Below are 230,686 nucleotides of genomic sequence, written 5' to 3'. Positions count from 1 at the left end.
CTTTCCTCTGCAAACGCCTTCAGCGACCCCACATAAACCCCTTCGGGCAGATGTCCCTTCGGTTTCTCTTCGGTGTAGAACATGTCGTTGACTACGAAGTAGAGAGATGTGCTGAGGTTCGGCACGTCGCAGCGGAAGGCATGATAAGGATTCACGGGTATTCGCAGCCGCTTCAGGTTCAGTCCATAGTCCGGCGCAAACATTGCCTGGATGTCTGAATACCGATAGCGTTCCACCTTCTTCGTTGGGAATCCCTGTCGCTGGAAATTCTCAAAAGCCTCTTCGCGCAAGGCATTCATAGGGGCTGCCGAATACTCACAAAGCAAGTCGCGGCATTCCTTGAAAAGTTCTATATATTGTTGTTCACTTTGCATCATTCACTGCCTGCAAAGTTACGAATAAGTGAGAGAAATGCAAAAGAAAAGCCTGTTTTTCTTTTCATTTCCGAACGTGAGTAACTTGGGCAATAGCCAAATACGATTAAGCGAGGACAATACAAAAAGAATCACATTCTTTTTTATTGTCGAGCGTTAGAAACTTGGGCGACAGCCAAATACGATTAAACGAGGACACGAGTTGTCGAGCGTGAGGGATTTGTAAAAAGTTATCTCATTTCACTCGTTCAGCCATTTGCCGCTTCTGTATATTTATACAGAGGGTGAGCGATTGAAACGTGTTTTGTAAACTCTTGAATTTCAAGACGTTAAGATATGCTTTCCAAAAGTTCAACTTTCGGCTTGCAAAAGGGGAACTTTTAGACGCTGAAAGGGGAACTTTTAGACGCTGAAAGGGGAACTTTTGGAACGCAAAAGTGGCACTTTTGGAAAGCGAAAGTTGAACTGTATATTTATAACCCCTTTTCTGCATGTTTATGCAGGTTGTGTTTTGTGGATGTTGCATTTGCGTAAAGAGTGGCACAAATCAGAAAAAAGTAGTATCTTTGCGCCATAAATCTTGGAGTATGGAAACACTGATTATCGGTTTGCTGATACCTTTACTTGGAACGATGTTGGGTTCGGCATTTGTGTTTATGATGAAAGACGGTCTTTCGCCGCGTGTGCAGAAAGCTTTGTTGGGGTTTGCCTCGGGTGTGATGGTGGCGGCTTCGGTGTGGTCGTTGCTGATTCCGTCGATGGACATGGTGGCAGACAGCGGCAAGTGGGCGGTCTTTCCTGCCGCCGTCGGCTTTTTGATGGGAATGGGCTTCTTGCTGATGATTGACTGTCTCACGCCCCACTTGCATCTTGGTACCGACCGCCCCGAGGGACTGCCTGCGCACCTCTCGCGGACAGCCATGCTGGCATTGGCGGTGACGATTCACAACCTGCCTGAAGGAATGGCTGTGGGAGTAGTCTTCGCAGGGGCTGAAAACGGTATTTCCAACATCTCCCTTGCAAGTGCGGTGGCGGTATCGCTCGGCATCGCCATTCAGAACATTCCCGAAGGAGCCATCATCTCCATGCCGATGCGGGCAGCCGGAAACAGCCGTTGGCGCTCGTTTGTGATAGGTTCGCTCAGCGGCGTTGTCGAGCCGATAGGTGCCTTGTGCGTGATGTTGCTCGCTTCTTTCCTGATGCCGGTACTGCCTTACATGCTTGCATTCGCTGCCGGTGCCATGATTTATGTGGTGATAGAGGAGTTGATTCCTGAGGCTTCGGGCGGTCCGCACAGCAATCTCAGCACCATTGGTTTCGCCGTCGGCTTCGTTCTGATGATGGTTCTTGACGTGGTGATGGGATAGCGTTTAAGCCTTCTCTAATCATATTTATCAATTATCATTTATCAATTCTCAATTATTGATGGGCGTCAATGGATAGACGATATTGGTAATGACGATATTGGCTGCCAGGATAATCAGGTTCATCCAGAATCCGATTTTGATGAAGTCCTTGAATTGATAACCTCCCGGACCATAGACCAGCATGTGGGTTGGCGAACCGATGGGAGTGGCGAAGCTGGAACTCACACTAATCATTAGGGCGATGAGGAAGGGGTAGGGTTCGTATCCCAACTTTTCAGCCGTTTCATACATAATCGGGAAGAACATGGCGCCGGCGGCAGTGTTCGATATGAACTCGGTTGCAAATGTTGCCACGAGGCAGACAGCGGTCATCACGACATACGGGTTGTCGCCGCAAACATCAAGAATGCCAAACGCCAAGCGTTCCGCAATGCCTGTTTTCTGTACAGCCAATCCGAGTACCACACTGCCGGCAAAGACCATCAGAATGTCCCAGTTGATAGACTTCATGGCTTGTTCGGGCGAGCAGCAACGGAACAGCAGCATCGCTCCGGCAGCAATGAATGCGCATTGCAGCAACGGCATGATGCCTAAGGCTGACACGACGACCATGGCTATCATGATGGCAGTGGAGACGAGCGTTTTGCTACCTATGTTGGGCACATCGTCGGAGTCGAAGAAGTGAAGGTCCTTGCGGAACTGATTGGTGTCTATCTTCAGGCGTGGCGGACATTCCAGCAACAATGTGTCGCCGGCGCGCAGGACTACCTGATGGGGAGCCTCTTCGATGCGCTCACCCCGACGGGCTACTGCCACCAAGTTCACGTTGTGCTTCTTCTCAAATTGAGTTTCGGCAATGGTATGCGACGCCAGGCTGCTGCCAAACCTGACGTACGCCGTGCGCAGTTGGCGACTGCTGTCAGCATCCTTCATGTGGAACAGGTGTGTGCTGGCGCTCACCAGTCCGTGACTTTTCTTCAGTTTCAGAATCTCATCAATCTGACCGGCGAAGACAAGTCGGTCGCCACCCATGATGAACTCCTCGCCACGGGCTTGAACGACGTACTCGTCGTAGTGGATAATCTCAATCAGACTGCCACCGGGCACAGACATCAGTCCCGCCTCCTCAACGGTCTTCCCGATGAGGGGATTGTCGGATGCCACGAGCAATTCAACCGTATATTCGGAGGTTGTCTCGAAAGCAGCATCGGGAGAGTCGTGGCTGGGAAGCAATCGGCGCAAGGCAATCACGGAGAGGACACCAACCAACAGGCAAAACACGCCGGGCAGGGCAGTGGCGAAGATGTTCATGTGCTCACCCGTACGATCGCCATACAAACCCGAGATAATCAAGTTCGGGGGAGTTCCTATCAGTGTACAGATGCCGCCCATGCCGGAAGCGTAGCTCAATGGTATCAGCAGTTTAGCAGGGGAAATGCCCAGTTTCTTAGACCATATTTTCACGATGTTCACGAACAAGGCAACGACCGTCGTGTTACTCAGAAACGAACTTAAAGCCGCCACAGGCAACATCAACCGCACAACTGCCTTCGCGTAACTCTTGGGCTGACCCAGCAGGTTCCTCACAATCCATTGCAACACACCCGTATGCATCAATCCCGACACGACGACAAACAGCACGCCTATCACTACCACCGACGGCGACGAGAAGCCCGCAAAGGCTTCGTCAGCACCAAGCACGCCCGACAAAAAGAGCACACCGACAGCACCCATAAAAACGAGGTCGGCACGCAGCTTCGTGAAGAGCAGCACGGCAAACATCACACACACCGTTGCTATTACAATCCAGGCATCAATGCCAAAACCACCTAACATGATTGTTTCCATCTGATTTTTGCTACGTTCATTTATTATTTTGACTGCCAACCGGCAGCGACAAGTCGTCAACGATATTTCGCCTTCACAATCTCGTAAGAGTTGCGGGTCAGTTCACACAAGAGGTCGTCGGGAGCTTCATGGGGGTCAATGCCAATCCAATATTTCGGCGACATGTTGAAAGGTTTCACGATGCAGTCATACTGCGCATAGAGCTCCTCAATGCGCTCAGGGGCACATTTCAGCGTGACCACCTTGAAATTGTCGCAGTCGAAGAATGAAAACATGTGTCCATGCACATAGAACACCAGCACGCCACTTGCATATCGAAATGCCTGGAAAGGCAGTTTCTCGATGACGTCATCCCCCAGCGAGAGGCAATATTCCCGATACGATTCAATATCCATTGGTCTTCTTAGTTCTTACAAGCAAACAATGCAAAGGTAGTGCTTTTTTAGAAACCGACAAAACTTATCGCAGCACATTTTTACTCACTCAAACATTATTAAAAAATAAAAACAGGCTTTTATTTTGTGTTTTTCGCCACCGCTCAACGACATTTGGAGAATCGTCGCGGGGAAATAAAAACTATTTTTTCTTGTCTTCTAAGTAACGACGCTTGTTGGCACTCATCGGGCGAGCCTCCTTTGCTGCCTTGATGGCGGCGCGGCGGGCATTCTCAGCCTTCCTGATTTTCGCTGCAGCCTGGCTTTCTCTGCGTTTCGCATCGCGGATGCGTGCCTGCACCTTGCGCTCTTCTTTCTTTTTGAGGCGCTCTTCTTTTTTGGCAGCATCGCGGGCTTCAATTTCAGCCTTGCGGGCGGCACGTTTTTCCTCTTCACGAGCCAACACGCGGGCATGGTACTCTGGATTGGAGAGTATATATTTTCTGGCAGGCATAGCCAACAGGTTCAGTGCCAGCTTCGTGGCTTTCTGTCGGGCGTAGCGCCAGCTCTTGCTCTCAGCCTCACACAACACCGTGCCGTCTGAAAGCATCACCTTCGCCTTGTTCATCCCCTCTTCGGTCACCTCCATTTCCAGCGTGAGTTGTCTGTCGTCAGCCTGTTTCAGCATGTCGTTGGCTTGCGCCAGCAGGTCGAGGTTGCGCCGGCGATGCTTGAAAAGATGTTCCGACTCGGTCAGAAGATATTTCCCGATGAACCACTGCCGCAGGTCTTCGTCCAAGGTCGATACGTAGCCGAAAAGGGCATATATAAAGATGTGTTTGTGTTTGCTGATATCAAATTTCTCGCCTGCGCGGGCAAACTGCCAGAGCCGCCATTCGTCGAACATCCTCTCCAATCGCTCGTTGCGAAACATATTTCCGAGCAGGTGTTGCAAGCGCGTGCCCTCGCCCGTGGCATAGCGGAAGAGCACTTCAGCCACCTGCCCCCGAAACACATACATTCCGGCAAACACAAGGCGGCTGTTGCCTTTCCCCTCCTGCTCGTAGAAGGAGCTGTGCGTCATCACCTCGCGCAGTTTCACACGTGAGAAAATGCGCCGCAGATCGTTGTACAACGGGTCGTCCCAGCGCTTGAAATTGTCTTTCGGATTAGGCTGCTGCATTTCTAACAATAACCAATAAACTTCCTCCTTCAACCATCACTCCTCCCCTTCGGGGGGAGGTTGGGGGGAGCTGTTGCACGGGCTGGCGGAATCGAACCGCCTCAGTCGGGTTGGAAACCGAACGTCAGGCCCCGAAAACCTGTGTGCTGCCGTTACACTAAGCCCGTAATCTGATTTGACTATTTGACAATTTATACTCCCTTCCCCTTCGGGGGTGGGTTCTTGAGCGGGTGACGGGAGTCGAACCCGCGCCTGCGCACTGGAGGTACGCCGATCAAGATCTGAAATCTTGCGTGCTGCCGTTACACTACACCCGCTTCTATCTTTCGGGTGCAAAGGTAATAATAAATGTAAATCTTACCCCCCCCCCCATTTTGTTAAAAATCATTAACACATGAGGTTTTTCTGAATACAATGCTAATTTTATCCCCTCCGAAATCTTGTCTTGTTCGGAGAAAAACACATGAATGGGCAAGCAAAAAAAGCATGAAATAAACTAAACCGACGACGTGGCAAACACGTGCCAGTCGCCATTCTCGCGCCGCTGAATGTAGCCTTTTTGAGTCATCTGCCGAAGCTGTTTTTTTACGGCTGCCGTATTGATGTTTGCTACCGCACTTAACTGTTCAATCGTTATCTCCGGCTCCAAATTCATAGCCTGAAGCAGTTTGGCAGTAGAGTCACTCCTGAATGCAATGCGTTCGCCATCGTGCCACCACACGTCGGGCGATTGTTCGTTCGCAAATTCGATGTTATATTTCAACTCCGATGCAACGATAGATACAAAGAATTTAAAGAAATGCCGAATGTCGGTCAGTGTTGCAGCAGCTCCTTTCGAAGGATTACTTCCCACGATAAGATCGCTGCGGTGCAGCGCTTCCAGATACTCGCTTTTCTTCCGGCTTCTCACCACAATCATCGGCCAGTCGTGGCGAGCCAGAATGTAGTTCACCATCAGGCGGGCAATGCGCCCGTTGCCGTCCTCAAAGGGGTGGATGCGGATGTAGCGGTAGTGGAACAGGGCAGCCAGCTCCACGGGCGTGTATTTCCCCGACTGCTCCGCCTCGTTGTACCAGTCCACGAGCTCGGTCATCATCGTCGGTGTCTCCTCGGGCGAGGCATATTCGAAACGGTCGCCATAGCGCGTGATGACGCTGTTGGGGCGCGTCTTGTACTGACCTGCATGAATCACGAAGCTGGTGTACATGCCGCCGGGCAGGTTCCGATACACGGTGTAGTCTTCGCGTAAGAGCGTCTTGTGCAGCTGGCGGATGAAGTTCTGCGTCAGCGGCATTTTTCCCGTCGTCGCCTCCTCGGTCATCATCTTCAAGCCCACCTGGCTCGCCTTCATCTCGTCGAAGTCGCGCAGTTCGCCCTCGCCGCTCACCCTGCCGAAGAGCAGCAGCAGCTCCGTCTGCCCGTAGGTCAGCGTGTTGCCCTCAATGTGGTTGCTGTTGTAGTTATAGTCAATCGTAAAACGCTGACTCAACAAATATCTTTTGCGCTCTTCGAGTGGTTGGAGAGCCATCCACTGCTCGTACAACGACTTTAGATTTTCCATCATTTTCTATTTTATAAGTGTTAAATATACTTTCAAAGGTATCCATTGGCTACCTTTTTAGCGTTTCTGCTGCAAAAATACAGATAAGATATCATCCGCACAAATTTTTCCGCGAAAAAATTTTGGCAGTTCCGAAAACATTTCTTAACTTTGTGGCGGAGAATTGTGTTTTTGCAGTTTCTCCGAATGAAAATATCCAACCGAGCAGTCCTGCTCGCAAGTGTGCGGAAGAGGCCACGGCGGGGGTAGCGTTTATCTGCGTTCACAGCCCGCGACGGTGGAAGAGGAAGCCCCAAGGGAAACGACGGGTGCAAGGGCGGGGAATGAAAAGCGTGCTATATTAAGCTGTATAGGGATATATAGGCAAGTTAGCATGGCTGTCGCCCATAGATAGGCACAGGGTAAAGAAGACGTCGTTCCATACACTGAAGGGGCAGCTCCTGACCCTCACGAAGCCTGCCAAGCGAAACGGACAAGGCTCACAGAAACAACCGGAAAACAGCCTATGGCTTGAAAAAACACCAACCCTGACAGGGTTATTTCGAACCACGTTGATTGATTTAAGCAAGGAGTAAAGACGTTCCTTGCCGTTTTATTGTGAGTTCCAGTCATGATGATGGCGGGCTCGCCTGTTGCCGTGGCAGCGGTTCCCGACACCATCAGTTCCCAGACCGTTTCAACTATCCACAAAGCCAAAGCGTACTCCCCTATGCAGCTCAATTTTCTAAAACCTGCTGACATTCTTCCTATAGTGGGACAGATAGAAGCTGGAGATAAAAAAGCATACGAACATATAGAGCATCTGGGTATCGCTGAGGCTACCAAGATTAGAGATATGATGCGAGCGTACTGAGCAGGAACCTACTCACCACAGGAGTATCAGCAGCTAATGGCTAGACTGCATACAGGTATGACTAGGGAGGAGCCTATATGATACAATAATTATGAATTTATATGATGATCTGGATCTACTCCAAGTGATCATGCAACTCATGGATGGAATATTCTAAACTCTATAATCGATGATAAAGCGAATTTTATAGTGCAGAATAAGTGAACTCCTTGGTGGGGTAGCATCAAGGAACGCGTAGATGCTAATCCAAATCATATTTATATCTTTTGAAATTCAATATACTGAGAAGGCGATAAAGCATGGTGGCTTAGTAGTAACAGGGAGAATCTAAAATCTCAATTAGCAAGATCCAAAAATTTTCTTATCTTTGCAGCCTGAACAAATGTTTGAGAAACGAAAGAAAATGGAGAGCGAATATTTAAAAATAAAATTAATCATGGAGATATTAATTGAGATGAAAGTGGAGTTTATAGTCTTGCTTCTTCGGCAAATTGAACATTAAATAAAGATCCGAATAACCATGTTGTAGTTACAGTATGAACAAATAAAAATGGAGACGCTTCTCCTGAAGATAACTGATCTAATTTCCCAGTATGATTTCATAATCAGGCATTGTTTGCCGGTCGCGCCTTTCCATATCATAGTGCATTTAATTGAAGTGTTGTAGCTGAATCTTGAAACTATACTACATCATATCCAAACTACCTCAACGTTGCCATGGCGTCGCTATGCTTCCAGATGGGCGCCGACATCGAGGATGTGGATGCTCTGTTAGACAGGATGAGAACTACTGCGCTGACTGACTATATCAGACTCGACCTGAATGGCGATGGCGATACGGACGACATCGTAGATGTCCCCACCGACGACGGCTCCAATATCCAGCAGCCCGAATCGCAACCCCTGCAGCTGATCAATCCCGCCGGCGTATTCAAAAAATACAACATGCCGCAAGACCTGCCCACCGAAATCAAGATCGGCGAGACGCTACCCCTCAATAAACATTTCTACAACGGCGTGGCGTTCCTCATCGCAGGTGCCGAGGTGCTTATCAATGGTCAGTGGATTGCCTTCAGCAACGAAAACAGCACCCTCGTCATGGCAGAAAACCCGATGACGCTCCAGTGGAGACTCAACGGCGAACTCATGCAGCAATACGGCTACAGCGACGGCGACACCATCGAGGGCACCATCGTTGCCGTGGATGATGAGTGGAACGGCTTGAACCACCTCTCCAAAACCTTCTCCGTCATGCTGAAAGGCAATGTGACGGGCGTAGGTGGCATCGAAGCCGACAGCCAAACCGCAACAAGCAATGTGTGGTACACCATTTCAGGCCAGAAGCTCTCAAAGCGTCCTACAACCCCCGGCGTCTATATCCGCAACGGAAAGAAACTGGTGGTGAAATAGAAACGAAAAAGCGACCCTCGGCGGGGTCGCTTTTTTTGTGGTTTATAGGTCTAAGGATTCGGGATTGATATGACTTGCCACACCTGCGGATTCCCGTCACTACCTTGATAAATCCATTCTGACGGCTTTCTATCAGCTGTCTTAGATACCGATCTCTTTTTATCTCCATCGTTTACATTATGTTTTTGCCAGTATTGGCAACTTTTTACGATGCAAAGGTAACGTTTTTATATTATACCACACAAGTTTCACATTAAAAATCTTCCAACATTGGCATTTTTTTTACCCGATGACACTCCAGTGGAGACTCAACGGCGAACTCATGCAGCAATACGGCTACAACGACGGCGACACCATCGAGGGCACCATCGTTGCCGTGGATGATGAGTAGGGCAGACCTATGGAAAGAAACTGGTGGTGAAATAAAAACGAAAAAGCGACGAAAAATTTTGGCAGTTCCGAAAACATTTCTTAACTTTGTGGCGGAGGATTGCGCTTTTGCAGTTTCTCCGAATGAAAATATCCAACCGAGCAGTCCTGCTCGCAAGCGTGCGGAAGAGGCCACGGCGGGGGTAGCGTTTATCTGCGTTCACAGCCCGCGACGGTGGAAGAGGAAGCCCCAAGGGAAACGACGGGTGCAAGGGCGGGGAATGAAAAGCGTGCTATATTAAGCTGTATAGGGATATATAGGCAAGTTAGCATGGCTGTCGCCCATAGATAGGCACAGGGTAAAGAAGACGTCGTTCCACACACTGAAGGGGCAGTTCCTGACCCTCGAAAGCCCGCCAAGCGAAACGGACAAGGCTCACAGAAACAACCGGAAAACAGCCTATGGCTTGAAAAAACACCAGCCCTGACAGGGTTATTTCGAACCACGCTTATTGATTCAAGCAAGGAGTAAAGACGTTCCTTGCCGTTTTATTGTGAGTTCCAGCCATGATGATGGCGGGCTCGCCCGTTGCCGTGGCAGCGGTTCCCGACACCATCAGTTCCCAGACCGTTTCAACTATCCACAAAGCCAAAGCGTACTCTCCCATGCAGATCAATTTTCTAAAACCTGGAGAAATCTTACCTATCTTATGACAAAAAATTGAATGGTGAGATAAAAAGGCATACGAGCATATAGAGCATCTGGGTATCGCTGAGGCTACCAAGATTAGAGATATGATGCGAGCGTACTGAGCATGATCCTACTCACCACAGGAGTATCAGCAACTAATGTCTAGACTACATACAGGTATGACTCTGGAAGAGCCTATATGATATGACAATTATGAGTTTATATGATGAAGCGGATCCACTCCAAGTAATCATGCAACTAATGAATGGAATATTCTAAACTCTATAATAGATGATAAGGCGAATTTTATAGTGCAGAATGGATGAAGTCCTTGGTGGGGTAGCATCAAGGAACGCGTGGATGCTAATCCAAATCATATTTATATCTTTTGAAATTCAGTATACTGACAAAGCGATAAAGCTTGGTGGCTTACGCAAAACAGCGAGAATCTAAAATCTCAATTAGCAAGATCCAAAAATTTTCTTATCTTTACTGCGTGAACAAATATTAGTGAAAAAAATGAAAATTGAGAGCGAATACTAAAAAATAAGATATATCATGAAGATGTTAATTGAGATAATAGTGGCGTTTATGAGCTTTCATCTGCAGCAAATTGAACATTAAATAAAGATCCAAACAACCATGTTATGGTTACAATATGAACAAATAAAGATTGAGACATTACCCAAACTAACGAAATATATGAGTCTTCCAAAATGCCTATATGATTTCATAACAAATCATTATTTGCTGGACGCATCTTCCCATATAGCGCTGCGTCCGATTGACAAGTTTTTGCCAATAAGTGAAAATATGCTACATCTCTTGTAAACTATGTAAATGTAGCCTTGGCTGATTTATGCTTCCAGATGGGCGCCGACATCGAGGATGTGGATGCTCTGTTAGATAGGATGAGAACTACTGCGCTGACCGACTATATCAGATTTGATCTCAACTGAGATGGAGATACTGATGATATAGTGCAGGTAGATACTGATGATGGACATATCGATCAGCCAGAAACTCAGCCTCTCCAGCTGATCAATCCCGCCGGCGTATTCAAAAAATACAACATGCCGCAGGAACTGCCCACCGAAATCAAGATCGGCGAGACGCTACCCCTCAATAAACATTTCTACAACGGCGTGGCGTTCCTCATCGCAGGTGCCGAGGTGCTTATCAATGACCAGTGGATTGCCTTCAGCAACGAAAACAGCACCCTCGTCATGGCAGAAAACCCGATGACACTCCAGTGGAGACTCAACGGCGAACTCATGCAGCAATACGGCTACAACGACGGCGACACCATCGAGGGCACCATCGTTGCCGTGGATGATGAGTGGAACGGACTCAACCACCTCTCCAAAACCTTCTCCGTCATGCTGAAAGGCAAAGTGACGGGCGTAGGTGGCATCGAAGCCGACAGCCAAACCGCAAGCAATGTGTGGTACACCATTTCAGGTCAGAAGCTCTCAAAGCGTCCGACAAAGCCCGGCGTCTATATCCGCAACGGAAAGAAACTGGTGGTGAAATAGAAACGAAAAAGCGACCCTTGGCGGGGTCGCTTTTTTTTGTGCAAAAAAGTCGGAGGATGCGAATTAGTGTCCCTTCTTTTAGGAACTCCCGCAGACCGAGGTGGGTGATTGTCGTCATCATCGCAGGAAGTAAGCGGGGAGGTAAGCGAAATGAAGTGACTTTCGTTCGACAATAAAAATAGAAACAAGCTTTTATTTTGTAGTGTGCTCACTTATTCGTAACTTTTAAGAAGTTTTTCGCACAGCTCAAGGGAACTCCTTCCGTTCGGAATAAAAAATAAATGAATTTATTTTGTTCTTCCCTCACTTATTCGTAACTTTCAAGAAGTTACTTTCGTTCGGAATAAAAAATAAATGAATTTATTTTGTTCTTCCCTCACTTATTCGTAACTTTGCAGCGTTTTTTGCGGGGAGGTATTCCGACTCGCTCAGATATATATTTTTAGATGTAGTTAAAACAATAAAGATTTTTTAGATGAACGTTATTAACAAGACGATTCAGTTGGCTGATGGGAGAACCATCACCATTGAAACAGGAAAACTGGCTAAACAAGCCGACGGAAGCGTAACGCTTCGAATGGGGAACACTGTGCTGCTCGCAACCGTATGCGCAGCAAAAGATGCTGTTCCGGGAACAGATTTCATGCCGTTGCAGGTAGATTACCGCGAACAGTATGCGGCAGCAGGCAGATTCCCAGGAGGATTCACTAAACGAGAGGGAAAACCGAGTGACAACGAAATCCTTACCTCAAGGCTCGTTGACCGGGTGCTCAGACCGCTCTTTCCCTCAAACTATCACGCAGAGGTTTACGTAAACATCATACTGTTCAGTGCCGATGGCGTTGACCAGCCGGACGCTCTCGCAGGATTTGCCGCATCGGCAGCACTCGCTTGCTCGGACATCCCCTTCGAATGCCCCATCAGTGAGGTGCGCGTGGCACGCGTCAACGGCGAGTACGTCATCAACCCGACGTTCCAGCAGATGAAAGAAGCCGACATGGACATCATGGTCGGAGCGTCTGCCGAGAACATCATGATGGTGGAAGGTGAGATGAAGGAAGTGTCTGAACAAGACCTGCTCGGTGCATTGAAAGCCGCCATGGATGCCATCCGCCCGATGTGTGAACTGCAGAAGGAACTCAGTCGCGAACTCGGTACCGACGTGAAGCGCGAGTATGACCATGAGGTGAACGACGAGGCTCTGCGCGAGCAAATCAACAACGAACTCTATCAGCCGGCATACGACGTGACCAAGCAGGCACTTGAGAAGCACGCACGTCAGGAAGCATTCGACAAGATTATCACCGACTTCCTCGAGAAGTACGACGCTGCCCATGCAGAACTCTCCGATGAGGAACTCGAAGAGAAGCATGCTGAGGCTGAAAGATACTACCACGACGTGATGCGCGATGCTATGCGCCGCTGCATCCTCGACGAAGGAATCCGCCTCGACGGGCGCAAGACCGACGAGATACGCCCCATCTGGTGCGAAGTGGATGCTCTGCCAATGCCCCACGGAAGCGCTATCTTCACGCGTGGCGAGACACAGAGTCTCTCAACGTGTACCTTGGGAACCAAGCTCGATGAAAAACTCGTCGACGACGTGCTCGACAAGAGCTACATGAAGTTCCTGCTCCACTACAACTTCCCGCCGTTCTGCACGGGTGAAGCAAAGGCACAGCGCGGAGTCGGACGCCGCGAAATCGGTCACGGACACCTCGCTTGGCGCGGACTGAAAGACCAAATCCCGGCAGATTTCCCCTACACCGTGCGCCTCGTCAGTCAGATTCTCGAGTCAAACGGCTCGTCGTCGATGGCAACCGTATGCGCCGGAACACTCGCACTGATGGATGCCGGAGTGCCCATGAAAAAGCCCGTCAGCGGCATTGCAATGGGATTGATTAAGAATCCGGGCGAAGAGAAATATGCCGTCCTCTCCGATATCCTCGGCGATGAGGACCACCTCGGCGACATGGACTTCAAGACAACAGGTACGAAAGACGGTCTGACAGCCACACAGATGGACATCAAGTGCGACGGACTGTCGTTCGAAATCCTCGAGAAAGCCCTCATGCAGGCAAAAGCCGGACGCGAGCATATCCTCGGAAAACTCACCGAAGCAATCGCTGAACCGCGCGCCGAACTCAAACCGCACGTACCGCGCATCGTGGCATTCGAGATACCGAAAGAATTCATCGGAGCTGTCATCGGTCCTGGCGGAAAGATTATCCAGCAGATTCAGGAAGAAACCGGCTCAACCATCGTCATCGATGAGGAAGACGGCGTAGGAAAAGTGCAGGTAAGTGCACCCGACAAAGACGCCATCGACGGAGCCATCAAGAAAATCAAAGCAATCGTTGCCGTACCCGAAGTGGGCGAAGTCTATGAGGGCACCATCCAGTCAATCATGCCTTACGGCTGCTTCGTAGAGATACTGCCGGGCAAAGACGGACTGCTCCACATCAGCGAAATAGACTGGAAGCGTCTCGAAACCGTGGAAGATGCCGGTCTGCACGAAGGCGACAAGATTACGGTGAAGCTGCTCGACATCGACCCGAAGACGGGCAAATACAAGCTCTCACACCGCGTGCTCATGCCGAAACCGGAAGGATACGTTGAGCGCGAACGCCGTCCACGCCCCGAGCGCGGAGAGCGTCGCCCACGTCCGGAGCGCAACGGCCATCATGAAGAGCGCCGTCCGCACAACAACTTCAACCGTTATGAAACGCGCGAAGACAACCGCAACTATCACGACCCGATGGAAGAGCGTGAGCCGCGCGACTTCAACGACTCGCTCGACCACGAGGCTGATTTCTAAATACAGATATTTGCTGTAAATAAAGGTGGCTTTGAGATTTTCTCAAAGCCACCTTATTATATATATATGTATGATTTCCTTTACTTGATTTCCATAGCTACCGATTGCTGCGGCAGTCCTGCAGGCAGCGTGACGGTTACTTTTCCTTCTTTCACTTTCGTCTTCAATTTCTTTCCATTGCTCACGAGACGCACTTCCTTTTTGGGAAGATTGGTCGTCCAACTGATTTGCGCTGGCAGACTTTTTCCTTCTTGGAGCATATAAACGGCATAGTGTGTCTTTCCATCTTTGGATGCCGTGAACCACACATCGCCTTCATTATAGTGCGGAGTGGTGGTCGTATTGTATAGCGCCTTGCCGTTGCGTTTCATCCAGTCGCCGATTTTCTTCAGGCGCTCCACGGCTTCGGGCTGTATGAGTCCTTCAGGAGTCGGTCCCACTCCGAGCACGAGGTTGCCGCCTTTGGCAACGATTTCGATGAGCGTATTGACCACCTTTTCGGGTGATTTCCAGCGCGGTCGCTTCACGTATCCCCAGTCGTCGGACAGCGGTATGCAGCTTTCCCACGGATAGTCGAGCTGTGTTTCGGGGATGGTGCGCTCGGGAGTCTGATAGTTTTCGTACGGTCCGTGTATGGTTCTGTCCACGATGATGAGTCCCGGCTGGTGGCTGCGTGCCATCTGTGCGATGCGCGGCATGTCGATGTCCTGCTTGCGTTCCTTGCAAACCCATCCGCCGTCGAGCCAGAGGATGTCCACGTTGCCGTAGCGGGTGAGGATTTCCTGCATCTGGTTGTGAGTGAACTTCTTGAACTGTTCCCAGCGCCATGGGAATTTGTCAACGGGATAATTCACATTCCTGCCTTTCGTCGGATAGACATCCCACCAGTAATATTGCGAGTGCCAGTCGGGCTTGGAGAAGTATGTTCCTATCTTGAACTGGTGTTTTCTGAATGCTTCGAGCACGTATTTCAGCACGTCGCGCTTGGGATTGTCCTTGAAGGCGTGCTTGGCAATGGTGAAGTCGGTCTCCCGACTGTCGAACATGCAGAATCCGTCGTGGTGCTTGGTGGTGAAAATCATGTATTTCATGCCGGCGTCATCCATCGCCTGTGCCCACTGTTCGGGGTTGAACTTGGTCGGGTTGAACTGCTCGGCAAAGCCCCAATACCAGTCTTTGTACTGCTGATAGGTCATGGTGGTGTCGCGTGTGATCCAGTCTTCATCAACGATGGACCACGACTCCACGATGCCCGGCACGGCATAGAGCCCCCAATGGATGAGCACTCCGAATTTGAGGTCTTGCCATGCTTTGAGGTTTTCGACTACATCCTTTTCTTTGGGCCACTCATAGGTGGTTGAACGCTTGTGGATGTTTCCTTGTGCCAGGGCACATCCTGCTCCGCTTTCTCTCATCACGGGTGAGAGGGCGAGCAGCAGTAACGGTAGTAAGATTTTCTTTTTCATAGGAATTATTCAGTGACTAATTTTTCTTTAATGCCTTTATTGTGTTTCTCAAACAGCGTGCGTGTGAGGCTGAGGTATCGCTCGCGGAGGCTGCGCTCTGCTGCGTTCATCTCGTCGGTGGTCCATCCCGCCGGGTAGATGCGGAAGTTCTTTCGCCCCGAAGTCAGTGGGCGTGACACCCAGAAGAGCGAGTAGTCGCAGTCGGTCATCGCTGTCTTCCCGTTTTTCTTGGTCAGTGTCATGGTGACCATGGCGCCGCCGTCGGTATGCGGTTTGGTCATGTTGGAGACGTAGTTGCCGAGCGAATAGACGGTGAGGTGCTTGTTGCCCTTGTTGTCTTCGCTCACTTCGAACGGCTGTACGACGTGCGGATGCCCGCCGATGACATGGCCCACGCCCTTGTTGAGCATCCATTGCGTGAGTTTCCGCTGCGCATTGCTGGGCAGTGACGCATATTCGATGCCCCAGTGTGGGAATGCGATGATGACGTCGGCATCCTTTTTCTTTGCTGCAATGATGTCTTTTGCTATTTGCGCCGTGTCTTCCAGATTGACGATGTATGGTGACGGCACGGGAATGCCGTTCGTTCCGTAGGTGAAATTGAGCATGGCGATGCGTATGCCGTTGCGCTCGATGATGAACGGATAGTTCTGCTCGCGCTCTTTCTGATGGCGGTAAGTCCCCAGATGGGGCATTTTCAGTGAGTCCATCATGACGATGGTGCGTTCCAGTCCTTTCGCGCGTGTGTCGCAACTATGGTTGTTTGAGGTGAGCATCACGTCGAATCCGGCATCGATAATCGCCCGGAGATATTCGTCAGGAGCCGAGAAACACGGATAGCCTTTGTATGGTGGTCCTGCCAGTGTCACCTCGAAGTTTGCCACCGCAATGTCGTAGCGGCTGATTTCGGGCTTTACCCGTGCAAAGACGTCGGTGTAATCATATCCGTCGGCAGTGCGGGCAGCCTTTATCTGTCCGTCGTGCTGCATGAGGTCGCCGGCAAAAAGGAGTGTGACTTGCCGGGTCGTGGTGTCCTCAGGTGTTGTGTTTTGCGCCTGCACTCGGCTGCCGTTGTTCTGTGCGCACGAGCAGATGATAAGTGAGATGGCGAGTGTTCTGATTTTTTGCATTACAGTTTTCATGATAGTTCATTTACGATGTACAAAGATAGTGAAAATAATTGATAAGGTGATGTTTTTACGTTGTTTTTTTATGGTTATTGCAGAAGTTTTGCTATATTTGCAGAAGATGAGATTTGAAGTGAGTATAGAGCGCTGTTGCATGTGCCTGCTGTTCGTATTGTTCGGCAGCGTAAGTGCCATGTCGCAATCGGTTTTGCCGTTGCCGTCATCAATGACGGTCGGTAAAGGCACTTTTACAATCAGCGACGAGACGGTCATTCACACCAACATGCAGGACAAGGCGGCACGGAGAACGGTGGCTTCCCTGCGCCGTTGTGTGGGGAAGGATTTGACCGTGATGCGCGAGCGTTCAACCGAGAACTTCATACTGATAGAGTCACGCTCGGAGTTGCGTGAAGAAGGGTGCTACACCTTGCATGTCGATGGCAGTGGCATCCGTATTCAGGCTGGCAGTGCGTCGGGCTTTTTCTATGCTTTCCAGACGCTTAGCCAGTTATCGGACGACGGGAAAGTGCCGTTCGTGGATATAGAAGATGCGCCAAGATTTGCTTATCGTGGCATGATGCTCGACTGTTCGCGCCATTTCTGGGACGTGGATTTCATCAAAAAACAAATCGATGCCATGGCGCGTTTCAAGTTGAATAGGTTGCATCTGCACCTGACCGACGCTGCCGGATGGCGCATGGAGACGGAGAAATATCCGCTGCTCACGGAAAAAACGGCTTGGCGCACGCAGTCGGACTGGACGCGATGGTGGATTGAAAAGGACCGGCGCTATTGCGGGAAAGATGCGACGGGCGCATACGGAGGCTATTACACGCAGGACGAACTGCGCGACTTGGTGCGCTACGCCATGGATCGCCACGTCACGGTTATCCCCGAAATAGAGATGCCCGGTCACTCTGAAGAGGTGCTGTTCGCCTATCCCGAGTTGAAGTGTGTGAATGCAGGGCAGGATTGCGGCGATTTGTGCGTAGGCAACGAGCAGACGTTTGAGTTCTTGGAAAACGTGCTTTTGGAAGTGATGCGCATCTTCCCCTCGAAGTATATCCATATCGGAGGCGACGAGTCGGGGCGGCAGGCATGGATGAAATGTCCCAGGTGCCAGGCAAGAATGAAGGCTGAAGGATTGGAGACGGCTGCCCAGTTGCAGGCTTATCTGACTGCCCGCATCGAGAAATTCCTGAACCGTCACGGCAGGGAACTGCTGGGTTGGGACGAGATTCTCGAGGGCGAATTGGCTCCGAACGCAACGGTGATGTCGTGGCGGGGGACGGAAGGTGGTCTGGCAGCTGCCCGGATGGGGCACCGCGTCGTCATGTCGCCTGGCGGATACTGCTACCTGGACGGTTATCAGGATGCGCCTGAAAGTCAGCCGAAAGCCTTCGGCGGTTTCCTTCCGTTGGAAAAAGTATTCGGCTACGACCCCATTCCTCCGGAAATGAAAGGGACGGAACAGGAAAAATATATCATCGGAATACAAGGGAACCTGTGGACTGAGATGATTGAAACACCTGAGCATGTGGAGTATATGCTCTATCCGCGGATGCTTGCCATAGCCGAAAGAGGATGGAGTCCGCAGTCAGACGACTATGCTGACTTCCGCCGTCGGGCATTGAAGGCTGTCGGTTGGCTGCAACAAAACGGCTATCATCCCTTCGACCTGAAGAACGAGACGGGTGCACGTGTCGAATCGCGGACAGAGATACGCCACAAAGGCAGGGGCAAGAAGGTGCAATATCTGGCTCCCTATTCGGACGCATACAGGGCGGGAGGCGACGGTTCGCTGACCGACGGGAAGCGCGGCGGCTGGTCCTACGGCGACGGTCGGTGGCAAGGATTCATCAGTTCGGAACGGCTCGACGTCGTCATCGACATGGGCAGGAAGCAGACTATCCGCAGCGTGGCAGCCGACTTCATGCAGTTCACCGGACCGGAGATTTTCGAACCGGCTGAAGTTCGCGTTTCTTTCTCGGACGACGGCACGACCTGGAAGGTAGGCGACCTTGAAGTGAGGGAGGTGAGCCGGGACAAGGATTACTTCATCCGCCACTTCCGATGGGAGGGCAAGGCGCGTGCCCGGTATGTGCGTCTGCAGGCTTCGGAAGGAAAGTTCGGAGGATGGATTTTTACCGATGAAATCGTGATAAATTGAATCAAACACAATAAAAAACAAAGGACAATGAAAAGAATGATATCAATGTTAGTGGTGGGCATGAGCTTTGCTGCCTTGTCTGCTTCCCCTTTGGTGCAAGAGGCGGCGGAAGACCGCATGCCTGCTGACGGGGCATCACCATCCAGTCAGGTGTTCGAGGTGGACAACGAGTTGGATTTCTTGATTGCATTGGGCTCGGACCGCGAGATTATCATCAGTGAGAACGTGACGCTGAACCTGTCGCGCGTGTTGGAAAACGAGGATAATTTCCGCACCGCCAACCGCCGTTTCATCAACGCCTACGACGGAGAGCATTTCCTCGTTGAGGGCAGACTGGCAGCAAGTAACGAGCAATGGATCATGAGTGAAAAAATGTTTGACGGACGGCAGTTGACGCTCGTCAACATCAGCAATCTCTCCATACGCGGTAAGCATGGGGCGAAGATTGTCGTCCAACCGCGATATGCCTTCGTGTTCTACCTGATGGGGTGCCGGAATGTGACGATAGACAATCTCGTGCTCGGCCATACGGAAGATGGCTATTGCGAAGGTGGCGTCATCGGCACGTCCAATTGCGAGAACATACTCATCTCCAGTTGCGACCTCTACGGATGCGGCACATACGGCATCGTGGCGTCGAAGACACACCAACTGACAATGACGCAGAGCATCATCCGCGATTGTTCCTACGGCATCATGGAGGTGCTCGACTGCAATAACATCAACTTCATGACGTGCGACTTCTTCAGAAACGAGAGATTTGAACTCATCACAAGCAGATGGAGCGAGAACGTCAACTTCACCAACTGCCGCATCTACGGCAACCATCAGACGGCGCCGCTCTTCCAGTTGAACAACACCATCGTGTTGAGCGGATGCGAAATCCACCACCCTTTCGAGGCGGTAGGCACGACCAACTTCGTGGATGCAGACGGCAGAGACAATATATGGCATGACGAATTCGTCGAAGAACTGCCCGAACGGGGAATAGGACCACACTAAAACACAGAAAACATGGACATAATACAGATTAAAGAAGAAAATGGTTGCATGACCATTTCGTTTGACGGGCGACTGGATTCATCGCTCACAACAGAGATACAGCAAGAGCTGGCGACAAAGCTCAACGACGCACCCGGCGTGAAAGAACTGACGTGGGACGGCTGCGGGATGGAATACATCTCGAGTTCGGGCTTGCGACTGATGCTCATGCTGAAGAAGAAATATCCCTCCTTTAAGTTGGTCAACGTATGCCCCGACGTGTACAACGTGTTCGAGATGACGGGATTCACGAAGATGATGACCGTCGAGCGCGGACTTCGGCAAATGTGTGTCGAAGGGTGCGAGGAAATAGGGCGCGGAGGCGTCGGCGTGGTCTATCGCGTTTCGGACGACACGATTATCAAAGTGTTCCGCGAAGGGACAAGCATGAACGACATCACCAACGAGATTTCGATGGCGAAGGAAGCGTTCGTCCTGGGAATGCCGACCGCCATTTCGTTCGACATGGTGCAGGTTGGCAAGCAGTACGGACTAGTCTATGAACTGCTGAAAGCCCAGACGCTGAGCCAGTGCATCAAGAACCATCCTGAAAACGTGGATGAGTATGCACGACAATACGCCGGCTTGTTCCGCCAGTTGCACGACATCGAGGTGCCGCCCTCCAGCAATATCCCTAACGCTCACGAGAACGACGAGCGGAGCATCAACCATGTCCGCCGCTATTTCGGTGACGAACGGGTGGAGATGCTTTTGCAGATACACCGCGCCATTCCGCAAGGCAACAGACTGCTACACTGCGATTTGCAGGCGAAAAACGCGATGATGCAGGGCGACGAACTGATGCTCATCGACATGGGCGAGGTGGGTTACGGTCATCCGCTCATCGACCTCGGACACGCCTACTCGGCTATGGTCGGGCTGGTGGGCGACTACGAGAAAATCATCGGCATCCCCATGGAGCTCGGAATACAAGTGTGGGACAAGATGATTCGCTACTATTTCGAGGGCGAAAGCGAAGAAACCATCGCGCACCGGTGCGACCAGATACGGGCAGTGTCCTACATCCGCAACTTCAGCTGGCTCTCGCTCTCCGACTCCTTCCCCGAGGAAGTCATCGAAGAATGCAAGGCAACGTTCGAAGAGCGCATCATAAAACAGTGGGATTTCATCGTCGAAACGAGCAAGACGTTTGCCGACTGGACACTGTAAACCGCCTTAGGAAGCCGTTTTCCAGCATCCTTTCACCACCCAAACGTGCCACTCCCGCCACCCGGGAGTGGCACGTTTCGTTATCCGAGCGTTAAACATTCGTTGTCGCTATATTAAACATTGGTTATCGCTACGTTGCACGTTCGTTGACCAATCCCATACGATTTCATCAACCAATCTCGTACGAGTTTCCATACCAACTTCGTACGACTTTCCATACCAATCTCGTACGAGTTTGGTCATCAACTTCGTACGAGTTTGGTTTACGAAACTTTAACGTAGCGACAACCAACGCTCTACAGCCGCTCAACGAAAGGACTGCGGAACAGTGACGAAAAATAAGAAATGAACGAATAAATTTTGTATTGTCCTCGCTTAATCGTAACTTTGCAGGGAAATTCAGCGAGGGCTGAGAAAAGGTAAAAAGAACAAAAAACAAAAAGAAAAAGACGATGGCAAAAAAAGCATTACTCATGATTCTCGACGGTTGGGGAATCGGAAAAAAGGATAAGGGTGACGTGATTTTTAATACCCCGACACCCTATTTGGATTATCTCACGGCAGTGTCGGCACACAGTCAGCTGCAGGCAAGCGGCGAAGATGTGGGGCTGCCCGACGGACAAATGGGAAATTCTGAGGTGGGGCATCTCAATATCGGTGCAGGACGCATCGTCTATCAAGACCTGGTGAAAATCAACCGGGCATGTAAGGATAACTCTATCGTGGAGAATCCGCAGGTGAAAGCTGCCTACACCTACGCCAAAGAGAAGGGCAAAAAACTCCATCTGATGGGGCTTTGCAGCGACGGCGGCGTGCACTCCAGCCTCGAACATCTGTTCAAACTGATAGAAGTGGGCAAGGCGTATGGACTGAAAAACCAGACGTTTGTGCACTGCTTCATGGACGGTCGCGACACCGACCCGAAGAGCGGAAAAGGATTTATCGAGCAAGTGATGCAGCGATGCGAAGCCAACGACGCAGCCATTGCCAGCATCGTCGGAAGATTCTACGCGATGGACCGCGACAAGCGGTGGGAGCGCATCAAGGAAGCATACGACCTGCTCGTCGGCGGCAAGGGCAAACAGGCAACTGACCTTCTGGCTGCCATGCAGGAAAGTTATGATGAAGACGTGACCGACGAGTTCATCAAACCCATCCACAACTGTGCCGTCGATGGATGTATCGGAGAGGGCGACGTGATTATCTTTATCAACTTCCGCAACGACCGGGCAAAGGAACTGACTGTCGTACTGACGCAACAGGACATGCCGGAGCAGGGAATGAAAACGATTCCCGGACTGCAATACTACTGCATGACGCCTTACGACGCCTCGTTCACGGGCGTACACATCCTCTTCCCGAAAGAAAACGTGGAGGACACGTTAGGGGAATATCTCTCCAAGCAGGGCAAAAAACAGCTGCACACGGCTGAAACGGAGAAATATGCACACGTCACATTCTTCTTCAACGGCGGACGCGAGGAACCGTTCGACGGCGAAGACCGCATATTAGTGCCAAGTCCTAAAGTGGCTACATACGACCTGAAACCAGAGATGTCGGCATACGAAGTGAAAGACCGCCTGGTGGAAGCCATCAATCAGGGGAAATATGACTTCATCGTCGTGAACTTCGCCAACGGCGACATGGTCGGACATACCGGCGTGTATCATGCCATAGCCAAAGCCGTATGGGCGATAGACCAATGCGTGAAAGACGTCATAGAGGCAGCGAAGAAAAACGACTATGAAGCTATCATCATCGCCGACCATGGAAATGCCGACCATGCCGTCAACGACGACGGTACGCCCAACACCGCCCATTCGCTCAACCCCGTGCCGTTCATCTACGTGACCGACAATAATTCGGCGAAAGTGAAAGACGGACGACTGGCAGACGTGGCACCGAGCATCCTCCACATCATGGGACTGGAACAGCCTGCCGACATGACGGGCGAGTGTCTCATCAGCGACCATTAGAAAGAATCACCTTAGCAACATCACCCAGCGTATGGATGTAAAGATAGAAGCCTCGTGGAAACAACAACTGCAGGGAGAATTTGACAAAAACTATTTCGCCCTGCTGACCGATGCCGTGCGGAAGGAATATGCGTCGGGTGTGTGCTATCCACCGGGAAAACTCATCTTCAACGCTTTCAACCTGTGTCCGTTCCATCAGGTGAAGGTGGTCATCATCGGACAAGACCCCTATCACCAGCCCGGACAGGCGCACGGACTCAGCTTCTCCGTACAAGACGGAGTGCCGTTTCCGCCGTCGCTTCAAAACATCTTCAAGGAAATCCAAAACGACTTGGGAACACCCATTCCCAACAGCGGAAACCTCACACGGTGGGCACAACAGGGCGTGTTGTTGCTCAATGCCACGCTCACCGTACGGGCAAGTCAGCCTAATTCACACGCACAGTTAGGCTGGCAGACTTTCACCGATGCAGCCATCAAGGCGCTGGCAACCCAGCGCAAACACCTCGTCTATATGCTCTGGGGAGGCTATGCACGGGGGAAAAGCTATATGATTGACAAATCGGAGAACCTCGTGCTCGAAAGCGTGCACCCCTCACCGCTCAGTGCCAACCGCGGCGGATGGTTCGGAAACCATCACTTCTCACAGTGCAACCAATACTTGGAAAACCACCAGATAACCCCGATACAATGGTAACACAGCATCCCACCATCGTGCAAGTAGGCGACGTATTGCTCACTTCAGAAATCCTGACCGAATATTTCTGCTGCGACTACGAGAAATGCAAGGGTATCTGTTGCGTCGAAGGCGATGCCGGGGCACCGGTGACACTCGATGAAATCAGCGGAATAGAAGATTCGCTAGACACCGTTTGGGATGACCTCTCGGCACAGGCACAAGCGGTTATCGACCGACAGGGCGTGAGCTATGTGGACAGCGAGGGCGACCTTGTCACCAGCATCGTCAACGGGAAAGACTGCGTATTTACCTGCTATCAGGGAGAGGCTTGTTTGTGTGCGTTGGAACGGGCTTATCGACAGGGAAAAACCACCTTTTGCAAACCCATCAGTTGTTCACTTTATCCCATACGGGAAAAGCGCTTCTCCAACGGAACCGTCGGACTCAACTACAGCCGTTGGGACATCTGTCGCGATGCCATCACCAAAGGGCGTGAACTCCGCATACCGCTCTACCAATTCCTTCGCGAGCCCCTCATCCAACGTTTCGGTAAAGACTGGTACGACGAACTCTGCCAGCTGGCTGCGGAACTTTCCCAATAAACGCTCCGACTTTTAGAATTCTGAAAGGCAAATCGGGCAGCGTCTCAATATAAAAAGAAAGCAGACATTCTTTCTTCTAAGCTCGGTTTACACTGACTTTCTGCAATGTTTCGTTCGCTTATTTACTTCAATGTGAATAAAAATATTCAAAAAAAATGTACATTTTATTTTGTTTTTTATGAAAATTGTTTATCTTTGTAGCCAGATATCTATGAATTTTATTTCGCTTATTATTAATCTTAAACTATAATATGTATATGAAAAAACATTTCCTCAAACATTTGTTGATGATGTTATTGTTGCCTTGTGCATCTGCTTTTGCAGCCGAGGGCGATACCATCGTGGTGCTTGAACAGAATTTTGATGCTTTCACGGAAGGCACAGAATCTACACCTGCTACGACAGACATCAGTTCGTATTCCAGCAATAAGCTTCGTAATACCCTTGCCAGTTGGTCGGGTTCGCGAGTTTATGAGGCTGGCGGTAGTCTGAAAATTGGTGATAACGGTTATCTTCAGACTGCCAATACCGACATGTCGGGCAATGGTGGTAACCTGAGAATCACGTTCCGTGCGAAGGCATTGGACGCTACGGGCGGAGGAATCCAGATTTTGCTAAACAGCTCTTATACGGCTACGGCGACCATCTATCTCGACAATGGTGATTGGACGACGATTGAAGTGATGTGCGGTGGCGGAAAGGCTTCTGGTTACCTGCGCATCAAACCCTATCTGATTGCCAGTGGCATGCTCATCGACGACCTGAAGATAGAAGCCAGTCAGGCATTTATCGGTGCACCGGAGGCGACACAGCCGACAACAGCCAGCGACAATTCTTTCACTGCAACGTGGAAGGTAGTGGCTGGAGCGACAAGTTATCTGCTTGACGTTTATAGCAAGAACGGCGAGGAGAAAGAATATCTGTTGAAGGATGAAGCAGTAGATAAACCCTCTTCATCATACGCCACTACCCACTCGAAGCAGGTGACGGGACTGACTGCCGGCAAGAAATACTATTTCACGGTGCGTGCGAAGCGCGACGAATATGTTTCTGCCTATTCGAATGAAATCCGCGTGGTGAAGCCCATATCAAGTGTTTCGGCTCCGGAAGCAACGGAAGCAACCGATGTGACGGCAACGGGCTTCACTGCCAACTGGAATGCTGTTGAGGGTGCAGAGGGCTACGAAGTGAGTCTCTATAAGCACGAGATACTGGCAAACGACAGCACGGTGAATATACTTCATGATGACTTCTCTGGATTCACAGAAGGCACTTTGAGTTCTCCCTCATATCCTTCGACTTATGCGTTGGATACCTATACAGCCGATCCGGGGTGGACGGCATCTAATATTTGCGCTGCCAACGGCTATTTCGGCATCGGTCCGTTTGGCGGTACGGGTTATATCTGTACACCAGCCATCGACCTGTCTAAGAACAGTGGCAAGTTCAAGTTGACGATGAAAGCTGCTTCTAATTCTTACGGCACCTACAAGGAAGACTCTGTGAAAGTATATATCTATAATGGTGGTGACGATGCTGTGGACAGCGCGACGGTGAAAGTGTCGGGCGGTTTTGCCAACTATACGATTGAGTCGGAAAAAGGAAATGCCGAGACCTATGTTTACATCGAATATGGTGGTACTAACAAGTTCTACATGGACGAGTTTACTGTGTCACAAGACTTGGCAGCAGGTGACAAAGCGACTTCGTTAGTAGAGACCAAAGACGTGGGCGATGTGACCTCTTGTCTGTTCAACGTGGCGTTTACCGACAATATCAGCTATTCCTATAAGGTAGCTGCCTACGCGCCGACGGTGAAAGGCTCTTCTTATACAGGATATTACGTTGACAACATCTATTCTGACAAATCGAACGAGATAGAAGTGTCTTATTCTGACCCGACCGCCATCAACGACATCGACCGCGAGCAGGAAACGGTGAAAGACGGCAAGTGGTACACCCTGCAAGGCGTTCTTCTCAATGGCAAGCCGACCACGAAGGGCATCTATATCGTGAACGGGAAGAAGGTGCTTGTTAAGTAAAACGATAGGTGTATGAAAAGAAGTAGATTTCTTTTTGTCGCGTTGTTTGCTTGCCTGTTGTCATGGGCAGGTCCCGTTGACCAACAGACGGCAGAGCAGACGGCACGACAATTCTTCAGTAAGCGTGGCGGCAAGAAAGCCGCTCCGCTCAAATCTGTGTCAGCCAAGAGGTTGATGAAAAATGCCACAGCTGCCGACACACCTTATTATATATTTAATATAGGTGACGGCGACGGCTTTGTGATTGTGTCGGGCGATGATACGGCTATTCCCGTGCTTGGCTATTCAGACAAGGGTACTTTCGACTGGGAAAGTATGCCGGAGAATCTGCGCGAGTGGATGAAGCTCAACGAGATGTATATTGAGAGTTGTCGCAACAAGACGGGCGTCGTACACTCGCCCAGTCGTGTGGGAACTCCCGTCCAGGCTCCATTGCTCGGCGAAATCAAGTGGGGACAGGACACTCCTTACAATCTGAAGTGTCCCACCTACACCGCCAGCGGAGAGACCAAGCATTATTACGTTGGCTGTGTGGCTACGGCAGCAACGCAGATTATGCGATATCATGGTTATCCCGCACAGGGAAACGACACGAAAACCTATACCGATACCAAGGGATGTGGACAGACACTGAGTGCAGACTTCGGAAACACCACCTACGACTGGGCGAACATCCTCAACACGTATCGCGGAGTAGAGGCGACGGAGGCTCAGAAAGATGCCATCTCGACACTCGCATTCCATTTCGGAGTGGCTGTTGAGATGGAATATGTGGCAGGTGGCAGCGGTGCCGTATCGCCCATCGTGCCAAATGCGTTCCGCCATTATTTCCGCTATGACAGCGGTACGACGATGCGCAAACGGAATTACTACGACACTTCCGAGTGGCTCAGCATCATCAAGAGCGAAATCGATGCGCAGCGCCCCGTCTATTATGCTGCTTCGAGCGAAGACGGACTGGGTGGTCACGCTTTTGTCTGTGACGGATATGATACGGAGGACTTCGTTCACATCAACTGGGGATGGTATGGCGACTACAACGGCTATTTCAGTGTCAACCATCTCGAGCCCGCCGGATTGGGTGAGGGTGGTGGAAAAGGTGCTTACAATATCGACCAGGAAATCATCACAGGCATTCAGCCGCCGACTAGTGGGACGACCGTCTATGAGCGCCCGCTCTACTTCTCAACGATGATGACAAACAACGATTTCGGCGACCAATTCTCCATAGGAGGAACGGTGGAGAACTATGACGTGACCCCGTTCAACGGTCAGATTGCTGCCGTGTTGGAGCGCGACGGTGAGGTGTTGCAGATCCTGAAGACAGAGGATAAGACAATCAATGCCTATACCAACCGTCGGACGGGATATATCATGGGGTTCGTCGTGCGCGATGTTCCTAAAACGGTGTCGAGCACCATCGCCAACGGTCTGGCATATATCCGCCTGATGTTCCGTGAGAGTGCTACCGATGAATGGAAGTTCTTGAGACACGGCATCGGGCGCAATCCGCAGGGCATCCCATACAGCAACCGCATCAAGGTGAATGTCAACAACGGATATATCGAAACAGAAGGAGTCGATACACCGGTTCCCGATGTCACCATCCTCGAGAAAGTGGAATCGGAATTTCCGGAGGTTTACGCCAAGGGTTCGATTGTCCTGCCGCTCGTTCTGCAGAACAACTCAAAGCATTTGCATCTGAAGAATGTCGTGGTGCGCTTCCAGTCAGTGGAAAATGACACCCATTATGACTACGAGAACGCCGTGAACATCTATGACGAGAGCACCGAGTCGCTCAGATTTCTCATCAACCTCAGCGATGAAATGCCTGCAGGTGATTATAGGATTGTCCTCTTTGAAAAGGGATTCCCTGAGCATCCGTTCACCGAGACGGTCGCATCGGACATACTGACCGTGTTGCCTGAGGCAGACTATCCCGTGATGCACCTGACGCAGAATGTGCTCTGGCAGCGCCGCGACGGTCAGATTATTGCCAATCAGGGCGATATGGTCTATTTCGCACTCAACAGCCGCAACTATGGAGCAGCCGGAAAGGTCGGCGTGATACTCTATCTTGTGGATGCGAACGATCCCACCAAGCGCTATATGTATCAGCAGGCAGACGCTACGTTGGAAAAAGGTGAGTCGAAGACGCTCACGTTCTATCGGCAGATGCCTGTTAATCCGGGCAACTATTTCATCCAGGTGAGCTATCTCACGGGCGACGGTCAGATTGTTGACGATACCCGTTCAGCCTATTATGGCGACACTATCAGCGTCGGCACAGGCACCGACATCCGTCTCAACGGCGTGTCTATCAATATGCCCGACCAAGTGGTGAAGGGTACGAAGCTGACAGGCTCCGTGACTTTCGAAGCCCCTGCTGCCTATAACGGGTATATCTATGTGCGCATGCGCCAATATACGTTGAGCAGTGGCGGCATCCTCAAAATGGAAAGAGTGAACCTGGCAGCAGGAGCACAATACACCGCCAACATTTCATCGACTATCACCTATAACGTGGGACGCTACATCCTGGTCTATGACTTCGGAGCAAGCTCCACGTCGGGCATCGGAACAAGCTCCACGTCGGGCATCGGCAGCTACGATAAAATCTATAAGTTGATTGATGTCGTGGACGAATCTACGGGCATCACATCCGTCAGCTCCGCCGATAGCAAGCCGGTAGTCTTCATGGACGGCGACCGTATCTGTGTGGCTGTCAAGGGCGATGTCGCAGTGAAAAACATCGAGGTGTTCGACCTGAGCGGGCGTTGTGTTGCCCGCCGGAGCAACGGCAGCGACGTTGAGGCAGAACACTTGCGCAGCAGCGTATATCTCGTGCGCGTCACCACCAGTGATGGCGTCTTTACTCAGAAGATAAGCAAATAACCAATCTTGGAGGAGATTTCAACACCTCTGCTTTCAGTCCCGTAAGGCTGGAGGCAGAGGTTTTTTCGTAGCAGGGGAATGAATTTTCTTGATGCAACAGGCTTGTAATTCCGGAAAATATATTTATATTTGTGGCAGTATTTGGCACACATTGTTGTGCTGAGTTGTTGAAACCAGAATTAAAAAAATGAAAGACATGAAAAAGTATGCCGTAATCGTCATTGACATGCTCAATGATTTTGTCACAGGACCCATCGCCTCACCGCGTGTCAACCACATCATCGAACCTATCAAGAAGCTTTGCGAAAAAGCCCGCGCCGAAGGTATTCCTGTCATCTACGCCAATGACTGTCACACACCCGACATCGACAAGGAGTTCAAGGTGTGGGGACCCCATGCTGTAGAGGGCACGAAGGGAGCGGAAATTATTGACGAGCTCAAACCTGCAAAGGGCGACTACATCATTCCCAAGAAGACTTACAGCGGCTTCTACGAGACAACTCTCGAGCTCGTTCTCAGGGAACTCGGAGTTGATACCGTGGTGATTACGGGATGGCAGGCTGACTGCTGCTGCCGTCACACCTCTGCCGACGCTTTCTTCAGGGGATTCAACATCATCGTCCCACGGGAAACTACCGACACCGACACTGAAGAAGGTTACACCGGAGGGCTCGCCTACATCGAGAAAATCTACGGGGCAACCATTTGCAGCGTAAATGATTTGTTCTGAGAATCTCCTCAGCGGGCGTTGACATTTATGCTTGGTCAAAGCCAAAGCGGTCTGTCATATTTGTCGTTTCTCATCTGTTGTTTGTCGTTTTGCGCAGCGTATAAACATACGGAAAAGGGCGTATAAATATGCGGTTGAACTTTCGTTTTCCAAAAGTTGAACTTTTGCGCTCTAAAAGTTCAACTTTCACCTCCTAAAAGTTCAACTTTTGCAAGCTAAAAGTTGAACTTTTGGAAACCACTTCTTAACGTCTTGAAATTCAACAGCTTACAAAATGGACATCAAAATTTCGCCTGTGCATAAATATGCAGCCTTCGTTTTTGAAGGAAACCATGCGATTTGGTCTGTCGTTTGTGCGTGAGAGAAGAACCGTCAAACAAAAAACCGCCGGCACACGTGCCGGCGGTTTGTTAATAATCAAATAAAAGTGGGTTATGAAAAGTAATCTTTAATACTTCAGAATCTGTCCTGGGCGTATGCGCATATTCTTGTTGATGTGGTTGATGCGGCAGAACTCCTCAACGGTGAGTCCGTGCTTGCGGGCTATAGAATAGACGGTTTCGCCGGCTTCAACCTTGTGATAGCGCGTGGCACCTGAGTAGGACGATGATGCGTTGCTGTTGTCCTCGGTGCGTCTGCTGGCTGATGCCTGTTCTTTTCCGACGACATCTTCGCGGCTATATCCGTTTTGGTCGTTTTTGCCACGCAGGCGTGTTGCCTGTGCCGATTCGCGGTTGATGGTGCTCTTGCGGAACACGTAGGTGTCGCAGGTGACATCTTGTGCGCGGAAGTCGAAGAAGAGTGCCGGGTTGAGTGCCACACCGCACAGACGAGTTTCGAAGTGGAGGTGCGAACCGGTGCTTCGTCCGGTGTTTCCACCCAGTCCGATGACATCGCCAGCCCTGACGTTCTGATTCTCTGCCACGAGTTGTTTCGACAGGTGTCCGTAGATGGTTTCCAGTCCGTTGTCATGGCGGATGACGACATATTTTCCATATCCGTTGGCATCATATCTTACGATGCGCACTTTGCCTGTGAAGGCGGCGCGGATGGTGTCGCCCGTATATACTTTAATGTCGAGTCCCTTGTGCATTCTTCCCCAGCGTGCACCGAAGTTGGATGTGATGACGCGGCTGGGCGTAGGCATGCAGAATCCGCGCAGGTTGATGCGGAATTCATCGGGTAGTGGACTGACTTTATGGGTGTATTTGTTGCTCCATTCTTCGTATAAATCTGCTGCCGGTGACTCCCATTGTTCCTTTTCCAGGAGGGCGTTCAGGGCGAGTGTGTCGATTGCCTTCATCTTCTTGTCAATCGGTGCTTGACGTGCCAGCAGGTCTTGCGCTGCCGAAGGCAATGTGGTGAGACTCATGAATGAAAATACTACAAATGTCTTTATGGTTGCTTTTAAATGTATCATCAATTTTGGGTTTTGGTTTCACTTTGTTCGGAAGCGCCCATCTCACAATAATTATATGAAATAGTTTTTCCAAACGTATTGCAAAGATAACGTTTTTCTGCCAAGGTTGTTTTCCGATTAACAGTTTTTGTTCGAGTTTTAACATTTCAGCCATCCGTCGAATCCCTCTCAACAGCCCTCCTGTCGGTGGATAGATTGATAATTGCAAAAAACCAAAAAAAAGACCACTTTTTGTTAATTTATAAACATTTTTTAAGTTTATCCGCCGATTTTTGGGAACATTATGCCGCTGTTCAGGAGATGGCAGACCAGTTGACGTTGGTCTTTCTGAGCGCTTGGAGCCGGTTCCACAGCAGTGCATATTCGTTTTTTTCGCAGTTAGGGTCGTTGTCGATAATCTTTTGCGCTTCGTCGCGTGCCAGTTGCACGAGTTGTCCGTCGCGTGCGATGTCGGCAATTTTCAGGTCGAATGCCATGCCGCTCTGTGCTGTTCCTTCCAAATCGCCCGGTCCGCGCAGCTTCAGGTCGGCTTCAGCAATCTCAAATCCGTCGTTCGTCTCGCACATGATATCAATGCGTTTGCGTGTTTCCGCTGAAAGCTTATAGGGTGTGACGAGGATGCAATAGGACTGGTCGGCACCGCGTCCTACGCGTCCGCGCAGCTGATGCAGTTGTGAAAGTCCGAACCGTTGTGCCTCCATGATGACCATGACCGAAGCGTTGGGCACGTTCACGCCCACTTCGATGACGGTCGTTGCCACGAGAATCTGTGTCTCGCCGCTCACGAATTTAGCCATTTCCGCATCTTTTTCGGCAGGTTTCATCTTCCCGTGCACTTTGCTCATGCGCATTTCGGGAAGGGCTTCGCGCAGGGTTTCAAATCCTTCTTCCAGATTTTTCAAATCGATTTTTTCGCTCTCTTTGATAAGCGGGAATACGATATATGCCTGTCGTCCTTCCTGTATCTGCTTGCGGATGCCCGTGTAGAGGCTGTGCAACTGGTTGTCGAACTTGTGGATTGTCTGTATGGGTTTTCTGCCGGGTGGCAGTTCGTCGATGACGCTGACGTCCAGATCGCCGTAGAGCGTCATTGCCAATGTGCGCGGAATAGGCGTGGCGGTCATGACAAGAACGTGTGGCGGGTTGTTGCTTTTCGACCACAGTTTGGCGCGTTGCGCCACTCCGAAGCGGTGTTGCTCGTCGATGACAGCGAATCCGAGCCGTTTGAACTGCACGTTTTCTTCGATGACGGCATGTGTTCCCACCAGCAGATGGACGCTGCCATCTATGAGTCCTTGCATGACCGCCTCTCTCCTCTTCCCTTTCACGACACCGGTCAGCAGTTCCGTCCTCACAGGCATGTCGCCCAGCAGTTCGCGTATGGTCTGCAGGTGCTGTTCGGCAAGAATCTCTGTCGGCGCCATGATACACGCCTGATAGCCGTTGTCGAGTGCGATGAGCATGGACATGAGCGCCACGAGCGTCTTTCCCGACCCTACGTCGCCCTGTAGCAGGCGGTTCATCTGTTGTCCGCTTCCCATGTCCTTCCGTATTTCCCGAATCACACGCTTCTGTGCTCCGGTGAGCGGGAAGGGCAGGTGTTCATGGTAGAACGTGTTGAAGTGCTCACCGACGTGGCTGAACACATATCCGCGGTACTTCCTTCGGTGGTCGTTGGCGTATCTGAGAATGTTCAGCTGCACGTAAAACAGTTCTTCGAACTTCAGTCGCAGCCGCGCTTGCTGAGTGTCTTCGGCACATTTCGGGTAGTGAATTTTCCGAAAGGCATCATCTCTGGATATCAGGTGGAGCGGTCCTGTGATGAAAGGCGGGAGCGTCTCAGGCAGTGGCTGTGTGAGTTTTTCCAGCAGGTTTTTCATGATTTTCTCCATCGTCCGCGATGTGATACCCGCCTTTTTCATCGCTTCTGTCGTCACGTAATAAGGCTGCATGCCCATGGCAGACAGCTCCACGTCTTCCGCCTTTTCAATTTCCGGGTGCGCAAACTGGTAGCGCCCGCCATAGACGGTGGGTCGTCCGAAGACGATATAGTCTTTCTCAACCGAATAGTTTCTTGTGATATACTGCGCCCGCGAGAACCAAACCAAATCGACTACGCCTCTGCCGTCAGAAAAATAGGCAACCACCCGTTTCTTGCGAGTGCCGACCGAGAATTCCTCGAAGCTGAGAATCTTTCCGCGAATCTGCACGAACGGCATGTCGGGCGACAGCTCGTCGATGCGATAGATACGGCTCCGGTCAACATGTTTGTAGGGGAAATATTCCAGCAAATCGCCATAAGTGCTGATTTGGAGTTCTTTCTTCAGAATCTCCTTTCGCTTCGGACCGACCCCCGAGACATATTGCACATCTTGATTCAGTATATCAAACATAGGCTGTTTTTTATTTACCGATGAGTTGGAGATATTGCATTTTTCGTTGCATCTCGTGTATTTCTTCTTCGCTTCGGAAGAGTGCAAGCAACCGGTAGGCATAGGGGAGTGACGCTGCTGCCCCTTTTGCCGTGATGAACGGTCCGTCTTCCGTCACCAGTTCGGAGGTGTATTGCGCTCCCTTCAGGTGTTGTTCAAACCCCGGAGCACAGGTGGCACGCCGTCCCTGTAGCAGTCCGAGTGTGCCCAACACCATTGGCGCTGCACAAATAGCACCCACACGTTTGCCGCTTCCGACATGTTGCAGGAGCAGTTGGCGGAGTCCCTCATGGTCGTTCAGATGGCTTGCGCCAGGCATTCCGCCAGGCAAGAGCAACAGGTCGGCATCCTCGAACGAGTGGTCTTCAAACAGCAAGTCGGCAACAACCTGCACGCCATGCGATGAGCAGACTGTTTTTTCACCCGTCACACTGACAGTCTGCACCGGGACATCAGCCCGTCGGAGAACGTCCACAGGTGCCAGTGCTTCCAGTTCCTCGAAGCCTTCTGCAAGAAATTCATAGACTTTTGTCATATTATTTTTTGTTTGTTATGCCCGTTTTCGATGAAAAACATTATCTTTGCAGAAGATAAGCTGCATCTCAGCAATTCCAAGTGTGGCTTGATTGCGTTCGATTTGCATGAGCTTTGCAAAACATAAATGCACTTGCAAATATACAAAAAGTTTGCGGAATACAAAATGCAGTATGATGAATAATGAGCAGAAACGTTTTCGTTTTGCACTTTTTGGAAAGGAATTCCAAGAAGAACATGCCGCTTTGGTTCGGAAAATGTTCTCCTTTCTGGTTGCCTGCGACGCTGAAGTAGTCGTGGAAGCTGACTTTTTCCGCTTCCTGACGTCACAAGGGATTGAGGTAGGTCCCTGTAATTCGTTTGAAGGCGACAGTTTCGAAGCTGATTTCGTGGTGTCCTTAGGCGGTGACGGAACGTTCTTGAAAGCCGCCAGCAGGGTGGGGAGCAGGAATATTCCTATCATGGGAGTCAACATGGGACGGCTTGGATTCCTCACGGATGTGAGTTTGCAAGATGTTGAAGAGGCGCTGCGGATGCTTTATCATGGCGACTATGAGGTTGAGAGTCGTTCGTTGATTGCTGTCGAGAGCAACGGTGAACCGCTGACAACCTATCCCTATGCCCTCAACGATGTGGCTATTCTGAAATGTGCCGATGCGTCGATGATTTCAATCCGTACAGGAATCAACGGCGAGCACCTCATTACTTGTCAGGCAGACGGTATGGTGGTCAGCACTCCGACAGGCAGTACGGCATACGCATTGTCTAACGGAGGTCCGGTGGTCGTGCCGCAAACAGATGTCTTCTGTCTTACGTTCGTTGCCCCCCATTCGCTGACGGTGCGCCCGATGATAGTGCCCGACACGGCAGAGATATCGCTTCAGATTGATAGTCGCTCACACAACTATCTAGTGGCTGTGGACGGGCGTTCGGTAACGCTTCAGGAACAGACAGCGCTGACACTGCGAAAAGCGCCTTACAGCATTCAGATTGTCAAGCGAAAAGGTTATAGTTATTTTTCCATGCTGAAAGAAAAGATGATGTGGGGAAGAGATACACGTGAGAAAAGATGATGGGAAATTGGAAAAATATCATAAGGAGATATGACTCCAAGTACAGTTATAGGGTCATTATAAAATGGCTTTGGAAGGCTTGGAAGGGCAATCGGCTGCAGGCAAGCCTGAATGCCTTGATAGGCTTGCTCGGAGTGGCGCTTTCCCTCACTCAGGTGTGGGCTGTAAAACATGCCGTTGATGTGGCGTCAAGGACGATTGAAGGGTCCGTCTATTGGTCGGTCGCACTGATGGGCGTACTTGTGCTTTTCAACTTCGCGCTGGGCGTTGCCAGCGTCTGGGTGAAGAACATTCTCGGCATCAAAGCCCAAAACCGGATGCAGCAGCGAATGCTCGACCGTATCCTGCGTTCCGAATGGCACGGCAGGGAAACCCACCATAGCGGCGATGTCATCAACCGTCTGGAGGGTGATGTGTCGAGTATCGTCACTTTCCTCACCGAAACCATTCCGAACACGCTCGCTACGCTCGCTCTCTTCATAGGAGCATTCGTCTATCTTTTCTCGATGGACAAGATGTTGGCACTCGTCATCGTTGGGATGTTACCCGTTTTTGCCGTGTTCAGTAAAGTGTATATGCGCCAGATGCGGCGCCTGACACGTAAGGTGCGTGACAGCGGTTCTAAAGTGCAGAGCATTCTTCAGGAAACGGTGCAGAACCGCATGTTGATAAAAACATTGGAAAGCGATGACCTGATGATTGGACGACTGGAAGGCTCTCAAAGCGAATTGCGCCATAACGTAGTGCGCCGGACGTTCTTTTCCGTCTTTTCACATATCATGCTGAGCTTCGGTTTCGCTTTGGGCTATCTGATTGCATTCCTTTGGAGCGCACTCCGCATGTATGAAGGTACACTTTCCTTCGGTGGAATGACAGCGTTCCTGCAACTCGTCAACAAAATTCAGGGACCGGCACGCTCATTGACAAAGTTGGTGCCTTCGTTCGTCGCAGTGTGCACTGCCGCAGAGAGATTATTGGAATTGGAAGAAGAACCCGAGGAGGAACAGGGAGAGCCCGTTGAACTCACTGCTCCTTGTGGCGTTCGTTTCAATCACGTTTCGTATGCCTATACACCGGAAGACGGGGAAGTGATTTCCGACCTTTCGTTCGATTTCTATCCAGGTTCTTGCACCGCAGTAATAGGCGAAACTGGTGCTGGTAAAACAACCTTGGTGCGAATGGTGCTTGCCTTGCTTCATCCGCAGAAAGGCTCAATAGAAATGTACAACGACCAGGAAAGTCATGAGCTTTCGCCACGCATGCGCTGCAATTTGGTGTATGTGCCGCAGGGAAACACGTTGATGAGCGGTACTATCCGTGAAAACCTGTTGCTGGGAAAGCCGACCGCGACGGAAGAAGAGATTCATGATGCGCTGATGAAGAGTTGTGCTGACTTTGTGTTCGACCTTCCGGAGGGGATTGACACCGTTTGCGATGAGTCGGGAGGCGGACTGAGCGAAGGACAGGCACAGCGTATCAGTATTGCGCGTGCCCTGTTGCGCAACCGGAGCATTATGATTTTCGATGAGGCGACAAGTGCCCTTGACCCGGAAACGGAGCGGCAGTTGTTGAATAACATTCTTGCATCAAGCGATAAGACAATCATTTTCATCACACACCGTCCGGCGGTGATAGAATATTGTCACCAATCTCTGGAAATACACCGTTGACGGGAAAATAAAAAAAGAGCCTGTAAGCAATTGCCTACAGGCTCTTTTTTGTATTTGACAGATAAGTTTCTTATTTTGCAGCCGTCACTTTGTTCTTGCAGCAGTCTTTCTTCTCTGCGGCAGCAGTAGCTTTTTTGCAATCTTTCTTGCAGTCTTTCTTGCCGTCACATTTCTTCATTTCTGCGGTAGCAGCCTTTTCTTTGCAGCAATCCTTCTTCTCTGCAGTGGCAGCCTTTGCTTTGCAGCAGTCTTTCTTCTCTGCAGCAGCCTTCTTGCATCCGCCTTCTTTCTTACATCCGTCACATTTCTTAGCCTGAGCAGTAGCTTTTTCCTTATGACACTCTTTGGCTTCCGCTTTTGTTGCAGCTGTTGTCACATCTACCTGCTGAGCGGCAGCCTTTGCTTTGCAACATTCCTTCTTCTCGGTAGCAACCTGGCCTTTAGCCTTTACGGCTTGTGCATTGGCTGAAGTGGAAAAACACATGGCAGCAACTACAAGTGCTGCACTGAAAATCATCTTTTTCATATCGTTTCTTTTTTAATTAGTAATGACTTAAATTGTTTTTTTATGTTATGTGTTTGCAAAAATAATGGCTTTTGGCAGAACCGACAAACTTTTTTAGTTATTAAATATTAACGGTGTGTCAGTTGGCGGACTAAAAACCACAGGTGCATGGCAGTGGTCGTAACGATTCCGTAATGTCTGCGCATCACTTGAAAACGCTCACGGAGAGAGTCTTTGTGGTGTGTCATGCTGTCTCCTCCTTGAAGGAAATTGGCGACAACGACAGGCACTCTCACGAGTTTTTTTCGCTGTTTCTCAGCCTCTTTCATCACTCTGATGCACCAGTCCACATCGGCAGAATGGCGAAATCTCAAATCGTAGGGTAGTTGTTGGGCAATGTTGGTGGCGGCGTAGAATGCCTGATGACACACCAGCATCCCGTGGCGAAAAGAGCGCCATGTGAGTCGGTCGGGTGGAGAGAGGCGCCGGTGTCGCACAAAACGCCCGTTTTCATCGACAATATCCGTATCGCCATAGAGCACCGCGGGCATATCTCCATCGCCCGATTCTTCTGCTGTCCGTGCAATCACTTCAAGCGTCTCTTCGCTGGGCAGACTGTCACCGGCATTCAGGAAGCAGATGTAGTCGCCCGTTGCCCGTTGTAGTCCTTTGTTCATCGCATCGTACAAACCCTTGTCGGCTTCCGATATGATGATGATTTGATGTCCGTTATCTTCTTCATCCGACCGCTTTTTATACTCATTGGCGAGTTGTAGCGTGCTGTCAGTCGAGGCACCATCGACGATGATGTGCTCCACGTGCTCATAACGCTGCCCCATAACGCTGTCTGCCGTTGAAGGAAAAAACTTCGCAGCATTATAAGTGACCGTTATGATGGTAAACGTAATCATGTCAGGTTTATAATTGATAGTGTTTGAAGGTCATGGCTTGCTGATACACTTCGGTGTATTTTGCCGCCACGCTTTGTTGTGAATAGTCTTTTGTTACTTTCTTGACAGCATTGTCAGAGAGCATTTCACTATCGCTTTCATAGAGTGTCCAGAAAATGCCTTTTGCCAAATCTTCCGCATTTTTGTATGCCGCTACATATCCATTCTTTTTGTGTTCAATCATTTCGGGAATGCCTCCAACTTCAAAACCTACGCATGGCACTCCGCAAGCCATCGCTTCCATGATGGTGTTTGGCAGGTTGTCGGAAAGTGACGGAAGGATAAATAAGTCGGCAGCATTATAGGCATTGACGAGTGTTTTCACGTCGGTGGTGTATCCTAATGGGAAAACCGGTAATCCAATTTGTGCCTGAATCTCGTCAGACTGTCCTCCGAGCACTGCCAATGCAAGTTGTTCTCTCACTTCCGTGTGAGTTTTTTCCAGCTGCTGAATGGCGTTGATAAGATATCCCATACCTTTTCTTTCATCCGTCACTTTATGCGAAGCGAAGAGAATCAGTTTCTTATCCAGTGGCAGTTGCAATTCTTCGCGTGCTGAGTTTTTATCTCTTTTGCAGAAGATGTGCGTATCAATAGCGTTGGGTATGTTCGTGATTTTCTGCCCGGTCAGCAGCGCACTCTGTTTAGCTTCCTTTGCCAGCCATTGACTGCATGTCACGAAATACACATTATATCTATTATAAAGCAGTTTCTTCTGTTTCCATATTTGACTGGAGAGGTCGTTTTTCCCTCCTCTGTTCGGCAGATACGGACAATGATGGCAGGAGGTCTTGAAGTGTTGACACTCCATTGTGAGATGACAAATGCCAGTCGCTGCCCATGCGTCGTGCATGGTCCATATTACTGGTTTTCCGCTTTCGAGGATGCGTTGGATGCTTTTCAGCGATAAAAATCCTTGGTTGATCCAATGCAGGTGGATGATGTCTGCCTCGCGGAATTCGCGCAATCGGGTAATATCAGCACCCGCATTGGCAATGTCGATGTTGAATAGATTCTTGCGTGAGAACCACATGCGAACAAAGATGCACCACCGTTCCCAAAGGAAGCGCCATCGTTGCAGCCATGGCTTGTTCAGTCCGACGATGGAAATGTCTTCGGTCTCCTTTTTCTGAACCAGCATCTTTGCCTTGACGCCATTGTTGTTCAGTGCGTCCATCAGTCGATGAGCAGCAATGGCTGCGCCTCCCGTCCGCTCACTTGTGTTGACAATCAATACCCTCATCTTTTTGCAGTTATAGGTGCAAAAGTAAGCAAAATAATTGAGAATTGAAAATGGATGATGGATAAATGCGGTTTTAAGGGCTAAGGTCCTTAAGCTCTTTAAGCATTCTTCGTAATCAGCACTGTTGCATAGGCAGCGATACCTTCTTCTTTTCCAACGAAGCCGAGCCGTTCGGTTGTCGTCGCCTTAATGGAAATATTGTCAGGATCGGTTCCGATGACATCCGCCAGGCATTGTTGCATGGCTGGGATATGTGGGTTGAGTTTCGGACGCTCGGCGCAGACAGTGGCATCGATATTTCCTACGACATATCCCTTCGAGGCAATGAGCTCGATGGTCTTTCTCAGGATAATCTTACTGTCCATATCGAGCGTCTCGTCTGATGTGTCGGGGAAGTGGTAGCCGATGTCACGCATATTGGCAGCTCCGAGCAGTGCGTCGCAGATAGCATGAATCAGCACGTCGGCATCGCTGTGTCCCAGTAAGCCCATAGAGTGGTCAATACATATTCCGCCTAACCACAACTTACGGTTTTCCGCTAATCGGTGGACATCATAACCAAAACCTACGCGGATACCCACCCTATGTCCCTCCCGAGGGGAGGGATTCTTTTTAGTATTTATATCTTGAGAATCTGTCGGAAGCATGGGGCTGAATATTAGTATCTATCAATTCTTTATGATTCCCTCCCTTGGGGAGGGATAAAGGGTGGGTTTTGATTTACCTTCTCCTAAACAAATCTTTGATTCCGTCCATGTCGAACGACAGGGTGAATCGCAGTGTCTGGTCGAGTGGGTTGCTCTTTGCCGTGGCAATCACATATCCGGCATCGAGTGAGAACACACTCATGCGGAATCCTGCACCGACCGTGAAATACTTGCGGTTACCTTTGTTCTCGCTCTCGTGGTGATATCCGGCGCGGATAGAGAACTGGTCGTGGTACGTATATTCTGCACCGACACTCCATTGAATCTCCTCCAGCTCCTCCTTGAAACCGTTTGGTGCATCGCCGAAGCTCTTGAAAATACCGCTGATGCTCGACACGTCATAATAGTCTCTTTGTACTCGCTCCTGATAGTCTTCCGTCGTTTCTCCTTCCTCTTGTTTCGGGTAAGTGGGAACCAGCAGTTTGTTAGCATCTGCGGCAATCGTGATGCGGTTGTATTCGTCGATAGGCACCATGAGTGAAGCACCCAGTCGCAGGTTGGTCGGGATAAATTCGCTACGGTTGTCGCCTCCGAAAGTGATTTTCGAACCGATGTTCGAGATGTTCAGACCCAGTCCGAGCTGACATTCGCGCGAGCCGAGATTCAGATAGTTCTGATAGTAGCAGGCGATGTCGGCGGCAAAGGCTGAGCCGGGACTCGTGTCGTCGGTATAGTCGTAGGTGAGGTCAGAGTGAATCCAACGGACTGCAGCGCCGATTGAAAATTTCTCACTCAGCATCAGCGAGTAAGCCACGTCAAGCGACATCTCGTAGGGATTGATTGTCATGCTGTTGTCGTCGGTCTGTCCGGCGTTTGTATATACTTCACCGAGCGAGAAATAGCGCAGTGATGCTGATACGGCACTGTATTCACCAATGCGGTAATATCCCGACAGATATGCCAAATACATGTCGTTGACCAACTGGCGCAGCCACGGTGTGTAGTTCAGTGCCACACCGGCGCGGGAGATGCAGAACGGATATTTGGCGGGATTCCAGTATTGTGAAACCACATCGGGGTCAGTTGCCGCACCCACGTCACCCATACCGGCAGCCCGGGCATCGGGAGCGATACTTTGTGACGTTACGGAAGTGTTCACGGGATTGAACATATCCCTTTTTTCATTTTGGGCTTGCGTGGTTGCTGCGATGAGGAGCAGGCATGCGATAGCCGATATTCGGATTGTCTTGATCATCTTTCTCTGTTTTCGGTGAAACGTTATGCTAAACAATAACGCAGAAGATGTTTATTTATTGTCTAAGATAATCAGTTTCTTGGCTTTAGAGGCTTTCGGGCTGTTGTCACTGCTGATGCGGGCACGGTAAATATAGACACCGGTCTGCAGTCTTCTGCCGCCATCTACGGTGAGGTCCCAGTCCACGGTGTAGGCTGAACCGGTCGATACGCCGCTTTCGCTGTGCTTCCAAAGCAGCCGTCCGCTCATGTCGAACACCTCTATCTCTACATCCATATTGCTGCCCGTGCGGTCGTGGTTGATGATGAAGGTCGTGGTGGTTGAGGCTGGGTTGTTCGTGCAGCTGACACTGAAGAGGTTCGGCTCGAGTCCTTTCACCACCCGGAAGGTCAGTTCAGCTGTCGAAGAGTTGTTCAGGATGTCCCATGCGCGGAACTTCAGCCGGTGTTGTCCTTCGCTCAGTTCGGGGATGTTATACCAGGTTGAGCCGGTCGTATAGCTGCCGAAATCAAAGGTGAAGTTATTGTTCAGTATGTAGGTCTTCGTCATGTCACTGTCGATGATGAGTTCCATGTCGTGACCGATGCCGGCTCCCGAGGCGTTGATACCGTCTTTGTCGGATATCTGTGCCACGAAATAGGGCGTGCTGTTCACTTTGTCGCCGTTCGTGAACGACGGACTGTTCAGATAGCAATAGATGGACGGACCGATAGAGTCGTTGCCCAGCGTTTCTGAACCGCCGATGATGAAATTGCTGTTTGCTCCGTGTGCCTTCTGTTGTCGGTCGTTGCTGACGGCATACATGTTCATCATACCGGTCAGGTCAGCATAGTTGATGTCCATCGGCACGGCAAAGACGAACGAGAATTCTCCGTTGCGGATGCTGTCCGAACCGTTGAAAAGAATCTTTGTCCGGTCTTTATATACAAATGCGGGAGTCGGTGGTTCCGCCTTGTCCATTTCAGGGTCGTTGCGTTTGCACACCACCTCTTCTTCTGAGTCACGGACGGTGGTGTAGAGCGTGCCGTTGAAGTTGCTCACCTTTTCGCCGTCCTGCTCAATATGTCCGGTCACGCTCACCTTCGAACCGGCTTTTAGCAGTGGCTGATTGCCGGGCTGTGGGGTTTCTCCGTTGATAGCATCGACGACCACTTTCATGGTTGGCAGTTGCAGAGACAGTGCCGGGTCGCCCAACAGAGAGTATTGCAGTTTGTTGGTCGTGCGGTCCCTGCCGCTGGTAATCATCTCATTCTTTGCCCGTCGCTGCGCTTCGCCGAGTGTAATTGCCTTTCCGTTGTCGAGGCTGAGCACGTGTTTGAGGAATGCCATGTTGATGACCTTATTATAAGAGGCATACACCGTGCGGGTTGTTCCGAAGAAAGCGATGGCACCGCCTTTCTTGTTCAGCACGGCTTCTTCACCGATGCTCGTTGTGGCACCGTCAAACGGCATGATGTCACACGAGGCGGTAATCCACAGCGGCAGGTTAGTGTTCTGGAAATTCTGGAAATCGATGAGTTCCAACACCCGCTCATGGGAGATGCTGACGGCAGAACCATGTCCGGCATAGTCCATGATCAGTGCTCCGGCAGCTTGCTGCTGGCGGATGATTTTCGATGCTTCGGGATAGGTGTTGCCAGTGGAGTTGGTCTCTCGGGTATAAGCGTCCCACATCACTTTCTTCAGGTGGTAGCCGGGATATCTCGAAGCCACATCGTTGGCAGCGTCGTTCACATCGTTCATGTGTGTGTTGGCATTGCCGTCATCGCCCATGAACATGATGACGTTCTGCCAGTTGCCTGCCTGTTCGTTCTTGGCGTAATTGATGGTCTTGTCCACCATAATCTTTGCTTCTTCCTCGTTGCGCACCGGGAATCTGCCCACCGCCATGTCCAGTTTGTCGGAACTTTGTGGGTTGATGCCCTCGCCGTCGTCCAGCAGGCAGAACCAGCCGTCGTCCAAGTAGCAATACACCTCGTTGAATGAGTTCTCGCTTTCGAATGTCAGGAGGAAATCGTCGGGCGAGAATCCTCTCCACGACGCACTCTTCATTCGGTTGTCCCATGCACAGTCGCCGAAAAGCAGCAGGTGTTTGGGCAAGTCGTCGTCGTTCTCTGCGCGGTCATAGAGCATCTTCAGATAGCGGCGGTAGGCATTGCCGTCGGGTGTACCGCTTGAAAATTCGTTATATAACTCATCGGCTGGCACGATGCGTACGCGCAGCCCGTCCCACTCCTCGTGGAACGTTTTCAGACGTTCTGCCTGTGTGCGCAGTTTTTGTGAGGTGGGGATGATGATGACCATGTCTGCCGCACCGTCGCCATGCAAGTCTTGGTTGGTGATATTGTGCACGTATTCCGGCACGGGGAAGGTTCCTGTAGTCAGGCGCGGGGCAGCTGCTTTGTCGGTCGAGGTGATTTGGATGAAGTCCAGGCGAATTGCTGCAGCACCCGTGTTGGCTATTGTCACCGTGTTAGAGGATTGGAGGTTGTTCACCACCTCAAAATATTGACTCGACAGACAACCTTTATCATAGTCTTCAGGAGGGAGAATCGTCATGTCGCCTATTGCCGTTCCGTTCAGCGATATCTGTGCACTGCCGGCAGCATCGGATGAGAGCACCACGATAACCCTGCCCGTGCCGCTTCCTTTGGCTGCGACGCTGTACTGGCGGCTGCTGCCTGCGGCGATTGTTTCTGCGTCGAACAGTTTCCGTCCACCGTGATACCAGGCGAAGCTGTCGTTCTCGTAAAGCGTGTTATAGTCTTCGTCTGAGGGATAGAAACTGCCTACGAACGAGGCGCTGTCCACCGTCAGCGGTGTCCCTTCGTCCTGGGTAAGGAAATAGTATCCGTAGTCAGAGAAATAGTTTCTCACGCGTACATTCTTGATGTTCACCGTCGTCCTTCTGCCCGACTGGTTGGTCACGTCGGTCAGCTGGGTGCCGTTCCACGTCACAGGTCCCTGCGCATGGAACAGTCGTCGTCCGCCGACAGTGTAGGTAGCCACCTCTTTCAAGTCGTCGGTGGCAATCAGTTCTTCAGCCACCAGTTGTTCGTTCTGCAATGCGCCGCCGTAGCCATAGACCTTCACGCGGCTCAGGTCGGTGAAACCTGCCTGTTTGATGAGCGCGTCTGTCAGTTGATAGACACCCGTCGAAGGAACACGTATCTTTGCCCATTTGCCTGTGGCGAGCACCGAGTGTTCCGCATATCGGCTGCCCGTTTCCGGAGCCTTGCGCTGGTTGAGTTTCCGCATGGAGCGCTTGACGGGTGCCGATTGGAGTTCAAGCATGAAGCTGGCAAGAATCTGTGGCTTGCCATTGCGCATCGCCAAAGGTACAAACATCACCTCCAGCTTTCCTTTCTTCCGTTCGGTCACGATGCGCTGTTCCACGATGGGTAGTTGCGGCAATGAATCAGTAGTGATGGACTGGTATTTCCGCACATCCGAAGCCGTCATCGGAACAAATTCCGGATACACGATGCGCACCGTATAGACCGAGTCGGCATAGTCGCCGCTCAGCGGTATCGAGTAGGTGAACTGCGGCAGCACGGAGTCTATTCTCACCTCGTCAGCCGTCAGGTTGAAGAAGCGTTGTGCCGACAGTTTCTGTGGGAGCACGACAAAGAGGGCGAGCAGCAACACGCTCCTCACCACCTTTAATATATATGTGTGCTTCCTCATCTTCATTTCCTCATTTAAGTTTCACCCTAAAGACTCTAAGGACCTTAAAGACCCTAAAGTCCTAAAAATCCCTCCCCCATTTGGGGGGAGCCGGAGGGGGCTCCTACTTGCAGTCAAACTCCAGCACCTTCTTGTCGCCGAGATACCCTTCGAGATGGTCTTCGGGGTGTACCGGTCCCACGCCGGCAGGCGTTCCCGTGTAGAGCAGGTCGCCCGTCTTCAGCGTGAAGAAGCGGCTGATGTATGCAATGATTTCATCCACGCGGTAGAGCATGTCGCCCGTATATCCGCTTTGGACCGTCTTGCCGTTGATATCGAGGTGGAAGTGCAAGTCCTGTATGTCCTTGATTTCCTCGATGCTCGTCCATGTACCGATGACTGCCGAGCCGTCGAATCCCTTGGCAATCTCCCATGGTCGTCCCGCCTTTTTCAGTTTCGCCTGCACATCGCGTGCCGTGAAGTCGATGCCCACAGTCAGCGCATCATAGTAGCGGTGGGCGAACCGTTCGGGGATGCCCTTTCCCAGACGGGAGATGCGCACCACGATTTCCGTCTCGTGGTCGATGCGTCCCATCTCTTCGGGAACGAAAAACGGCTTGCCGTTGTTCAGCAACGCAGAGTCGGCTTTCGTGAAGATTACCGGTTCCTCCGTTTTTAATAACGTGCCATGCAGCTCTTTATTGTGCAGTGCATAGTTCATACCGATAGCAAAGATTTTCATATTGTGCGGTTTTAAACGATTATTTTGCGACAAAAATAAACAAAATAATTGAGAAAGACGAGTTTTTTGATAAAAAGAGAGGCAGACTGGTTCTATGTCTGCCTCTCTCATCAATAATATAGTTAGATAGTTAGAAATTACTTCACAATCTTCTTCTTTCCACCATTGATATAGACACCTGGCATGGTTGGTTGCCCGTCAAGACGAATTCCTTCCAGCGTGTACCACGCATCGTCATCGTTAGCTTTTTCATCTTCAATGGTCTTAATTCCAGTGGTTTCTGTGATTTCGATGAAAAAGTACTCTCCATTCAACCAAGAGTCAGAGAAAATAATCTCCTTTGCTCCTTGTTGCGGATCTCCGTCAGTGCCGTTGACTTGTTCGAGAAGTTGGAGATAGGCACCAAAACCTCTTTTAGCCGAAGCTGTTCTCTTACCTGTAAAATACATGTTACCATCTACAGCGTGGTAGTATGAGTAGTTCGGAATGATACCATTCAGCCATTGAATTTGTGCAATATTGGCATTACCATTTGTTGAATTATCTGGTCTATAATATGCCTTTGCTGTAAGCTTATAAGTTTTTCCAGAATTGTCTCCAACAACTTGGACGGGGTTTTGCGGTTGGAATTTATCAATCGTCTTATAGATATTATCAACATTAGCGCCATAATCGACTGCATATTTCCATGCGTTTTCATCACGCTTTTCAATATTAGGGAAGACTTCTGATTTTTTGATAAGAACGCTATCTATGATGTAAATGGGACCTCTGACTTTACCGTCTCGATGTTCATCTATCCATTTGTTTCGTGTCTCACCCCATACATATCTTCCTGCATAGGGAGATTTTCCTCCTCCTGCAGCCTCATAATTGTCTGGGAATTTCAGACGTTGATAGGTGGAATCCGCACTGATGATAGGGAATGCAGAGGGTTTGATGATGTATGGTTTTCCTGCTTCCATGGCGATGTCGGTCTGTGCGCCGCTGAGTGGAACTGCTTCGTAGAAGATGGTGGTTCCTGTCAGTCCTTTGAGTTTAGATACTTTCGTATCGTCTCCAAATCCTTCTTTCACTTGTTTCTTGGTGAGAGAAATCGGTAGGACGATGGGCATGAACTTGTCGCGGTAGAGTGTGCGGCGTATGACGAGTTTCTTATAAGCTCCGCCCTTGGCATCAGTTTCTTCGGCAATTGTCGGAGTTAGGAACTCCTCGTAGTCGGTGATGTAAGTGTTGTTGATACCGTCTGTCTCGTCGAGGACGAACTCGTTCGGCTTTCTTTGTCCGAGATAGATGAGTTCGAAATCGTCGAAGCATACCCATTCTCCGTGTTCGCTCTTGTCGGCTCCCTCCAGTGACGTGTCATAGGTGTGGTCCACTCCGATGGTCAATTCTCCATTGAGACCAACTACGACAGGAATACCAATTCGGTAGTTGTTGGCTTCGGGGTGTTTCTCGTGGTCGATGGCGTTGAAGAAGCGTCCGGCTCCAGAGACGGTTCTCGGCACAATATAGGAGTCTGCTGTTCCGCCTGTAACCCAGCTTCCGGGAATCTTTGCAAAGACTGTGCTGTCTTTCAGTGCGTTGTAGCGTATGCGGTGTTCTACATTATACATCTTGCTGGTGGGATTTGTTTTATATTGGAATCCCAATTGGTTGTATTTGAATTCCTCGCTCGCCATGAACGTTTCTTTGCTGAGTGTTTTCTTCTTCTCGTCGGTGTAGGGCGTCAGTCCTTCATAGATGGAGGGCAACCGGCGCTTGTACTCCACGGTATCCGTTCCGTTAGGTATCGACCATGCGAAGAGATATGAGTCGTGGCTCATCTTTTTGGCGTTGATGGCAGCTTTTGCTTCTGCCTCATTGAATGCGTAAATATCGTCGCCTGTGCGAAGATAAGGTGTTCCTTCACTGTTGACGGAATAGTTCATCATGGAGTGGGGTGCGAAGAATGCGCGTGCATAGACGATATAGTTGCCCGGGCGCAGTCCTGTAATCTTTTGCTCCAGCACTGCTGAACCGTTGTAGATGGTACCGCAGAAATTTCCATCATGTCCTTCGGTCATCATTTGTTCATGCTGTCGGTTTCTGTCAAGATAGTCATGGGTTGCATCTCCATGTTCATCTGCGATGCCGTGTGAGAAGCAGTAATAATAGCCCGTTCCTACTTTGTGGAACTCATCTTTCTCATTATACTGTCCTGCTGCTGTGCCCACGTCTGTTTTGTAGGGGTGTGCGTGGTATCCTTTAGGATTGTTTTCGTCCTTGTCAAACCATTGCCAGTCGAAAGACGGGCGTGTGAATCCGCCTACGGTGTCTTCGACGGCATAGTCATATGACGTGAAGAACTTGTTGTTTGAAATGTTGAAAGTGACATCTACGGGATGTTCTTCCGACGCCGTGACGCGGTATGCTTTTCGCTCCTTGAAGGTGACAATTTTCCAAAGGTTCGCTTCGTCATTGGCAAGATCGACCAAGCCTGATTCAAGATCTACAAATTTGTTCTTGCCAACTTCGTCTTCCATAGGCTTCCAGTTGTCGGTTTTCTTTACAATGAAAACTTGGTCGGCAGCCCAGTCCGAAACTGCAGGATCAACATCTTGGTATTCTCCTCCATTTGGCATATTTGCATAGCGGATAGTATCACCTTCCTCATAAAACATTTGACCTGCAAATTTCTTAAAGCGTACATTGTTATAATCACGGGCTTGTCCGGGAACACTATTACCATCTACTGATGAGAGGCACAAATAAGACTCGCGGTTTGCATATTCCCGTATGCGGAGAACGTCGTTGTCATTATAATAATTGGGAATCTGTTCTGCTGCTGGGTAAATACGTGTTTGCCTATGTGTATAAATGATGTAGTGATAACCATCGTTTGGGTCTTCTTTCACAGGATGGAAATACCAGACAAAGCCACCAGGGTCTGTATGGGAATTGACATGGACCTGATATTCTTTCTTGTCTCTGAGACCTAAGTACCTGTTGTACTCGAAATTACCAATCTGACCGTCGGAAAAGTTCTGTCGTCCGAGGAAGCGAACATTGCGACCGGTGTTGTGTCCCGATTGTGTGACGATATGGAAAGGTGTCTGTGTGTCGTTGGGGAAGCGTGCGTTTTTCACGGCAGTCCCGTCGGTCACGCTTTCTATGCGCCAGAGCAGTCCCACGTGGTCAGTCATTCCTACCTGACCCTTATAGTCGCCAAGTGTGAAGTATTCACCGGTCTTGACATTTACAAGGTAGATGCTGTCCATGCCGGATGCCTTCAATTGCTCACCTTTCCAGTGGTGTCCTAACAGTTTCTCTACGTAGAGGTTGTCCACCTTCGGATACTTCTTGTTCGTATTTAATTTGAGGAATCCCTTGTCGTCGTATTCATCAAAATTTAAGATGTCGACTTGTGCCATTGCAGAATTGACAGCGACTTTTTTGTTTCTTTACTTGTTGTTATTATCAGATCTTGTTTATAATCGCTTCTTTGTCAGCACTATTGCGCTATGTGGCGGACGGTGGTCGCTTCTTTCCCTTTACACATTATTATATATATAAGGGACGCATCGCGCCGTTTTACCGTCTTGCTCGTCACCAAGCATGTATGCTTAATACGCAGATGGTCAGTAATGTTTTCTTTATGTCGCGGATGTTGGGATTATATAGACTTGTATGGGAGGTTTCGTGCTACTTACTTTATTTCTTCAGTTTTGCTTTCTTCTTTCATTTTTTTTGCGCATATCGCACCTTTTCCCATGTGTCATCCACCATACTAACTTTATCCACTATCCGAGGCTTACTTTCAGGCTTGCACTTGCCACTTAATTTGTAATAATTTGTTACTGTTTAAATCGTTTTATGTGCAATTTGTTACTTTTCCGCCGTTGTATCAACAAAAATCGGGTGCAAAAGTACGCATTTATTTTTATTTATCACTGCCTTTGTATGTTAAGAATCCTTAAATCTTTGTTTTTTCTTTCGGTGTGTATAAATATACAAAAAGGTATTGTATATTCATACGTCAACTTTCGTTTTCCAAAAGTGGCACTTTCAGGTTGCAAAAGTTCCCCTTTTAGCTTCTAAAAGTACCCCTTTTGGAGTGCGAAAGTGGCACTTTTGGGAAGCACTTCCTAACGTATTGAAGTACAAGAGTTTACAAATGTGCTTCCCAAACCGTCGCGGTGCATAAATATGCGAAACCCCTTCCTGCTGGATTGGTGGTCTGGCAGAAGGAGGGGCTTGAAGCTTTTAAGAGTCTTTAAGGACTTTAAGGTCATTAGGGTCTTTAAGGTCATTAGGGACTTTAGGGTCTTTAGGGTCGTTGAGGTCCTTGGGCTTTTCCTGCCGCCAGGCGTTCCCTCCCCGGTGGGGGAGGGTTAGGGTGGGGCTCATTCCTCCCCCATTTGGGGGGAGGTCAGGAGGGGGCTCCCTTACGCGTCGATGTTTGCGTAGGTAGCGTTTTTCTCGATGAATTCGCGCCGCGGCTCTACGTCGTCGCCCATGAGCATGGAGAATATCTCGTCTGCCTGGGCAGCGTTCTCGATGGTCACTTGCTTGAGCAGGCGGTTTTTCGGGTCCATCGTCGTCTCCCAGAGCTGGTCGGGGTTCATCTCGCCGAGACCTTTGTAGCGCTGGGTGTGCAGGGCGTTGCTGTTTTCGTCGCCTTCCACGTACTTGTCGATGAATGCCTGTCGCTGCTGTTCGGTGTAGCAGTATTCGCTCACTTTCTTGTAGGTGCACTTGTAGAGTGGCGGTGTGGCGATGTATAGGTGTCCGTCTTCGATGACTTTGGGCATGAAGCGGTAGAAGAGTGTCATGATGAGGGTGTCGATGTGCGAACCATCGACGTCAGCGTCGGTCATGATGATGATTTTGTCGTAGCGGAGTTTTTCGATGTTGGCTTCGCGGTCTGCCTCGCCTTCCACTCCGAAGCGCACGCCGATGGCTTGGATGATGTTCATGACTGATTCTGCCTCGAACACGCGGTGCCACTGCACTTTTTCGACGTTGAGAATTTTTCCGCGCAGGGGGAGGATGGCTTGGCGCTCACGGTCGCGTCCTTGCTTGGCTGAGCCGCCGGCTGAGTCTCCCTCGACGAGGAATATTTCGGTTTCTTTCGGGTCTTTGATGGAGCAGTCTGCCAGTTTGCCGGGCAGTCCGCCGCCGCTCATGACGCTCTTGCGCTGTACGCTCTCGCGTGCTTTTCGTGCGGCGATGCGTGCGGTGGCTGCGAGCACTACTTTCTCGCAGATTTGCTTGGCTTCCTTCGGGTGTTCCTCAAGGTAGTTGGAGAGGGCTTCGCCCACTGCCTGCTGCACGGCTCCCGACACCTCGCTGTTGCCGAGCTTGGTCTTGGTCTGTCCTTCGAACTGCGGCTCTGCCACCTTGATGGAGATGACGGCGGTGAGTCCTTCACGGAAGTCTTCGGGCGCTATCTCGATTTTCGCCTTTTCTATCTGCTTGGCGATGGCTGGGTCGTTGTCGGCATATTTCTTGAGTGTTCGCGTGAGTGCGATGCGGAAGCCGGTGAGGTGGGTTCCTCCTTCGATGGTGTTGATATTGTTCACGTAGGAGTGGATGTTCTCCGAATAGTCGGTGTTGTACATCACGGCTACCTCGATGGGGATATTCTGCTTTTCGGTCTTCAGGTAGATGACGTCGTCGAAGAGGTGTGTGCGGTGACGATCGACGTAGCGCACAAACTCTTTCAGTCCGTCCTTGGCGTGGAACACTTCTTCCTTCGTCTTTCCTTCTTCATCGGGGCGCAGGTCCTTCAGGGTGATGGTGATGCCGGCATTGAGGAATGCCAACTCGCGCATGCGCCGTGCGATGATGTCCCACTGGTAGGTGGTGGTGGTGAAGACGGTGGCGTCGGGCCAGAACTGCTGGCGTGTACCGCGCAGTTCGGTGTCGCCGACAATCTTGACGGGATAGAGTGGCACGCCGCGCTCGTATTCCTGCTGATAGATTTTTCCGTCGCGGAATACTTGTGAGAGCATGCGTGAGGAGAGTGCGTTCACACAGCTCACGCCCACACCGTGCAGACCGCCGCTGACTTTGTAGGAGCCTTTGTCGAATTTTCCGCCGGCATGGAGCACGGTCATGACGACTTCGAGTGCCGACTTGTGCAGTTTCTTGTGCTCATCGACGGGGATTCCGCGTCCGTTGTCCTGAACGGTGATGGAGTTATCTTCGTTGATGACGACTTCGATGTGCGTACAGTAGCCTGCCATCGCTTCGTCAATAGAGTTGTCAACGGTTTCGTTTACGAGGTGGTGCAATCCTTTTTCGCTAATGTCGCCGATATACATGGCGGGACGTTTGCGCACAGCCTCCAGTCCTTCGAGGACCTGAATGTTACTGGCTGAGTAATTGCTTTGATTGTTCTTGTTTTCTGCCATATTTCTATGTGTACGTTATTAGTGTGCAAATTTACGAAAAATCTCGCAAACAGCGAAAAAATAAATGAAAAAATCTGGGGAAAATTGGGAAAATTGGGAGGGCTGAGAACACTGGGAGGACTGGGAGTTCTGGGAACACTGGGAACTTTTGGGGAGAACTGGGAAGGCTGGGAGAGCTGGGAACTCTGGGAGAATTGAGAAAGCAGGGAATACCCCTAACCATATTTATCAATTTTCAATTATCAATTCTCAATTAAAAAAAAGGTTCCGTCCTTTTACGGACAGAACCTTTTGTTATCTTTGTGGCGTTATGCTTAGCCGAGGCTTGCAATATGCTTGCAGAGGCTCGACTTGAGGTTAGCCGCCTTGTTCTTATGGATGATGTTGGTCTTTGCCAACTTGTCAAGCATTTTCTGGATGCTCGGATAAAGCTTAACTGCTTCGTCCTTGTCTGTCATAGCGCGCAGTTTGCGAACAGCATTGCGCATGGTCTTTGCATAATATCTGTTGTGCAAAGTTCTCGTCTTTGTCTGACGGATTCTTTTCAGAGCTGATTTATGATTTGCCATCTTAATCTCTAATCTTTTTAATGTTTACTTTTATCTTGTTTTTAGTAGTCCCTAGGAGAGTCGAACTCCTCTTTAGAGAATGAAAATCTCTCGTCCTAGCCGATAGACGAAGGGACCATGCAACTTTTATTGCGGGTGCAAAGGTAAGTGTTTTTCTTGACCCCACCAAATTTTTCTCCAATAAATTTTCTCTAAAGGCTGTTTTTTTGTATTTTTGCACATATTTTAAAGATGTTATGCTGACTTGTACGGAGGCCGTCGTGCTGCATTCGGTGAAGTATGGCGACGGCTCGCTCATCGTTGAGATGCTGACGGAGGAATACGGGCGCTTGTCGTTTATGGTTCGTGTTCCGAAGACGTCGAAGGGAAGGCTGAAGCGCCAGTTGTTTCAGCCCCTGTCGGTGTTGCGCCTGGTGTTCGACTACCGGCAGCGGGCAAATCTCCAGCATCTGCGCGATGTGCAGGTGGCACTGCCTTTCTCGTCGATACCTTTCGAGCCGTTGAAGTCATCGGTGTCTCTGTTTCTTGCGGAGTTTCTCTATCATGCTACGCGCGGCGAGCAGCGCAACACATCTTTATATAATTATATAGCGAAGAGTCTGGAGTGGTTCGACGGTGTGGAGCATTCGTTTGCGAATTTCCATCTGGTGTTCATGATGCGTCTGACGCGTTTCATCGGTTTCTTTCCGAATGTAGAGGGCGGGGCGGAAGGCGACTGCTTCGACCTGCGCAACGGTCGTTTCTGCACGTCAGCGCCGATACATCCCGACTTCCTTCAGCCTGTGGAGGCTGGGCGCATTCACACGCTGATGCGTCTGAATTACGCGACGATGCACCTTTATCGCATGAGCCGTCAAGACCGTCAGCGCATTGCCGACGTGATTTTGCACTATTACGCCATCCACGTGCCCTTGTTCCCTGAACTCCGCTCGTTCGATGTGCTGAAAGAGGTGATGGGGGCGGTTGTCGAAAAGCCGTCGGAAGTCCCTTCTACTGATTCGTGATGTGGCGTCCGCTTTGTATGATGAGGTCTGACACCTGCTCTTTATATTCTTGATTTTCCAACAGTTCTTCGATATTCAAGTGCATCCGGTAGCGCCAGTAGTGCTTCGGGTTTGCCGGCTCGTTGATGCGTTCGTGCGAGTCGTCCTTCAGTCGCAGCTGCTCGTCGATGGCAAGCCAGTCCTGTATGGCGATGATGCAGAGCATGGATGGCGACATGAGGTTGCGGAGGATGATGTCGCTGGCGAGCCATCCCGGTAACGGGTGGGGTGCCGGTCCTTGTCGGAAGAGCATGGTGTTGAAATAGGTCTGCGCCCGTTCCCAGTCTTCCTCCCACCACTGGCGCAGCGTCGGCATGTCGTGGCTGGAGATGGTGCACACGGAGCGGTAGGGATTTCGGGCGAGGTCGCCGAAGCGGTCGCGTGCGTCCTTTGGCATTGCTTGTATCTCGAGACTGAGGATGCGCAGCTGGTCCATGACCCATGCGACGCACTCAGGCACCATGCCGAGGTCTTCGGCGCAGACGAGCATGCGTGTTGACTGAACGAGTTTCGGGAGTTTTTTCATGGATTCCTGATACCAGAACTGGTCGTTGCGCTGATAGAAATAGTCGTGATAGAGGCGGTTGAAGGCTGCCTTGTCGTCGTCCCACAGCGATTCGTAAATGAAATCGCCATGCACGGAGATGCGTGGGTGGAACTTCTTCGGGTCGCGGTGGTCGCGAACGAACAGCACGTCGCTGATGAGGGCATAGAGTCCGTCGCGCAACCGCCGCTCGGTGTCCGATGTCTTGCCGGCGAATGCCCGTTCCACTTTCCGTTGGGTGTCGAACGCCTCTTTCATCCGGTAGCGGCCGTCGGACGTGGGGGTGAGGTAATTGTCGCGCACGGTCGGTGCCAATTCGCCGAACAGTCTGTCGAGCACCCAGTCGGTGATGAAGGGTTCGGTCAACAATTCTTCCTGCCAGTAGAGTCCATAGCGCTCGATTTCCTCCCGTGTCATGCCCAGTGCCGGTGCGAAATGCCCGATGACGCCGTGCACGGCATGGGCTGGAATCTCCCAGATGCGGAAGAATCCCAGTACATGGTCGATGCGATAGGCATCGAAAAACTTCTGCATGTGGCGGAAGCGGCGTGTCCACCAGGCGCAGTCGTCTTTCAGCATCTCCTCCCAGTTGTAGGTGGGGAATCCCCAGTTCTGTCCGTTTGAAGAGAAGAAATCGGGCGGTGCGCCTGCCTGTTGGTCGGTGTTGAAGTAGTGCGGTTCCTGCCACACGTCGCAGCTGAAGCGGTTGACGCCGATGGGGATGTCGCCCTTGAGGATGATTCCCCGCTCCCGTGCATAGTCGTGGACAGCCCGCATCTGTGTGTTCAGCACGAACTGCACGTAGTAATAGAACGCCACGTCTTTCCATTTCTTTCCGTTGGGGAAAGCGTATTGCTTGCGTTCACGCTCGTTCCACGACTGGTGGTCGGGCCAGCAGGTGAAGTCGGCAGTGTGATATCTGTCGCGCAGAGAGCAATAGACTGCGTACGGGATGAGCCATTGCTTCTCCTCGTCGAAGAATTGGCGGAAAGCGTCTGTCTGCATCGTTCGCTCACCTTCGTGCACGTAGCTGACGTAAAGGTATTCCGTCTTGGCTTTGTTCACCCGTTCGTAATCTATTTGCGGCAGTGCGTTGAGCTCCTCCTGCAAGGCGGCAAACCGTTCGCGTGCGCCGTTGTCGGTGAGTGGGGGCAACTGCCGGAGGTCGGCATACTGCGGATGGAAAGCAAACACGCTGATGCATGAATAGGGATAGGAGTCGGTCCAGGTGTGCGTGAGGGTCGTGTCGTTCACGGGCAGCACCTGCAAGATGCGTTGTCCGGTAGCAGCCATCCAGTCAATCATCGTCTTCAGGTCGCCGAAGTCGCCAATGCCGAAGCTGCCTTTCGTGCGCAGTGAGAAGACGGGAACCAATGTTCCTGCCACTCTCTCGTCGCCAAGCAGGAAATGCACTTCGGGCAATTCATAGACAACCACGTCGCCATCTTTCATCGGTGGCAGCGTGATGGTTCTGTTATCGCCGCTCTCCCACATGGGGATGACCTTGTCCATGACGACGAATTTGAATTCCAGACGAGGCTCTTGTAATGTCTTCGTGTCGAGTTCGACAATCCATTCGTGGTAGTTGTGCTCGGTCATCTCCACTGCCCGCTGCGGCTGCCATTCGCCCAACAGGTTACCGGCACCCATCACGCACAGTCGCTGATAGGAGCGGAGTTGCGGAGCGCGCACCTTCAGGCGCACCGTCTGGGCAAAAGATGTCTGTTTTCGTGAAAGTGTCTCGTGGTGATGGAGACATTCGGTGAAAGCCGAACTGTAGAGATAGGAGTTTTCGGGAATGTCGATCCAGTGGTCGTAGATGGTATATCTCTGAGCTTTCAGGCACGACAGTTCCAACCGGTGGCGTATGGTCATCCATTCCCTGCGGACGATTTTTGCCTTGCGGTCGATGACGCTGTAGAAATAATCGATATAGGATTCGCCTTCAGTCTCTATGCTGCAGGTCCAATGTGCATTGTCCGCAGGTTGCATCCTGACCGTTGCCCTCACTTCGCCCTCGTCGCTATTGAGAATGTTCAGGGCAAGTCTTTCGCCAGGGGATGCCAGATAGTCGATGTAAAAGTATAGTTTCATAAAAAGAAATGGCTTGATAGTTATTGCAAAGGTAATTATTTTTTTGATGAAACCATGAAAAAAAGGCAACAAAAAACCCAGCGTCTTTCGACAACTGGGCGTTAGAAAGGAGGAGTGGTACCTCCAGGAATCGAACCGGGGACACACGGATTTTCAGTCCGATGCTCTACCAACTGAGCTAAGGCACCAATCTTTCATGCAAACCATATTGAAACGATTGCGGGTGCAAAGATAAGACTTTTTTTTGAATCACAAGCATTTTTTTAAAGAAAAGTGATGAAAAATTTGTCTGAGACGTGAAAAAGACCTATCTTTGCACCCGCAAAATGACAATCGTCAGGATGCTTTCGGGATGTAGCGCAGTTGGTAGCGCACTACGTTCGGGACGTAGGGGTCGGGCGTTCGAGTCGCCTCATCCCGACAAAAAAAGAGTCGAGTAGTCGGCTCTTTTGTTTTTTTAGGGAGAGTATGGCACGAAGTGTTTTGGGTCAAATGTCGCCTCATCCCGACCAAAAGCGACAATCGGAGAAGTTCGGTTGTCGCTTTTTCTATTCCATCCTTGCAACTGCTTGAAAACAAACGGAATGTCTTAAATACCTCGTTCTCGGTTTCAGTTCGATAATCATCTGTGTTCTTATCGAAGTAAATCCCACTCGGAAACACCAAATTTTGAAGTTTTTGCCTGCTTGCGAAATCCCCATCTTGCCACAAAGTGCCTAAATTACAAGATATTGCGATTGCTTGGTCTATGAATTTCTGAAGGTTCGATAAATTTTTGTCAGCATCTGCAAGACCTCTCTCTATTTCTGCCAAATCCTTGTTTAACGTGCGGATGGTCGTTTGATAGACTGCATCTGAAATTTCCCCAAGTCCAAGGCGCACTTGCACCTTTTCAATCTTATTCATGATTTCTGACTTACGTTTCTTCAAGTCGCTTCGCATAGTGCTTTTATTTCCGTTGTAATCGTTAAATACCTTATGAAGTACCTTCGATAATACCGGAACAAACTCTGTAGGTATCTGATAGGTATTCAACAACTCAATATATAAGTTGTGCATGAATGTAGACTCACTAATTGACTTTGCCACCGACATAAAAAACGCTCTGCAAAGTGAAAAAATAACAGAAAACGACATCAATGGAAAATATCATTCAAAATAAGAGACCGAATAGCAATAGTCGGTCTCTTATATTTTGATTTTATGTATGCATATCATATGCGCTGATAAAACAAAAAATAATCCTCAAGAAGATGTAAGTAATAATAATTGTGCCAACAATCTTAACCCATTTTTGTTTTAAAAACGATTTTGTGTAGCCCTTCGCTTTATCGTGTACAATTGGATGTCCACAATTAGGACAAACAATTGCCTTGTCTGAAATCTGTTTCCCACAACTTGGACATTCTATTAGTTCCATAATTTTATTAACGCTTTATCATACTTAATTTTTGTTTAGCCATTTGATTTCCTTGTTGTGCGGATTTTGTAAGCCAATTAATTGCATCTTCATAATATCCATTTCTATAACATAAATCACCCATAAAACATTGAGCGACATCATAACCATTTTCAGCTGATTTAGTAATCCACTTGATAGCTTCGTCTTGGTTCTCCTCCACACCATAACCTTTTAAAAAACACATACCATAATTATACATGCCTTGTGGGAGACCTGTTTCAGCTGAAAGACGAATTAACCTAATACCTTCTTGCACGTCCTTTACAACTCCATCTCCATTCAGATAACAAGCACCTAAGTTAGATTGAGCTGGTGGGAAATCTTTTTCAACTGCTTTTTTGTATAGACTTACAGCTTTTTGAATATCTCTTTTTACGAAAACCCCGTTATCATATATTTCTCCAAGATTATACTGAGCATCTTCTATACCTTGTGCGGCAGCTTTTTCATACCATTTAATACCTTCTTGAATGTTTTGAGAAACACCCATTATTCCATTAATATACATGTACCCCAAATAGAATTGCGCTTTAGGCATACCATTTTCTGAAGCCTGTTTAAACCATCTAAAACATTCTTTTTCATTTTGTTCAACACCTTGTCCTTTCATATAGAGATAGCCCAAATTATATTGGGCATCTGCATTACCTTCTTCTGCAAGTTTTACAAGTTCCTCACAATACTCGATTGGTACATTCACGCCATTTTTCGACTTGCTTCCACATGAATTCTTCACCAACTAAATTGGGTCAAAGCAGACCGAAATAAACCTTAAATCAAATCGTGTAAAACGCTGTCTTACAATTAACTCCGTTTAACCAACCTTATTCTTCGCCTATTGCGCGTTTGCCCCGATTAGAGTAATTTTGTACCGCCATTGTACCTCGGGTGGATGAGCAGAGGGTTCGTAGGGTGTTCCCTTAAATCACCTTATTTCCCCTTAAATCCGCTTAATTGGTTTCCGTCAGGGACCATCCCCCTAAAAACGGCAGAAATTGACAAAATTACTTGATATGGGCAAGAATCAAACTTCACAAATTCCCAACATCCTTCTGTCCGTGAAGGATGCCTCCATCGCCATCTCTGTCAGCACTAAGATGGTGCGATTGCTTATTGCCTCCGGCAGACTGAAAGCCGTCAACCTCGGCAAGCGGATGACACGAATAAGCCTACAGGAACTCACAGACTTTGCCCAAGGGCAAGGTTGTAATGTCGTGCTACCTTCTTCTTCCCTTCCTTTTAATAATGACAAAAGGGAAAGGAATAAGAAGAATGCCGATGCCAAACCGGAGACGGGCTGCATAAATAAGACTGCTAAGTGCCGCATGACACCAGCCAGTGAGAAAGCCCCTGAAGGTGTTACTCACAAAACCCATTATACAATGGCAGAGGTGATGAGCAAGTTCAACATCAAGTATGGTCGCCTTTATGAGATACGCAACCGCTATCAGTTGGCATCCGTCCATGCCTGGGGTACGACTGCTTTCAGGAAAAAGGATGTCGAGAAGGCTATTGCCAAGTACGATGAGGAACAAGGCAAGGCACAGCAGGAAGCATACTACACCTGCTTTGACATCATGCAGAAGTATGGTTTGGGTAAGACGCAAGTACGCCGTTTTGCCGAGACACACGGTGTCCGTATCAAGAAAGCCAAGGGCGGCAGGGCTAACCTCTACCTCAAAGCGGACTGGGAAGCAGCCCGAAAGAATGCCGAGAAAACGAGTGCCAGCACCAAGGCGAAACGGACATGAAGCTGGATATGAGAGTACAAATGTTGGTACTACTTGCTGCAATGATTAGAACCAATCCTGCAATCCGAGGCTCAAAACGGCTGGTTTCTGACCGTTGTACCCTGATTGTAGCTTTGTTCTCTCTAACTTTGCAGTGCCATCCGAAAAAGATGTACCCCGACATTGGCAATCCTTTTGGAATCAAGGAGTACAATGAATGCAGTGCAACTATCAGCCCCGTTTATAGTATGATTTTCGCTGCAATTTCATACTCAAACGCTAACTCAGGTTAAATCTGATACATTGAGGGTCAACATTTTAGGCGCAACCTAAACAAAGGGCGTACCTTTGCAATCGCTTGAAGTCCCAACCGCCCATGAAGGGCAGCGAAGGACAACCAAAAATAGATAAATGTAATAACAATATAAAATAGCAGACATGACGAATTTGTGTACCAAGGTCACAGTGCGGAAGCGACCCATCAAGAATGGGCAGACATCGCTCTATCTCGATTTCTATCCACCAATCCGCAACCCGAAGACTGGCCGTCTGTCAAGACGCGAGTATCTGGGCTTATACATTTATTCCAACCCTACTGAGAAGTTTCAGCAGGAGTACAACCGCAGCATCATGCAGAAGGCAGAGCTTATCAAGTGCCGCCGCACGGAGTCCATCATCAACGAGGAGTTCGGTTTCCTCGACCGCTCCAAAGGGCAGGAGAGCTTTCTTGACTACTTCAAGCTGTGTATGAATAAGACAACCAATAAGGCAAACTGGGAGGCTGCCTACAAGCACTTCGTCAAATATTCGGGTGGCGAGTGCCGCTTCTGCGACCTTGATGCAGCGTATTGCCAGAAGTTTGTTGATTATCTTTTGTCGGCAGAGTGCTATCATAACGGCAAGCCGATGATGCCCACCACCGCCAACAACCACCTCGTAAAGCTGAAAGCCGCCCTTCGCATGGCATATGATGACGGACATATCAAGGAGAACATAGCCAAGAAACTTGTCAAGGCTAAGGGACACGGCAACAAGCGTCAGTACCTGACCAAGGAGGAACTTGTTGCGCTGTCAAAGGCCGAATGTAAGAGCGACGTACTACGCCGTGCTGGTCTGTTCTCCTGCCTTACGGGTCTGCGTCTGTCTGACTGCATCCTGCTCCAGTGGGAGAACATCAAGAAGTCGGGCGATGGCGGATGGGTGCTTGATATCACCACCAAGAAGACAAAGACCGATGCCATCCTGCCCATCAGCGAAGAGGCACTTGCCCTGTGCGGCGAGCGTGGAGAGGGTCAGGTGTTCAAGAAACTGACACCGAACCTGGTTGCCGCCCACCTCAAAGACTGGATAAAGGCTGCTGGCATCACCAAGCATATCACCTTCCACTGTTTCCGTCATACCTTCGCCACCTTACAACTGGCAGGAGGCACGGACATCTACACCGTGAGCAAGCTGCTTACCCACAGCAACCTTGCCACTACACAGGTCTATGCAGAGGTGGTCAACGAACTGAAACGTGACGCATCCGAGCGCATTTCATTGAAGGATGATGCCAGTGAAAGTGCCACTACAGACAAAGAAACACTTGCTCAATAATATTCTTGACGTTAAAACAAAATTAAAAACTCACATGGAACAAAATGAAAGTAATCTCTCTTTCGACCAGCTGCCCAAGGCAGTCGGCGAACTGCTGACCAAGGTGGACTATGTGATTAGCCGCCTTGACGAGAAGAAGGAAGCGGACGATTCATCCCCAACCCAGGATGATGACCAGATGATGACGATGGATGAAGCCTGTCAGTTCATTGGCAAGAAACGCTCCACGATGTACTCCCTCACCTCTGAGCGACGCATCCCATACCGCAAGCGTGGCAACAAGCTCTACTTCTTCAAGAAGGAACTTGTGGAATGGATCCAGAGCGGAGGGGCATACGACAAGCCTTATACACTCTCCGAGCAGGAACAGGCAGAGTTCGACACCCACCTGGAGCAAATGCGTGAGAAGAAACGGCACAAGCCAGCTGCCGTCCAGCAACAATGATTCTTACTTTCGGAGGTGGGACATGACAGTCCCACTTCCTCATTAAAACCACTTGTCATTATGCGATACGCCAATATCAGATACAGTACGCTTCTGAATGAAGCACAGTATGATTACCTGTCGGATGAATGCCAGGACATCAACCGTATGAAGTGTTTCAAGACCTTCATCCGTCTGGCGGTCATGGAACAGACAACCGTGACCAAGACCCATTTCTCAGCTGTCCTACAGCCTGGGCAGTTCATGGCTTCAAAGGTCGAGCTTTCCCTGATGTGGGGTTGCAACCGAAAGACCGCCACCAGAATCATCAGGGAGTTCAATCAGATGGGTATTCTCCGTTCTGAACCGTCAAACCGCACGACCATCCACACACTGTTGTGCCTGTCAGTCTGGTTCACGGATCAGCGGACAATCAAGAATCCTTTCTTTGTCAGCAACCCTATGGTTAAACCCATTGAGAAACCGACAAGACAGACTAACCATGTCCCACCTAAAAGCAGTGCAGAAACAGTTGAAGTCTGCAAGCCGACACCAACAACAGATTCAGGTGGGAGATCTTCTGCCGATACAGGCAACGTGACTAAGGTCATATCGTCCGAATTTCTGGCTGAAGTGAAGAAGGAGCATTGCCTTACTCCTTCTCTTTCCCTACCATCTAATGATAATCTACGCGAGCGCGTGAGTCCAGTCTGTCAGTCTTCAAGCGAAACTGTTGCTGACAACCGCCATTATCCAACAAGCAGCAATCTCCAGTCTGATGGTATGCGAGAAGAGAACAAACAACCTACTGTCGTGGAAGAGGCACAGCAGCTTTCTTGCCATCAAGACGAGAGCTTGCTCCAAGAGGTATCGACAGTAGGGAAAGAAATAGAGGCATGAGCACAGCGTGGCAGTCCGGGACGTGGTGCGGGGAGAAAAAGGCTTGCCTTGTTATAGCCCACTATAACTACACGCTCCGCTTTCGTAGTTGTGGGCTCTTCCGAGGGACTCATGGCTTTGCCCTAAGAACCCACAAGGCGCTGCCCTTGACCCGTTCAGGGCGCTGCCCCGAAACCTCGCTCATGAGTTTCACCCCTGAGAACCCGGACCAAAGAGTGACCTTCTCTCTGGACGCTCCGCTCAGTGGCATCTGCCCCCAAGACCCCTGAGCAGGAAGTGACTCTCTCCCTGCACCCTCCAATCAAGGCTCCGCCCCGATACCCCGATGACCAATTATACAGAAAACCGCTAAAGCAGAATTATGGCAACGACAGCCAAAGCATCCGAGCACATCAAGCCGTGCAACATCGCTCAGAGTGAGCGGCACAACAGGAGGGACGCAGACTACATCGCATCCCTCAATCCTGCCATGCTCTACATCCGCAAAGACCTGGCTCACCTGAATGAAGTGTATGTCGCACCTGACATGGTGGGTGTCAGTCTTCAGCAGCACTATGACGACATCCGTATCATGGTGAAGCAGAAGACTGGCAGAGCGATGCAGGAGAAGGACGTGAAGTTTACCGACAAGAAAGGCAAGCAGCGTGTCCGCCAGGGTTGCAGCCCCATCCGTGAAGGGGTGGTGAACATCAAGCCCGACACGACGATGGAAGACCTTTTGCGCTATGCCGAAAGAGTGCATGAGAGGTGGGGCATCAGAGCCATACAGATACACATCCATAAGGACGAAGGGCATTATGAGGACACTAACGACCCTGCATCATGGGAGCCGAACTACCATGCTCATATCATCTGGGACTGGATGGACCACGACACAGGCAAGTCCTTCAAGCTGAATACTGAGGACATGTCTGCCATACAAGATTTGGTAGCTGAGACATTGGACATGCAGCGAGGGCAGAAGAAGTCTGAGACGAGGATTGACCATCTGGAACGGAACGACTTCATCATCCGGAAGCAGGAAAGCAAGAAGAAACAGCTCCAGGAAGAGGTAAATAAAGCCGCCGCAGAGAAGGAGGAAGTGGAAGCAGAGGTTGAGGCAGCAAAAACGGAAGTGGCAGACTTGTGGAAGGAACACGACTATCTGACAAGTGCCAACCGCACGAAAGCAGAGCGCAGCAACCGGCTCAACCTTGACATCAGAACCAAGACAAACCGTTCCCAGGCACTTGATAATGCCATTGATGCCAAAAAACAGGAAGTTGCGGGACTGTCAGCGAAAGCCGATAAGAAGCTGCGGGACTTCTACACCATCAAGGAGCGTGGCAACTGGCAAGACCCGATGTTCTTTGCCATGTCTGCCTATATCTACCGCATTGACGAGGGCTTGCAGTTCTGCATCAAAGCCATCCAAGACTTTGCCTATTCTGGCTTCGGCGGTCGTGGTGGCAAGCATGGTGACATCTTCTGGGACAACGAGTCATACGCTATCAAACACTACCTAAAGATGTTTGCCGAACTTGCCAGTGCCACCTTGAAGCAGGTAGCGGACTGGTTTGTATGGCTGGCAAGCACCTTGGGCAGGTTCAATGCCAACGAACTCAGACGTGCCGACCATGAAGTCCACGACATTGCAGATGGCAGATACGATGGACGAATACAGAAGTTCCAACAAGGGATATCGAGATAGGGCGACACATACAGCGAGAACTTTGCGGTATTAGTCCGCCCACCGGCAAACTCCGAGTTGACATAGACCTGCTCGCCCTCACCGCTGGTCTTCACCGTGCGCTCGCCGTCGGCATCATGCCAGTAGTTGGTTACGAATCCATTGTCGTCAGACGACAGCAGGCGGTTCTCCTCGTCCCAGCGCAATTTGCGCTCACCGGCCTTCTCGTCGTTCTCACCGTCCTTTTTCTCACGTGAAGTATTGACGTATATGAGGTTGCCGTTGGCATCATACTCATAGGCATGGCTGTTCTTGACATTCGCATCCTCACCGGGTGTCTCCTCGGTGCGGTAGTTCACGTCACCGACGGTTTGGAGCAGGAACTTCTTTCCCGCATCCGTTCCGTAGGTGTATGACAGGTCGTATCTGACATTGAGCGTGACGTTGAACTGCACATTGTCCTGGGTCAGATGCTGGCTCTTGGAAGTGATGCGGTGCATGTTGTCGTAGCCCATGGCGAGGGTGTAGAAAACGAACTAATCTAAGAATTCATATTTAGGCAACTTTGATATTTTAGGATTCAACAAATTGTTTTGGATATTAATTTGAAGATTAATTCTATTAGAATCATATTCTTGCAGTCTTTCCAAATAGTTTTTTTTATCTCCGAACCAGTATCGGAATATAGCATCATCCCATTTGTTTATGTTTTGAGATATTTGTTCATAGACATTTTCCGCAGATTTATAATCATTACAAATCAAGGCAATATTATAAATCAACGTATATACTTTCATCTCCAATACAAAGTTTCCAGAAATACCGGGATCTTCAATGATTTTGTTATATAGAAACTTAATGATATCAAGGGACGTGATGTCCTTTGCTGGAATGAACGGAATTTGTAAAACACATTGATGAAGGATAAAACTAATATCTTCTTCTGTCATATTTTCAGGAAGATAGATATCCAAATTTTTTGTATCTACTATGGCTTGTTGAAACAACGGTATTTCTAAGCATTCTTTGAGAGTTGCTTTCCAAAGAGGGAAAATGGTGAAATATATTTTATACGCATTTCTGCCCGGAACTTTTACCGTTACAATTCCCATAAGGGTACAATTTATCACATAAACGAAACTATTTGAAGTAATGCCCTTCAAATTAAAAGTTTTACAAATGATTTCAGCAAATTGTTTTTTTGTCATATTATTCATTTTAATGAAATGATATTCTTATATACAAGATTTCCGTTTTTATCATACAAATATACGTGATTGTTCTCGATTTTATTGTCTCCCGGAGTCTGTTCAGTACGATAATTCACATCTTTAACATTTGTGAGCTGGAACTTCTTACCGGCTTCAGTGCCATAGGTATATGTCAGGTCATAACCGACATTGAGCGTTCCGTTGAACTGCACGTTGTTCTGGGTCAGATGCTGGCTCTTGGAAGTGATGCGGTGCATGTTGTCGCAACCCATGGCGAGGATGTAGCCCGTGCCCTTGCTGTCGACTCCCGTGTAGGTGCCTGTAGCCGTGGCCAGACGCTAGAGGTTGTCATAGGTGTAGGTATGCGCCATCTGTCCGCCTACCTTGTCGCTTTGTGGCACTGATGCACCGTTGACCACGCTGGCACGTTGCTCACGCCTTCGTATGTAAAGCAGATGACTCCGCTCGCAGGATGGCTCACCTCAGTACTACGGTCGCCCATGACATAAATGGATGTCGTCATGTTGCTCTTGACTTTTTTTACATTGTGCGAATATCATTATTAAGTTCTTTTCTCCATATTAGAGTACCAATAATTGTAAAGATAATGGTGAACAACAAAGCAGCTTTGGCATAACCCACAGGTAGGTAATCTCCTTCAAAAAAAAGATAATCAGTTTCTGAAGAATAGTATAATTTAGGGAAATCTCCAGATTTTATTTTGTCCAAGATTCGGTCTCCCGTATGTAATGTATATTGTTTTGATTTATAGGTTATAAAAATTTTATTTGAACTCTTATAGTTACTTTTTTCCTTAAATCCATTATATATATAATCAACAATAGGTTCCTGTGTTCTTTCTATATGGTTACCATATAAATGGCATAGATACAAAACAACAGTTAAAATTAATCCTGCGCAAAAATTTATCTTAAATAATGTTTTAATCTTCATGTTCTTCTATGTCTATAGTTCGTGGAAAATCCTCCCATTTTTGTGAATCAGAATAGTATATCTTTGACTCACCAACTCCGTTACTGAAAGACAGAGTATAGTGGACGGAATCTATCCGTTGATAATAAAAAGGAGGGTTGCCCTCGTCTATTATGGTAATTCCAATATCTGTAAGAGACATAGGAACAGTCCCGACGGAATCTATATAAGAGTCTATCTGTTTTACTATAGCATTTCCGCTATCAATCATTTGGGATTCATATCTACAACTGCATAGTAGAAATAGAACGCTGAACATGACCAAAGTAATTTTCATATCAAGGATTTTGATTTGTGTAAACTGGTGTCGTAGTATGATTCGTGCGAGAAGGTGGCTGACGGTCACTTACTTCAGGCATTACGAATCAAACAAAAAGTTTTCGGTATTTCTAATAACTTTTCTTGGAATGTCAGATGATTCAATAACGCCGAGATTCTCGTTAATAATGTTTTTTAATGACATTTTTAATTCCAAATGGTTCTCCCAGAAAATATTACTAACACTTAATACTGCATTCAGCAAATCTCCTTCATAAAAATCTCCTTCTGCAAGAATATTCATTCTGAGATATCCCAAAGCAATAGGCATCATATCATCGAGCAAGATTTCTTGATTGATAAGAAATCTTACATCTTCAATGTCAAGATCAGCAACTTTAGTATGGTATAATCGATACAAATTTTGCTGGATGAAGGAATCATCATGAGTGGGAGTAGGACCCACCCACTCATGATGAAGTAATTGAGAAATTGTCTTATTCAAGTTTTTCTGCATTTTTACGCGCTTGATTTAGAATATCACCCATTGGCTTTTGGGGTCTTTTGTCGATGAATGTAACGTAGATTGTTCGTCATGCGCACATTACATGGGCGCAAAGTTACAAAATATTCTTCAAAGAGGTTCTGATATGACAGACTTTAACACGATATAGTGCACATTTCCCTCTAAAATGAATCAAAATGCCATGCATGAGTTCGGCTTGAATTATTAACCGACGCTGTCTAACAGCCAATTATCGCAGTCGTGGTACAACGTCGGTACAAACGTCCCCTTTTGACATACATTTCTATCTCTTTTGACTGGCCAAAAGCCTTGTCTTTGCTCACTGCAGTTGCCAAAAGCTCAAAATGACTTAAATTTACATGTTAAATAATCTTAACGAAATGTTAAATCTTATTTGGCTTTTCAACCCGAATTTTGCGTTCCAATCATGCCGAACACCCCCAGATTGCAATTACACTTTTTTGTACCTTTCAATTATGGGTACTCCCTGCTATATGCTGATTTACAACTATTTGCGATTATCCGAAACACTTCCACATGAAATAAGACTGAGGGATATTACAAAAACAAGCCCTCCAATTGTAATCCCGCGTTTCATTGTACTAATCATAACGCAATAAGTTTTTAGGCATCTGTGACCCTGCGATGCTGGTTGTTATTACGTTTGGGAGGCATATAAGAAAAGCGGAGTCACCATTTGCCTAAACTGCCGTGTGGGGCTTGGACTCCCTGAAATCACAGAATAGGAATGCTACTCCGCTTGGCAGTATATCGCAAATGATACGAATACACACCAAGAGAGCGTTTCCCACTTTCTGATGATTTCATTGGCAGATGCCAACAGGTGAAGTGTCCAAGTTCACACGTTCAGAAAAGCGAAAATGCGCTGTCTCATATGTCTGTCAATTGCCTGTTAAGGCAATATGACGTTGCAAAGATATTAAAAAATTTTGAAAAAACGCTCAAGTATCTGGAACAAACTTGACTTTCGATGCCAATTTTCTTGATTTGCGACTACTTGAATTATCAAAACCGACTCAAGATAACTTTTTATATTAAACAGCTACGCTTTTCGCTCGTATCAAAACTCATTCCAAAGATTGGGTTGAGGCTCAATTTTACTTGAAAAATGCTACTGAAAGTCTTACGCTTATTAAGGTTTATAATGTTGCGTCTTTATGAAATTAACGACCTTCTCAAAATCTCGTACAAAGTTCGATAATTCGTCAGCACTCCCGACCAAAAAAAGAGTCGAGTAGTCGGCTCTTTTGTTTTTTAGGGAGAGTATGGTACGAAGTGTTCTGGGCCAAATGTCGCCTCATCCCGACCAAAAAAGAGTCGAGTAGTCGGCTCTTTTGTTTTTTAGGGAGAGTATGGCACGAAGTGTTCTGGGCCAAATGTCGCCTCATCCCGACAAGAAAAGGCGGCAAGTGAAAATGCTCACTTGCCGCCTTTTCTTATTGCCGCCGATGCGTGCGTTGTCTTGCGGTTACATATTCAGGTTCTTGATGTCTTCGAGCGTGATGTCGCCGATGATGCTGATAATCTGAAGTTCTTTTTTCTCTTGTTGGAAGATGACGAACTCGTTCTTCTGTTTCTTTATTTTTCGGATGTAGATGACAGTGCGTTCACCTTCTTCGTTGTTCTCCATCGCAACCTCGTATTTCTCTTTTTTATAGAAATTCTCCGCATCTTTCTTGATTTCCGGGATGAGGTCTTTGTTTTCGCAGTCGAGAATACGTATTTGTTCGAGTTTGCCCGCTATCTGCGAGATGTCTTTGTCGCCCAGTGCCGACTTAGGCATGAGGCTGAGCAGGGTCTTGGAGATGTAAATGGTCTCCACTCCTTTCGTGTTGCTGTATTTCTTGAACAGCGCTTCTTGTGCATGGATGATGCTGCATGTGCAGGCAAGCATCATAATCATCATGAGTCGTTTCATTTGCGTAATGGTTTTAATATTTGATTTGTTCGATAGATTTGAGTCCTTTGTTGACGTTGGTTGCCAGCAGGGTGATTGCCTTTTCGGTGGTGGCGTATGCCTCCTCGGGCGTGTCGTAGGTGTCTTGATAGAACGGGTCGGGGCGGTTGGTGCCGAAGTATAGTCCGGCAGAGACAAGGAGCAGCATGCTCGCTGCGATGCCCGCTATCCAACGGACGTGAGCACGCCGGGTGTTTTTTCCTTGCGCAGCCAGTTGGTCGATGTGACGGCTGATGCGCTGTTCCAGTCCTTCAACCGTGGGTAGCTGACTGAAAAAGGCTTTTTCTTCAGCCAGTTCGGGAGCCACTTCGTCGCTCTCGAAGTAGCGATGCAGCGTGCGCTCTTCCTCTTCTGTCGTCTGTCCCTCGTAAAAACGGTTGAGCAGTTCTTTTATCTCATGCGTGTTCATGGTGTGTCTGTTGTTTGAATTGTTCTCTGATGGTTTTCCTCGCCCGGCTGAGCAGCACGCGGATGTTGACCTCAGTCAGTCCCGTCTGTTGTGCTATCTCTTCGTAAGTCAGTCCTTCCACGTCGCGGAGCGTGATGATTTGCCGTTGCTTTTCGGGCAGTTGGCTGATGAGTTGTCCTACCATCTGCTGGCTCTCCTGCCGTTCCATGTCGGTTTCGGCAGCGGAGAGGTCGGCAAGTTGCAAATCGTCTGCGGTATGTGTTGCCGGTTTGAGGTGCTGTCGCCGCTGCCGGTCGATGAACAGGTTGCGTACCAGCGTCTGGCAATATGCTTCCACGTTTCTTTCGACAAGCATTTCCTTGCGCCGTTCCCAGAGCTTTGTGAAGGCGTCTTGCACGATGTCTTCGGCATCCTGGCGGTTGCGGGTGAGCCGCAGCGCCGTCAGGAACATGCGCCGGTGGCAGGGCAGGAAGCGTGACTTAAATTCAGAAACATCCATCTATTTGTTCATCTCCATCACCTTCTGGACATCGTCGAGGCTGATGGTTCCGGTGATATGTATCAATCCGGGCTCTTTCGGTTCGGACATGACGATGATGAGTTCCGTGATTTTGTCTTTGTCTTTTTTACCGTAGATAGTAATCTGTTCGTCGGCTTCCTTCACATCGGCAATGGGCTCGAAGTCTTTCCATTCCATTTTCCCTACCATTTCGAGAAACTCCGTCTTCACGTCGGCAGCAGCCTCTTCGAGTGACAGGATGTTGATTCCCTCAAGGTTTTTCATGAATTCCATCGCCTTAGCCTCTTCGCTGTTTTGTTGTGCAGCCATGCCTGCAACCATTTGGAGCATCTCCTTGTTCACCGGCACGAACTCCACGCCGGGTTTCTCTTTGAAACTGTTGAAGATGTTTTCAACCGTCTGTGCTTTTCCCGCTTGGCAGGCGAGCACCAGTGCGAATGCAATCAGTAGCTTTTTCATTGTTGTCGTTTTTTTAATGATAATAGTTAGGTTTCTGAATATGTGACGCAAATTTCGACTTTTTGTTACATCGGAGCAACATTTTTTTCACTCGTATGCCGAAAACACATCTGAAACACGCCGACGACAGGGCATTTTCTTGTGCGTAAATTACGAAAATTGAACAAATCAAGCAGCAGAGTAATAATTTTGAGTTGGTTTTTCTTGTTGCAAATTTACTCAAATCTTTCTGCAAATTTACTCAATTCTCCTGAATAAGCCAAATAAAAGAATCATGAAATCAACAAATTCTGTGTTTTCTTTCTCTTTTTACCCTTTTCGCTTGTTAATGTTAATAATAGGTTTCTGAATATGTGAAACAAATTTCTTTTCTCGCACGTAAGTTCGACGAAAGATGAGCATCAAACGCGACCTGTATAAATATACGGGAAAGGGCGTATAAATATACGGTTGAACTTTCGTTTTCCAAAAGTGGCACTTTTAGCTTGCAAAAGTTCCCCTTTCAGCTCCTGAAAGTGGCACTTTCGGAGTGCGAAAGTGGCACTTTTGGAAGGCACTTTTTAACGTACTGAAATTCAAGGGTTTACAAAATGCAATCCGACCACCTTGCATTTGCATAAATATACAAAAGCAGCGGGACGCTCAACGAGGGGAGTGATGGAACGGAGTGGGGAACGTCATCAGACTTATCGTCCGTTCTTTCGGTCGTGTTTCTCCCAATATTTTGCCCCTTTTTTCTTCAGTTCTTCGGTGAACGCCTTGGCGATGGCAGCCGTCTTTTCTTCCTCTTCGGGCGAAGCGTAGGCATGGCGATAGCCCTTCACGTCGTTCCAGTGACCGCGTGTGAAGTCGGGCACCTCGACGGGCAGGTTGCCGTTGTCCATGGAGATAGAGCCGAGTTCAGCCAGAGAGCACCATTCCGCCATGTCATAGACGTCCATGTCGAGTGGCAATCCGTTCTGCAGGCAGTACACCAGGCGGGCATCCATGATGAAATCCATGCCGCCGTGTCCGCCCACTTCCTTAGCCATCTTCCCGTAGCGGGTGATGAGCGGATGCTCGTATTTCTGTTCGAGCGCCTTCTTGTCTTCAGCCGAGAGGTAGCTGTGTCCGGAGAGATTGTCGGACGACGGGCGCACACCGGCGTCTTTCATCGTCTGCGAGGAGACGGCATAGCCCTCCGACGGGTATTTGTTGGCGAAGCCGCTGGTGCCCGTCAGTTGATACATGCGGTTGTAGGGCTGCGGCGTCATCACGTTGTGGTGAATCTCAATCACTTTCCCTTGTTCGGTACGGATGAGCGTTGTCGTATGGTCGCCGTTGCGGAAGTCCCCGCATGGCTCTCCCGTGCGCTGTTCCACCAGCTTCTTTCCGTTGAATGACTTGGTGTCCATCGCCACCAATGTGTGCATGCGGTCTCCTCGATGAATGTCGAGCACCTGTGCCACCGGTCCCAAGCCATGCGTCGGATAGACATCACCGCGGAACTTCCGGTTGTAGTCGAGCCGCCAGCCCAGTTTGTCGTCTTCGCCCTTTTTCCAGTAATGGTCCCAATAGGGCGACAGTTCGTGGCGGTAAGCCCCCTGTACGTAGATAATTTCTCCGAACAGTCCCTGCTGTGCCATGCTGAGCGCGTTGAGTTCAAAAAAGTCGTAGCAGCAGTTCTCGAGCATGAAACAGTGTAGCCGCTTCCTTTCCGACAGGTCGATGAGTTCCCAGATGTCGTGCATATTCATGGCAGACGGCACCTCAATCGCCACGTGCTTCCCGTTCTCCAATGCGCATTTCGCTACGGGGAAATGGTGCAGCCAGTCGGTAGCGATATAGACGAGGTCGATGTCTTTGCGCTTGCAGAGTTGCTCGTAGCCGTTTTCGCCGCTGTAGATGTCGGCGGCAGGCATGCTCGCCTTCCGGAGATACTTCTGGCATTGTTCGGCACGTTCGCGCTCGTAGTCACAGAGTGCCATGACCTGCGTTCCCGGGATATGCGTGAAACGCTCCACGGCATCGGGACCACGCATGCCCAGTCCCACGAAAGCCACGCGCACAACGGGCAGCTTGGCGGTTGTCAGTCCGAGCGCATGCTGCTGTCCTGCCTCGCGCTGCGGCACTTCGGTCTTCACGACACCGTTCTCAATGCTGTAGCGCCACGTGAATTGTGCGTGCCCATTCAGCACGACCATCGCTGTCATCAGAAGACAGATAACGAATCTCAGAATATTGTTCTTCTTCATGGTTTATAATTTTAAAAAAGCTTTTATGGATAAGATGTTAAATGCAGACCGTTTCAGAACTCCACGTAAGGTTTCAGTCGCTGGATGGCTTTTTCGGTGAAATCCTTGTGCAGGGATAGTTCGTTCAGACTTTTGAGGTTTCCTTTGAGCCGTCGGTAGTCAACGATGGCTTTTGCCCGATAGAACCCGATATAGGGATGCTGGCGCAGTTGGTTGAGCGTGAGTTTATTGACGTTCAGTTTGCGCAGTTGCGGATTTTGTATCTGGAGATAGGGTAGCGCATCTTCGGGAAATCCTTCGATGTCGAGCAGTTGGTCTGTAGAATAGAATCCTCCCAGCCGCTCGCGATAGGCAACAATCTGTCGTGCCCATCCGCTTCCTATGCCCGGCACTTTCTTCAGTTGGCTGGTGTCTGCGAGGTTGAGGATGATGTGTTCCGACTCTTTCAGTTTGACGGGATATTTCAACGTGTCGCGGACATATTCCTCGCGCGTATTATTATATAATGTGGCAGCTGGTTGGTAATCCTCCGATATGCGGATGTAGGGTTGCAATGACTTATACTGCTTGACGGTCAGTCCATAGAGTTTGGCAAAGTCTTCAGGCTTGCGGTAGATGCCGCCCTTCGCACGATATTTGTAGATGTTGCGCACCTGCCACGGTGAGAGTCCCAGTCGGAGCAGCTGTGTGCTGTCGGCAGTGTTGGGGTCGAACGGGAAACGTTCCACCACCCGTTCCTCCGTTTTGTAGTATGAATGCCTTTGATGAGGTTTGCGGGAGGAGAATGTCTGTGGTGCTTCTCTCAGTGTGTCGGGTTCGCTTTCCGTGCGGTCGTATTGTCCTCCGACGGTCCAAAACACGATGAGGGCAACAGCCATGAGGAACAGTAGTGTGAGCAACACTTTCCTGTCGGATTTCTGCAGGTAGAAAAACTCTTTCAGAAACATGGCGTGTTTTCTTTATCCTCATCATGCAGTAGCACGGTGGCAGTTCCTTACTGCCACCGTGTCTGCCTGAAAATGATTACTCCTTGTCGTATTCGAGATGGAAGTTGACCACCGTTTCAACACCTTTGCGGAACATGTCGATGGGGAAGTTCTCGTTTGGTGAATGAATTGCGTCAGACTCTAATCCGAAGCCCATGAGGACGGTCTTGATGCCGAGTGTCTTCTCGAAGGTGGAGATGATACCGATACTTCCGCCGCGGCGCACAGGGAGCGGACGTTTTCCGAACACCTTTTCGAATGCCCGCTCTGCTGCTTTGTATGCAGGGAGCGTGATAGGACACACGTATGCCTCGCCGCCGTGCAGTGGCTGGATGTCAATCTTGACGGTCTTTGGCGCTACCTTCTTGAAGTAATCAACGACCAGCTGTGAGATTTTCTCATGCTCCTGGTGCGGAACCAGTCGGCAGGAGATTTTTGCGTAAGCCTTAGACGGGATGACGGTCTTGGAACCTTCGCCCGTATATCCGCCCCAGATGCCACAAATGTCGAATGACGGGCGGAAGCCGTTGCGCTCGATGGTGCTGTAGCCCTTTTCTCCGAACAGTTCCTCCACGTCGATAGACTTCTTGTATTTCTCGAGGTCGAAAGGAATTTCTGCCACCATCTTGCGTTCTTCTTCGGGAATGTCATCAACGTCGTCGTAGAATCCCGGCACCTGTATTCTGCCGTCTTCATTGGTAACGTCGGCAAGAAGTTTACAGAGCACGTTAATCGGGTTGGCAACCGCGCCGCCGAAATGTCCTGAATGCAGGTCATGGTTCGGACCCGTCAGTTCAATCTGCCAGTAAGCCAAGCCACGCAAGCCTGTCGTGAGTGAAGGCAGTTCGGCAGAGAGCATGCTGGTGTCGGAAACGAGGATGATGTCGCTCTTGAGCAGTTCTTTGTGTTGCTCGCAGAAAGCGCCGAGGCTGGGTGAGCCCACTTCCTCTTCCCCTTCAAGGATGAATTTGATGTTGTGTTTCAGCAGGTTGTTGCTGACCAGGTATTCGAAGGCTTTTGCCTGTATGAATGACTGTCCCTTGTCATCGTCGGCTCCACGTGCCCAAAGGATTCCGTCTTTCACCACTGGCTCAAACGGCTCCGTGTTCCACAGCTCGAACGGCTCTGCCGGCATCACGTCGTAGTGTCCGTAGATGAGTACCGTCTTAGCCTGCGGGTCCACCATCTTCTCGCCATAGACAATCGGGTTGCCGTTTGAAGGCATGACCTCAGCCTTGTCAACTCCTGCCGCCAGGAGCAGTTTCTTCCATTGTTCGGCACAACGAACCATGTCGTCTTTGTGTTCAGGCTGTGCACTTACGCTCGGTATGCGGATAAGACTGAATAGTTCTTCGAGCATCCGCGGCTCATTTTTCTCGATAAATTCTTTAATCATAATACGTATTGTTTTTAAAAGTTTTATATGAATCTCTGTTTATACCAGGTTATATCCATCCCAACTGGTGCATGAAGATGATAGCGATGCAGATGGGGCACACGATGCGGATGCAGAAAAGGTAGATGCCGAACAGTGTTCCGCGCAGCGTTCCCCAGTTGGTGTACTCATCTTTGAGAATCTTTTTCGGTACATACCAACCCAGGAAAAGGCAGGTGAAGAAGCCACCCAAAGGAAGAAGAATCTGTCCGGTCACGAAGTCGAAGATGTCGAACAGCGGTTTGCCAAACAGTTGCAAGCCGTCCCATGCACCCAATGAGAGTGAGCAAAAAGCGCCGATGACGGAACCGGTCAGCGTAACTATCAATGCCGCCCGACGGCGGGAGAGCCGGAACTCCTCATGTATGAATGCCGTGCAAACCTCATGTAGCGAGATGAGGGATGTAAGGGCTGCCAATGACAGCAGGGAATAGAAGAGCAGGGAGATGATATAGCCTACAACGGGAACGCTTGAAAAGGCTTGAAGAAAGACGTTAGGGAGGGTGATAAAGATGAGTGAGGGACCGGAGTCGGGCTGCACGTTGACGGAAAAGGCTGCGGGGAAAATCATGAGTCCGGCAAGTATGGCAATGAAAGAGTCTATCAGACTGATATGGACAGCCGATTTTGCCAGGTTTGTGTCACGGGAGAAATAAGAAGCATAGGTGCATATACAGCCCATGCCGATGCTTAAAGAGAAGAATGCTTGACCCAAAGCTCCGAGAAAGGTATCACTCGTCACTTTGGAGAAATCGGGCATGAAAAGAAAGCGGATTCCTTCGATGGCATTGGGGAGAAGGCAGGAAGCTACGACAATTATCAGCAGTAGTATGAAGAGTACGGGCATGAGCAGCTTGGATGCCCACTCAATGCCTTTCTGCACGCCCCGTATGATGATGAAATGAGTGAGAAAAAGGAATGCGATAGTCCAGAGAATCGGTTTCCATGTGCTCTGTGAGAAATTGATGAAATACTCATTGATGTATGCGGAATCTCCTTTGAGATGTCCTGCGGCTGAACCGAAGATGTATTGCAAACACCATCCTGAAACCACAGCATAATAGCCGATGATGAGAAAGCCGGTGAGCACACCCATGAAACCGATAATCCGCCATAGAGTGCCATTGGAAAGCTTGTTGTATGCCTGTGCGACGTTCGATGCTCCATGACGCCCGATAATGAACTCGCTGATCATACAGGGGATGCCTAAGATAAATACACAGACAAGATAAAGGATGATGAATGCCGCGCCGCCGTTTTCGCCTGTCATATAAGGGAAACGCCAGATGTTGCCCAGTCCAACGGCTGAGCCTGCTGTCGCCAGGATGATTCCCAACTTACTTCCGAATTTTACTCTTTCTGTGTGTGCCATAAAAAACTTTTGAAGATTGGTTGATTATGTTTATCTTTGCAGATGAATATGCGAACGATGAAAGATTTATATCGGTTGATGCTCCGCTATCCACTCAGTTCGCTGCTTGTCGCGGTGATTTGGGTAATCTGTCTGATTCCTGTTCCGGAAACCCCTTTGAGCGATGTCGCGCTGATAGACAAATGGACGCACATTGCGATGTATTTTGTCTTAGGCTTGGTGCTGTGGGCTGAATATCTTTTCAGACACAAGCGGGTGTGCCGTCAACGTGTCATCCTCATGGCATGGTTGGCTCCAGTGGTAATGGGCGGACTGATTGAATTTGTCCAGGCAACTTGTACCGGCGGTACTCGTAGCGGCGACTGGTTGGACTTTCTTGCCAATGCGATGGGGTGTACGCTCGCTTTGCCTATCGGTATTCTTCTGGCAAAGTGTTTCGCCAAATGGTGAATGGCATCATTCGCAGGTTGGAATTATAGAAACGTCGGTCGCCCGTGACCTCGGGACCTATAAATCCTGGTTTTTCAAAAACTTCGCCTTCGTCATTCAGTTCCACCTCAGCCATGACGAGCCCTTCGTTGTCGCCATAGAATTCGTCTATCTCAAACGTGTGTCCGGCATATTCCACCAAATATCGTCTTTTGTCGATGATTGGCGGTTCGCAGAGTTTCATCAACTGCTGAGCTTCTTCCAAGGAAATTTCTTTTTCAAACTCATAGCGTGACAGTCCGCCGTTTCTCGATGGCGACTTGATTGTGAGAAACCCTTTGTTGCCTCTGATGCGGATGCGCACCGTTGCACCCTTCGCAGCAATATATCCCTGCTGGATATGGGTGTCGGATGTAGCCAGCGCCTTGAAGTCTTTGTCTTTCCTGACAAGGAATTTCCGTTCGATTTCAAATCCAGACATGTCTATCCGACGAGTTGTGCTGAAAAGATGACAAAGATGATAGCCAACAGTATTAAGATGGCGAAAATCCATCGTATGACATTCTGTGCCTGTTTCTCTTGTTGTGCCTCGCGTTTGGCACGATTGATTTTACTTCTTTCACTCATAGTTTATATATTTTAATATGGTTTATTGATCATCGGTGACGGGGAATTCCATGAGGTATGCTTTGATGAAGTCGTCGATTTTTCCATCCATCACGCCATCCACGTCGGTCGTCTGGTAGTTGGTGCGGTGGTCTTTTACCCGACGGTCATCAAACACATAGCTTCGGATTTGGCTTCCCCATTCGATTTTTTTCTTTCCCGCCTCAATCTTTGCCTTTGCTTCGAGGCGTTTTTTCATGGCGCGGTCATAGAGTTGTGATTTGAGCAGTCGCATGGCGTTGTTTCTGTTCTCCAACTGTTTGCGGCTCTCCGTGTTCTCGATGAGGATTTCCTCTTCCTCGCCAGTGTCAGGGTCTGTATATTGATATCGCAGGCGGACACCCGTTTCCACCTTGTTGACGTTCTGTCCTCCGGCTCCGCTTGAACGGAAAGTGTCCCAACTCACTTTCGAAGGGTCCACATACACTTCTATGGTATCATCCACCAGCGGAGAAACAAAGACTGAGGCAAAGCTGGTCATGCGTTTGCCTTGTGCGTTGAATGGCGAAACGCGCACCAGACGATGGACTCCATTTTCGCTTTTCAGGTAGCCATAAGCGTATTCTCCACCTTCGATTTCCATCGTCACGCTCTTGATGCCTGCCTCGTCGCCGTCCTGCAAGTTGCTGACAGTCACTTTATGACCGTGACTTTCAGCCCATCGCATATACATCCGCATGAGCATTTGTGCCCAGTCCTGACTCTCAGTTCCGCCGGCACCGCTGTTGATTTTCATTACGCAGTCCATCGGGTCTTCCTTCTGGCGCAGCATGTTTTTCAGCTCGAGCTCTTCGATGGCTTCGATGGCTTTTTTGTAATCGGCATCCACTTCTTCTTCCGTCACCATCTCATCGTGATAGAAGTCGAAAGCGAGCTGCAGTTCGTCGGCAGCATCGCGCGCCGACTTATATCCGTCGAGCCATTTCTTGATGCCTTTCACCTTTTTCATCTGCTCTTGTGCCCGGGCGGGATCTTCCCAGAAGTCAGGTGCTTGCGTACGAAGTTCTTCTTCTTCGTATTCCACTTTCTTTTTCTCGATGTCGAGATAGCGGTGGAGTGCGTCGGTGCGTTCCAGGATATCTTTGAGTTGTTCTGCGGTAATCATTCCTTGTACATTTCTTCTATTTCCTTCGCATAGTTTTTGTTGAGCACAGCGCGCTTGATTTTCAGCGTGTTGGTCAGCTCTCCGGCTTCCATGGTGAAGTGGTGTGGCAGCAGGGTGAAGCGTTTTATCTTTTCGTAGCTTGCCAGCGACTGTTGCAGGGTGTCTATGCGTTCGGTAAACATTTTATGGATTTGTTCGTTCTTGCAGAGGTCTTCACGGCTGTCAAACGGGATGTCGTGTTCCTTTGCATATTCCTCAAGCAAGGGATAGTCGGGGATAATCAGGGCAGAAACGAATTTCTTTTCATCGGCAATAACTGCAATCTGGTCAATGAATTTATCGACCAGTATTTTCGCTTCAATCATTTGCGGAGCGATGTATTTGCCGTTGCTCGTCTTGAACAGGTCTTTGATGCGTTCTTTCAGGAAGAGTTCGCCGTTCTGGAGATATCCTGAATCGCCCGTGCGGAAATATCCCTCACTGTCAAAACTCTGTTCGTTGAGGGCTTCGCGCTTATAGTATCCCCGTGTGATGGTCGGTCCTTTCAGTAGGATTTCATCGTTCTCTCCGATTTTGACATCAATGCTGTGAATGGGGCGTCCGACGGAGCCGATGGTGAACGGTTTGTCCATGTGGATGCACGAGACGGTGGCAAGACTTTCTGTCAGTCCATATCCCACCATCATGAAGATGCCGATGCTGTGCACGAATTCCTCTACTTCTGGCGAAACTGTTGAGCCGGCAGTCGGGAAGAAATGGGCATTCTCCAAGCCCAACTGTTTGCGTATCAGTTTGAACAGCGTCTTGTTGTAGAAGTTGTATTTGATGCTAAGCAGTGGTGACGGGCGTTTCCCTCTCGCCAGACATTCCACGTTGTGTCGCTTTCCGACCCGCAGCGCGTCTTGGAACAGGCGTTTCTTGATACCGCTGGCGTTATCAATCTTGGCATTGACACCGGCATATACTTTCTCCCAGAAGCGTGGAACGGCACACATACATGTGGGGTGGGTCTCACGCATGGACTGCTGGATTTCGTGCGGATAGGTGTTGATGATAAATTCTGCCCCTTCGGTCATGGCAAAGAATGTCCATCCTCGCTCGAAGACATGTGTGAAAGGCAGGAAGTTCATCACCCGGTCGTTCTCGCCGACGGGCACACATTTGTCGTTGCCGTCGAAAGCGGCATGGTATTGACTGTAGGTAAGGACCACTCCTTTTGAGTCGCCGGTTGTCCCGCTGGTATAAAGTATGTTGGCAATATCATCTTCGTTTGCTTGTGCATACAACGCTTCCACTTCGGCTTGTCGCGGCAGGTTGTCACCCAATTTCAGGAAGTCGTGGAAGTAGATGGCGTTTGTGTCGTGCACACTGATGCGGACGCTGGGGTCGTAGATGATGATGCGCTCCAGGGTGGGGCAGAGTGCGAAGATGCGATGTGCCTTATCGTATTGCTCCTGTTCGCCGACAAAAAGGACGCGTATGTTCGCATCACCGATGATATATTGGAGTTGTTGCTCGCTGCTGGTGGCATAAAACGGGATGGTTACCGCGCGTATGCCGAACGCTCCGAAGTCGGTAAGCAGTGAGTGCATGGTGTTTTGTGAAAAAACGCCAATGTTTTCCTGTACCTTCACACTCAGGTTCAGTAAGGCGTTAGACACCTTTTTCACCTGTTCGGAGAATTGTTGCCATGAGATTTGTGACCATTTTAAACTGCCGAATTCCCGATAGTTCAGCGCAGTTTTTGAGCCATATTTTTTTGCTTGCTCATGAACAAGAACGGAAAGATGACATATTGTCTGCATAACGGATGTTTTTTATTTCTGCAAATTTAAGGAAAATTTGGGGAAAAACAAAACAATCCGCAGAATTTTCTCGGAAAAATTCAGGAAGCGGGAAGCGCGAATTCGGTGAAACCGACCACCAAAACACCCCTGTATAAACATACGGAAAAGGGCGTATAAATATACGGTTGAACTTTCGCTTTCCAAAAGTTGAACTTTTGTGCTCTAAAAGTTCAACTTTCACCTCCTAAAAGTTCAACTTTTAGCTTGCAAAAGTTGAACTTTTGGAAAGCCATATCTAACGCATTGGTTTTTAAGTGTTTACAAACAGCGGTTTCAAACTTCTGCCTCTGCATAAATATACAAGGTGAAGTTGAAAGGGTTATCTGCCTAACCACGATTCGGGGTTGAGCAGGGCGGTCTCTCTTCGCAGTTGGAATTGCAGGGTGTTGTCTGTTCCCACGGTTCCAAGTGTTTGGCGCGTTGACACTTTTTGTCCTTTTTGTACGCTGACCGACCGCAAGTTGCTGTAAACCGAGATGTAGCTGCCATGTCTCACCATGACGTTCATTTGTCCTCCATAGCTGAACACGGCGCAGACTTCTCCGTCGAAGATGCTTCGTGCCTGTGCGCCGCTTTGTCCTTGGATGTTGATTCCTTTGCTGTTGAGCTTCACGTTTCTGAGTCCTTCGACGTTATAGTTTCCGAAGTGCCGTGTGATGCGGTAGCTGCCCGTGATGGGCATGGGCAGTCTTCCCTTGTTGTTTTCAAAGCTTCCGCTAATTTTCCGGTCCACGGAACTGACCATGCCGGCTTCCTCATTATTCTTTTTGGTTTCGGCGATGTCTTTTTCGCGTCGTGCTTTGTCGGCATTGGCTTTTCTTTCGGCTGCTATTCTTTCTGCTTCTGCTTCTCGCGCCGCTTGGTTGGCAGCCTCTTTTTCTGCCGAGTTCTTATTGGCTGTTTTTGCGGCAGCAGCTTTCATTCGTGCTTCTTTTTCGCGTGCTTCGGCAATACGCCTTTCGTTTTCCCTTGCCGCAAGCTCAGCTTCCGCCCTTTTCCTTGCGAGTTCAGCTTCCCGTTTACGCTTGGCTTCAGCTTCGGCAGCGGCTTTCCGCCGTGCTTCCTCGATGGCTCTTTTCCGTGCCTTTTCCACTTCGATGGCTACGAGTCGGTCGATTTGTGCGTTCAGGCTTGCCTGTTGCTTTTGCTGCTCGTTGATGATTCCCTGTATGGTTTTTTGTTGACTTTGCAGGTTTTTCACCATTTGTTGCTGCTCGTTCTGTTTCGTTTGGAGTATGCTTTGTTCCTGTTTCCCTTTGTTGAGGAGGGTGTTTTTATCGCTTTTCGCGACAGCGAGTTGTTGGTTCTTATTGCTGATTTCGGCTTGTTTGGCTTTTATTTGTTCGCCCAGCGTGCGTTGATAGGCGGCATATTCCCTTACGAACCGCAGGCGACGGTATGACTGCGTGAGGTTTTTAGCGCTGAAGACGAACATGAGTTTGTCTTGCGTGTTGCGGTTTTTCGTGAGATATTGCATGGATTTCACGAATTGCTGTTTCTTTTCCCGGAGTTGCTGTTCGAGTGTTGCGAGCTGTGCATTGAGGATATTGATGTTCTCGTCAAGGTGTTGTATGTCTGCCTGATAGCCTTCGATGGCACGTTGGTGGGAAGCGATTTCTCCGTTGATGACCATGAGGTTCTGCAGTCGCTTTTTGACGTCGGCTTTGTTGGCTGAAAGTTTCTTTTGTTGCTCGTTGATGTTTCTCTGTATTTGGTTTCTCTGGTTTTCCAATCCTTTGATTTCCGCAGTGGAATATTTGGGTTGTTTTGGACCACTTGCTTGCTTTTGGGTGGTTGTCTTCTTCGTACTTTTCTTGGTAGTTGCCTTGCGCTGTTTCTTTGTCGCGGGCTTGCGCTGAGCAGTCGTCCGCTTTTGGGTGGTCGTTGCTCTTCTTTGGGTTGTTCTCCGCTGCTGTGCCGCAGAGGAGAGCGTGAACAGGAATATCAGTAGGAATATGGAATAGCGTTTCATCTACAGATTCATTATTTTGTTAATTACATCTTCTACGGTTACTTTCTTGTATTTTGCAGACACGGTTGTCCGTGCCTCCCAGTTGCTGTCGGTCGTGACTTTGTTCATTTTGATGCCCACGTTGATGGTCTTCTTTTTTCCGGAGGCTTCGGTTGAGAGTGTGAACAGGTGGTTGTAGGGAAACTTTTTCGAGCCGAGCGCCTTGAAGTCTTCGTATTTCCAGTCGAGCTTTGAGACACCGTGCTGCTTGCTGCTGTAGCTGACGATGGCGTTGAGGATGAGTGCTGTCTGTTCGCTGGCGTTCCATACATACGTCATGTTGCCCTGTTGCAGTGTGATGGGTATCATGTTGCCGGCAGCATTTCCTGTCTTGTATTGCTCAAGCGCCGTTTCGCTCACCCGTTGTTCGCCGGGTATGAAAAGCTGGTTCCAGAACATGGCTTGCAGCGAATAGAAGTTGAGTCCGTTCTTGTTCAGGAACTCCACGTCTTTATACGATGCCTGGATATACTCTTTGTGTATGCGGTCCATGATTAAGACATATTCGGGAGTGAGTTCGATGCGCCCCACTTCGATGAGTCCCATCGGCGTGAGTTGGATGCGGATAACGTCGTCCTTGCGCATGTGGATGGAGCCTCCCACCGAAATATTTTTCCCTCCGGTGTTGACAGAAAAGTCTATTTTCGAAACGATATTCTTGCTATATACGGCGTTGTCCGAGACCTTTTGCACGAAGCGGAGTCCCTGAGTGACTGATTGAACGGGCTCTGTACCCTTTTTGTTTTCAGACACCTCTTTCTTCGTGGCACATGCCGTGATGATGAGCAATGCGCTGAGGCATATTGTTGCGGTGATGTTTCTTCTGTTCATAATCATATTGTTACTTCTTGACATATTTCTTCAGTTTGATTTTCTTTCTCAGCAAGGCATTTTCTTTGTCTTGCTCCAATGCTTTTTTCCAGAATTCAACGGCTTTTCCCGTATCTCTGGTTTTCGAATAAATGTCTCCGGCGTGTTCGAAATACACGCTGCTCAGCGTGGAGTCGTTCGCTAAGGCTTGGTCGATATAGACTTTAGCCTCTTCATACTTTTCTTCCATGAAGAGAATCCACGCATAGGTGTCGAGATAGATGGGGTTTTCGGGTTCTGCCTTGATGGTCTTGAAACTCATTTGTTCGGCGCGGTCCAGGTCTTGTCCCAGTTCGCTCAGGTAGTAGGCGTAGTTGTTCAGCGCCCCGTAATTATCTGCTTTCCACACCAGACAACTGTCGTATGCTTCGAATGCCTGTTTGTTTTGTCCCTTTTCGTGGAGGATGTCGCCCATGATGGCGTAAAAGTCGCTGACAAACTCCTTGTTGCTCTTTTCGTTGATTTGGCTCACGCCACGTCGAAGGGCGTCGAGCGCCTCATCGTGTTCATCCGTTTGATAATAAGCCATTCCGAGGAAATAATAGAACACCATCTCGTCGGGGTTGTACGCTGTTCCTGCCTGTGCCAGCCGGATGATTTCCTTGTAGTTTTCTGTTTCCCAGATGTTTTGCAGCAGTTGGATGCGTGCCGTCACGTTGTCCGGAGCGATTGCGAGAACGTCCTGCAGGGCTTTTCGGATATCTTCTTTGGGCATGTTGCAGAGAAACATGTAAGCCACTTTGATTTCCGCAATGTCGGCATTTGTCTGTGGAGTGGCGAGGATGCGGTCGAAGAGGTTGAGCACGACAGTCGAATCGCCGCCGTGTTGCTGGTTCTCCATGATGATTTGCCGGATGAGTGAGAGCTTGGTGTCGGAAGGCGTCTTCTTGTCGATGAGTATTTGTTCAATCATTGTGTCGGCAATGGAATCCTGCCCCACAGATTTGTAATAATCTGCCAGGGACAGTTGGGCAGAGAGGTTGTCGGGCTCTGCGTCCAGCACCTCCTTGAACAGCGACAAGGCCTCATCGCCGCGCTCGTTCTGAACCATCCAGTTGCCCAGCATGACGCGATAGTTCAGGTCATAAGGATTTCTCTCCGTAAGTCCTTTCAGCTCGTTGAACTCTTCTTCCTTCTTGCCTTGCAGGGCATAGACGTGCATCTTGTTCAGCGTGAGCTGTTCGGAACTGCCGTCCACGAGCTCCATCCTGTTCAGCACGTCAATCATCATTTTGTGATTCTTGTTGTACTCATAAATCTTCAGCAACAGTTCCAGCACGTCCGTGCGGTGGCGGTTGTTGGCATATAACCGTTCGTAGATATCGACAGCCTGGTCGTATTCGCCGATGTTCAGGAGCGACTGCCCGAAGCGCTCGAGATAGAAGTTGTTGTCGGGATTGAGTTCGGCAGCCCGCTTCATATAGACCATGGTCAGTGAGTCTTTTTTCAGGTCGGCATAATAGGAGGAGAGCAGGAAATAGACTTCAGCGGAAGTGGAGTCGATAGCCAGACAGTGTGACAGCATCTCAAAGGCATCGGTGTAATTGCCCTTCTCTTGTTGGCATAAGGCTTCAAGGAAGAAGTGGTCGAACCGTTGGCGGTCCTCCTCCGAAAGGACGGCGCTGGCTGGTGGGGCGGGGTGTCCGGCGGAAGCGACGACATGTTTCCCGCAGCTTGAAATAATAGCTGTGAGAACCGCCATGATCATGATTTTTACTACCGCCTTCATTGCCGTCTGTCCTTAATGGTTATTTGATGCCCGTGTGTCCGTATCCTCCGGTGCCGCGTTCCGTCTCGTCCAGTTCTTCCACGGTCTCCCATCGGGGCTGCTCGTGGCGTGCGATGACCATCTGTGCGATGCGCTCGCCGTCGCTGACCACAAATTCCTCGTTCGAGAGATTAATCAGCAGGACGCCCACCTCTCCGCGATAGTCGGCATCGATGGTGCCCGGTGAGTTCAGCACGGTGATGCCGCGTTTCAGTGCCAGTCCGCTGCGTGGACGAATCTGTGCCTCGTAACCGTCGGGAAGGGCGATGTAGAGCCCTGTCGGGATGAGCTTTCGTTCCAATGGTTTCAGCGTAATGGGTTGTTCCAGATTGGCACGGATGTCCATGCCTGCACTCAGTGGTGTGGCGTAGGCAGGGAGCGGCTGGTGTCCTTTGTTTACGATTTTAATTACTAAATCTGTCATATCTCTGTCGGATTGGTCTTCTTTCCCGAACTGCGCAGACGAGGCTTCTTACCCAAAGTCGGCAGTCCGTTATAGTCTGCAAAAATAATAAATAATCCTCATATAAACATATTTTGTGGGAAAAAAAGACGATACGGGCACCCTTTTTTCTGAAAAACATGCGCTCTTTGGAGAAAAAAACGTACCTTTGCAGGACATCAATTGTGTTGACGTTCCCGTTGACATTCTTGTTGACAACAAACAGAAAGAAGATGAATTGGCAGAAACTGATATCCAATAAGCGGCTCGGACAGGAGCGGCAGCATCCCGAGCGGCATGATGAGCGCACGGAGTTCAAGCGTGACTACGACCGTCTCATCTTCTCCGCACCTTTCCGCCGACTGCAGAACAAGACGCAGGTGTTTCCGCTACCGGGAAGCATCTTCGTGCACAACCGCTTGACGCACAGTCTTGAAGTGGCATCCGTCGGCATGTCGCTGGGAAACGATGTGGCTCGGCTGTTGACAAAAAAGCACCCGGAACTGCGCGACACACTCTTCCAGGAGATAGGAACCATCGTGGCGGCGGCGTGTCTCGCACACGACCTCGGGAATCCGCCGTTCGGACATTCGGGCGAAAAAGCCATACAAGCCTATTTCAAGGATGGACCGGGGAAGCATCTGCAGAGTCAGGTCAGTCCGCTCTTCTGGGCAGACATCACGCGCTTCGACGGAAACGCCAACGCTTTCCGGCTGTTGACCCACCGTTTCAAGGGTCGGCGTGCGGGAGGCTTTGTCATGACCTACACGACGCTTGCCAGCATCGTGAAATATCCGCATCCCTCGCTGTTCGCCGCGAAAAACAAGTTCGGTTTCTTCACTTCCGAGTACGAAGACTATCAAAAGATAGCCGATGAACTCGAAATTCCATTGATGGCGATGGGCAACGGGCATGAGCGATGGGCACGCCACCCGCTCGTGTTCCTCGTGGAAGCGGCTGACGATATCTGTTATGAAATCATGGATATCGAGGATGCCCACAAACTGAAACTGCTCTCCTATGACGAGACGGAAAGCCTGTTGCTCGGCTTCTTCCCGGACGACAAGCAGCAACACCTCAGGCAGCGCATCGTCGATGATGGAATCACCGACAACAACGAGAAGGTGGTGTTCCTCCGGGCATCGGTCATCGGACTGCTCGAAAACGAGTGCGTGCAGGTGTTCGTCAACCATGAGGAGGAGATTCTCGCAGGAACATTCGCCGGCAGTCTCGTGGACGCCATTTCGGACATCCCGCGGGCAGCATATCAGCGCTGCACGAAACTCTCTCTCGAGCGGATTTACAAGAGCAAGATAGTGATCGACATAGAACTGTCGGGATATAAAATCATGGAGACGCTCATGGAGCAGATGATTGATGCCGTGCTCTATCCGGAGCGCTTCTATTCGAAACAGCTCATCCAGCGCGTATCCAGTCAGTACGAAATCGATGCCGACGACCTCGAGACGCGCATCATGGCAGTCATCGACTACATCAGTGGAATGACCGACATCTATGCGCTCGACGTCTATCAGAAAATCAACGGCATATCACTGCCAATCATATAGGAAAAAAGGATTCTCAAACCTCAAACCTCAAACCTCAAATCTCAAACCTCAAAAATGAACAAAGGTTACACCATACGGATAAAAGGACAGCTCGTCAGTCTCGACAAGCCACTAGTGATGGGCATTCTCAACTACACGCCCGACTCCTTTTTCACGGGGAGCCGGATGCAGAGCGAGCGGGAAATTGCGGAGCGTGCCAACGAAATCATCGCGCAAGGGGGCGACATGATTGACGTGGGAGCCTGTTCCACCCGACCGGGAGGAGCCGTTGTGAGTGAAGCGGAGGAGCGCGACCGTCTGCGCCACTGCCTCGCTATCGTGCGGCGCGAGCATCCCGATGCCATCGTCAGCGTAGATACGTTCCGCCCATCGGTGGCTCGCATGTGCGTCGAAGAATTTGGAGCAGACATGATCAACGATGTGGCGGAAGGAGAGGAGCCGGGCATGTTTGAGACGGTGGCAGCATTGCGGGTGCCCTACGTCCTGATGTCGGTGCAGCCCACCCTGCGCGAGTCCGTCCTGATGTTTGCACGCAAGACGCAGATACTCTTCCAGATGGGCGTCAGCGACGTCATCCTCGACCCGGGCTTCGGCTTCGGAAAGACCTTAGACGACAACTACGCCATATTCAGCCAACTTGAGAAGTTCCATGAACTGGCGCTGCCGTTGCTGGTGGGCATCTCGCGGAAGTCAATGATATACCGGCTCTTGGACATCACCCCCGAGCAGGCACTCAACGGAACGACGGCGCTCCACGCCACAGCACTCCTCAAGGGAGCCGACATCCTGCGGGTACACGACGTGAGGGAAGCGGTGGAGACGTGCCGCATCATGCAAAAAATAACGGAGGGCTGTGTAAATTAAGAATTAAAAAATCAAGTTTCGCTTGTGCCAAATATCTGAAAATGAGTGTCACTTCGTGACAGAAATCTCACAAATCTTTCCAAATCTCTCAAAATAGATTTGTTTGATTTGTACAGATTTGAAAGATTTCTCGCCGTAGGCGACTGAGTATTAGTTATTTTGATACTTCCGAAACTAAAATTAAAAATAAAAAATGATGATTACGATAGAATCTGTGAGAGAAACAAGGCGGGCGGCGACACCGACTCGCCCCTGCGCAAGGCAAAGGCAAACAAACTCTAACCATATTTATCATTTATCAATTGTCAATTCTCAATTATCGAAAATATGTTTCTAAGTTTCGGAATAAAAGACTTCATCGACATCTTCCTGGTGGCACTGATGCTCTACTATGTGTATCGCCTCATGAAGGAGTCGCGCTCCATCAATGTCTTCATCGGCATTCTCGTGTTTATCCTGCTATGGCTCTTCGTCAGCCAGATTCTGGAGATGAAACTGCTGGGTTCCATCCTCGACAAGCTGGTGAGCGTGGGAGTGATAGCCATCATCATCTTGTTTCAGGACGAGATACGCAAGTTCCTCTACAACCTCGGAGCGCGCCAGCGGGTGAAGGGACTCATGAATCTTTTCCACGGTCACCACCGGAAAGAGGCTGACCACTCTGCGCTCATGCCTATCGTCATGGCGTGTATGAGCATGGGAAAGGCAAAGACCGGTGCGCTCATCGTTATGCAACGCTCGGTGCCGCTCGACGATATCATAAGCACGGGAGAGCGGTTGAATGCCGACGTCAACCAACGGCTCATCGAAAACATCTTCTTCAAGAACTCGCCGCTGCACGACGGTGCCATGATTATCTCGCAGAAACGCATCACCGCAGCAGGCTGCATCCTCCCTGTGTCGCACGATACCGACATCCCCAAGTCGCTCGGACTGCGCCACCGCTCGGCGCTCGGCATCTCGCAGGAGAGCGATGCCCTTGCCATCGTCGTCTCCGAAGAGACCGGACGCATCTCCGTAGCCGTCAACGGAAAATTCCATCTGAGACTCTCAGCCGAGCAACTCGAAATCCTGCTCGCGAAGGAGATGGGAGTGTAAAGATTTCGGCTGTATAAACATACAGAAAAGGGCGTATAAATATACAGTTGAACTTTCGTTTTCCAAAAGTGCCACTTTCAGCTTGCAAAAGTTCCCCTTTCACCTCCTAAAAGTTCCCCTTTTAGGACGTAAAAGTGGCACTTTTGGAAAGTGTATTCTAAATAACTGAAAATCAGTTCGTTACAAAACGCCTTCCTGGAAGGCGATAATTGCATATATATACAAAACGTCCCGTCCCGCCATCGGCTCTTTTTTCGGAAAAACGAAACAGGCTTTTGACAGGAAAAAAGGAAAATATTTTGTCAAAAGATGCCAATAATGGAAGAAAATCATTACATTTGCGGTGCGATACAGACAAACTAACATTAACAGACATATAATACACATGGAAATCATTGAGAGAATCGTTGAACGCGCGAAGGGTAACAGGCAGCGCATCGTGCTTCCCGAAGCAACGGAAGAGCGCACATTGAGAGCTGCCGACAAGGTGTTGGCAGACGGAGTGGCAGACATCATCCTGATAGGCAGTCCGGAGGAAATCAGCCGGCTGGCGGAGGCGTGGGGACTGACACACATCGGCAAAGCCACCATCGTCAATCCGCTGGACAGCCCCAAGAGCGAGGAGTATGCCGCACTGCTGGCAGAACTTCGCAAGAACAAGGGAATGACCATCGAACAGGCGCGCGAACTGGTGAAGAATCCGCTCTATTACGGATGTATGATTATCAAGACGGGAGATGCCGACGGACAGATTAGCGGCGCACTGAGCACAACGGCAGAAACCTTGCGCCCGGCACTGCAAATCATCAAGACCAAGCCCGGTATCACCTGCGTGAGCGGCGCCATGCTCCTCATCACGCAGCAGCCGCAATACGGCGAAAACGGCGTGCTGGTCGTGGGCGACGTGGCAGTGACACCCGTGCCCGATGCCGACCAGCTGGCGCAGATTGCCGTCTGCACCGCCGATACCGCACGGGCAGTGGCGGGAATCGACAATCCGCGCGTGGCGATGCTGAGTTTCTCTACCAAGGGAAGTGCGCAGCATGAGGTGGTGGACAAGGTGGTTGAGGCGACACGCCTTGCGAAAGAGCGGCGACCCGAACTCGAAATCGACGGCGAACTGCAGGCTGACGCAGCCCTCGTCCCCGCCATCGGAGAGAAGAAAGCACCGGGAAGCCACATCGCGGGCCATGCCAACGTGCTCATTTATCCCAACCTCGAGGTGGGCAACATCTCCTACAAGCTCGTGCAGCGCTTAGGAGGCGCAACAGCCATAGGACCCGTCCTGCAGGGAATAGCCAAGCCCGTGAACGACCTGAGCCGCGGATGCTCCGTGGAAGATATCTACTACCTCGTAGCCATCACAGCCTGCCAGGCGATGGATGCGAAATGAAAATCCAGAGTCAAGAAACAGAAATAGACGACATAAAAGGAAAAACGAAATGAAAATATTGGTATTGAATTGCGGTAGCTCGTCCATCAAATACGCATTATACAATATGGACGACCGCTCGGTGATGGCATCGGGCGGTGCCGAGCGCGTCGGACTCGACGGCGCTTTCGTGAAAGTGAAACTGCCCAATGGCGAGAAACGGGAAATCAAGCACGACATACCCGAGCATACGGAGGGCGTGAAATTCATCTTCTCACTGCTCACCGACCCGGAAATCGGAGCCATCAAAGACCTCAGGGAGATAGATGCCGTGGGACACCGGATGGTGCACGGCGGAGAGAAGTTCAACAAGAGCGTGGTCATCAACGACGAAGTGCTGCGCGTGTTCAAGGAATGCATCGACCTGGCACCGCTCCACAATCCTGCCAACCTGAAAGGTGTGGAGGCAGTGTCCGAACTCATGCCGGGACTGCCGCAGGTGGGCGTGTTCGACACGGCGTTCCACCAGACCATGCCGAAGAAAGCCTATATGTATGCCATCCCCTACGAACTCTACACGAAATACGGCGTGCGCCGCTACGGGTTCCACGGCACGAGCCACCGCTACGTAGCCCGTCGGGTGTGCGACTTCCTCCATGTGAAGCCCGAAGAACAGCGCATCATCACCTGCCATATCGGCAACGGAGGGTCGGTGGCAGCCGTGAAATACGGAGAATGCATCGATACGTCCATGGGGCTCACCCCCCTGGAAGGACTGATGATGGGCACCCGCAGCGGCGACATCGACGGCGGAGCCATCACCTTCATCGAGAAGAAACTCGGACTCGATGCCGACGGCATGTCAGCCCTGCTCAACAAGAAGAGCGGTGTGGCAGGCATTACCGAAGGAAAGAGCGACATGCGCGACGTGGAAAGTGCGGCAGAAGCAGGCGACGAACGGGCACAGCTGGCGCTCGACATGTACTTCTACCGCATCAAGAAATACGTGGGAGCCTACGCAGCAGCCATGGGAGGCGTCGATATCATCGTCTTCACGGCAGGAGTGGGCGAGAACCAGGCAGGCATGCGCGAGGAAGTGTGCCACGATATGGAATGGATGGGCGTGCGCATCGACAACGAGCTGAACGCCTCCGTGAGAGGAAAAGAGGTGGAACTCTCCACACCCGACTCGAAAGTGAAGGTGTGCATCATCCCGACCGACGAGGAACTCATGATAGCCACAGACACCATGAACCTCCTATAACCCGATACGTTTTCTCCCCACATAGTTCAAAAATCGCCCATTTTATCGGTGATTTCTCTTTTATTGTTCTCCGTACCGCACATCCCGTGCGGTGCGGAGACTCTATGAAGAAAACGAATGAGATGACAGCTGATTTCTTACATGTAGATATCAGAGTGCTTCCAATGTCGCGTCCTTTTGCAGGGAAGTGCCTTCCTTTGTCTTGACCGTAATGGTGAATGTATAGTCTTCACTTGCAAGTGGAAGATTCTCTGCATATATCAGAAAGGTGTTTGAGATGAATGGGTGTTCCGCAGAGTTGAACTCAGAGAGTTTACATCCTCTCAATGCGTATGGAAATTTTGTGGTTCCGGAAACTTTGTAGGCATCCGCGCCGGCGTAGTTTCTGTAGCCGCTGCTTACGACAGCCAGCTGGTCTTCATAGAAAATCATCAGGATGTCGTTCAGTTTTTTGCCAGCCTGAACAGCTCCGATGGTTTTATCACAGGTGACGGAAATCTCCACGACACTTTCATCCAGTACGGGGCTTCTACCATTGAAGGTGAAGACATAATCTCTGGAAAACATGGAGTCGAATCCCTTGAACGAGACATCATTGAGTGCTGCGGTCTTTTCCTTATATGCTGCGGCTTGTTCCGTTCCTTCCTTTGCGAGAAAATCCACTTTTGTGGTTGCGTTGTCCGTGATGTTACCGATGATGGACAGTGTCGTCGGAAGTTCTTGTTTTCCCGCAACCGCTATGTCCATCGTCTTGTTTTCCAGATTGAAAAACTTTAAGTGTAAAGCAGAGGCATCCAGGTTTTCCACCCCTTCGAATCCTATGATGTAGGAATCTGGATACCAGTTCGGGTACGTGTCAGGGCTTTCGTTGTTGCATGCCGTAAGCATAAAAGCACTTGCCAAAACAGCTAAAAGGTTTCTTGTTTTCATAAATTGTTTGGTTTTAGGTTGACAAATATTTCTTTATTATATTGATAATTGTTGGCAGTTCCATCATCTTCATCAAGTTCATCCATGGTAAACCGTTCCCCGAAATATTCGGAGACCATCCGCAGGCAGGCAACTCCGCACTGCATCGCGTCATGCTGAAGGTGGAAAGGAAATGTTTTCATTAAAGGACCGGTGCTGTTCTTTCCAGCGATTCTCCTACATTCATATTTTTCATTTTCACTTTCTTTCCTGATCTGAACCGCCAGATAGCCGTTAGTTTCGCGCGAGTCTTGGGTGACATGTCAGTTCTGAAAATATCATAGTTGCTGCCCACCATCGTTACCTTCTCTTCTTTGTGCAAGACGTTGAGCAGCAGCAGGTTGATGTTTAGGTCTCCTTTTAGCAAGTTGCAATATCCCCCCAGGTCGAAGGAGTATGTCCCGTGTTTCGTAAACCCAAGCTGTTTTTTCTTGGTCTCTGCATAGAAAAATGCTGTCAGCCCTATATGTTTATTGATTTGGAATTGGTTGCTGGTGTCAAATACGATGTGGCAGCGGTTCAATGCTTTTCGTCCAGGCATCTTTTCTTCTTCGGTTGTGAGCGACAGGCTTGTATTTGTATTCCAGATGCCTATTTTCTCGTTCCAATGTGCGGAAGCCGCAATCTTTTTCCTTTTTCCGACATTCTCCGGTATGGTGTAATATACGTTTTTGTCTGTCTCGCTTTGGTGGGTCATGATGCGTATGATGTTTCTCCACCACTCTGCCCGCAGGGTGAAAGTCCAGTTGGAATTGAGGTGAAAGTTCATTTCAGCCGTGTCAAATGTCGCTTTCTTCAGTGAGAAGTTTCCGATGCTGTAGAAATTCTTGGACACATAGATTGGCTCGGGGTTATAGTATCCATAGTTGGGCATGGAATAATCATGGCGATAGGCTACCGTCAGCCCTCGACCGGTCTGCTGGTTTATCATCCATTGCAGCAGGACGTTAGGGAACAGTCCGTTCTGTCGTGTTCTATAGACGTTGCCTTTCAGCCTGTCCTCATACTTCAGTCTGCCCCGGTAATAGATAAGTCCCAGGCGGAGATACAGATTCTCGCCGAGAGTTTTGCTGTATTCAATCCATGGGTTGAAATCAATGCCTTTCAACCTGTATTTCAAGTCGGTAAGTTGGTCTAGGGAGAATATCCGAACGCCTTGGTTGTCGTTGTTGTCATTGAGGAAATTAAGTCTCACTCCAGCTTCTAATTCCTGGCTGTGCTTGAAGGACAGGCTTACCATCGGATGCAGCTGGTGGTAGTTGAAATGCTTCTCTGAGGTCTGGTCGCTCCTTTCGTCGTCCGAGAGATAGCTCTTTGTGTTTTTTGACTTGTTCCCCGAGTAGGTATATTTCATGTTCACATAGCTGTCTGTTTTCTTGCCAAGATACTGCCTGTACTGTAGTCCTGCATTATATCCCACGGGTTTCGACTTCGATGCGATGTCAAGAAGAGAGGATTCCGTATGACTGTTCAGTCGCGACCTGAAGTGGTTAAAGTCTATCCCTGTGAAAATGTTCAGGAAGTTCTTTTCCGAGAAATTGTAGGTATAGCTCAGATTCTCTTTTATAAGGAAATCCTTGTTTTTCGTGCGTGTGCTTGTCAGGGAGACGTCATCAGAAGAAACGCTTTTCTGTTCACGTTCAACCAGATACCGTCCATAGCCTGCCGTCAAGCTGCTGAAGAGCGCATGGCGTCCTTGCTTGAAGAATATCGTCGGCGACAAGCCGTTGTCAACAAAGCCATTCTTGTCCATCTGCAGCCTTTCCGTCACCGATCCGAGAAGCCCCACCTGGTCTTTCAGCATGACACGAATGACGCCGCCGCTTGCTTGGCTGCCGTGTCGGGTGGCTGCGTGCGGTGCAACAATTACTTTCTTAATCATTGAAGCGGGAATTGCCTGTAGTTCTTTTACAGACGCCCTGCGGTTCTCTATATAGATGATAGTTCCTTCGCGTCCGTAGATACTTACACCGCTATCATCTGCCTTCACCCCTTTTACAAAGTTGAGCATCTCAAGCATCGTCTTTGTTTTCGCGATAGGATTGTTAGACAGGTTGACCTCTATTTCCCCATTCCTTTTCATGCGGACATGTTTGGCAACGACCGTCACTTCGTCCAACGTTTTATTCCATGTGATAGTGTCGGGTGCCTGTGCAATGGAGTCTTTCTCTGTTTGTCCAAGAACTGGGCTGCAGAAAGAAAATAAAGCAAAAATAAATAGTATTTTCTTATTATGACATCCCATAATTTGATTTTTGTTTATATTGTTAATAAATTCTTTGTTTGTCGTTAGCAAAATTAGGAACGAGAGACTTTGCCTCCAAATTTTTTGAGCATTATTTTTAGCGAGCGTCACAGCATGAAAATTGTAAAAATCTCGATGAAATCGGCATTTATTGTTGTTTTTGGTTTGTTTTTAGGTTTTCAACTGTGACGCCTCGAGGTTGTCTCTCTCTGTCTTTTTCGAAAAAACAGTGTAAAAAGTTTGCTTTTTATTCAAATTCATATTACTTTTGCTTGTGACAAAAATAATAAAGAGAAGTGAAGTATCTTATATATATATGTTTGTTGCTGATGTCTCTCATTGGCTGTACGGAGCGGAAGACAATGTCCACGTTGACCTTGATAGATTCCTTGCTTGAAAAAGATTCCATGGAAGAGGCTTCTGCGCATTTAGATGCATTGGATGTTACCAATATGTCAGAAGAAGAAAAAGCCTATTTCTATTTATTAAAAACTTCCTATTGTAAAGAAACTAATGATACATGTATGTCCGACTCGTTTATCAATAAGAGTATAGCTTATTATGAACAGTCTTCCGATAAGAAAAAATTGGTTCGTGCTTATTGCATCCGAAGTTATTTCTTGTATGATACGGAAAAAGCTCCAGAAGCAATTTTTCAGTTGAAAAAAGCAGAAGAATTAGCCGAAAAGGAAAAGGACAACAAATTATTGGTTCAGGTATATTCTTGCTTGTCTTCCTATAATCTGTTTTCTGGGAACATAAGAGCGGCTCTGTCGTATGCCCGTAAAACAAAATCACATGCGTTACTGGTGGGAGACAAACGATGGATTGGATTTTCCAACTTAACGCTATTCACAATCTATTATAATATGAATAGGACAGACAGCGCGGATTTTTATATTAAGGAATCTCTTCCTTATGCCAAATATCAGTCGTTAAGGGTACGTCCTCTTTTCTATAACAATATCGCAGTGTATTACATAGAAAAAAAAGATTTGGAGAAGGCAAAGCAATATCTGCACCATTCACTCTCCATCTTTCCTCACACACATACATATTATTTGTTGGCAAAGATTTATTCCGAAGAAAAGGAAGAAGAGAAAGCAGACTCCTTTTGGCATAAAGCTCTTCAAGAAAAAGATTTCAGGCAACGTCTGGATATCATGCAGGAATATAGTGATTGGCTGACACAACAGGAACGTTACAAGGAAGCATCGGAGGTATCCATGCAGTTTATTGCTTTGAAAGACTCCCTTTCAAATGTTTCGGAGAGAGAGGGTATCAGTGAGGCGTTGCATCATTACAATAAAAAGCGTGTGGAGAAGATGTTGTGGCGATATGGAAGGTGGGTGTTACTCATGTTGGTTTTCATTGCAGCTGCTGTATTCCTATTATTGAAAAGACATAGAAGTAAGGTGAAACGAATGAGATTTGAAGCAGCAGACATACATGCCCAAATAGTTAAGTACCAACAGCAGTTGCAGGAATTGAAGTCTGCCAACCACGAATACCAACAAAAACTTACAGACAGACAAGAAAAGATTATCAGCAATCAGGAAAAAATAGAACTTCTTGAACAAAAGATAGAAAAACTGCAGAATCGGCAAAAAGAAATGTTCTCCAAAGGGAAGAGCCTGTATGATAAGCTCCAATCGGGAGAAAGTCTTATTCTGTGGAAACAAAGTGACATGAGGAATTTCATTGAATTCTACCAAATACAAAACTATAATCTTTTCGAAAAATTGGAAAATAAAAGTGAGTCGTATTCCTTAAACCAAAAAGTATATTTTATTTTATTAGATATGGGAAAAAGCGAGGAGCAGATAAAGCAGATTATGAATCTTTCAGAAGGCGCCCTTCGCACGATGCGTTACCGCATTCGCAGGAAGGGCGGAGAGGACGAATAACACGTTGTCACGATGCCTTCTAATAACATGGTGTCATGATGCCTTCTTCATCCGCAGGTGAAGTTGGAAAATCGCCGGTAGGAGGATGCACACGAGCGAGAGGGCTACTGCCAGCAGGACGCGGGTGGGACTGCCGAAAAGGTCAGTAAGCTGGGCATCCATCGACCCGGGAAGCAGATGAAAACCAACGTAGGCGACGGTGTTGTTCACCCAATGGACCACGATGCCCGGAATGATGCTTCCGGTGCGGGCATACATCCAACCCAGGAGAATGCCGAGCAGGAAAGCGTGAGGCATCTGCGCCGGGTTTATGTGAACGACAGCAAACAGCACGGCAGAGATAAGGACGGGAACCCAGAAACCCTTCTTTTCATCAGTCCGCTCCATCAATGCACGCAACACGGCTCCGCGGAAAATCACCTCCTCAACGACGGGAGCGAAGATGCAGATGGTGAGATACCCCCAGGGAGAACTCAGAATGGCAGCAAACTCGTTTTTCATGATGTCGGGCAGCGCAGGCATCTGTTCCTGTAGCCAGAGCGAAGGAATGATGGTGCCCATGGCGGCAACGGCAGACCAGAAGATGACAGCCCAGGGACGCGTGCGCAGATAGTTGGGGGAGACTTCACTCCATCGTGCCTTCAGGAAGACGATGAGCAGAATCATGCTATATGCTGCCGAGGCAGCTATCAGCATAGGAACGGAGGTGACCGCCTTGCCCGATAATACAAGTTGCAGGGCACGACCGACTTCCATCCCTTCCGCCATCAGCCAAACCGTCTGTACGGCATAGATGACGAAAATTTGTACGGCAACAAACACACACAGATAAATAATCGCTTTTCTCATATTACTCTTCTTCTTTTAACATGTTAATTTCAAATCACTTCTCCCCTATATTCATCCCCTTCCCTCGGGAGGGTTAGGGTGGGTCTTTATTTCCTCTCCATTTGGGGAAAGGTTAGGGTGGGTCTTCACCTCCATACAATCCCTGCGCAACTGTTCTGCCAGTTCCTCAGGCGAAGCAAACAGCCGCTCGCCACGCAGACGGCGGATGAATGCGACGGAAATCTCCTTCCCGTACAAATCTCCGTTGAAGTCGAGGATATGCACCTCTGCTGTCATCGGCTTGTCGCCGAACGTCGGACGCCGTCCGATATTCATCATCCCCAACCAGCGCCGGCTGTCATCGCCGATATGCACATAGACAGCATACACACCCTGCTGAGGAATCAGTTTGCGCGTATGGCTGATGTCAAGATTGGCAGTAGGGAAACCCATTTTGCGCCCTTCCTGTTCGCCACGCACCACCCGTGCCGTGAGCGAATATTGATAACCGAGACATTGTGTGGCTTCAGTAATCTGCCCGTTTGAAAGATAACCACGTATGACAGACGAACTGACATAAACCCCATCTTCCTGAAAGGCACTGCATCCCAACACCTCCATGCCCATTTCGCTGCCGAAACGCACATAGTCCTCAAACCCTTCCGTCCGGTCGTGACCGAAACGATTGTCGTAACCGATGACAAGCTGCCGCACACCAAACTGACCTTTGAGCACATCCTTCATGAAGTCATGAGCCGACAACATCGACACCTCGCGACTGAACGGAACCACAAAGCAGAAGTCGATGCCCGTCCTGCCAATCCTTTCGATACGCTCCTCAAGCGTACACAGCATTCCCGGACCATTGCCACCCCCCAACACCTCACGGGGATGGCGGTCGAAAGTGACCACCGCAGCAGCCAACCCCAAGTTCCGGGCATCAGTAATCACCCGTCGGATAAGAAACTCGTGACCCTTATGCACACCATCGAAAAAGCCGATAGTCGCCACACAATCCTTGTTTCCACTGTACGTCTCGTTCAGAAAAATAGTCTGCATATCGTGTTATTCCTCATTTTTCAGTTTATCCAATATCCCCGTCAGTTCCTCCAGCGTTTCTGCGCGCAGCATGGCAATACGTGTCGGTCGGAAGTTTGGGATGCCTTTGAATACAGGTGTCGAAGCCAGATGCCGCCGCGTGTGGATAATACCCCGCCGCTCATCAATGCGCTCCACATTGATACGCAACAACTCCTCAAGAATCCCAATCTGCTCGCGCCGCGAGAGGCTCTGCCCTGTGGCAATCTCCTGAAAGAGCCACGGACGACCAAACGTGGCACGCCCCACCATCACGGCATCGACGCCATAACGCTCGAAAGCCATCAGCGCCTCCTCGCGACAAGTGATATCGCCATTGCCGATGATAGGAATGTGAATACGTGGATTCCGCTTCACCTCACCAATGAGCGTCCAGTCAGCCACACCCGTGTACATCTGAGAACGAGTCCGCCCATGAATCGTCAGCGCACGAATCCCACAATCCTGCAAGCGCTCAGCCAGTTCGGTGATGATAAGGTTCTCGCAGTCCCACCCCAGACGGGTCTTCACCGTTACGGGTGTATGTACTGCCTTCACCACTCTTTCAGTGATTTCGAGCAAGAGAGGGATATTCCGCAGCATGCCCGCACCGGCACCCTTGCCGGCAACCTTCTTCACGGGACAGCCGAAATTCAAGTCAATCACATCCGGACGGGCAGCCTCAACCATGCGGGCAGCCTCAACCATCGCATCAGCATCCCTGCCGTAAAGCTGAATCCCAACAGGACGCTCCTCGTCAGCAATCGCCAGTTTGTCCATTGTCGAGCGCACCGAGCGCACCAGTGCCTCAGCCGATACGAACTCCGTATAGACCATGGCAGCACCGAAACGCTTGCACAACCGGCGGAAGCCGATATCCGTCACATCCTCCATCGGTGCCAAGAACACCGGCTGCTCACCAAAATCAATATTCCCAATCCTCATCACCCGTTATAATTACTTATTAGACATTTAGCGCAGTGCCATCAAGTGATACGTTCCTCCGGCAAGTGTCTTTACAACGCCCTTCATCTCCAGTTCGAACAGTGTTGCGGAGAGGCGGCTGACCGGCATTCCACACTGCACGGCAAGGATGTTGATTTGCAGGTCGTTTGTCTTTTTCAGCACTTCGACAATCTTCAGTTCATCGTCGGAAAATTCGGGGAACAGTTGTCTTTCGATGCCGTTGGACTGCGCTTCTTGCAATTGTTTGTCACTTTCCCACCGCATGGCTTTGACAAAATCTTCAGCACTTGTAATCAGTGCTGCGACGTTGTCTTGAATCAGTTGGTTGCAGCCTGCCGAAGCCTTGTCTGCCACGCGCCCCGGGAAGGCGAATACGTCGCGGTCGTAGCTCCGTGCGATGGTTGCCGTGATGAGGCTGCCTCCTTTCTCAGCCGACTCCACCACGATACATGCATCAGACATGCCGGCGACGATGCGGTTTCGCTGGACGAAATTCATTTTCTCCGGTCTTGTCTGCGTCATAAACTCCGTAATCAGACCACCTTGCCGTGCCATCTCGTTGGCCGTCTGCCGATGGTGTGAGGGATAGAGTTCGTCAAGACCGTGAGCCAAGACTCCGACTGTGTCAAAGGCATTTGTCAATGCCTGACGGTGTGCACACACATCAATGCCGTATGCCAGTCCGCTGACAATCAGAGTCTGCGGACAAAGGAGTCGCAAGTCGCTGACAAAGCGTTGCACAAGTTCCTGTCCGTAGGTTGTGCAGTGGCGTGTGCCGACGATGCTGATTACATGTCGATGGTTCAGGTTTGCCGTTCCCTTGTAGTAGAGTATGATTGGTGCGTCGTCGCATTCTTTGAGTCGTACGGGATAGCGCTCATCGTTCATGACGAGTGGCAGAATTCCCCTTTGCTGGTCATATTGCAGTTCCTGTTCGGCGCGTCTGAGTTCTTCATCAGCATGCAGGAAGATGCCTGTCAGGTGTTTGGTGGCGTCTGGTATCAGTGCCTTGATATCGTGTCGATGCTGCATGACAGCCGTTGCCGATCCTGCCTGCCGATATAGTTGTGTGGCGGTGGCAGGTGAGAAGCGGCATAGTCGTGCCAGTGTCATGGCATGTAATATTTCCTGTTGTTCCATAAATGCTTCTAAATTTATATTAACGACCCTCCTCTCATGTTTTCCTTCGAAGTGGTAGAGAGAGGTCTCGCGGTGGCTTTAAGATGTTCGTGTCCGAACCGGCAGCGCAGACATGCTTTTTTGTCGCAATAGTCGTTTTTGAGCTGCACGAGTCCCTGCGAGTCAGCTGCCGTCTTGATGGGGATGCGGGCTGTTTGCCACATGCGGGTGATATGGTTGTCTTCAGCCTTTATCTCGTCGAGCAGCGCGACGGCGCGTTCGCACCACTCCTCCTTGCCGAGATGGCGCCCGTAGGCGAAAAGTGTGGGGATGGCTGCGTTGATGATGAGCAGTTGCAGTGAGCGTGCAGAAAGTTGTTTGGTGCTTTCTGTGGTTTCGCGTCCGAAGAGATAGTGTGTCTGCCAATAGGGTGTGACGCCTGTTCGGAGAAGGTCGCTCATCTGTTTTGCCGTTCGGCATTCTGTCAGTTTGCTCAAACTTGTTTTTCCCAGGCAGTAGAGGTTTGTGAGTTGTGCGAGCCGTATGTGTGGGAAATTCTGTGGGCGCAGTCGGAGAAAGCGCCAGGACGCGCCGTCCATGGGTTTGAGTGAGAGTTTATGTGCGAGATAGCGATATTCGGCAAGCAGTTGCTGGAAATAGGGGTCGCAGAGGGTTTCCTCGCGATGTCGCTCAGGAATGTTTTCGGCATCGAGCAGTCCTGCCTGTCCGATGAACATTGCTTCCACCTGCAGAGGGTTGTCTCGGTGTCGTCCTACGGCAATGAGAGGAATTTGGCGTGCCCATCTTTCAAAGACGTCGCCGTTGACGCCGAAGCCGAAGCTGCGTGCGAGTGTTTCGAAATAGGCATTTTCCCAGTTTCCGTTGCTTTGTGTGACCCGCTGCGTGATGAGTTCCGTCTTCTGCTCCAGGCGTTCCACGCAGAGTGTGTTCAGCCATGCATGTACGTTGATGGGTGGGAGTGTTTCGACAGTCTGTCGGCATGGTGGGTAGCGGTCATCAGTGAGGAGCGTCTGATAGTTCTGTTGCACGGATTCAGGGACGGTCAGGCATAGTTGCGGAATGGGTTCGCCATCTGAGCGTGTCACCTTTCGGTCGATGGTTTGGCAGACGTGGAGCACGACGTTGTCGTATGCAGTATCTCGGTTGTGGTGATGCGCATACCAGTCACTGGCGCGCTCATGAATCTCCACATTTCCCACCCAGAGTGTTCCGTTGATTTTGACCTTTGCGTTGAAGAAGTCGGGTCCTGCGTGCCGGTTTGGCAGTCCACAGTCGATGACCTCCACTGTTTGTCCGTCGGTGGTTTTTAGTCCTTGTAGTGGGAAGATGCGGTGTTTCCAAACGTAATGCAGTAATTGCTCCATTTCTTGTTGCTTTTTTTGCGCAAACAAAAGTAGTGTGATTTTTTATAAAAAGCAAACGTTTTCCCTGCTTTTTGTCCGATTTCCCCCAAAAACTGCTAAAAAGGACCTGTCTTAACCTGTATTTTTGTTGTTTTAAGTTAAAAAGACCGCCATTTTCCCTGAAAGTCACTATCTTTGTGGCACAATTCAGATAAACGAAGAGATGAAGATTGCATTGATTGGATATGGGAAGATGGGACGGATGATTGAGCAGGTTGCTGTCAGTCGGGGACATGAGATTGTGTGCATCATTGATGTGGAGAATCAGGGTGACTTTGACGGTGAGGCTTTCGGCTCTGCTGATGTGGCGATTGAGTTCACGTCGCCGTCTGCGGCTTATGAGAATGTGTGCCGTGCTTTTGCGAGGGGTGTAAAGGTGGTGAGTGGCTCTACTGGTTGGATGGAGAGGTATGGTGACGAGGTGCGCCGTATGTGTGAGGAGGAGGGTAGGACGCTTTTCTGGTCGTCGAATTTCTCGGTTGGTGTTGCTATTTTCTCTGCTTTGAACCGTTACCTGGCTGAGTTGATGAACAGGTTTGGTCAGTATGAGCCGTCGCTGGTGGAGACGCATCATGTGCATAAGTTGGACCATCCGAGTGGCACGGCTATTTCGCTGGCGGAGGATATGATTGGTCGTCTTGACGGGAAGACGTCGTGGTGTACGCGGCGTTTCACGCGTGCTGACGGGACGACTGTGTGTGAGCATGAGCCGGGTGTGAATGAGGTGCCTATCGACTGTGTGCGTGAGGGTGAGGTGGCTGGTATTCATACGGTGAGGTATGAGAGTGAGGCTGACGGTATCACGATTACGCACCGGGCGCATTCACGCATGGGGTTTGCGCTTGGGGCGGTGTTGGCTGCTGAGTATACGGCGGAGCATAGTGGTTTGCTGAGAAGCATGTTAATTGATAATTGACAATTGATAAATATGGTTAGAGGGTATTCTAATTATGAATTAAGAATTAAAAATTAAGAATTATGATTAGGGGGTATTCTAATTAATAATTGATAATTCTTTTAGTCGCTACGCTTGGTAAAAGCGTCAAAGACGATTAGATAATTGATAAATATGATTAGGGATTTCTTGCTGAAAATGAGTGTCACTTCGTGACAGAAATCACACAAATCCTTTCAAATCTTTCAAAATAGATTTGTTTGATTTGTACAGATTTGAAAGATTTCTCGCCACAGGCGACTGAATTGAAAATCAGCGACCGAAGGGAGAGCTAATATTAGTATTTCGCATACTTGCGAAACTTAATTGATAATTGACAATTGATAATTGATAAATAATTGAAGTTTGATGAAAGATAAGGAAAAGAAGGGACTGAACATGAGGTGGCAATGGACGAAGTTTATTGTTGTTGTTGTCTTGTTCCTGTTGTTTTTGTATTGGGTGAAGAGTTGGTGGGGTCTGATTGTGGTTCCGTTCATCTATGATGTGTATATCACGAAGAGGATTCGCTGGCAGTGGTGGAAGGATTCGGAGCGTCCTGTGCGTGCTGTGATGTCGTGGATTGATGCGATTGTGTTTGCTTTGGTGGCTGTGTATTTCATCAATCTGTTTTTCTTCCAGAATTATGTGATTCCTTCGAGTTCGCTGGAGAAGTCGCTTTTGCGTGGTGACTATCTGTTTGTGTCGAAGGTGAGTTATGGTCCGCGTATTCCGCAGACGCCGCTGACGATGCCGTTGACGCAGCATACGCTGCCGCTTTTCGGTTGTAAAAGTTATATTTCGTGGCCGCAATGGGAATATCGGCGTGTGAAGGGTCTGGGGCATGTTGAGCAGAATGACATCGTGGTGTTTAACTATCCTGCGGGTGACACGGTGATGTCGAGTCCGGTGTATGAGGCGCAGGATTATTATCAGGCGTGTTATGTGTGCGGCAGGCAACAGTTGAGTCTTGCGGACACGACGATAGCTGCGATGGATGCTTCGCACCGCTGGGATTTTTATGGGCGTGTGATGGCGACGGGTGCGGCATATATCAGGAATAACGCGGCGGAATTTGGTACGCTGACGGCGCGTCCTACGGACCGCAGGGAGAATTATGTGAAGCGTTGTGTGGGGCTGCCCGGACAGACGCTCCAGATTAAAGACCGGCGTGTCTATATCAACGGGAAGCTGAATAAGGAGCCGGAGGAGGTGCAGTATAGCTATTATGTCACGTTCAGGCGTAACACGCTGATTGAAAAGAGCCTGTTGGAAGAGTTGGATATCACGGCTGAGGACCTTGGTCTGACGAAACTGGATGAGGACTATGTTGACAGGAACGGCGGGCTGATTTATGATGACAAGTATCCGATGCCGATTGTGATGCCGATGACGAATGCTGCCTATAAGGCGCTGGCGGCTGACAGGCGGATTGTGGAGAAGATTGTGCCTGTGACGGATGCCAACCATGCTGACAATTACAAGGTGTATCCGCTGAACGGCTTTTATGGTTGGACGCGTGACAACTACGGTCCTGTGTGGATTCCAAAGAAGGGTGAGACGGTGAGGCTGACGCTGGAGAATCTGCCTGTCTATGAGCGTCCTATCCGTGTGTATGAGAAAAACCGTCTTGAGGTGCGTGACGGTGATATATACATCAATGGCAGCCGGGCGGAGAGTTATACGTTCAAGATGGACTATTACTGGATGATGGGTGACAACCGCCACAACTCTGCTGACTCGCGGTACTGGGGTTTCGTGCCTGAAGACCATGTTGTCGGTAAACCGCTTTTCATATGGCTTTCTATCAATCCTGAGAGTTTCGGGCAGAAAATCCGCTGGAACAGGCTGTTCCGCTTTGTTGACAACATCAGATGAAAACTGTTGTTCTCTCAACTACGTATTTCGGTCCGATACAATGGTATCAGAAGTTGCACCGCTATGGCTGTAGCGTCGTGAGTCGTGAGGAGCGGTTCCGGAAGCAGAGTTATCGCAACCGATGCGTGATTGCGACGGCAAACGGGCTGCAGGCGCTGACGGTGCCGGTGGTGCACGATGCGGGGAAAGACATCGGCACGCTCCGCGTCAGTGAGCACGGCAATTGGCGCCATGTGCACTGGAATGCGCTCTGTTCGGCATACGGCGACAGTCCGTTTTTCCAGTATTATGCCGATGACATCCGCCCGTTTTTCGAGTCGCGCTGGGAGTATCTGTACGACTTGAACATGGCGATAACGGTGAAGATGTGCGAGTTGCTGGATATTCATCCGAACATCACGGACCGGCTGGATGGCGACGTGCACGGCAGCGTGGACGACCTGACCGACGCAATCGACCCCAAACGCGGCAGTGTGGACCCGGCGTTCGTTCCACGGCGCTACTATCAGGTGTATGAGCGGCGCTACGGCTTCCAGCCCAATCTCAGCATTCTTGATTTGCTCTTCAACGAGGGCAACGAAAGTGTGCTCTATTTGTGAAGAGAAAGAATGCAGTCTGACTTGCTGACGGTGTCTTGCTGATTTTTTATGTTTTTGCACAGGAATGAATGAAAAAAAATATGAAAGGAAAATATCTGATAATAGGAATGTTGCTTCTGTCGGCGACGGCAGCGGCGCAAGAAGAAGGTAAGGAGAAAAACCAGTTCACGTTGGATGTGCAGTTGCGCACGCGAGGCGAATACCGCAATGGTGCCCGCGAGCCGCTCAACGAGGACGAGAAGGCTGCGACCTTCATCAACAACCGTGCGCGGCTGACGATGGAGTATGTGCGCCTGTTCGACAATGAGAAACTGCCTAAACTGACGGTGAGAATGGGGATACAGCACGTTGGTGTCTGGGGACAGGACCCCTCGAAAGACATGAACGGGCGCGTGTCGCTGAACGAAGGATGGGCAAAAATAGAAGGGCGACAAGGGCTGTTTGCGCAGATAGGCAGGCAGCAGTTGGCGTTCGACGACGAGCGGCTGTTCAGTAGGAGCGACTGGCACGTGGCAGGTTGTTGGCACGACGCCTTGCGGGTGGGTTATGAAAGGGACGCCCACAAGCTGCATGCCGTCTTTGCCTATAACCAAAACGATGAAAACGTGAAGGGCGGCAACTATTTCGGAGAGGGTGGACAGTCGTATAAGAGTATGCTCACCTTCTGGTACCACTATCAGAAGCAGCCGAAAGGACTGGGAGTCTCGTTGCTCTTTGCCAACGTAGGACAGGAGACCGGCACGCCCGAAGAAGCCAAGACGCAGTATATGCAGACGATGGGAACACACCTCACCTATTCGCCAGGGAAGTGGAACCTGTCGGGGTCGGTCTATCTCCAGACGGGAAAAAACGAGGAAAAGCTCAGCACCTTGGCGTTTATGATGGGAATGCGGGCAGGCTATGCCATCAGCGACGAGTGGCGAATCGATGCCGGCTATGACTATCTGAGCGGTGAGCGCTATAAGGAAGTGAGACAAGCGGACGACGGCAGTTACGAACTGATTAAGAAAGACGCTACGAAGTCAAAGGCATTCTCGACACTCTTCGGCTCGGGACACGGCTTTTACGGAAGTATGGACTATTTCTATTCCGCCCACTTTGTTGACGGTCTCAAACCGGGTCTGCAGGATGTCCTGATAGGGGCAACGTTCAAGCCCTCGAAGCGTCTGAGCATGTCGCTCACGCTGCATAACTTCATGACGGCATCGAACGTTCTCGTGTCAAGCAGGAATCTGGGACAGGAACTGGACTACCGCATCGACTGGAAAGTGATGAAGGACGTGACGTTGTTCGGAGGTTACAGTATGATGCTGGGAACGAAGACGATGACTTTCGTGAAAGGCGGTCACCATAAGCGTTGGCAGGACTGGGCTTGGGTGTCGCTGAACATCAATCCGCGCATCTTTTCCTTCAAGAAATAGGGGCGCTGAAAGGGCGTGAGGTGGGATGCTTTCTCCGGGCATTGCGTTAAACGTTTTCTGTTTCCCGAAGTCATAATACTGTATACTAAATAAAATATACGGTTCATTAAATAAGTAATATTGCATTCCGAAAATATACTAAAACGACGAAAAAGGCGAAAACTTTTATTTTCGTACGTGTTCGATGTTTTCGGGTATTTTCGGGATAAAAATGAAGGTAACAATAATTAAAAAATATGGAAACAGGCAACTCCTTCCTCGGGATTCTTTTATTTATTGTTCTGGGATTGTTTTCAACGGAAGCACGGGCACAAGACAGTCGGATTGTTTGCGATGAGACATGCAAGATAGAGTCAGGAACTATAGACGCGAAAGACAAGACGGCAGACGGGGTTTCCAATAACACCATTAGGTAATAATCGTTGAAAACGAATAATTTGTGTTAACACACACCTGATATCTCATCACTTTTGCGTATCTTTGCCGAAAAAGAAATTACTTTAAAAAAACTATTAGAATTATGAAAAAGAAAACAATGAAAGTAGCCCTCTGTCTCGCTATGGCAGGCATTCTCACAAGCTCGTGCGTGGGGTCGTTCGCAATGTTCAACAAACTGGCAAGCTGGAACAAGACAGCCACCGACAACAAGTTTCTCAACGAACTGATATTTATCGTCATCTCGCCGGCATACGCTTTCGCAGGATTGGCAGATGCGCTGGTGCTGAACTCACTCGAGTTCTGGACAGGCGACAACCCGATGGCTCGCCGCGTGGGCAAAACAGTCAACGTACAGGGTGAGGACGGACTCATCTATGCCGTAAAGACCCTGAAGAAAGGTTATGAGATAACCGATCCGCAAGGAAAAGTTTATTACGTGACATACAACAAGAAAGACAATTCTTGGTCAATGGAAACAGAAGGTCAGGAGCGCGAAATCTTCCGTTTCAACGAAGACGGAACCATCCAGGCAAACATGCCGAACGGCGAGCGGATGAACTTCACGCTCGACGCTGCCGGAGTGATGCAGGCACGCATGGCTGTTGACGGCTCCTGCTATGCACTGAAATAGGAAACGTCTCGGCAGACAATCGTCAACAATCCAACGGAGAAGTTGTGGGGAATCCCTGCACTTTCTCCGTTTTTCGTGGATACAGGCTCCGTTCAGCGAGAAGAAATGCACCGCCGAACCGCTTTCCGAGAGATGGAAGAAGAATGAAAAAAGAGCATCTCATCTCCCCATAAAAACGGCTGTATGAATATACGGTAAAAGCGTATAAATATAACACGTAAACTTTCACTTTCCAAAAGTTGAACTTTTGCGCTCTAAAAGTTAAACTTTCATCGCCTGAAAGTTCAACTTTCGCAGGCTAAAAGTTGAACTTTTGCAAGCCCACTCATAAGGTGCTGATATTTAATACTTTACAAAAGGCGCGGCGGAACGTCTGCCAGTGCATAATTATACAAAGCCGCCTGTCCCGTTTTTCCTGACGTGAGTAAGAAAGATTTACAAACCGACGTGTTATGGGCATAAAAAATCCTCTCCCGGTGAGGGGAGAGGAAAAGGAGAGTTGGATGGCATGTGTTCTTACATGCCGATGCCCATATTGTTCATCATGTTCTGGTTGTTGTTTTCTTTCTCCATGAAGTCGTCTTCAATCTTCTTCTGCTGCTTTGCCGTCTGCTTCAGGTTTCCGAACGAGAAGCTGACGTTGAGCATGACGGTCTGTATCGGGATGCGCACGCGTTGGTGGTTCTTGAAGTTGCTGCCTTGACTGTAGCTGTCGAAAGCCAAGTCGCCGCCATTTCCCAATCCGGTGACACCAGTGATGCCGACGGTGAGCTTGTCTTTGAAGAAAGACTTGTTGAGTGTGGCGTTCATCATGTTGAATCCGCTGCTCCATCCCTGCAAAGTCTTGCTTTTCGTGCGGTTGACGAGATAGAGACTGAAGTTCATCTTTGCCGGCAGTTTCTGTTGGATACCAATCATCGAGTTGGCAGTCCATCCGTTGTTTCTCGTGTCAAGTGCATCGCTACGTAGGTCAAGATAGTTGACTCCGCCGTTGAAGATGATGCGCGTGGCGATGGTGAGCGACCAGTTCATGAAGATGTTGAGGCTGGTCTGTCGCCGTTTCACGATATTGCCGTAGGTTGTGTTGAGGATGTTGTCGTCGTAGAAGCTGTACTGCTCGATAGCGTTGTTGCAGAAACTCTGTCGCAGTGTGGCGTTCATCATCCATTTCGAGCTGAAATGGTTGAAGGTGATGCCTGCCGTGTGTGTCTTCTCCACGTCGAGGTCGGTGTTTCCGTAGCTGATAGATGTCGGTTGACTGCGATCCACGTATGGATTGAGGTAGGAGATGCTGGGTCGCGAGATGCGCATGTTGTAGGTCAGTCCGATGTTGGTCGTCGGTGCGATGCTGTAAGAGAGCGAGCCCGACGGCACAAGGCTGCCGTAGTTTTTCTTGAAATCCTCGCCATTGCCCAGTTCGTAGCTGACGTCCTGCCAAGTGTGTTCGTAGCGCAATCCCGCTTTTGTTCCGAACTTCCCGAACTTTCCTTCGTATTCCGAGTAGGCGGCGGCGATATGGTTGATGAATTTGTATTTCATGCTCAGCAGCGGGTTATAGACAAATTCGCCGTTCTCGTCGAGATAGTATTCCGAGTCGGTCTTGCTGCGTCGCGATATGAATTTGGTGCCGACCGACAGCGTCTGTTCCTTTCCGACGGGTGTCACGTAGTCCACTTGCAGCGTATGGTTGTCCGTCTTGTCGTGGTCGAACGACCATCGGCTGGTGAGGTCTATCGGCAGCGTGTATGCCTCGTCGAAGAGTGTCCAGTTGTTCGTCTCGTTCGGTTCGTGGCTGAATTGGTAGATGGCTGTGATGGAGCGTGTGCGCTCTTTGTTGAGGAAGCGCTGGTAGTCGATGCTTGCATCCACCGATTTCCACAGTTTAGTCTGCTTCATGGCGTTCGAATAAGAGAATCCGTTGCCGTAGATGCCACCGCTGTAGGTGGTTGTGGGATGTCCGTTATCGCGGTTTTTCCCGCTCATGATGCTGAGGTTGGCGTTCATGCTGCTCATGGAGTCGATTTCATAGCCGGCACCGAAGCTTGCCATGAGGAATTTCTGCATGTGCCTACCTTTCTGCTGATAGTCGATGACTGATGTCCCGGCGCTGGTAAACTGTTCGCGGTTGCCTTCTACCACCATATCTTTTATTTCCATGTAGTTGCCGAAGATGCGCGAATTGTACGACCATTTCCCTTGCTGTCCGGTCAGTGTGATGCCTGCGCCGAATCCTTGGGGAGCCGCCATCAGCTGTGCCTGTCCGCTGATGCCGTTCATTTTCTGTGCCTGTCCGCCACCCATCGTCTGCATGGTCAGGTTGAGCACGCCGCCCGTTCCCTCAGCGTCGTAGCGGGCGCCGGGATTGGTGATGACCTCGATATTCTTCACCATGCTTGCCGGCATTTGTTTGAAGGCGATGCTGGCATATTGGCTCAACATCGGGTTAGGCTTGCCGTTCACATATACTTTAAATGACGAGGAGCCGTTCACCGTGATATTGTCCTGACCATCGACGGTGACCATCGGAACCTTGCGCAGCATGTCGAGCACGGTTGACGTCTTGCTGTCCACGTCGTTTTCCACGCTGTAGGTCATCTTGTCGGTCTCCATCTTGACGAGCGGTTTCTGTGCCACGATGTTCACTTCGCCCAGCGTCTGCGAATCATCTTTCGTGAGGATGACGCCAAGGTCGATTTCTTTCTCGCCTGTCAGTGTGAATTCTTTCCGTACCGTCTGTTTCCCGAGTGAGGAGAACTGCGCCACAAACTTTCCCGTCCCCTTCACCTCCTGCCGGATGTTTCCGTTTTCATCGGCTACCGACATGGCAACAGGCTTTTCCATATTGTCGCTACGGAACACATGGACGGTCGCATACGTGATGCCCTCTTGCGTCTGGGCATCTTTCAAGACACCCTTCACCAGGGCTGTCTGTGCCATCGCCATTTGGGAGATTCCCAGCATGGCAAGCAACATAATCAGTTTTAATGATTTCATTGTTTTTTTGTTTAAAATCGTTGTTTGCTTTGTATATGTGACGCAATTTCTGTCTGTTTGCTACAAAAAGAGGGGATTTTGTTTTTTTGACAAGTCTCCTCTTTTTTGTTTTTGAGTTACATATCCTTAAAAGGATAGTCTATTTCTGTCTGTTCTTAAAAAGACAGCTTATTTCAGCATATTCTTCGGGTCGAGCACTTTGTCGAGCTGCTTCTTGTCCATCAGTTTCTCTTCGAGCACGATGCTGTAAACAGATTTGCCAGTCTCGAGTGCTTTCTTTGCCACCTTCGTGCTGGTCTTGTAACCGATGAAGGGGTTGAGTGCGGTTACGATACCGATGCTGTTCTTCACCATGTCTTCGCAGTGCTTCTTGTTGACGGTAATGCCTTCCACGCATTCTACGCGCAGTGTGTCCATGGCGTTGCGCATCCAGGTGATGCCTTCGAGAATGCACTCGAGGATGACGGGCTCCATCACGTTCAGCTGCAACTGACCAGCCTCGGCTGCAAATGCAACGGCAGTGTCGTTACCGATTACTTTGAAGCAAACCTGGTTGGTCACTTCAGGAATGACAGGATTCACCTTACCCGGCATGATAGAAGAGCCTGGAGCCTTTGCCGGCAGGTTGATTTCGTGGAGACCGCAGCAAGGACCGGAAGCCATCAGGCGCAGGTCGTTGCAAATCTTCGACAATTTCACGGCAAGACGCTTCAGGGCAGCTGAGTAATTGACGTACTGACTGGTGTCAGGCGTAGCAGCGATGAGGTCTTTTGCAGCTACAAACGGTTCGCCTGTCAGCTTAGCCAGCTTCTCTGCGCATACTTTCGGGAATCCCTCGGCAGCGTTGAGTCCGGTTCCGATAGCTGTACCGCCCATGTTGATTTCATAAAGTGGCTTCACGGCATTGTTCAGGTTCTTAGCCTCTTCGTCGAGCCAGTTGGCGAAAGCTGTGAACTCCTGACCCACTGACATGGGAACACCGTCCTGCAGCTGTGTGCGTCCCATCTTGATGACGTTCTTCCATGCGCGACCTTTTGCACGGAAAGCGGCAGCGAGATTCTTCAGGCTCTCCACGAGCGGCTTGTTCATGCGGATAATCGTCAGATGGATGGTTGTAGGATAAGCATCGTTGGTTGACTGACCGCAGTTGATGTGGTCGTTAGGCCAGCAGTGCTGATAGTCGCCCTTTTCGTAGCCCATGATTTCGAGGGCACGGTTGGCAATCACCTCGTTGGCGTTCATGTTCACCGACGTGCCGGCACCGCCTTGCATCATGTCAACGGGGAACTGGTCGTGCAGTTTGCCTTCTACAATCTCCTTGCAGGCTTTCTCAACAGCTTTTGTGATTTTGTTGTTGATGACACCCAGGGCGTTGTTTGTCTGAATAGCCGCCCACTTCACATAAGCGATGGAGATGACGTAGTCGGGATAGTCACACATGCGAGTGTTAGAGATGCGGTAGTTGTTGATACCGCGTTGTGTCTGGACGCCATAGTAGGCATCTTTCGGAACCTGCAATTCACCGAGCAGGTCAGATTCGATTCTGAATTTTTCTTTAGCCATAGTTTTTTAAGTTATATGTTAACAAATCAATTTAGTTCTGTTGTTTTTATCGTAGCGTTATTTCGTTATCACGTTATATCGTTATGCCGGCATCTCATTAAAAGCATTTCAGCCGGTACATAAATCCGAGTTCGATGCGGTTGCGCGAGTAGTCTTCCAAACCGCAGCGTTGGCTGTAGTCCACCTTGTTGCCGATGTAGGCGAGGAAGAGTCGGAAATCCTGTCCTTTCACGGGATAATACTCCATGCTGGCGGCATAGAGGAATGATTTCCGATAGTTTTTGAAGGGTTCAAGCTTTGGTGCGCTCACTGTCTCGTAGGCACCTTTCAGCATGAGGTTCCATCGGGGCACAAACTGCCAGTTGAGTTTCGTTATGAATGAATGGTAGCGGACATCATTGAGATAGCCATTTTCCAGTCCATGTTCAGCAAAATAGGTTGCCGCCTCGGTGGAGGCGATGCGCATGTGGTCGAGTCCCTCCCATGCACCCATATAGTCGAAATACCATTGCAGGTGGGGTAGGGTGAGTTGCTGACCGAGGGAAAGCATCTTGCTGTTTTTGTGTTTGGCCAGTGTCTGTATTCCCCAAGCCCATCGGGTGAGCAGTTTTCCTCCGAAAAAGCTACCGTTCCAATTGATGAGATAGGTTAGTGGGCTCTTGCTCGCCGTTAATGGTTGTGCCGTTGCCGGGTCTTTATCGACGCCGACGGCATTCTCGCCATATTCCTCGGCGATGCGGTCATTAAAAGTATTGGCAACTTGAACGACAAATTCTTGTCCTTTAACGGGAGCGTATGACACGCCGGCACCAGCCATGAAAATGTCCACCCAATATACATAATCGGAATACTGATAAATATAAAGAGGGTTCTCGTCGTATTCAAATCCACCCCAGTTCAGACAGATTTTACCGCCATGTACGCCCACTTTTTCGTTGAACTGGTAGTTGAGCATCATGATGTCCGTAGCCTTTGCAAAATTATCTTCGCTCCGAGCCACGTTGCTCTTGTTCAGCTGATGGCGCAGACGATAGGACAGCTTGTCGGTGATGTTTCCCAAAATCTCCAGTCTCAGGTCGCGGTTCGTAAAGCCGGAAGTCCAGTCGCCCGACTCGTCTTTCGTCTGGAAAGAAGCACTGTAATTCAGATAGACATTGAACTTGTCATTTTTCTTTTCAAGTTTGAAAATCTTCTCCGCCAGCGATTCCCCATGCTCTTCATGTCCACCCACACCGGTGTTATGACCCTGGGCGTATGCCAACACGGCACACACCAAAGCAAATCCCAGCAATAAAACTCTTCTCATTCAGATAACGACGACTTAAGGTTGTTAATAAAAACATATTGCGGTGAATCACTGAAACACCGCATTTGCGCTGCAAAGGTACAATGAAAAAATGAAAGACAAAAGAAAATGAGCATAATTTTGCATGGCGAAGAAATCTTTAACCCTCTCATTAGCAACACAAAATTCCAAAAGATAATATCTGGTAATGAAAGTTGTTTATTTCAGGATAATTGCCTATCTTTGCCTTACCTTTACGAAACAATTTATGAAAAGAATTATCGTCAGTATATTATTGGTGTCAATGTGTGTGATGGGTCCTGCGGCATTTGCACAGGCAAACAAACTTCCTGTGGCGCAGCAGGGAGAGGTGAGCATTGTTAATAACACGATTTGGCAACCGAAACATCGTCACACGCTCTGGTACACTGAGCCGGCAAAGGTTTGGATGACGTCTGCGCTGCCGTTGGGGAATGGGCAGCTGGGTGCGTGTGTCATGGGGGGAGTGAAGTGCGACGAGGTGCAGTTCAACGAAAAAACGCTGTGGAGAGGGCATGTCGGAAGTGTGACCGACCATTCCGCATACGGCAGTTATCTGGACTTCGGTCACCTTTATATCACCGATAAAGACCCTCGCCTTACGGAAGCTACCGACTACCGGCGATGGCTCGATATCGACGATGCCTGTGCCGGGGTGGCATATTCAGCCCAAGGCGTCGGTTATCACCGCGAATATTTTGTGTCATATCCCGACAACGTGTTGGCGGTACGCTACCGGGCAACGAAAGGAGGTATGCTGAACAAGCGGATTGCCCTGCTCAATGTCAATGGCGAGGCACCGCGATATACCCGGACAAACCGGCATTCGGGAACGGCATTCTTCGCGGGCGAAGTCAAGCGGACGGGCACTGAGAAGAACGAACGCTATTGCTGTGCGCTGAGGGTCGTGGCGAAAGGTGGACGGGTAGGTGTCTCCGCCAATAGCTCCCTTGAGGTGCGTGGTGCCGACGAACTGGTTGTCTATCTCTCTGCTGCCACCAATTTCTCGCCCGACAATGACGACTATGTGGACGGCGACCACCAGACGATTGCCGACAGGGTGTGGAAGTGGGTGGAGAGTGCTGCGTCGAAAGGGTATGAGCGTGTAAGGGAGGACCATCTTGCCGACTATCACAGTCTTTACAACCGATGCCAGCTGAGCATCACTACGCAGGAAAACGAGGTGCCCACGCCTGTCCTCATCAACCGCTTCCGGCAGAATCCGCGTCAGAACCTGCTCCTCGAGCAACTCTACTTCAGCTATGCACGCTATCTGATGATTGCGTCCAGTCGGGGTGTTGACCTGCCAAGCAACCTGCAGGGTATCTGGAACGACAGCAACACGCCGGCATGGAACTCAGACATCCATTCCAACATCAATGTGCAGATGAACTACTGGCTCGCGGAGACGACCAATCTGAGTGAGCTGCACCTGCCTTTCCTCAACTATATTCACCGCGAAGCCTGTCTGCGTTCTCAGTGGCAATGCAATGCGCGGGAGATAGGGGGCGTGGGACGTGGATGGACACTGACCACCGAAAACAACATCTACGGCTCCGGTTCCAACTGGATGCAGAACTATACCATCGCCAATGCCTGGTATTGTCTCCACCTGTGGCAGCACTATCAATACACGCTCGACACGGACTATCTGTGGCACACGGCACTGCCTGCCATGAAGTCGTGCTGTGAATATTGGATGGACCGGCTGGTGCTTGCTGCCGACGGGACCTACGAATGTCCCGACGAATACTCGCCCGAACACGGACCGAAGGCGGAGAACGCCACGGCACACGCACAGCAGCTGGTGTGGAGCCTTTTCCACAATACGCTGAAAGGTTATGAGGAGTATGAGCGTCGCACCGGCAGTCGGCGGTCGGCATCTACGGCAACTTTCCTCGGTGAACTGAGGGAAAAGTTCTCGCGTCTCGACACGGGGCTGGCAACGGAAACGGTGCATGGCGAACAACTCCTGCGCGAGTGGAAATACACTTCCCAACAGGACGTGAAGACCTATAACTCGCACCGCCATCTGAGTCATCTCATCGCACTCTATCCCGGCAGTCAACTTTCCCTCGACACCAGCCCCGGACTCTTTCAGGCGGCAGTCAACTCGCTCAACCGGCGTGGCTATGAAGGAACGGGATGGTCGATGGGATGGAAGATCAACTGCCATGCACGTGCCGGTGACGGTGAGCGTTGTGGGCAGTTGCTGGAAAAAGCACTGCAGCTACAGACCAACACGGGATACAGTGAGGACGGAGGCATTTACGAAAACCTGTGGGATGCCCACACGCCATTCCAGATAGACGGCAACTTCGGGGCGGCGGCGGGCATGGCAGAGATGCTGCTGCAGAGCCATACGGGCAAGCTCCACCTTCTCCCCGCACTCCCTTCCGCATGGACCACCGGCTCGGTGAAAGGTCTGCGCGGCGTGGGAAATTTCACTGTCGATATATCGTGGTCTGCCAACCGCCTCGAAAGTGCGACAATCCTCTCCTTCAGTGGCGAACATGCTGTCATTCGCTACAGCGACATATCCCGCAGCTACACGGTCAAAGACGAGGCTGGCAACATCCTGCCCACCACCCAAACTGCTCCCGACGAAATCTCGTTCCCAACCCGTCCCGGCGGTCGCTACCGCATAGAGAAATTGTAGGTGATTTAAGTCTTGCAGATTCTGCGGATTGGCAGGTTTAATCTCTCGCCCCGCACTATAGCGTCCTTCATCGGAGAGGCTCTAAATATTCAACATGAAATTAGGCAGTTTAACAAATTATGTTTATCTTTGCAGATGTAAATAGCTAAAATCAAAATAGATGACGAAGAAAGATTGCCAAAACAGAATCAGAGTGGTGTTGGCCGACAAACAAATCACCAACCGTTGGCTTGCCGAGCAGATGGGGGTTACCGACATGACTGTTTCACGGTGGAAAACGAACAAGATACAACCATCGATGGCGCAATTCGTGGAAATCGCCCGCCTGCTCCAAGTTGACATCAAAGACCTGCTGGAAGTGGATTTCGATGCTGAGGGAAAGATTTTGTAACCAATAAATGTTATTATATCATGCGAGTAAATACAAAACAAGCAGTCAGGCTATTCTTTCAGAACCCTTCATTAATACAAGTGTTCAAAGAAGCTGTTGCAAATTCTCTTGATGCTAATGCTAATCAAATAGACATCAATATTTTTATTGACTCTTTTGATAAGCAAGAAACACTTAGAATTGAGATTATTGATAATGGCGAAGGCTTTACTGATTATAGATATAACAAGTTTTGTGAGCTACTGAAAGTTGAAGAAAACACACACCAGGGTGTTGGCAGGTTAGTTTATTTAAGTTACTTCAACAAAGTAGAAGTTCGCAGTCTCTATGATGGTCAACTCCGCACGTTTACATTTAATGATAGTTTTGATGAGAACAATACGGATATGTCGCTATCCCAGGTTTCTGATGCAAGGCAAGAAACAAAGCTTGTTTTCACAGAGTGTTCCATGCAAAGGTTAAGTAGTTATTCCGATATAATGCCAGAGAGGTTAAGGCAAGAGATCTTAAAAGAATTCTATCCTAGACTTTATATATTAAAGAGCAAGGGAAACGATTTTCAGATTAAGATAAAGATAGATGTCCCTCATAGAGGAAAAATTACCGTCGGAACATTTGAGACAACTATCACAAGCAATGATATTCCAGACATGAGTACGGTCAAGATTGGCACAGAAACAATAGACATGTTTGCAGACTCGTATATGGATTATGCGATTCAGGAAACCGAAAATTTCTCTGCAACATTCCTTATGACTGCATTTTGTGTAGACAATCGTACAAAAGTTGTTGACGATATTATATCGTTAGAAAACCTGCCTTCTTATGGTTATAATTTTGTCTTTTTATTACGGTCCTCTATTTTAAATGGGAAAATAGATCCTTCACGTCAAAATCTGACTTTGAACGACTCTGTTTTGAAGCCATTGAAGATATTGTTTAGGAAAAAGATTGCTGAAATTATAGAAAACCAGCTGCCTTCTGTGAAAGAAAAGAATAATAGGACGAAAGAGTCCTTGGATAAGACATATCCACATCTTTTGGGATATTTCAATAAAGATGAAGTTGGTATAATATCAAAAGCAAAATCAGTAGAGGACGCACAGAAACTTTTCATGCGCGATCAGAAAACAATTTTAGAGACTCAATCTTTAGATGACGAAAAATATGATAAGGCATTAGATGTTTCATCTAGGACTTTGGCTCAGTACATTCTATACCGTGAGAAAATCATTGCTAAAGTAGAACAATATACAGCGGCAGATTCTGAAGCTGATTTGCATAATTTAATACTACCGAAGCGGTCTGTCTTAAAGGATGGAAACATGGATAGTATTTATACCCATAACCTCTGGTTGTTGGACAATAAATACATGACATATACAACAGCTATGAGCGAAAGAACAATGACTGAAGTTCTTGATGAGATTACAAAAAAAGCTAATGATATTGAAGACGACGGAAGACCTGACATTGCTATCATATTCTCAGATAATCCAGATAAAGCAGAAGACGGATCTGTAGATGTAGTGATTATTGAATTGAAGAAAAGAGGTATAACTCTTGCAAAAACAGAGGAAGTGGAAAGTCAATTGCAGCAGCGAGCAATAAAGTTACTGAACTATTACCCTAATAAAATTCAACGTATGTGGTTTTATGGGATAGTAGAGTTTAACGATGATTTCAGACTATCCTTGGAGAATAGAGAGTATACTCCCTTGTTCTCTAAAGATTATTTGTATTATAGAGAGAATTCTTGGAAAAAATCACTCGAAGATGATACAAAATATACAGTAGGTACTTATATTCTTTCTATAGATGCTTTTATAAAAGACGCGAAAGCCCATAACGAAATCTTCCTTAACATACTTAAAGAAGGGTTTAAACAAAAGACGGATTAAACATGGCAAAAAGGAAATATACATTCATTGATTTGTTTGCTGGCTGTGGTGGCCTTTCCGAGGGATTCCTGAAGACTAGGCGATTTAGCGCACTAGCTCATGTGGAATGGGAAAAACCAATGATTGACACTCTGAGAAATCGTTTGGTAACGGCATGGCATGAGACAGTGGCTTCAGCCAAGAAAAAAGCAATCCTCTTTGATATTCAAAGGACAGATGAGCTAATTAATGGAAATTGGTCAGAAGATTCAATTGAAAAATACGGTAAAGATAATGATGAGACTGTAATAAAGAGGGGATTAAAAGGCGTTATCGGCAGAAAGCATGTTGATTTGATAATTGGAGGACCTCCTTGCCAAGCATACTCTATACATGGTAGGGCAACAGACAAAGATTCGATGAATAATGACTATAGGAATTATTTGTTTGAGAGTTTTTGCAAAGTTGTTGATGCTTTCCGTCCTAACATCTTTGTCTTCGAGAATGTTGGAGGTCTTCTCAGCGCAAAACCTGGTGGGATACCGGTTCGTGATAGAATATTCAACGCTTTTACTCAAATAGGTTATCAAATTAGAACTCCCGAAGAAATGCCAAGGGCGCTATATGATGCGGCAGATTTTAATGTTCCACAGCATCGTCCAAGGGTTATTATCTTAGGAATTCGAAAAGATTCTGATTTAGAACTGAATGATCTTTATACTTCAATTGAAAATGAACGGTCTGCAAACATTAAGCTCACCGTTAAAGATGCTATAGGGCATCTTCCGGCTTTATATCCATTGGAGCAGCCTATAAAGGTGGGACGTATAATTCATTCCCACCAATATAACCCTGCCCCATCAATTACCCAACATGAAGCAAGAAATCATGGACCTCGTGAAAGAGCAATCTTTAAAGAATGGGTAGATGGGGAGATGAACCACATCAGTCACAAAGACATGATTAAGTATTATTACGAAAAAACAGGGCATAAAACATTATATCAAAAATACAAAAGTCTTGAATGGGACAAACCGTCTCATACGGTTGTGGCACATTTGAGTAAGGATGGATATATGTTTATACATCCGGATTCGAAACAAGCTAGAAGTATTACGATTCGAGAAGCTGCGTGTTTGATGACATTCCCATTAGATTTTCAATTCTTGGGAAGTACACCGTATAATTACAAAATGATAGGGAATGCTGTTCCTGTTAATTTTGCGAGTGCTATAGCTAAAGGGATATATAAAACATTAGACAAAAGATAATATGAATGTATTAGTTGCATGTGAAGAAAGTCAGGCTGTATGTAAAGCCTTCAGAAAGAGAGGGCACAATGCGTACAGTTGTGATATATTAGAGTGCAGTGGTGGACATCCAGAGTGGCACTTCAAACAAGACGTGTTGCAAGTTATCCCGAATCACGGAGGCGTCTTAGAGAATGGTATGGAATACTATCTTCCCAAAAGCGAGAAGTGGGATTTGATGATTGCACATCCCCCTTGCACATATCTGTCAGTTAGCGGCGCAAGATGGCTTTACCATCCCGACGACGCTCATTTGCCCATAGAACAAAGACGCGAACATCCTCACCACCTTGGGAGGAGAAAAATGAAGGAGGAAGCAATTCAGTTTTTTATGGAGTTCACGAAAACAGATATAGAACATTGGGCTATTGAAAATCCTGTTGGATGCATGAACTCAGAATATCGAAAGCCCGACCAAATAGTTCAGCCATTTTGGTTTGGTGACCAGGCCTCAAAGAAGACATGTTTATGGCTTCACAACTTACCATTACTTAAGCCAACCAACATGGTTGATGAAGGACCAAGAGTTGTGTTGTCAAGTGGACGTTCTCTGCCAAAGTGGTATTCAGATTCCTTTAATACAAAAATATCAACAGAAGAAAGAAGAAAACTTAGAAGTAAAACTTTCCCAGGATTTGCTGAGGCATTAGCAGAACAATGGGGTAATCTTTAATAGTTATGGCAGCAAATAAATTAAAATTCCAGAGTTTTAGGACGAATGACCTCGTTAATGATGGTGGTAAGCAATTTGAACTAGGGAAATCCTGGTGTGATGATTTTTTCGAATTTGACAAGACGTTACCCGAAGTTGTTGTGAACCTTAAGTTCAAAGCAATACAAGCGGGTCATGTGTCATTAAATGACAAAATCATTGAGCTTAAGCTGGCCGATGTTTCTACACGCGGCGACAGAAAGGCATACGTAAATGGTAATAATGGGATGTCACAAATTAAGGACTTCTTTATCAATGACCTGCATTTGACACCAGATAACAATCTAACAGACTATTTTGCAATTTACAAAGTATCTGAGTTTGATTACTTCTTATACTTTGTACCATCTATATTATATAAAAACTTCCTTCAGTTTTTCAGATCTGTTTTACCAACTGTTTCTGTAAATCATGACAAAGAGTATTTGGAAACTGATGTAAAGAACTCACTGCAACAAATCTTCTATGGTGCTCCCGGTACAGGCAAGAGCCACAAGATAAAGGACGATGAAAGCGTGAAGGCAGCAGCCGAAAAGAATTTGGTATTCCGCACTACGTTCCACCCCGATAGTGACTACTCTACGTTTGTAGGTGCGTACAAGCCTACAACGATGGACGTACAAGTGACCACACTCATAGGGAAAGAGGCTGTGCCTGTGAAGAATGCAGACGGGACGCCAAAGACAGAGAAGAAAATTATCTATGAGTTTGTTCCTCAGGCCTTTCTGCAAGCGTATGTTGCAGCATGGAACAATCCAGACGAAAACGTATATCTTGTAATAGAGGAAATCAACCGAGGCAACTGTGCTCAGATTTTCGGTGACTTGTTCCAACTTCTTGACAGAGACGATAATGGAGAATCGGAATATCCTATAATGGCAGATAGAGACTTGGCCAAATATCTTAGCGGAAAAGATGAGGAGGACGAGAACAGCAAGGGTGCGCTGAGCAACAAAGAGGGCATAAAGGACGGCAAGTTAAAACTCCCCAAGAACCTCTACATATGGGCAACGATGAACACCTCTGACCAGAGTCTATTCCCTATAGACTCTGCCTTTAAGCGCCGTTGGGACTGGGAATACATGCCAATTGGATATAAGAATAATACTTGGACAATAAAGATAGGAACGAAAGAATATAACTGGGTTGATTTCCAAACAGAAATCAATAAAAAGATATATGGTATAGATAATTCAGAAGACAAACAATTAGGCGACTACTTTGTCAATGCTGACCGAACAGGCAATGAAATTTCTTCCGACACCCTGTTGAACAAGATATTGTTCTACCTATGGAATGATGTCTGCAAGGATGACCCTGATATAATTTTCAAATGGGTTGACGACAAAGACAATAATAAAGAGAAGAGTATAAAGTTCTCGGAATTCTTCTGCGAAAAGGCCGAGAAAGAGAGAAAACTTCAAGGCTTTATGGCGTTCCTGGAAATTAATGTAAAGACTAACGAAGAGGCCGATGAACCAAATGATGACAATTCCGATAAAGACGGAAAAGAATTCAGTTATAATGGAACTGCAGCTTCTATGCGAGAGATTGCCGCTTTTGTTGTATCAGACTATGCTAAAACTAATAGCGGGATGAACGCACAGCAAGTGAGAGATTATTTTATTGAAACGTTTAAAGGTATAGGAATAGCCCATATCGTGGAAACAGAATCCGAATACCGAAAACGTGACGGTCAATCCTCACAGGAGAGAACAGTTAAATCGGTAACAATTCCTAATGGAGAAATTATATACGTCAGCACACAATGGCGTGCAGGAAAAGAATCTGATAATTTCTATCAGTTTATGAAAATAGTCAACGAAAAGGGCTTAGGCACAATTAATTCGCTTTAAATCTATTATGCTTCTCTTTATAGAAGGTTATCCATATAGACTCGACCACAAGATTCGTGAAGACCTCACAGTCGAGGAAGCTTTGGGCGGTGTAGTTTCGCACTTCAACAAGAAGGAAGAATACTATCGCCCTGAGTATGTGGGTTATTGTTACAGCAAAGCAGCAGAGGACATGATTTTCTTTCTGCCCAAGGTGGTGCTTACAGGAGAGCAGAAGGAGGATAAAACATCGGACACTATTTTCGGTGCAGAGCCAACGGAGATTATTGATTTTGAGGCTAGTGATCTAGAAAAGAAGTTCAGTGAAGGCGAAGGCAATAAATACAAGGATTTCCTCTCTGAACTCTCTATATGGATTTACCGTACCATCAACGTTTACAAGAAAGACAAGGATGAGAACATCCTTGAACCTCGCGAGATTCAGAGCAAGAGCACAGGACGCAAAATAAAGGCAAGAACTCTGCTTGATGTCATCATCGCCCTGCGCGATTTCAACCGCCACAACCAAGACTATCTGACTTTCATCGTGAAGAATGTGCATAGCGGTTTCAACAAGATACATTGGACGAAGACCATTTGTAAAAGCCAGGCTGTCATTACGAATGGTGCACCTGTATATCTTGACCCTGTAAACAAAAAGAAGGTGGTGAATTTTGATGAGGAGTTGCTTGTCATCTATTTCTCCATCCTTAACTACATTCAAGAGGTTCACGGATTCCCGTTTGTTTTCAACATCAATTATAGCCTTATCCCGACAAAAGTTCTTAAAAACAAATACATCGCCAAGAACTTCGGCACTCGCCGACTGCGTCAGATTAAGTATAAGTATTTCTCCGACAAGGCCTTGAGAATATGGGAGTTGTGCTATGCCTTCTTCGACCGCGAACACAAGATTTCGATGAAAGTGCCTGAGGATGACTACTTGTTGGCAAGAAACTTCGAGCACATCTTCGAGGTAATGATTGACAAACTGGTGAGCGGTGAGGAGAAGGAAGATCTTCCAGATGAACTTAAGGACCAGAAGGACGGAAAATTGGTTGATCACATGTACATAGACAACGGTTTGCTTGTAAAGTCTGACTTGGAGAAAGAATTAACATACTACATCGGCGATAGTAAATACTATAAGAGAGGAAAAGACGGAAAAGTAAATCTTGGAGAGAAATCCATCTACAAACAATATACCTATGCACGAAATGTGATTCAATGGAACTTGAATATGTTCCTTGGGTTGCAGAAAGCGAAAGAAGATAACAGTCAGCCTCAATTGCGTGATGACTTGACCGAAGGATACAACCCTATTCCGAATTTCTTTATCTCTGCCCATATACCAGATAAGGAGCACAGTGAAGAAAACAAGTTTCTCTCATTTGAGGATGACTCGTTGCATAACGAGGAGAACATCCAGTTGAATCGACAGTTTGAAAACCGCCTTTTCGACCGCGACACGTTATTGCTGTGCCATTATGACGTGAATTTCCTATTCATCGTGTCACTCTATGGGCGCGACAACAAAAAACGTCAGGAAGAATGGCGTGAAGTTGTGAGAAGGGAATTCCGCAAGAGTATCCAACAAACATTGAACAAGCTCTACTCCTTCTCTATCCTACAGCCCCTTGCTGGCAAGGACTGCTATGGTTACATTAAAGAGAACTTCCACAAGCTGAATGGAAAGATTTACCGCCCTCATAAAAATGGCAATTACCTCATCCTGGCGCTGATGAAGAAAGAGGCAAAAAATGTGCCCAATATATTTGGTACATATACTGAAGGCGAGATTGAAACCAATGAAGCCTTGAAGAATGCTTTAAAGGGGTATTTCGATGTGAGAGATATCGAAGAACTGAAAGAGGATTTGGCCATCGAAGGCATCCCTAATGTTGGTACTCTTGAGAAGGACACAATGTTCCCCCATGACGATGATATGGTTTTGCTCATTACGAAAGAAGGCGTCAATTTTAATAATGCAATCCAACAGATTCAAGAAACAAAGAAAGTGGGCATTGCATTGAAGATGGATGGTGCCGTCCTGCAACTTGTAGAGGGCTTCACCAAGGCTCGTTATCTGATAATCCACAATAAAGGAAATAAACATAAAGTATATGGCTTCGACGGAAAAGGTCCAAAACTCATTCCTGCCGATGCAGCAGAACCCATGGTTGTCACGAAGAAAGGAGAATCCTTGTACTTAGTGTACCAGATTGACACTCGACTTAGGTTCTATCTTGGAGAATTGGATTTCTCTGGGGTCATTAAAGGGGGCGAAGGGTATAACCCTCAGTTGTTGCCTTTGGATAAACTCTTGAAAACAGCTAATAGGCAAAAATAAAATAGTATGAAAAAACTTAAAGATAGTTACGATATACGTCTTCGCTGCGCCACATGTGGCTGTGAGGATCAGTTTGAGTACAATAATGACAAATCATACATCAAATGTACATTTTGTAACAAAGAATACTTTGGTGGTATTGAGGAACTGAAAGAACTCAACCAAGATGCCTTTGATGAAGTCAAAGAAAAAATGCAGAAAGATGCTACATCTTACATCAAAGATCAGTTCAAAAAGGCTTTCAGAGGGAACAAACATATCAAAATAAAGTAAATATGGATTGGGTTGAATGTGTAAAAGATTGGGGCGGACTGATTCTTTCTACTTTAGGAATAATTGGTGGTTTTTTTGCATACTTGCGACATGACCACAAGTTGAAGTTACAAGAGAAATGCTTGAACGATCTTCAAATTCGCCAATTGCATAAAGCAGAATCGAGAGAACTTCAGGCAGATATTAAGTGTAATGCGTATAGAAGAGAGTCAAATACAATCGTTAGGATTGTAAATGCGGGCCCTGCTGACGCATCGAATGTAAGAGTTGAAATACTTGGCCAAGATAAATTAGATGGGTTAATCTTCTTTCATGAAAACTGGGGACCATACGATTTAATCAATGCAGCAAACAGTGTTGAGGAAAGGATTGCTTTGTGTGAAGGGCATGATGAATTTATTAAGTTGAAAATTGTATGGGACGATGACTTCTGTAAAGATCGAGAAACAATTCTCAATGTCCAATTATCTTAAAAGCGATAACGAAGAATGAACAGACTTGTCATCATAGGAAATGGATTCGACATAGCACATGGACTCAAAACCAGTTATATGGATTTCATTAACTGGTATTGGGAAAAGAGGTTGAATGCCCTTTTGATAGAGAAGACTCCAACCTCTGAAGATTGCTTATGTAAGTTGGAAATAACGAATACAAAAGATTGTTCAAGTTGGTTAAATTTCTTCTTTTTCAATTCTTATAGGGACTTGATAACTAGAGATTGGAAGTTTCCACCTCCAGAGATAATAAATGCTATCAGGGAAAATACTGATGACTTTCGTGTATCATGTTCCAGATTCTTTGAGACAATCCTGCAATCAATAGAAGCAAGAGGTTGGGTTGATATTGAAAACGACTACTATAACCTTTTGAAGAGGTGTATAGAAGATGCTGACTGTGGCTATACCGTGAAGGAACTAAACGAACAACTGGCTTTCATACAGGAAAAGTTGGTAGAATACCTTCATACCATCAGCTCAAACCAATACATCAAAGAGCTACATGATGCCATGATAACGTTCTTCGACCCAGCTGATTTCTCAACGGAAGGTAGAAAGAAAGCATTGGATAACATCGGGCTTGACATTAAGAGCTATGAAGAGGTGGAGTCTGATTTTGAGGAACGGAACAAGCTGAGACCTGAGCGTATCATGCTTCTGAGCTTCAATTATACGGCAACCGCCAAGAATTACAACAACTTCAACATTGAACACAACTTCATTCATGGCGACCTCGAACACCCGGAGAATATCATCTTCGGCTATGGAGATGAATTGGATAGGCACTATCAAGACATTCTCGAAAGGAACGACAATGAATTGTTGAAGAATGTCAAATCTGTGAAATATCTGGAAACAAGGCATTACCATGATATGCTGGAGTTCCTGATGGCAGCTCCATTCCAGGTGCTGATAATGGGGCACTCATGCGGCAATTCTGATAGGACTTTGCTCAACACCGTCTTTGAGCATGAGAACTGCGTTTCTATAAAGTCCTTCTATCACAAATGGGCAAATGGTAGTGACAACTATCTGGAACTTGTACAGAATATCTCACGCAACTTCACCAACATGCGGATGTTCCGGGACAGGGTTGTGAATAAGGAGCAATGCAAAACAATGTAAGATTAGCATTTAGGGATTAAAACAACAATTATGACAGACGTTCATACTTCACAACAACGCCACGCCAACATGGCTGCCATACACGGCAAGGACACGAAGCCGGAGATGGTAGTGCGAAAATGGTTGTGGGGGCATGGTTTCCGCTATCGGCTGAACCATCCAAGACTGCCAGGGAAGCCTGACATCGTGATGCGGAAATATAGGACTTGCATCTTTGTAAATGGGTGTTTTTGGCATGGACACGATGTGCAGTTGCATACCGTACAAATTGAAAATTCCGAGTGTTGCAAGATTCCGAAGACGAATCGTGACTTCTGGGTAGCAAAGATTCGGAGGAACCAGGAGCGCGACCGAGAGGTGCAGCATCAACTCGCTTCAATGGGATGGCACTGCATCACGATATAGGAGTGTGAACTGAAGCCGAAGACAAGGGAAAAGACGCTGGAATCACTGGCATACACGCTCAATAGGATTTTCCTCCAAGACCATAGTATCAGGCAATATGTAATTCCAGAAGATACTCCTGTGATGGCTGCTGAAGACATAGGCTGCTGATAGTGGGGGGGTGTTGCTTTTTGCTCGTTATAAAACAAAAATCCCCTGCAAATTATTGATTTGCAGGGGATTACCTTTTAATCTTAGTACCCAGACCCGGGGTCGAACCGGGATGGGTTGCCCCACTGGTGTTTGAGACCAGCGCGTCTACCGATTCCGCCATCTGGGCTTTTGACGGCTGCAAAGATAAGGATAAAATCCGAACCGACAAAAAAATAGAAGAAAAAACTCTAAAAATCTTGTTGTATTCGTGGATTATGTGTATCTTAGCCGTGTTAATCTGAAATGTATATGGAAACAAATAGCAGCGGGAAAAATTTCTGCGTGATTCTGGCTGGTGGAAAGGGTCGCAGGCTATGGCCCTGCAGCCGTGAGAAGATGCCCAAGCAGTTCATGGATTTCTTCGGAACGGGGCGCACGCAGCTGCAACAGACGTTCGACCGTTTCTCTAAAATCATACCTCCCGAGCGTATTTATGTGAGCACGAATCAGGTTTATGCGCACTATGTGGAGGAGCAGCTGCCGGAGTTGCCGGTGGAAAACATCTTGGCAGAGCCGATTTATCGAAATACGGCGCCGAGTGTGGCGTGGGCATGTTATCGTATTTATCACCACGACAAGGATGCTAACATCATCGTTTCTCCGTCGGACCAGGCTGTGTTCAACGAAGAGGCTTTTCATGAGAATGTGTTGAACTGTTTTGACTTCGTGAAGAAGAACGACTGCCTGTTGACGATGGGCGTGAAGCCCACGCGTCCGGAGCCTGGATATGGGTACATTCAGCTGGGCGAACCTACGGAATTGGCGGACTTGTATAAGGTGAAGTCGTTCACGGAGAAGCCCGAGCGCGATTTTGCGCGGATGTTCATGGAGAGCGGCGAGTTTTATTGGAATACGGGTATCTTCCTGACAAAGGTGAGTTATCTGTTGTATTGTTTTCGGCAGATATTGCCGCTGGTGCTCAATCCGGAGGATGTCTTTACGATGGAGGACGAGTTGGCGTTTGTGAAGGAGAACTTCTCGCGCTATCCGAACCTCTCTATCGACTACGGCATTTTGGAGAAGTCCGACAACGTGTATGTCTTCCGTTGCGACTTCGGCTGGGCTGACCTCGGCACTTGGCACTCCATCTACGAGGCGATGAGCAAGGGTGACGGTGACAATGTGGTGCTCGATTCGGAGGTCATCTTTGAAGACAGTCGCGACAACATCGTGAAGTTGCCTCATGGGCGTGTGGCAATCATCAATGGGCTGGACGGCTATATCGTGGCAGAGGAGGACAATGTGCTGCTCATCTGCAAGAAGGGCGACTCGTCGGCGCTTGTGCGCAAGTATGGCAGTGAGGCGCGGATGCGCTACGGTGACGATTTCGTGTGATGTGCGTTCGGCGGATTTCCCGTTGTGCCAACTGCCCGTTTCCCGTCAATCCGAAGTTGTATATTTATACATAGGCAGACGTTTCGTGTGTCTGTCTGCAAACTGCTGTATATCAAGGCGTTAAGTATGGCTTTCCAAAAGTTCAACTTTTAGCGTGCAAAAGTTGAACTTTTAGGAGGTGAAAGTTGAACTTTCAGGAGCCAAAAGTTGAACTTTTGAAAAGCGAAAGTTCAACGGTATATTTATACGCCCTTTTCCGCATGTTTATGCAGGTGTGATTTGTGGATTTTCTTTGTTTAATTCACACCCGTCCGGATGGCTTCCGCAGTCTGTCGTGGTGGGCACGAAAAAAGGCGGATGGGTCCCGTCGCAGGGTCATCCGCCTTCTTTATATATATAATAATGTGTAGGCTACATGACGCCTATCCACCTCAGCACGTCGTTCAGGTTGGCGACGACCATCAGCAGGACGAGGATGGCGAAGCCGACATATTCGGCGCGTATCATGAATTTCTCGCTGGGCGGTCGGCGGGTGATGATTTCGTAGAGCAGGAATATCACGTGTCCGCCGTCCAATGCCGGGATGGGTAGGATGTTCATGAAGGCGAGGATGATGCTGAGGAAGGCTGTCATGCGCCAGAACATCATCCAGTCCCATGTGGCGGGGAAGAGGCTTCCGATGGCTCCGAATCCTCCGAGCGATTTCGCTCCGTCGGCGGTGAACACATATTTCAGGTCGTCCACATAGCCTCGCAGCACGTTGATGCCGTATTTGATGCCTGCGGGGAAGCTCTCGAAGAATCCGAACGACAGTTTGGTCTCTTGGTAGTAGTCGTAGAGATTGCTTTGTCCTACACCCAGCCGGAGGTCTTCCGATAGGATGGTCTTCATCGTGTCAGCCGCCTCGTGTCCCGTGCGTTGATAGACGATGGTGGCGGTGCGTATGTTCATGCTGTCGCGGCTGCTCTTCGCTACTGACATCATGTCTTCGAGTCTGCCGATTTCGTTGGTGAATTCGTTCCACGAGTCAATGCTCTTTCCGTTGATGGCGAGAATCTTGTCGCCCTTCTTCATTCCCAGTTTTGCGGCTGGCGTGTTGGGCATGACGGTGTCGATGTCTGCCGGGATGAGCGGTCTCACGAACGACGGTTCGCTCTGAATCATGTCGAGCAGGTTGAGTTCGCCCGGCAGGTTGACAGCCATCTGCTTCCCGTCGCGGATGATGTCAACGCGTTTGGCGTCGCTGAGCTGGCGGTAGAGGTCGATGTCGAACTTGGTGAACGCTTTCTTTTCAGTGCCCAGCAGGATGTCGCCGTCTTTGAATCCCAGTTTCTTGGCTTCGGTGTTGAACTTCATGCCCATCGTCATGTCCTTCGTCTGGATGTACGAGTCGCCCCAGTAGAAGAGCACCATCGAGTAGATGAACAGTGCGAGGAGGAAGTTGACGAGCACTCCTCCAATCATGATGAGCAGCCGTTGCCATGCCGGTTTCGTGCGGAACTCCCATGGCTGCGGCGGTTGTTTCATCTGTTCGGTGTCGAACGACTCGTCTATCATGCCTGAAATCTTGCAGTATCCGCCCAGTGGGAGCCATCCTATGCCGTATGTGGTGTCGCTTTTCTTCGGTTTCCACTTAAACAGGCTGCCGTCCCATTTCCAGATGCTGGGGTCGAAGAAGAGGTAGAACTTCTCAACGCGCACTCCGAAGAGTTTTGAGAAGAAGAAGTGTCCGCCCTCGTGCAGCAGCACAAGGATTGAGATGGACAACATGAATTGTAATAGTCTGATAAGAAATACTTCCATATTCGTTTATTGTTCTGTTCTTTTTTTATGTAATTAGACGTTATGATTCTTGTTTTTGCTACATGCTTGCCTGTGAGACGTATTCGCCGGCAACCTTCCGCGCCTCCGCGTCGGTTGCGAGATAGTCTTCATACGTGGGATTTTTGATGAAGGCGACGCGCTGCATGGTGCGCGCGATGATGTCGCTCATTTCATGGAATCCGCAGCGGTCTTCGAGGAATGCCCTGTTCACAATCTCGTTGGCAGCGTTGAGCACGCACGGCACGTTTCCCCCCTTGTGTATGGCGTCGAAAGCCAGTTGCAGGCAACGGAAGCGCTGCAGGTCGGGCTCGAAGAACTCCAACGGGGTCTTGAACAGGTCGAGGCGTGGCTGCGAGAGTGTGAGTCGCTCGGGGAAGGAGAAGGCGTACAGGATGGGGAGGTGCATGTCGGGGATGCCCAGCTGTGCTTTCACTGCTCCGTCGCGGAACTGCACGGCGCTGTGTACGATGCTCTGCGGATGGACGAGCACCTGGATTTTGTCTGCCGGAACGTCGAACAGCCACTTCGCCTCAATCACTTCGAAGCCCTTGTTCATCATCGTGGCGCTGTCAATCGTGATTTTTGCGCCCATGTCCCATGTGGGGTGGCGCAGTGCGTCTTTGGCTTTCACGTGTTCCATCTGCTCGTGCGTGAATGTGCGGAACGGACCTCCCGAGGCGGTGAGCAGAATCTTCTCTATCTCGTTGTCGCCCTCTCCGACGAGGCTTTGGAAGATGGCAGAGTGTTCGCTGTCAACGGGGATGATGGGTGCGTGGTTCTCTATTGCTAGTTGGCAGATGAGTTCGCCCGCCACGACCAGCGTCTCTTTGTTTGCCAGGCAGATTTTCTTGTGTGCCTTGATGGCTCTGATGGTCGGCGGGAGCCCTGCAAATCCCACCATGGCGGTGAGCACCATGTCGATGGGGTCGGCCTCCACGATTTCGTCGAGCGCCTGTTTCCCTGCATATATCTTGATGTCCGGTTCGTCGGCAAGCAGTTCCTTCAGCCGGTCGTAATGCTGTTCGTTGGCTATGACGACGGCGGCAGGATGGAATTTGTGTGCCTGCTCAGCCAGCAGTTCCACACGGTTGTTTGCCGTGAGTGCATACACCTCGTAGCGGTCGCTGTGTGATTCAATCACGTCGAGTGCCTGTGTGCCGATAGAGCCGGTCGAACCGAGTATGCATATCTGTTGTTTCATCTGTTTCTTCTTTATAAATCTAAAATGCCGTCGGGCAGTGTGATTTCTATCTCCCGCTGGTCCATGCTGACGCTCTGAATCAGTTCGTCGGATGCGGGAATGAGAATCTCCTCGCCGTCTCTCTCCACGTGGAAGAGTATGTTGATGGTTGAATCGTCTATTGCGGTGATTTCCCCTACCGGTTGTTGTGTGTCTGCATCAATGAGGCTGAAGCCGACAATCTCGTTCCAGCTGAATTGCTGTTCGTTGCCGTCGCTCAGGCTGTAAGGGAAATAAACGTCGCAGTGTGTCAGTTCGCGAGCCCGTTCCTGTGTGTCGATACCTTCAAACTTGACGAGTGCGGCGGAATCGTTTCGGAACCGGTATTCTTCCATGAAAAACGGCACGAGTATTCCGTCCGTCTCGAGCACGAGATAGTCGGCATCCACGCGGTCGAACACGTCGTCGCTGAACTGAAGCGAGACCTCTCCCTTCACTCCGTGCGGTTTTCCGATGCGTCCGATGCGATATACCTGCTCGTGTGTAATCATCTGACCTCCTTGCTTTCTACACGCTGGATGTTTGCACCGAGAGCGTTCAGTCGCTTCTCAATGTTCTCATAACCGCGATCAATCTGTGCGATGTTGTCGATGCGGCTGGTGCCGTTGGCGCTCAGGGCAGCAATCAGCAGTGCGATTCCCGCACGGATGTCGGGACTTGACATGCGCTGTGCACGAAGTCGCTTCTTCTGGTCGTGCCCTACGACCACTGCCCGGTGTGGGTCACAGAGGATAATCTGGGCACCCATGTCAATCAACTTGTCGGTGAAGAACAGGCGGCTCTCGAACATTTTCTGATGGAAGAGTACGCTGCCGCGAGCCTGTGTCGCTACGACGATGAGCACCGAAATCAAGTCGGGTGTCAGACCGGGCCACGGCGCATCAGCCAATGTCATAATCGTTCCGTCGATGAACGAGTCTATCGTGTAGTGCTTTTGCTTCGGAATATAAAGGTCATCACCCTCTACCTTCATCTTCACGCCCAGTCGGCGGAATGCTTCAGGAATGATGCCGAGATTCTGCAGCGAAACGTTCTTGATGCGGATGCCGTCGCCTACCATTGCTGCCAAGCCGATAAACGAGCCCACCTCAATCATGTCGGGGAGCACTTCATGCTCGGCTTTGTGCAAATGCTCCACCCCCTCGATGGTCAATAGGTTGCTGCCGATGCCTGATATCTTCGCTCCCATGCGGTTGAGCATCTTGCAGAGCTGCTGCAAATAGGGTTCGCAGGCAGCGTTGTAGATTGTTGTCGTGCCCTTCGCCATCACCGAAGCCATCACGATATTTGCCGTGCCCGTCACCGAAGCCTCGTCAAGCAGCATGTAGCAGCCTTTCAGTTGGCGTGCCTTGATTTCGTAAACACTGCGTCCTTCCATGTGTTCAAACCGTGCACCCAGTGACTTGAAACCGAGGAAATGGGTGTCCAGACGGCGGCGACCAATCTTGTCACCACCGGGTTTTGCCACCGTTGCCCTGCGAAAACGCGCCAGCAGCGGACCAATCGTCAGCACACTGCCGCGCAGGGAAGAGCAACGTTTCACGAACTCGTCGCTCTGCAGATAGTCGAGATTCAAGTTGCTGGCTTTGAAAGTATAGTCGCTTGGCGCATTTTTCTTCACCTTCACGCCCATGTCTTTCAGCAGTTTAATCAGATTGTTTACATCCAGTATGTCGGGAACATTCTTGATACGCACCGACTCGTCAGTCAACAGCGTTGCACAAATCACCTCCAACGCTTCGTTCTTTGCGCCCTGGGGAACAATCTCACCCTTCAGGCGGTGACCTCCCTCAATGATAAATGACTGCATAGCTACTACCTCCTTCTGCGACGTCTCTCAGCACTGTCCTTCGTAGGAACCTTGTTGAAACGAAAATTGTCCAAATCTATCTGAATCACGCCGTCAGTATAGCGTGCCAGGTCTTCAGCCACCTTCTCGTCGGCAGCCGAGCCCGTACTCCATTGCAGCAGGTTGCGCCGCATCTGATTCGCAGTCACGCGCACCAACTCATCCCGTTCAGCGCCAGCGGGCATCTTCTTCAAGCGGTCGAACATGCCAAACAGGATGCTGCCATAATGGCGCACGGGAATCTCTTTCATCGGATACTCCATCGCCTCAGGCTTCTTCGCCATCTGCAACGCCTGCGAAACATCAAATGGGTAATCAATATCCAGACGGAAATTACTCATTAAAGCCAAGTGGTCCCACAACTTCTGCTCATAGCCTTCGCTGTTTCTGCCCTGAGGAAACGAATGGCGCATCACGTCAATAATACCCTCAGCGGCACGCTGGCGCTCCGCCTTCGTGGGCAGACCGACAGCATAGTCCACCATCTCCTGAATCACACGTCCGTATTCAGGCAAAACCAGTCGCTCACGCTGTGTGTTATAATCCAAACCTTCAATCTTCATATCTCAGTTTAATATTTTGTCTTCAAATCAATTTCTTAGGCAACTTAGCCACAAAATCCTTCAGATAGAACGGCACGAAATAGGCGATATCCTCAAACCGCTCCTCCTTGATTTTCCGTTCCGCAAGCGGAAACATCCATTTAGCCGACGGCTCGATGTCGGCAATATGATGAGCATTCGGATGATTGATGACTTCCATACATTTTCCGGCACCATTACCGAAGAAATAGACCGGTCCCTCGTCCAAGAACTCACGATAGGTATCGGCATCCACTATGTCTGCCTGTACCTCGCGCACCGGATGCAGTGCACGGTCATACACAGCGGCATACACCTCCATGCGACGGGCATCGAGCATCGGACACAACCGGGCGTTTTCGTCCATTTCATCATGGGTGAGCAAAATAGGCACACACAACAATTCAAGTGTCGGGATACCAATCAGTTTCAAACCGCGCCCATAGCAGATGCCTTTCGCCATCGAGACACCGATGCGCAAGCCCGTATAAGAGCCCGGACCACAACTTACAGCTACCGCATCAAGAGGCATACCCTGTGAATCGGCAAACGCCAGCGCCTCGTCAACAAAACGCCCCAACACAACAGCATGGTTTGGACCGGCAGCATCCCGTCGGTCGAAGAGGCAAGCGCCCTCCGAACTGACAGCCACCGAACAGCAATTCGTACTCGTTTCTATGCTCAATATGTTCGACATCAATCAATTTATCTCTGAAATAACGCGCAAAAATACGCATTTTTCCTCGAAAATTCGTACATTTGCAGAAATTTAACAAGATTATAGTTATGATTCAGTCAATGACAGGCTACGGAAAGGCAGTCGTAGCCTACAAGGAGAAAAAGATACATGTGGAGATTAAGTCGCTGAATAGTAAGGCGTTGGATCTTTTCACACGCGTGGCTTCTCCTTATCGTGAGAAGGAAATAGAAATCCGCCAGATGCTTGCACAGGCGGTGGTGCGTGGAAAAGTCGATTTCATGATATGGATAGAGCGAGATGCAGCAGCGGAGATTGCCCCCATCAACGGTGCTGCTGTTGAGCACTATTACAAAGAAATCAAGGCAGTTGCTGAAAAGACAGGCATTCCAGAACCGGCAGACTGGTTCCAAATCCTGCTCAGACTGCCCGACGTGACCGTCAAAAATGAGTTGGAAACACTTGAGGCAGAGGAGTGGGACACGGTGAAACAAGCTGTCGCGGAGGCAGTCAGCCAGTTGAATGATTTCCGCAACCAAGAAGGGGAAGCATTGAAAAAGACTTTCGAAGAAAAAATCGACAACATCCAGCATCTGCTCGAAAGTATTGAGCCTTACGAGCAGTCGCGCGTTGAGAAGATACGTTCGAGAATCACAGAAGGACTGCGCCAGATACCGGAAGCAGAATACGATAAAAACCGGCTTGAGCAGGAACTCATCTATTATATCGAGAAACTGGATATCAGTGAGGAAAAACAGCGGCTGAAAAACCATCTCGATTATTTCCGGCAGACACTCAACGAGCCGACGAGTCAAGGAAAGAAACTCGGATTCATCGCACAGGAAATGGGGCGCGAAATCAATACGACCGGCTCGAAAAGCAACCAGGCGGAGATGCAGAATATCGTCGTCAAGATGAAAGACGAGCTCGAACAGATTAAAGAACAGATACTCAACGTTTTGTAGATATGGGTAAACTATTGATTTTTAGTGCACCGTCAGGGTCGGGGAAGAGTACAATCGTTCAGTGGCTGATGCAGCATGAGGACTTGCGACTCGCGTTTTCCATCTCCTGTACCAGCCGACCGCCTCGGGGAACGGAGCAGCATGGAGTGGAATATTTCTTCCTGACGCCCGACGAGTTCAAAAAACGTATAGAGAACAATGAGTTCCTGGAATATGAAGAGGTGTATAAGGACCGCTTTTACGGAACACTCAAGTCACAGGTCGATTTGCAGTTGGAGGCGGGACAGAACGTGATTTTCGATGTCGATGTGAAGGGTGGCTGCAACATCAAGGAACATTATGGCGATCAGGCACTGAGTATATTCATCCAACCACCGTCGGTCAGAGAGCTGAGACGACGGCTTGAAGGGCGCGGAACGGACACTCCGGAGGTTATCGAAGACCGTCTCGCGAAAGCCGAATACGAGATGACGTTTGCTCCGAGATTCGACCGCGTCGTGGTGAACGATGATCTGGAGACGGCAAAGGCAGAAACGCTCGCAATCGTACGAAAATTCTTGGAATGAAACGCATACGCACAGGGCTCTTCGGGGGAACTTTCAACCCCATACATGTCGGTCATATCGGATTGGCAAGTGCCATCCTGAAAGCGGCTCGCCTGTCGGAAGTGTGGTTTATGGTGACTCCGCAAAACCCGTTTAAGGTCAGCCACCAACTGCTTGACGACAACCTGCGCCTGGAGATGGTGGAAAAGGCGTTGGAAAACTATCCCCGGCTCATTGCCAGTGACTATGAGTTCCGGTTGCCGAAGCCGTCGTTCACATGGCGCACACTGCAGGCACTCAACGAAGACTATCCCGACCGTCGTTTCGTCTTGCTCATCGGTGCCGATAATTGGTTGAGCTTCGACCGTTGGGCAGAGCCGGAGAAGATTCTCAAAGCATGTCAGATTGTGATTTATCCACGCGAAGGCTATCCGGTCGATGAGGCTGCCCTGCCACGGAATGTGCGGTTGCTCAATACACCTTATTTCCATGTCAGCAGTACGGAGATACGGCAACGCATGCAGGAGGGGCGTCCGATAGAGGGCTTGGTCCCTTCGGAGATAGAAGAGATGGTTTGTAAAGCATATCGGAAATGAAACGTTTCGTAAAAATAGCAGGTGACTTTTTCAGTCTGTTGTTCAAGCCCATTTATCTCAACGGCGGCTTTTTCTTCTTCATGTATGTGCTCGGTGTGGCATGTGGATGGATAGAAGCGCCGGCAGGATACGAGAAGAAGATGTATCCCAACACATACATCGAACTCTTCGTTGACCTATATATAATATGTTTTCTGCTTGCATTGCTCCCTCAGCGCATCCGCCGGTGGGTGCGTGCGGTGCTGTATGTGCTTTTCTACGGAATGGCTTTCATCGATGTATTTTGCTACGTGAAGTTCGGTTCGCTGTTCAGTCCGTCGATGCTCCTTTTGGTGGGCGAGACGACGGGTAGGGAAGCGGGTGAGTTCCTGGGCGAATATATCAGTCTCGACTTGCTCTCAACGCCACTGGTTTGGGTGTTGGTCATCCTTTTATTACACCTCATAAAAAGTTTTTCCTACAAACGGCTGCGGTCATTTTTCAGTCGTTTCCGTCTGAATTTCCGTCTGTCAGCCTGTTGCGGAGTCCTGGTACTGGGCTTGCTCGTCTATGGAGGCATCGTCACTGCGCACAACAAGGCAGCAACATGGCGGCTGTTGAGCTTCGAGCGGATAGGAGATGTGGAGCATGAGTTGACGCAGTCTCGCACTTGCGCCCGGCTTTATACTCCGGTGCATCGCCTGGTGTTCAGTCTTCGTTCGAACCAGTTGATTGCCCGTCAGGTGGTGAAATTGGTCGAGGCGAAGGAGCAGGTGACGGTGGATAGTTGTTCGTTCCGCACGCCCAATATCGTGCTGATTATCGGTGAAAGTTATAATCGCCACCATGCAGGCTTATATGACTATGAGAAGGAGACGACACCCCTTCAGAGTGAGCGCGCCCGAACGGACGGGCTTATCCCTTTCAGCGACGTGGTGGCACCGTGGAATCTGACCAGTTACGTCTTTAAGTTGATGTTTTCGCTCTATACGGTGGGCGACGAGGGCGAGTGGTGCGACTACCCGATGTTCCCGACGGTGTTCCGAAAGGCGGGCTATCGGGTGACGTTCCTCACCAACCAGTTCTTGCCGAAGGCAAAAGAAGCCATCTACGATTTCAGCGGTGGTTTCTTTCTGAACAATCCCGAGTTATCGAAGTCGATGTTCGACCTGCGCAACGACAGTCTGCACACCTACGACGAGGGACTGTTGAGCGATTATGAACAGATGCGGAACTCCGGTAAACTGGCGGAGAACAATCTGATTATCTTCCACCTGATGGGGCAGCACATGGCTTACAAGGCACGCTATCCACGCAACCGGCGCGTGTTCAAGGACTATCACTATGAGCATCGCACCGACCTCAAACACAAGGACGTGCGCATCTTGTCGCATTACGACAATGCCACGTTGTACAATGACTCCGTCGTTGACCAGATTATACGGTGCTTCGAAGGCGAACAGGCGGTCGTTATCTATGTTCCCGACCATGGCGAAGAGTGCTATGACGGCAAACTGAACAAGATGGGGCGTCTGCATCAGGCGACGATAGATGCCCGTCTGGCGCGTGAGGAGTTTGAGATTCCCTTCTGGGTGTGGTGCTCGCAGCGTTTCCGCGTCGCCCACCCCGATGTGTATGAGCGGTTGCAGAGCGTGCGGAATCTTCCGTTGATGACCGATGCCCTTCCTCATCTGCTGCTCGGTCTTGCAGGAATCAAGACACCGGCATATCAGGAGCGTTTGGACATCCTGTCGCCGGCATACGACACGAAGCGTCCACGAATCATGAAGATGCAGAAAGATTATAACCAGCTACAAGCAAAAAGAAACGCAAAGAATGATAAAACCGTCAGATAGTCAATTACTTAATCGTGCTGAATGTAATGTCCTGCGAGGCATTGCCATTCTGGGTATCGTTCTCCACAACTACACCCATTGGCTGCGGCCGATGGTCAAGGAGAACGAATATACGTTCAAGCAAGGCAATGCCGACCGAATGGCTGAACTGCTTTCCCAGCCCGCTTGGTACCTGCCGGCGCAGTTGCTCTCGTTCTTCGGGCATTATGGTGTGCCCATTTTCTTGTTTCTCAGTGCTTTCGGGTTGGTCATGAAGTATGAGCAGAAGATACCCGCCACTCCCGTTCCGCCAACGGGAAAGGAAGAGTCGGCATGGTCTTTCCTGCGCCAGCATTTCCTCAAACTCTTCAAACTGATGCTGACGGGATTTGTCATCTTCGTTCTTGTTGACGGCATGACACCGCGACCGCACCACTACCGCCTGTTAGACGTAGTGGCACAGTTGGGCATGTTCAACAACCTGCTGCCGCATCCCGAGCGGGTCATTTGGCCTGGTCCCTACTGGTTCTTCGGACTCATGATGCAGTTGTATGTCATTTATCGGCTGCTGTTGTATCGCCGTTCCAGTTGGTGGGTGCTCTGTTTGATGCTGGTTTGCACGGCTGTCCAGATGTTCTTTTCTCCAGCCGGTGAGGAACTGAACTATCTGCGTTACAATTTCGTGGGCGGAGTGCTTCCGTTTGGTCTCGGACTACTCTTTGCCCGACATGGACGAATGCCCACGCAGAAAGCCTATTATTGCATCGTGCTGGTGGTTGCCCTGCTCCTCATATTCCTTATGAGCAGGCAGTTCCTGCCCTGGTTTTTCGTCCCGGTTGCCGTTTGTGCGGCTGCCATTGTTGCGGTGAAATTGCTGCCGGCGGGTCTGCTCGGTCCGTTGGAGTGGGTCGGTGAAATCAGTGCCGTCCTCTTTATCGTTCATCCGGCAGTTCGTAAAGTCGTGATACCGTTGTCTCACCAAGGCGAAATCTATGCGGGACTCTTGATTTACCTCATCGTCTCGCTGGTGCTGGCATTGCTTGTCGGGCAGTTGTTGAAAAGAATCCCCACTCCTAAAAGTAAGAAACCATGAAAGATATCATCCGTTTAGTTCGCCCGAAGCAGTGGCTGAAGAATGTGTTTGTGCTCATTCCCGTGTTTTTCGGAGGCAGACTGTCCGACGTGCACGACCTTTTGGCAACCGCTTTTGCTTTCGTGGCATTCAGTTTCGCCGCCTCTTCCATCTATTGTTTCAACGACATCATCGATGCCGATGCCGACCGTCGCCACCCCGTGAAGTGCTCACGCCCCGTCGCCAGAGGTGCTGTTACCATGCGACAAGCCTATATGCTGATGGCTCAGATGATACTGCTCGCACTTTGTGTCGTGCTCTGTGGCAGATATCTTTCCGTCTTCACCCCCTCACAAGCGCTCCGCGTGGGAGGTGTCATCGTCGGTTATTGGTTGCTCAACCTCGCCTATTGCGCGTGGCTGAAGAAATATGCCATCGTCGATGTGAGCGTTATCGCCTTCGGATTCGTGCTGCGCGTCCTTGCAGGAGGCTTTGCCACCGACATCATTCCCAGCCGGTGGCTCGTGCTCATGACCTTCCTCCTTACCCTCTTCCTGTCGCTTGCCAAGCGGCGCGACGATGTTCTTCGGATGAATGCCACGGGTGAGGCGCCGCGCACGAACACCATCCGATACAACCTCACCTTCATCAATCAGGCGATTACCATCACAGCCAGCATCACCACCGTCTGCTACATCATGTACACGGTGTCGCCGGAGGTCATTGCCCGCTTCCAGACGGAATACCTCTATCTGACGACCTGTTTCGTCATTTTGGGCTTGCTGCGGTATATACAAATCACCGTCGTCGACGAACAGAGCGGCGACCCCACGAAAATCATGCTCCGCGACCGCTTCATGCAGGCTGTTGTCGTGTTGTGGGCAATCTCCTTTGCCATTATCATATACCTGTGACAACCTCTCCCAAACAGACGAAACTTGCAGTGATGGAAAAGAAAAGAATTTACGCATTCGATTTCGACGGGACGCTGACAACGAAGGACACGCTCATCGAATTTATCCGCTTTGCCCGCGGAAATGCTGCCCTCTTATGGGGACTCTTCATCCATAGCCCTCTGTTGGTGCTGATGAAGTTCGGACTTTATCCCAACGGGAAGGCAAAACAGCGCCTCTTTTCCTACTTCTTTAAGGGTGTTTCTGTCGATGAAATGGGCAATTTTTGCACAAATTTCGCAAAAAATGCCGCCCAGATTCTGCGTGCAGACAGGATGAATATGTTGCAGGAGAAACTCGACGAGGGTGCAACGGTCGTCATCGTCTCAGCGAGCATTGAGGACTGGGTGCGCGAGTTCTTTCCCCAACACCCCGACCTGCATGTGATAGGGACGCAAATTGAGGTGGTCAATAATGAGTTGACAGGAAAATTCTCCACCCCCAACTGCTACGGCGAAGAGAAGGTCAGACGTTTGTGCGAACATTTTCCTGACCGCACAAACTATCACCTCGTGGCGTTCGGCGACAGCCGGGGCGACCGCGAACTGCTGGCGTTTGCTGATGAAGGCTACCTCTTGAAAGACTGAAAATGGAACTTCCTAAAACCAAATTCACTTGATTTGCTCATCAAATTCACTGAATTTGGTCACCAATTTCACTGAATTTGGTTTCACAGAGTAGAACTTTCGTTTCGCAAATGGGGTCAGATTGCGTAGAGAAAGTTTCCCGTTTTGATGTAAAAAGTCGCGATTTCATCGATGAAAATAAGGTTGTGAGCTTGTTGGATAAATGGGTTGGGAGAGAAAAGTGGTCGCTAAAAATTCGTCAGATTTGCAGAAAAAGCGTAATTTTGCAGTCTGTAATCAAGCAATTTGGGAATGTTTGGTGCGCTGAAAAAGATAACGCATCGTCTGGACGATGAGCAACGGGGTGAAGTCTGCCGCTTTTTAGTGGTGGGCGTGACAGCCGTAGCCATTCAGTATGGTGTCTATCTGTTGCTGGTGGGGAGGCTCTCTCCGGCGGTGTCCAACACGATAGCCTATCTGGTGAGTTTCTTGTTCAACTATGCGGCATCCACGCGCTACACGTTTCGGGTGCGTTCGTCGGCTCGTCGCGGAATGGGTTTTGCCTTTTCACACCTTGTGAACTATCTCTTGCAGACGGCGTTGCTGGCGTTTTTCCTCTGGTTGGGCGTGAGCAAACCGCTCGCCATGCTGCCCGTGTTCGCTATTTGCGTGCCGGTGAACTTTTTGCTCGTACGGTTTTTCCTTAAAACGAATGGACGATGAAACGGTTTCTGAAACTTTTCCGCCTGGAGCGGGAAGAGCGTCTTCCGGCTTTGGTCATGTTGCTTTTCTTCGTGGCATTGACAACCGTGTTTGTCGTTCATTATTATCCGTATTTCAGCGAATTCAGTTATAAAGGAGGGAATCCGTTCTTCCGCCACTTCCGTGTGTCGGGCTACGACTCATTCCTTTACATCATCACCAGCCGCTGGAGCACATTCCACACCATCGTTTTCCGCCATCCGCTGCTGGTGTTCATGCTCTTCCCCCTCCATGTGCTGAACCACTGGCTGTATCTCGGGACGGGATTGAACTGCGTGCAGTTTGTGATAGCCGTTCCGTTGCTGTTTTCGGCACTTTATGCGTTCATCTTCCTGCTGCGGATTTTCCGTCATGTCCTTGAGATGGGCTTGTGGGAAAGTCGTCTGCTTGCGGCAATGACGTTCTCTTTCGCCCACATCATGCTTGCCGTCTTTGTTCCCGACCATTTCATTCTCTCCATGTTCCTGCTCACCCTGACCCTCTATGTGGCAGGCATGCGGATGAAAAACAAGGCGGCGTTCTCTGCCGGAGAAGCGTTCTGGCTCACATTGCTCACGGGCGGTGTCACGTTGACAAACGGCGTGAAGACCATTCTCGCATCGCTGTTTGTGAATGGGCGTGGCGTGTTCAAGGTGCGCTTCCTCCTGATAGGCGTTGTGTTGCCGTTTGTGTTGCTGACAGCCATCAGCAATCTCACGTATGAACATATCACCCGGCATGAGGAAGTGGCTCGCAGCGAGCAGAAAGCGCGGCGCGACTCGTTGCTCAGAGCCAAGTATCCTGAGCGGAAAGTGGTGAAGAAAGGGCCTCGCAAGCGCGTTGCCGAGCCAATCAGCGAGCAGGGGTTCCTGAAATGGTCGGATATGACCACGCCGCGCTTGAAAAGTATCTGGCACAACCAGTTCGGCGAATCGATACAGCTGCATGAGAAAGACCTGCTCGTCGATTCACAATTCGGCCGCGAACTTTTCGCGCCATACAGTAATGTCTGGAATCATATCGTCGAGATACTTCTCATCCTGCTCTTCCTTGCCGGAATCTGGTGCGGTCGGAAGAGCCGTTTCCTGTGGTTATGCCTTGCGTGGGTGGTGTTCGACATGACGATGCACCTCGGTTTCGGCTTCGCCCTGCGCGAAATCTATCTCATGACAGCCCATTGGGCATTTGTCATACCCATTGCTATCGCGTTTTTGCTCAAGGGCAGCAGTCGGTGGAGAAAGCCGCTGGCGGCACTCACCGGCGGTTTGACGTTGTTCCTATATATATATAATGTGTCGTTGATAATGTCCTATTTTGTGAGTTGAGATGAAACTGAGGGAATTGTTGAGCATCAAGAAAGAAGAGCGTCCGGTCGCCATCGCTGCCGCCTTGTTGGCACTATGCCTCAATGCACTGGTCATCAGCCGATACCATCAGCTGTTCATGGAGCCGGTGGATAATTATTGGAAGCTGTTTATCGACAATTTCCGCATATCGGGCTTTGACCCCATCACCTATTCCGTCGTGTCCAACTGGCATGCCGGTTACAACATCTACCGCCATCCGCTGCTGGCTTTCCTGTGGTATCCCGCCTATCTCTTAAATGCCGGTTTGATGGCATTGTTTGGCATCAATCTCGTGCAGTTCATCGTGGCAGCGGTCATGGTGGTCAATGCGGTTTATGCTGCCGTGTTCCTCTTCCGCATTTTGCGCGAACTCATCGGATTGGGCAAGGCAGACAGTTTCTTGCTTTGCTTGCTGCTGTTCTCGTTTGGCTATGTGATGATTGCCATTTGCGTGCCCGACCATTTCGCCCTGTCGATGACGCTCCTGATACTGACCATCTATCTGTCGGGGCGCAAGGTGAAGACGGGTAGGGAGTTGCCCGTATGGCAGACCGTCGCCCTTTTTGTGCTGACCGCCGGCGTCTCTCTGAACAATGGTGTCAAGACTTTCATCGCAGCCCTCTTCGTGAACGGTAAGCGCTTTTTCCGTCCGCGATTCCTGCTGCTTGCCGTCATTCTCCCTGCAGCACTGATGTGGGGCTTCTGCCGACTGGAATACCGCATCTATGAACTGCCGAAGTACAAGGCACGTCAGGAAATCAAAAAGAAAAAGGAGGCGAAGGCGAGAGAGAAACTCATGCGGACCATCACCGACACCATCGCAGTGAAGGATTCCGCACAAATCAAGGCAGCATATACGAAAGAGTTGAACCGCCGCATCAAGGCACGCTATAAGCGCAATCATCTCAAACATGGTGAACCGCTGATGCAAGGGGAGTTCATGGGGTGGACCGACGTGACGACCGACCGCTGGAGTTCGGCAGTGGAGAATCTCTTCGGCGAATCAATTCAGTTGCATCGTGACCATCTTTTAGAAGACACGTTGCGCACCCGTCCCGTTATCGTGCGCTACAGACATCTGTATAACTATGTGGTGGAAGGAACTATCGTCCTGCTGTTCCTCGTCGGAATCTGGTGCGGACGGAGGAGTCGCCTGCTCTGGATGGCGCTCTCCTTCTTCGCCTTCGACCTGTTCATCCACTTCATCTTGGGCTTTGGCATCAACGAGATCTATATCATGTCGCCGCACTGGGCATTCATCTTCCCCCTCTCCTTCGCTTTCGCCCTGCGGAAGACGGCAGGGTGGAAGAAACACGCATTCCGCACCCTACTCATCCTCCTCACGCTCTATCTGCTTGTATATAATGGGAGTTTGATGGGGATTTGGTGTAAATTTTTATAAAGGAATAATAGTATAAAAAATATTATTATTATATTTGCACGGCAAGTATATTTTCGTTGATAAGTGTACAAATAAGAAATGACAGATAAAATGAGGATACTTACTATAATAGTGTCATATAACTTTGTGCCTTGGGTTGACAAATGCATAGGAAGTGTAATGACATCTGAGTATTCGACCGACATTTTAGTATTAGACAACGGTTCAAAAGATGACACTGTGAAAATACTATTGGATTTTTTTCCACAAGTAAAACTCATTGAAAATAATGAGAACTTAGGGTTTGGGAAAGCCAATAATATAGGCATTCAATATGCCATAGAACAAGGATATGATGCTGTTTTGTTACTCAATGAAGATGCATGGATCAATCCAAACACTTTGGAACGCTTAGTCAAAGTGAGTAACGAGCATCCAGAATATGGCATTATTTCACCAGTTCATTTAACGGGAGATGGAAGCAAACCAGAAAAGGGATTTTCTAAATATACAGGAATCTACGACATTAACCATTTGCCAGATGCGGAAATTGTAGAGGTTCCGTTCATCAATGCAGCAATTTGGTTTGTTAGGGTTCAAGTACTTAAGAATATAGGATTATTTGCGCCTATATTTTATCATTATGGTGAAGACAAAGACTTAGTAAACAGAATGGCTTTCTATCATTATAAAATTGGGTATATACCTGCTGTTTTTGCTTATCATGATCGTGAATCTAGGCAAATAACAAGAGAAGGTTTTTTCAAAAGTGAATATGTGTATCATTTGTCAGAATATACCAACATTAACTATTCATTTGGTAAAGCATTTTGTTTAGTTGTGTCTGCAATATTAAAAAAAACGTGTTCTTCGCTTTTTAAAGGTGAATGGTGTAATATTCTCGCCTATATAAGTTTAGGAATAAAACTATTGATAAAAACGCCCAAAATAGTTGAAGCAAGAAAAATGTCAAAACATGTTGAATTAAATAATTATAAGCCATGAAACTATTAGCTCCTATACTTCTTTTCGTCTATAATCGCCCTACTCATGTGCAACGGCTTGTGAGCTCATTACAAGCTAATGATTTAGCAAAAGATAGCGAGTTGTTTATTTTCTCAGACGCTGCTAAAGACGAGTTGGAAAAAGAGAATGTAAACGAAGTGAGAAGGTTTATTCGTTCTATCAAAGGATTTGGGAATGTTCAAATTGTTGAGCGCTTGGAGAACTGGGGGTTAGCACGATCGATTATTAATGGTGTGACACAAACTTTGAAGCATTACGATCGTGTCATCGTCTTGGAGGATGATCTTTTTGTAGCACCATATTTTCTTCAATTTATGAATGATGCCTTGGAGGCTTATAAAGACGAAGAGCGTGTTGGGCATATACAGGCTTGCGATTTTACACAAGATCCGATGCTTCCCGACACATTTTTGATAAAATGGACAGGTAGTTGGGGTTGGGCAACTTGGCGACGTGCATGGCAATATTTTAACGATGACGGGAGCGAACTTCTTGCTGAGTTAGAACGTCGCAAATTGACTTTTCGTTTCGATTTCAACGGGAAATATGGCTTTACACGGATGTTGAGACGACAGATTGAAGGTAAGAACAATTCATGGGCAATCCGGTGGAATGCATCGCTGTTTCTTAACGATATTTTATCTCTCAATGTTGGTCGTTCACTCGTTCAGAATGAAGGGTTTGATGGCAGTGGGACTAATTGTGGTGGCGGTGGTCTTTATGCATCAAAGTTGTGGCTAAAGCCGTTACCTGTAGTGAAAATTCAACCTATTGAAGAAAATGAAAATGCGCGAAATGTTTATGTGAAATGTTATGCTCGCACGAACTCATTTCTTGCCAAAGCAATTCGTCGCATCAAAAGAACGTTGAAAGGCGATTTTGGAGCTTGATTTTTTATTGTCTTGGCGTAGGGATAATCGAAATTATACTGTGGTTGATACTAATATTTCCGTAAACCGCAGACTTCTTCTGTCATTTTATCCCAAATCGGTCATTAGACGTCTATTTTCGTGGTTAATTTCGTAACTGCTTGGTTACAAGCCTTTTATTGTTTTTTTAATGACCGTCATTAAAAAGTGGATTTGCAAACAACTTATTTTCAGGGAATTACAATTTCAACATCTCCAAATAAACTGTTTAAAAGTTGGCTATCCGGGCACTTCCCCTGCATTGCGCAGTTGGAAGAACTTGTCCATGATGTAGGTGTCTTCCTTGTAGGTCAGTTTCATGTTTGTTTCCTCGCCGTTGACCACGAAGATGGGTTGGTCGGGGAGGTATTTCTTCACGACGCCGCAGTCATCGGTCACTTTGAATTGCGGGTCTTTGAGTGCCTTGTCGTATGCCTCGCGGATGGTGGTGATGGCGAACGCCTGCGGTGTCTGTCCGCGTTTCAGGCGCGAGCGTTCGGGGATGCTGTGGATGAAGTCGCCTTCCACGTCGATGATGGTATCGGTGGCGGGTATGGCGACGTCGATGGCATGATGGTGGTGCAGGGCAACATCCAAGTCGTCATCCCATGGGATGAAGCCATTATGGCGGATGGCTCCCAATAAGGTTCCTCCATAGAGGAAATAGGGAATGTCATGCTTCTTGCAGATTTTGTCCAAGACTTTGACCATCTCCAGCATCTTGAGTTGGTGTCTTCTTATGAGCGATCCTTCAGGATTGAATCGTCTTTTCAGTTCTTCAGGATTGAACCTTATGTCTTCTTGCATTAGCCAAGCATGTTAAGAAATTGTTCTGCGCACCACAGTTGCCACTTTTGGTTGCCAGTCAGTTCGCCCATCGGGATATCTGTGCGGAATTCAGGGCGCTTGGGACCTTCCCAGTCTTTAAAAATGGTATCGACAGGGCGGGGCATTGGAATCTTGAAAGGGATTTCCAATTCTGGATACTTCATGGCGTAAAGTTCGCGTACCAGATATTTCGGTTCGCCGTTGCGCACACGCTGCATGTCCAACGGTTCTGCCATTACCAGGCAGGCATAGGGGTCATAATAGGGCATCCATGCCGCACCGAAGGCATTCAGGTATGAGCCACTGCTCTCAATGGAAAACACTTCGTCCATAAAGCGCATCACATCAATTTCGTCTTTGCCGATGCGGTATCTCTCAAACAGTTCCGTTTGGCTGACGGGGTTTTTCAATACCAATTCGGGCTCCAGGAAAGTATAGCGCTTGGCAAAAGCGTCGAATGTCCATTCGGGCGAAATCAGTTTGTCCATCCCGCCAAATATCAGGTCGGCACTTTCGCCTACAATCACCAGCTGCACGCCATCTTTCTTCGCCAATTCAGCTGCTTTGTAAATCTGTGGTTCTATCGAGTGGACGGGCGCAAACTTGTGGTGCATCACCACTGGTGTGTATTTCTTGTAATCGTCTATGGATATGTCGATGAGATGGTGGCACAACTGCCACTTCTCACAATACTTTTTTGCTCGGTTGATATCCGCGTCAAACTCGCCAGAAGCGGAATTGAAGGTGTATGCATGGCTTCCCGGTTTCAGGTATGATGCCAAGTTGGCACTGTCCATTCCTCCTGACAGCAGGATGCCGATATGCTCGTATTTGTCATATAGCGCATCAAACTGCTTACGAATCTCACGGTCAATGTCCGCTGCGGTTTTCACGGGAATCTGTTCTGCGGCACTGACGGGGCGAAAATTCTTATGCTGAAAACCCTCCGCAAAATCCATTCCGTCTTTCCAAATATAACGGAATGCCATATATGAACTGAGGCAGAAATCTTTATTTATCATTGTTGTTCTATTTTACGTCTGTCAAATCGTGTTTTCTCACTGCGTCCAAAGCTTCATTGATTTTCGTGGAAGAAATGCCTTTCGTGTAGGGGAAATAGACAATCTTAATCCCTTCTTCGGCAAACTCCTCTTCGTACTTTTTCCATTTCTCCGTGCCATACCAGTCGTCACCTACGAAGAGATACTGCGCCCCTAACTTCTTGCAAGCTGCGAGCTTGTCCATGTCGTACTGAGGCACGGCAGCATCCACGTACTTGCAGCTACGCACCAGTTCGATGCGGTCTTCAAACGGGATCATCGCCTGCTTCCCTTTGTATGCGACCAATTCATCGACAGTTACGCCGACCACCAGCTTGTCGCACATGCCTTTGGCGTTTTTCAAAAGGTTCAGATGACCAATGTGGAATAAGTCATAAACGCCTGTTGTGTATCCAATAACCATATTGCTTTCTGCTAATTCTTTTTATCTAAAGTGAATCTAATGACAAAGTTATGTAAATTTCTCAACATCTCCAAATAAAGTGTTTAAAAGTTGACTATCCGAGCTCTTTCCCTGCATCACGCAGTTGGAAGAACTTGTCCATGATGTAGGTGTCTTCCTTGTAGGTCAGTTTCATGTTTGTTTCCTCGCCGTTGACCACGAAGATGGGTTGGTCGGGGAGGTATTTCTTCACGACGCCGCAGTCGTCGGTCACTTTGAATTGCGGGTCTTTGAGTGCCTTGTCGTATGCTTCGCGGATGGTGGTGATGGTGAACGCCTGCGGTGTCTGCCCGCGTTTCAGGCGCGAGCGTTCGGGGATGCTGTGGATGAAGTCGCCTTCCACGTCGATGATGGTGTCGGTGGCGGGTATGGCGACGTCGATGGCATGATGGTGGTGCAGGGCTTCTGCCACGTCGTTGATGATGCGCTGGCTGACGAGCGGCCGCACGGCATCGTGGAAAATCAGGTTGACATCGTCGCTGGCGTAGGCGTTGATGGCAGAGAGGCTCGAGTCGTAGCGCTCCTTGCCGCCTTTGAGGATTTTTTTCACCTTCTTCCAGCCGTTGCGCAGCACGATGTCCTCGAACTCGGAAATGAGCATGGGGTTGGAGACGATGGCGATTTCGTCGATATGGCTGTTGCGCTCGAAGGCGTCAATGGTGTGTTCGACCACCATTTTTCCTGCCACCTTGAAGAATTGTTTCGGAGTGGAAAGTCCTAAGCGGGTGCCGACACCGCCTGCGAGTATCACGGCAATATTTCTTCTCATCGCTTCTGTTTTTTTTGTTTTTGCAAATGTAGTGAGAATATGGGGAAAAGCCAAATAAAACGATTTTTATTTCGTTTTTCCTAAAATATTCTTTACTTTTGCGAAACATAACCAGCCATCATGGAATCTGTGTTGAAAAAAGTCTCAGTAGTAATGTGCACCTATAATGGTGAGTCCTTTTTACGTGAGCAATTGGAAACAGTTGTTCATCAAACTTATCCGTTGTATGAACTTATCATTCAGGATGACAATTCTACTGACGAAACCATGAATATTATTAAAGAATATGAGCAGAAGTATTCTTTCGTAAAGGTATATAACAATGAAGGTGAACATGGTGTAAATGGAAACTTTTTCAGTGCTTTCCGTCGTGCAACGGGCGAATATATTGCCGTCTGTGACCAAGATGATATTTGGGAACTAAACAAAATAGAGCAACAAGTAGAAAACATAGGTGAGAAACTTATGTGTGCGCATTTAACAAAACCTTTTTCAGGAGATGGTTCATCCGTGTATTTTGATGCCCGTCATCCCAATGTGGGACTGCTAAGAACCATTTATCGTCCGGAAATTGCCGGACATTCCATGCTCTTTCGGCGTGACTTATTGGAAAAGATTCCTTTTGATAAGGAACTGTTAAAAACGCGCATGTATGATGTTGTACTGTCTTTAGTTGCCGGGGCTTTTGAGAGCATCGTATATCTCCCGCAATCATTGGTCAACCATCGTCGTTATTCGACTGCCGCAACATTTACATCTGTAAAGGATATTCCCCGTCCGACGTTGGGGAATGGTGTTTATATGCTTTGGTGGTCGCTACGTAACTATCGGAAAATCAAACAACTTTCGCGCCCCAACTACGAAAATATCCGTCAGTTTCTGGAAGCATTACCCACTGATTCGTTCAGCAAAAAGGAAGGGCTCAGAATGCTCAACCTGCAGTTGTCTGACCGTTGGATAGACTTTTTACGGTTTCAACGCTTTTGCATCCGCCATCGTCATGAGATATTCCACACTCAAAAAGGAGGCATTTTGCAATGGTTGAGAGCGGCACTCTATCCAATTTTGTCATCTTATAATCAACGTTTTTTGTTAAAAGGGAAACCATAATTTTTCGTTTTTCCTGCCCGGAAATGGGTTATCAAAACGGTGAAGCGGTTGGTTTGCCGCGATGTCGGGATTGTATATTTATGCAAGGGGCGAGCGTTTGGGGCGTGGCTTGTAAGTTATTGTCTTACAGAGGGTTAGAAGTGGCTTTTCAAAAGTGCCACTTTTGGCATGCAAAAGTGGCACTTTTAGGAGGTGAAAGTGGCACTTTTAGGAGCCAAAAGGGCAACTTTTGGAAAGTGAAAGTTCAACTGTTATATTTATACAGTGTTTCTGTATGTTTATGCAGGTTTGCTGGTGGGGTTTTACTTGCGGCGGAAAAAGAATTTCACCACCTCTTCCATGATTTTCACTTTGAGGATTTTCATGACAGCGATGTAGAGTCCGCCGGCGATGAGGATGCGGGCGATGAGCAGCAGCACCATGTTCCCGATGGGGCTGGTGATGAGATAGGTTGTTGCCATGATGGAGAGTGTGATGAGGAGGAACGGGGCGATGTCGCGCAGTACGTCGCGCAGACGCAGCCCGATGAGTCGGTGAGCCATGACTTGCCATACGCCCAGCCATGCGATGTGGAAAGCGGAATAGGCGATGACCATCACCAGGATGCCGTAGTTGTGGAGGGCGATGATGATGGCGATGAGGATGAGGATGTGGAGGGCGGTGCACCACAGGTAGATGTCTGACCGTCCGCGGCTGATGGCGAGGTTGTGGTAGAGGATGTAAACCGGTTCGAAAGCGCCGCTGATGCAGAGAATCTGCAGGAGCGCGACGCTCTCCTTCCATTTCTCGGAGAGGGTGAGGATGATGAATTCATCGGCTACGATAGCCAAGCCGAACAGGCATGGGAAGGAGAGGAAAACCGTGAATCGCAGCATCTTGCGGAACACGCGCTGCTGGCGTTCTTTCTCGTCGTTGATGGAGGCGAGCACGGGCTGCGCCACCTGGGCTATCGTCATGTTGACGAACGAGTGGGCTTTGCAGTCCCAGTGGTGCGCCTGCGAGAAGTAGCCGACCGAGCGGATGGGGTAGAGGCGTCCGAAAATGAATGTCAGGACGTTCTCACTCAACGAGTTGATAATCATCGTGATGAGAATCTTGTAGCTGAAGCTGAACATCCGTTTCACGGGCTCGAAGTTGATGTTGAGCGTGGGATGCCAGGGGGTGTAATACAGCCTGCCGATGAGTATGACGATGTTGTAGATAATCTGCTGCCACGCAAGGCTCCAATAGCCATATCCCTTGAAAGCGAGTGTCACGCCGATGCCTCCGGAGACGAGCAATGCCGAGATGCTGATGATGGCTTTCTCGCGGTTCATCAGGTGCTTGGTGAGATACGCCCCGTGGGCGATGCCGACAGAGGAGACGATGAAAGCCAGGAACAAGACCCGTGCGAGGGTGGTGAGTGCCGGCTGGGAGAAATAGTCGGCGATGAGCGGGGCGCAGAAAAAGAGGATGACATAGAGCGTGATGCTGGCAAGGATGTTGAACCAAAACACCGAGTTGAAGTCCTCCTTGCGCGTCTCTTTCTGGTTGATGAGTGCCACGGCAAAGCCGCTGTCCTGGATATTTCCTGCCACTGCCGTGAAGACAGCCAGCAGTCCGACGATGCCGTAGTCGTCGGGCGAGAGCAGCCGTCCGAGCATGATGCCGAAAAGAATGTTCAGCACCTGCATGCTGCCACTGTTGATGGCACCCCAAAACAGTCCTTTTGCCGTTTTCTCTTTCAGCGTTTCGCTCATATATTATATATAATAATGTGTGTGTTCTATAAAGCTTTGCAAAGGTAACGCTTTTCGTTGAAACAGCAAAAAAATGACCGTTTTTCCGCGTTTGAGCCCAAGAAACGGTGCTTAAAGTGTTAACAATCTATAAATCTTACAATAAATTGTGATGCTTTTTGTTTGCGATATATATAAAATGCGTACCTTTGCAGTCCGATTATTACAATGGGGATGAACTTAGAGTCCCCGGTACGGGAGTGTTAATAGTGAGGCTTTTGGCCGGGCTTCATGGTTAGTGAATCGCTCGTACGATGATTTCGATAAGCGGGAGCGCAGCATGCTCGCTTGTGTTTTTGCGTGTCGGGGTCAGAGAAAGTAATTTATCAATAAACAGTAGTTAAATTTAACAAGAAATGAACACTTTAAGTTACAAGACGCTTTCTGTAAGTAAGGAAGCAGCAAGAGAGAATAAAGAGTGGGTGGTAATCGATGCCACCGACCAGGTAGTTGGTCGTCTTTGCTCAAAAGTTGCCAAGCTGTTGCGCGGAAAGCACAAACCATCGTTCACTCCGCATGTAGATTGCGGTGACAACGTGATTATCATCAATGCCGACAAGGTCGTTTTCACTGGTAAGAAAGAAACCGAGAAACTCTACACTCGCTACACAGGATATCCTGGCGGTCAGCGTTTCGAGACTCCGGCAAAATTGCGCACGAAGAAATACGGTGCGGAGCGAATCATCCGTCATGCCGTGAAAGGCATGCTGCCGAAAGGTCCGTTGGGACGTTCCCTGCAGGGCAATCTGTTTATTTATGAAGGGACAGAGCACAAACATGAGGCTCAGAAACCGAAAGCAATTGATATTAACCAGTTTAAATAAGATAGAAGCATGGAAATGATAAATGCAATTGGTCGTCGTAAAAGTTCTGTTGCACGCGTTTATTTGACCGAAGGCACAGGCAAGATAACCATCAATAAAAGAGATTTAACAGATTATTTCCCATCAGCCATCCTGCAGTATGTGGTAAAACAACCGCTCGCACTGCTCGAAGTGGCAGAGAAATATGACATCAAAGCCAATCTTGACGGAGGCGGTTTCACAGGTCAGAGCCAAGCTTTGCGCCTCGCCATCGCCCGTGCACTGGTGAAAATCAATGCCGAAGATAAGAAAAACCTGAAAGACCACGGATTCCTTACCCGTGACGCCCGCAAAGTTGAGCGTAAGAAGCCAGGTCAGCCGAAAGCTCGCCGCCGCTTCCAGTTCAGCAAGCGTTAAGGTATTGGACGGTTGCCTTTCCGTCATTGGGCGATTGCATCATGCGGTTGTTTCATGGTGGCGAGAGGCAAGTCCATTCGTTTAGTATCTAAACTGGTGAGATTCCGAAAGGACTACTCACCGGCTGATTCTAACACATCAGAATTAAAAAAGAAAGTAAACATTAAAAACAAAAAAGAAATAATTACATGGCAAGAACAAATTTTGACCAACTACTCCAAGCAGGTTGCCATTTCGGTCACCTGCGCCGCAAGTGGAATCCCGCAATGGCTCCCTACATCTTTATGGAGCGTAACGGCATTCATATTATCGACCTGCACAAGACTGTTGCAAAAATCGATGAGGCTGCAGAAGCTCTGAAGATGATTGCAAAGTCAGGAAAGAAAGTGCTTTTCGTTTCAACCAAGAAACAGGCAAAGGAAATCGTTGCCGAGAAGGCAGCAAGCGTAGGAATGCCTTACGTGATTGAGCGCTGGCCCGGCGGTATGTTGACCAACTTCCCGACCATTCGCAAGGCAGTGAAGAAAATGACTACCATCGACAAACTGATGAGCGACGGAACATATTCGAATCTCTCAAAGCGTGAGTTGCTGCAAATCACACGCCAGCGCGCCAAGCTCGAGAAGAACCTCGGTTCAATCGCCGACCTCTCACGCCTGCCAAGTGCACTGTTCGTAATCGATGTGATGAAAGAACATATCGCAGTGAAGGAGGCAAACCGTCTGGGTATCCCCGTTTTCGGTGTAGTTGATACCAACTCAGATCCGGGCAACATTGACTTCGTAATCCCAGCCAATGACGATGCAAAAGACTCTATCGACGTGATTCTGACCGCATGCTGTCAGGCTATCGCAGAAGGACTTGAAGAGCGCAAGGCTGAGAAGGCTGATGACAAAGCAGCTGCAGAGCAGGGTGATGAAGAGGCAGTAGAAGTGAAGCCGAAGCGTGCACGCCGTGCCCGCAAAGAGGCTCCGAAAGCTGAGGAAGTAGCTGTTGCTGAAGCTCCGAAAGCCGAGGAAACTCCCGCTGCAGAGGAAGAAGCACCTGCTGCTGAATAATTGAAGTCTCATTAAGTTTTAATCATTAAAAAGAAGAATTATGGCTTACAAAGCAAATATGGATGATATCAAGAAGCTCCGCACCATGACCGGTGCAGGTCTCGCAGACGTGAAAAAAGCGTTGGAAGAGGCTGAGGGAGACTTCGATAAGGCAAAGGATCTGCTCCGCGAGCGTGGACTGGCTATCGCTGCAAAGCGCTCAGACCGTGAGACCTCTAATGGCTGTGTGCTCGTGAAGAAAGTGGCTGGCTTCGCTGCAATGGTAGCAGTGAAATGCGAAACCGACTTCGTGGCTAACGGTGCCGACTTCATCGCAATGACTCAGAGCATTCTCGATGCAGCTATCGAGGCACGCTGCAAGAGTCTGGATGAAGTGAAGACACTGAAACTGGCTAACGGCGAAACAGCAGAGGCTGTCGTTACACAGCGCTCAGGTATCACCGGCGAGAAGATGGAACTCGACGGCTATAACTTCATCGAAGGCGACAACGTTGATGTTTATGACCACATGGGTCGTCACACACTCGCTACGATGGTACAGCTCAACAAGAACAATGAAGACGCAGCACACAAAGTGGCAATGCAGGTGGCAGCAATGAAACCCGTTGCCCTGAATGCAGAAAGCGTAGATCAGAAGATTCTTGACGAGGAGTACAAGACCGCTGTGGAGAAGACCAAGCTCGAGCAGGTTGAAAAGGCTGTAGTGGCAGCTATCAACAAGGCAGGAATCAACGCCAATCTCGTTGACAGTGAAGACCACATCGAGTCGAACATCGCCAAAGGCTGGTTGACAGCAGAGCAGGCAGAGCAGGCTCGCAAGATTCGTGCAGAAGTTTCTGTAGAGAAGGCAGCATCGCTCAATCCTGCAATGATTGAGAGCATTGCTAAGGGACGCGTACAGAAATTCTTGAAAGAGAATTGTCTCGTTGACCAGGAATTCCAGTTCGGCGACGGCGACAAAGCCACTGTTGCTGAATGGCTGAAGCGTCAGGACAGCGAATTGCAGATTGTGAACTACAAGCGTTTCACGCTCGTTGCAGAATAAATAAAAGGTTAATGATGTGAATTGCCGCTTTCCTTTGAAAAGGGGAGCGGCAATTTTTTTGTGTTGGAACGTTTGACCAATTCACGGAAAAAGGTTATTTTTGCAGAAACAACTTTTGAAAATATGGAAATCAGCGAACTCTATCGTCTTTTTTGTGAACATCCCGTCGTGACAACTGATAGCCGCGACTGCCCTGAAGGGTCCATCTTCTTCGCCTTGAAAGGAGCGTCCTTTAACGGAAATGAATTTGCGAAGTCAGCCTTGGAGAAAGGTTGTGCCTATGCAGTCGTGGATGAGGAAGCGTATGTGGAGCCTTCGAACAAGCAATACATTCTCGTGGACGATTGTCTGCAGACGTTGCAGCAACTGGCTACCTGCCATCGGCGACAACTCGGGATACCCATTGTCGGTGTGACGGGGACGAACGGGAAGACGACCACCAAGGAACTGATAGCCACCGTTCTCGGGGAGCGCTTCAACGTGCTTTACACGGAAGGCAACCTGAACAATCATATTGGTGTTCCAAAAACGCTGTTGCGCATGACAAAGGAGCATGAACTGGCTGTGATAGAGATGGGAGCCAATCATCCGGGTGAAATCCGTGAGCTCGTCCATATCGTAGAACCCGATTGCGGTCTGATTACCAATGTCGGGAAAGCCCATCTGGAAGGTTTCGGCAGTTTTGAGGGAGTGAAACGGACGAAGGGCGAACTTTATGATTTCCTGTCGGCGCACCGCACGGCTCAGTCTCTCTTCATCAATGCTGCCGATGATGACTTGACGGCGATGGCGCAGGAGCGATGGCGCACACCGTCGTTGTCGGATGGATGGCACACCTACAGTTCGGGGAAAGATGGTCGCCCAGCCGATGTTCAAGGGGAGGTGATTGCCTGTGATCCCTATCTACAGTTTGAGTGGAGAACGTGCAAGATGCCTGTTCCGCAGGAAATAGATACCCACCTCATCGGTTCTTATAATATCAACAATGCGTTGGCAGCGATTACGGTCGGACTCGCTTTCGGGGTCAGCGAAACCCAAATCAAGCATGCTTTAGAGTCGTATGTCCCTTCCAATAACCGTTCGCAACTGACGGTGACGGCACACAACCGCTTGGTGGTTGATACCTATAATGCTAATCCGACGAGCATGAAAGCCGCCTTGGAGAATTTCAAAAGTATGGCGGTCAGCCCCAAGATGGTCATTCTCGGCGATATGCGTGAGTTGGGAGCATCATCAACCGAGGAGCATCAGCGCGTGGTCGATGTCCTTCAAGAGGCATGTTTCAATGAAGTGTGGCTGGTCGGTGATGAGTTTTCGAAGATAGACAGCCCCTTCCGGAAATTCCATGATGTGGACGAAGTGAAGCAAGCCCTGTCAGCGCAACGCCCCGAAGGGTATTACATCCTGATAAAAGGTTCTAACAGCATTCGGCTGTTCCAGTTGCCTGAGTTGCTTTAACTCCAAAGCCATCATGACTGACGGGAGTGAGCGTGCACTTCAACGGCTCTAATTGATTCCCCAGGCACTGAGCGAATACGACGATTCGACGGTCTCCTCAATATCATCGGGCAGGTTGCAGAAGAAGTCGATGCCTGTCTTTTCTTCCAGTTCGCGAATGCTGACGGCGTAGTCTTTCGGCTTTACGTTCTTGACGCTGCTATTGGTATGTTCCGTCCAGAATCCGATGGCTTTATATTGTCCGTTCTTCACGCACAATATTGCCATGTAGAAATATTTCGGAACGATGAGTCCCGTGCTGGTGTTTGCCAACCGTTGGTCAGCCTTGTCGATGGTAGCAGCCTTTACAACGTAAAGCGTGTCGCGGAACGAACTATTGTTTCCCCATGAGTTGACCTTGTTCTCAAGTGTCTGCCAGAGTCCGCTGTTGTGGTTCGAATACTGCGGCTGCATGTTGCTATAGTAGAATGTCTGTTTGTTTTGCTCCACAGAACTTTGGCGGTCGTTCGACATACACATGTGACCACGTGTAAATCCACTTCCGCTATAGTCTGCCTGGCTCGTCTGATAGGCTGAAGGAATATTCGGGTCAACCTTCCAAGATTCGTTTCTTCCTACGTTGTTGTCGGGAATCCCGTTATGGAATTGATAGCACGTCCAGCGCTGACTTCTCTTCGAGCAGTCCCATTCCAGTGAGAAGGTGATGCCGTATTGCGCCGTACTGTGGATGACGAGCAGTTGGTCGCTGCCTTCTTTCAGGCGCGGATATTCCAGTCGCTGTGCCCGTGGGTTGGTGTTGCGGTTGACGTTATTGTCGGCAACGAACACGATACTGTCAATCTCGTCGAACGGAACGCTGATTGCCGTCTGTCCGTTGTTGAAGATGTTGTCCAGTCCTGACTTGGCGATTCTTTGTATCTGGTTCAGTTCAGAGATTTTAACGTCGATAGTCGTTCCGTCGTTCAGATAGTAACGGAGGATGCTGGGAGTCTGTGCAGTTGCGATGACGGTTGTCAATACGCCCAGCAATGTAAAAAGGATTCTTTTCATATCTCTTGTCTTTATGTTTGTTCTTTAATATAATAGTAAAAGTCCGGCGAAGGCTGCAAAGACGATGAGCCTGACAGGACTGATTTTATATACTTTTGTTCCGATGAAGGTGGCAACGAATATGCCGATGCTGATCCAGAACTGCCAAGCGTCGTCGGATGGTGTGGAGAAGTTCTCTGCATTGCAAAGGAGGAGCGTCGCAGCGAGCAACAGTCCGACAACGGCAGGACGAAGTCCGGTGAAGATGCTTTGCACAACAGGTGTATTCATATATTTCATGAACATCCGGCTGATAAGAATCATCAGGATGAGCGATGGCAAGACAAGTGCAAAGGTGGCAACGGTGCTCCCCAGTATTGCCATGCCGTGTCCCATTCCTGCATTTTGAACGGCTGTATAGCCGCAGTAAGTGGCAGAGTTGATGCCGATGGGACCGGGTGTCATCTGCGAGATAGCCACAATATCAGTAAATTCGCCCATCGTTATCCATCCGTGGTTTGTCACCACCTCTCCCTGTATGAGCGACAGCATGCCATATCCGCCACCGAACCCGAACAGTCCGATTTGAAAGAACGTGATGAATAGTTGCAGGAATATCATGGCTCAGTGGGTTTAATGAATTGTCCGTACAGATAGCCGCCTACGCCGGCAGCCAGAATCACATAGATGGGGTTGACCTTCATCAGCCATATCAGCAATGCACTGCCGATTGGAATCCAGCAGTTGGCGAGGTTGATTTTTGCCGACCGTGCCAAGTTGAACGTGGGCACGGCAATCAGTGCCACCACGGCAGGACGTATGCCGCGGAATATGGAGGCAACCACCTCGTTGTCCTGAAACTCATGAAAGAACATGGCGATGAACAGGATGATGACAAACGAGGGCAGGGCGGTTCCTATGCTGGCAGCGATAGCGCCTTTTATCTTCCGCAGTTTGTAACCGATGAAGATACTCATGTTGATGGCAAACACGCCGGGACAGCTCTGTGCTACGGCGATAAGGTCAAGAAACTCTTCTTTGCTGAGCCATTTATGCTTGTCCACAACCTCAGACTCAATCATCGGAATCATGGCGTATCCACCGCCAATGGTAAATGCGCCGATTCTGAAGAATGTCTTAAATGCTGTCCAATAGAAATGATTCATCGCCAGTCTCCTGTTTTTTCTTTTTATTGTTTTGTCTTTTCAATCCATCTTCTTGCGTTCACGAAGGCTTCCATCCACGGGGTGATGTCGTCGGTGCGACGCACTTCCGGATACCATGCGCACTGCCATGGGAAGATGGCACGCTCCAGGTGGGGCATCATAGCCAGATGGCGCCCGTCTTCAGAGCAGATGCCCGCCACGTTGTAGTCGCTGCCGTTCGGGTTAGCGGGATATTCGGCATAGTTGTATTTCGCAACGATATGGTAATGGTTCTCATCCTTCGGCAGCGAGAACTTTCCTTCGCCGTGCGCCACCCAGATGCCCAGTTTGTTGCCGCTCAGCGATCCGAGCATGACGCTGTTGTTCTGCGGGATGTTGAGTGTGACGAATGCGCTTTCGAATTTCCGGGAATCATTGTGCATCATGTGTGCCTTTTCCCCGTCTGTTGCCTCCTTTTTGTTCAGAAGTCCGAGTTCAACCATCAGCTGACATCCGTTGCAGATGCCCAGCGAGAGGGTGTCGGGGCGCGCATAGAATCGTTCGAGCGCCTCTTTGGCTTTCGGGTTGTAGAGAAATGCTCCTGCCCATCCTTTGGCACTGCCCAGCACGTCGCTGTTGGAAAAGCCGCCACAGAAGACAATCATGTTGACCGTTTCCAGTGTCTCGCGTCCTGCAATCAGGTCGGTCATCATCACGTCCTTCACGTCGAAACCTGCCAGATAGAGTGAGTAAGCCATTTCGCGCTCGCCGTTGGTTCCTTTCTCGCGGATGATGGCTGCGCATGGACGGTTGCCCGTTTTGTTTGCGTCTTTCTTCCAGCGGTCGGCATCCAGTCCGTATTGTGCCAAAGTTCCTTTGAAATCTTTGTTGAATTTTGCTTCGAGCGGTTGTTGCTTATAGTTCTTGAATCGCTCATCGGCACAGCCGTTGAAGCTCTGTTTGCGGTCAAGCAGGTAGGACGTCTTGTACCAGATGTCGCGCAGTTTGTCGATGTCGAACACGTGTTCGGCGTTGTCGTTTTTGATAATCAGGGTGCGCTCCTTCGGTGTCGGGTATCCGATTTTTGCAAACGCAATGCCCGCCTCTTCGAAATACGTTTTGAGTTCCTCTTTGTGTGCGTCTGCCACCTGGATAATCACGCCGGGATTTTCTGCAAACAGCATCTTGACCATGTCGGTGCTGTTCAGGTTGTGTAGGTTGATGTGCATACCGCCCTCTTTGTTGGCGAAGCACATTTCCAGCAAGGTAGTGACGAGACCACCGGCACTGATGTCGTGTCCAGCCATAACCCATCCCTTGTTGATAAGTTCCTGTATGGCATTGAAGCAGTCGGTGAAATAGGTTGGTTCTTTCACCGTTGGCACATCGTCGCCAATCCGTCCGAGTGACTGTGCGAAAGCACTTCCGCCGAGTCGTTGCTCGTCGAAGGAGAAGTCCACGTGGTAGAACGAAGAGTTCTTGTCGTTGACTGCCACGGGCGATACGACTTTCCTCACGTCAGCCACTTCGCCGCCGGCACTGACGATGACCGTTCCCGGAGAGATAATCTTCTCACCGTTGGGATATTGTTGACTCAGCGAGAGGGAGTCTTTTCCCGTCGGCACATTCACACCGATGGCGCAGCAGAAGTCCGACAGCGCTTTGACGGCGTTATACAAGCGGGCATCTTCACCTGCCTGTGAGCGGCAGGGCCACATCCAGTTGGCGCTGAGCGAGACACTGTTCAATCCATCTTCTAATGGTGCCCACACCAAGTTGGTCAGTGCCTCGGCGACGGCAAGCACACTACCTGCCTCTGGCGATGCCAGACCAGCCTGTGGGGCATGTCCCAAAGCAGTAGCGATACCTTTGCGACCGCGATAGTCCAACGCCACCACGCCACAATCGCTCAACGGCAACTGTATCTCTCCCTGACATTGCTGGCGGGCAATCTTTCCCGTCACCGAGCGGTCCACTTTGTTCGTCAGCCAGTCCTTACAAGCCACTGCCTCCAATTGGAGCACGTTCGTGAGATAGTCGTTCAACTTCTCCTGTTCGTAAGCGACGTCCTCATAATGGTGCGTAACGGTCGTATCTCGCATCACCGTCTTGGGCGAGTGTCCAAACATCTGCGCCACATCCAAGTCGAACGGTTTCACACCATCGCCTTGCACGAACGAGAAATGGGCATCGCCCGTCGTCTCACCCACCACATACATCGGCGCACGTTCACGTTCAGCAATCTTCCGCACCTCCTCAATATGCTTTTCGTCGATGAGCAAGCCCATACGCTCCTGACTCTCATTGGCGATAATCTCTTTCGCGCTGAGCGTCTGGTCGCCGATGGGCAGTTTGGTCATATCTATTTTACCGCCACATTCTTCCACCAGTTCCGACAAGCAGTTAAGATGTCCTGCCGAACCGTGGTCGTGAATGCTGACAACGGGATTCACATCACCTTCACACAATGCGCGCACCAAGTTATAGGCACGTTTCTGCATTTCTGGGTTCGCCCGTTGTACGGCATTGAGTTCTATACCGTTGGAATAGCGTCCCGTATCAACCGACGACACGCTACCTCCTCCTAATCCTATCCGATAGTTGTCGCCACCGACCACCACCACTTTGTTTCCTGGCTGCGGTGCTTTCTTCAGGCAGTCGCGCTTCGTACCGTAGCCCACGCCACCAGCAAGCATAATCACCTTGTCGTAGGCATATTTCGTTCCCTCATTCTCCCCTTCGTAGGTCAGCACCGAACCGCAGATGAGCGGTTGTCCGAACTTATTGCCGAAGTCGCTGGCGCCGTTCGATGCTTTGATAAGGATTTGTTCGGGCGATTGGTACAGCCATTCGCGCACGGGGAGAATCTGTTCCCATTTTCTTTCTTCCGTCAGACGGGGATAGGCAGTCATATATACCGCCGTTCCCGCGATGGGCCACGAGCCTGTTCCGCCACCCATACGGTCGCGAATCTCTCCACCCGTACCTGTCGATGCGCCGTTAAACGGCTCCACTGTTGTTGGGAAGTTATGCGTTTCGGCTTTCAGGGAGATGACGCTCTCCACGTCTTTCACGACGAAATAGTCGCTCGTTGTTTGGTTGGCGGGTGCGAACTGCTCCACCGTTGGTCCCTGTGCAAAAGCCACATTATCTTTATAGGCAGACAGAATCTTGTTCGGATGTTCTTTCGTCGTCTTTTTAATCATGGCAAAGAGCGACGACTCCATTTCTTTTCCGTCGATGATAAACGTTCCGCCGAATATTTTGTGTCGGCAATGTTCCGAATTGATTTGTGCAAAGCCGAACACCTCCGAATCGGTCAGCGACCTGCCCAGTTGTTGTTCGACAGTATGCAGATATTCTATTTCCTCTGGCGAGAGGGCGAGTCCTTCCTGTTCGTTATAGGTTTCAATCTGCTCGATATAGCGGATAGGTTCTGGTTCATGATTCACCGTAAAGATTTCTTGTCCCAGTCCGTTGTACATCCGTTGCAACATCTCGTCGTGTGCCACGTGTTCGTTATCCACTGGGAAATATTCCTCGATGCGGGATATGCCCTTCATATTCATATTTTGAGTAATCTCCACAGCGTTCGTACTCCATGGTGTAACCATCTCGCGTCGCGGACCGACGAACCAACCCTCTATATGGTCGCTTTCGATGGGCGCTGCATTTCCATAGAGCCAGCAGAGTTTAGAAACCTCCTCATGGTCTAACTGATGATCCACCGCTGTCGCTATCACACTATTACCTGATGTTCGGAAGAAGAATATCATCTTTTTTTACTTTTTTCAAATTTGAGCACAAAGTTACGATTAAGCGAGGACAATACAAAATAAATTTATTTATTTTAATATCTTCGGCTTGTCTGACTTGACAAAATTCCTTTTTTGTTAAAGTCAGACAAGTTGAAGATAATATAAAAACTTTGTTTTTATTGTCGAGCGTGAGTAACTTCGACGATAGTCAAAGTTAATGCATCGTCATATCGTCATACCGTTATAACGTAATACCGTCATAACGTCCGAACGAACGAGGGAGTATTTCTCAATTAAAAAACAGTAATCATAATTGCTTTCAGCGAACGTTGTTTCTTAATTCTTAATTCTTAATTTTTAATTTTTAATTTAAAAAAATCCCCCCTTTTTCTCCAATTAAAAAAATATTTTACTTTTCTTCGTCAATCCTGTTAAAAGTCGCATTTTCACAAGAAAAACGCTCAAAATACTACAAAAATGAAATATTTATATATTATTAACACTTATAAAAGAGTTGTTTCATTTATTTGTTATACCTTTGCAGCCGAAAAAACGGACTTCCGCGTTCTAAAAATGACTGGCAACAGTTCTTAAAAGATTAAGAATCAACACTTTAGTAAAGTAAAGAAATGTTAAAAGACTGTTCATTTAGAGATTTCTGGATGATTGTCAAAAAAAGATTTCATTCAGAACAGATGCTACAAACAAACCTATTAAGGCGCGTTGAGCATGAGGAAGTCTATATATTATAAATAATGAGAAGTAATAATTAATAATTAAATAACAATAATCGTAATAAGAAGATGAAAAAAAGAATTTATGTTTCTCCTTCATCAGTTGTAGTACAGATGAAAATTGAGCAACTGCTTGGTGGTCTCGTCGTTTCTGGCGTTAATCACGATGGTGGAGACGGAGAAGAACCCATCACTCCCGTTAATCCCGATGATCCCGAACCTCCAATGCCGGGAAAAGAGTGGTCATTCGACGACGACGACAATGGCGGCGTAGGCAATTGGGGTAGTTTCTAAGTAAGAGTAAGTAAAAAAAGTAAAAAGCAAAAAAAGAAAAAATGAAAAAAGCATTTACAAAATTTATCGTGCTCTCAGCAATGTTGTTGCTTGCTGTTTCCAGCGCCTTCGCACAAGGCAAGGGCGGAAGTGATTACGCTCAGAAGGAAACAAGCCCAAGGGGAGATGAATGGGAGGTAATTGTCTTTGGAGATAAAAAGTACGACTATTTCAAGGGCTCTGACTTGATTGACGGTTTTAGAAGCAACAGTCGTGCTCGTCTCGGATTCCACTGGAAGGGACATCGTGTTTCTGAGGTGGAAAGTGACACTCTCTATCTTTGTAACGTAGCCACTGGCGAATATCTGCAGATTGGTGACTACTGGGGAGAAACCGGTATGGTCAACCAAGTGGGACTGCCATATATCTTATATAAGGAGACTTCACGTCCTATCCGTCCTACTTTCACGCAAACAGGCTATTGGTTTCAGCCAGTAGGTGTGCGTGAAGACAGGGTTATTGGACGTATGAATGTGAACGACGGTCTGTTTGGTCACTTTGAATACAATAAATTCCTCGCATTGCGTTATAAAGATGAATATCATGATGGTGTCAATGACGGTGGCCATCCTGGTGGATTCTTCTTTGAGTTCCATGAGGTGGAAGGTGAAAAAGGCGAAGTGGAATATATCATCTATACACACAGACAGACAAATAGAGATCTGAATAGTAATGGCGATTTAATCAAATCGGAATATTACAACCGCGACTCTTACCTGTTGCTTACCAATGCTGGTAAGGTAAGTGCTGACTATAATGCGGTACGTTTCGTGAAGTTTGCAGGACAGATGTATGGTGCTGACAAACCTACCGTGGCAATTGCCCAAAAAGGAACTGACATTACCACTCTTGGTTCTTTTTCTCCAAGCAATACGGCTGCAAGCACTTTCACAGCCAACTTGGCGCTCAGCAACGAAACAACGGTGCCTGTTACAGTGACGGCTGATGGCGAATTCATGGGAGTAAGTAATGCTGATGGCAATGACAACTATCTCAATGCGTTAGGTTTCTACCCCGCCGATGGAAATGTCCATACCATCACCGTTTCCGCTCCCGAAGGTTATGTCATCAAAAGTTATGCCTTAGAAGGATTGACATGGACTTCTGGTAGGAAGTTTATTGTGAAAGCAGGCGACGTAACAAAGACGATTGGTTCTGGTAATGGTACTAATTTAACCGAGATAAAAAAAGATGACTTCAATAGCCGTACAATGACTTTCACGATTCAAGTGGATCCAGAGGCGACAGCTAGTGAAACATGGAAAGGACTTTATTTCACTAACTTCAACGTAGTTCTTGAACGCACTGGTGCTGGTGATTCCAATGTTGTGCCACTCTATAGTAATGACGAATGGAACGAATCACTCGGCGACGAGAAGAAAAACTACGACCAAGGCAAGTATTTCATAAGTTTGGATGATGGACTGACAGAAGCAGCTAAAGACAAGAACAACCGTTGGAAATTGGTAACCAAAAAAGAACGTGACCGTTTCCGTTTGGTGGCATCTGAAACACAACCAGCGGACATGTCTTCAAAAATCGTGAATCCGAAGTTCTATACCTCATTTAATTATAACTGGGCAAAGGAGGTTTGCTCAGGTCCTGACGCTGAAGGACATTACACTCATCCTAATGAAGATACCGAATTCGGATGGCAATGGTTCGACCGCGATACTGAAACGCATCCTTCAGGCCACCACCATGTACACCCATACAATATAGATTATAGTGGCCACTGGGACAACAAGCAAGAGCACCACAAAGTGGGTACAGGACACTTCTGGCGTACAGGACATGAAGGTACTGACGTGAATGCTCAAGAATTTATGATGACGGAAGGACAAGAGGCAAACTATTGTGGTTCCATCTTCAAGGGTTCTGCCAACATTCAGCAGAAAATCACAGGTCTGCGCGAAGGTCTCTATGTGGTTTATGTACGTGGATTCTATGCACCGCACGATATGACGCAATACACCATTGCCGATTGGAACGATTTGAGTGCAAGCAATGGTGACAAGATGGGCGAGAACAACACAAACACCAAAGCTCCTAACGATTGGTTTAACGAAGCACGCGTAAAAATTGGTGAAGAATGGATGTGGCGTCGTAGCCACGACAGCTACCTCTTCGCATGGAGCTATCCTAAAGGAAAGAAAGGTTTGAATGATCAGAATGTAGAGATTGACTTACCTGCACAAGAGGTACGCCGTATGTTGCCGTCTATCTATGAAGGTGCTATCAGACATAACCAACTCGGAAAAATCTCTAAATACAACTTCGTCAACTGTATCAGTGACTCCACCTTCCTATATACACAGCTCGGACTATGGAATTATCATCATAAATATGCTGACGGAAGAGCGATGACTGATGCAGCGATAGAAACAGTTAATGCACAGATGTACCTTGTAAAAGATGAAAATCTTTTTGCAAGATATAAGGGAACTTTCTTTGATACTGGTGCAGATGCAGCCTATAACTGGGTTGTTCCCAAGACGGTGACAGGTGCAGGACGTTTCTTCAACGCGGTGGATGCCATGAGCGAGTCAGACCAAACGTCTACTGACGATACCCATAAAAACGCCAGCAACTACCGTATCGGTCTGCCAGTATATGTTGGTCCAGACGGTGAATTGGTAATCGGTGTGGATCACAGCAAAGTCGATGGAAGTTTTGATAACGAGTGGGTATGCTTCGACGACTTCGAACTGCTCTATATGGGTAAGGTAGAACCCGATGAGTTCGTCATCGACGAGCTTGAGGGAACGAAAAAAGTCGGTCCTTTCGAAGAAATAGATGGTAACTCTGGTACACCAAAGGGTACGTATTCCGAAAAAACCGACATGAAGAACAACACGCAATGGATTGACCTCTTCGACCCGACAGATATTGCACATGGAACGAATGTCACAACGGTGAAAAAAGTGGTTCTCCGTCGCACAATGCCAAAAGGCTGGAGCTCTATCGTACTGCCTGTATCGCTGACACTCAAACACGTGAAAGAGATGTTCGGAGAGAATGCGAACGTATCTAAACTTGATAAATTTGAGGGACGCGTCATCCACTATAAGAATCAGTTGGAGGGTAAAGGTGAAGACGATATCGTTATGCAAGCAGGTATTCCTTATATCGTAAGACCTTCAAAAGATCCCGATATAGAAGCCGGTTCTGACTTTAAATATAACCGTCCTGTCTTTACTAAGGCTTACTCTACCAGTGCAAATGGCGTAGCTGGTTGGTATCTGAAGAATGATGTGCGTAACGCTGAAGTTGAACGTAGTCTTGAGGGTCCGATATGGATTGCCACGGACGTAACCATTAATTCTGGCGAAAGTTTCCCGAAAGTTGCACCAGGTCAAACGAATAACGACAATGGTGATGTATGGACTGAGATTACTGGATACGAGGCTAACTTCGTTATTCAAGGCGACGAAACAAACGAGACATACACGATGAAAGAAACCGCAGTTTATGAACCAGGTGGATTTATTCCAGCTAACTCATACTACCACGCTGCTGGTAAGATGTACTACACAACGACAAGGATACCTAAGACAGGAGGATTGCCAAGAGGTTTGTATTCGTACATCCAAATGATTAGAGAGAAAGATGGCAAAGCTTATGCTAAACCTTTCATCGGTGGCAGTGACACCTTCATCGAAGTGATTGACGAGCCGACAGGTATCGAAGACATCAACCGTCCATTGCCTGATGGCAAAATAGAAATCTACGACCTGCAAGGACGTAAGGTAACCAACCCAGGACGCGGAATCTATATCATGAACGGACAGAAAGTGCTGTTTAAGTAAACAATCCCTCCCAAGGGAGAAAATGATAAAGCAAAAATCGGGATGCGTTTCGCATTCCGATTTTTGCTTTTTTTGTTTGAAGACGTTATGACGAGATTACGTGATAACGAAATAACGGTATAACGAAATTACGTTATATCGTTCGTGCGGAAACAACGTTCGGCGGCCGAAGGGAATTGGAAATCGACGCCTACGGGGAAAGTCAAAGCCAATTGCAATCCGCACGCAGATAATATTAGGAAACAACGTTCGCTGTCCGAAGGGGAAAGCAATTGTAATCCGAGAAACTTTCCGCTTTTTTGTATGTTAAGCGCATTGCAAATGCTTATATTAAATAGCGGAGGGATTGCAAATCCCTCCGAACGAAGGAAGTCAAACAACGTTCGCTGAAAGCAATTAAGAATTAGGGCTCCCTCGTTAATAATCAAAAAACCATGCGGGAAAGTGGTTAAAATTCAATAAACGTATGAGACTTTTTGATGTTTTATGCGTCTATTCTGTATATTTGCACCGATTTCAAATAAAAAAATACGATTATGAAAACAAAAAAACTATTTATCTTGTCGCTCGCAGCAGGCGCCATCTTGATGACCAGCTGCGTAAGTAAAAAGGAATTAGTAGCTTGTCAGGACGAGAACAAGTCGCTGACACAGAACTATATGAGCGCTAAGGAACAACTCGCTGCGGCAAATTCGCGCGTGAGCAGTCTTGAGGCACAACTCGCACAAGCACAGAAAGACTATGCACGCCTGCAGCGTTCGTTGGACAAGAGTCTGACAAATGCCAATCAGAACAATGTGAGCATCGAGAAACTGGTGGACCAGATCAACGAGTCGAACCAATACATACGCCACCTTGTAGAGGTGAAGAGCAAGAGCGACTCGCTCAACATGGTGCTGACCAACAACCTCACCCGCTCGCTCTCACGCGAGGAACTGAAAGAGGTGGACGTGCAGGTGCTCAAGGGTGTGGTCTATATCTCGCTGGCAGACAACATGCTCTACAAGAGTGGGTCGTACGAAATCAACGACCGTGCGGCAGAAACGCTCTCGAAGATTGCGAAAATCATCATGGACTACAAGGACTATGACGTGCTCGTGGAAGGAAATACCGACAATGTGCCCATCTCGCGCGAGAACATCCGCAACAACTGGGACCTCTCCTGTCTGCGCGCATCGAGCGTCGTGCAGTTCCTGCAGACCCGCTACGGCGTAGATCCGAAACGACTGACGGCTGGCGGACGTGGCGAATACAACCCGCTGACAACCAACAACACGGAAGTGGGCAAGCAGCGTAACCGCCGCACACAGATTATCATCACGCCGAAACTCGACCAGTTCATGGAACTCATCGATCAGGCACCTGAGAAAGATTGAATATAAGCCCGGCTGGGAACACTGGGAGGACTAGGAACTCTGGGAATCTCTTATTAAAAGAATATCAATTAAAAAGAAATATGAATGTAGCGATAGTCGGTGCGAGCGGCGCCGTGGGGCAGGAGTTCCTGCGGGTGCTGGCACAACGGGCGTTCCCGATCGACGAACTGAAACTCTTTGGCAGTGAGCGAAGTGCCGGGAAGGTGTATGAATATGGCGGACGACAGATAGAAGTGCAGCAGTTGCAGCACGATGATTCCTTCCGCGATGTGGATGTGGCGTTCGTCTCGGCAGGTGGCGGTGTCTCGCGTGAGTATGCAGAGACCATCACGAAGCACGGGGCAGTCATGATTGACAACTCCAGCGCGTTCCGTATGGACGATGACGTCCCCCTCGTCGTGCCGGAGGTCAATGCCGCCGATGCACTGAACCGCCCGCGCAATATCATAGCCAATCCCAACTGCACGACGATTATGATGGTGGTGGCTTTACAGCCCATCGAGCAGCTGAGCCACATCCGGCGCATACGGGTGGCAAGCTATCAGAGCGCCAGCGGTGCCGGAGCGGCAGCCATGGCAGAACTGGAGCAGCAGTATCGGGAGATTCTTGCCGGCGAACCCGTCACCGTGAGTCGCTTCCCTCATCAGTTGGCATACAATGTCATTCCGCAGGTGGACGTGTTCCAGCCTAACGGCTATACGAAAGAAGAACTGAAAATGTTCTATGAGACACAGAAAATCATGCACTCCGACGTGCGCTGCTCAGCCACTTGTGTGCGGGTGAGCGCCCTCCGTTCCCACTCGGAAAGCGTATGGATAGAGACCGAGCGCGCCCTGAGCGTGGAAGAGGTGCAGGCAGCCATAGCCGCTGCCCCAGGCTGTTGCCTGTGCGACAACCCGTCCGACGGCATCTATCCGATGCCGCTCGACACAGCAGGCAAGGACGACATCTTCGTGGGACGCATACGGAAAGACCTTGCCGATGAGCATGGCATGACCCTCTGGCTCAGTGGCGACCAGATTCGTAAGGGAGCAGCCCTCAACGCAGTGCAGATAGCCGAATATTTGATGAGAGAATCGCATTAGATTCTCTCATCATTATTTTCCAATAAATTTCGTTTCGAGATAGTTCATGAAGGTTTGCCGATAGAGGTCGCCGATAGGCAGATAGGTGTCGGCATCGAGGATGACGCGGTTCTTGTTCACTTCCTGTATCTTTTTCAGATTGATGATGTATGAACGGTGGATGCGCATGAAGATAGGTGTGGGCAGCCGTTCTTCGAGTTTTTTCATGCTGAGCAGCACGATGAGCGGCTTGGGATGTCCTTCGAGATGTATTTTCAGATACTCGCTCATGCCTTCGATGTAGCGTATGTCCTTGATATCGATGCGCACGATTTTGTGTTCGGTTTTGAGGAACAGCGTGTCATCTTCATCCACAGACGAAACGGCAGCCACGTTGCTCTGCTCATAGATTTTGAACAGTTTGGCAGCCACGCGCTCCACGTCTTCCTGTCCGAAGGGTTTCAGGAGATAGTCAACGGCATCGACGGTGAAACTTTCAACGGCATATTCCGAGTAGGCGGTGGTGAAAACGATGAGCGGGTTTTCGCCCGTGTCGTGTATGGCACGGACGAAGTCGAGCCCATTCATGTCGGGCATGTTGATGTCGGTAAAGACGGCGTCGATACTGTCAGTCTTGATGATGCCCAGTGCCTCACTGACACTCTGACAACTGGCAGCGAGTTCAAGGTATGGAATTTTCTTGATATAACCCTCGAGCTGTTGGAGCGCAAGTGGTTCGTCGTCGATGATAAGGCATTTAATCATGGTGTTGTTTTTTTATGAGGTGAGAGGGATGGTGAGGCTGACAGTGTAATCGTTGTCATCGTCCCGGATGTCAAGTTGATAGTCGGTTCCGTAGATGAGGTCGAGCCGTTGGCGTGTGTTCTTTATTCCAACACCTCCTTTGTCGGCCTTTTCCGGTTTTTCCGTTCGTTTCTTACTGTTCCGACAACTGAAGTGGAGTTTGTCGTCGTCAGTATGTATGCTCAGTTGTATGAACGATTCGTTCTCGTAGCTGATGCCGTGTTTGAACGCATTCTCCACGAAACTGATGAACAGCAGTGGTGGAATCTGTCGGTCGGGCATCGGTTCCCGGATGTCGGTTTCGATAGCCACTTTGTCGGAATAGCGGATGCGCATCAGTCGGATGTAGTTGCTGACAAAGTCGATGTCCTGTTGCAGGGGAACCAGATTTTTCGTCGCATCGTAGAGCACGTATCTCATGAGCTTGGACAATTGCAGGATGCTTGTCTGCGCTTTTTGCGGGTCGATATCGACCAGCGCGTGTATGTTGTTGAGCGTGTTCATGTGGGATTGTTTTGTGATTTCATAAATAATTGCAGCACAGATATTTATGCAATACCACCAAAGTTGAAAGGTACAAAAAAGTGCAATCCATCAAAAGGGCAAATCTAAGAGTTTTGCAGAGCAAAACCAGCCTTCAAAAGTGAGCAAGATTTAACAATTCATCAAGATTATTTAACTTTCAATTTTGAGGCATTTTTGCCGTTTGCCAAGTCTGGTTGACATTAGAAGCTCATTTTATGGCTTCGTTGATGACTCGAAAATCGGCTAAAAACAAGGTTCTTGTACCGCTATTGTATCTTGGGCACTCTAAGTGTCTGGGATTCAATGGCGGTTAATAATTCAAAGTCAACTTTGGATAATCCAAACGGCTGTCAACTTTCTTTTTTGTTGACTACTGTTTGTTTGCCGTGTCAATCGTACCAATGTTTATGTTCGCCAGACAGGTAATCTTTGGTTCATATTAATTGAAAAAGGTAGGGAAAAGAAAGGATGAGGTAACACTTTGAGGCAAAAAGGGGATTTCTTAGGCTGCTTTTATTCTTTTTCTTCAAAAAAGTTTGGCTATTCAAAATAAAAGCAGTACCTTTGCGCCACGAGAACCCGCCAAGCCTCTTCACAATGCTTAAATCGGCGGGTCGTTTTGTTTTATTATGGCACATTATACAAAGACATACTCATCACCAGCTCAGCTGGTGACATTGCTGCAATCTCGTGGACTCCACATTGAGAATGTCGCACGTACGGAGAACTATCTCCGCCACATCGGTTATTACAGATTTAGTGCTTATCTCTATCCTCTTTTGACAACACCGAAGGAAAATCATGTTTTCAAACCAGGAGCCACGTTCAATCAAGCCTTGGACATGTATCGCTTCGACAGGCATCTTCGCCTGCTGATGTTCAACGAGATTGAGAAGATTGAGATAGCCGTCCGTAGTGCCATTATCAACATAACGAGCCGTGAGACAGGGAATCCCTTTTGGATGACCGACCCGACGTGTTTCTATGATACCAGCACCTTTGCCAAGACAAAGCAGCTGATAGATGTAGAACTGGCAAAGTCGCGCGAAGATTTCATTGAACATTTCCGCAACACTTATTCTGACTCATACCCCCCTTCTTGGATGTTGGCTGAGATACTTCCCTTGGGTGTGCTGACAAGGATATACGATAACATCAGGAGCAACCAGATTCGAAAGAAGATAGCACAAGAGTTTTCCCTGGGAGTGCCAGTCTTTAACTCATGGATGACAATTATCACTGTTGCCAGAAACAACTGCGGTCATCACGCTCGCGTATGGAACCGTACATTTGCTCTGAGGGTTTTGACTCAGCGACGTATGGCGCGTCCTTGGATTGCAATTCCAGTCAACCAAAAGAAAGCCTATTTCAGTCTCTGTATCATTAAATTCTTCCTTGACATCATTTCGCCGAACAACGACATGAAGGCAAAGATTGATGCCCTACTCAGTTCCTACCCGTCCATTGACATCAATGCGATGGGCTTTCCTCGTGGTTGGGAGGCTGAGCCATTATGGAATACACCAATTGCTTGATATAAAAAGACAGATAAATCGGAATTTATGGAAATCAATAATAGACCCAACCCCAATGAGGCTTTTCCGAATCCGAAGATTCCAAGCCTCTGCTTCATCAAGAACGTGGTGAAGAACCCGCGTATCATCATCGGCGACTATACCTACTACGATGATGTGGATGGTGCTGACCAGTTTGAGAAGCATGTCACTCATTTCTACGACTTCATAGGTGACCGGCTGATTATTGGCAAATTCTGCGCTATTGCCAAGGGTGTGGAGTTTGTCATGAATGGAGCCAATCATAGGATGGACGGTGTGACAACCTATCCGTTTTATGTCATTGGTGGTGACTGGGGAAGTGCCATTGCTCCAGTGAAAGATGAATTGCCTCTGAAGGGTGATACCGTTGTGGGCAATGATGTCTGGATTGGCCAGCATGTTACCATCATGCCAGGCGTTCATATAGGCGACGGTGCAATTATCGGAGCCAACTCTGTTGTTGCCTCAGACATTCCTCCATACGCTGTTGCCGTGGGAAATCCCTGCCGAGTGGTCAGGATGCGTTTTGATGACGAATTCATCGCCTTTCTGCTGCAACTGAAATGGTGGGATTGGGACATTGAGAAAATTGAGCGCAATTTCAAAGCTTTGTCAAGTGGTGATTTATCATTGATCAGAAACCTATAAATTCGAATTTTATGGTAACTTGTTTTGATGTATGTGAGATTCTTGAAATGCTGTCTGAAGCATCTGTAAAGGTATTTTTGGACGGCGGTTGGGGTGTCGATGCACTTATAGGCAGAGAAACAAGAATACATAACGACATCGATCTGTTCGTAGAGAAGAAAGACTACTGTATAACCATATCCGTGATTACAGGGAAGGGATACAGAGAAGTTATAATGGACTATACGACCGACAGCCATACTGTCTGGAAAGATGACAACGGAAGAATAATCGATCTGCATTGTTTCGAATATGTCGAAGATGGAATTCTATATGACGGATACACTTTCCCAAGCGAAACTTTCTCAGGTAAAGGAAAAATCGGGAATATTGAGGTGTTCTGCATAAACCCGGAGGCACAGGTACAGTTCCATCTTGGATATGAATACGATGAAAATGATGTCCACGATGTTCTGTTGTTATGCAGAACTTTCAATCTTGAGATACCGGAGCAATATAAAACTCACATCTGATTCAATATGCTATGATTACTGATAGTTATGATATTGAAACTGAACCAATGATCAATCTGTTTGATTTCTACGGCAGACGTGGAGATTTTGCAGATATATGCCTGATAATATTCTCGAAGGAAATTCATCGGCATTTACTTGATTCCTACGAATCTGAAATTATTGCAACTATGTCGGCTTGCAATGGCGACACGCATATCTATAAAACAACTTATAAAGGAGTTACGATAACTTTCTACCTGTCAGGAATAGGTTCAGCAGTAGCATCCTCTCAATGTCATCTTGCAAGCTGGCTAACTGGAGCATCAAAGTTCATTATGTTCGGTTCCTGTGGCAGTCTTGACCGTACAACCACACAAGGTAGATTTATCATACCGACACAAAGTTACAGAGGGGACGGGTGTTCATATTATTTTGCAGCACCATCCGACTATATTGATATAGCCGCAAGCAAGGAACTTTCCATAATTTTCGACAAATTATCTGTACCATATATTACAGGTAAAATATGGACGACAGATTCGATGATCAGAGAAACAAAAGGACTTGTACGCAAACGTATGGAAGAAGGGTGCATCGCTGTAGAAATGGAATTGGCTGGAGTTCAATCTGTGTGCGACTTCTACAATTTGAAGTTGTATGCTTTTTTTGAAGCAGGTGACATTTTGGATACAAATGGATATGAAGCCAAAGGCTTGAACAATGCCAACCATAGTTTAAACAAACTTTATATTGCTTTAGAAACGGCAACCTACATCTGAAGTATATCAGAATTGTGAATTCCAATTTATCGGACTGCTATATCATATAGCAGCGGCCTATCTCGATATCCCTTGCTGGAACTTCTGTATTCGCCCATCATATCTGCCATCGGCAATGTCGTGGACTTCATGGTCGGCACGTCTGAGTTCGTTGGCATTGAACCTGCCCAAGGTGCTTGCCAGCCATACAAACCAGTCTGCCACCTGCTTCAAGGTGGCACTTGCCAGTTCGGCAAACATCTTCATGTAGTGCATGATGGCGTATGACTCATTGTCCCTGAAGATGTCACCATGCTTGCCACCACGACCTCCGAAGCCCGAATAGGCAAAGTCTTGGATGGCTTTGATGCAGAATTGCAAACCCTCGTCAATGCGGTAGATATAGGCAGACATGGCAAAGAACATCGGGTCTTGCCAGTTGCCACGCTCCTTAATGGTGTAGAAGTCCCGCAGCTTCTCGTCGGCTTTCGCTGACAGTTTACCCACCTCCTGTTTTTTTGCTTCAATAGTACAATCAAGAGATTGGGAGCGGTTCGTCTTGGTTCTGATGTCAAGGTCGAGCCGGTTGCTGCGCTCTGCTTTCGTGCGGTTGGCACTTGTCAGATAGTCGTGTTCCTTCCACAAGTCTGCCACTTCCGTTTTCGCCGCCTCGACCTCTGCATCCGCTTCTTCCTTCTCGGCGGCGGCTTTCTTTGCCTCTTCCTGGAGCTGCTTCTTCTTGTTCTCCTGCTTCTGGATGATGAAGTCGTTCCGTTCCAGATGGTCAATTCCTGTCTCAGACTTCTTCTGCCCTCGCTGCATGTCCAATGTCTCAGCTACCAAATCTTGGATGGCAGACATGTCCTCAGCATTCAACTTGAAGGACTTGCCCGTGTCGTGGTTCATCCAGTCCCAGATGATATGAGCATGGTAGTTCGGTTCCCACGATGCGGGGTCGTTAGTGTCCTCATAATGCCCCTCATCCTTATGGATGTGTATCTGTAAGGCTCTGATGCCCCACCTCTCATGCACTCTTTCGGCATAGCGCAAAAGGTCTTCCATCGTCGTGTCGGGCTTGATGTTCACAACACCTTCACGGATGGGGCTGCACCCCTGACGGACACGCTGCTTGCCTTTCTTGTCGGTAAACTTCACGTCCTTCTCCTGCATCGCCCTGCCAGTCTTCTGCTTCACCATGATACGGATGTCGTCATAGTGCTGCTGAAGACTGACACCCTCCATGTCAGGTGCGACATACACTTCATTCAGATGGGCCAGGTCTCTGCGGATGTAAAGCATGGCAGGATTGAGGGATGCGATGTAGTCTGCGTCCCTCCTGTTGTGCCGCTCACTCTGGGAGATGTTGCACGGCTTGATGTGCTCGGATGCTTTTGCTGTTGTTGCCATATTTCTGCTTTTGTGGATTTGCTGTATAATTGGTCATCGGGGTATCGGGGCGGAGCCTTGATTGGAGGGCGCAGGGAGAGAGTCACTTCCTGCTCAGGGGTCTTGGGGGCAGATGCCACTGAGCGGAGCGTCCAGAGAGAAGGTCACTCTTTGGTCCGGGTTCTCAGGGGTGAAACTCATGAGCGAGGTTTCGGGGCAGCGCCCTGAACGGGTCAAGGGCAGCGCCTTGTGGGTTCTTAGGGCAAAGCCATGAGTCCCTCGGAAGAGCCCACAACTACGAAAGCGGAGCGTGTAGTTATAGTGGGCTATAACAAGGCAAGCCTTTTTCTCCCCGCACCACGTCCCGGACTGCCACGCTGTGCTCATGCCTCTATTTCTTTCCCTACTGTCGATACCTCTTGGAGCAAGCTCTCGTCTTGATGGCAAGAAAGCTGCTGTGCCTCTTCCACGACAGTAGGTTGTTTGTTCTCTTCTCGCATACCATCAGACTGGAGATTGCTGCTTGTTGGATAATGGCGGTTGTCAGCAACAGTTTCGCTTGAAGACTGACAGACTGGACTCACGCGCTCGCGTAGATTATCATTAGATGGTAGGGAAAGAGAAGGAGTAAGGCAATGCTCCTTCTTCACTTCAGCCAGAAATTCGGACGATATGACCTTAGTCACGTTGCCTGTATCGGCAGAAGATCTCCCACCTGAATCTGTTGTTGGTGTCGGCTTGCAGACTTCAACTGTTTCTGCACTGCTTTTAGGTGGGACATGGTTAGTCTGTCTTGTCGGTTTCTCAATGGGTTTAACCATAGGGTTGCTGACAAAGAAAGGATTCTTGATTGTCCGCTGATCCGTGAACCAGACTGACAGGCACAACAGTGTGTGGATGGTCGTGCGGTTTGACGGTTCAGAACGGAGAATACCCATCTGATTGAACTCCCTGATGATTCTGGTGGCGGTCTTTCGGTTGCAACCCCACATCAGGGAAAGCTCGACCTTTGAAGCCATGAACTGCCCAGGCTGTAGGACAGCTGAGAAATGGGTCTTGGTCACGGTTGTCTGTTCCATGACCGCCAGACGGATGAAGGTCTTGAAACACTTCATACGGTTGATGTCCTGGCATTCATCCGACAGGTAATCATACTGTGCTTCATTCAGAAGCGTACTGTATCTGATATTGGCGTATCGCATAATGACAAGTGGTTTTAATGAGGAAGTGGGACTGTCATGTCCCACCTCCGAAAGTAAGAATCATTGTTGCTGGACGGCAGCTGGCTTGTGCCGTTTCTTCTCACGCATTTGCTCCAGATGGGCATCAAACTCTGCCTGTTCCTGCTCGGAGAGGGTATAAGGCTTGTCGTATGCCCCTCCGCTCTGGATCCACTCAATGAGTTCCTTCTTAAAGAAGTAGAGCTTGTTGCCACGCTTGCGGTATGGGATGCGTCGCTCAGAGGTGAGAGAGTACATCGTGGAGCGTTTCTTGCCAATGAACTGACAAGCTTCGTCCATCGTCATCATCTGGTCATCATCCTGGATTGGGGATGAACCGTCCGCTTCCTTTTTTTCGTCAAGGCGGCTAATCACATAGTCCACCTTGGTCAGGAGTTCACCGACTGCCTTGGGCAACTGGTCGAACGAGAGATTGTTTGTTACATTATCCATGTGATTGAATTGAAGTTGATAAATGAATGGTATATCAATGAGCAAGTGTTTCTTTGTCTGTAGTGGCACTTTCACTGGCATCATCCTTCAATGAAATGCGCTCTGATGCGTCACGTTTCAGTTCGTTGACCACCTCTGCATACACCTGTGTTGTGGCAAGGTTGCTGTGGGTAAGCAGCTTGCTTACGGTGTAGATGTCCGTTCCTCCTGCCAGTTGCAAGGTGGCGAATGTATGACGGAAGCAGTGAAAAGTGATATGCTTGGTGATGCCAGCAGCCTTTATCCAGTCTTTGAGGTGGGCGGCAACCAGGTTTGGTGTCAGTTTCTTGAATACCTGCCCCTCTCCACGATCGCCGCACAGGGCAAGTGCCTCCTCGCTGATTGGCAGGATGGCATCGGTCTTTGTCTTCTTGGTGGTGATGTCAAGCACCCAGCCGCCATCGCCCGACTTCTTGATGTTCTCCCACTGGAGCAGGATGCAGTCGGACAGGCGAAGACCCGTAAGGCAGGAGAACAGTCCGGCACGGCGTAGCACATCACTCTTACACTCAGCCTTGGACAGCGCAACAAGTTCCTCCTTGGTCAGGTACTGCCGCTTGTTGCCGTGTCCTTTAGCCTTGACAAGTTTCTTGGCTATGTTCTCCTTGATATGTCCGTCATCGTATGCCATACGAAGGGCGGCTTTCAGCTTTACGAGGTGGTTATTGGCGGTGGTGGGCATCATCGGCTTGCCGTTATGATAGCACTCTGCCGACAAAAGATAATCAACAAACTTCTGGCAATACGCTACATCGAGGTCGCAGAAGCGACACTCGCCACCCGAATATTTGACGAAGTGCTTGTAGGCAGCCTCCCAGTTTGCCTTGTTGGTTGTCTTGTTCATACACTGCTTGAAGTAGTCAAGAAAGCTCTCCTGACCTTTGGAGCGGTCGAGGAAACCGAACTCCTCGTTGATGATGGACTCCGTGCGGCGGCACTTGATAAGCTCTGCCTTCTGCATGATACTGCGGTTGTACTCCTGCTGAAACTTCTCAGTAGGGTTGGAATAAATGTATAAGCCTAGATACTCGCGTCGTGACAGACGGCCAGTCTTCGGGTTGCGGATTGGTGGGTAGAAATCGAGATAAAGGGATGTCTGCCCGTTCTTGATGGGTCGCTTCCGCACTGTGACCTTGGTACATAAATTCGTCATATCTGCTATTTTATATTGTTATTACATTTGTCTATATTCGGTTGTCCTTTGCTGCCCTTCATGGGCGGTCTGGACTTCAAGCGATTGCAAAGTTACGCCCTTTGTTTAGGTTGCGCCTAAAATGTTGACCCTCAATGCATCATATTTAACCTGAGTTAGCGTTTGAGTATGAAATTGCTGCGAAAATCATACTATAAACGGGGCTGATAGTTGCACTGCATTTATTATTGCCATTGGCTTCAAGACACTTCCAAAGGAGGGGTACATCTTTTTCGGACGGCACTGCAAAGTTAGAGAGAGCAAAGCTACAATCGGGGTACAACGGTCTAAAACCAGCCGTTTTGAGCCTCGGATTGCAGGATTGGTTCTAACCATCGCTGCAAGTAGTACCAACATTTGTATTCTCATATCCAGCTTCATGTCCGTTTCGCCTTGGTGCTGGCACTCGTTTTCTCGGCATTCTTTCGGGCTGCTTCCCAGTCCGCTTTGAGGTAGAGATTAGCCCTGCCACCTTTGGTTTTCTTGATGCGGACACCGTGTGTCTCGGCAAAACGGCGTACTTGCGTCTTACCCAGACCATACTTCTGCATGATGTCGAAGCAGGTGTAGTATGCTTCCTGCTGTGCCTTGCCTTGTTCCTCATCGTACTTGGCAATAGCCTTCTCAACATCCTTTTTCCTGAAGGCAGTCGTACCCCAGGCATGAACGGATGCCAACTGATAGCGGTTGCGTATCTCATACAGGCGACCGTACTTGATGTTGAACTTGCTCATTACCTCTGCCATAGTATAATGGGTTTTGTGAGTAACATCTTCAGGGGCTTTCTCACTGGCTGGTGTCATGCGGCACTTGGCTCTCTTGTTCACGTTGCCCGTCTCTGGCTTGGCAGTAGTTATACTATTCTTCTTTTCCCTTTTGTTATTATTAAAAGGAAGGGATGAAGAAGGTAGCACGACATTACCACCTTGCCTTTGGGCAAAGTCTGTAAGTTCCTGTAGGCTGATGCGTGTCATCCGCTTGCCGAGGTTGACGGCTTTCAGTCTGCCGGAGGCAATAAGCAGTCGCACCATCTTTGAGCTGACAGAGATGGCAACGGAGGCATCCTTCACGGACAGAAGGATGTTAGGAATTTGTGAAGTTTGATTCTTGCCCATATCGAGTAATTTTGTCAATTTCTGCCGTTTTTCGGGGGATGGTCCCTGACGGAAACCAATTAAGCGGATTTAAGAGGAAATAAGGTGATTTAAGGGAACACCCTACGAACCCTCTGCTCATCCACCCGAGGTACAATGGCGGTACAAAATTACTCTAAAAGGGGCAAACGCGCAATAGGCAAAGAATAAGGTTAGTTAAGCGGAGTTAATTGTAAGACAGCGTTTTACACGATTTGATTTAAGGTTTGTTTCGGTTTGTTTTGACCTAATTTAATCGGTGAAGAATCCATGAGGAAGTGCGGGTTGATCTGGTATTTCAGATATTGCAACTGTTGCTCAAGGTTTTTTCTTTCAAGTTCGCGAATGGCTTTCGCCGTATTCTCGTTCTTGAAATAATATTTTAAGCCGAGGTTCATGCCGAACATGAGTATGAGAATGAACACGGCAATCAGTTGATGCTGCTCGAGTGGCGGCGGTGGCGGCATCCGGTGTCGCTTTCCTACTGCCTGCTTGTCAGGTGATACGTTTCCGTTCTTTATTGGTGATGGGTGTCTGTCCTTGTCGTGTATTTCCCGTCTGGGAGGTAGTGGTGGCTTGTGTTGGCTCTCGAAGAGTACGACCCCCAGCAAGAGGAGCGCTGTGATGAGGAGGTATAGCAGTTTCTTCCGTTTGTAGATGAGCAGGGGGGCGAGCAGGAAGTTGTGCAGCAGGAAAATGGCGAGGAATACCGCAAACATTTTCCATATCTGCATGATTTCATTCCAGTTGAACGGTGTCGTAGCATCTGTAGCCGTTCGTATGTACAGACTTAGGAGAGGGGCTATGAACAAGATTATCCATAGCCCGAGGTAAATAAGATTCTCTTTCAGACAGTTTCTTTTCATGACGTTTTAATGTTATGGCATCATTCCTCCCATTGGGCCTCCGCCTCCGCCCATGCCGCTATAGTTGCTGGTGGTGACCATTTTCGAGAGTGTGGCGCTGAACAGATTGCTGCCGCCACTGACCGTTGCTCCTGTTACGAACCCGTTGAAGCTGCTTCCACCACTGACTGTTGCACCGGAAGAAACCGTGCATTTGCTGCCTTTTGCCAATCCCGGCGACGAGAGCAAGAGGGTATATTGACTGTATGCGCGTGGCAGTTTGAACGCGAAGAGATTGGTGCCCGAACTGTTTGCAAGTGCGATGTAGGTGTCTGACGACAGGTTGGTGCCTCCGAGGATGACTGCCGGTTGCTTGCAGGCACTTTCTGTCGGGGTGGAGGTGTCGCCTCCGATACCGATTACGGTTCCGCCTGTGATGGTGAATGTGCTGTTGTCGCAGTCGAATCCGCCTTCTGGTTGTGTTGAGCCGATGGCAATGACCACTCCTCCGCTGACGATCAGTGTGCCGTTAGAGTCGATGGCGTCGTTGTTGGTGGCATAGCAGAATGTTTCTCCACCCGTGAATTTGAGTCCATTCGCAGCGTTGATAGCATCGTCGTAGGTGTAAACCTGTACGGTTCCTCCACTGACGGTCATGATGTTTTTGCTCTCAATACCTTCCGAGTTGACACCACCTGTGCAGCGTACCATGATGTTTCCGCCGTAGATGTTCAGGTTGTTGTCTGCTTTAATACCTTTCGGTGACGTTTTGTAGGCATCGGGTATGCGGTCGGGGTCGTTGACGTTGGAATACTGTCCGTAGGCGTAGATTTTTCCTGTCGTAATCACTTTCACCGTTCCGCCGTTGAAATTGAGGTCGATGTCACCACTGATGCCTTTTCCTCCTTTTCCTGTACTCTTGAGCAGCAGTTCTCCATTATTCATGTTGAAAGTGCTGTCGCATTTCACTGCCGCACAGGCTTTCACTTCATTGTCCGTATCGTCCCATTCGCCGTCGCCGCTTGTCAGGACGGTTGTCCGTCCGCCATTGATTTCGATGGTTCCATCGCTCGACAATCCTTTGGCAGCCGTTCCGCTCACCTCCACGTTGATGACACCTCCGTTGACGATGATGGAGTCATTGGCTTTGATGCCGTTGCCGGCAGTTGATTTCACGTATATGTTATTTCCCGGACGAAATTTCACGTAGTCATCGCTGGCGATACCTGCCTTGCAGTTGGCATAGATTTCGAGTGTGCCATTGCCGCTGAAGAGCAGTTTGCCTTCTCCGAAAATGGTTCCTTTCATGTCTTCCTCACCGTATTTTGTGTATGACGTGCCGTCGGTAAGCTTATTGGCGGTTCCCTGTACTATATTAATATAGGTGCGTTTTTTGCTCTGACTGTTAATCGCAGGTCCACTCGGGTTGGTGATATCCACACCATTGAGGTTGATTTCGAACTTCTTGTCGCTGTAGATTTTGAACGACCCGTTTGTGGTGGAGCCGCTCAGGTCATATCTCACTCCTTTGACAGTCGAATTAACGGTCACGTTTGCACCGTTGGTTTCTATAGTCACACCGTCTATCGTACCGCTGACGGTAGTTGAGGTTCCTGTGTAGTTGATGGAAATCACGTCATCGAAGGTGTTGTTTTCCAGAATATCCTCATCGTCGGCAGCATAAGTTTCCGTCTCGCTGAGTGCCACCTTGTTGACGGCAACATCGAACGAGGTCAGTTCCCCGATATTGGCAGACGTTCCACCTTCTGCTTCAGGGAAAGACATTCCCGGGTCGAAATCAGCAGTGATGTCATTATCCGTAGTGCAGGCAACAATCATTGCCGTCACCAGCAGCGTCCATATAAATCTGAATCTTTTCATCATGCAATCCTTTCTTTTTTGTGTTAATACCTTGTTGATGTTGCAAAGGAAAGCTGATTTCTTCTCATTTGCAAAAACAATCAGCGGATTGGCTGTTTTCTTCAGTGAAAGGTGTGGTTCTGTTTCGTCTGTCGTTAGTGCAAAGATACGGGAAAATAATGAAAAACAAATGAATTTGCTTTGTTTTTCGCTCGATTTTTTTCGTAACATTGGCTTCGCCCAAGTTTTTCGCATAGCTCAAGGGAACTTCTCACGCGGAAAAACTCAAATAAAATTTGGTTTTTCGCTCACTTAATCGTAACTTTGTAACGTCGTAATAGATTGTGAAATAGAAAGAATATGGATGAAAATATAGAAGAAATGCCTCAGCAGGAGGAAGAAGCAAGAAGTGATTATCGCCCGGGAAATAAGTTTGATGCATCAGCCGTCCGTCATTTGAGTGGAATGTATGAGACTTGGTTCTTGGATTACGCCAGTTACGTTATCCTCGAGCGTGCCGTACCCCATATCAGCGACGGACTGAAACCCGTGCAGCGACGCATCCTGCATTCGATGAAACGGATGGATGACGGGCGCTATAACAAGGTGGCGAACATCGTCGGACATACCATGCAGTTCCACCCCCACGGCGATGCCTCAATAGGCGACGCCTTGGTGCAGATGGGACAGAAAGACCTGCTGGTGGATACGCAGGGAAACTGGGGAAACATCCTGACGGGTTCGAGTGCCGCTGCTCCACGATACATCGAGGCACGGCTGTCGAAATTCGCTTTGGACGTGGTGTTCAATCCGAAGACCACCGACTGGAAAATGTCGTACGACGGGCGCAACAAAGAGCCTATCACCCTGCCCGTGAAGTTCCCGTTGCTGCTGGCTCAGGGAGCCGAAGGCATTGCCGTCGGACTCTCGTCAAAGATTCTTCCGCACAATTTCAACGAACTTTGCGACGCGGCGATTAAAAGTCTGCGTGGCGAAGAGTTTGAACTCTATCCGGATTTCCCCACAGGCGGTTCTATCGATGTGTCGAAATACAATGGCGGACAGCGTGGCGGCAGTCTGAAGGTGCGTGCCAAGATAGAAAAACTCGACCAGAAGACACTCGTCATACGCGAAATACCTTTCTCAAAAACGTCAGAGTCACTGATAGAGAGCATCACCAAAGCCATAGAGAAAGGTAAAATCAAGGCACGCAAGGTGGAAGACCTCACCGCCGCCAGCGTCGAGATACAGATACACCTCGCACCGGGCATCTCGAGCGACAAAACGATTGATGCGCTCTATGCCTTCACTGACTGCGAAATCAATATCTCGCCGAACTGCTGCGTGATAGAAGACAACAAACCGAAGTTCCTGACCGTCAGCGACGTGCTGAAGAAATCGGCAGAACAGACGAAGCGGCTCCTCAAGCGCGAACTGGAGATTCGGAAAGACGAATTGCTCGAGCAACTCCATTTCGCTTCATTGGAAAAAATATTCATTGAGGAGCGTATCTATAAAGGCGAACCTTTCGAGAACGCACCGACCGTCGATGCTGCCTGCGAATATATCGACGAGCGGCTGACACCGTTCTATCCGCAGATGATTCGCGAGGTGACCAAGGACGATATCCTGCGGTTGCTGGAAATCAAGATGCAGCGCATTCTCAAGTTCAACAGCGACAAGGCTGACGAAGCCATCGCAAAGATGAAGGCAGAGGTGAAGGGCATCAACCGCGACCTGGCACACATGACGGACGTGGCGGTGAAGTGGTTCGAATATGTCAGGGAGAAATATGGAGCCGACCATCCACGGCAGACGGAAATCAAGAACTTCGACACGATTGAGGCGGTAAAGGTGGTTGAGGCAAACGAAAAACTCTATATCAACCGCCAGGAGGGATTCATCGGAACGGCACTCAAACGCGACGAGTTCGTCTGCAACTGCTCCGACATCGATGACATTATTATATTTTATAAGGACGGAAAATACAAGGTGGTGCGTATAGCCGACAAGCTGTTTGTTGGGAAAAACATCGTGCATCTGCAGGTGTTCAAGAAAAACGACAAGCGCACAATCTACAACGTGGTCTATCGCGATGGCAAGCAGGGAACGTATTTCATCAAGCGCTTCTTCGTCTCGTCCATCACCCGCGACCGCGAATACGATGTCACACAGGGCACACCAGGCTCGAAAATCGTCTATATGACCGCCAATCCGAACGGCGAGGCGGAAGTGATCAAAGCCATTTTCGATCCCGCTGCAAACCGCAAGCGCCCGTTCGTCTTGAAAGACTTCTCCGAAGTTCCCATCAAGGGGCGCATCTCTAAGGGAAACATACTGAGTAAATATCCGCTGACACGCGTCGGACTGAAGAGTCATGGTCATTCCACGCTCGGAGGACGCAAGGTGTGGTATGACCCCGACGTGAACCGTCTGAACTACGACGAGCACGGACTGCTGCTCGGAGAATTCAACGAAGACGACTCCATCCTGATTGTCCTGAAGAACGGCGACTTCTATATCACCAACTTCGATGTGAACAACCATTATGAAGACAACATCGAGCGCATCGAGAAATATGATAAGGACAAGGTATGGACAGCCGTCCTGTTCGATGCCGACAACAAGAACCAACTCTATGCCAAGCGCTTCCTGATGGAGGCAACCAAGCGCCACCAGAACTGGTTCAGCGACAATCCTGAGTCGAAACTCCTCTATCTGAGCGATCGTCCCTATCCTCGCATTCGGGTGAATTTCGGCGGCAATGATGTGTTCCGCACACCGATGGAGATAGAGCTGGAGCAGTTCGTCGGCATAAAAGGATTCAAGGCACACGGCAAACGTGTGACTGCCTGGAACGTGGACTATATCGAAGAACTGGAGCCGACCCGCTTCCCGGAGCCACCAGCGCAGGAGGAACAGCCGGCGGAGGAAACTGAAGAGGCGGATGAGGAGACTGTGAACATACCCGTTTCGGACGAACCGAACGGTGAACATAACGAACAGAATACACAACTAAGTCTTTTCCCTGATGAAGAATAAATGGATTTTTCTGCTGCTCACCATTCCGCTGTGGACTTTCGCACAGAGCGAGAAGGGCAATCCCAATGACTGGCACGGTGCATCGGGCACTCGGGTAGTCAACGGAACCAATGTGAAAATGTTGGGAATAGGCGTGGGAAATATCCTGGACACTTACATCTCGCCCGAGAAATACAAGGGACTGGACCTGCGCTATATCTCCATGACCGACCGGCAGAGCAACCGTCATAAGCACATCTCCTATCGGACGGTCCATCAGGGGGAATTCAACTACACCCACAACCGTGCCGACAACAACAACGAACTGGGCGGCTTGTACAACTTCCAGTATGCCGTGCACTACAACTGGAGCCTGTTCAGCAACCAGCTGCAGGTGCATGCGGGTGGTGGCATCGATGCCAGTCTCGGCTTTCTCTATAACACCCGCAACCAGAACAACCCCGCTCAGGCACGCCTCTCCGTCAATCTCGCACCATCGGCAGGCATCCGCTACGAGATGTGGGCATTTAAGAAACACTGCCACCTGAACTACGACGTGCAGTTTCCGCTCGTCGGCGTGATGTTCTCACCCAACTACGGACAGTCTTACTACGAGATTTTCAACGAGGGAAACTACGACCACAACATCGTGCCGACCACTATCGTGAGCACCCCCTCGTTCCGACACATGCTCTCTTTCGACTTCCCCGTGGCAAAGACATGGGTGCGCATCGGCTACTACGGCGACTATCAGCAGGCGAAGGTGAACAACCTGAAATATCATAACTACAGCCACATGATTGTCATCGGTATCGTCAAAAACTTCTCCCTAACCCATCTGCTCCCATGAAAAAGATTCTATACCTCCTGTTATGCCTGACTTTCCCCCTCGCCTCGTGCATCGACGAGGACGAATTTCCCGACACACCGCACGGAAATTTCGAAGCGTTGTGGAAAATCATGGACGAGCACTACTGCTTTTTCGATTATAAAAAGCAAACGCTGGGCGTGGATTGGAACGAGGTCTATGCGCGCTATTCCCGCCAGTTCGATGACGGAATGACAGAACATCAGCAGTTTGAAGTGCTGAGCAACATGCTCTCAGAACTGCGCGACGGGCACGTCAATCTCTATTCCTCCTTCGACATGGCACGCAACTGGTCGTGGCACGAAGACTATCCCAAGAACTTCTCCGACACCCTCCAGCGCCATTACCTCGGAACCGACTATCTCATAGCGACGGGACTGCGCTACAAGATACTCGACGACAACATCGGGTATATCTATTGCGGGTCGTTCGCCAACGACTTCGGGTCGGGCAATCTCGACGACATCCTCAACTATATGCTCACCTGCAACGCGTTGATTATTGACGTGCGCAACAACGGTGGCGGAATGATTACCTCTGCCGAGAAACTCGCGGCACGCTTCACCAACAAAGAGATACTCGTGGGATACATGCAGCATAAGAAAGGAAAAGGACACAACGACTTCTCGAAGATGGAGGAGCAGCGCCTGAAACCCTCCACTGGACTGCGATGGCACAAGAAGGTGTGTGTGCTGACCAACCGCTCGGTGTTCAGCGCAGCCAACGAGTTCGTCAAATACATGAAATGCTGTCCCAACGTCATCGTCGTAGGCGACCGCACGGGTGGCGGCGCCGGTATGCCGTTCTCCAGCGAGCTGCCCGGCGGATGGAGTGTACGCTTCTCTGCCTGTCCGATGTACGACGTTAACAAACAGGTGACGGAGTTCGGCATCGACCCCGACCATCGGGTAGATATGCTGCAGGCAGACCAGCTGCGCAATGAAGACACCATCATCGAATATGCCCGCCGCCTGCTGAGGGAATAGACGCTGAGCTAATTGATAATGGATAATGGACAATTGATAAATATGGTTAGGGATATTCTAATTGATAATTGATAATGGATAAATATGATTACTCCAAGCACCCTCTAATCATAATTCTTAACTCTTAATTTTTAATTCTTAATTCAAATTTGCCTTCCCTCGTTCGGCGGAAACATCCGCCCCTACGCAAATGAATCTGTGAAATAAAAAAGCGGGCGGGGAATCAATTGCATTCTCCCGCCCGTTTTTTTATGGTGGTGCGCCTGACAGGAATCGAACCTGCACGTCGTAAGACACTAGATCCTAAGTCTAGCGCGTCTGCCAATTCCGCCACAGGCGCCTTCGTGTATGCTCCCTTGTTGGGGGCATCCCAACTTTTCGGGTGCAAAGGTAATAAATAAATTTGAGAACAGCACAATCTGCGGTTAATAAAAATCGCCCGAAAGAAGCCCCATAACCCTTAAACCCCACCCCTGCCCCTCCCCTAAGAAGGGAGGGGAGTGAACCCACCCCCAACCCCTCCCGAAGGGAAGGGAGGAACCCACCCCTAACCCCTCCCGAAGGGATGGGAGTGAAGTTAGCGTGTCTTTCCTCCGTCAGGCGCTCCCCTCCCTTCTTAGGGGAGGGGCAGGGGTGGGGTTCCCATGCTTCGTGTATTTTCTTTCGTTCGGGTGGATTTACAATCCGCTCCCGTCAGGCGCTCCCCTCCCTTTTTAGGGGAGTGAAGTTAGCGTTTTTCTTCCGTCAGGCGCTCCCCTCCCTTTTTAGGGGAGGGGCAGGGGTGGGGTTTAAGGGTTAGGGAGGGGCCCCCTATATATAATAATGTGTAGGTGTGTTTTTATATCACCCTGGGTTTTGTATATTTATGCATGGGTGGAAGTTTTGGGTTGCTGTTTGTAAACGGTTGCAAATCAGTGTGTTAAGAGGGGTGTTCCAAAAGTTCAACTTTTAGCTTGCGAAAGTTGAACTTTTAGGCGGTGAAAGTTGAACTTTTAGAGCGCAAAAGTTCAACTTTTGGAAAACGAAAGTTCAACGGTATATTTATACGCCCTTTTTTGTATGTTTATACCCATCCTAACCTTTTACCCCACCCCTGCCCCTCCCCTAAGAAGGGAGGGGAGTGCCTGACGGGAGAAGACGCTGCGCTAAATGATAAATTGAGTGATATGGTATTCCGAAAATACACTGAAACGACGAAAAATGCGAAAATCTTTGTTTTCGGACACTTCGATGTTTTCGGATGCTTTCGGGAAATAGCGCCTGGCTAAATGATAAATGATAAAGTAAAAATGTGATTAGTGAAATTTGTGGTGAAAATGCCGATGGTTTCGGGAATTTTGTTTATCTTTGCGGAAAGTAAATGGATATGAATATGACGGCAAGGGGAACGGTTTGGATAGGTGCGTTGCTGTTCGCGTTTTGGTTGGCAGGGTGTGCGCCCGGTCATCAGAAGGAAGAACGGCAGGAGGAACCGCAGGGTGTGGCTCCGGCGGACACGGCACCTGCAGCGGTTGAGGAACAAAAACAGACGGCTGCCGATGTGGAGCGGCGCGTGAAGGAGATTTACGACGCGGTGAGTGCTGCCTATCACAGCAATCCGGGAGAAGAGACGCCGGTTCCCAGCGTTGACCTGGACAAGGATTTCTGCTCGGAATCGTGGAACGAACGGTGCCGGGCGGTAGTGGAGAAAGATGCCCAAAATCCCGATGAAATGGTGTTTTTTGATGCCGACTACTGGGTGATGGGACAAGATTATGACAACCCCCACGCAAAGGACATCAAGGTGGTGAAGATGGACGAGCGGACGGCGGTGGTGGAGCTGCTCCTTCACAATATGTCGGACATCCCCGTGCGCCTGGAGATGGTCTTTGAGCGAGGGAAGTGGTATATCGACAACTTCATCGATTTGAAACACGACATGGATTGGGGAAGGTCGATTGATGAATATTTAAATGAATGATAATGAGAAGAAAACTGTTTTTAATGATGGTGTTGTCGGCGTTCCTGTCGGTAGGAGCGACGGCACAGACGGTGCGCAACGCATCGAACGCAACGATAGGGAAAATCGAGACTAACGGGACAGTGCGCAACAGTTCAAATGCCATGATAGGAAGGATTGAAAGTAACGGGACAGTGCGCAACAGTTCAAATGCCATGATAGGAAGGATTGAGAGCGACGGAACGGTGCGTAACGGTTCAAACGCGATGATAGGAAGGATTGAGAGAGACGGGACTGTCCGCAACGGTTCAAACGCGATGATAGGAAGAGTCGAGAGCGACGGGACGGTGCGCAACAGTTCAAACGCCACCATTGGATATGCGCGGGGAATAAAGAAAGAGTGGGCGGCAGTCTTCTTCTTTTTCGGGATGTTTTAAGGGGAGAGGGCGGATTGGAAATCCGCCGTACGGGAGAAGGCAAATCTGGTCTTTGCAGATTGATAATCCACCGTACGAGAGAAGGCAAGTGAATGGGAGAAGGCAAATCCTGTCTTGGCATGTGGGCGGGTACGCCGGTTTGCTCCTGTGTGATAAGAAAAAGGAAACATTTAAATGATAGAATGACGATGGGAAATACAACTTGGACAGATGTCCGCAAACGGACGTTGACCGATTATTACAATCTGCCGGAAGAGGCGCAGCGGCGGGCTGACGACCTCTTCGCACGGATGGATGCCCTTGCCGCCGAATGTGCTGATCAGGGACAGTTTGAACAGCAGCTGCTGACAACGGGGCTGAGTGAAGAATACAACCAGTTGGTGGCGAGTTGCTCGGCGTATGCCAAAGTCCTCATTGATGGTGAGGAGAAGACGAAGGACGAAATCATCGCAGACCAGCGGAAAAACACTGCAAAAACAGCAGCGGCAGAAGCGGCGAAGAGTCAGGCGCGGCAACAGGTCAGTGCTGCCCTCACGCAAGTGCTCCCCGACGAGGTCAACAGGGTGCGCCTGTATGGTCTTCGCGGGCTGCCAATTATCGGTGATATCATTCGCCGCGCCGAACAGATAGATTCCCTCCGGTGGATGTTCGGATTCAGGAAGAAAGGTGAGGAATAGCCCGCTTGCTTACGAATTGAAAGGTAGGAGTTGCATAGGAGTCAGGTAGGAGGTAGGTGGGAGGATGAGAAACAGGAGTGTAACAAATTAAAAGCAAAATAAAGATATGTGTACAACAAAACGCGTTTTTGAGATTTTCAAACAGTTGAATGCGGTGCCCCGTCCGTCGCACCACGAGGAGAAAGTGGCAGACTTTCTGTGTGACTTTGCCAAGCGGCTGGGGCTGGAATATGATCGCGACGAGCAGAACTGCGTAGTGATTAGAAAGCCGGCGACACCCGGTTGCGAGGGAGCGACCCCTATCGTGATACTGAACCACATGGATATGGTGTGCGTGGGGATGGACGACCCGCTCCATACACCCATCGAGGCATACGAGGAAAATGGCTGGATGAAGGCGCGCGGCACGTCGCTCGGCGCCGACAACGGCATCGGTCTGTCGATGGCGCTGGCAGTGCTGGAAGACAAGAATATCGTGCACGGACCGCTCGAGGTGATGACGACCACGAACGAGGAGGACGGCATGTCGGGAGCAGCCCACCTCTCCCCGGATTTCATCAAAGGGCGGAAGGTGATTAACCTCGATTCGGAAGACTACAACACCATCACGACAGGGGCGGCAGGCGCTTACCTGCAGTTCCACCGCATCCCCTTCCACCGTCAAGCGGCACCGGGAGGCAAACGGCGGTGGTACCGGCTGCGCATCGAAGGCGGACAGGGCGGACACTCGGGCGTGGACATCAACAAGGGACGGGCGAGTGCCGTCGTGCTGACGTGGGCGCTTCTGGCAGCGATATACAACGACTACGACTTCGACGTGGCGTCGATTCAGGTGGGCGAGGCAAATGCGTCCATCGCCTCGACGGCAGAAGTGGTGGTGTGTGTGCCCTCCGGCGAGGCGGCAGAGTTTGTCAAGGCGCAACAAGACTGTCTGAACCAATGGATTCGGGAAGAATACGGCGAGAACGACCCCGGTGTGCACTGCGTGATAGAGAAATGTGAGAAGCAAGACACCGTCATCGAGCGGAAGGCGATGGAGGCACTGATGCTCTGTCTGGAACAGGTTCCGCAGGGCGTGGTGAAGATGAGCGAGACGATGGAAGGGACGGTGGAGACATCGAACAACGTGGGGCGAATCGTTACGGAAAGCGACCACCTGTTCGTATCGACCCACACGCGGAGTTTCATCGATGCCGACATGATTGCCTTGGGAGAAGAGATTAAGAAGGTGTTCGGCGAGAACGGCGGGAGTTCGGAACTCATCATGTCGGCACCGGCATGGCAGGAGAACCAACACTCCGACTTCATCAATATGGTTTCAGACACGTTCAACGACGTGCTGGGATGGCATCCGCACAAGGTAGCCATGCATTTCGTGCTCGAAGCCGGCTTCTTCGTGCAGAAATATCCAGGCATAGAGATGGCGAGCATCGGTCCGCGCATCGTCGAGCCCCATTCAACCAACGAACGTGTGGAGCTGTCAACGATTGACGACATCTGGAAGGTGTTCCTCGAATTGCTGAGAAGGTTGGCTGAATGAGAATTTAAGCCAAACCGAACCCCGTCGTAGGGGCGGATTGGAAATCCGCCGTACGGGAGAAGGCAAAAATTACTGAAAAGGAAACCCTGTCACCCTCTAATCATCATTCTTAATTTTTAATTCTTAATTCTTAGGGGTGGGGTGGCGGATGTTCGGATCTTGTGTTAAAAATGTGAGAGAGCGTTAAAAAATGTGCAAAAAGATGGTTTTCAGAATAAATTTAGTACATTTGCACCCCTATAAAGAATATTGACAAATGAAAATGGAGGATTTAACAGCAATTTCGCCCATCGACGGCCGTTATCGTAGTAAAGTAGAGCCATTGGCAAACTATTTTTCGGAATATGCCCTTGTCCGGTATCGTGTTCAGGTGGAGATAGAATATTTCATTGCCTTGTGCGAATTGCCGTTGCCTCAGCTTTCCACATTCGACCACAGTCTGTTTGGCGACCTGCGCCATATTTATAAGGACTTTTCGGTGGATGATGCCCGTCGTGTGAAGGAGATAGAACAGACGACGAATCACGACGTGAAAGCCGTTGAATATTTCATCAAGGAGCGTTTTGACACCATCGGCGGACTGGATGCCTACAAGGAGTTTATCCACTTCGGACTGACCTCGCAGGACATCAACAACACGAGCGTGCCACTGTCAGTGAAAGATGCCTTGAACGAGGTGTATCTGCCACAGGTGGAAGAGCTGACAGCCTGTCTGCAGAGTCTTGCCGAGGAGTGGAAAGACATCCCGATGCTGGCGCGGACACACGGTCAGCCGGCATCTCCGACGCGGCTCGGCAAGGAAGTGATGGTGTATGTCTATCGCCTGAAGACCCAGTTGGCACAGTTGCGTGCGTGTCCGATTTCCGGGAAGTTCGGCGGTGCGACCGGTAACTTCAACGCCCACCACGTGGCATATCCGCAATATGACTGGAGCGCATTCTCCAACAAGTTTCTCAGTGAGCGGTTAGGCATTGAGCGCGAGGAATATACTACGCAAATCAGCAATTACGACAATCTGGGCGCATTGTTCGACGCTCTGCGCCGTGTCAACACAATCATCCTCGACCTCGACCGTGACTTCTGGATGTATATCTCAGAAGACTATTTCAAACAGAAAATCAAGGCAGGCGAGGTGGGTTCAAGTGCGATGCCGCACAAGGTGAATCCGATAGATTTCGAAAATTCGGAAGGCAATCTCGGAATAGCCAACGCCCTGTTCCAGTTCCTTGCCCAGAAATTGCCGGTGAGCCGTCTGCAGCGCGACCTTACCGACTCGACCGTGCTGCGCAATGTGGGCGTTCCGTTGGGACACACGCTGATTGCGATACAAAGCACGCTGAAAGGACTTCGCAAACTGATTCTCAACGAAGAGCAGGTGGCAGCCGACTTGGATAACACATGGGCAGTCGTGGCAGAAGCCATCCAGACCATCCTGCGGAGAGAAGGCTACCCGAAGCCCTACGAGGCACTGAAAGCACTGACACGCACCCATGCGAAGATGACGGAACAGGCGATACATGAATTCATAGACACGCTGAACGTGAGCGGTGAGGTGAAGGCAGAACTGAAAGCAATCACCCCGCACAACTATACAGGAATCAGATAGATTTTAAGAGATATTTTAGCCGTGAGGCAACGTAATTAAAAAAAACAAAAGAAAGAACTATGAGTGATCAAGAATTAAAAAATGACGCACTGTCTAACGAACAGTATGCAAGCAGCCGTGAGGACCACGCAGAAGGAGGACAGATGCCCGGTTACCGTAAAGTAGGACGTACACAGCGTCCGCGTATTCAGGCACAGCGCACTTACAACACTGAACGACCCACATTCCAGAATGATCATGACGGTTTCCGTCCGGAAGGATTCGGAGCAGGACTTCAGTCTTCCGGTTCGCAGCGTCCTTATCGTCCCCGAATGAATCCGAACACGTCTTATCAGGGTTACGGACAGCGCCAGCAAGGCGGCTATCGTCCGCACCACAGTCAGAGCGAACAAGGCTATCAGCCCCGTCAGGGCGGCTTCCGTCCGCGCTATAGTCAGGGTGAGCAAGGCTACCAGCCCCGCCAGGGTGGCTATCGTCCACGCTACAATCAGGGTGAGCAAGGCTACCAACCCCGTCAGGGCGGTTTTCGTCCACGCTACAATCAAGGTGAACAAGGCTATCAGCCCCGTCAGGGCGGCTATGGAGGAAGAGGCTATCAGACCTATCAAGGCTATCAGCCACAAGGCTTCCGTCCGCGTCCAGCCCATCCGAAATATAATATGAAGAAACGTATCGAGTATCGGGAAGACCATATCGACCCGAACGAGCCGATACGTTTGAACAAATACCTCGCAAATGCCGGTGTGTGCAGCCGCAGGGAAGCCGACGACTTCATCCTGGCAGGCGTGGTGAAAGTGAACGGCGACGTCGTTATGGAGCTGGGCACCAAGGTTGCCCGCACGGACGAAGTGCTGTTCCACGACCAGCCCGTGACACTCGAGAAGAAAGTGTATGTCCTCTTGAATAAGCCCAAGGACTATGTGACTACGAGTGACGACCCGCAGCAGCGTAAGACCGTGATGGACCTGGTGAGGAATGCCTGTCCGGAGCGTATCTATCCGGTGGGACGCTTGGACCGCGGAACGACCGGCGTGTTGCTGTTGACCAATGACGGTGACCTTGCCAGCAAGTTGACACACCCGAAATTCTTGAAGAAGAAAATCTATCACGTCTTCTTGGACAAGAACGTGACGGCACACGATTTGCAGCAGATTCGCGACGGAATCACGCTGGACGACGGCGACATCAAGGCAGACGCTGTTGACTATGCCAGCGAAACAGATAAAAAACAAGTAGGAATCGAGATTCACAGCGGAAGAAACCGCATCGTAAGACGCATCTTCGAATCGCTGGGCTATCGCGTGATAAAACTCGACCGCGTTCAGTTTGCCGGACTGACGAAGAAGAACGTGCGTCGCGGCGATTGGCGTTTCTTGACTGAAAAAGAAGTGGATATGCTCCGAATGGGTGCATTTGAGTAATGAATAACAGGAAAATTATAAGATGGAAACAATTTGTAGAACAAAAGTAAAGGACGTCCTGAAAAGAACAGACTACGGAAGTATCGTCAACGTAAGAGGATGGGTCCGCACACATCGTAGCAGTAAGGCAGTTGACTTCATCGCCCTGAACGACGGCTCGACCATCCACAACGTGCAGATAGTCGTTGACCCATCGAAATTTGACGAGAATATGCTCAAGCAAATCACGACGGGAGCATGCGTTACCGCAACGGGCGAACTGGTTGAGAGTCAGGGTTCCGGTCAGAGCGTGGAGATACAATGCCACGAGCTGGAAATCTATGGCACTTGCGGAAGTGACTATCCGATGCAGAAGAAAGGGCAGAGCTTCGAATATATGCGTCAGCATGCCCACATGCGTCTGCGTACCAATACCTTCGGAGCAGTGATGCGCATCCGTCATAACATGGCAATGGCTATTCACACCTACTTCCATGAACACGGATTCTTCTATTTCCATTCGCCCATCATCACAGCCAGTGACTGTGAGGGTGCAGGAAACATGTTCCAGGTGACGACGAAGAACCTCTATGACCTGAAGAAAGGTGACGACGGGAAGATTGTCTATGACGATGACTTCTTCGGCGAGCAGACATCGCTGACCGTCAGCGGACAGCTGGAGGGCGAGCTCGGTGCAACGGCACTCGGAGCCATCTATACCTTCGGACCGACATTCCGCGCGGAGAACAGCAACACACCGCGCCACTTGGCAGAGTTCTGGATGATTGAGCCGGAGGTGGCGTTCATCGACCAGCAGGAGCTGATGGACCTGGAAGAGGATTTCATCAAGTATTGCGTGAAATGGGCGCTCGATAACTGTAAGGACGACCTGGAATTCCTCAATAAGATGATTGACAAGACACTCCTCCAACGCTTGGAGGGTGTGCTCAAGGAAACGTTCGTGCGTCTCCCCTATACCGAAGGAATCAATATTCTGCAGGAGGCAATGAAGAACGGCAAGAAGTTTGAGTTCCCCTGCAACTGGGGCGATGACCTTGCCAGTGAGCACGAGCGCTATCTGGTGGAGGAACATTTCAAGAAACCAGTCATCATGACCGACTATCCGCGAGAGTTCAAGTCGTTCTATATGAAGCAGAACGAGCCGACAACCGACGGTGGCTCGATAGGTTACAAAGGGGCAGTAGCTCCCGGACCGACCATGCAAGGAACAGACGTGCTCTTCCCGCAAATCGGCGAAATCATCGGTGGCTCGGTGCGTGAGGAAAGTTATGACAAACTGATGAGCGAAGTGGAGCGCCGGAAGATGGATACCACTCATTTGTGGTGGTATATGGACACACGGCGGTTCGGCACCTGCCCGCATGGCGGATTCGGACTTGGCTTCGAGCGTCTGATACTGTTTGTGACGGGTATGCAGAATATTCGCGACGTCATTCCGTTCCCAAGAACGCCGAACAATGCGGAGTTTTAGACGAAAGATGCCACTTAAATAAACAGAAAGAGGTCGTGCCAGTTACTTTTGACACGACCTCTTGTTTTTCTCTGACATTATTTAATCATGGTAATAATCATTTTGAAGTCGCTGTCGGCACGCACGCTGTGAATTTCGCCTGCTGATATCATGAATATCTCGCCAGCCTTTATGGTGTGTTCCATTCCGTTTAGCAACATTGTCATAGAACCGTCGGTTACTTGTATTAGTGCATCCATCGGGGCTGAATGAGGGCTAAGTTGCTGACCTTTGGAAAATGCGAAGACAGTAATGCTGCCATTGTTGTCGTGAAGAAGTTCCATACTTACGATTCCATCTTCCTGATAGTTTACAATTTCATTTGGATCAAGTGCTAATCCTTTTTTAAACTTTGCCATTGTCTTATGTTTTTTAAAGGTTTATATTGTTGCTTTGTGTGACAAATATATATATTAGTAGAAATGATTTGGGTAACAATCGTTACATTTCAGAATTATTAAGTTAGTTGACCGTTAGACAAAGAACGAGATTGAAAGTTGAAATAAAAAATGTTAAATGTAACATTTGTAACCACAGTGTTTGTTATAGGTTTGTATTTTTGCTAACTGATAAATAAAAAACAAAATAATTATGAACGAAAACAAGATGTTTTGTTTCCAATGTCAGGAAACAGCGAGAGGTACGGGATGTACAGTGAAAGGTGTTTGTGGTAAACTGCCAGAGACGGCACGATGGCAAGACTTGTTGCTAAGTGTTGTGCGTGGTGTTGGAACAATTCAGCACGAACTGAGTAAGGCAGGTCTAGAAAGTGACAAGAGGACAGAGGATTTTATAGTTGATGCTTTGTTCTCGACAATTACTAACGCCAATTTCGATGACAACTCAATTCTTCGTAAAGTTGACTGTGGCATTGCTATAAAGCGCGATTTGATTCTCACAGCAGAGAGGGTTGGTGTTCAACTTCCAACTTATCAAGAGGTTAGATGGGGTGGTGAGAAAAACGACTATTTGGAAGAGGGTGAGCGTGAAAGTATTTTGAGAAACGAAGATGCGGACCTGCGATCTCTGAAGGAACTGACGGTGCTTGGACTTAAAGGTATGGCAGCCTACTATGAGCATGCTACGCGTTTAGGCAAACGAAATGCGGAGATAATTGATTTCATGTGCAAGGCTCTGAGCGTTATATCTAATCCTAAAGCAGACATGAAAACATTGCTTGATAATGTTCTGAATACAGGCAAGTATGGCGTTGACGTAATGGCACTGCTTGATGAAGCAAATACTACCGCTTTTGGTAATCCTCAGATTACAAAGGTTAGCATAGGAGTGGGCAATAATCCTGGCATACTCATATCAGGTCATGACCTTGCCGACTTAAAGCAGTTGCTGCAACAGACGGAAGGCAAAGGGATAGATATATATACCCATAGCGAGATGCTGCCAGCCCATTACTATCCTGAACTGAAGAAGTATAAGCATCTCGTAGGAAACTATGGAAATGCCTGGTGGAAACAAAAGGAAGAGTTTGAATCTTTCAATGGACCGATAGTCTTTACTACAAACTGCATTGTTCCGCCGCTTGCCAATGCAAGTTATAGTGGCAGAGTGTTTACGACAAATTCAACGGGGTATCCTGGATGGAAGCATATTGAAGAAGATGCTGACGGAAAGAAAGACTTCTCTGAAGTAATAGAAATGGCTCGTCACTGCAAGGCTCCTGCAGAGATAGAGTCTGGCGAAATTGTTGGAGGTTTTGCTCATGCACAGGTATTTGCACTTGCCGACAAAATAGTAGATGCAGTGAAGTCTGGAGCAATACGTAAGTTTGTTGTAATGGGTGGTTGTGACGGAAGAATGAAAAGCAGAAACTATTATGCCGACTTTGCTAAATTGTTACCTGCAGACACTGTGATACTGACAAGTGGATGCGCAAAATATAAATACAACAAACTAAATCTTGGTAACATAAACGGTATACCACGCGTGCTCGATGCTGGACAGTGTAATGACTCTTATTCGTGGGCTGTTGTTGCGCTCAAATTAAAAGAGATATTCGGAGCAAATGACATAAACGATTTACCTATATTTTTCAATATTGCATGGTATGAGCAGAAGGCTGTTATAGTATTGCTCGCCCTTCTTTCGCTGGGAATTAAGAATATACACATAGGACCTACGCTTCCAGGATTTGTTTCAGAAGGAGTTATGAAAGTTCTTGTTGACTCATTCGGATTAGGAACAATCACAAGTGTAGAAGAAGATATAGAGAAATATATTGGTTGGAAATAAATTCATCCCTTTTTATAATAGTAAAAACAAAATGCAATTATTTCCTTTACTCGCTGATGGTAAGTCTGATTACTGTCGGCGAGTTTTTGTTTTTAGTAGTAATCTTACCTTTTAAGTTCTATTCCGTCGAGCGTCCTTTCAATTATGCCTTCAGCTTTAAGTTCTGACAGAATCCTTGAAAGCGAAGGACGGGCAACGCCGAGTATGCGTGAAAGCCATCCTACGTTTTCAATTCTTCTGTGAATCTTCAAGTATTCAACAACACGTACTTTCAGAGATTGCAGCGCAAAGTCGTTGACCCTGCGGCTGAGGCGCTGGCAGCGGTCGGATATGATTGCGATGAAATTCATCATAAGCAGTTTGTCTTTATGTAGCAAATCAGCAAAAGAGTTTCTGCTTATATATAATAATGTGCAATGTTCTTTTGCTATAATGTTTACAGGCAGGTTGCCTTGCTTGGCATAAACGAAGGCTGGTGCAAATAGAGTTGGACCTGTGAGTGTTTCTACTACAATTTCTTTACCGTCTTGATTAGTCATTGTAGTATATATAGTACCATCTACAAGCATCATGATGTCATCACACTTATCGCCCATATACGCAATAATATCTTCTTTGTCTTTATGGCGAATGCGATGAGGAGTGGCTGAAAGCAAGTTGGCTAAAGTTTGCTTGCAGCATCCCTCAAATATAGGTGCTTTGCAGATTTGGTCTATTAGTTGTTCCATTGTTCTTCAATTGTCATTTTTCTCGTGTTGTTGTATACTGCATTATAAGGTCTTTAACAACTTCTGAGGCTATTACGAGACCTGCTGCAGCTGGCACAAAGGCATTGCTTGCAGGCACTTGCTTATGGGTGTTATCCTTCGCCTTATCTTGTGTTTCACCAATATTTCCTTCCACATCAGCAGGTTTTATGGGTTTCTCTTCGCTGCAAACAACCTTCATGTGTAGTATTCCCTCGCGGCGGAGTTTCTTGCGGATAATCTTGGCGAGGGGGTCCATAGCCGTTTTGGTGATGTCGGTCACGCGGAAAGCCGTCGGGTCCATTTTGTTTGCTGCCCCCATCGAACAAATGAGCGGGATGTCGAGTGCGTGGCAGCGACGGATGAGTTCGATTTTCGCCGTGACGGTGTCGATGCAATCGACCACATAATCGAATGGAGTCAAGTCGATTTGGTCGGCATTGTCGGGCATGTAGAACATCTGATATTTGTGAACGACGCATTCGGGGTTGATGTCATGTATGCGCTGTTCAGCCACATCCACCTTATATTGTCCGATGGTTGATTGCAAAGCGTAAATCTGTCGGTTCAAGTTGCTGACGCACACACGGTCGTTATCGACGATGGTCAATTCGCCTATCCCGCTCCGTGCCAGTGCCTCGGTGGCATATCCGCCCACTCCTCCCACGCCGAATACAGCCACATGGGAGCGTTTCAGCGTCTCAATGGCGGGTTCGCCGAGCAGGAGTCGTGTTCTTGAAAGCATGTCTTCGGTCATTCGTCGGGTGCTTTTTAGGTGGATGCTGTCAGTTTGATGCCTTCGTCTTCAATCGTGATGAGCCGTCGTTTATACAGGTCGCCAATGGCGCGCTTGTAAACTTTCTTGCTGACTTGGAAACGTTGCTTGATGGCTTCTGCGTCGCTCTTGTCGCCCAGTTCGCACTGCCCGCCGTGTGTGTGCAGGTATTCGAGAAGCGTTTCCGCGAAGTCGAGCGTATGTTGGTGTCCTGTCGGTTGGAGTGTGACGTCAATTTTCCCGTCTCCCCGTACATTATATATATAGCCTTTCAGTCGGTCGCCCGTCCGTATGGGCTGGAATATCTGGTCGGCATATACCAGTCCTTCGAACGCATTGTCGATGATGACCTTGAATCCCAGTTCCGTCTGTTGCCATACCAGGAGCTCTACCTCGTCGCCATTGTAGTATGGCGGTTGGTCGTTATTGAGGTATCGCTCTATTTTTGCCGATGCCACGATGCGGTAGGTCTCTTCGTCGATGTGTACGTGTACGATATATTTCCGTCCTCGCTCCATGTTCTTTTTCTGTTCCCGGAACGGACAGAAAAGGTCTTTCATGAGTCCCCAGTTGAGGAAGGCGCCGTATTGGTTGGTCCATGCCACCTCGAGAAAGGCAAAATCGCCCACTTTCGCCAATGGTTTTTCGGTGGTGGCAATCAGTCTTTCCTCTTGGTCGAGATAGAGAAAAACCTCGATTTCATCGTCGATTTTTGCATTTTGGGGGACGTAGCGTTGGGGCAACAGAATCTCTCCTGCCTCATCTCCGTCGAGGTAGAGTCCGAAATCTACCCGCTTGACGATTTTCAGTGTGTTGTAATCTCCCAGTTTGATTGGCATGTTCTGAAAAAGTTGCTGTTCAAAGATTGCTGTTGGATTCCTCTGTATCGTTGACGAGCAGTCCGTCTTTCATTTTGATGGTGCGGTCGGTGATGTTTGCGAGGCTTTCATCGTGTGTGACGATGACGAAAGTCTGTCCGAACTGTTCGCGCAGGCTGAAGAAGAGTTGGTGCAGCTCGGTCTTGTTTTGCGAGTCAAGGCTTCCCGACGGTTCGTCGGCAAGAATGACGGCGGGGTTGTTCATCAGCGCACGTGCCACGGCGATTCGTTGTTTTTCTCCTCCGGACAGCTCGTTGGGTTTATGGCGGATTCTGTCGTGGAGCTGCATGAAGGTGAGCAGTTCCTCTGCCCGTCTGCGTGCTTCTTTTTCCGACTTTTTGGCGATGAGTGCAGGTATCATCACGTTCTCGAGAGCTGTAAATTCAGGCAGTAACTGATGGAATTGGAAGACAAATCCTATTTGTTGGTTTCTGAAGTCGGAGAGTTTGTCATTCGGCAGGGTGTTTGTCTGTATTCCGTTGATGACCACCTTTCCCGTGTCAGGCTTGTCGAGTGTTCCGATAATTTGCAGCAGGGTGGTTTTCCCGGCTCCGCTTGGTCCGACGATACTGACGATTTCTCCTTTCCCGATGTGCAGGTCGATGCCTTTAAGCACTTGGAGTGAGCCGAATTTCTTGGTAATGTTTTCGATATCAATCATGGTCTGTCAGCTGATTAGTTTATTCTTCTTTTTCTTCAGCCATTCGATAATAGCTTGGTATGCACTTGTCTCTTCCTGGTGTTGCGGTGTGGCGAAGGTCATTTCATCCATCTGTTCGCCGTATTGGTCGGGGAAGAGGATGATGATGGTCTTTCCCGAGAAGTGGTGTTCTATCTCGTCGGGCAGCCGTTCGAGTGCGCTCTTGTATGAGACGGTTCCCTTTCGTGCGGTTACGACGACGAGCATGTGGTCTTCATGGATGTTTGCGGCGAGACGCGGCAGTTCGTTCCAGTGTTCCATGCGGGTGTATTCAGCCCTGACGCTCGGGTGTCTGTTTTGTATGTATTCCTGTATGAGTGTGAGCGTCTCCTGCCGCCCGTGGAATTGTATTCTGCAATCCAGGTTGCCGGCGATGCGTGACAGTCGTTCCACCCACCTGTAGAATCCGGCTTCAAATTCGGCTCTCGACGGTACGGCGACTTGTATTCTCCGAAGCGTGTTAAGCGGTTGTTTCAGTCTGACGAACATGATTTGCCTTCTCAGTCCGTTGTATAGGCTTTGTGCGAATTCTCCCCAGAATTTCGGTGATATTTCCTTGTGAATGTGCATGCCCATGATGATTTCAGAGGCATTGTATTCCTTGAAGGTGTGCTTGATGCCGTTGGCGATGTTGGCTGCTACGCGCACTTGAGTCTGCATCCTGACATCAGCAGCGCTGGCGGTTTGTTGCAGACTTTCCAGCAGCCGTTTCCCCTTTTCCTGGTTGCTTCGTCTGTTCTCGTCGTCATAGACCACATTGACTGCTACGAGTCCGCGGTTGAGTTTGCGGTTTCGTGTCATGATGGCGAGGTTGACCAGTCCATCGGCAATCTCCTTGTATTTCACGGGCAGCAGGATGAGTTCGTCGTCGTTGCCTTTCTCGTCGGTGGGCATGGCATTGTCGTGGAGGACGATTTGCTTGGCAGCCCGTTCGGTGATGAGGGTGCTGATGATGCAGGTGAATAGAATCATGATGATGACTCCGTTGAGCATCTCATCGTTGACGAGAAACTCTCCGGGCGCAGTTTCTATCCGCATTCCAATCATCACCATGGCGATGGCTCCTGCCGCATGTGCCGACGTCAGTCCGAACATCATGTGTCCCGACGAGAGCGGGTATCGGAAAGTGATGCTGGCAAGATAGGCAGCAAGTGCCTTTCCGAAGGTGCCGAAGAAGACGATGGCAAGCACAATCCAGATGATATTCCCTCCCTGGAACAGGATTCTGACGTTGACGAGCATTCCCACACCGATGAGGAAATAGGGGATGAAGAGTGCGTTTCCGATAAACTCAATCCTGTTCATGAGCGATGATACGTGTGGGATGTATCGGTTGAGAATCAGTCCCGACATGAATGCTCCGAGAATCCCTTCAAGCCCGATGGCTTCGGCGAGTGCCGCACTCATAAACAGGATTGCCATGACGAAGATGAACTGCATGACGGCGTCGCTGTATTTTCTGAGGAAGGCCCTTGTCAGGCGCGGGATGAAGAAGATGAGTCCTGCGAAGAATGCCGTGACTTTCACGATGAAGATGAGCCAGAAGAGGGCGCTGTTGTCGGTCTTGAACGTCCCCACGGTAGCGGCGAGCACCACTAGTGCGAGGAAGAGCGAGAGCATTGACGAGCCTACGCTGAGCATGACGCTCCTATTCCTTTGCAAGCCATATCTCCCGACGATGGGGTAGGCGATAAGTGTGTTGGCTGCCATGATGCAACTGAGCAGCGCGGCAGCAATGGGCTGATAGCCTAACAGTTTCTGGCTGGCGAAGTAGGTGAGTATGAAGGGGATGGCAAACGTCAGCAGTCCAAATGAGATGATTTTCCCCTTCCTCTTCTTCATGCTCTCGAGGTCCATCTCAAGACCGGCGAGGAACATGATGTAGTAAAGCCCCACCTTTCCGAAGAGTTCGAACGAGTCGTCCCGTTCAAGAATGTTGAATCCGTATTTTCCCAGTACGACACCTGCGAGCACCATGCCGATGATGTGCGGTATTCGCAGTTTTCCCATGATGATGGGTGCGAACAGGATGATGCAGAGCACGACGAAGAAAATCAGCGTCGGGTCGGTGATGGGAAAGTATTGGGAGATGTGGAACATAACTTTTCTTATATTGTGTGCAAAGTTAAATAATTTTTCCGAGATTATAAACCAGTTGAGATAAAAACTTGTTCAAGTTGATAGAGGAAAGTGATTAAGCGCGCGAAAACCAAATTTATCTGAGTTTTTCTAAATGCGAAAAACTTGAGCGTCACTAAAAATCGAAGGTTGCATATTTATACATCAATGAAGGTTTTGTGGGCACGTTTGTAAACTATTGAATCTCAATATGTTAGGAGTGGCTTTCCAAAAGTGCCACTTTTGGCTCCTGAAAGTGGCACTTTTAGGACGCAAAAGTGCCACTTTTGCAAGCTAAAAGTTCCCCTTTTGGAAAACGAAAGTTCCCGCTGTATTTTTATGCATGGTTATGTATAAATATGCGGGTCGTCTTTTATGTCTGAAAAAGTTGGGTGCGAATGGGTTGGAATGTCGATTTTTTTGTATCTTTGCAGGACAACCGAATCCGCGGTTAATAGCGCTGCGCTAAATGATAAATGATAAATGAAAAATGGATAAAGGGAAAAAGATATGGAAAGAATGTTGCGTCTATTGTTGATTGCTGTTTTTTGCTGCGGGCAGGTGTCTGCTTTTGCGGCATGGAGTGTTGGACCGTTGACGGCTGACAGTCTGCCGCCAGTGGCAGCGGGTGCTTGGCATGACTTGCAAGTGAACGAACTGAACCGCCTACCTGTTCACACGTCGTTTTTCGCTTACGAGAACGAGCAGTTGGCACGGCAGGGTGACAAAACGCGTTCGGCACGCTTCCTGTCGCTGCATGGCGATTGGGCGTTCAGTGGTGCCACGGATGCCGATGGCGAATTGGTGACGCGGGGCACGATGTCCGTTCCCGGAATGTGGGAGTTGAACGGCTTCGGCGACCCTATATATAAAAATGTGGGGTATGCATGGTTCGGGCATTTTGACGGGAAAGCTCCCGATGTGCCGCTGAAAAACAACCATAAAGGCATGTATCGGCGCACGATTGCCATTCCCGACGCTTGGCAGGGGAAACAAGTCATCGCCCATTTCGGCAGCGTCACCTCCTGCATCTGCCTGTGGGTGAACGGACGTTTTGTCGGCTATGCTGAAGACTCGAAAACGGCAGCGGAGTTTGACATCACCCCCTATCTGCAGAAAGGCGACAACGAACTGGCGTTCATGGTGCGGCGCTGGTGCGACGGAACGTGGGGCGAAGATCAGGATTTCTGGCGACTGACGGGCGTGGCACGCGAGAGCTATCTCTATTGTCGTGACGCGAAGGCACACATCGATGACCTGCGCATTGAGACCGACCTGGTTAACGGCTATCGGGACGGAACGCTCACCATCCGTCCGCTCACCACGGGGAAGGTGCAACTCTACTACACACTCTATGCGCCTGACGGCAGAGAGGTGTGGAACGGGACCGCCACTTCCGTCACGTTGAAAGATGTGAAGGCTTGGACGGCAGAGACACCATATTTATATACACTCGTCACACGGCTGTTGCCTGCCCGGAAATATCCCGAGAAGGGTGCCGAGACGGAGGCTGTCGTGCAGAAAATAGGCTTTCGGAAGGTGGAAATCAAGGGCGGACAGTTGCTCGTGAACGGTCAGCCAGTGCTCATCAAGGGCGCCAACCGGCATGAGATGGACCCCGACGGAGGTTATGTCGTTTCCCGCGAACGGATGATTCAGGATATCCGCCTGATGAAACAGTTCAATATCAATGCCGTGCGCACGTGCCACTATCCCGACGACCCCGTGTGGTATGAACTCTGCGACGAGTACGGCTTGTACGTCGTGGCAGAGGCAAACTTCGAGGCACACGGCTTAGGCTTCGGCGAAAAAGCAGACACCTACGACCCGAAATTTGCGAAGACCATCCTCGAGCGCAACCGGCACAACGTGGCGGTGCACTACAACCACCCGTCTATCATCTACTGGTCGCTCGGCAATGAGTCGGCAGACGGACCGAACTTTTCCGCCGCCTATCGGTGGATTAAAGAGCAGGACCGTCAGCGTCCCATCCAGTGGGAGCCCGCCAACGGAGGCGAAAATTCCGACATCATGTGCCCGATGTATTGGACGCACAGACAATGTGAGGAATATGCGAAGGACGAAACGAAGCAGAAGCCCCTCATACAGTGCGAATATTCTCACGCTATGGGCAATTCCTGCGGTGGATTCAAGGAATATTGGGAGCTCGTCCGCAGGTATCCGAAGTATCAGGGCGGATTCATCTGGGACTTCGTTGACCAAGGTCTGCGCATGAAAGGCAAGGGATATGAGCGGTCCTATTATTATGGTGGCGACTTCAACGACTACGACCCGAGCGACAACAACTTCAACTGCAACGGACTGATAAGTCCCGACCGCGTGCCCAATCCGCACATGTACGAAGTGGGTTATCACTATCAGAACATCTGGACGGAACTCATCGACAAACGAAATACCATAGTCAGGATTCATAATGAGTATTTCTTCCGTGACCTGAGCCATATAGCCTTACACTGGCAGTACGTTCACCAAGGAGTTGTGCTGAAAGAAGGCGTCATCGACCATATCGACTGCGCACCGCAACAGTCTGCCGACATCTCTCTTCCAGTATTCCAAATCACTGACGGAGTGGATGGTATGGGCAACGATAGCGGAACCGTTTTGCTGAACATCGACTTCAGACTGAAGAACGATGAGGGTTTGCTTAAAGAGGGAACAACCGTCGCACATCAACAATTTGACTACAGTTGGATTGACATCTGTCGGATGGTAAAACCAGAAAAGAAATGGAAAAGCCTCAAAATTCGCGACCAAAAGAACGAACCACGGTTGACCATAGAGAACGACCTGTTACACCTCGCTTTCGACAAGACGACAGGACTGCTCACCAGCTATCAAGTGGAGGGCGTCAGTCTGCTCGGCGATGGTGGTACGCTGAAGCCTAACTTCTGGCGCGCTCCGACCGACAACGATATGGGTGCGGGACTGCACCGCACACAGAAAGTTTGGAAACATCCGAAAATGGAACTGAAACGTCTGGATGTGTCGAAGAAAACGAAGAATGAGGTGCAGGTGAAAGCACATTATCGCCTGCCAGAAGTGGCAGCCGACTTGTTGGTTACTTACGAAATAGCGGGAAATGGCGCAATGACTGTCATTCAGTCATTGGATGTTGAGAGCGACACCCTGCCCGACATGTTCCGTTTCGGCATGGTGATGCAGTTGCCTTACGACATGGACCGGAGTGAATTCTACGGACGCGGACCGGTCGAGAACTATCCCGATCGCAACACGTCGCAGCGATTGGGCGTTTACAAACAGACTGCCGATGAACAGTTCTATCCCTACGTCCGCCCGCAAGAGACAGGTCTGAAAACCGATGTGGAGTGGTGGAAACAAGGCAACGGAAAGGGAACGGCTATTGAAATAAGTGGTCATCAACTTTGCATGTCGGCACTCCATTACGACATTGAGGAACTGGACGAGGGCGACGAGAAGCACCAGCGCCATGCTGCCGACCTGAAGAAGTCACGCTTCACCAATCTGTTCATCGATGGTGAGCATGCCGGTGTTGGGGGAGTGGACAGCTGGAGCCAACGTGCATTGCCACTGCCGCCATATCGTGTGAAGGCGACAGACAAGCAATTCCGGTTCCGGATTACTCCACTGAAAATGTAAACGGATTGGGCATGGCAGCGTGCACGCTGCCATGCCCGCAACAAGGAAAGCATAGCACTACTCCACGCGAGGCACGCGAACAAGGTCTCCCGTAATTTTCCTTCTTGACATTTGCTTTTCCCACTCTTTTTTATTATATTTGCAAAATCATTAATTATTCTTGATGACATGCTAATGAATTATTTTTTATGAAAATCCTGTTTCTTACACTTCTGCTATTCGATTCAAACCATAAAATATTATGAATAAATTAAAGCATTTTCTATTCTATCAACAATTGCCAGAGATATCTATCAACAAATTTTTTTTCGTTGATGTTACGGATATAAAGTCAAAAGAAGAACTTTTATATTCTTATTATCAAGTCTTTAATTTCCCCTCTTATTTTGGTTTTAACTGGGATGCATTGTATGATGCCTTATGTCATTTGGATAAATGGTTAGAAGAAAAAAAAATATTTATCATTCATAAAGATTTGTCTTGTCTTGGAAAAGATGATTTTAAAATTTATATTTCTGTGTTATCTGACGTATGTGATTTTTGGAAACAATATCCTGATTCTTTAGAGTTAAAAGTATATTTTCCAGAATTAGACAAAAACAAAATTCAGCAAATTTTGAGTAGGTGAATAAAAAATGAACCGCCTTCTTCTCCATATCGCCCTCTTGCTATGCGCCTTACAGGTGCATGGGAATGACAGCATAAGTGCTGCCATGGGTATAAAAAGTTCATATCCTGTTTATAGACGCGGTGGGTTGATTGGATTATTTGTTCCAGGAATAACTTTAGGAAGAAATATGATGGTCAATACAAAATATTTATATTCATCTAACGATAAAGATGTTGACTTTTATTATAAAACATTAGCTCACGAACGTGCACACATCTATCAACAAAAAATCATGGGATGCTTTAACTTTTATTTAAGGACGTTATATGAATATCTGGTAAGTCCAGGTTATTGGAACAATCCGTACAATAATCCAAAATGCTTAGAATATTGGGCAGATTTATATATGAAATTAACTCATTAAATACTAGTATCATGAAGAACTTTTTATTTCTATTCTTAACTGTATTGACTACATGTGAAAGTGGGAGAATTATATATGGGTATGAAGATGTAATACCACAATCGAGAAGAGATTCAATATCTATTGATGTGAAAAATGCTAGTGTTATATTTTTCAATATGTCACCTTATATAAATATAGAAATAGAAATACAAAACGAAAAGAGTATTCCTTTGTATTTATCATCAGAAAAATCATACTTAATATTGTATACAGAACATGAGGCTTTGCAATATAAAAATACCATAGACACTCTAGGCACTTTTTTTCAGATGCTTTCACATGAAGCAAAATTGAAATATAAAAACGGCACAATTCCCCCCTATGAAAAGAAACAACAGAATTTCTCTTTTGAAGTTAATGGAACGGATTATATAACATACAAATCGATGAAAGAAAAAAGATACAAATTATTTCTGTCATTAGATTTAAAAGATGAAAATGGTAATAAAATAGAAAAAAAATCATATTAGTACCCATAAAATACAAAAAATATGGACAAAGGAGTTTCCACAATATATGAACCGCCTTCTTCTCCATATCGCCCTCTTGCTATGCGCCCCCCGTTCGTTCGGATATGCTATCCGAACGGGCTTAATATCAGCATTTGCAATGCGACTTTATAGACAAAACAAGCGGAAAGTTTTTGGGGATTACAATTGCTTTCCCCTTCGGACAGCGATTTACATTTGCTGTCCCCTTCGGACAGCGAACGTTGTTTCCCTATATTCAAAACGGGCGGATAACATATCCGCCCGAACGGGGAGAACTACAGAATTCAATACACGTTCCCATAATGCGTAAAAAAAATAACGTTATGAAAAAAATAATATATGTAATATTGTTTCTTTTGCTTATCTCTTCATGTGAGGGCTTTAATCATATAGAAGGAGTCGTAATGGACTCAAAAACACAATTACCTATAAGCTATGCTTTAATAATTAAAAATAAGAATGATAGCCTTTATACAGATAGTCTAGGAAAATTTATAATCTCTCATGGAATGATCTTAACTGGTCCTTTTGGATATCCTGGGATGTCAGTAACTTTTGCAAAATCTGGATATAAAACTATAAAAAAACATTATCGAGGATGGAAAAATTCTCCTGTTATTATTATGATGCTCCCATTAAATAATAATGAGCAATAATAAAAGGTATAACAAGTATGGTCATTATTGGTTTAATCCGTAAAATAATTTAGACATGAAATTAATACACATTTCTATAACAGTAGCTATTTTATCGTTTATGTCGTGCGATCCTCCGATTTTTTTAGTTTCGATAGATAATAGATATAAAAAAGAAATTGAATTTGATTGTGGAAAAATAGACGTTGAATGTAATACACTCGGTGGTGTGAGTTTTACGATTAAGCAGGTTTATCGTATTACGAATTCTCTTGACGTTAGTCCTAAAAAACTATCTATCAAGTATAAAAACAATGATATAAAATACACGGTTTATCTAAATGGAACGTTGATTAATGAACGAGGAAAAATCAGGAATGACGATGTTGTTGTTGTCTGTTTTACAAAAAAAGTAAAAAAAAACGACACCATTATCGTCAATTTGAATGATTTTTTACATTGCAATGGCAATCCGATAAACACAGGAAATATCTTTTTTGTTGTTGACAACAAACATTTTTGGAACAAGTTCCATAAAAAATAGCGTTATATTAGTACCCATAAAAGTCACAAGAAAGTATTGACAAATGAATCTTTTAACAAGACATATAGAATAAATGAACCACTTTCTCCTCCATATCGCCCTACTGCTATGCGCCTTATTTTTCGTTTAGCAAAAAAGCTGTTCCTTCAAACACGAAGCGAGCAGGACTGGTGAGCAGGAGGTGGTTGTCGGCAGCGCGCCATTCCACTTCCATACAGCCGCCATCGGCATGAATGCGCACGGTGCGCCCCGTGCGTCGGTGCATGACGGAGGCTACCGCTACGGCACAGGCTCCCGTGCCACATGCCATCGTGATGCCGCTGCCACGCTCCCAGACCCGCATCCGCACCTCGTCGTTCCCCAGATATTCCACAAACTCGATGTTGCACCCTTCAGGGAACGCCTCGTGGATGGAGAGCAACCTGCCGTCATGGGAAAGGTCAATCAGCTCAATGTTGTCCGTCATCACCACAAAATGTGGGTTACCTATCGACACAAATGTCCCTTTGAACGACTTCCCGTCGGCATGCAGCATGCCAGATGACGGTGGGCGGAACAGTTCCGGAGCATCCAGCGAAGGCTCTTGCATATCGACGCTCACCTTCTGAACATGTCCCTCTGCTACCTCCAGGCGTAAAATCTTGATACCCGAGCGAGTGGACAGGCGGACGATGGTGTGGTTTGTGAGTCCCTTCTCATAGACATATCGCCCGACACAGCAGGCAGCGTTTCCACACATCCGTGCTTCCGAGCCGTCGGCGTTGAAGATGCGCATGGAGAAATCGGCATCGCCGTCCATCGACTTTTCGATAAGCACCAGTCCGTCGCTGCCGATGCCAGAATGGCGGTTGCTCCATTGTATGGCTGTCGCTACCGGGTCAGTCACCGGATATTGCGACGCATATATATAAATGTAGTCGTTGCCAGCCGCCTCCATCTTAGAGAAACAAATCGATTTTCCCATATGTCTTCTTTACTTTTGCAGCAAAAGTAAACAAATATATACAGCCGGCAAAATATTTTAGCAAAAAGCTATAGTCAAGCCCCTACCATATTCCCTTCCGACAAATAGGGATTTCCCCTCTCATTTTTAGGGATTACCGTTTTGGGGTGTGCGGAAATTGATGCATCTTTGCAGCAGAGAAACAAACATGTTGAACTTTTAAAACATTACGACTATGAGACGCTGGATTTTTACCTTCGTAGCAATGATTACCTTCACGGTATCTGCGAACGCACTGAGTTATACGCAAGCACGGACGGAAGCACTCTTCCTGACCGACAAGATGGCTTACGAGCTGGGACTGAACACCATACAGCAGGAAATGGTCTATGAAATCAATCTCGACTATCTGCTGACCATCAGCGGCACGAGCGGCTATTACAGCATCTATTGGGACCGTCGTAACGCCGACCTGCGCTACGTGCTCACCACTAGTCAGTATCGTCGCTACTGCAATGTGCCCTACTTCTATCGTCCGATTGTTTGGGACGGGCGCAACATCTATCTGCGCATCTACGACCGCTATACCAATCGCAGTCGGTTCTACTACCCGCGTCCTGCCACTTATTCCACTTTCAGGGGAGGAAAGAACAGAGGCGCCAGTTGGTACAACCCGCGTGTCACCAGGAGCACGACGAATAGCAGTACATGGCGCAACAGCGGTCCGACCGGTACGAACAACCGCCAGTATAAAAACAACAACGACCGTTTCGGTAATAATGTGAACAGCCGTCCTGCAACGAGCACGCGTCCGAACAGCAGCTCACGGGGAAGCGTGGCACCATCCAACTCGGGCAGTGGCAGCAAGGGGCAGTTCGGCGGCACACGAAGATAAATCCATACTCTATATATACCTTAAGTAATTAAGTCCTATTTTATCAGCAAGGCGGGTGCTCCGTGATGGAACGCCCGCCTTTTTTGTTTGATAGTTTGATTTGTGATTATACCGCAGATTCCACAGAACTTAATAAGTAACCATATTTATCAATTGTCAATTTTCAATTATCAATTAACGCAATCACTTCCTTCATGCCTTCCGACGCACCTTTCTGAATGAAGGTGATGCCGCCGCTGTGGCTGGCGTTGACAGGTTTCGGGTCGATTAGATAGACTGGCACTTCCGGTCGCACGTAGTGAATCAGTCCGGCAGCCGGATAGACCGCCATTGATGTGCCGATGACAATGAAGATGTCAGCCTGCTGACAGAATTCTGCAGCGACTCCGATGTTGGGAACGGCTTCTCCAAAGAATACGATGTAGGGTCGGAGCAGCGAGCCGTCGCCAGCCTTCTCGCCCGGTTGCACCTCGCAGTTTTCCGCCGTCAGCGTCCGGATATAGCGCGGGTCGTCTACGTCGCGACTGGAACAAACCTTCGTCAGTTCACCGTGCAGGTGAATCACATGGCTCGAACCTGCCACTTCGTGCAGGTTATCTACGTTTTGTGTGATAATCGTCACGTCATATGTCTCTTCCAACTGCGCCAGCAGCCGATGTCCTTCGTTCGGCTTACAAGTGAAAAGTTGTTTGCGCCGCTCGTTGTAGAAGCGGGTCACCAATTCCGGGTCGCGCTCCCATCCCTCGTGCGAAGCCACCTGCTCCACGGGATATTGTTCCCACAAACCGCCCGAATCGCGGAAGGTGTTGATGCCGCTCTCTGCCGACATGCCGGCACCTGTCAGAACTACAATCTTTTTCATCTTACCAATCTTGATTTATTAATTACTAATCTCTGTTTTTGTCTATTAGGAACTATTCAGCCTGATAACAGGCTTGTTTGCAAATATACGAAAAAATGTCAAAAGTAAGAAACGTAAAGCAACATAAATAAAGCAAAATTTTCTTCAAATATTCCGATGTAATCAAGAAAAATAGTAACTTTGCGTCGTTTTAATCATTTTTGTTTATAAAGACAAGCGAAGAATATGGAAAAAGTAAGTTATGCCTTAGGACTTGGCATCGGACGCCAGTTGGTACAAATGGGAGCAACCGACCTTAACGTGGACGAGTTTGCTGCTGCCATCAAGGACATCATCGCAGGCAACGATCTGAAAGTGTCTCACAAAGATGCACAGGCCATCGTGGAAGACTATTTCAAAAAGAAAGAAGAAAAACTGAACGAAGAGCGTCAAGCCAAAGGACAGGTTGCCAAGGAAGAAGGCAAGAAATATCTGGAAGAGAACGCCAAGAAAGACGGAGTCGTGACTCGTGACAGCGGTTTGCAGTATATGGTGCTGCAGGAAGGAACGGGCAAGAGTCCGAAGGCTACCGACAAGGTGCGTTGCCACTACGAGGGCTTCCTGACCGACGGGACGGTGTTCGACAGCAGCGTGCAGCGCGGAGAACCGGCTGTGTTCGGGCTCGACCAGGTCATCACGGGATGGACCGAAGGACTGCAGCTGATGAAGGAAGGTGCGAAATATCGCTTCTTCATTCCCTACCGACTGGGTTATGGTGAGCATGGCGCAGGACAGATGATTCCGCCGTTTGCCACCCTCATCTTCGACGTAGAGTTGCTGGAAGTGCTCTAATCCGTAACTGAATGAAAACCACAGCCATGCGAACCGGACTCATTTTCCTGGCAGCCCTCAGTGTCGGAGCAATGGTCAGTGCCTGTCAGGGGACGACTGACACCAATCAGATGGCAACCGATGCCGACACGCTGAGCTATGCCGTCGGACAGCTCAACGGCAGTCATCTGCGGGAACATCTGGCGGATTACGGCATCGAGGAGGAATATCTCAACGAAGTGCTCAAAGGAATCCAAGAGGGGAGTGAAGCCAGTGGTGATAAAGAGCGGGTGGCTTACTACTTCGGTGTGCTGCAAGGGCTGGGCATCGTGGAGAATACCAACGAACGGGTGTTTCGCAACGACGACGGCAAACAACTTTCGCCAACCATCTTTATGGATGGAATGTATGACGGCGTGAGCGGAAAGAACAAACTGCCGACGGAGAACATGGCTCAGTTCGTGGAGCGGTGTGTCAGCAAGATGGAACTCGACTATAACCTGAAGAAGTTCGAGGACAACAAGAAACGGAACGAGCAGTTCATGGCAGAAAAGGCAAAAGCCGAGGATGTCGGTAAACTGCCTGGCGGAGTGCTTTATCAAGTGATTTATGGCGGCAGCGGCAACATGCCGGAAGACACTGCCATCGTGACCTACAATGAGGAGATACGCACGATAGACAACCAACAGGTAGCCACCACTTTCGGCGGCAATCCGCGCGTGAAGCGAGTGGAAGAGGTGCCGACAGCCATCCGCGAGGCTGTGCGCAGGATGAAGGCGGGTGCCACGTGGGAGGTCTATGTGCCGTGGAAACTCGTAGAGCAAGGAAAAGAGAAAGAGAAGATAAAACCCTTCTCCGCCCTTATCTATAAAATACATGTCATTTCAATCAAAAAGAAGATAACTAACAATTAAACAAGTTAAAACCATGAAAAAAACAATGTTTGTGATCATGACAGCTGCAGTCGTTACGCTGATGGCTTCATGTGGAAAAGGCAACAATGCCAAGGTGGATTTGAAGAACAATTCTGACTCTGTGAGCTATGCCATGGGTGCTATGTCGTCTATGCAGATGGGGCTGAACAAAGAGGTGCTGCAGATGCAGGCTGGTATCGACTCTGCTCATTTCGGACAGTTCGAAAAGGGCTTGCAGGAAGGTCTTAAAGTGAGCGAAGACAAGGCTAAGAAGGCTTACTTCCTCGGTCAGATGATTGGTATACAGATGGGTGAGCAGTATGACGGCACCGTGAAGCAGTTTGCCATGATGAAAGACCTGAAGCTCTCGAAGACCACCTTCCTCAAGGGTGTTCTCTCTGCACTGAACGGCACTCCTGCCATCGACATGGACAAGGCAAACAAACTGTTGAACGATGTGCAGGAGAAGATGATTGCTGAGAACAAGAAAGCTAACCAGAAATTCCTCGAGGAGAATAAAAAGAAGTCGGGAGTGGTAACCACCGAAAGCGGCTTGCAGTACAAAATCGTCAAAGCCGGTAACGGTCCGAAGCCGACAGAGGACGATATGGTGAAAGTCAACTATGAAGGCAAGAACATCAACGGCGACGTGTTCGACAGCACATACGACCGCGAACAGCCTGCCGTTATGCCCCTCAACCGCAACATCGCCGGTTTCAAGGAGGCTCTCACCATGATGCCTGTCGGCTCAACATGGGAACTCTACATCCCTGCTGAACTGGCATACGGTGACAACGGTGCCGGAAGAGACATCCTGCCGGGTTCGACATTGATTTTCAAAGTGGAACTGCTCAGCATCGAAAAGAAACCAGAGCCTGCTGCACCAAGCACACCGGCTGCTGCTCCTAACGCACAGAAGAAATGAGAAAAATCATCCTTTTAGCACTCGTCTTCGTGGCGAGTGCTTCTTTTAATACCGTCGCCGCTCAAAAGAACAAAGGCAAGAAGACTGCGGCAAGCACTGTCCAGCCCGTGAAGATTGTCACTTCTGCCGATTCGTTGAGCTATGCCATGGGCATGGACGTGACCCGCGAACTGATGGGTTTCCTCAAGGGCAACTTCAATGTGGACAGCGTGAACATGCCGGACGTGATTCGCGGTTTTGAGGATGGAATCAAAGGCGATCCGAAAGATAATGCGTACAGCGCAGGCATTCGGATAGCAAACATCGTCATGAAGCGCATGTTGCCCGAAATGAGCAAAGAGTTTGAGGGCACCGACATGGCTTTGGACAAAGATGTGTTCACACGTGGTTTTGCCGATGCACTGAAAAAAGTGACCACGCATTTCACCCCGGAAGCAGCCGGCACCTATGCACGAAATGCTTCAACCGCTTTGCGCGAAAAGAAAGGACGCCAGGTGAGAGAGCAGGGCGAGCGCTTCTTGGCTGAGAATGCGCAGAAGGAGGGTGTCGTGACACTGCCGTCGGGACTGCAATACAAAGTCTTGAGACAGGGAACGGGAGCCATAGCCAAGAACGACGATGAGGTGGTCGTGAAATACGAAGGACATCTCATCGACGGAACAGAGTTTGACAGCTCCTATAAGCGCGACCCACAGACCAGCACCTTCCGTCCCAACCAGGTCATCAAAGGCTGGACGGAAGCACTCACCATGATGCCCGAGGGCAGCAAGTGGGAACTCTACATCCCGCAAAACCTCGCATACGGCGAGCGTCAGGCAGGTAAGATTCCGCCATATTCTACCCTCATCTTCACGGTAGAACTGGAAAAGGTGAATGCGAAATAACGCAAGAGCGGCTGCCAGGCTAAGTGCCACGGAAGCCCTAAGCCAAGCGGCACCACTCAATGCTGGCAGTATCATCATAAGTAAAGGCGACAAGTGAAAACCCTCACTTGTCGCCTTTACTTATAATAGAACGTCAGATTCAAGGAATCGTTCACGTTCGGAAGACTTTAATCAAACTTGGTCCTCCGCTCAATCCATATTTATCCATTATCAATTGTCTAATCGTCTTTGACGCTTTTACCAAGCGTAGCGACTAAAAGAATTATCCATTAGCGCAGCGTCTTTCCTCCCGTCAGGCGCTCCCCTCCCTTCGTAGGGGAGGGGCAGGGGTGGGGTTGGTTTGGGCTTCTTCACACCCTGTATAAACATACGGAAAAGGGCGTATAAATATACGGTTGAACTTTCGTTTTCCAAAAGTTCAACTTTTAGCTTGCAAAAGTTGAACTTTTAGACGATGAAAGTTGAACTTTCAGGACGCAAAAGTTGAACTTTTGGAAACGCTATCTTAATGCGTTGAAATACAACTGTTTACGAATCGCCTATCCAAACGGCAGGCGATGTATAAATATACAATCGTGGCGAGGGGATAGGCGAGTTGTTTTTTCTTGGTGACACCCTTGTGGGGTGGTGATGTGTCTGTTGTTCTCCCGATGTGGGGTCATGCGTCTTTCTGCCGTGTACCCATGCGTGCCTCGACGACGTTAACCACATAGTCGCCCAGTTTCTCGCATTCGGAGATGATGTCCATGTACATCGTGCCGATGCCGTAGGTGTATTTGTGGTCGTTCACGTCGCTGATGTTCTGGCTCTTGAGCTGGTTGCGGTAGTTGTTGATTTCGTTTTCGATGTTGAAGGAGCGGTTGGCATCGAGGTGTTCCTTGCGTCCGGCGAGGGCGATGTTCATCTGTGTGAGTGCCTCGTTGGTGAGTTCCATCATCTGGTGCATGTGTTCATATTGGTCGGCGGTGAAATCCTCTTTCTCGCGGATGCGCCGGTTGATGCATCGTGCGATGTTGTAGCAGGCGTCGCCGATACTCTCTATCTCTGATATCTCGCGGAGCATGGCGCGGATTTTCGCTTTCGTGTCGTCTGAAAGGTGGGCATCGCTCACTTCGTCCAGGTATTTGGCTATTTCGATTTCCATGTTGTCGGAGATGCCTTCGTATTTTTCAATGCGTGAATAGAGCTTGACGAAGCTTGTCTCGTCTTTCTCTTCCAGCAGGTCGCGCACCATGCCGAACATGCGTTGGATGCGTTCGGCAAAGAGGGTAATTTCCTTTTGTGCCTCGAGCACTGAGAGTTCGGGCGTTTTCATCAGACCGCCGCGTATGAAATGGAGGCGGAAGTCTTCCTCTTCCTCCGTCATCTTCGGGTTGATGACTTTACACACAATACGCTCAATTTGTGGGATGAACCAGATGAGGATGAACGTATTGGCAAGGTTGAAGCAGGTGTGGAAGGCTGCCAGGACGAACGACAGCTTGGCTGCATTCTCCAGGAATCCCGGCATCTCTTTGGTCAGTGTCTCATCGTATCCGACAAAGCCGCACACCATGTTGATGAATGGTTTGAAGATACATAGAATCCAGACGATGCCGAACAGGTTGAAGAACATGTGGGCAAAGGCTGCGCGCCGTGCCTGCGTGTTGGCTGTCATGGCTGCGATGTTCGACGTGACGGTCGTTCCGAGGTTCTCGCCCATCACCAGTGCGATGCCTTGATAGATAGGGAGCACGCCAGAGGAACAGAGAATCATGGTGATTGCCATGACTGCTGCCGACGACTGTACCGCCATGGTCAGCACACCGCCGATGAAGAGGAAGATGATGGTTGTCAGGAAACTGTCGGGGTCGAAGTTGGAGAAGAAGGCGAGCACGGCCTGGTTCTCACCCAGATGCATGTCGATGCCGGTCTGTCGGAGTGTTCCCAGTCCCAGGAACATGAAGGCAATACCAAAGAGGAAGTCGCCGATATAGCGTTTTTTCTTCGAATAGATTAAGAGGATGGCAATGAAGAATGCCGGATAGACCACGTCGGCAATGTTGAACGAGAAGCCCAGACTCATAATCCATGCCGTCAGCGTGGTGCCGATGTTCGCTCCCATGATGACCGAAATGGCTTGAGCCAGCGTTAGAAGTCCTGCGTTCACAAACGAGACGGTCATCACGGTCGTCGCCGTTGAACTCTGTACAGCCGCAGTGACAAACGTGCCTGTCAGCACACCAGTGAAACGGTTGGTGGTCATGGCACCTAAAACGTGGCGCAGTTGTGAACCAGCCATCTTCTGAAGGCTCTCGCTCATCGACTTCATGCCATACATCAACAGAGCAAGCGAGCCTATCAATTTGAAAACAACCAAAATCGACATAATTAATATTAAATTAAGAAGACAAAATTGTCCATACGAAAAAAATGTATTAACTTTACCGCCTCAAAACGATTAAATAATCAATGTTATGAATGCAGACCAGATTCAAATCCGATGCAAAAATAATAAAAAAACACGAAACTTTGCAAAAGGAGTCACACTTTCTGAAGTTTTTGATGCGTTTCAGCCACAACTTAATGGCTTGCTCATCAGTGCCAAGGTCAATAATAAGGTTGAAGGATTGGACTTCAGACTCTATCATCCCAAGGATGTGGAGTTTCTTGACATCACCTCTTCATCCGGACTTCGTGCCTATACGCGTACATTATTTATAGTTCTTTGCAAAGCGGTGCACGACATCTATGCCGACGGCAGCGTCATGATTGATATTCCCGTTTCGAACGGTTACTATTGCGACCTGTCTATCGGGCATCCCGTAGAACAGGAAGATGCCGAAAAAATACGCCGCCGGATGCAGGAAATCATCGATGCTGCGATGCCTATCGAGCGGCATGAGTGCACGACGGAAGAAGCCATCAGCATCTTTGAAAAGAACGGCTCTGTCTCGAAAGTGAAGTTGCTCAAGAGCCTCGGAAGGTTATATACAACCTATTACCAGCTCGGCGATTATGCAGACTTTTATTACGGAGCGCTCCTGCCCAATACCAGTATGCTGTATCTCTTCGGATTGGAAAAATACTATGACGGACTGCTGCTGCGCATACCATCGGTAAAAAATCCGAATGAACTGGGAGAACTCATCCGGCAGGACAAGATGTTCGAGATATTCAAGGAGCATCACCACTGGCAGAGTCTTCTCGGACTGCAGACGGTAGGCGACTTCAACGAAGCTGTGCAAAAAGGATGGGCAACCACCGTCATCAATGTTTCCGAAGCGTTGCAGGAAAAGAAAATCGCTTCTATCGCAGAAGAGATTGCCAAGCGTAAGACGGTCAAGATGGCGCTGATAGCCGGTCCTTCGTCGAGCGGTAAGACAACGACATCCAAGAGATTGTCAATACAACTTGTGTGCAACGGCATCAAGCCCATAGCCATCTCACTCGACGACTATTTCCTCGACCGCGACAAAACACCGAAAGACGAATCGGGCGACTACGACTTCGAACATCTGCATGCCCTGAACATCCCGCTGCTCAACGAGCAACTGACCGCTCTCTTCAATGGCGAGGAGGTGGAACTGCCGAAATACAACTTCCAGACGGGGAAAAGCGAAAAGAGCGGAAGAAGGCTGAGGCTCAATCCGCACGAAATCTTGGTGGTTGAAGGTATTCATGCGCTGAATCCGGAGCTGACGGCTCAAATTCCCGAAGAGCAGAAATATCGCATCTATGCTTCCGCATTGACCACGATACTTCTGGATAAACACAACTATATCCCGACGACCGACAACCGTCTGCTGCGGCGAATCATCCGCGACCACAAATACCGCGGAGTGTCGGCGCAGGAGACTATACGCCGCTGGCCCAGTGTGAGAGCAGGAGAAAACAAATGGATATTCCCCTTCCAGGAGAATGCCGACGCCATGTTCAATACGGCAATGATATACGAGTTGGCGGTGATTAAGCAGCAGGCGATTCCTGTCTTGGAACAGGTTCCGGAGAACTGCGATCAGTTTACCGAAGCTTTCCGCCTGCGCAAATTCCTCGAATACTTCTTGCCGGTGCCTAACCGCCAGTTGCCGCCAACCAGTTTGTTGCGCGAATTTCTCGGAGGGTCGTCGTTCAAGTATTGACCCGCTCGACCCTCTCGGCAGGGATAAGCCCTTTTCAACAAGTCGGTGCAAGCCTCGAACAGAACAAACAGAGCTGGCTTTCTTAGTTCTGCGAGGTGTTGCCCGACTTATTTTTTTCAAATCGGGGACAAATACATCAATCCGCCTCTGCAGAAAGACGGCTGATTATATGGGGGTGATTGGCGTATAACCCTGCGCAAAGCGGCGGAAAAGGAAATAACGAAATGATGGGATGGTGGCGGAAATCGGAAGCAAAGTGACGGAAAAAACGGAAGAATTAGGGAAAAAGGTTCCCAAAAGCGGAGTTTCTCCAAAAAAAATTTGCCCGAATCAATATTATTTCAGAACTTTGCAACCCAATAACAGACATTAACCTAACAAAGTTCTTTAATTCATAAGATTATGGCAGAACAATTGGAAGTGAAGGAACTCGACCAAGTCGTAGTCCGCTTCTCAGGTGATTCCGGCGACGGTATGCAGCTCGCAGGAAACATTTTCTCTACGGTATCAGCAACTGTAGGTAATGGTATCTCAACCTTTCCCGACTATCCCGCCGACATCCGCGCTCCGCAAGGTTCGCTGACCGGTGTTTCAGGATTTCAGGTACACATCGGGGCAGGCAAGGTCTATACCCCCGGTGACCTTTGTGACGTGCTCGTGGCAATGAATGCGGCAGCGCTCAAGACGCAGTATCGCTATGCTAAACCACAGGCAACGATTATTATTGACACCGACAGCTTCGGTCCCAACGACCTGAAAAAGGCAGCATTCCAGACGGAAGACTATCTCGGCGAGATGGGTATCGACCCCGACCGCGTGGTGCAATGTCCGCTCACGACGATGGTGAAAGAGTGTCTTAAGGACACAGGCATGGACAATAAGGCGATGCTCAAATGCCGTAACATGTTTGCTGTGGGACTGGTTTGCTGGTTGTTTAACCGCGACCTCAGCCTCGTTGCCAATTTCCTGCGCGAGAAGTTCGCTAAGAAACCGGAAATCGCTGAGAACAATATCAAGGTTGTGCAAGCCGGATATGACTACGGTCACAACACCCATGCCAGTGTTCCTGCCACTTATCGCATCGAATCAAAGCACAAAGAGACCGGACGATACATGGATATCACGGGCAATAAGGCTACGGCATACGCCTTGATAGCTGCTGCCGAGAAAGCAGGTTTGCGCCTCTTTCTGGGCTCATATCCTATCACGCCGGCAACGGATATCCTGCATGAACTGTCCAAACACAAGTCGTGCGGCGTCATCACCGTTCAGTGTGAGGATGAAATCTCGGGCTGTGCATCAGCCGTTGGAGCATCCTTCGCCGGTGCGCTTGCTGCCACCAGCACTTCAGGACCGGGCATCTGTCTGAAGAGTGAGGCGATGAACCTCGCCGTTATCGATGAGTTGCCGTTGGTGGTAATTGACGTTCAGCGCGGTGGTCCTTCCACGGGACTGCCCACCAAGAGTGAACAGACCGACCTCCTTCAGGCACTCTACGGACGCAACGGCGAAAGCCCCATGCCCGTTATTGCGGCAACCAGTCCGACAGACTGTTTCGACGCTGCATACGAGGCAGCAAAGATTGCCCTTGAACACCTGACGCCGGTTATCCTGCTTACCGATGCTTTCATTGCAAACGGTTCGGCAGCATGGAAGTTGCCGACCATGGCAGAGCTGCCAGCCATCCGTCCGCACTATGTAACTCCGGAGATGAAGGGCAACTATACCCCATATTTCCGTGACGAGGAGAGCAAGGTGCGTTACTGGGCTATCCCTGGACAGGAAGGCTATACGCACATCATCGGCGGACTGGAGAAGGACGGCAAGACAGGAGCTATCAGTACCGATCCCGAAAACCACGACCTCATGTGTCGTCTGCGTGCAGAGAAAGTGGCAAAAATCCCCGTTCCCGACCTTCAGGTGATGGGCGACGAGGATGCCGACCTGCTTATCGTCGGATTCGGTTCTACATACGGACACCTCGTCAGCGCCATGCTTGAGTTGCAGCAGAAAGGCTACAAAGTGGCGCAGGCACAGTTCAAATATATCAACCCGCTGCCGAAAAACACGGCAGAAGTGCTCAAGCGATACAAGAAAGTGGTCGTGGCAGAGCAGAACCTCGGACAGCTCGCAATCTATCTGCGCGGACAAATCGACGGCTTCACGCCTTACCAGTATAACGAAGTGAAAGGACAGCCGTTCGTCGTGAGTGAATTAGTTACTGCATTTGAGGACATTTTAAAGAAGTAAACAGCCATGGAATATACATTTCAAGATTATAAGAAAGGACAACCACGTTGGTGTCCCGGTTGCGGTGACCATTTCTTCCTCGCATCACTGCACAAGGCAATGGCAGAAGTAGGGGTAGCACCCCACCAGATGGCAGTCATCTCAGGTATCGGATGTTCCAGTCGTCTGCCCTATTACGTAAACACCTATGCCATGCAGACGATTCATGGACGTGCGGCAGCCATCGCGACAGGTGTCAAGACTGCCAATCCCGAACTCTGTGTCTGGCAGGTGTCGGGCGACGGCGACGGACTGGCTATCGGTGGAAACCACTTCATCCATGCCATGCGTCGTAACATCGACCTGAACATCATCCTGCTCAACAACCGTATCTATGGTCTTACCAAAGGACAATATTCTCCGACCTCTCCGCGCGGTTTCGTCTCAAAGTCGAGCCCGTACGGAACCGTGGAAGACCCGTTCCGCCCGGCAGAACTCTGCTTCGGCGCGCGCGGCAAGTTCTTTGCACGCACCGTTGCAACCGATGCACCGGAGACCATCGCCGTGCTGAAGGCAGCCTATCAGCACAAAGGTGCTGCCGTTTGCGAGATTCTGCAGAACTGCGTCATCTTCAACGACCATTGTCACGATGCCGTTTACACGAAGGAAGGACGGCAGAAGAATGCCATCTACGTGCGTCATGGCGAAAAACTCGTGTTCGGTGAGAACAACGAATTCGGACTGGTGCAGGAAGGTTTCGGACTGAAAGTCGTGGAAATCGGCAAAGACGGATACACGCTGGACGACGTGCTCGTGCATGACGCACATTGTGAGGACGACACCTTGCAGCTCAAACTCGCCATGATGTCCAACGAAGACGGCTTCCCCATCGCACTGGGTGTCATCCGCGACGTGGCGGCACCGACCTACAACGATGCTGTCTATGCACAGATTGAGGAGGTGAAGCAGCAGAAGAAATACCATAATTTCGAAGAACTGCTTGCGACCAACGACACTTGGGAGGTGAAATAACAGCCTTCAAGAGGCGTTTGAATAGCGACAAGTAAATAAAAATAGAATCGGAAAAAGCATGGTTTCCAGGCAAGGGAACCATGCTTTTTTTGTGTTCCATACGGCAATGGCAGCCGGGAGAGTCCATGTCGGTCATCCGAACGCTGTCAGACGTTTCAGTACCGACGCTCCGTTCTCCGGTGATATCTTTCGTCCTGCTTCTGTCATCCCACTCGTTGAGCCGCTTGCCGCTTTTGTATATTTATGCAAGGGTGGAACGATTGGAGGGTGTTTTGCAAGCTATTGGTTTTCAGTGTGTTAAGTATGGCTTTCCAAAAGTTCAACTTTTAGCTTGCAAAAGTTGAACTTTTAGGCGGTGAAAGTTGAACTTTTAGAGTGCAAAAGTTGAACTTTTGGAAAGCGAAAGTTCAACTGCATATTTATACGCCCTTTTCGGTATGTTTATGCAAGTTGTGTGTTGGTGGTCAATTTCATCGGATTCGGGTTAAGAAACAATGGCTTTTTGTAAATTTTTTGTTTACAGACAATCCGTAAAAATGCACGATATTATTTGTTGTTTCGGATAAATATGTTTATCTTTGCTGCATCAACAATCTTCTTGGCGTGTCAGCGGCAAGAAAGAAAATAACTATAGGTATGGGGTTTGTGAAGAAATTCGTTTTACTTTTTGTCTGTTGCTGGTTGTCTTCGCTATGCGCGAGGGGCGAGCAATTTGTGTTGACTCCGCAGTGGACTGCGCAGGCGCAGTTTGCCGGATATTATGTGGCGGTGGCGAAAGGTTTCTACAAGCGGGCTGGTCTGGATGTGAAAATAGAGCACATCTCTGCGTCTAATTCTTGTGTGAATCGCCTGAAGGACGGCACAAGCCAGTTTGTTACGATGCACTTGCTCTCGGCAATCAAGTATATGGACGAGGGCTTGCGGTTGGTCAATGTGATGCAGGCAAGCCAGAATTCTTCATTGATGATTATCTCGAAAAAACCGCTTGAAGGTCCGAAAGACTTGCAGGGGATGCGGATAGGCAACTGGAAGGTGGGCTTTTCCGAGCTTGGCTTTATCCTCGACAAGGAGTATGGGTTGAACATTCAGTGGATTCCGTTCATTCAAAACATCAATCTCTTTATTTCCGGTGCGATAGACGCGACGATGGCAATGAGCTATAATGAGTATTATCAGCTGCTGATGTCGGGCAGGAGACTGAAGGAAAACCAACTCCTGTACTTTTCGAAGATTGGCTACAACATCCCCGAAGACGGTGTCTATGTGACGGAGGAGTTTTACAAGACTCATAAAAAGGATATTGAGAAGTTTGTGGCGGCAACCCGCCAAGGGTGGGAATGGGCATGTGCACACCCTCAGGAGACGCTTGATTTTGTGATGGATGCGGCAAAGAAGACGAAGGTGAAGACCAATCGCAAGGCACAGAAATGGATGCTTGAGAAAATACTGGACACCTTGGTGAGCAAAAGAAACGGGAAGCGAACCTATACGTTGGACGAAAGAGACTTCAACTTGGCAGTTCGCTTACTCCATACGAATGGGTATATCAGCAATAAAATCGCTTACAAACAGATAAAAGGATCATGAAACTTTCACGGTTTTTCAATACATCAAAATCTTTCTCCAAGAGGCTCACCTTTTGGGTATTGCTCACGGCGGGAGTCATTTTCGCCTTGATTTGCATCGTGTTGTTCTTTTTTATGCGCAACGGACTCTCCAAGGAGGCTAAGCAGCGGGCAGAAGGTGTGTTGGAAAACACGACCCTGCGCATCAATCATGTCCTCAATTCGGTAGAGGTCGCAGTGGGAAATACGGTTCCTCTCATCTATGAACACCTCGACGACCCCGACAAGATGTATGAAATCACCAAGCAACTCCTGGACATCAATCCGATTATTGCCGGGTCTGCCGTCGCTTTCGAACCGAACTACTACAAAGACCGTGGCGTGCAGTTCTCTCCCTATGCCTACAGGGATGGGCTGGAGATATCAAGCAAACAGTTGGGAACAGACGATTATGAGTACCATTACATGGACTGGTACCAGATACCGAAGTTGCTGGATACGGATTATTGGAGCGAGCCTTATTACGATACCGGTGGCGGTGAAATGATCATGACGACCTATTCCTATCCATTGAGGGATAAGGACGGTAAGATATTTGCCATCTTCACGGCAGACGTGTCCTTGGACTGGCTGACCAAACTGCTGAGCAATATCAAGTATTATAAAGATGCCTATACGCTGGCAGTAAGTAGGGGAGGAACCTATATCGTCCATCCGCGGAAAGAACGGATTCTCAATGAAACGATATTCAGCAACATAACTGAAACCGAAGATACGATTGACGACGGCATTGCGCATGCGATGATTGACGGAAAAGAAGGATTCTCGAAGTTTAAAAACGACGGAATTCCCTCTGTGGCATTCTACAAACCCATTCAGCGAACGGGATGGTCGATGGCAATCATCTGCCCGGAAAAGGAGTTCTTTCAGGTGGTAAGCCTGCTTGGATTTATCGTTGTGGCTACCATGTTCCTTGGATTGTTGACACTATTGTTCGTCTGTCATAAGGCAGTGAAGCGTATCACTCGCCCGCTGGAGCGCTTCGCCTATTCAGCCAACGAGATTGCTGCGGGTAATTTCGAAAGCGAACTGCCCGAAATCACTACCAAAGACGAGATGCTGAAACTCCATGACTCGTTCAAGATGATGCAGAATTCTTTGACAGAGCGCATAAAGGAACTGAAGGTTGTCAACGAGCAGAAAGGACGCATCGAAAGCGAACTGCGCATCGCGAGCGGTATTCAGCAGTCGATGATTCCAAAGATATTCCCGCCTTATCCCGACCGTAGAGATGTGGATATTTACGGTCAGCTGGTTCCGGCGAAGGAAGTTGGCGGCGACTTATACGATTTCTATATCCGCGACGAGAAGCTGTTTTTCTGTATTGGCGACGTGAGCGGCAAGGGAGTGCCGGCATCCTTAGTGATGGCGGTGACGCGAAGTCTGTTCCGCATCGTCTCAGCACATGAGTCGAATGCTGGGAAAATCGTTACACAGATGAACGAAGCCATGGCAGATATGAATGAATCGATGATGTTCGTGACCCTGTTCGTGGGTGTGCTCGACCTTCCGTCCGGGCGCTTGCGCTTCTGTAATGCAGGCCATTGCGCGCCGCTGATGGTCGGTTCGGGAATGGGGCTGCTGCCTGTCATCCCGAATATGCCTCTGGGTGTCGTCATGGGATTCAAGTTCGAAGTTCAGGAAACGCTTCTGGATCCAGGTTCCATCATCTTCTTATATACCGACGGTCTGACGGAGGCAGAGAACATCTCACACGAACAATATGAGGAACACCGGATGTTGGCGCTGACGAAACAGCTGAAGGAAGAAAAGAATTTGAATCCTACGAGCTTCATCAAGAGGATGACCGACTCGGTGAACGAGTTTGTGGATAGTGCTCCTCAAAGCGATGACCTGACGATGCTGGCAGTGCAGTATAAGGGTCTGAAGCGGGATATCCGCATGCAGCGCAGCATCGTTCTCGCCAACGATGTGAATGATGTCCCGCGCTTGAATGAGTTCGTCGATCAGGTGGCAGAGGCACTGGAACTGGATGCGTCTTTGGGCATGAGCCTGAACCTGGCACTGGAAGAGGCGGTGGTGAACGTGATGAACTATGCCTATCCCGACGGAAAGGCAGGAACGGTCAACATCGAGGCTTCGGCAGACGACGACTTCTTGAACTTTGTCATCAGCGATTCAGGCATCCCGTTCGACCCGACAACGAAGGAAGAGGCGGACACAACCCTTTCGGTGGAAGATCGTCCGATAGGAGGACTGGGCATATTCCTCGTAAGACAGCTGATGGATACCATCAATTACGAGCGGGTAGATGGAAAGAACGTGTTGAGACTTGGTAAGAAACTCAATCAGCAATCAAAAGAGACACAAGAATGATGGAGAGCGTGGTGTTTTTAGGATTGAACCTTTATGCGTGGGTGACCATTCTGACCATGGTGAGCATCTTCGTGGTACTTTCACGGACGCATGTTCCCGCTGAGGTGGCATTCCTAAGTGCGCTTACCGTTTTGTTGTGTTTCGGCATTGTGACGGAGTCGGAAGGAATGGCAGGCTTTGGTAGTGAGCCCGTCGTCGTGCATGGGGCGTTCTTCGTGGTGATGGCTGGTCTGATGAACACGGGTGTCCTGTATTGGTTGACCAAGCATCTGCTGGGCTCCCCGAAGAATTATCGCGGGGCTATCCTCACGCTCATGATACCCATATCTCTGCTTGCAGCACTGCTCAATTCGGTGAACGTCGTGGCATTGTTCATTGACGTTGTGAAAATGTGGGCGCGGA

190 protein-coding genes, 5 tRNA genes and 4 pseudogenes (2 of these 199 running past the window's edge) are annotated in these 230,686 nt (G+C 48.9%); 104 read left to right on the top strand and 95 right to left on the bottom strand.

Annotated elements, in window-relative coordinates; translation table 11 throughout:
* On the bottom strand, window positions 1–374 hold the start of the coding sequence (sufD, locus tag GRF55_RS11070) for a Fe-S cluster assembly protein SufD (protein ID WP_220369707.1). 970 nt of this gene lie to the left of the window's left edge; 374 of the gene's 1,344 nt are visible here — the first part of the coding sequence; its start codon is at window positions 372–374; its stop codon lies off the left edge, out of view.
* A 587-nt stretch (window positions 375–961) separates the two neighbouring features.
* Here sufD and GRF55_RS11065 point away from each other — a divergent pair.
* A complete protein-coding gene (locus tag GRF55_RS11065) occupies window positions 962–1,741 on the top strand; it encodes a ZIP family metal transporter (RefSeq protein ID WP_220368454.1) in 780 nt (259 codons plus the stop codon).
* A 48-nt stretch (window positions 1,742–1,789) separates the two neighbouring features.
* Here the strand turns inward: GRF55_RS11065 and GRF55_RS11060 are convergent, their stop codons facing one another.
* From GRF55_RS11060 to GRF55_RS11035, 6 genes are all read right to left on the bottom strand, one after another.
* Window positions 1,790–3,589 carry an SLC13 family permease gene (locus tag GRF55_RS11060; protein WP_220368453.1) on the bottom strand — a complete coding sequence of 600 codons (1,800 nt, stop codon included), beginning with the start codon at window positions 3,587–3,589 and terminating at the stop codon, window positions 1,790–1,792.
* Between the two features lie 56 nt (window positions 3,590–3,645).
* Window positions 3,646–3,984, bottom strand: a complete 339-nt coding sequence (locus tag GRF55_RS11055; RefSeq protein WP_220368452.1) for an MmcQ/YjbR family DNA-binding protein — start codon at window positions 3,982–3,984, stop codon at window positions 3,646–3,648.
* Window positions 3,985–4,165: 181 nt separating this feature from the next.
* Entirely contained in the window at window positions 4,166–5,146 is a 981-nt protein-coding gene (locus GRF55_RS11050) for a hypothetical protein (protein WP_220368451.1), read from the bottom strand.
* 76 nt (window positions 5,147–5,222) lie between these two features.
* A tRNA-Arg gene (locus GRF55_RS11045) sits at window positions 5,223–5,313 on the bottom strand.
* 329 nt (window positions 5,314–5,642) lie between these two features.
* Window positions 5,643–6,710 (bottom strand): Fic family protein, encoded by a 1,068-nt coding sequence (locus GRF55_RS11040; RefSeq protein WP_370626720.1) that lies wholly within the window; start codon window positions 6,708–6,710, stop codon window positions 5,643–5,645.
* A 444-nt stretch (window positions 6,711–7,154) separates the two neighbouring features.
* On the bottom strand, window positions 7,155–7,448 hold the full coding sequence (locus GRF55_RS11035; RefSeq protein WP_220368450.1) for a hypothetical protein: 294 nt from the start codon (window positions 7,446–7,448) through the stop codon (window positions 7,155–7,157).
* Between the two features lie 829 nt (window positions 7,449–8,277).
* Here GRF55_RS11035 and GRF55_RS11030 point away from each other — a divergent pair.
* A complete protein-coding gene (locus GRF55_RS11030) occupies window positions 8,278–8,970 on the top strand; it encodes a hypothetical protein (protein WP_220368449.1) in 693 nt (230 codons plus the stop codon).
* Window positions 8,971–9,848: 878 nt separating this feature from the next.
* On the opposite strand, the gene GRF55_RS11025 is transcribed toward GRF55_RS11030, so the two are convergent.
* The gene (locus GRF55_RS11025; protein ID WP_220368448.1) at window positions 9,849–10,007 is read right to left on the bottom strand and encodes a hypothetical protein; all 159 of its coding nucleotides are present in this window, start codon (window positions 10,005–10,007) and stop codon (window positions 9,849–9,851) included.
* A gap of 1,003 nt (window positions 10,008–11,010) precedes the next feature.
* Here GRF55_RS11025 and GRF55_RS11020 point away from each other — a divergent pair.
* Window positions 11,011–11,565: a hypothetical protein gene (locus tag GRF55_RS11020; protein WP_220368447.1), complete on the top strand. Its 555-nt coding sequence runs from the start codon at window positions 11,011–11,013 to the stop codon at window positions 11,563–11,565.
* A 475-nt stretch (window positions 11,566–12,040) separates the two neighbouring features.
* On the top strand, window positions 12,041–14,383 hold the full coding sequence (gene pnp / locus GRF55_RS11015) for a polyribonucleotide nucleotidyltransferase (RefSeq protein ID WP_220368446.1): 2,343 nt from the start codon (window positions 12,041–12,043) through the stop codon (window positions 14,381–14,383).
* Between the two features lie 80 nt (window positions 14,384–14,463).
* On the opposite strand, the gene GRF55_RS11010 is transcribed toward pnp, so the two are convergent.
* Both GRF55_RS11010 and GRF55_RS11005 read right to left on the bottom strand, forming a co-directional pair.
* Window positions 14,464–15,849, bottom strand: coding sequence for an alpha-L-fucosidase (locus GRF55_RS11010; protein WP_220368445.1), 1,386 nt, complete (start codon window positions 15,847–15,849; stop codon window positions 14,464–14,466).
* A gap of 5 nt (window positions 15,850–15,854) precedes the next feature.
* Window positions 15,855–16,979, bottom strand: a complete 1,125-nt coding sequence (locus GRF55_RS11005; protein ID WP_220369705.1) for a CapA family protein — start codon at window positions 16,977–16,979, stop codon at window positions 15,855–15,857.
* 118 nt (window positions 16,980–17,097) lie between these two features.
* On the opposite strand from GRF55_RS11005, the gene GRF55_RS11000 reads away from it, so the two are divergent.
* From GRF55_RS11000 to GRF55_RS10960, 9 genes are all read left to right on the top strand, one after another.
* On the top strand, window positions 17,098–19,146 hold the full coding sequence (locus GRF55_RS11000; RefSeq protein WP_255563795.1) for a family 20 glycosylhydrolase: 2,049 nt from the start codon (window positions 17,098–17,100) through the stop codon (window positions 19,144–19,146).
* 27 nt (window positions 19,147–19,173) lie between these two features.
* Window positions 19,174–20,148 carry a right-handed parallel beta-helix repeat-containing protein gene (locus GRF55_RS10995; RefSeq protein ID WP_220368444.1) on the top strand — a complete coding sequence of 325 codons (975 nt, stop codon included), beginning with the start codon at window positions 19,174–19,176 and terminating at the stop codon, window positions 20,146–20,148.
* A 12-nt stretch (window positions 20,149–20,160) separates the two neighbouring features.
* Window positions 20,161–21,357 carry a phosphotransferase gene (locus GRF55_RS10990; RefSeq protein WP_220368443.1) on the top strand — a complete coding sequence of 399 codons (1,197 nt, stop codon included), beginning with the start codon at window positions 20,161–20,163 and terminating at the stop codon, window positions 21,355–21,357.
* Between the two features lie 452 nt (window positions 21,358–21,809).
* On the top strand, window positions 21,810–23,333 hold the full coding sequence (gpmI, locus tag GRF55_RS10985) for a 2,3-bisphosphoglycerate-independent phosphoglycerate mutase (protein WP_220368442.1): 1,524 nt from the start codon (window positions 21,810–21,812) through the stop codon (window positions 23,331–23,333).
* 31 nt (window positions 23,334–23,364) lie between these two features.
* A complete protein-coding gene (locus GRF55_RS10980) occupies window positions 23,365–24,030 on the top strand; it encodes a uracil-DNA glycosylase (RefSeq protein WP_220368441.1) in 666 nt (221 codons plus the stop codon).
* Window positions 24,024–24,614, top strand: a complete 591-nt coding sequence (locus GRF55_RS10975) for a DUF3109 family protein (RefSeq protein ID WP_220368440.1) — start codon at window positions 24,024–24,026, stop codon at window positions 24,612–24,614. The genes GRF55_RS10980 and GRF55_RS10975 overlap by 7 nt, the downstream gene beginning before the upstream one ends.
* A gap of 257 nt (window positions 24,615–24,871) precedes the next feature.
* On the top strand, window positions 24,872–26,656 hold the full coding sequence (locus tag GRF55_RS10970) for a fibronectin type III domain-containing protein (protein ID WP_220368439.1): 1,785 nt from the start codon (window positions 24,872–24,874) through the stop codon (window positions 26,654–26,656).
* Window positions 26,657–26,668: 12 nt separating this feature from the next.
* Window positions 26,669–29,551, top strand: coding sequence for a thiol protease/hemagglutinin PrtT (locus GRF55_RS10965; RefSeq protein WP_220368438.1), 2,883 nt, complete (start codon window positions 26,669–26,671; stop codon window positions 29,549–29,551).
* A gap of 187 nt (window positions 29,552–29,738) precedes the next feature.
* Complete coding sequence (locus tag GRF55_RS10960) at window positions 29,739–30,281, top strand: cysteine hydrolase family protein (RefSeq protein ID WP_220368437.1); 543 nt, start codon at window positions 29,739–29,741, stop codon at window positions 30,279–30,281.
* 448 nt (window positions 30,282–30,729) lie between these two features.
* Here GRF55_RS10960 and GRF55_RS10955 read toward each other — a convergent pair whose 3' ends face one another.
* The 3 genes from GRF55_RS10955 to GRF55_RS10945 all read right to left on the bottom strand — a co-directional run bounded on the left by GRF55_RS10955 (window position 30,730) and on the right by GRF55_RS10945 (window position 34,668).
* Window positions 30,730–31,698, bottom strand: coding sequence for a M23 family metallopeptidase (locus GRF55_RS10955; protein WP_255563873.1), 969 nt, complete (start codon window positions 31,696–31,698; stop codon window positions 30,730–30,732).
* Window positions 31,699–31,994: 296 nt separating this feature from the next.
* The gene (gene recG / locus GRF55_RS10950) at window positions 31,995–34,094 is read right to left on the bottom strand and encodes an ATP-dependent DNA helicase RecG (RefSeq protein WP_255563794.1); all 2,100 of its coding nucleotides are present in this window, start codon (window positions 34,092–34,094) and stop codon (window positions 31,995–31,997) included.
* A gap of 10 nt (window positions 34,095–34,104) precedes the next feature.
* Entirely contained in the window at window positions 34,105–34,668 is a 564-nt protein-coding gene (locus GRF55_RS10945; RefSeq protein WP_220368434.1) for a DJ-1 family glyoxalase III, read from the bottom strand.
* 172 nt (window positions 34,669–34,840) lie between these two features.
* On the opposite strand from GRF55_RS10945, the gene GRF55_RS10940 reads away from it, so the two are divergent.
* Window positions 34,841–35,740 (top strand): NAD kinase, encoded by a 900-nt coding sequence (locus GRF55_RS10940; protein ID WP_370626719.1) that lies wholly within the window; start codon window positions 34,841–34,843, stop codon window positions 35,738–35,740.
* Entirely contained in the window at window positions 35,737–37,410 is a 1,674-nt protein-coding gene (locus GRF55_RS10935; RefSeq protein WP_220368433.1) for an ABC transporter ATP-binding protein, read from the top strand. Before GRF55_RS10940 ends, GRF55_RS10935 begins: the two co-directional genes overlap by 4 nt.
* A 70-nt stretch (window positions 37,411–37,480) precedes the next feature.
* Here the strand turns inward: GRF55_RS10935 and GRF55_RS10930 are convergent, their stop codons facing one another.
* From GRF55_RS10930 to rpsT, 10 genes are all read right to left on the bottom strand, one after another.
* Window positions 37,481–37,936, bottom strand: coding sequence for a hypothetical protein (locus GRF55_RS10930; protein ID WP_220368432.1), 456 nt, complete (start codon window positions 37,934–37,936; stop codon window positions 37,481–37,483).
* Between the two features lie 107 nt (window positions 37,937–38,043).
* The gene (locus GRF55_RS10925) at window positions 38,044–38,826 is read right to left on the bottom strand and encodes a glycosyltransferase family 2 protein (protein WP_220368431.1); all 783 of its coding nucleotides are present in this window, start codon (window positions 38,824–38,826) and stop codon (window positions 38,044–38,046) included.
* Window positions 38,827–38,833: 7 nt separating this feature from the next.
* Window positions 38,834–40,108 (bottom strand): glycosyltransferase family 4 protein, encoded by a 1,275-nt coding sequence (locus GRF55_RS10920; protein WP_220368430.1) that lies wholly within the window; start codon window positions 40,106–40,108, stop codon window positions 38,834–38,836.
* Window positions 40,109–40,206: 98 nt separating this feature from the next.
* Window positions 40,207–40,689: a 2-C-methyl-D-erythritol 2,4-cyclodiphosphate synthase gene (gene ispF, locus GRF55_RS10915; RefSeq protein WP_255563793.1), complete on the bottom strand. Its 483-nt coding sequence runs from the start codon at window positions 40,687–40,689 to the stop codon at window positions 40,207–40,209.
* Between the two features lie 139 nt (window positions 40,690–40,828).
* A complete protein-coding gene (porV, locus tag GRF55_RS10910) occupies window positions 40,829–42,010 on the bottom strand; it encodes a type IX secretion system outer membrane channel protein PorV (protein WP_220368428.1) in 1,182 nt (393 codons plus the stop codon).
* A 51-nt stretch (window positions 42,011–42,061) separates the two neighbouring features.
* Window positions 42,062–45,697, bottom strand: coding sequence for a type IX secretion system sortase PorU (gene porU / locus GRF55_RS10905; protein ID WP_220369702.1), 3,636 nt, complete (start codon window positions 45,695–45,697; stop codon window positions 42,062–42,064).
* Between the two features lie 103 nt (window positions 45,698–45,800).
* Window positions 45,801–46,418: a fumarylacetoacetate hydrolase family protein gene (locus GRF55_RS10900; protein WP_220368427.1), complete on the bottom strand. Its 618-nt coding sequence runs from the start codon at window positions 46,416–46,418 to the stop codon at window positions 45,801–45,803.
* 137 nt (window positions 46,419–46,555) lie between these two features.
* The gene (locus tag GRF55_RS10895; protein WP_220368426.1) at window positions 46,556–49,831 is read right to left on the bottom strand and encodes a hypothetical protein; all 3,276 of its coding nucleotides are present in this window, start codon (window positions 49,829–49,831) and stop codon (window positions 46,556–46,558) included.
* Window positions 49,832–50,845: 1,014 nt separating this feature from the next.
* Window positions 50,846–52,816: a DNA topoisomerase (ATP-hydrolyzing) subunit B gene (gyrB, locus tag GRF55_RS10890; protein ID WP_220368425.1), complete on the bottom strand. Its 1,971-nt coding sequence runs from the start codon at window positions 52,814–52,816 to the stop codon at window positions 50,846–50,848.
* A 314-nt stretch (window positions 52,817–53,130) separates the two neighbouring features.
* Window positions 53,131–53,385: a 30S ribosomal protein S20 gene (gene rpsT, locus GRF55_RS10885; RefSeq protein ID WP_220368424.1), complete on the bottom strand. Its 255-nt coding sequence runs from the start codon at window positions 53,383–53,385 to the stop codon at window positions 53,131–53,133.
* A 236-nt stretch (window positions 53,386–53,621) separates the two neighbouring features.
* Here rpsT and recO point away from each other — a divergent pair, with 236 nt between their 5' ends.
* Window positions 53,622–54,389 (top strand): DNA repair protein RecO, encoded by a 768-nt coding sequence (gene recO / locus GRF55_RS10880; RefSeq protein ID WP_220368423.1) that lies wholly within the window; start codon window positions 53,622–53,624, stop codon window positions 54,387–54,389.
* Here the strand turns inward: recO and GRF55_RS10875 are convergent.
* Both GRF55_RS10875 and GRF55_RS10870 read right to left on the bottom strand, forming a co-directional pair.
* Window positions 54,376–57,066, bottom strand: coding sequence for a 4-alpha-glucanotransferase (locus tag GRF55_RS10875; protein WP_220368422.1), 2,691 nt, complete (start codon window positions 57,064–57,066; stop codon window positions 54,376–54,378). The genes recO and GRF55_RS10875 overlap by 14 nt on opposite strands.
* Window positions 57,067–57,181: 115 nt before the next feature.
* A tRNA-Phe gene (locus GRF55_RS10870) sits at window positions 57,182–57,254 on the bottom strand.
* Window positions 57,255–57,414: 160 nt separating this feature from the next.
* Between GRF55_RS10870 and GRF55_RS10865 the strand changes: the two genes are divergently transcribed.
* Window positions 57,415–57,487: transfer RNA gene (locus GRF55_RS10865), tRNA-Pro, on the top strand.
* A 780-nt stretch (window positions 57,488–58,267) separates the two neighbouring features.
* Here GRF55_RS10865 and GRF55_RS11875 read toward each other — a convergent pair.
* Both GRF55_RS11875 and GRF55_RS10855 read right to left on the bottom strand, forming a co-directional pair.
* A complete protein-coding gene (locus GRF55_RS11875; protein ID WP_220368421.1) occupies window positions 58,268–58,486 on the bottom strand; it encodes a zinc ribbon domain-containing protein in 219 nt (72 codons plus the stop codon).
* Between the two features lie 7 nt (window positions 58,487–58,493).
* Window positions 58,494–59,228 carry a tetratricopeptide repeat protein gene (locus GRF55_RS10855; protein WP_220368420.1) on the bottom strand — a complete coding sequence of 245 codons (735 nt, stop codon included), beginning with the start codon at window positions 59,226–59,228 and terminating at the stop codon, window positions 58,494–58,496.
* Window positions 59,229–59,541: 313 nt separating this feature from the next.
* Between GRF55_RS10855 and GRF55_RS10850 the strand changes: the two genes are divergently transcribed.
* The 6 genes from GRF55_RS10850 to GRF55_RS10825 all read left to right on the top strand — a co-directional run bounded on the left by GRF55_RS10850 (window position 59,542) and on the right by GRF55_RS10825 (window position 64,868).
* Window positions 59,542–60,279, top strand: a complete 738-nt coding sequence (locus GRF55_RS10850; RefSeq protein WP_220368419.1) for a DNA-binding protein — start codon at window positions 59,542–59,544, stop codon at window positions 60,277–60,279.
* Complete coding sequence (locus tag GRF55_RS10845; RefSeq protein ID WP_220368418.1) at window positions 60,276–60,551, top strand: hypothetical protein; 276 nt, start codon at window positions 60,276–60,278, stop codon at window positions 60,549–60,551. Before GRF55_RS10850 ends, GRF55_RS10845 begins: the two co-directional genes overlap by 4 nt.
* Window positions 60,552–60,696: 145 nt before the next feature.
* On the top strand, window positions 60,697–61,854 hold the full coding sequence (locus GRF55_RS10840; RefSeq protein ID WP_220368417.1) for a site-specific integrase: 1,158 nt from the start codon (window positions 60,697–60,699) through the stop codon (window positions 61,852–61,854).
* A 34-nt stretch (window positions 61,855–61,888) separates the two neighbouring features.
* A complete protein-coding gene (locus GRF55_RS10835) occupies window positions 61,889–62,299 on the top strand; it encodes a helix-turn-helix domain-containing protein (protein ID WP_220368416.1) in 411 nt (136 codons plus the stop codon).
* 60 nt (window positions 62,300–62,359) lie between these two features.
* Complete coding sequence (locus GRF55_RS10830) at window positions 62,360–63,178, top strand: hypothetical protein (protein ID WP_220368323.1); 819 nt, start codon at window positions 62,360–62,362, stop codon at window positions 63,176–63,178.
* A gap of 361 nt (window positions 63,179–63,539) precedes the next feature.
* Window positions 63,540–64,868, top strand: coding sequence for a plasmid recombination protein (locus GRF55_RS10825; RefSeq protein ID WP_220368415.1), 1,329 nt, complete (start codon window positions 63,540–63,542; stop codon window positions 64,866–64,868).
* Here the strand turns inward: GRF55_RS10825 and GRF55_RS10820 are convergent.
* The 14 genes and pseudogenes from GRF55_RS10820 to GRF55_RS10760 form a co-directional block, all read right to left on the bottom strand.
* Window positions 64,862–65,374, bottom strand: a pseudogene (locus tag GRF55_RS10820) (type IV secretion protein Rhs); the annotation flags it as partial. The gene GRF55_RS10825 and the pseudogene GRF55_RS10820 sit on opposite strands and share 7 nt — an antisense overlap.
* Before the next feature lie 9 nt (window positions 65,375–65,383).
* Window positions 65,384–66,055 carry a hypothetical protein gene (locus GRF55_RS10815; RefSeq protein ID WP_220368414.1) on the bottom strand — a complete coding sequence of 224 codons (672 nt, stop codon included), beginning with the start codon at window positions 66,053–66,055 and terminating at the stop codon, window positions 65,384–65,386.
* Between the two features lie 5 nt (window positions 66,056–66,060).
* Complete coding sequence (locus GRF55_RS11870) at window positions 66,061–66,330, bottom strand: hypothetical protein (RefSeq protein ID WP_370626718.1); 270 nt, start codon at window positions 66,328–66,330, stop codon at window positions 66,061–66,063.
* 107 nt (window positions 66,331–66,437) lie between these two features.
* Window positions 66,438–66,581 (bottom strand): hypothetical protein, encoded by a 144-nt coding sequence (locus GRF55_RS11865; RefSeq protein WP_370626717.1) that lies wholly within the window; start codon window positions 66,579–66,581, stop codon window positions 66,438–66,440.
* Window positions 66,582–66,598: 17 nt separating this feature from the next.
* Entirely contained in the window at window positions 66,599–67,012 is a 414-nt protein-coding gene (locus GRF55_RS10805) for a hypothetical protein (protein ID WP_220368413.1), read from the bottom strand.
* A 397-nt stretch (window positions 67,013–67,409) separates the two neighbouring features.
* Window positions 67,410–67,814 carry a contact-dependent growth inhibition system immunity protein gene (locus tag GRF55_RS10800; RefSeq protein ID WP_220368412.1) on the bottom strand — a complete coding sequence of 135 codons (405 nt, stop codon included), beginning with the start codon at window positions 67,812–67,814 and terminating at the stop codon, window positions 67,410–67,412.
* 1,510 nt (window positions 67,815–69,324) lie between these two features.
* The gene (locus tag GRF55_RS10795) at window positions 69,325–69,774 is read right to left on the bottom strand and encodes a DUF4252 domain-containing protein (protein WP_220368411.1); all 450 of its coding nucleotides are present in this window, start codon (window positions 69,772–69,774) and stop codon (window positions 69,325–69,327) included.
* A 13-nt stretch (window positions 69,775–69,787) separates the two neighbouring features.
* The gene (locus GRF55_RS10790; RefSeq protein ID WP_220368410.1) at window positions 69,788–70,222 is read right to left on the bottom strand and encodes a hypothetical protein; all 435 of its coding nucleotides are present in this window, start codon (window positions 70,220–70,222) and stop codon (window positions 69,788–69,790) included.
* Window positions 70,209–70,721 (bottom strand): RNA polymerase sigma factor, encoded by a 513-nt coding sequence (locus GRF55_RS10785; RefSeq protein WP_220368409.1) that lies wholly within the window; start codon window positions 70,719–70,721, stop codon window positions 70,209–70,211. Before GRF55_RS10785 ends, GRF55_RS10790 begins: the two co-directional genes overlap by 14 nt.
* Window positions 70,722–71,201 carry a DUF4252 domain-containing protein gene (locus GRF55_RS10780; RefSeq protein WP_220368408.1) on the bottom strand — a complete coding sequence of 160 codons (480 nt, stop codon included), beginning with the start codon at window positions 71,199–71,201 and terminating at the stop codon, window positions 70,722–70,724. It abuts the gene before it with no gap.
* 686 nt (window positions 71,202–71,887) lie between these two features.
* Window positions 71,888–73,393, bottom strand: a complete 1,506-nt coding sequence (locus tag GRF55_RS10775) for a Gfo/Idh/MocA family protein (RefSeq protein ID WP_255563872.1) — start codon at window positions 73,391–73,393, stop codon at window positions 71,888–71,890.
* Between the two features lie 95 nt (window positions 73,394–73,488).
* Window positions 73,489–74,382: a helix-hairpin-helix domain-containing protein gene (locus GRF55_RS10770; protein WP_220368406.1), complete on the bottom strand. Its 894-nt coding sequence runs from the start codon at window positions 74,380–74,382 to the stop codon at window positions 73,489–73,491.
* Between the two features lie 76 nt (window positions 74,383–74,458).
* Complete coding sequence (locus GRF55_RS10765; RefSeq protein ID WP_220368405.1) at window positions 74,459–75,817, bottom strand: dipeptidase; 1,359 nt, start codon at window positions 75,815–75,817, stop codon at window positions 74,459–74,461.
* Between the two features lie 49 nt (window positions 75,818–75,866).
* Window positions 75,867–77,228, bottom strand: coding sequence for a sodium-dependent transporter (locus GRF55_RS10760; RefSeq protein ID WP_220368404.1), 1,362 nt, complete (start codon window positions 77,226–77,228; stop codon window positions 75,867–75,869).
* Window positions 77,229–77,285: 57 nt separating this feature from the next.
* Between GRF55_RS10760 and GRF55_RS10755 the strand changes: the two genes are divergently transcribed.
* Window positions 77,286–77,678 carry a VanZ family protein gene (locus GRF55_RS10755; RefSeq protein WP_220368403.1) on the top strand — a complete coding sequence of 131 codons (393 nt, stop codon included), beginning with the start codon at window positions 77,286–77,288 and terminating at the stop codon, window positions 77,676–77,678.
* On the opposite strand, the gene GRF55_RS10750 is transcribed toward GRF55_RS10755, so the two are convergent.
* From GRF55_RS10750 to dut, 8 genes are all read right to left on the bottom strand, one after another.
* Window positions 77,638–78,138 carry a CYTH domain-containing protein gene (locus GRF55_RS10750; RefSeq protein WP_220368402.1) on the bottom strand — a complete coding sequence of 167 codons (501 nt, stop codon included), beginning with the start codon at window positions 78,136–78,138 and terminating at the stop codon, window positions 77,638–77,640. The two genes, GRF55_RS10755 and GRF55_RS10750, sit on opposite strands and share 41 nt — an antisense overlap.
* 2 nt (window positions 78,139–78,140) lie before the next feature.
* Window positions 78,141–78,284 (bottom strand): hypothetical protein, encoded by a 144-nt coding sequence (locus GRF55_RS10745; protein WP_220368401.1) that lies wholly within the window; start codon window positions 78,282–78,284, stop codon window positions 78,141–78,143.
* A 22-nt stretch (window positions 78,285–78,306) separates the two neighbouring features.
* Complete coding sequence (gene prfB / locus GRF55_RS10740) at window positions 78,307–79,428, bottom strand: peptide chain release factor 2 (protein ID WP_220368400.1); 1,122 nt, start codon at window positions 79,426–79,428, stop codon at window positions 78,307–78,309.
* Entirely contained in the window at window positions 79,425–81,233 is a 1,809-nt protein-coding gene (locus GRF55_RS10735; RefSeq protein ID WP_220368399.1) for a long-chain fatty acid--CoA ligase, read from the bottom strand. The genes prfB and GRF55_RS10735 overlap by 4 nt, the downstream gene beginning before the upstream one ends.
* A gap of 361 nt (window positions 81,234–81,594) precedes the next feature.
* A complete protein-coding gene (locus GRF55_RS10730; RefSeq protein ID WP_220368398.1) occupies window positions 81,595–83,247 on the bottom strand; it encodes a murein hydrolase activator EnvC in 1,653 nt (550 codons plus the stop codon).
* Window positions 83,248–84,123, bottom strand: a complete 876-nt coding sequence (locus tag GRF55_RS10725; RefSeq protein WP_255563792.1) for a DUF4292 domain-containing protein — start codon at window positions 84,121–84,123, stop codon at window positions 83,248–83,250.
* 4 nt (window positions 84,124–84,127) lie between these two features.
* Window positions 84,128–85,885, bottom strand: a complete 1,758-nt coding sequence (locus GRF55_RS10720) for a tetratricopeptide repeat protein (RefSeq protein WP_220368397.1) — start codon at window positions 85,883–85,885, stop codon at window positions 84,128–84,130.
* Between the two features lie 19 nt (window positions 85,886–85,904).
* Window positions 85,905–86,348 (bottom strand): dUTP diphosphatase, encoded by a 444-nt coding sequence (dut, locus tag GRF55_RS10715; RefSeq protein ID WP_220368396.1) that lies wholly within the window; start codon window positions 86,346–86,348, stop codon window positions 85,905–85,907.
* 115 nt (window positions 86,349–86,463) lie between these two features.
* Here dut and GRF55_RS10710 point away from each other — a divergent pair, with 115 nt between their 5' ends.
* The 6 genes from GRF55_RS10710 (at window position 86,464) to GRF55_RS10685 (ending at window position 92,532) form a co-directional block, all read left to right on the top strand.
* Window positions 86,464–86,628 carry a hypothetical protein gene (locus tag GRF55_RS10710; protein ID WP_220368395.1) on the top strand — a complete coding sequence of 55 codons (165 nt, stop codon included), beginning with the start codon at window positions 86,464–86,466 and terminating at the stop codon, window positions 86,626–86,628.
* Window positions 86,600–87,934 (top strand): dGTP triphosphohydrolase, encoded by a 1,335-nt coding sequence (dgt, locus tag GRF55_RS10705; protein ID WP_220368394.1) that lies wholly within the window; start codon window positions 86,600–86,602, stop codon window positions 87,932–87,934. The genes GRF55_RS10710 and dgt overlap by 29 nt, the downstream gene beginning before the upstream one ends.
* Before the next feature lie 54 nt (window positions 87,935–87,988).
* Complete coding sequence (folP, locus tag GRF55_RS10700) at window positions 87,989–88,798, top strand: dihydropteroate synthase (RefSeq protein ID WP_220368393.1); 810 nt, start codon at window positions 87,989–87,991, stop codon at window positions 88,796–88,798.
* A 327-nt stretch (window positions 88,799–89,125) separates the two neighbouring features.
* Window positions 89,126–89,896: a diadenylate cyclase CdaA gene (cdaA, locus tag GRF55_RS10695; protein ID WP_220368392.1), complete on the top strand. Its 771-nt coding sequence runs from the start codon at window positions 89,126–89,128 to the stop codon at window positions 89,894–89,896.
* A gap of 385 nt (window positions 89,897–90,281) precedes the next feature.
* Entirely contained in the window at window positions 90,282–91,289 is a 1,008-nt protein-coding gene (gene pta / locus GRF55_RS10690; protein ID WP_220368391.1) for a phosphate acetyltransferase, read from the top strand.
* Between the two features lie 49 nt (window positions 91,290–91,338).
* Complete coding sequence (locus GRF55_RS10685; protein ID WP_220368390.1) at window positions 91,339–92,532, top strand: acetate kinase; 1,194 nt, start codon at window positions 91,339–91,341, stop codon at window positions 92,530–92,532.
* Window positions 92,533–92,682: 150 nt separating this feature from the next.
* On the opposite strand, the gene GRF55_RS10680 is transcribed toward GRF55_RS10685, so the two are convergent.
* The 3 genes from GRF55_RS10680 to GRF55_RS10670 are packed head-to-tail and all read right to left on the bottom strand — an operon-like array spanning window position 92,683 to window position 95,611.
* Window positions 92,683–93,462 (bottom strand): hypothetical protein, encoded by a 780-nt coding sequence (locus GRF55_RS10680; protein ID WP_220368389.1) that lies wholly within the window; start codon window positions 93,460–93,462, stop codon window positions 92,683–92,685.
* Window positions 93,459–93,644 carry a cysteine peptidase family C39 domain-containing protein gene (locus GRF55_RS11860; RefSeq protein WP_220368388.1) on the bottom strand — a complete coding sequence of 62 codons (186 nt, stop codon included), beginning with the start codon at window positions 93,642–93,644 and terminating at the stop codon, window positions 93,459–93,461. Before GRF55_RS11860 ends, GRF55_RS10680 begins: the two co-directional genes overlap by 4 nt.
* Complete coding sequence (locus GRF55_RS10670) at window positions 93,644–95,611, bottom strand: outer membrane beta-barrel protein (RefSeq protein ID WP_255563871.1); 1,968 nt, start codon at window positions 95,609–95,611, stop codon at window positions 93,644–93,646. Before GRF55_RS10670 ends, GRF55_RS11860 begins: the two co-directional genes overlap by 1 nt.
* Window positions 95,612–96,198: 587 nt before the next feature.
* On the opposite strand from GRF55_RS10670, the gene GRF55_RS10665 reads away from it, so the two are divergent.
* Window positions 96,199–97,653 carry a hypothetical protein gene (locus GRF55_RS10665; RefSeq protein WP_220368386.1) on the top strand — a complete coding sequence of 485 codons (1,455 nt, stop codon included), beginning with the start codon at window positions 96,199–96,201 and terminating at the stop codon, window positions 97,651–97,653.
* Between the two features lie 33 nt (window positions 97,654–97,686).
* Here the strand turns inward: GRF55_RS10665 and GRF55_RS10660 are convergent, their stop codons facing one another.
* Genes GRF55_RS10660 through GRF55_RS10640 form a run of 5 tightly spaced genes read right to left on the bottom strand, consistent with a single transcriptional unit; the run spans window position 97,687 to window position 103,028 of the window.
* Window positions 97,687–98,502 carry a CPBP family intramembrane glutamic endopeptidase gene (locus GRF55_RS10660; protein ID WP_220368385.1) on the bottom strand — a complete coding sequence of 272 codons (816 nt, stop codon included), beginning with the start codon at window positions 98,500–98,502 and terminating at the stop codon, window positions 97,687–97,689.
* A 51-nt stretch (window positions 98,503–98,553) separates the two neighbouring features.
* A complete protein-coding gene (gene ribF, locus GRF55_RS10655; protein ID WP_220368384.1) occupies window positions 98,554–99,540 on the bottom strand; it encodes a riboflavin biosynthesis protein RibF in 987 nt (328 codons plus the stop codon).
* Between the two features lie 6 nt (window positions 99,541–99,546).
* Window positions 99,547–100,503: a tRNA dihydrouridine synthase DusB gene (gene dusB / locus GRF55_RS10650; RefSeq protein WP_220368383.1), complete on the bottom strand. Its 957-nt coding sequence runs from the start codon at window positions 100,501–100,503 to the stop codon at window positions 99,547–99,549.
* A 27-nt stretch (window positions 100,504–100,530) separates the two neighbouring features.
* The gene (dprA, locus tag GRF55_RS10645) at window positions 100,531–101,664 is read right to left on the bottom strand and encodes a DNA-processing protein DprA (protein WP_220368382.1); all 1,134 of its coding nucleotides are present in this window, start codon (window positions 101,662–101,664) and stop codon (window positions 100,531–100,533) included.
* Between the two features lie 14 nt (window positions 101,665–101,678).
* Window positions 101,679–103,028, bottom strand: coding sequence for a DUF2851 family protein (locus tag GRF55_RS10640; protein ID WP_220368381.1), 1,350 nt, complete (start codon window positions 103,026–103,028; stop codon window positions 101,679–101,681).
* A 202-nt stretch (window positions 103,029–103,230) separates the two neighbouring features.
* Between GRF55_RS10640 and dapB the strand changes: the two genes are divergently transcribed.
* From dapB to GRF55_RS10610, 6 genes are all read left to right on the top strand, one after another.
* Window positions 103,231–103,983: a 4-hydroxy-tetrahydrodipicolinate reductase gene (gene dapB, locus GRF55_RS10635; protein WP_220368380.1), complete on the top strand. Its 753-nt coding sequence runs from the start codon at window positions 103,231–103,233 to the stop codon at window positions 103,981–103,983.
* A gap of 387 nt (window positions 103,984–104,370) precedes the next feature.
* Window positions 104,371–105,879 (top strand): S26 family signal peptidase, encoded by a 1,509-nt coding sequence (locus GRF55_RS10630; RefSeq protein WP_220368379.1) that lies wholly within the window; start codon window positions 104,371–104,373, stop codon window positions 105,877–105,879.
* Entirely contained in the window at window positions 105,876–106,478 is a 603-nt protein-coding gene (locus tag GRF55_RS10625) for a WbqC family protein (RefSeq protein ID WP_220368378.1), read from the top strand. Before GRF55_RS10630 ends, GRF55_RS10625 begins: the two co-directional genes overlap by 4 nt.
* 80 nt (window positions 106,479–106,558) lie before the next feature.
* Window positions 106,559–107,899: an alginate export family protein gene (locus GRF55_RS10620; protein ID WP_220368377.1), complete on the top strand. Its 1,341-nt coding sequence runs from the start codon at window positions 106,559–106,561 to the stop codon at window positions 107,897–107,899.
* Window positions 107,900–108,135: 236 nt separating this feature from the next.
* Window positions 108,136–108,315: a hypothetical protein gene (locus GRF55_RS10615; protein WP_220368376.1), complete on the top strand. Its 180-nt coding sequence runs from the start codon at window positions 108,136–108,138 to the stop codon at window positions 108,313–108,315.
* Window positions 108,316–108,419: 104 nt separating this feature from the next.
* Window positions 108,420–108,968 (top strand): DUF3332 domain-containing protein, encoded by a 549-nt coding sequence (locus GRF55_RS10610; RefSeq protein WP_220368375.1) that lies wholly within the window; start codon window positions 108,420–108,422, stop codon window positions 108,966–108,968.
* Between the two features lie 516 nt (window positions 108,969–109,484).
* Here the strand turns inward: GRF55_RS10610 and GRF55_RS10605 are convergent.
* From GRF55_RS10605 to GRF55_RS10595, 3 genes are all read right to left on the bottom strand, one after another.
* Entirely contained in the window at window positions 109,485–111,962 is a 2,478-nt protein-coding gene (locus tag GRF55_RS10605; protein WP_220368374.1) for an outer membrane beta-barrel family protein, read from the bottom strand.
* 168 nt (window positions 111,963–112,130) lie between these two features.
* Window positions 112,131–113,525, bottom strand: coding sequence for an aspartate ammonia-lyase (locus GRF55_RS10600; RefSeq protein ID WP_220368373.1), 1,395 nt, complete (start codon window positions 113,523–113,525; stop codon window positions 112,131–112,133).
* A 97-nt stretch (window positions 113,526–113,622) separates the two neighbouring features.
* Window positions 113,623–114,831 carry a porin gene (locus tag GRF55_RS10595; RefSeq protein WP_220368372.1) on the bottom strand — a complete coding sequence of 403 codons (1,209 nt, stop codon included), beginning with the start codon at window positions 114,829–114,831 and terminating at the stop codon, window positions 113,623–113,625.
* A 247-nt stretch (window positions 114,832–115,078) separates the two neighbouring features.
* Here GRF55_RS10595 and GRF55_RS10590 point away from each other — a divergent pair, with 247 nt between their 5' ends.
* From GRF55_RS10590 to GRF55_RS10540, 11 genes and pseudogenes are all read left to right on the top strand, one after another.
* Window positions 115,079–117,508, top strand: coding sequence for a glycoside hydrolase N-terminal domain-containing protein (locus tag GRF55_RS10590; protein WP_255563791.1), 2,430 nt, complete (start codon window positions 115,079–115,081; stop codon window positions 117,506–117,508).
* A gap of 160 nt (window positions 117,509–117,668) precedes the next feature.
* The gene (locus GRF55_RS10585; RefSeq protein WP_220368371.1) at window positions 117,669–117,899 is read left to right on the top strand and encodes a helix-turn-helix transcriptional regulator; all 231 of its coding nucleotides are present in this window, start codon (window positions 117,669–117,671) and stop codon (window positions 117,897–117,899) included.
* 80 nt (window positions 117,900–117,979) lie between these two features.
* Window positions 117,980–119,800, top strand: a complete 1,821-nt coding sequence (locus GRF55_RS10580; RefSeq protein ID WP_220368370.1) for an ATP-binding protein — start codon at window positions 117,980–117,982, stop codon at window positions 119,798–119,800.
* A gap of 2 nt (window positions 119,801–119,802) precedes the next feature.
* Window positions 119,803–121,050 (top strand): DNA cytosine methyltransferase, encoded by a 1,248-nt coding sequence (locus GRF55_RS10575; RefSeq protein ID WP_220368369.1) that lies wholly within the window; start codon window positions 119,803–119,805, stop codon window positions 121,048–121,050.
* 1 nt (window position 121,051) lies between these two features.
* Window positions 121,052–121,762 (top strand): hypothetical protein, encoded by a 711-nt coding sequence (locus tag GRF55_RS10570; RefSeq protein ID WP_220368368.1) that lies wholly within the window; start codon window positions 121,052–121,054, stop codon window positions 121,760–121,762.
* A 5-nt stretch (window positions 121,763–121,767) separates the two neighbouring features.
* Window positions 121,768–123,657 (top strand): McrB family protein, encoded by a 1,890-nt coding sequence (locus GRF55_RS10565; RefSeq protein ID WP_220368367.1) that lies wholly within the window; start codon window positions 121,768–121,770, stop codon window positions 123,655–123,657.
* Window positions 123,658–123,664: 7 nt separating this feature from the next.
* Window positions 123,665–125,986: an LlaJI family restriction endonuclease gene (locus GRF55_RS10560; RefSeq protein WP_220368366.1), complete on the top strand. Its 2,322-nt coding sequence runs from the start codon at window positions 123,665–123,667 to the stop codon at window positions 125,984–125,986.
* A 6-nt stretch (window positions 125,987–125,992) separates the two neighbouring features.
* Complete coding sequence (locus GRF55_RS10555) at window positions 125,993–126,259, top strand: hypothetical protein (protein WP_220368365.1); 267 nt, start codon at window positions 125,993–125,995, stop codon at window positions 126,257–126,259.
* 2 nt (window positions 126,260–126,261) lie between these two features.
* The gene (locus GRF55_RS10550; RefSeq protein WP_220368364.1) at window positions 126,262–126,732 is read left to right on the top strand and encodes a hypothetical protein; all 471 of its coding nucleotides are present in this window, start codon (window positions 126,262–126,264) and stop codon (window positions 126,730–126,732) included.
* Window positions 126,733–126,747: 15 nt separating this feature from the next.
* Window positions 126,748–127,884, top strand: coding sequence for an AbiH family protein (locus tag GRF55_RS10545; RefSeq protein ID WP_220368363.1), 1,137 nt, complete (start codon window positions 126,748–126,750; stop codon window positions 127,882–127,884).
* 30 nt (window positions 127,885–127,914) lie between these two features.
* Window positions 127,915–128,439: pseudogene (locus tag GRF55_RS10540) on the top strand (very short patch repair endonuclease).
* Between the two features lie 87 nt (window positions 128,440–128,526).
* On the opposite strand, the gene GRF55_RS10535 reads toward GRF55_RS10540, so the two are convergent.
* Window positions 128,527–128,608, bottom strand: a tRNA-Leu gene (locus GRF55_RS10535).
* A 122-nt stretch (window positions 128,609–128,730) separates the two neighbouring features.
* Between GRF55_RS10535 and GRF55_RS10530 the strand changes: the two genes are divergently transcribed.
* Window positions 128,731–129,816: a mannose-1-phosphate guanylyltransferase gene (locus GRF55_RS10530; RefSeq protein WP_220368362.1), complete on the top strand. Its 1,086-nt coding sequence runs from the start codon at window positions 128,731–128,733 to the stop codon at window positions 129,814–129,816.
* A 411-nt stretch (window positions 129,817–130,227) separates the two neighbouring features.
* Here GRF55_RS10530 and rseP read toward each other — a convergent pair whose 3' ends face one another.
* From rseP to tsaB, 6 genes are read right to left on the bottom strand one after another with little or no spacing between them, the layout of a single operon-like run.
* Window positions 130,228–131,619 (bottom strand): RIP metalloprotease RseP, encoded by a 1,392-nt coding sequence (gene rseP, locus GRF55_RS10525; protein ID WP_220368361.1) that lies wholly within the window; start codon window positions 131,617–131,619, stop codon window positions 130,228–130,230.
* Between the two features lie 58 nt (window positions 131,620–131,677).
* A complete protein-coding gene (locus tag GRF55_RS10520; RefSeq protein ID WP_220368360.1) occupies window positions 131,678–132,841 on the bottom strand; it encodes a 1-deoxy-D-xylulose-5-phosphate reductoisomerase in 1,164 nt (387 codons plus the stop codon).
* An 11-nt stretch (window positions 132,842–132,852) separates the two neighbouring features.
* The gene (gene rimM / locus GRF55_RS10515; RefSeq protein ID WP_220368359.1) at window positions 132,853–133,371 is read right to left on the bottom strand and encodes a ribosome maturation factor RimM; all 519 of its coding nucleotides are present in this window, start codon (window positions 133,369–133,371) and stop codon (window positions 132,853–132,855) included.
* On the bottom strand, window positions 133,368–134,690 hold the full coding sequence (gene murA / locus GRF55_RS10510; RefSeq protein ID WP_220368358.1) for a UDP-N-acetylglucosamine 1-carboxyvinyltransferase: 1,323 nt from the start codon (window positions 134,688–134,690) through the stop codon (window positions 133,368–133,370). The genes rimM and murA overlap by 4 nt, the downstream gene beginning before the upstream one ends.
* 5 nt (window positions 134,691–134,695) lie before the next feature.
* Window positions 134,696–135,292, bottom strand: a complete 597-nt coding sequence (locus tag GRF55_RS10505; protein WP_220368357.1) for a DUF4290 domain-containing protein — start codon at window positions 135,290–135,292, stop codon at window positions 134,696–134,698.
* 22 nt (window positions 135,293–135,314) lie between these two features.
* A complete protein-coding gene (tsaB, locus tag GRF55_RS10500; RefSeq protein WP_220368356.1) occupies window positions 135,315–136,007 on the bottom strand; it encodes a tRNA (adenosine(37)-N6)-threonylcarbamoyltransferase complex dimerization subunit type 1 TsaB in 693 nt (230 codons plus the stop codon).
* 89 nt (window positions 136,008–136,096) lie between these two features.
* Between tsaB and GRF55_RS10495 the strand changes: the two genes are divergently transcribed.
* The 12 genes from GRF55_RS10495 to GRF55_RS10440 all read left to right on the top strand — a co-directional run bounded on the left by GRF55_RS10495 (window position 136,097) and on the right by GRF55_RS10440 (window position 147,902).
* Entirely contained in the window at window positions 136,097–136,972 is an 876-nt protein-coding gene (locus GRF55_RS10495; protein ID WP_220368355.1) for a YicC/YloC family endoribonuclease, read from the top strand.
* Between the two features lie 2 nt (window positions 136,973–136,974).
* Window positions 136,975–137,538, top strand: a complete 564-nt coding sequence (gene gmk, locus GRF55_RS10490) for a guanylate kinase (RefSeq protein ID WP_220368354.1) — start codon at window positions 136,975–136,977, stop codon at window positions 137,536–137,538.
* Entirely contained in the window at window positions 137,535–138,113 is a 579-nt protein-coding gene (nadD, locus tag GRF55_RS10485) for a nicotinate (nicotinamide) nucleotide adenylyltransferase (protein ID WP_220368353.1), read from the top strand. Before gmk ends, nadD begins: the two co-directional genes overlap by 4 nt.
* On the top strand, window positions 138,110–139,948 hold the full coding sequence (locus GRF55_RS10480) for a phosphoethanolamine transferase (RefSeq protein ID WP_220368352.1): 1,839 nt from the start codon (window positions 138,110–138,112) through the stop codon (window positions 139,946–139,948). The genes nadD and GRF55_RS10480 overlap by 4 nt, the downstream gene beginning before the upstream one ends.
* Entirely contained in the window at window positions 139,929–141,020 is a 1,092-nt protein-coding gene (locus GRF55_RS10475) for an acyltransferase (RefSeq protein ID WP_220368351.1), read from the top strand. Before GRF55_RS10480 ends, GRF55_RS10475 begins: the two co-directional genes overlap by 20 nt.
* Complete coding sequence (locus tag GRF55_RS10470; RefSeq protein ID WP_220368350.1) at window positions 141,017–141,913, top strand: decaprenyl-phosphate phosphoribosyltransferase; 897 nt, start codon at window positions 141,017–141,019, stop codon at window positions 141,911–141,913. Before GRF55_RS10475 ends, GRF55_RS10470 begins: the two co-directional genes overlap by 4 nt.
* Window positions 141,914–141,945: 32 nt before the next feature.
* Window positions 141,946–142,539, top strand: a complete 594-nt coding sequence (locus tag GRF55_RS10465) for an HAD family hydrolase (RefSeq protein ID WP_220368349.1) — start codon at window positions 141,946–141,948, stop codon at window positions 142,537–142,539.
* Window positions 142,540–142,830: 291 nt separating this feature from the next.
* Window positions 142,831–143,241, top strand: a complete 411-nt coding sequence (locus GRF55_RS10460) for a GtrA family protein (protein ID WP_220369699.1) — start codon at window positions 142,831–142,833, stop codon at window positions 143,239–143,241.
* Window positions 143,238–144,584, top strand: coding sequence for a DUF6080 domain-containing protein (locus GRF55_RS10455; RefSeq protein ID WP_220368348.1), 1,347 nt, complete (start codon window positions 143,238–143,240; stop codon window positions 144,582–144,584). Before GRF55_RS10460 ends, GRF55_RS10455 begins: the two co-directional genes overlap by 4 nt.
* 1 nt (window position 144,585) lies before the next feature.
* Window positions 144,586–146,007, top strand: a complete 1,422-nt coding sequence (locus GRF55_RS10450) for a DUF6080 domain-containing protein (RefSeq protein ID WP_220368347.1) — start codon at window positions 144,586–144,588, stop codon at window positions 146,005–146,007.
* A 78-nt stretch (window positions 146,008–146,085) separates the two neighbouring features.
* A complete protein-coding gene (locus tag GRF55_RS10445; RefSeq protein WP_255563790.1) occupies window positions 146,086–146,991 on the top strand; it encodes a glycosyltransferase family 2 protein in 906 nt (301 codons plus the stop codon).
* Entirely contained in the window at window positions 146,988–147,902 is a 915-nt protein-coding gene (locus GRF55_RS10440) for a glycosyltransferase (RefSeq protein ID WP_220368346.1), read from the top strand. The genes GRF55_RS10445 and GRF55_RS10440 overlap by 4 nt, the downstream gene beginning before the upstream one ends.
* 276 nt (window positions 147,903–148,178) lie before the next feature.
* On the opposite strand, the pseudogene GRF55_RS11760 reads toward GRF55_RS10440, so the two are convergent.
* From GRF55_RS11760 to GRF55_RS10420, 4 genes and pseudogenes are all read right to left on the bottom strand, one after another.
* A pseudogene (locus GRF55_RS11760) lies at window positions 148,179–148,631 on the bottom strand (2-C-methyl-D-erythritol 4-phosphate cytidylyltransferase); the annotation flags it as partial.
* 95 nt (window positions 148,632–148,726) lie between these two features.
* On the bottom strand, window positions 148,727–149,770 hold the full coding sequence (locus GRF55_RS10430) for an asparagine synthase C-terminal domain-containing protein (protein ID WP_220368344.1): 1,044 nt from the start codon (window positions 149,768–149,770) through the stop codon (window positions 148,727–148,729).
* A 7-nt stretch (window positions 149,771–149,777) separates the two neighbouring features.
* Complete coding sequence (locus tag GRF55_RS10425; protein WP_220368343.1) at window positions 149,778–150,212, bottom strand: adenylyltransferase/cytidyltransferase family protein; 435 nt, start codon at window positions 150,210–150,212, stop codon at window positions 149,778–149,780.
* A 118-nt stretch (window positions 150,213–150,330) separates the two neighbouring features.
* Window positions 150,331–151,020, bottom strand: a pseudogene (locus GRF55_RS10420) (2-C-methyl-D-erythritol 4-phosphate cytidylyltransferase); the annotation flags it as partial.
* A gap of 120 nt (window positions 151,021–151,140) precedes the next feature.
* Between GRF55_RS10420 and GRF55_RS10415 the strand changes: the two are divergent.
* Window positions 151,141–152,130 (top strand): glycosyltransferase, encoded by a 990-nt coding sequence (locus GRF55_RS10415; RefSeq protein WP_220368341.1) that lies wholly within the window; start codon window positions 151,141–151,143, stop codon window positions 152,128–152,130.
* A gap of 302 nt (window positions 152,131–152,432) precedes the next feature.
* On the opposite strand, the gene GRF55_RS10410 is transcribed toward GRF55_RS10415, so the two are convergent.
* Window positions 152,433–153,869 carry a lipopolysaccharide biosynthesis protein gene (locus GRF55_RS10410; protein WP_220368340.1) on the bottom strand — a complete coding sequence of 479 codons (1,437 nt, stop codon included), beginning with the start codon at window positions 153,867–153,869 and terminating at the stop codon, window positions 152,433–152,435.
* Between the two features lie 395 nt (window positions 153,870–154,264).
* Between GRF55_RS10410 and rplM the strand changes: the two genes are divergently transcribed.
* The 5 genes from rplM to murF all read left to right on the top strand — a co-directional run bounded on the left by rplM (window position 154,265) and on the right by murF (window position 158,689).
* Entirely contained in the window at window positions 154,265–154,732 is a 468-nt protein-coding gene (gene rplM, locus GRF55_RS10405; RefSeq protein ID WP_220368339.1) for a 50S ribosomal protein L13, read from the top strand.
* A 9-nt stretch (window positions 154,733–154,741) separates the two neighbouring features.
* Window positions 154,742–155,128, top strand: coding sequence for a 30S ribosomal protein S9 (rpsI, locus tag GRF55_RS10400; protein WP_220368338.1), 387 nt, complete (start codon window positions 154,742–154,744; stop codon window positions 155,126–155,128).
* Between the two features lie 188 nt (window positions 155,129–155,316).
* On the top strand, window positions 155,317–156,186 hold the full coding sequence (gene rpsB / locus GRF55_RS10395; RefSeq protein WP_220368337.1) for a 30S ribosomal protein S2: 870 nt from the start codon (window positions 155,317–155,319) through the stop codon (window positions 156,184–156,186).
* A 40-nt stretch (window positions 156,187–156,226) separates the two neighbouring features.
* Window positions 156,227–157,231 (top strand): translation elongation factor Ts, encoded by a 1,005-nt coding sequence (gene tsf, locus GRF55_RS10390; protein WP_220368336.1) that lies wholly within the window; start codon window positions 156,227–156,229, stop codon window positions 157,229–157,231.
* 123 nt (window positions 157,232–157,354) lie between these two features.
* Complete coding sequence (murF, locus tag GRF55_RS10385) at window positions 157,355–158,689, top strand: UDP-N-acetylmuramoyl-tripeptide--D-alanyl-D-alanine ligase (protein WP_220368335.1); 1,335 nt, start codon at window positions 157,355–157,357, stop codon at window positions 158,687–158,689.
* 48 nt (window positions 158,690–158,737) lie between these two features.
* On the opposite strand, the gene GRF55_RS10380 is transcribed toward murF, so the two are convergent.
* From GRF55_RS10380 to purL, 4 genes are read right to left on the bottom strand one after another with little or no spacing between them, the layout of a single operon-like run.
* Window positions 158,738–159,739, bottom strand: coding sequence for a DNA/RNA non-specific endonuclease (locus tag GRF55_RS10380; protein ID WP_220368334.1), 1,002 nt, complete (start codon window positions 159,737–159,739; stop codon window positions 158,738–158,740).
* A 24-nt stretch (window positions 159,740–159,763) separates the two neighbouring features.
* Window positions 159,764–160,339 carry a chromate transporter gene (locus tag GRF55_RS10375; RefSeq protein WP_220368333.1) on the bottom strand — a complete coding sequence of 192 codons (576 nt, stop codon included), beginning with the start codon at window positions 160,337–160,339 and terminating at the stop codon, window positions 159,764–159,766.
* Complete coding sequence (locus GRF55_RS10370; protein ID WP_220368332.1) at window positions 160,336–160,884, bottom strand: chromate transporter; 549 nt, start codon at window positions 160,882–160,884, stop codon at window positions 160,336–160,338. Before GRF55_RS10370 ends, GRF55_RS10375 begins: the two co-directional genes overlap by 4 nt.
* A gap of 23 nt (window positions 160,885–160,907) precedes the next feature.
* On the bottom strand, window positions 160,908–164,639 hold the full coding sequence (purL, locus tag GRF55_RS10365; RefSeq protein WP_220368331.1) for a phosphoribosylformylglycinamidine synthase: 3,732 nt from the start codon (window positions 164,637–164,639) through the stop codon (window positions 160,908–160,910).
* A gap of 830 nt (window positions 164,640–165,469) precedes the next feature.
* Here purL and GRF55_RS10360 point away from each other — a divergent pair.
* The 4 genes from GRF55_RS10360 to GRF55_RS10345 all read left to right on the top strand — a co-directional run bounded on the left by GRF55_RS10360 (window position 165,470) and on the right by GRF55_RS10345 (window position 171,958).
* Complete coding sequence (locus GRF55_RS10360) at window positions 165,470–165,649, top strand: hypothetical protein (RefSeq protein WP_220368330.1); 180 nt, start codon at window positions 165,470–165,472, stop codon at window positions 165,647–165,649.
* Window positions 165,650–165,690: 41 nt separating this feature from the next.
* Window positions 165,691–169,497, top strand: coding sequence for a hypothetical protein (locus GRF55_RS10355; protein ID WP_220369717.1), 3,807 nt, complete (start codon window positions 165,691–165,693; stop codon window positions 169,495–169,497).
* A gap of 536 nt (window positions 169,498–170,033) precedes the next feature.
* On the top strand, window positions 170,034–170,873 hold the full coding sequence (locus GRF55_RS10350; protein ID WP_220368329.1) for an OmpA family protein: 840 nt from the start codon (window positions 170,034–170,036) through the stop codon (window positions 170,871–170,873).
* Window positions 170,874–170,953: 80 nt separating this feature from the next.
* A complete protein-coding gene (locus tag GRF55_RS10345; RefSeq protein WP_220368328.1) occupies window positions 170,954–171,958 on the top strand; it encodes an aspartate-semialdehyde dehydrogenase in 1,005 nt (334 codons plus the stop codon).
* Between the two features lie 12 nt (window positions 171,959–171,970).
* On the opposite strand, the gene GRF55_RS10340 is transcribed toward GRF55_RS10345, so the two are convergent.
* Both GRF55_RS10340 and GRF55_RS10335 read right to left on the bottom strand, forming a co-directional pair.
* On the bottom strand, window positions 171,971–172,702 hold the full coding sequence (locus GRF55_RS10340; RefSeq protein ID WP_220368327.1) for a LytTR family DNA-binding domain-containing protein: 732 nt from the start codon (window positions 172,700–172,702) through the stop codon (window positions 171,971–171,973).
* A 12-nt stretch (window positions 172,703–172,714) separates the two neighbouring features.
* A complete protein-coding gene (locus tag GRF55_RS10335) occupies window positions 172,715–173,245 on the bottom strand; it encodes a sensor histidine kinase (RefSeq protein ID WP_220368326.1) in 531 nt (176 codons plus the stop codon).
* Between the two features lie 650 nt (window positions 173,246–173,895).
* Between GRF55_RS10335 and GRF55_RS10330 the strand changes: the two genes are divergently transcribed.
* Genes GRF55_RS10330 through GRF55_RS10315 form a run of 4 tightly spaced genes read left to right on the top strand, consistent with a single transcriptional unit; the run spans window position 173,896 to window position 176,743 of the window.
* Window positions 173,896–174,801 carry an Abi family protein gene (locus GRF55_RS10330; RefSeq protein WP_220368325.1) on the top strand — a complete coding sequence of 302 codons (906 nt, stop codon included), beginning with the start codon at window positions 173,896–173,898 and terminating at the stop codon, window positions 174,799–174,801.
* Between the two features lie 27 nt (window positions 174,802–174,828).
* The gene (locus tag GRF55_RS10325) at window positions 174,829–175,470 is read left to right on the top strand and encodes a Vat family streptogramin A O-acetyltransferase (protein WP_193215894.1); all 642 of its coding nucleotides are present in this window, start codon (window positions 174,829–174,831) and stop codon (window positions 175,468–175,470) included.
* A gap of 11 nt (window positions 175,471–175,481) precedes the next feature.
* Entirely contained in the window at window positions 175,482–175,982 is a 501-nt protein-coding gene (locus GRF55_RS10320) for a nucleotidyltransferase domain-containing protein (RefSeq protein ID WP_028912861.1), read from the top strand.
* An 11-nt stretch (window positions 175,983–175,993) separates the two neighbouring features.
* A complete protein-coding gene (locus GRF55_RS10315) occupies window positions 175,994–176,743 on the top strand; it encodes a nucleoside phosphorylase (RefSeq protein ID WP_028912860.1) in 750 nt (249 codons plus the stop codon).
* Window positions 176,744–176,800: 57 nt separating this feature from the next.
* Here GRF55_RS10315 and GRF55_RS10310 read toward each other — a convergent pair whose 3' ends face one another.
* From GRF55_RS10310 to GRF55_RS10280, 7 genes are all read right to left on the bottom strand, one after another.
* Entirely contained in the window at window positions 176,801–178,129 is a 1,329-nt protein-coding gene (locus GRF55_RS10310; protein WP_220368324.1) for a plasmid recombination protein, read from the bottom strand.
* A 362-nt stretch (window positions 178,130–178,491) separates the two neighbouring features.
* The gene (locus GRF55_RS10305; RefSeq protein WP_220368323.1) at window positions 178,492–179,310 is read right to left on the bottom strand and encodes a hypothetical protein; all 819 of its coding nucleotides are present in this window, start codon (window positions 179,308–179,310) and stop codon (window positions 178,492–178,494) included.
* A 60-nt stretch (window positions 179,311–179,370) separates the two neighbouring features.
* Entirely contained in the window at window positions 179,371–179,781 is a 411-nt protein-coding gene (locus tag GRF55_RS10300; protein WP_220368322.1) for a helix-turn-helix domain-containing protein, read from the bottom strand.
* 34 nt (window positions 179,782–179,815) lie between these two features.
* Window positions 179,816–180,973, bottom strand: a complete 1,158-nt coding sequence (locus GRF55_RS10295) for a site-specific integrase (RefSeq protein WP_220368321.1) — start codon at window positions 180,971–180,973, stop codon at window positions 179,816–179,818.
* A 416-nt stretch (window positions 180,974–181,389) separates the two neighbouring features.
* Complete coding sequence (locus GRF55_RS10290) at window positions 181,390–182,127, bottom strand: helix-turn-helix domain-containing protein (protein ID WP_220368320.1); 738 nt, start codon at window positions 182,125–182,127, stop codon at window positions 181,390–181,392.
* Window positions 182,128–182,351: 224 nt separating this feature from the next.
* Window positions 182,352–183,011 carry a histidine kinase gene (locus tag GRF55_RS10285; protein WP_220368319.1) on the bottom strand — a complete coding sequence of 220 codons (660 nt, stop codon included), beginning with the start codon at window positions 183,009–183,011 and terminating at the stop codon, window positions 182,352–182,354.
* A 12-nt stretch (window positions 183,012–183,023) separates the two neighbouring features.
* Window positions 183,024–184,874 (bottom strand): carbohydrate-binding domain-containing protein, encoded by a 1,851-nt coding sequence (locus GRF55_RS10280; protein ID WP_220368318.1) that lies wholly within the window; start codon window positions 184,872–184,874, stop codon window positions 183,024–183,026.
* A gap of 336 nt (window positions 184,875–185,210) precedes the next feature.
* Here GRF55_RS10280 and GRF55_RS10275 point away from each other — a divergent pair, with 336 nt between their 5' ends.
* The 3 genes from GRF55_RS10275 to GRF55_RS10265 are packed head-to-tail and all read left to right on the top strand — an operon-like array spanning window position 185,211 to window position 189,725.
* Window positions 185,211–187,892 carry a DNA gyrase/topoisomerase IV subunit A gene (locus tag GRF55_RS10275; protein WP_220368317.1) on the top strand — a complete coding sequence of 894 codons (2,682 nt, stop codon included), beginning with the start codon at window positions 185,211–185,213 and terminating at the stop codon, window positions 187,890–187,892.
* On the top strand, window positions 187,882–188,721 hold the full coding sequence (locus tag GRF55_RS10270; RefSeq protein ID WP_220368316.1) for a DUF3316 domain-containing protein: 840 nt from the start codon (window positions 187,882–187,884) through the stop codon (window positions 188,719–188,721). The genes GRF55_RS10275 and GRF55_RS10270 overlap by 11 nt, the downstream gene beginning before the upstream one ends.
* Entirely contained in the window at window positions 188,718–189,725 is a 1,008-nt protein-coding gene (locus GRF55_RS10265; protein ID WP_220368315.1) for a S41 family peptidase, read from the top strand. The genes GRF55_RS10270 and GRF55_RS10265 overlap by 4 nt, the downstream gene beginning before the upstream one ends.
* A 255-nt stretch (window positions 189,726–189,980) precedes the next feature.
* On the opposite strand, the gene GRF55_RS10260 is transcribed toward GRF55_RS10265, so the two are convergent.
* Window positions 189,981–190,065, bottom strand: a tRNA-Leu gene (locus tag GRF55_RS10260).
* 1,026 nt (window positions 190,066–191,091) lie between these two features.
* On the opposite strand from GRF55_RS10260, the gene GRF55_RS10255 reads away from it, so the two are divergent.
* The 7 genes from GRF55_RS10255 to asnS all read left to right on the top strand — a co-directional run bounded on the left by GRF55_RS10255 (window position 191,092) and on the right by asnS (window position 198,816).
* The gene (locus GRF55_RS10255) at window positions 191,092–191,685 is read left to right on the top strand and encodes a DUF3828 domain-containing protein (RefSeq protein WP_220368314.1); all 594 of its coding nucleotides are present in this window, start codon (window positions 191,092–191,094) and stop codon (window positions 191,683–191,685) included.
* A 2-nt stretch (window positions 191,686–191,687) separates the two neighbouring features.
* Window positions 191,688–192,101 (top strand): 5-fold beta-flower protein, encoded by a 414-nt coding sequence (locus tag GRF55_RS10250; RefSeq protein ID WP_220368313.1) that lies wholly within the window; start codon window positions 191,688–191,690, stop codon window positions 192,099–192,101.
* 188 nt (window positions 192,102–192,289) lie between these two features.
* Entirely contained in the window at window positions 192,290–192,778 is a 489-nt protein-coding gene (locus GRF55_RS10245) for a hypothetical protein (RefSeq protein ID WP_220368312.1), read from the top strand.
* Between the two features lie 106 nt (window positions 192,779–192,884).
* Window positions 192,885–194,318: a beta-Ala-His dipeptidase gene (gene pepD, locus GRF55_RS10240; protein WP_220368311.1), complete on the top strand. Its 1,434-nt coding sequence runs from the start codon at window positions 192,885–192,887 to the stop codon at window positions 194,316–194,318.
* 256 nt (window positions 194,319–194,574) lie between these two features.
* Window positions 194,575–195,924, top strand: a complete 1,350-nt coding sequence (gene purB / locus GRF55_RS10235; RefSeq protein ID WP_220368310.1) for an adenylosuccinate lyase — start codon at window positions 194,575–194,577, stop codon at window positions 195,922–195,924.
* Window positions 195,925–195,983: 59 nt separating this feature from the next.
* The gene (locus tag GRF55_RS10230; RefSeq protein WP_220368309.1) at window positions 195,984–197,345 is read left to right on the top strand and encodes a pseudouridine synthase; all 1,362 of its coding nucleotides are present in this window, start codon (window positions 195,984–195,986) and stop codon (window positions 197,343–197,345) included.
* Between the two features lie 22 nt (window positions 197,346–197,367).
* Window positions 197,368–198,816 carry an asparagine--tRNA ligase gene (asnS, locus tag GRF55_RS10225; protein WP_220368308.1) on the top strand — a complete coding sequence of 483 codons (1,449 nt, stop codon included), beginning with the start codon at window positions 197,368–197,370 and terminating at the stop codon, window positions 198,814–198,816.
* A 77-nt stretch (window positions 198,817–198,893) separates the two neighbouring features.
* Here the strand turns inward: asnS and GRF55_RS10220 are convergent, their stop codons facing one another.
* Complete coding sequence (locus GRF55_RS10220; RefSeq protein ID WP_220368307.1) at window positions 198,894–199,214, bottom strand: cupin domain-containing protein; 321 nt, start codon at window positions 199,212–199,214, stop codon at window positions 198,894–198,896.
* Between the two features lie 232 nt (window positions 199,215–199,446).
* Between GRF55_RS10220 and hcp the strand changes: the two genes are divergently transcribed.
* On the top strand, window positions 199,447–201,105 hold the full coding sequence (hcp, locus tag GRF55_RS10215) for a hydroxylamine reductase (RefSeq protein WP_220368306.1): 1,659 nt from the start codon (window positions 199,447–199,449) through the stop codon (window positions 201,103–201,105).
* Window positions 201,106–201,209: 104 nt separating this feature from the next.
* Here the strand turns inward: hcp and GRF55_RS10210 are convergent, their stop codons facing one another.
* From GRF55_RS10210 to GRF55_RS10190, 5 genes are read right to left on the bottom strand one after another with little or no spacing between them, the layout of a single operon-like run.
* Window positions 201,210–201,833 carry a Crp/Fnr family transcriptional regulator gene (locus GRF55_RS10210; protein WP_220368305.1) on the bottom strand — a complete coding sequence of 208 codons (624 nt, stop codon included), beginning with the start codon at window positions 201,831–201,833 and terminating at the stop codon, window positions 201,210–201,212.
* Window positions 201,834–201,846: 13 nt separating this feature from the next.
* Window positions 201,847–202,608 carry a ThiF family adenylyltransferase gene (locus GRF55_RS10205; protein ID WP_220368304.1) on the bottom strand — a complete coding sequence of 254 codons (762 nt, stop codon included), beginning with the start codon at window positions 202,606–202,608 and terminating at the stop codon, window positions 201,847–201,849.
* A gap of 14 nt (window positions 202,609–202,622) precedes the next feature.
* Window positions 202,623–203,465 carry a S1 RNA-binding domain-containing protein gene (locus GRF55_RS10200; protein ID WP_220368303.1) on the bottom strand — a complete coding sequence of 281 codons (843 nt, stop codon included), beginning with the start codon at window positions 203,463–203,465 and terminating at the stop codon, window positions 202,623–202,625.
* 19 nt (window positions 203,466–203,484) lie between these two features.
* Window positions 203,485–204,165, bottom strand: a complete 681-nt coding sequence (locus tag GRF55_RS10195; RefSeq protein ID WP_220368302.1) for an ABC transporter ATP-binding protein — start codon at window positions 204,163–204,165, stop codon at window positions 203,485–203,487.
* A 6-nt stretch (window positions 204,166–204,171) separates the two neighbouring features.
* On the bottom strand, window positions 204,172–206,304 hold the full coding sequence (locus GRF55_RS10190) for a cation:proton antiporter (RefSeq protein WP_220368301.1): 2,133 nt from the start codon (window positions 206,302–206,304) through the stop codon (window positions 204,172–204,174).
* A gap of 528 nt (window positions 206,305–206,832) precedes the next feature.
* Between GRF55_RS10190 and GRF55_RS10185 the strand changes: the two genes are divergently transcribed.
* From GRF55_RS10185 to GRF55_RS10160, 6 genes are all read left to right on the top strand, one after another.
* Window positions 206,833–209,961 carry a glycoside hydrolase family 2 TIM barrel-domain containing protein gene (locus GRF55_RS10185; protein WP_255563789.1) on the top strand — a complete coding sequence of 1,043 codons (3,129 nt, stop codon included), beginning with the start codon at window positions 206,833–206,835 and terminating at the stop codon, window positions 209,959–209,961.
* A 241-nt stretch (window positions 209,962–210,202) separates the two neighbouring features.
* Window positions 210,203–210,589, top strand: a complete 387-nt coding sequence (locus tag GRF55_RS10180; protein WP_220368300.1) for a barstar family protein — start codon at window positions 210,203–210,205, stop codon at window positions 210,587–210,589.
* Between the two features lie 7 nt (window positions 210,590–210,596).
* Entirely contained in the window at window positions 210,597–210,995 is a 399-nt protein-coding gene (locus GRF55_RS10175) for a hypothetical protein (protein ID WP_220368299.1), read from the top strand.
* Between the two features lie 11 nt (window positions 210,996–211,006).
* Window positions 211,007–211,507: a hypothetical protein gene (locus tag GRF55_RS10170; protein ID WP_220368298.1), complete on the top strand. Its 501-nt coding sequence runs from the start codon at window positions 211,007–211,009 to the stop codon at window positions 211,505–211,507.
* Window positions 211,508–211,851: 344 nt separating this feature from the next.
* Complete coding sequence (locus GRF55_RS10165; protein ID WP_220368297.1) at window positions 211,852–212,184, top strand: hypothetical protein; 333 nt, start codon at window positions 211,852–211,854, stop codon at window positions 212,182–212,184.
* 55 nt (window positions 212,185–212,239) lie between these two features.
* Window positions 212,240–212,707, top strand: coding sequence for a hypothetical protein (locus GRF55_RS10160; RefSeq protein ID WP_220368296.1), 468 nt, complete (start codon window positions 212,240–212,242; stop codon window positions 212,705–212,707).
* 115 nt (window positions 212,708–212,822) lie between these two features.
* Here GRF55_RS10160 and dapF read toward each other — a convergent pair whose 3' ends face one another.
* Complete coding sequence (gene dapF / locus GRF55_RS10155; protein ID WP_220368295.1) at window positions 212,823–213,671, bottom strand: diaminopimelate epimerase; 849 nt, start codon at window positions 213,669–213,671, stop codon at window positions 212,823–212,825.
* 214 nt (window positions 213,672–213,885) lie between these two features.
* On the opposite strand from dapF, the gene GRF55_RS10150 reads away from it, so the two are divergent.
* Window positions 213,886–214,545, top strand: a complete 660-nt coding sequence (locus tag GRF55_RS10150) for a hypothetical protein (protein WP_220368294.1) — start codon at window positions 213,886–213,888, stop codon at window positions 214,543–214,545.
* Window positions 214,546–214,708: 163 nt separating this feature from the next.
* On the opposite strand, the gene GRF55_RS10145 is transcribed toward GRF55_RS10150, so the two are convergent.
* Window positions 214,709–215,407: an NAD-dependent deacylase gene (locus GRF55_RS10145; RefSeq protein WP_220368293.1), complete on the bottom strand. Its 699-nt coding sequence runs from the start codon at window positions 215,405–215,407 to the stop codon at window positions 214,709–214,711.
* Window positions 215,408–215,632: 225 nt separating this feature from the next.
* Between GRF55_RS10145 and GRF55_RS10140 the strand changes: the two genes are divergently transcribed.
* From GRF55_RS10140 to GRF55_RS10125, 4 genes are read left to right on the top strand one after another with little or no spacing between them, the layout of a single operon-like run.
* Complete coding sequence (locus tag GRF55_RS10140; RefSeq protein ID WP_220368292.1) at window positions 215,633–216,238, top strand: FKBP-type peptidyl-prolyl cis-trans isomerase; 606 nt, start codon at window positions 215,633–215,635, stop codon at window positions 216,236–216,238.
* A 26-nt stretch (window positions 216,239–216,264) separates the two neighbouring features.
* Entirely contained in the window at window positions 216,265–217,131 is an 867-nt protein-coding gene (locus GRF55_RS10135; protein ID WP_220368291.1) for an FKBP-type peptidyl-prolyl cis-trans isomerase N-terminal domain-containing protein, read from the top strand.
* 13 nt (window positions 217,132–217,144) lie between these two features.
* Window positions 217,145–218,056 (top strand): FKBP-type peptidyl-prolyl cis-trans isomerase, encoded by a 912-nt coding sequence (locus tag GRF55_RS10130; RefSeq protein ID WP_220368290.1) that lies wholly within the window; start codon window positions 217,145–217,147, stop codon window positions 218,054–218,056.
* Window positions 218,053–218,940, top strand: coding sequence for an FKBP-type peptidyl-prolyl cis-trans isomerase (locus GRF55_RS10125; RefSeq protein WP_220368289.1), 888 nt, complete (start codon window positions 218,053–218,055; stop codon window positions 218,938–218,940). Before GRF55_RS10130 ends, GRF55_RS10125 begins: the two co-directional genes overlap by 4 nt.
* A gap of 658 nt (window positions 218,941–219,598) precedes the next feature.
* On the opposite strand, the gene GRF55_RS10120 is transcribed toward GRF55_RS10125, so the two are convergent.
* Window positions 219,599–221,308 carry a Na/Pi cotransporter family protein gene (locus tag GRF55_RS10120; protein WP_220368288.1) on the bottom strand — a complete coding sequence of 570 codons (1,710 nt, stop codon included), beginning with the start codon at window positions 221,306–221,308 and terminating at the stop codon, window positions 219,599–219,601.
* A gap of 88 nt (window positions 221,309–221,396) precedes the next feature.
* Between GRF55_RS10120 and GRF55_RS10115 the strand changes: the two genes are divergently transcribed.
* The 7 genes from GRF55_RS10115 to GRF55_RS10085 form a co-directional block, all read left to right on the top strand.
* Window positions 221,397–223,061 carry a nucleoside kinase gene (locus tag GRF55_RS10115; RefSeq protein WP_220368287.1) on the top strand — a complete coding sequence of 555 codons (1,665 nt, stop codon included), beginning with the start codon at window positions 221,397–221,399 and terminating at the stop codon, window positions 223,059–223,061.
* A gap of 402 nt (window positions 223,062–223,463) precedes the next feature.
* Entirely contained in the window at window positions 223,464–225,311 is a 1,848-nt protein-coding gene (locus GRF55_RS10110; RefSeq protein ID WP_220368286.1) for a 2-oxoacid:acceptor oxidoreductase subunit alpha, read from the top strand.
* A 6-nt stretch (window positions 225,312–225,317) separates the two neighbouring features.
* Window positions 225,318–226,322: a 2-oxoacid:ferredoxin oxidoreductase subunit beta gene (locus GRF55_RS10105; RefSeq protein ID WP_220368285.1), complete on the top strand. Its 1,005-nt coding sequence runs from the start codon at window positions 225,318–225,320 to the stop codon at window positions 226,320–226,322.
* 106 nt (window positions 226,323–226,428) lie between these two features.
* A complete protein-coding gene (locus GRF55_RS10100; protein ID WP_220368284.1) occupies window positions 226,429–226,623 on the top strand; it encodes a hypothetical protein in 195 nt (64 codons plus the stop codon).
* A gap of 413 nt (window positions 226,624–227,036) precedes the next feature.
* Window positions 227,037–227,909 (top strand): ABC transporter substrate-binding protein, encoded by an 873-nt coding sequence (locus GRF55_RS10095; RefSeq protein WP_220368283.1) that lies wholly within the window; start codon window positions 227,037–227,039, stop codon window positions 227,907–227,909.
* Complete coding sequence (locus GRF55_RS10090) at window positions 227,906–230,284, top strand: SpoIIE family protein phosphatase (protein ID WP_220368282.1); 2,379 nt, start codon at window positions 227,906–227,908, stop codon at window positions 230,282–230,284. The genes GRF55_RS10095 and GRF55_RS10090 overlap by 4 nt, the downstream gene beginning before the upstream one ends.
* A protein-coding gene (locus GRF55_RS10085) for an SLC13 family permease (protein WP_220368281.1) crosses the window boundary here: on the top strand, window positions 230,281–230,686 show its beginning. The gene runs 1,394 nt beyond the window's last position; the window shows 406 of its 1,800 coding nt (coding positions 1–406); it begins with the start codon at window positions 230,281–230,283; the stop codon falls past the right edge of the window. The genes GRF55_RS10090 and GRF55_RS10085 overlap by 4 nt, the downstream gene beginning before the upstream one ends.

This window comes from Prevotella sp. Rep29 (genome assembly GCF_019551475.1).
In the GTDB taxonomy this organism is placed as follows: domain Bacteria; phylum Bacteroidota; class Bacteroidia; order Bacteroidales; family Bacteroidaceae; genus Prevotella.
This window is presented reverse-complemented; position numbering and strand designations above follow the sequence as displayed.

Coding starts and splice junctions, on each gene's coding strand:
- GRF55_RS10415 (WP_220368341.1), top strand. CDS start 151,141: ATGGAATCTGTGTTGAAAAAAGTCTCAGTAGTAATGTGCACCTATAAT.
- porU (WP_220369702.1), bottom strand. CDS start 45,697: ATGAGGAAGCACACATATATATTAAAGGTGGTGAGGAGCGTGTTGCTG.
- GRF55_RS11060 (WP_220368453.1), bottom strand. CDS start 3,589: ATGGAAACAATCATGTTAGGTGGTTTTGGCATTGATGCCTGGATTGTA.
- dprA (WP_220368382.1), bottom strand. CDS start 101,664: ATGGAACAACAGGAAATATTACATGCCATGACACTGGCACGACTATGC.
- GRF55_RS10615 (WP_220368376.1), top strand. CDS start 108,136: ATGGAAACAGGCAACTCCTTCCTCGGGATTCTTTTATTTATTGTTCTG.
- GRF55_RS10725 (WP_255563792.1), bottom strand. CDS start 84,123: ATGATTATGAACAGAAGAAACATCACCGCAACAATATGCCTCAGCGCA.
- GRF55_RS10835 (WP_220368416.1), top strand. CDS start 61,889: ATGGAACAAAATGAAAGTAATCTCTCTTTCGACCAGCTGCCCAAGGCA.
- rpsI (WP_220368338.1), top strand. CDS start 154,742: ATGGAAATGATAAATGCAATTGGTCGTCGTAAAAGTTCTGTTGCACGC.
- GRF55_RS10770 (WP_220368406.1), bottom strand. CDS start 74,382: ATGTTTCTGAAAGAGTTTTTCTACCTGCAGAAATCCGACAGGAAAGTG.
- GRF55_RS10195 (WP_220368302.1), bottom strand. CDS start 204,165: ATGATTGATATCGAAAACATTACCAAGAAATTCGGCTCACTCCAAGTG.
- recG (WP_255563794.1), bottom strand. CDS start 34,094: ATGTTTGATATACTGAATCAAGATGTGCAATATGTCTCGGGGGTCGGT.
- GRF55_RS10565 (WP_220368367.1), top strand. CDS start 121,768: ATGGCAGCAAATAAATTAAAATTCCAGAGTTTTAGGACGAATGACCTC.
- GRF55_RS10160 (WP_220368296.1), top strand. CDS start 212,240: ATGAAATTAATACACATTTCTATAACAGTAGCTATTTTATCGTTTATG.
- GRF55_RS10495 (WP_220368355.1), top strand. CDS start 136,097: ATGATTCAGTCAATGACAGGCTACGGAAAGGCAGTCGTAGCCTACAAG.
- GRF55_RS10380 (WP_220368334.1), bottom strand. CDS start 159,739: ATGAAAAGAATCCTTTTTACATTGCTGGGCGTATTGACAACCGTCATC.
- gyrB (WP_220368425.1), bottom strand. CDS start 52,816: ATGGCAGAAAACAAGAACAATCAAAGCAATTACTCAGCCAGTAACATT.
- GRF55_RS10720 (WP_220368397.1), bottom strand. CDS start 85,885: ATGAAGGCGGTAGTAAAAATCATGATCATGGCGGTTCTCACAGCTATT.
- rplM (WP_220368339.1), top strand. CDS start 154,265: ATGAACACTTTAAGTTACAAGACGCTTTCTGTAAGTAAGGAAGCAGCA.
- GRF55_RS10470 (WP_220368350.1), top strand. CDS start 141,017: ATGAAAGATATCATCCGTTTAGTTCGCCCGAAGCAGTGGCTGAAGAAT.
- GRF55_RS11010 (WP_220368445.1), bottom strand. CDS start 15,849: ATGAAAAAGAAAATCTTACTACCGTTACTGCTGCTCGCCCTCTCACCC.
- GRF55_RS10665 (WP_220368386.1), top strand. CDS start 96,199: ATGTCAGAAGAAGAAAAAGCCTATTTCTATTTATTAAAAACTTCCTAT.
- tsaB (WP_220368356.1), bottom strand. CDS start 136,007: ATGTCGAACATATTGAGCATAGAAACGAGTACGAATTGCTGTTCGGTG.
- GRF55_RS10270 (WP_220368316.1), top strand. CDS start 187,882: ATGAAGAATAAATGGATTTTTCTGCTGCTCACCATTCCGCTGTGGACT.
- GRF55_RS10520 (WP_220368360.1), bottom strand. CDS start 132,841: ATGAAACAACAGATATGCATACTCGGTTCGACCGGCTCTATCGGCACA.
- GRF55_RS10145 (WP_220368293.1), bottom strand. CDS start 215,407: ATGAAAAAGATTGTAGTTCTGACAGGTGCCGGCATGTCGGCAGAGAGC.
- GRF55_RS10550 (WP_220368364.1), top strand. CDS start 126,262: ATGGATTGGGTTGAATGTGTAAAAGATTGGGGCGGACTGATTCTTTCT.
- GRF55_RS10560 (WP_220368366.1), top strand. CDS start 123,665: ATGCTTCTCTTTATAGAAGGTTATCCATATAGACTCGACCACAAGATT.
- GRF55_RS10735 (WP_220368399.1), bottom strand. CDS start 81,233: ATGCAGACAATATGTCATCTTTCCGTTCTTGTTCATGAGCAAGCAAAA.
- GRF55_RS10585 (WP_220368371.1), top strand. CDS start 117,669: ATGACGAAGAAAGATTGCCAAAACAGAATCAGAGTGGTGTTGGCCGAC.
- GRF55_RS10830 (WP_220368323.1), top strand. CDS start 62,360: ATGCGATACGCCAATATCAGATACAGTACGCTTCTGAATGAAGCACAG.
- prfB (WP_220368400.1), bottom strand. CDS start 79,428: ATGATTACCGCAGAACAACTCAAAGATATCCTGGAACGCACCGACGCA.
- GRF55_RS10505 (WP_220368357.1), bottom strand. CDS start 135,292: ATGAAGATTGAAGGTTTGGATTATAACACACAGCGTGAGCGACTGGTT.
- GRF55_RS10340 (WP_220368327.1), bottom strand. CDS start 172,702: ATGATTAAATGCCTTATCATCGACGACGAACCACTTGCGCTCCAACAG.
- GRF55_RS10170 (WP_220368298.1), top strand. CDS start 211,007: ATGAAGAACTTTTTATTTCTATTCTTAACTGTATTGACTACATGTGAA.
- GRF55_RS10730 (WP_220368398.1), bottom strand. CDS start 83,247: ATGAAACGCTATTCCATATTCCTACTGATATTCCTGTTCACGCTCTCC.
- GRF55_RS11860 (WP_220368388.1), bottom strand. CDS start 93,644: ATGAAAACATTTCCTTTCCACCTTCAGCATGACGCGATGCAGTGCGGA.
- GRF55_RS10660 (WP_220368385.1), bottom strand. CDS start 98,502: ATGAGAAAAGCGATTATTTATCTGTGTGTGTTTGTTGCCGTACAAATT.
- GRF55_RS10310 (WP_220368324.1), bottom strand. CDS start 178,129: ATGGCAACAACAGCAAAAGCATCCGAGCACATCAAGCCGTGCAACATC.
- GRF55_RS10205 (WP_220368304.1), bottom strand. CDS start 202,608: ATGACCGAAGACATGCTTTCAAGAACACGACTCCTGCTCGGCGAACCC.
- GRF55_RS10575 (WP_220368369.1), top strand. CDS start 119,803: ATGGCAAAAAGGAAATATACATTCATTGATTTGTTTGCTGGCTGTGGT.
- GRF55_RS10625 (WP_220368378.1), top strand. CDS start 105,876: ATGAAAACTGTTGTTCTCTCAACTACGTATTTCGGTCCGATACAATGG.
- GRF55_RS10350 (WP_220368329.1), top strand. CDS start 170,034: ATGAAAACAAAAAAACTATTTATCTTGTCGCTCGCAGCAGGCGCCATC.
- dusB (WP_220368383.1), bottom strand. CDS start 100,503: ATGAGGATTGGGAATATTGATTTTGGTGAGCAGCCGGTGTTCTTGGCA.
- GRF55_RS10370 (WP_220368332.1), bottom strand. CDS start 160,884: ATGAATCATTTCTATTGGACAGCATTTAAGACATTCTTCAGAATCGGC.
- GRF55_RS10090 (WP_220368282.1), top strand. CDS start 227,906: ATGAAACTTTCACGGTTTTTCAATACATCAAAATCTTTCTCCAAGAGG.
- GRF55_RS10100 (WP_220368284.1), top strand. CDS start 226,429: ATGGCAGCCGGGAGAGTCCATGTCGGTCATCCGAACGCTGTCAGACGT.
- GRF55_RS10305 (WP_220368323.1), bottom strand. CDS start 179,310: ATGCGATACGCCAATATCAGATACAGTACGCTTCTGAATGAAGCACAG.
- GRF55_RS10210 (WP_220368305.1), bottom strand. CDS start 201,833: ATGGAACAACTAATAGACCAAATCTGCAAAGCACCTATATTTGAGGGA.
- GRF55_RS10465 (WP_220368349.1), top strand. CDS start 141,946: ATGGAAAAGAAAAGAATTTACGCATTCGATTTCGACGGGACGCTGACA.
- GRF55_RS10945 (WP_220368434.1), bottom strand. CDS start 34,668: ATGACAAAAGTCTATGAATTTCTTGCAGAAGGCTTCGAGGAACTGGAA.
- purL (WP_220368331.1), bottom strand. CDS start 164,639: ATGATATTCTTCTTCCGAACATCAGGTAATAGTGTGATAGCGACAGCG.
- GRF55_RS10455 (WP_220368348.1), top strand. CDS start 143,238: ATGAAACGGTTTCTGAAACTTTTCCGCCTGGAGCGGGAAGAGCGTCTT.
- folP (WP_220368393.1), top strand. CDS start 87,989: ATGAACAAAGGTTACACCATACGGATAAAAGGACAGCTCGTCAGTCTC.
- GRF55_RS10360 (WP_220368330.1), top strand. CDS start 165,470: ATGAAAATTGAGCAACTGCTTGGTGGTCTCGTCGTTTCTGGCGTTAAT.
- GRF55_RS10685 (WP_220368390.1), top strand. CDS start 91,339: ATGAAAATATTGGTATTGAATTGCGGTAGCTCGTCCATCAAATACGCA.
- GRF55_RS10355 (WP_220369717.1), top strand. CDS start 165,691: ATGAAAAAAGCATTTACAAAATTTATCGTGCTCTCAGCAATGTTGTTG.
- GRF55_RS10980 (WP_220368441.1), top strand. CDS start 23,365: ATGGATGTAAAGATAGAAGCCTCGTGGAAACAACAACTGCAGGGAGAA.
- GRF55_RS10135 (WP_220368291.1), top strand. CDS start 216,265: ATGCGAACCGGACTCATTTTCCTGGCAGCCCTCAGTGTCGGAGCAATG.
- GRF55_RS10920 (WP_220368430.1), bottom strand. CDS start 40,108: ATGAGGGTATTGATTGTCAACACAAGTGAGCGGACGGGAGGCGCAGCC.
- GRF55_RS11065 (WP_220368454.1), top strand. CDS start 962: ATGGAAACACTGATTATCGGTTTGCTGATACCTTTACTTGGAACGATG.
- GRF55_RS10545 (WP_220368363.1), top strand. CDS start 126,748: ATGAACAGACTTGTCATCATAGGAAATGGATTCGACATAGCACATGGA.
- GRF55_RS10600 (WP_220368373.1), bottom strand. CDS start 113,525: ATGGCTAAAGAAAAATTCAGAATCGAATCTGACCTGCTCGGTGAATTG.
- GRF55_RS10995 (WP_220368444.1), top strand. CDS start 19,174: ATGAAAAGAATGATATCAATGTTAGTGGTGGGCATGAGCTTTGCTGCC.
- GRF55_RS10795 (WP_220368411.1), bottom strand. CDS start 69,774: ATGAAACGACTCATGATGATTATGATGCTTGCCTGCACATGCAGCATC.
- GRF55_RS10970 (WP_220368439.1), top strand. CDS start 24,872: ATGAAAAAACATTTCCTCAAACATTTGTTGATGATGTTATTGTTGCCT.
- GRF55_RS10115 (WP_220368287.1), top strand. CDS start 221,397: ATGAATGCAGACCAGATTCAAATCCGATGCAAAAATAATAAAAAAACA.
- gmk (WP_220368354.1), top strand. CDS start 136,975: ATGGGTAAACTATTGATTTTTAGTGCACCGTCAGGGTCGGGGAAGAGT.
- GRF55_RS10975 (WP_220368440.1), top strand. CDS start 24,024: ATGGTAACACAGCATCCCACCATCGTGCAAGTAGGCGACGTATTGCTC.
- GRF55_RS11040 (WP_370626720.1), bottom strand. CDS start 6,710: ATGATGGAAAATCTAAAGTCGTTGTACGAGCAGTGGATGGCTCTCCAA.
- murA (WP_220368358.1), bottom strand. CDS start 134,690: ATGCAGTCATTTATCATTGAGGGAGGTCACCGCCTGAAGGGTGAGATT.
- tsf (WP_220368336.1), top strand. CDS start 156,227: ATGGCTTACAAAGCAAATATGGATGATATCAAGAAGCTCCGCACCATG.
- rpsB (WP_220368337.1), top strand. CDS start 155,317: ATGGCAAGAACAAATTTTGACCAACTACTCCAAGCAGGTTGCCATTTC.
- GRF55_RS10230 (WP_220368309.1), top strand. CDS start 195,984: ATGAGTGATCAAGAATTAAAAAATGACGCACTGTCTAACGAACAGTAT.
- GRF55_RS10760 (WP_220368404.1), bottom strand. CDS start 77,228: ATGGCACACACAGAAAGAGTAAAATTCGGAAGTAAGTTGGGAATCATC.
- GRF55_RS10630 (WP_220368379.1), top strand. CDS start 104,371: ATGAAAGATAAGGAAAAGAAGGGACTGAACATGAGGTGGCAATGGACG.
- GRF55_RS11055 (WP_220368452.1), bottom strand. CDS start 3,984: ATGGATATTGAATCGTATCGGGAATATTGCCTCTCGCTGGGGGATGAC.
- pta (WP_220368391.1), top strand. CDS start 90,282: ATGGAAATCATTGAGAGAATCGTTGAACGCGCGAAGGGTAACAGGCAG.
- GRF55_RS10285 (WP_220368319.1), bottom strand. CDS start 183,011: ATGAAAAGAAACTGTCTGAAAGAGAATCTTATTTACCTCGGGCTATGG.
- GRF55_RS11870 (WP_370626718.1), bottom strand. CDS start 66,330: ATGGGTTGCGACAACATGCACCGCATCACTTCCAAGAGCCAGCATCTG.
- GRF55_RS10965 (WP_220368438.1), top strand. CDS start 26,669: ATGAAAAGAAGTAGATTTCTTTTTGTCGCGTTGTTTGCTTGCCTGTTG.
- GRF55_RS11005 (WP_220369705.1), bottom strand. CDS start 16,979: ATGCAAAAAATCAGAACACTCGCCATCTCACTTATCATCTGCTCGTGC.
- GRF55_RS10440 (WP_220368346.1), top strand. CDS start 146,988: ATGAAACTATTAGCTCCTATACTTCTTTTCGTCTATAATCGCCCTACT.
- recO (WP_220368423.1), top strand. CDS start 53,622: ATGCTGACTTGTACGGAGGCCGTCGTGCTGCATTCGGTGAAGTATGGC.
- GRF55_RS10290 (WP_220368320.1), bottom strand. CDS start 182,127: ATGGGCAAGAATCAAACTTCACAAATTCCTAACATCCTTCTGTCCGTG.
- GRF55_RS10895 (WP_220368426.1), bottom strand. CDS start 49,831: ATGGCACAAGTCGACATCTTAAATTTTGATGAATACGACGACAAGGGA.
- GRF55_RS10530 (WP_220368362.1), top strand. CDS start 128,731: ATGGAAACAAATAGCAGCGGGAAAAATTTCTGCGTGATTCTGGCTGGT.
- GRF55_RS10845 (WP_220368418.1), top strand. CDS start 60,276: ATGAAGCTGGATATGAGAGTACAAATGTTGGTACTACTTGCTGCAATG.
- GRF55_RS10345 (WP_220368328.1), top strand. CDS start 170,954: ATGAATGTAGCGATAGTCGGTGCGAGCGGCGCCGTGGGGCAGGAGTTC.
- GRF55_RS10275 (WP_220368317.1), top strand. CDS start 185,211: ATGGATGAAAATATAGAAGAAATGCCTCAGCAGGAGGAAGAAGCAAGA.
- GRF55_RS10815 (WP_220368414.1), bottom strand. CDS start 66,055: ATGACAAAAAAACAATTTGCTGAAATCATTTGTAAAACTTTTAATTTG.
- GRF55_RS10790 (WP_220368410.1), bottom strand. CDS start 70,222: ATGAACACGCATGAGATAAAAGAACTGCTCAACCGTTTTTACGAGGGA.
- GRF55_RS10185 (WP_255563789.1), top strand. CDS start 206,833: ATGGAAAGAATGTTGCGTCTATTGTTGATTGCTGTTTTTTGCTGCGGG.
- GRF55_RS11030 (WP_220368449.1), top strand. CDS start 8,278: ATGGCGTCGCTATGCTTCCAGATGGGCGCCGACATCGAGGATGTGGAT.
- GRF55_RS10595 (WP_220368372.1), bottom strand. CDS start 114,831: ATGAGAAGAGTTTTATTGCTGGGATTTGCTTTGGTGTGTGCCGTGTTG.
- GRF55_RS10750 (WP_220368402.1), bottom strand. CDS start 78,138: ATGTCTGGATTTGAAATCGAACGGAAATTCCTTGTCAGGAAAGACAAA.
- GRF55_RS11875 (WP_220368421.1), bottom strand. CDS start 58,486: ATGGAACTAATAGAATGTCCAAGTTGTGGGAAACAGATTTCAGACAAG.
- GRF55_RS10680 (WP_220368389.1), bottom strand. CDS start 93,462: ATGAAAACAAGAAACCTTTTAGCTGTTTTGGCAAGTGCTTTTATGCTT.
- GRF55_RS10555 (WP_220368365.1), top strand. CDS start 125,993: ATGAAAAAACTTAAAGATAGTTACGATATACGTCTTCGCTGCGCCACA.
- GRF55_RS10140 (WP_220368292.1), top strand. CDS start 215,633: ATGGAAAAAGTAAGTTATGCCTTAGGACTTGGCATCGGACGCCAGTTG.
- rpsT (WP_220368424.1), bottom strand. CDS start 53,385: ATGGCAAATCATAAATCAGCTCTGAAAAGAATCCGTCAGACAAAGACG.
- GRF55_RS10425 (WP_220368343.1), bottom strand. CDS start 150,212: ATGGTTATTGGATACACAACAGGCGTTTATGACTTATTCCACATTGGT.
- GRF55_RS10940 (WP_370626719.1), top strand. CDS start 34,841: ATGATGAATAATGAGCAGAAACGTTTTCGTTTTGCACTTTTTGGAAAG.
- GRF55_RS10130 (WP_220368290.1), top strand. CDS start 217,145: ATGAAAAAAACAATGTTTGTGATCATGACAGCTGCAGTCGTTACGCTG.
- GRF55_RS10450 (WP_220368347.1), top strand. CDS start 144,586: ATGAAACTGAGGGAATTGTTGAGCATCAAGAAAGAAGAGCGTCCGGTC.
- GRF55_RS11000 (WP_255563795.1), top strand. CDS start 17,098: ATGAGATTTGAAGTGAGTATAGAGCGCTGTTGCATGTGCCTGCTGTTC.
- GRF55_RS10805 (WP_220368413.1), bottom strand. CDS start 67,012: ATGAAGATTAAAACATTATTTAAGATAAATTTTTGCGCAGGATTAATT.
- GRF55_RS10745 (WP_220368401.1), bottom strand. CDS start 78,284: ATGAGTGAAAGAAGTAAAATCAATCGTGCCAAACGCGAGGCACAACAA.
- GRF55_RS10110 (WP_220368286.1), top strand. CDS start 223,464: ATGGCAGAACAATTGGAAGTGAAGGAACTCGACCAAGTCGTAGTCCGC.
- GRF55_RS10245 (WP_220368312.1), top strand. CDS start 192,290: ATGGGAAATACAACTTGGACAGATGTCCGCAAACGGACGTTGACCGAT.
- GRF55_RS10295 (WP_220368321.1), bottom strand. CDS start 180,973: ATGACGAATTTATGTACCAAGGTCACAGTGCGGAAGCGACCCATCAAG.
- rseP (WP_220368361.1), bottom strand. CDS start 131,619: ATGGAAGTATTTCTTATCAGACTATTACAATTCATGTTGTCCATCTCA.
- GRF55_RS11025 (WP_220368448.1), bottom strand. CDS start 10,007: ATGGGAGAGTACGCTTTGGCTTTGTGGATAGTTGAAACGGTCTGGGAA.
- GRF55_RS10480 (WP_220368352.1), top strand. CDS start 138,110: ATGAAACGTTTCGTAAAAATAGCAGGTGACTTTTTCAGTCTGTTGTTC.
- GRF55_RS10325 (WP_193215894.1), top strand. CDS start 174,829: ATGGAAATCAATAATAGACCCAACCCCAATGAGGCTTTTCCGAATCCG.
- GRF55_RS10280 (WP_220368318.1), bottom strand. CDS start 184,874: ATGATGAAAAGATTCAGATTTATATGGACGCTGCTGGTGACGGCAATG.
- GRF55_RS10640 (WP_220368381.1), bottom strand. CDS start 103,028: ATGGAGCAATTACTGCATTACGTTTGGAAACACCGCATCTTCCCACTA.
- hcp (WP_220368306.1), top strand. CDS start 199,447: ATGAACGAAAACAAGATGTTTTGTTTCCAATGTCAGGAAACAGCGAGA.
- GRF55_RS10175 (WP_220368299.1), top strand. CDS start 210,597: ATGAACCGCCTTCTTCTCCATATCGCCCTCTTGCTATGCGCCTTACAG.
- GRF55_RS10785 (WP_220368409.1), bottom strand. CDS start 70,721: ATGGATGTTTCTGAATTTAAGTCACGCTTCCTGCCCTGCCACCGGCGC.
- GRF55_RS10925 (WP_220368431.1), bottom strand. CDS start 38,826: ATGATTACGTTTACCATCATAACGGTCACTTATAATGCTGCGAAGTTT.
- GRF55_RS10875 (WP_220368422.1), bottom strand. CDS start 57,066: ATGAAACTATACTTTTACATCGACTATCTGGCATCCCCTGGCGAAAGA.
- GRF55_RS10780 (WP_220368408.1), bottom strand. CDS start 71,201: ATGAAAAAGCTACTGATTGCATTCGCACTGGTGCTCGCCTGCCAAGCG.
- GRF55_RS10605 (WP_220368374.1), bottom strand. CDS start 111,962: ATGAAATCATTAAAACTGATTATGTTGCTTGCCATGCTGGGAATCTCC.
- ribF (WP_220368384.1), bottom strand. CDS start 99,540: ATGCAGACTATTTTTCTGAACGAGACGTACAGTGGAAACAAGGATTGT.
- GRF55_RS10250 (WP_220368313.1), top strand. CDS start 191,688: ATGAGAAGAAAACTGTTTTTAATGATGGTGTTGTCGGCGTTCCTGTCG.
- GRF55_RS10570 (WP_220368368.1), top strand. CDS start 121,052: ATGAATGTATTAGTTGCATGTGAAGAAAGTCAGGCTGTATGTAAAGCC.
- GRF55_RS10105 (WP_220368285.1), top strand. CDS start 225,318: ATGGAATATACATTTCAAGATTATAAGAAAGGACAACCACGTTGGTGT.
- GRF55_RS10255 (WP_220368314.1), top strand. CDS start 191,092: ATGAATATGACGGCAAGGGGAACGGTTTGGATAGGTGCGTTGCTGTTC.
- GRF55_RS10610 (WP_220368375.1), top strand. CDS start 108,420: ATGAAAAAGAAAACAATGAAAGTAGCCCTCTGTCTCGCTATGGCAGGC.
- GRF55_RS10590 (WP_255563791.1), top strand. CDS start 115,079: ATGAAAAGAATTATCGTCAGTATATTATTGGTGTCAATGTGTGTGATG.
- cdaA (WP_220368392.1), top strand. CDS start 89,126: ATGTTTCTAAGTTTCGGAATAAAAGACTTCATCGACATCTTCCTGGTG.
- GRF55_RS10620 (WP_220368377.1), top strand. CDS start 106,559: ATGAAAGGAAAATATCTGATAATAGGAATGTTGCTTCTGTCGGCGACG.
- GRF55_RS10315 (WP_028912860.1), top strand. CDS start 175,994: ATGATTACTGATAGTTATGATATTGAAACTGAACCAATGATCAATCTG.
- GRF55_RS10765 (WP_220368405.1), bottom strand. CDS start 75,817: ATGATTAAAGAATTTATCGAGAAAAATGAGCCGCGGATGCTCGAAGAA.
- GRF55_RS10265 (WP_220368315.1), top strand. CDS start 188,718: ATGAAAAAGATTCTATACCTCCTGTTATGCCTGACTTTCCCCCTCGCC.
- pnp (WP_220368446.1), top strand. CDS start 12,041: ATGAACGTTATTAACAAGACGATTCAGTTGGCTGATGGGAGAACCATC.
- GRF55_RS10755 (WP_220368403.1), top strand. CDS start 77,286: ATGAAAGATTTATATCGGTTGATGCTCCGCTATCCACTCAGTTCGCTG.
- GRF55_RS10200 (WP_220368303.1), bottom strand. CDS start 203,465: ATGCCAATCAAACTGGGAGATTACAACACACTGAAAATCGTCAAGCGG.
- GRF55_RS10120 (WP_220368288.1), bottom strand. CDS start 221,308: ATGTCGATTTTGGTTGTTTTCAAATTGATAGGCTCGCTTGCTCTGTTG.
- dgt (WP_220368394.1), top strand. CDS start 86,600: ATGAATTGGCAGAAACTGATATCCAATAAGCGGCTCGGACAGGAGCGG.
- GRF55_RS10850 (WP_220368419.1), top strand. CDS start 59,542: ATGGGCAAGAATCAAACTTCACAAATTCCCAACATCCTTCTGTCCGTG.
- pepD (WP_220368311.1), top strand. CDS start 192,885: ATGTGTACAACAAAACGCGTTTTTGAGATTTTCAAACAGTTGAATGCG.
- dapB (WP_220368380.1), top strand. CDS start 103,231: ATGAAGATTGCATTGATTGGATATGGGAAGATGGGACGGATGATTGAG.
- purB (WP_220368310.1), top strand. CDS start 194,575: ATGAAAATGGAGGATTTAACAGCAATTTCGCCCATCGACGGCCGTTAT.
- GRF55_RS10775 (WP_255563872.1), bottom strand. CDS start 73,393: ATGACAGCGATGGTCGTGCTGAATGGGCACGCACAATTCACGTGGCGC.
- GRF55_RS11050 (WP_220368451.1), bottom strand. CDS start 5,146: ATGCAGCAGCCTAATCCGAAAGACAATTTCAAGCGCTGGGACGACCCG.
- GRF55_RS10445 (WP_255563790.1), top strand. CDS start 146,086: ATGACAGATAAAATGAGGATACTTACTATAATAGTGTCATATAACTTT.
- GRF55_RS10430 (WP_220368344.1), bottom strand. CDS start 149,770: ATGATAAATAAAGATTTCTGCCTCAGTTCATATATGGCATTCCGTTAT.
- GRF55_RS10330 (WP_220368325.1), top strand. CDS start 173,896: ATGGCACATTATACAAAGACATACTCATCACCAGCTCAGCTGGTGACA.
- dut (WP_220368396.1), bottom strand. CDS start 86,348: ATGACAGATTTAGTAATTAAAATCGTAAACAAAGGACACCAGCCGCTC.
- GRF55_RS10335 (WP_220368326.1), bottom strand. CDS start 173,245: ATGAACACGCTCAACAACATACACGCGCTGGTCGATATCGACCCGCAA.
- GRF55_RS10300 (WP_220368322.1), bottom strand. CDS start 179,781: ATGGATAATGTAACAAACAATCTCTCGTTCGACCAGTTGCCCAAGGCA.
- rimM (WP_220368359.1), bottom strand. CDS start 133,371: ATGATTACACACGAGCAGGTATATCGCATCGGACGCATCGGAAAACCG.
- GRF55_RS10320 (WP_028912861.1), top strand. CDS start 175,482: ATGGTAACTTGTTTTGATGTATGTGAGATTCTTGAAATGCTGTCTGAA.
- GRF55_RS10220 (WP_220368307.1), bottom strand. CDS start 199,214: ATGGCAAAGTTTAAAAAAGGATTAGCACTTGATCCAAATGAAATTGTA.
- GRF55_RS10180 (WP_220368300.1), top strand. CDS start 210,203: ATGAATAAATTAAAGCATTTTCTATTCTATCAACAATTGCCAGAGATA.
- GRF55_RS10475 (WP_220368351.1), top strand. CDS start 139,929: ATGATAAAACCGTCAGATAGTCAATTACTTAATCGTGCTGAATGTAAT.
- GRF55_RS10900 (WP_220368427.1), bottom strand. CDS start 46,418: ATGAAAATCTTTGCTATCGGTATGAACTATGCACTGCACAATAAAGAG.
- GRF55_RS10150 (WP_220368294.1), top strand. CDS start 213,886: ATGAGACGCTGGATTTTTACCTTCGTAGCAATGATTACCTTCACGGTA.
- GRF55_RS10990 (WP_220368443.1), top strand. CDS start 20,161: ATGGACATAATACAGATTAAAGAAGAAAATGGTTGCATGACCATTTCG.
- GRF55_RS10125 (WP_220368289.1), top strand. CDS start 218,053: ATGAGAAAAATCATCCTTTTAGCACTCGTCTTCGTGGCGAGTGCTTCT.
- GRF55_RS11865 (WP_370626717.1), bottom strand. CDS start 66,581: ATGACGACATCCATTTATGTCATGGGCGACCGTAGTACTGAGGTGAGC.
- GRF55_RS10460 (WP_220369699.1), top strand. CDS start 142,831: ATGTTTGGTGCGCTGAAAAAGATAACGCATCGTCTGGACGATGAGCAA.
- porV (WP_220368428.1), bottom strand. CDS start 42,010: ATGATCAAGACAATCCGAATATCGGCTATCGCATGCCTGCTCCTCATC.
- GRF55_RS10165 (WP_220368297.1), top strand. CDS start 211,852: ATGAAAAAAATAATATATGTAATATTGTTTCTTTTGCTTATCTCTTCA.
- GRF55_RS10410 (WP_220368340.1), bottom strand. CDS start 153,869: ATGAGCGAAACGCTGAAAGAGAAAACGGCAAAAGGACTGTTTTGGGGT.
- murF (WP_220368335.1), top strand. CDS start 157,355: ATGGAAATCAGCGAACTCTATCGTCTTTTTTGTGAACATCCCGTCGTG.
- dapF (WP_220368295.1), bottom strand. CDS start 213,671: ATGGGAAAATCGATTTGTTTCTCTAAGATGGAGGCGGCTGGCAACGAC.
- GRF55_RS10825 (WP_220368415.1), top strand. CDS start 63,540: ATGGCAACGACAGCCAAAGCATCCGAGCACATCAAGCCGTGCAACATC.
- GRF55_RS10935 (WP_220368433.1), top strand. CDS start 35,737: ATGATGGGAAATTGGAAAAATATCATAAGGAGATATGACTCCAAGTAC.
- GRF55_RS11035 (WP_220368450.1), bottom strand. CDS start 7,448: ATGTCAGCAGGTTTTAGAAAATTGAGCTGCATAGGGGAGTACGCTTTG.
- GRF55_RS10960 (WP_220368437.1), top strand. CDS start 29,739: ATGAAAGACATGAAAAAGTATGCCGTAATCGTCATTGACATGCTCAAT.
- asnS (WP_220368308.1), top strand. CDS start 197,368: ATGGAAACAATTTGTAGAACAAAAGTAAAGGACGTCCTGAAAAGAACA.
- GRF55_RS10375 (WP_220368333.1), bottom strand. CDS start 160,339: ATGATATTCCTGCAACTATTCATCACGTTCTTTCAAATCGGACTGTTC.
- GRF55_RS10840 (WP_220368417.1), top strand. CDS start 60,697: ATGACGAATTTGTGTACCAAGGTCACAGTGCGGAAGCGACCCATCAAG.
- gpmI (WP_220368442.1), top strand. CDS start 21,810: ATGGCAAAAAAAGCATTACTCATGATTCTCGACGGTTGGGGAATCGGA.
- nadD (WP_220368353.1), top strand. CDS start 137,535: ATGAAACGCATACGCACAGGGCTCTTCGGGGGAACTTTCAACCCCATA.
- GRF55_RS10930 (WP_220368432.1), bottom strand. CDS start 37,936: ATGAAAAAGATGATTTTCAGTGCAGCACTTGTAGTTGCTGCCATGTGT.
- GRF55_RS10190 (WP_220368301.1), bottom strand. CDS start 206,304: ATGTTCCACATCTCCCAATACTTTCCCATCACCGACCCGACGCTGATT.